The sequence below is a fragment of the Streptomyces sp. NPDC051662 genome, assembly GCF_040681655.1.
Taxonomy (GTDB): Bacteria; Actinomycetota; Actinomycetes; order Streptomycetales; family Streptomycetaceae; genus Streptomyces.
The window spans coordinates 115,343-345,267 of sequence record NZ_JBFAZD010000006.1; the positions used below are offsets into that span (position 1 = coordinate 115,343).

204 protein-coding genes, 4 tRNA genes, 5 pseudogenes and 1 riboswitch (2 of these 214 running past the window's edge) are annotated in these 229,925 nt (G+C 69.9%); of the genes and pseudogenes, 116 read left to right on the forward strand and 97 right to left on the reverse strand.

The window, feature by feature from the left end; all coding sequences use genetic code 11:
- A protein-coding gene (hemW, locus tag AB0M67_RS12435) for a radical SAM family heme chaperone HemW (RefSeq protein WP_365745294.1) crosses the window boundary here: on the forward strand, window positions 1-1,110 show its 3' portion. It extends 123 nt beyond the left edge of the window; the window shows 1,110 of its 1,233 coding nt (coding positions 124-1,233); the start codon falls outside the window, past its left edge; it ends in the stop codon at window positions 1,108-1,110.
- A gap of 528 nt (window positions 1,111-1,638) precedes the next feature.
- On the opposite strand, the gene AB0M67_RS12440 is transcribed toward hemW, so the two are convergent.
- Window positions 1,639-2,475 (reverse strand): DUF3097 domain-containing protein, encoded by an 837-nt coding sequence (locus AB0M67_RS12440; protein WP_365745295.1) that lies wholly within the window; start codon window positions 2,473-2,475, stop codon window positions 1,639-1,641.
- A gap of 34 nt (window positions 2,476-2,509) precedes the next feature.
- Window positions 2,510-3,232, reverse strand: coding sequence for an MBL fold metallo-hydrolase (locus AB0M67_RS12445; protein ID WP_365745296.1), 723 nt, complete (start codon window positions 3,230-3,232; stop codon window positions 2,510-2,512).
- A 172-nt stretch (window positions 3,233-3,404) separates the two neighbouring features.
- On the opposite strand from AB0M67_RS12445, the gene hrcA reads away from it, so the two are divergent.
- The 14 genes from hrcA (at window position 3,405) to era (ending at window position 16,361) form a co-directional block, all read left to right on the forward strand.
- Window positions 3,405-4,421: a heat-inducible transcriptional repressor HrcA gene (gene hrcA, locus AB0M67_RS12450; protein ID WP_249949309.1), complete on the forward strand. Its 1,017-nt coding sequence runs from the start codon at window positions 3,405-3,407 to the stop codon at window positions 4,419-4,421.
- Window positions 4,422-5,558 carry a molecular chaperone DnaJ gene (gene dnaJ / locus AB0M67_RS12455; protein ID WP_365745297.1) on the forward strand — a complete coding sequence of 379 codons (1,137 nt, stop codon included), beginning with the start codon at window positions 4,422-4,424 and terminating at the stop codon, window positions 5,556-5,558.
- A gap of 169 nt (window positions 5,559-5,727) precedes the next feature.
- The gene (locus AB0M67_RS12460) at window positions 5,728-6,807 is read left to right on the forward strand and encodes a nitronate monooxygenase (RefSeq protein ID WP_365745298.1); all 1,080 of its coding nucleotides are present in this window, start codon (window positions 5,728-5,730) and stop codon (window positions 6,805-6,807) included.
- A complete protein-coding gene (locus tag AB0M67_RS12465; protein WP_365745299.1) occupies window positions 6,804-7,541 on the forward strand; it encodes a 16S rRNA (uracil(1498)-N(3))-methyltransferase in 738 nt (245 codons plus the stop codon). Before AB0M67_RS12460 ends, AB0M67_RS12465 begins: the two co-directional genes overlap by 4 nt.
- A 102-nt stretch (window positions 7,542-7,643) precedes the next feature.
- A complete protein-coding gene (locus tag AB0M67_RS12470; protein ID WP_365745300.1) occupies window positions 7,644-8,003 on the forward strand; it encodes a histidine triad nucleotide-binding protein in 360 nt (119 codons plus the stop codon).
- 5 nt (window positions 8,004-8,008) lie between these two features.
- Window positions 8,009-8,917 carry a ribonuclease Z gene (locus tag AB0M67_RS12475; RefSeq protein WP_365745301.1) on the forward strand — a complete coding sequence of 303 codons (909 nt, stop codon included), beginning with the start codon at window positions 8,009-8,011 and terminating at the stop codon, window positions 8,915-8,917.
- A gap of 97 nt (window positions 8,918-9,014) precedes the next feature.
- On the forward strand, window positions 9,015-10,127 hold the full coding sequence (locus AB0M67_RS12480; RefSeq protein ID WP_365745302.1) for a PfkB family carbohydrate kinase: 1,113 nt from the start codon (window positions 9,015-9,017) through the stop codon (window positions 10,125-10,127).
- A gap of 165 nt (window positions 10,128-10,292) precedes the next feature.
- Window positions 10,293-11,312: a PhoH family protein gene (locus AB0M67_RS12485; protein ID WP_365745303.1), complete on the forward strand. Its 1,020-nt coding sequence runs from the start codon at window positions 10,293-10,295 to the stop codon at window positions 11,310-11,312.
- A 14-nt stretch (window positions 11,313-11,326) separates the two neighbouring features.
- Window positions 11,327-11,824 (forward strand): rRNA maturation RNase YbeY, encoded by a 498-nt coding sequence (gene ybeY, locus AB0M67_RS12490; RefSeq protein WP_365745304.1) that lies wholly within the window; start codon window positions 11,327-11,329, stop codon window positions 11,822-11,824.
- A complete protein-coding gene (locus AB0M67_RS12495) occupies window positions 11,821-13,110 on the forward strand; it encodes a hemolysin family protein (RefSeq protein WP_365745305.1) in 1,290 nt (429 codons plus the stop codon). The genes ybeY and AB0M67_RS12495 overlap by 4 nt, the downstream gene beginning before the upstream one ends.
- A 26-nt stretch (window positions 13,111-13,136) precedes the next feature.
- Window positions 13,137-13,466 carry an MmcQ/YjbR family DNA-binding protein gene (locus AB0M67_RS12500; RefSeq protein WP_365745537.1) on the forward strand — a complete coding sequence of 110 codons (330 nt, stop codon included), beginning with the start codon at window positions 13,137-13,139 and terminating at the stop codon, window positions 13,464-13,466.
- Between the two features lie 651 nt (window positions 13,467-14,117).
- On the forward strand, window positions 14,118-14,876 hold the full coding sequence (locus AB0M67_RS12505; RefSeq protein ID WP_365745306.1) for a GntR family transcriptional regulator: 759 nt from the start codon (window positions 14,118-14,120) through the stop codon (window positions 14,874-14,876).
- 50 nt (window positions 14,877-14,926) lie between these two features.
- Entirely contained in the window at window positions 14,927-15,292 is a 366-nt protein-coding gene (locus AB0M67_RS12510) for a cytidine deaminase (RefSeq protein WP_365745307.1), read from the forward strand.
- A 97-nt stretch (window positions 15,293-15,389) separates the two neighbouring features.
- Window positions 15,390-16,361 (forward strand): GTPase Era, encoded by a 972-nt coding sequence (gene era, locus AB0M67_RS12515; RefSeq protein ID WP_249949295.1) that lies wholly within the window; start codon window positions 15,390-15,392, stop codon window positions 16,359-16,361.
- A 24-nt stretch (window positions 16,362-16,385) separates the two neighbouring features.
- Here era and AB0M67_RS12520 read toward each other — a convergent pair whose 3' ends face one another.
- Both AB0M67_RS12520 and AB0M67_RS12525 read right to left on the reverse strand, forming a co-directional pair.
- Window positions 16,386-16,652 (reverse strand): protealysin inhibitor emfourin, encoded by a 267-nt coding sequence (locus tag AB0M67_RS12520; RefSeq protein ID WP_365745308.1) that lies wholly within the window; start codon window positions 16,650-16,652, stop codon window positions 16,386-16,388.
- A gap of 62 nt (window positions 16,653-16,714) precedes the next feature.
- A complete protein-coding gene (locus tag AB0M67_RS12525; protein WP_365745309.1) occupies window positions 16,715-17,764 on the reverse strand; it encodes a M4 family metallopeptidase in 1,050 nt (349 codons plus the stop codon).
- 293 nt (window positions 17,765-18,057) lie between these two features.
- On the opposite strand from AB0M67_RS12525, the gene leuA reads away from it, so the two are divergent.
- From leuA to AB0M67_RS12545, 4 genes are all read left to right on the forward strand, one after another.
- Window positions 18,058-19,818 carry a 2-isopropylmalate synthase gene (gene leuA, locus AB0M67_RS12530; RefSeq protein ID WP_365745310.1) on the forward strand — a complete coding sequence of 587 codons (1,761 nt, stop codon included), beginning with the start codon at window positions 18,058-18,060 and terminating at the stop codon, window positions 19,816-19,818.
- A gap of 251 nt (window positions 19,819-20,069) precedes the next feature.
- Window positions 20,070-20,765: a TerB family tellurite resistance protein gene (locus tag AB0M67_RS12535; RefSeq protein ID WP_365745311.1), complete on the forward strand. Its 696-nt coding sequence runs from the start codon at window positions 20,070-20,072 to the stop codon at window positions 20,763-20,765.
- 105 nt (window positions 20,766-20,870) lie between these two features.
- The gene (gene recO / locus AB0M67_RS12540) at window positions 20,871-21,620 is read left to right on the forward strand and encodes a DNA repair protein RecO (protein ID WP_365745312.1); all 750 of its coding nucleotides are present in this window, start codon (window positions 20,871-20,873) and stop codon (window positions 21,618-21,620) included.
- A gap of 21 nt (window positions 21,621-21,641) precedes the next feature.
- The gene (locus tag AB0M67_RS12545) at window positions 21,642-22,475 is read left to right on the forward strand and encodes an isoprenyl transferase (RefSeq protein WP_365745313.1); all 834 of its coding nucleotides are present in this window, start codon (window positions 21,642-21,644) and stop codon (window positions 22,473-22,475) included.
- A gap of 81 nt (window positions 22,476-22,556) precedes the next feature.
- Here the strand turns inward: AB0M67_RS12545 and AB0M67_RS12550 are convergent, their stop codons facing one another.
- The 4 genes from AB0M67_RS12550 to AB0M67_RS12565 form a co-directional block, all read right to left on the reverse strand.
- Window positions 22,557-22,997, reverse strand: coding sequence for a transcriptional repressor (locus AB0M67_RS12550; protein ID WP_030354181.1), 441 nt, complete (start codon window positions 22,995-22,997; stop codon window positions 22,557-22,559).
- 84 nt (window positions 22,998-23,081) lie between these two features.
- A complete protein-coding gene (locus tag AB0M67_RS12555; RefSeq protein ID WP_365745314.1) occupies window positions 23,082-23,996 on the reverse strand; it encodes a metal ABC transporter permease in 915 nt (304 codons plus the stop codon).
- 2 nt (window positions 23,997-23,998) lie between these two features.
- Window positions 23,999-24,934 (reverse strand): metal ABC transporter ATP-binding protein, encoded by a 936-nt coding sequence (locus tag AB0M67_RS12560; protein ID WP_365745316.1) that lies wholly within the window; start codon window positions 24,932-24,934, stop codon window positions 23,999-24,001.
- Window positions 24,931-25,926, reverse strand: coding sequence for a zinc ABC transporter substrate-binding protein (locus AB0M67_RS12565; RefSeq protein ID WP_365745317.1), 996 nt, complete (start codon window positions 25,924-25,926; stop codon window positions 24,931-24,933). The genes AB0M67_RS12560 and AB0M67_RS12565 overlap by 4 nt, the downstream gene beginning before the upstream one ends.
- Window positions 25,927-26,070: 144 nt before the next feature.
- Between AB0M67_RS12565 and AB0M67_RS12570 the strand changes: the two genes are divergently transcribed.
- The gene (locus tag AB0M67_RS12570) at window positions 26,071-27,453 is read left to right on the forward strand and encodes a glycine--tRNA ligase (RefSeq protein ID WP_365745318.1); all 1,383 of its coding nucleotides are present in this window, start codon (window positions 26,071-26,073) and stop codon (window positions 27,451-27,453) included.
- 134 nt (window positions 27,454-27,587) lie between these two features.
- A complete protein-coding gene (locus tag AB0M67_RS12575; protein WP_129771042.1) occupies window positions 27,588-27,794 on the forward strand; it encodes a hypothetical protein in 207 nt (68 codons plus the stop codon).
- A 19-nt stretch (window positions 27,795-27,813) separates the two neighbouring features.
- On the opposite strand, the gene AB0M67_RS12580 is transcribed toward AB0M67_RS12575, so the two are convergent.
- Window positions 27,814-28,401, reverse strand: coding sequence for a TetR family transcriptional regulator (locus AB0M67_RS12580; protein WP_365745320.1), 588 nt, complete (start codon window positions 28,399-28,401; stop codon window positions 27,814-27,816).
- Window positions 28,402-28,567: 166 nt separating this feature from the next.
- Window positions 28,568-29,584 (reverse strand): aldo/keto reductase, encoded by a 1,017-nt coding sequence (locus AB0M67_RS12585; RefSeq protein WP_365745322.1) that lies wholly within the window; start codon window positions 29,582-29,584, stop codon window positions 28,568-28,570.
- A 249-nt stretch (window positions 29,585-29,833) separates the two neighbouring features.
- On the opposite strand from AB0M67_RS12585, the gene AB0M67_RS12590 reads away from it, so the two are divergent.
- Entirely contained in the window at window positions 29,834-30,064 is a 231-nt protein-coding gene (locus tag AB0M67_RS12590) for a DUF6243 family protein (RefSeq protein ID WP_365745323.1), read from the forward strand.
- Window positions 30,065-30,166: 102 nt separating this feature from the next.
- Here the strand turns inward: AB0M67_RS12590 and AB0M67_RS12595 are convergent, their stop codons facing one another.
- Window positions 30,167-31,606, reverse strand: coding sequence for an MFS transporter (locus AB0M67_RS12595; protein ID WP_365745324.1), 1,440 nt, complete (start codon window positions 31,604-31,606; stop codon window positions 30,167-30,169).
- A gap of 205 nt (window positions 31,607-31,811) precedes the next feature.
- Between AB0M67_RS12595 and AB0M67_RS12600 the strand changes: the two genes are divergently transcribed.
- Together AB0M67_RS12600 and AB0M67_RS12605 are read left to right on the forward strand one after the other, a co-directional pair.
- Window positions 31,812-32,006 carry a DUF1918 domain-containing protein gene (locus AB0M67_RS12600; protein ID WP_351387673.1) on the forward strand — a complete coding sequence of 65 codons (195 nt, stop codon included), beginning with the start codon at window positions 31,812-31,814 and terminating at the stop codon, window positions 32,004-32,006.
- 170 nt (window positions 32,007-32,176) lie between these two features.
- A pseudogene (locus AB0M67_RS12605) lies at window positions 32,177-32,383 on the forward strand (XRE family transcriptional regulator); the annotation flags it as partial.
- A 269-nt stretch (window positions 32,384-32,652) separates the two neighbouring features.
- Here the strand turns inward: AB0M67_RS12605 and AB0M67_RS12610 are convergent.
- The 11 genes from AB0M67_RS12610 to AB0M67_RS12660 all read right to left on the reverse strand — a co-directional run bounded on the left by AB0M67_RS12610 (window position 32,653) and on the right by AB0M67_RS12660 (window position 40,979).
- On the reverse strand, window positions 32,653-32,886 hold the full coding sequence (locus AB0M67_RS12610) for a hypothetical protein (protein WP_365745325.1): 234 nt from the start codon (window positions 32,884-32,886) through the stop codon (window positions 32,653-32,655).
- Window positions 32,883-33,248 carry a hypothetical protein gene (locus tag AB0M67_RS12615; RefSeq protein ID WP_365745326.1) on the reverse strand — a complete coding sequence of 122 codons (366 nt, stop codon included), beginning with the start codon at window positions 33,246-33,248 and terminating at the stop codon, window positions 32,883-32,885. The genes AB0M67_RS12610 and AB0M67_RS12615 overlap by 4 nt, the downstream gene beginning before the upstream one ends.
- 80 nt (window positions 33,249-33,328) lie before the next feature.
- On the reverse strand, window positions 33,329-34,168 hold the full coding sequence (locus tag AB0M67_RS12620; RefSeq protein ID WP_365745327.1) for a helix-turn-helix transcriptional regulator: 840 nt from the start codon (window positions 34,166-34,168) through the stop codon (window positions 33,329-33,331).
- Window positions 34,165-34,683 carry a DUF6879 family protein gene (locus AB0M67_RS12625; RefSeq protein ID WP_365745328.1) on the reverse strand — a complete coding sequence of 173 codons (519 nt, stop codon included), beginning with the start codon at window positions 34,681-34,683 and terminating at the stop codon, window positions 34,165-34,167. The genes AB0M67_RS12620 and AB0M67_RS12625 overlap by 4 nt, the downstream gene beginning before the upstream one ends.
- Window positions 34,667-34,879 (reverse strand): hypothetical protein, encoded by a 213-nt coding sequence (locus AB0M67_RS12630; protein ID WP_365745329.1) that lies wholly within the window; start codon window positions 34,877-34,879, stop codon window positions 34,667-34,669. Before AB0M67_RS12630 ends, AB0M67_RS12625 begins: the two co-directional genes overlap by 17 nt.
- A gap of 362 nt (window positions 34,880-35,241) precedes the next feature.
- Window positions 35,242-35,673 (reverse strand): hypothetical protein, encoded by a 432-nt coding sequence (locus AB0M67_RS12635; protein WP_365745330.1) that lies wholly within the window; start codon window positions 35,671-35,673, stop codon window positions 35,242-35,244.
- A gap of 597 nt (window positions 35,674-36,270) precedes the next feature.
- On the reverse strand, window positions 36,271-36,447 hold the full coding sequence (locus tag AB0M67_RS12640) for a hypothetical protein (protein WP_365745331.1): 177 nt from the start codon (window positions 36,445-36,447) through the stop codon (window positions 36,271-36,273).
- A 15-nt stretch (window positions 36,448-36,462) separates the two neighbouring features.
- Window positions 36,463-37,602, reverse strand: coding sequence for a phage major capsid protein (locus tag AB0M67_RS12645; RefSeq protein ID WP_365745332.1), 1,140 nt, complete (start codon window positions 37,600-37,602; stop codon window positions 36,463-36,465).
- A 138-nt stretch (window positions 37,603-37,740) separates the two neighbouring features.
- Complete coding sequence (locus AB0M67_RS12650; protein ID WP_365745333.1) at window positions 37,741-38,232, reverse strand: hypothetical protein; 492 nt, start codon at window positions 38,230-38,232, stop codon at window positions 37,741-37,743.
- 97 nt (window positions 38,233-38,329) lie between these two features.
- Window positions 38,330-38,740, reverse strand: coding sequence for a hypothetical protein (locus AB0M67_RS12655; RefSeq protein ID WP_365745334.1), 411 nt, complete (start codon window positions 38,738-38,740; stop codon window positions 38,330-38,332).
- A gap of 652 nt (window positions 38,741-39,392) precedes the next feature.
- Window positions 39,393-40,979 carry a recombinase family protein gene (locus AB0M67_RS12660; RefSeq protein WP_365745335.1) on the reverse strand — a complete coding sequence of 529 codons (1,587 nt, stop codon included), beginning with the start codon at window positions 40,977-40,979 and terminating at the stop codon, window positions 39,393-39,395.
- A gap of 81 nt (window positions 40,980-41,060) precedes the next feature.
- Between AB0M67_RS12660 and AB0M67_RS12665 the strand changes: the two genes are divergently transcribed.
- On the forward strand, window positions 41,061-41,762 hold the full coding sequence (locus AB0M67_RS12665; RefSeq protein ID WP_365745336.1) for an XRE family transcriptional regulator: 702 nt from the start codon (window positions 41,061-41,063) through the stop codon (window positions 41,760-41,762).
- On the opposite strand, the gene AB0M67_RS12670 is transcribed toward AB0M67_RS12665, so the two are convergent.
- Both AB0M67_RS12670 and AB0M67_RS12675 read right to left on the reverse strand, forming a co-directional pair.
- On the reverse strand, window positions 41,729-43,168 hold the full coding sequence (locus AB0M67_RS12670; protein WP_365745539.1) for an MFS transporter: 1,440 nt from the start codon (window positions 43,166-43,168) through the stop codon (window positions 41,729-41,731). The two genes, AB0M67_RS12665 and AB0M67_RS12670, sit on opposite strands and share 34 nt — an antisense overlap.
- Before the next feature lie 90 nt (window positions 43,169-43,258).
- Window positions 43,259-44,365, reverse strand: coding sequence for a helix-turn-helix transcriptional regulator (locus AB0M67_RS12675; protein ID WP_365745337.1), 1,107 nt, complete (start codon window positions 44,363-44,365; stop codon window positions 43,259-43,261).
- A 1,465-nt stretch (window positions 44,366-45,830) separates the two neighbouring features.
- Here AB0M67_RS12675 and AB0M67_RS12680 point away from each other — a divergent pair.
- From AB0M67_RS12680 to AB0M67_RS12705, 6 genes are all read left to right on the forward strand, one after another.
- Window positions 45,831-46,193 carry a hypothetical protein gene (locus AB0M67_RS12680; RefSeq protein ID WP_365745338.1) on the forward strand — a complete coding sequence of 121 codons (363 nt, stop codon included), beginning with the start codon at window positions 45,831-45,833 and terminating at the stop codon, window positions 46,191-46,193.
- Window positions 46,194-47,790: 1,597 nt separating this feature from the next.
- The gene (locus AB0M67_RS12685) at window positions 47,791-47,997 is read left to right on the forward strand and encodes a hypothetical protein (RefSeq protein ID WP_365745339.1); all 207 of its coding nucleotides are present in this window, start codon (window positions 47,791-47,793) and stop codon (window positions 47,995-47,997) included.
- Entirely contained in the window at window positions 47,994-48,203 is a 210-nt protein-coding gene (locus AB0M67_RS12690; RefSeq protein WP_365745340.1) for a hypothetical protein, read from the forward strand. Before AB0M67_RS12685 ends, AB0M67_RS12690 begins: the two co-directional genes overlap by 4 nt.
- A complete protein-coding gene (locus tag AB0M67_RS12695; RefSeq protein WP_365745540.1) occupies window positions 48,203-49,537 on the forward strand; it encodes an FtsK/SpoIIIE domain-containing protein in 1,335 nt (444 codons plus the stop codon). Before AB0M67_RS12690 ends, AB0M67_RS12695 begins: the two co-directional genes overlap by 1 nt.
- Window positions 49,538-49,554: 17 nt before the next feature.
- Window positions 49,555-49,746, forward strand: a complete 192-nt coding sequence (locus AB0M67_RS12700; protein ID WP_365745341.1) for a hypothetical protein — start codon at window positions 49,555-49,557, stop codon at window positions 49,744-49,746.
- 307 nt (window positions 49,747-50,053) lie between these two features.
- Window positions 50,054-51,397, forward strand: coding sequence for a replication initiator (locus AB0M67_RS12705; protein WP_365745342.1), 1,344 nt, complete (start codon window positions 50,054-50,056; stop codon window positions 51,395-51,397).
- 490 nt (window positions 51,398-51,887) lie between these two features.
- Here AB0M67_RS12705 and AB0M67_RS12710 read toward each other — a convergent pair whose 3' ends face one another.
- A complete protein-coding gene (locus AB0M67_RS12710) occupies window positions 51,888-53,513 on the reverse strand; it encodes a recombinase family protein (protein ID WP_365745343.1) in 1,626 nt (541 codons plus the stop codon).
- A 163-nt stretch (window positions 53,514-53,676) separates the two neighbouring features.
- Between AB0M67_RS12710 and dusB the strand changes: the two genes are divergently transcribed.
- The gene (dusB, locus tag AB0M67_RS12715; RefSeq protein WP_365745344.1) at window positions 53,677-54,840 is read left to right on the forward strand and encodes a tRNA dihydrouridine synthase DusB; all 1,164 of its coding nucleotides are present in this window, start codon (window positions 53,677-53,679) and stop codon (window positions 54,838-54,840) included.
- Window positions 54,841-54,891: 51 nt separating this feature from the next.
- Here the strand turns inward: dusB and AB0M67_RS12720 are convergent, their stop codons facing one another.
- Window positions 54,892-55,674 carry a GntR family transcriptional regulator gene (locus tag AB0M67_RS12720; protein WP_365745345.1) on the reverse strand — a complete coding sequence of 261 codons (783 nt, stop codon included), beginning with the start codon at window positions 55,672-55,674 and terminating at the stop codon, window positions 54,892-54,894.
- A gap of 269 nt (window positions 55,675-55,943) precedes the next feature.
- Here AB0M67_RS12720 and AB0M67_RS12725 point away from each other — a divergent pair, with 269 nt between their 5' ends.
- From AB0M67_RS12725 to AB0M67_RS12755, 7 genes are all read left to right on the forward strand, one after another.
- Window positions 55,944-57,107 carry an extracellular solute-binding protein gene (locus AB0M67_RS12725; RefSeq protein WP_365745346.1) on the forward strand — a complete coding sequence of 388 codons (1,164 nt, stop codon included), beginning with the start codon at window positions 55,944-55,946 and terminating at the stop codon, window positions 57,105-57,107.
- Window positions 57,107-58,003 (forward strand): ABC transporter permease subunit, encoded by an 897-nt coding sequence (locus AB0M67_RS12730; protein ID WP_365745347.1) that lies wholly within the window; start codon window positions 57,107-57,109, stop codon window positions 58,001-58,003. The genes AB0M67_RS12725 and AB0M67_RS12730 overlap by 1 nt, the downstream gene beginning before the upstream one ends.
- Window positions 57,991-58,947, forward strand: a complete 957-nt coding sequence (locus AB0M67_RS12735) for an ABC transporter permease subunit (RefSeq protein ID WP_365745348.1) — start codon at window positions 57,991-57,993, stop codon at window positions 58,945-58,947. The genes AB0M67_RS12730 and AB0M67_RS12735 overlap by 13 nt, the downstream gene beginning before the upstream one ends.
- A gap of 7 nt (window positions 58,948-58,954) precedes the next feature.
- Complete coding sequence (locus tag AB0M67_RS12740) at window positions 58,955-60,082, forward strand: ABC transporter ATP-binding protein (RefSeq protein ID WP_365745349.1); 1,128 nt, start codon at window positions 58,955-58,957, stop codon at window positions 60,080-60,082.
- A complete protein-coding gene (locus AB0M67_RS12745) occupies window positions 60,079-60,783 on the forward strand; it encodes an HAD family phosphatase (protein ID WP_365745350.1) in 705 nt (234 codons plus the stop codon). The genes AB0M67_RS12740 and AB0M67_RS12745 overlap by 4 nt, the downstream gene beginning before the upstream one ends.
- Window positions 60,784-61,139: 356 nt before the next feature.
- Window positions 61,140-63,893, forward strand: coding sequence for a pyruvate, phosphate dikinase (gene ppdK / locus AB0M67_RS12750; RefSeq protein WP_365745351.1), 2,754 nt, complete (start codon window positions 61,140-61,142; stop codon window positions 63,891-63,893).
- A 532-nt stretch (window positions 63,894-64,425) separates the two neighbouring features.
- Window positions 64,426-65,586 carry a winged helix-turn-helix domain-containing protein gene (locus tag AB0M67_RS12755; RefSeq protein WP_365745352.1) on the forward strand — a complete coding sequence of 387 codons (1,161 nt, stop codon included), beginning with the start codon at window positions 64,426-64,428 and terminating at the stop codon, window positions 65,584-65,586.
- Here the strand turns inward: AB0M67_RS12755 and AB0M67_RS12760 are convergent.
- The 7 genes from AB0M67_RS12760 to nirB form a co-directional block, all read right to left on the reverse strand.
- The gene (locus tag AB0M67_RS12760) at window positions 65,556-66,713 is read right to left on the reverse strand and encodes an alkaline phosphatase PhoX (RefSeq protein WP_365745353.1); all 1,158 of its coding nucleotides are present in this window, start codon (window positions 66,711-66,713) and stop codon (window positions 65,556-65,558) included. The two genes, AB0M67_RS12755 and AB0M67_RS12760, sit on opposite strands and share 31 nt — an antisense overlap.
- A gap of 119 nt (window positions 66,714-66,832) precedes the next feature.
- On the reverse strand, window positions 66,833-67,324 hold the full coding sequence (locus AB0M67_RS12765) for a hypothetical protein (protein WP_365745354.1): 492 nt from the start codon (window positions 67,322-67,324) through the stop codon (window positions 66,833-66,835).
- Window positions 67,308-67,799 (reverse strand): RNA polymerase sigma factor, encoded by a 492-nt coding sequence (locus AB0M67_RS12770; RefSeq protein WP_365745355.1) that lies wholly within the window; start codon window positions 67,797-67,799, stop codon window positions 67,308-67,310. The genes AB0M67_RS12765 and AB0M67_RS12770 overlap by 17 nt, the downstream gene beginning before the upstream one ends.
- Window positions 67,800-67,885: 86 nt before the next feature.
- The gene (locus AB0M67_RS12775; RefSeq protein WP_365745356.1) at window positions 67,886-68,506 is read right to left on the reverse strand and encodes a class F sortase; all 621 of its coding nucleotides are present in this window, start codon (window positions 68,504-68,506) and stop codon (window positions 67,886-67,888) included.
- Entirely contained in the window at window positions 68,503-68,865 is a 363-nt protein-coding gene (locus tag AB0M67_RS12780; RefSeq protein ID WP_365745357.1) for a sortase-dependent protein, read from the reverse strand. The genes AB0M67_RS12775 and AB0M67_RS12780 overlap by 4 nt, the downstream gene beginning before the upstream one ends.
- 167 nt (window positions 68,866-69,032) lie before the next feature.
- Complete coding sequence (gene nirD, locus AB0M67_RS12785) at window positions 69,033-69,395, reverse strand: nitrite reductase small subunit NirD (RefSeq protein WP_365745358.1); 363 nt, start codon at window positions 69,393-69,395, stop codon at window positions 69,033-69,035.
- Window positions 69,392-71,929, reverse strand: a complete 2,538-nt coding sequence (nirB, locus tag AB0M67_RS12790; RefSeq protein ID WP_365745359.1) for a nitrite reductase large subunit NirB — start codon at window positions 71,927-71,929, stop codon at window positions 69,392-69,394. The genes nirD and nirB overlap by 4 nt, the downstream gene beginning before the upstream one ends.
- Before the next feature lie 219 nt (window positions 71,930-72,148).
- On the opposite strand from nirB, the gene AB0M67_RS12795 reads away from it, so the two are divergent.
- Window positions 72,149-72,928 (forward strand): TSUP family transporter, encoded by a 780-nt coding sequence (locus tag AB0M67_RS12795; protein WP_365745360.1) that lies wholly within the window; start codon window positions 72,149-72,151, stop codon window positions 72,926-72,928.
- A 68-nt stretch (window positions 72,929-72,996) separates the two neighbouring features.
- Here the strand turns inward: AB0M67_RS12795 and AB0M67_RS12800 are convergent, their stop codons facing one another.
- From AB0M67_RS12800 to soxR, 4 genes are all read right to left on the reverse strand, one after another.
- Complete coding sequence (locus tag AB0M67_RS12800) at window positions 72,997-73,722, reverse strand: class F sortase (protein ID WP_365745361.1); 726 nt, start codon at window positions 73,720-73,722, stop codon at window positions 72,997-72,999.
- A 171-nt stretch (window positions 73,723-73,893) separates the two neighbouring features.
- On the reverse strand, window positions 73,894-74,562 hold the full coding sequence (locus AB0M67_RS12805; protein ID WP_365745362.1) for a hypothetical protein: 669 nt from the start codon (window positions 74,560-74,562) through the stop codon (window positions 73,894-73,896).
- 250 nt (window positions 74,563-74,812) lie between these two features.
- Window positions 74,813-75,607: an aminotransferase class IV gene (locus tag AB0M67_RS12810; protein WP_365745363.1), complete on the reverse strand. Its 795-nt coding sequence runs from the start codon at window positions 75,605-75,607 to the stop codon at window positions 74,813-74,815.
- 19 nt (window positions 75,608-75,626) lie between these two features.
- Window positions 75,627-76,082 carry a redox-sensitive transcriptional activator SoxR gene (gene soxR, locus AB0M67_RS12815; RefSeq protein WP_365745364.1) on the reverse strand — a complete coding sequence of 152 codons (456 nt, stop codon included), beginning with the start codon at window positions 76,080-76,082 and terminating at the stop codon, window positions 75,627-75,629.
- A 51-nt stretch (window positions 76,083-76,133) separates the two neighbouring features.
- Between soxR and AB0M67_RS12820 the strand changes: the two genes are divergently transcribed.
- The 5 genes from AB0M67_RS12820 to AB0M67_RS12840 are packed head-to-tail and all read left to right on the forward strand — an operon-like array spanning window position 76,134 to window position 81,406.
- A complete protein-coding gene (locus AB0M67_RS12820; protein ID WP_365745365.1) occupies window positions 76,134-76,769 on the forward strand; it encodes an NAD(P)H-dependent oxidoreductase in 636 nt (211 codons plus the stop codon).
- 49 nt (window positions 76,770-76,818) lie between these two features.
- Window positions 76,819-78,657: an ABC transporter ATP-binding protein gene (locus tag AB0M67_RS12825; RefSeq protein WP_365745366.1), complete on the forward strand. Its 1,839-nt coding sequence runs from the start codon at window positions 76,819-76,821 to the stop codon at window positions 78,655-78,657.
- Entirely contained in the window at window positions 78,654-80,570 is a 1,917-nt protein-coding gene (locus AB0M67_RS12830; protein ID WP_365745367.1) for an ABC transporter ATP-binding protein, read from the forward strand. The genes AB0M67_RS12825 and AB0M67_RS12830 overlap by 4 nt, the downstream gene beginning before the upstream one ends.
- Window positions 80,571-80,618: 48 nt before the next feature.
- On the forward strand, window positions 80,619-80,948 hold the full coding sequence (gene cutA, locus AB0M67_RS12835; protein WP_030354148.1) for a divalent-cation tolerance protein CutA: 330 nt from the start codon (window positions 80,619-80,621) through the stop codon (window positions 80,946-80,948).
- Window positions 80,945-81,406, forward strand: a complete 462-nt coding sequence (locus AB0M67_RS12840) for a gamma-glutamylcyclotransferase family protein (protein WP_365745368.1) — start codon at window positions 80,945-80,947, stop codon at window positions 81,404-81,406. The genes cutA and AB0M67_RS12840 overlap by 4 nt, the downstream gene beginning before the upstream one ends.
- Before the next feature lie 131 nt (window positions 81,407-81,537).
- On the opposite strand, the gene AB0M67_RS12845 is transcribed toward AB0M67_RS12840, so the two are convergent.
- From AB0M67_RS12845 to AB0M67_RS12870, 6 genes are all read right to left on the reverse strand, one after another.
- Window positions 81,538-82,161 carry an ElyC/SanA/YdcF family protein gene (locus AB0M67_RS12845; RefSeq protein ID WP_365745541.1) on the reverse strand — a complete coding sequence of 208 codons (624 nt, stop codon included), beginning with the start codon at window positions 82,159-82,161 and terminating at the stop codon, window positions 81,538-81,540.
- Window positions 82,162-82,393: 232 nt separating this feature from the next.
- Window positions 82,394-84,199 carry a hypothetical protein gene (locus AB0M67_RS12850; RefSeq protein WP_365745369.1) on the reverse strand — a complete coding sequence of 602 codons (1,806 nt, stop codon included), beginning with the start codon at window positions 84,197-84,199 and terminating at the stop codon, window positions 82,394-82,396.
- A complete protein-coding gene (locus AB0M67_RS12855) occupies window positions 84,196-88,233 on the reverse strand; it encodes a DUF5682 family protein (protein WP_365745370.1) in 4,038 nt (1,345 codons plus the stop codon). Before AB0M67_RS12855 ends, AB0M67_RS12850 begins: the two co-directional genes overlap by 4 nt.
- Window positions 88,220-89,380, reverse strand: a complete 1,161-nt coding sequence (locus AB0M67_RS12860) for an AAA family ATPase (protein WP_365745371.1) — start codon at window positions 89,378-89,380, stop codon at window positions 88,220-88,222. The genes AB0M67_RS12855 and AB0M67_RS12860 overlap by 14 nt, the downstream gene beginning before the upstream one ends.
- Window positions 89,377-94,332: a hypothetical protein gene (locus tag AB0M67_RS12865; protein WP_365745372.1), complete on the reverse strand. Its 4,956-nt coding sequence runs from the start codon at window positions 94,330-94,332 to the stop codon at window positions 89,377-89,379. Before AB0M67_RS12865 ends, AB0M67_RS12860 begins: the two co-directional genes overlap by 4 nt.
- On the reverse strand, window positions 94,329-95,270 hold the full coding sequence (locus AB0M67_RS12870; protein WP_365745373.1) for a DUF4132 domain-containing protein: 942 nt from the start codon (window positions 95,268-95,270) through the stop codon (window positions 94,329-94,331). The genes AB0M67_RS12865 and AB0M67_RS12870 overlap by 4 nt, the downstream gene beginning before the upstream one ends.
- A gap of 273 nt (window positions 95,271-95,543) precedes the next feature.
- On the opposite strand from AB0M67_RS12870, the pseudogene AB0M67_RS12875 reads away from it, so the two are divergent.
- A pseudogene (locus AB0M67_RS12875) lies at window positions 95,544-96,395 on the forward strand (sirohydrochlorin chelatase); the annotation flags it as partial.
- Between the two features lie 86 nt (window positions 96,396-96,481).
- Here AB0M67_RS12875 and AB0M67_RS12880 read toward each other — a convergent pair.
- Window positions 96,482-97,963 carry a penicillin-binding protein 2 gene (locus AB0M67_RS12880; RefSeq protein WP_365745374.1) on the reverse strand — a complete coding sequence of 494 codons (1,482 nt, stop codon included), beginning with the start codon at window positions 97,961-97,963 and terminating at the stop codon, window positions 96,482-96,484.
- 180 nt (window positions 97,964-98,143) lie between these two features.
- Here AB0M67_RS12880 and AB0M67_RS12885 point away from each other — a divergent pair, with 180 nt between their 5' ends.
- The 4 genes from AB0M67_RS12885 to AB0M67_RS12900 all read left to right on the forward strand — a co-directional run bounded on the left by AB0M67_RS12885 (window position 98,144) and on the right by AB0M67_RS12900 (window position 104,673).
- A complete protein-coding gene (locus tag AB0M67_RS12885; RefSeq protein ID WP_365745376.1) occupies window positions 98,144-99,559 on the forward strand; it encodes a deoxyguanosinetriphosphate triphosphohydrolase in 1,416 nt (471 codons plus the stop codon).
- 318 nt (window positions 99,560-99,877) lie between these two features.
- Window positions 99,878-101,155 carry an FAD-dependent oxidoreductase gene (locus AB0M67_RS12890; protein ID WP_365745377.1) on the forward strand — a complete coding sequence of 426 codons (1,278 nt, stop codon included), beginning with the start codon at window positions 99,878-99,880 and terminating at the stop codon, window positions 101,153-101,155.
- A gap of 80 nt (window positions 101,156-101,235) precedes the next feature.
- A complete protein-coding gene (gene dnaG, locus AB0M67_RS12895) occupies window positions 101,236-103,146 on the forward strand; it encodes a DNA primase (RefSeq protein WP_365745378.1) in 1,911 nt (636 codons plus the stop codon).
- A gap of 102 nt (window positions 103,147-103,248) precedes the next feature.
- The gene (locus AB0M67_RS12900; RefSeq protein WP_365745379.1) at window positions 103,249-104,673 is read left to right on the forward strand and encodes an RNA polymerase sigma factor; all 1,425 of its coding nucleotides are present in this window, start codon (window positions 103,249-103,251) and stop codon (window positions 104,671-104,673) included.
- 152 nt (window positions 104,674-104,825) lie between these two features.
- On the opposite strand, the gene AB0M67_RS12905 is transcribed toward AB0M67_RS12900, so the two are convergent.
- The 4 genes from AB0M67_RS12905 to AB0M67_RS12920 form a co-directional block, all read right to left on the reverse strand.
- Window positions 104,826-106,751 (reverse strand): ABC transporter ATP-binding protein, encoded by a 1,926-nt coding sequence (locus AB0M67_RS12905; protein WP_365745380.1) that lies wholly within the window; start codon window positions 106,749-106,751, stop codon window positions 104,826-104,828.
- Window positions 106,751-108,484 carry an ABC transporter ATP-binding protein gene (locus AB0M67_RS12910; protein WP_365745381.1) on the reverse strand — a complete coding sequence of 578 codons (1,734 nt, stop codon included), beginning with the start codon at window positions 108,482-108,484 and terminating at the stop codon, window positions 106,751-106,753. Before AB0M67_RS12910 ends, AB0M67_RS12905 begins: the two co-directional genes overlap by 1 nt.
- A gap of 188 nt (window positions 108,485-108,672) precedes the next feature.
- A complete protein-coding gene (locus AB0M67_RS12915) occupies window positions 108,673-110,118 on the reverse strand; it encodes an FGGY family carbohydrate kinase (RefSeq protein WP_365745382.1) in 1,446 nt (481 codons plus the stop codon).
- Between the two features lie 69 nt (window positions 110,119-110,187).
- Window positions 110,188-110,487: a YtxH domain-containing protein gene (locus tag AB0M67_RS12920; protein ID WP_365745383.1), complete on the reverse strand. Its 300-nt coding sequence runs from the start codon at window positions 110,485-110,487 to the stop codon at window positions 110,188-110,190.
- 220 nt (window positions 110,488-110,707) lie between these two features.
- Between AB0M67_RS12920 and AB0M67_RS12925 the strand changes: the two genes are divergently transcribed.
- The 3 genes from AB0M67_RS12925 (at window position 110,708) to AB0M67_RS12935 (ending at window position 111,179) form a co-directional block, all read left to right on the forward strand.
- Window positions 110,708-110,780: transfer RNA gene (locus AB0M67_RS12925), tRNA-Asn, on the forward strand.
- A 5-nt stretch (window positions 110,781-110,785) separates the two neighbouring features.
- Window positions 110,786-110,858: transfer RNA gene (locus tag AB0M67_RS12930), tRNA-Asn, on the forward strand.
- Window positions 110,859-111,105: 247 nt separating this feature from the next.
- Window positions 111,106-111,179 (forward strand) — tRNA-Ile (locus AB0M67_RS12935).
- Between the two features lie 74 nt (window positions 111,180-111,253).
- On the opposite strand, the pseudogene AB0M67_RS12940 reads toward AB0M67_RS12935, so the two are convergent.
- Window positions 111,254-112,630: pseudogene (locus tag AB0M67_RS12940) on the reverse strand (site-specific integrase).
- Window positions 112,631-112,737: 107 nt separating this feature from the next.
- Window positions 112,738-113,214 (reverse strand): hypothetical protein, encoded by a 477-nt coding sequence (locus AB0M67_RS12945; protein ID WP_365745384.1) that lies wholly within the window; start codon window positions 113,212-113,214, stop codon window positions 112,738-112,740.
- A 762-nt stretch (window positions 113,215-113,976) separates the two neighbouring features.
- Here AB0M67_RS12945 and AB0M67_RS12950 point away from each other — a divergent pair.
- From AB0M67_RS12950 to AB0M67_RS13025, 16 genes and pseudogenes are all read left to right on the forward strand, one after another.
- Window positions 113,977-114,261 (forward strand): XRE family transcriptional regulator, encoded by a 285-nt coding sequence (locus AB0M67_RS12950; RefSeq protein WP_365745542.1) that lies wholly within the window; start codon window positions 113,977-113,979, stop codon window positions 114,259-114,261.
- Complete coding sequence (locus AB0M67_RS12955; RefSeq protein WP_365745385.1) at window positions 114,261-114,524, forward strand: DNA-binding protein; 264 nt, start codon at window positions 114,261-114,263, stop codon at window positions 114,522-114,524. The genes AB0M67_RS12950 and AB0M67_RS12955 overlap by 1 nt, the downstream gene beginning before the upstream one ends.
- Window positions 114,521-114,790, forward strand: coding sequence for a hypothetical protein (locus tag AB0M67_RS12960; protein WP_365745386.1), 270 nt, complete (start codon window positions 114,521-114,523; stop codon window positions 114,788-114,790). Before AB0M67_RS12955 ends, AB0M67_RS12960 begins: the two co-directional genes overlap by 4 nt.
- Before the next feature lie 41 nt (window positions 114,791-114,831).
- Window positions 114,832-118,575 (forward strand): hypothetical protein, encoded by a 3,744-nt coding sequence (locus AB0M67_RS12965; protein WP_365745387.1) that lies wholly within the window; start codon window positions 114,832-114,834, stop codon window positions 118,573-118,575.
- A complete protein-coding gene (locus AB0M67_RS12970) occupies window positions 118,517-118,789 on the forward strand; it encodes a hypothetical protein (RefSeq protein ID WP_365745388.1) in 273 nt (90 codons plus the stop codon). The genes AB0M67_RS12965 and AB0M67_RS12970 overlap by 59 nt, the downstream gene beginning before the upstream one ends.
- Window positions 118,783-119,085, forward strand: coding sequence for a hypothetical protein (locus AB0M67_RS12975; protein ID WP_365745389.1), 303 nt, complete (start codon window positions 118,783-118,785; stop codon window positions 119,083-119,085). The genes AB0M67_RS12970 and AB0M67_RS12975 overlap by 7 nt, the downstream gene beginning before the upstream one ends.
- The gene (locus AB0M67_RS12980) at window positions 119,082-119,333 is read left to right on the forward strand and encodes a hypothetical protein (protein ID WP_365745390.1); all 252 of its coding nucleotides are present in this window, start codon (window positions 119,082-119,084) and stop codon (window positions 119,331-119,333) included. The genes AB0M67_RS12975 and AB0M67_RS12980 overlap by 4 nt, the downstream gene beginning before the upstream one ends.
- Before the next feature lie 288 nt (window positions 119,334-119,621).
- Window positions 119,622-119,906 (forward strand): hypothetical protein, encoded by a 285-nt coding sequence (locus tag AB0M67_RS12985; protein ID WP_365745391.1) that lies wholly within the window; start codon window positions 119,622-119,624, stop codon window positions 119,904-119,906.
- Between the two features lie 171 nt (window positions 119,907-120,077).
- Window positions 120,078-120,257 (forward strand): hypothetical protein, encoded by a 180-nt coding sequence (locus AB0M67_RS12990; protein ID WP_365745392.1) that lies wholly within the window; start codon window positions 120,078-120,080, stop codon window positions 120,255-120,257.
- An 849-nt stretch (window positions 120,258-121,106) separates the two neighbouring features.
- A complete protein-coding gene (locus AB0M67_RS12995) occupies window positions 121,107-121,310 on the forward strand; it encodes a hypothetical protein (RefSeq protein ID WP_365745393.1) in 204 nt (67 codons plus the stop codon).
- A 294-nt stretch (window positions 121,311-121,604) separates the two neighbouring features.
- On the forward strand, window positions 121,605-122,504 hold the full coding sequence (locus AB0M67_RS13000) for a phage portal protein (RefSeq protein ID WP_365745394.1): 900 nt from the start codon (window positions 121,605-121,607) through the stop codon (window positions 122,502-122,504).
- 16 nt (window positions 122,505-122,520) lie between these two features.
- Window positions 122,521-122,766, forward strand: coding sequence for a hypothetical protein (locus AB0M67_RS13005; RefSeq protein WP_365745395.1), 246 nt, complete (start codon window positions 122,521-122,523; stop codon window positions 122,764-122,766).
- Between the two features lie 118 nt (window positions 122,767-122,884).
- Window positions 122,885-123,187, forward strand: a complete 303-nt coding sequence (locus AB0M67_RS13010) for a hypothetical protein (RefSeq protein WP_365745396.1) — start codon at window positions 122,885-122,887, stop codon at window positions 123,185-123,187.
- A 551-nt stretch (window positions 123,188-123,738) separates the two neighbouring features.
- Complete coding sequence (locus AB0M67_RS13015; protein WP_365745397.1) at window positions 123,739-128,427, forward strand: RHS repeat-associated core domain-containing protein; 4,689 nt, start codon at window positions 123,739-123,741, stop codon at window positions 128,425-128,427.
- Window positions 128,424-128,849 (forward strand): annotated as a pseudogene (locus AB0M67_RS13020) (SMI1/KNR4 family protein); the annotation flags it as partial. The gene AB0M67_RS13015 and the pseudogene AB0M67_RS13020, both read left to right, overlap by 4 nt.
- A 21-nt stretch (window positions 128,850-128,870) precedes the next feature.
- On the forward strand, window positions 128,871-129,101 hold the full coding sequence (locus AB0M67_RS13025) for a histone-like nucleoid-structuring protein Lsr2 (protein WP_365745543.1): 231 nt from the start codon (window positions 128,871-128,873) through the stop codon (window positions 129,099-129,101).
- A gap of 523 nt (window positions 129,102-129,624) precedes the next feature.
- On the opposite strand, the gene AB0M67_RS13030 is transcribed toward AB0M67_RS13025, so the two are convergent.
- Window positions 129,625-129,819 carry a hypothetical protein gene (locus AB0M67_RS13030; protein WP_351387501.1) on the reverse strand — a complete coding sequence of 65 codons (195 nt, stop codon included), beginning with the start codon at window positions 129,817-129,819 and terminating at the stop codon, window positions 129,625-129,627.
- A gap of 187 nt (window positions 129,820-130,006) precedes the next feature.
- On the opposite strand from AB0M67_RS13030, the gene AB0M67_RS13035 reads away from it, so the two are divergent.
- From AB0M67_RS13035 to AB0M67_RS13065, 7 genes and pseudogenes are all read left to right on the forward strand, one after another.
- Window positions 130,007-130,489 carry a type I-E CRISPR-associated protein Cse1/CasA gene (locus AB0M67_RS13035; protein ID WP_365745544.1) on the forward strand — a complete coding sequence of 161 codons (483 nt, stop codon included), beginning with the start codon at window positions 130,007-130,009 and terminating at the stop codon, window positions 130,487-130,489.
- Window positions 130,431-130,790 carry a hypothetical protein gene (locus tag AB0M67_RS13040; RefSeq protein WP_365745399.1) on the forward strand — a complete coding sequence of 120 codons (360 nt, stop codon included), beginning with the start codon at window positions 130,431-130,433 and terminating at the stop codon, window positions 130,788-130,790. Before AB0M67_RS13035 ends, AB0M67_RS13040 begins: the two co-directional genes overlap by 59 nt.
- Window positions 130,787-131,473 carry a type I-E CRISPR-associated protein Cse2/CasB gene (casB, locus tag AB0M67_RS13045; protein WP_365745400.1) on the forward strand — a complete coding sequence of 229 codons (687 nt, stop codon included), beginning with the start codon at window positions 130,787-130,789 and terminating at the stop codon, window positions 131,471-131,473. Before AB0M67_RS13040 ends, casB begins: the two co-directional genes overlap by 4 nt.
- A pseudogene (locus AB0M67_RS13050) lies at window positions 131,470-132,288 on the forward strand (type I-E CRISPR-associated protein Cas7/Cse4/CasC); the annotation flags it as partial. The gene casB and the pseudogene AB0M67_RS13050, both read left to right, overlap by 4 nt.
- 152 nt (window positions 132,289-132,440) lie before the next feature.
- Entirely contained in the window at window positions 132,441-133,226 is a 786-nt protein-coding gene (gene cas6e / locus AB0M67_RS13055) for a type I-E CRISPR-associated protein Cas6/Cse3/CasE (protein ID WP_365745401.1), read from the forward strand.
- A gap of 163 nt (window positions 133,227-133,389) precedes the next feature.
- Entirely contained in the window at window positions 133,390-133,740 is a 351-nt protein-coding gene (cas2e, locus tag AB0M67_RS13060) for a type I-E CRISPR-associated endoribonuclease Cas2e (protein WP_365745402.1), read from the forward strand.
- Between the two features lie 637 nt (window positions 133,741-134,377).
- Window positions 134,378-136,132 (forward strand): hypothetical protein, encoded by a 1,755-nt coding sequence (locus tag AB0M67_RS13065; protein WP_365745403.1) that lies wholly within the window; start codon window positions 134,378-134,380, stop codon window positions 136,130-136,132.
- Between the two features lie 430 nt (window positions 136,133-136,562).
- Here AB0M67_RS13065 and AB0M67_RS13070 read toward each other — a convergent pair whose 3' ends face one another.
- A complete protein-coding gene (locus AB0M67_RS13070; protein WP_365745404.1) occupies window positions 136,563-136,709 on the reverse strand; it encodes a hypothetical protein in 147 nt (48 codons plus the stop codon).
- Between the two features lie 312 nt (window positions 136,710-137,021).
- Between AB0M67_RS13070 and AB0M67_RS13075 the strand changes: the two genes are divergently transcribed.
- Together AB0M67_RS13075 and AB0M67_RS13080 are read left to right on the forward strand one after the other, a co-directional pair.
- Window positions 137,022-137,429 carry a hypothetical protein gene (locus AB0M67_RS13075; RefSeq protein WP_365745405.1) on the forward strand — a complete coding sequence of 136 codons (408 nt, stop codon included), beginning with the start codon at window positions 137,022-137,024 and terminating at the stop codon, window positions 137,427-137,429.
- Between the two features lie 491 nt (window positions 137,430-137,920).
- Entirely contained in the window at window positions 137,921-138,856 is a 936-nt protein-coding gene (locus AB0M67_RS13080) for a nitroreductase/quinone reductase family protein (protein WP_365745406.1), read from the forward strand.
- Between the two features lie 370 nt (window positions 138,857-139,226).
- Here the strand turns inward: AB0M67_RS13080 and AB0M67_RS13085 are convergent, their stop codons facing one another.
- Window positions 139,227-140,414 carry a macro domain-containing protein gene (locus AB0M67_RS13085; protein ID WP_365745407.1) on the reverse strand — a complete coding sequence of 396 codons (1,188 nt, stop codon included), beginning with the start codon at window positions 140,412-140,414 and terminating at the stop codon, window positions 139,227-139,229.
- Between the two features lie 191 nt (window positions 140,415-140,605).
- Between AB0M67_RS13085 and AB0M67_RS13090 the strand changes: the two genes are divergently transcribed.
- On the forward strand, window positions 140,606-141,430 hold the full coding sequence (locus tag AB0M67_RS13090; RefSeq protein WP_365745408.1) for a hypothetical protein: 825 nt from the start codon (window positions 140,606-140,608) through the stop codon (window positions 141,428-141,430).
- Between the two features lie 33 nt (window positions 141,431-141,463).
- On the opposite strand, the gene AB0M67_RS13095 is transcribed toward AB0M67_RS13090, so the two are convergent.
- The 3 genes from AB0M67_RS13095 to AB0M67_RS13105 all read right to left on the reverse strand — a co-directional run bounded on the left by AB0M67_RS13095 (window position 141,464) and on the right by AB0M67_RS13105 (window position 144,897).
- Window positions 141,464-143,086 carry a GAF domain-containing protein gene (locus tag AB0M67_RS13095; protein ID WP_365745409.1) on the reverse strand — a complete coding sequence of 541 codons (1,623 nt, stop codon included), beginning with the start codon at window positions 143,084-143,086 and terminating at the stop codon, window positions 141,464-141,466.
- A gap of 37 nt (window positions 143,087-143,123) precedes the next feature.
- Entirely contained in the window at window positions 143,124-144,170 is a 1,047-nt protein-coding gene (locus AB0M67_RS13100; RefSeq protein ID WP_365745410.1) for a rod shape-determining protein, read from the reverse strand.
- 166 nt (window positions 144,171-144,336) lie between these two features.
- Entirely contained in the window at window positions 144,337-144,897 is a 561-nt protein-coding gene (locus tag AB0M67_RS13105) for a hypothetical protein (RefSeq protein ID WP_365745411.1), read from the reverse strand.
- Window positions 144,898-145,230: 333 nt separating this feature from the next.
- On the opposite strand from AB0M67_RS13105, the gene AB0M67_RS13110 reads away from it, so the two are divergent.
- Window positions 145,231-145,896, forward strand: coding sequence for a hypothetical protein (locus AB0M67_RS13110; RefSeq protein WP_365745412.1), 666 nt, complete (start codon window positions 145,231-145,233; stop codon window positions 145,894-145,896).
- 44 nt (window positions 145,897-145,940) lie between these two features.
- On the opposite strand, the gene AB0M67_RS13115 is transcribed toward AB0M67_RS13110, so the two are convergent.
- Window positions 145,941-146,375, reverse strand: a complete 435-nt coding sequence (locus AB0M67_RS13115) for a MarR family transcriptional regulator (protein ID WP_365745413.1) — start codon at window positions 146,373-146,375, stop codon at window positions 145,941-145,943.
- Between the two features lie 139 nt (window positions 146,376-146,514).
- Between AB0M67_RS13115 and AB0M67_RS13120 the strand changes: the two genes are divergently transcribed.
- The 3 genes from AB0M67_RS13120 to AB0M67_RS13130 all read left to right on the forward strand — a co-directional run bounded on the left by AB0M67_RS13120 (window position 146,515) and on the right by AB0M67_RS13130 (window position 149,239).
- Window positions 146,515-147,543: an NADP-dependent oxidoreductase gene (locus AB0M67_RS13120; RefSeq protein ID WP_365745414.1), complete on the forward strand. Its 1,029-nt coding sequence runs from the start codon at window positions 146,515-146,517 to the stop codon at window positions 147,541-147,543.
- Window positions 147,544-147,608: 65 nt separating this feature from the next.
- Complete coding sequence (locus AB0M67_RS13125; RefSeq protein WP_365745415.1) at window positions 147,609-148,037, forward strand: organic hydroperoxide resistance protein; 429 nt, start codon at window positions 147,609-147,611, stop codon at window positions 148,035-148,037.
- A gap of 266 nt (window positions 148,038-148,303) precedes the next feature.
- Entirely contained in the window at window positions 148,304-149,239 is a 936-nt protein-coding gene (locus AB0M67_RS13130) for an RICIN domain-containing protein (RefSeq protein WP_365745416.1), read from the forward strand.
- A gap of 110 nt (window positions 149,240-149,349) precedes the next feature.
- Here AB0M67_RS13130 and AB0M67_RS13135 read toward each other — a convergent pair whose 3' ends face one another.
- Window positions 149,350-151,911 (reverse strand): M14 family zinc carboxypeptidase, encoded by a 2,562-nt coding sequence (locus AB0M67_RS13135; protein ID WP_365745417.1) that lies wholly within the window; start codon window positions 151,909-151,911, stop codon window positions 149,350-149,352.
- A 166-nt stretch (window positions 151,912-152,077) separates the two neighbouring features.
- Here AB0M67_RS13135 and AB0M67_RS13140 point away from each other — a divergent pair, with 166 nt between their 5' ends.
- Window positions 152,078-152,896 carry an EI24 domain-containing protein gene (locus AB0M67_RS13140; RefSeq protein WP_365745418.1) on the forward strand — a complete coding sequence of 273 codons (819 nt, stop codon included), beginning with the start codon at window positions 152,078-152,080 and terminating at the stop codon, window positions 152,894-152,896.
- A gap of 121 nt (window positions 152,897-153,017) precedes the next feature.
- On the opposite strand, the gene AB0M67_RS13145 is transcribed toward AB0M67_RS13140, so the two are convergent.
- On the reverse strand, window positions 153,018-154,331 hold the full coding sequence (locus tag AB0M67_RS13145; protein WP_365745545.1) for a pyroglutamyl peptidase: 1,314 nt from the start codon (window positions 154,329-154,331) through the stop codon (window positions 153,018-153,020).
- A 151-nt stretch (window positions 154,332-154,482) separates the two neighbouring features.
- On the opposite strand from AB0M67_RS13145, the gene AB0M67_RS13150 reads away from it, so the two are divergent.
- Complete coding sequence (locus AB0M67_RS13150) at window positions 154,483-156,978, forward strand: glycoside hydrolase family 3 C-terminal domain-containing protein (protein WP_365745419.1); 2,496 nt, start codon at window positions 154,483-154,485, stop codon at window positions 156,976-156,978.
- 86 nt (window positions 156,979-157,064) lie between these two features.
- On the opposite strand, the gene AB0M67_RS13155 is transcribed toward AB0M67_RS13150, so the two are convergent.
- Both AB0M67_RS13155 and AB0M67_RS13160 read right to left on the reverse strand, forming a co-directional pair.
- Window positions 157,065-158,036, reverse strand: coding sequence for an aldose epimerase family protein (locus tag AB0M67_RS13155; protein WP_365745546.1), 972 nt, complete (start codon window positions 158,034-158,036; stop codon window positions 157,065-157,067).
- Between the two features lie 39 nt (window positions 158,037-158,075).
- On the reverse strand, window positions 158,076-159,047 hold the full coding sequence (locus AB0M67_RS13160) for an SGNH/GDSL hydrolase family protein (RefSeq protein WP_365745420.1): 972 nt from the start codon (window positions 159,045-159,047) through the stop codon (window positions 158,076-158,078).
- Between the two features lie 298 nt (window positions 159,048-159,345).
- Between AB0M67_RS13160 and AB0M67_RS13165 the strand changes: the two genes are divergently transcribed.
- The 3 genes from AB0M67_RS13165 to AB0M67_RS13175 all read left to right on the forward strand — a co-directional run bounded on the left by AB0M67_RS13165 (window position 159,346) and on the right by AB0M67_RS13175 (window position 161,924).
- Window positions 159,346-159,840, forward strand: coding sequence for a DUF3145 domain-containing protein (locus AB0M67_RS13165; RefSeq protein WP_365745421.1), 495 nt, complete (start codon window positions 159,346-159,348; stop codon window positions 159,838-159,840).
- A gap of 33 nt (window positions 159,841-159,873) precedes the next feature.
- The gene (locus tag AB0M67_RS13170) at window positions 159,874-160,749 is read left to right on the forward strand and encodes an NAD(P)-dependent oxidoreductase (RefSeq protein WP_365745422.1); all 876 of its coding nucleotides are present in this window, start codon (window positions 159,874-159,876) and stop codon (window positions 160,747-160,749) included.
- A 143-nt stretch (window positions 160,750-160,892) separates the two neighbouring features.
- Window positions 160,893-161,924, forward strand: a complete 1,032-nt coding sequence (locus AB0M67_RS13175) for a hypothetical protein (RefSeq protein ID WP_365745423.1) — start codon at window positions 160,893-160,895, stop codon at window positions 161,922-161,924.
- A 91-nt stretch (window positions 161,925-162,015) separates the two neighbouring features.
- Here the strand turns inward: AB0M67_RS13175 and fabF are convergent, their stop codons facing one another.
- The 5 genes from fabF to AB0M67_RS13200 all read right to left on the reverse strand — a co-directional run bounded on the left by fabF (window position 162,016) and on the right by AB0M67_RS13200 (window position 166,921).
- Window positions 162,016-163,278 (reverse strand): beta-ketoacyl-ACP synthase II, encoded by a 1,263-nt coding sequence (gene fabF / locus AB0M67_RS13180; RefSeq protein ID WP_249949217.1) that lies wholly within the window; start codon window positions 163,276-163,278, stop codon window positions 162,016-162,018.
- Between the two features lie 98 nt (window positions 163,279-163,376).
- Window positions 163,377-163,628, reverse strand: a complete 252-nt coding sequence (locus tag AB0M67_RS13185; RefSeq protein WP_365745424.1) for an acyl carrier protein — start codon at window positions 163,626-163,628, stop codon at window positions 163,377-163,379.
- A gap of 66 nt (window positions 163,629-163,694) precedes the next feature.
- Complete coding sequence (locus AB0M67_RS13190; protein WP_365745425.1) at window positions 163,695-164,696, reverse strand: ketoacyl-ACP synthase III; 1,002 nt, start codon at window positions 164,694-164,696, stop codon at window positions 163,695-163,697.
- A 12-nt stretch (window positions 164,697-164,708) separates the two neighbouring features.
- Entirely contained in the window at window positions 164,709-165,650 is a 942-nt protein-coding gene (locus tag AB0M67_RS13195; RefSeq protein WP_365745426.1) for an ACP S-malonyltransferase, read from the reverse strand.
- 89 nt (window positions 165,651-165,739) lie between these two features.
- Window positions 165,740-166,921: a helix-turn-helix domain-containing protein gene (locus AB0M67_RS13200; protein WP_365745427.1), complete on the reverse strand. Its 1,182-nt coding sequence runs from the start codon at window positions 166,919-166,921 to the stop codon at window positions 165,740-165,742.
- Between the two features lie 94 nt (window positions 166,922-167,015).
- Here AB0M67_RS13200 and AB0M67_RS13205 point away from each other — a divergent pair, with 94 nt between their 5' ends.
- On the forward strand, window positions 167,016-167,681 hold the full coding sequence (locus tag AB0M67_RS13205; protein ID WP_365745428.1) for a pirin family protein: 666 nt from the start codon (window positions 167,016-167,018) through the stop codon (window positions 167,679-167,681).
- Window positions 167,682-167,697: 16 nt separating this feature from the next.
- Here AB0M67_RS13205 and AB0M67_RS13210 read toward each other — a convergent pair whose 3' ends face one another.
- Entirely contained in the window at window positions 167,698-168,519 is an 822-nt protein-coding gene (locus AB0M67_RS13210; RefSeq protein ID WP_365745429.1) for a serine hydrolase domain-containing protein, read from the reverse strand.
- 134 nt (window positions 168,520-168,653) lie between these two features.
- Here AB0M67_RS13210 and AB0M67_RS13215 point away from each other — a divergent pair, with 134 nt between their 5' ends.
- Together AB0M67_RS13215 and AB0M67_RS13220 are read left to right on the forward strand one after the other, a co-directional pair.
- Window positions 168,654-169,118: a MerR family transcriptional regulator gene (locus tag AB0M67_RS13215; RefSeq protein ID WP_365745430.1), complete on the forward strand. Its 465-nt coding sequence runs from the start codon at window positions 168,654-168,656 to the stop codon at window positions 169,116-169,118.
- Between the two features lie 6 nt (window positions 169,119-169,124).
- Window positions 169,125-170,141: an aldo/keto reductase gene (locus AB0M67_RS13220; RefSeq protein ID WP_365745431.1), complete on the forward strand. Its 1,017-nt coding sequence runs from the start codon at window positions 169,125-169,127 to the stop codon at window positions 170,139-170,141.
- A 47-nt stretch (window positions 170,142-170,188) separates the two neighbouring features.
- On the opposite strand, the gene AB0M67_RS13225 is transcribed toward AB0M67_RS13220, so the two are convergent.
- From AB0M67_RS13225 to AB0M67_RS13255, 7 genes are all read right to left on the reverse strand, one after another.
- The gene (locus AB0M67_RS13225) at window positions 170,189-171,400 is read right to left on the reverse strand and encodes an acyltransferase (RefSeq protein WP_365745432.1); all 1,212 of its coding nucleotides are present in this window, start codon (window positions 171,398-171,400) and stop codon (window positions 170,189-170,191) included.
- Window positions 171,397-172,515: an alpha/beta hydrolase gene (locus AB0M67_RS13230; RefSeq protein WP_365745433.1), complete on the reverse strand. Its 1,119-nt coding sequence runs from the start codon at window positions 172,513-172,515 to the stop codon at window positions 171,397-171,399. Before AB0M67_RS13230 ends, AB0M67_RS13225 begins: the two co-directional genes overlap by 4 nt.
- A 242-nt stretch (window positions 172,516-172,757) precedes the next feature.
- Window positions 172,758-173,444: a response regulator transcription factor gene (locus tag AB0M67_RS13235; RefSeq protein WP_365745434.1), complete on the reverse strand. Its 687-nt coding sequence runs from the start codon at window positions 173,442-173,444 to the stop codon at window positions 172,758-172,760.
- The gene (locus tag AB0M67_RS13240) at window positions 173,441-174,829 is read right to left on the reverse strand and encodes a sensor histidine kinase (RefSeq protein ID WP_365745435.1); all 1,389 of its coding nucleotides are present in this window, start codon (window positions 174,827-174,829) and stop codon (window positions 173,441-173,443) included. Before AB0M67_RS13240 ends, AB0M67_RS13235 begins: the two co-directional genes overlap by 4 nt.
- A 104-nt stretch (window positions 174,830-174,933) precedes the next feature.
- A complete protein-coding gene (locus tag AB0M67_RS13245) occupies window positions 174,934-175,851 on the reverse strand; it encodes a DUF4429 domain-containing protein (protein ID WP_365745436.1) in 918 nt (305 codons plus the stop codon).
- A 99-nt stretch (window positions 175,852-175,950) separates the two neighbouring features.
- Window positions 175,951-177,156, reverse strand: coding sequence for an alpha/beta hydrolase (locus AB0M67_RS13250; protein ID WP_365745437.1), 1,206 nt, complete (start codon window positions 177,154-177,156; stop codon window positions 175,951-175,953).
- 138 nt (window positions 177,157-177,294) lie between these two features.
- A complete protein-coding gene (locus tag AB0M67_RS13255) occupies window positions 177,295-177,975 on the reverse strand; it encodes a TetR family transcriptional regulator (RefSeq protein WP_365745438.1) in 681 nt (226 codons plus the stop codon).
- Window positions 177,976-178,101: 126 nt separating this feature from the next.
- Between AB0M67_RS13255 and AB0M67_RS13260 the strand changes: the two genes are divergently transcribed.
- Together AB0M67_RS13260 and AB0M67_RS13265 are read left to right on the forward strand one after the other, a co-directional pair.
- Entirely contained in the window at window positions 178,102-179,709 is a 1,608-nt protein-coding gene (locus AB0M67_RS13260) for an MFS transporter (RefSeq protein WP_365745439.1), read from the forward strand.
- A 175-nt stretch (window positions 179,710-179,884) separates the two neighbouring features.
- Window positions 179,885-180,259 carry a peptidase inhibitor family I36 protein gene (locus tag AB0M67_RS13265; protein ID WP_365745440.1) on the forward strand — a complete coding sequence of 125 codons (375 nt, stop codon included), beginning with the start codon at window positions 179,885-179,887 and terminating at the stop codon, window positions 180,257-180,259.
- A 107-nt stretch (window positions 180,260-180,366) separates the two neighbouring features.
- Here the strand turns inward: AB0M67_RS13265 and aceE are convergent, their stop codons facing one another.
- Window positions 180,367-183,099, reverse strand: coding sequence for a pyruvate dehydrogenase (acetyl-transferring), homodimeric type (aceE, locus tag AB0M67_RS13270; RefSeq protein WP_365745441.1), 2,733 nt, complete (start codon window positions 183,097-183,099; stop codon window positions 180,367-180,369).
- 528 nt (window positions 183,100-183,627) lie between these two features.
- Between aceE and AB0M67_RS13275 the strand changes: the two genes are divergently transcribed.
- From AB0M67_RS13275 to AB0M67_RS13300, 6 genes are all read left to right on the forward strand, one after another.
- Complete coding sequence (locus AB0M67_RS13275; protein ID WP_351387290.1) at window positions 183,628-184,065, forward strand: DUF3052 domain-containing protein; 438 nt, start codon at window positions 183,628-183,630, stop codon at window positions 184,063-184,065.
- Between the two features lie 140 nt (window positions 184,066-184,205).
- Entirely contained in the window at window positions 184,206-184,685 is a 480-nt protein-coding gene (locus AB0M67_RS13280; RefSeq protein ID WP_030352589.1) for a peroxiredoxin, read from the forward strand.
- A gap of 221 nt (window positions 184,686-184,906) precedes the next feature.
- Entirely contained in the window at window positions 184,907-185,482 is a 576-nt protein-coding gene (locus tag AB0M67_RS13285; RefSeq protein ID WP_030352590.1) for a TerD family protein, read from the forward strand.
- 281 nt (window positions 185,483-185,763) lie between these two features.
- Window positions 185,764-186,339 carry a TerD family protein gene (locus AB0M67_RS13290; RefSeq protein WP_129768711.1) on the forward strand — a complete coding sequence of 192 codons (576 nt, stop codon included), beginning with the start codon at window positions 185,764-185,766 and terminating at the stop codon, window positions 186,337-186,339.
- Window positions 186,340-186,390: 51 nt separating this feature from the next.
- Window positions 186,391-187,530 carry a DUF475 domain-containing protein gene (locus AB0M67_RS13295; RefSeq protein WP_365745442.1) on the forward strand — a complete coding sequence of 380 codons (1,140 nt, stop codon included), beginning with the start codon at window positions 186,391-186,393 and terminating at the stop codon, window positions 187,528-187,530.
- Window positions 187,531-187,690: 160 nt separating this feature from the next.
- Window positions 187,691-188,431 carry a Tellurium resistance gene (locus AB0M67_RS13300; RefSeq protein ID WP_365745443.1) on the forward strand — a complete coding sequence of 247 codons (741 nt, stop codon included), beginning with the start codon at window positions 187,691-187,693 and terminating at the stop codon, window positions 188,429-188,431.
- 44 nt (window positions 188,432-188,475) lie between these two features.
- Here AB0M67_RS13300 and AB0M67_RS13305 read toward each other — a convergent pair whose 3' ends face one another.
- Window positions 188,476-189,297: a TerD family protein gene (locus tag AB0M67_RS13305; RefSeq protein WP_365745444.1), complete on the reverse strand. Its 822-nt coding sequence runs from the start codon at window positions 189,295-189,297 to the stop codon at window positions 188,476-188,478.
- Between the two features lie 188 nt (window positions 189,298-189,485).
- Here AB0M67_RS13305 and AB0M67_RS13310 point away from each other — a divergent pair, with 188 nt between their 5' ends.
- The 3 genes from AB0M67_RS13310 (at window position 189,486) to AB0M67_RS13320 (ending at window position 194,040) form a co-directional block, all read left to right on the forward strand.
- On the forward strand, window positions 189,486-190,649 hold the full coding sequence (locus AB0M67_RS13310) for an HpcH/HpaI aldolase/citrate lyase family protein (RefSeq protein WP_365745445.1): 1,164 nt from the start codon (window positions 189,486-189,488) through the stop codon (window positions 190,647-190,649).
- 65 nt (window positions 190,650-190,714) lie between these two features.
- The gene (locus tag AB0M67_RS13315) at window positions 190,715-193,192 is read left to right on the forward strand and encodes a phosphoribosyltransferase (RefSeq protein ID WP_365745547.1); all 2,478 of its coding nucleotides are present in this window, start codon (window positions 190,715-190,717) and stop codon (window positions 193,190-193,192) included.
- Window positions 193,189-194,040 (forward strand): HAD family hydrolase, encoded by an 852-nt coding sequence (locus AB0M67_RS13320; RefSeq protein ID WP_365745446.1) that lies wholly within the window; start codon window positions 193,189-193,191, stop codon window positions 194,038-194,040. The genes AB0M67_RS13315 and AB0M67_RS13320 overlap by 4 nt, the downstream gene beginning before the upstream one ends.
- On the opposite strand, the gene AB0M67_RS13325 is transcribed toward AB0M67_RS13320, so the two are convergent.
- The 4 genes from AB0M67_RS13325 to AB0M67_RS13340 all read right to left on the reverse strand — a co-directional run bounded on the left by AB0M67_RS13325 (window position 194,041) and on the right by AB0M67_RS13340 (window position 197,178).
- The gene (locus AB0M67_RS13325) at window positions 194,041-194,259 is read right to left on the reverse strand and encodes a zinc ribbon domain-containing protein (protein WP_365745447.1); all 219 of its coding nucleotides are present in this window, start codon (window positions 194,257-194,259) and stop codon (window positions 194,041-194,043) included.
- A gap of 69 nt (window positions 194,260-194,328) precedes the next feature.
- Complete coding sequence (locus tag AB0M67_RS13330; protein ID WP_365745448.1) at window positions 194,329-194,889, reverse strand: DUF4383 domain-containing protein; 561 nt, start codon at window positions 194,887-194,889, stop codon at window positions 194,329-194,331.
- Window positions 194,890-194,955: 66 nt separating this feature from the next.
- Window positions 194,956-196,332 carry a hypothetical protein gene (locus AB0M67_RS13335; protein ID WP_365745449.1) on the reverse strand — a complete coding sequence of 459 codons (1,377 nt, stop codon included), beginning with the start codon at window positions 196,330-196,332 and terminating at the stop codon, window positions 194,956-194,958.
- 72 nt (window positions 196,333-196,404) lie between these two features.
- Window positions 196,405-197,178, reverse strand: coding sequence for a DUF4097 family beta strand repeat-containing protein (locus tag AB0M67_RS13340; protein ID WP_365745450.1), 774 nt, complete (start codon window positions 197,176-197,178; stop codon window positions 196,405-196,407).
- 247 nt (window positions 197,179-197,425) lie between these two features.
- Between AB0M67_RS13340 and AB0M67_RS13345 the strand changes: the two genes are divergently transcribed.
- From AB0M67_RS13345 to AB0M67_RS13365, 5 genes are all read left to right on the forward strand, one after another.
- Window positions 197,426-197,500: transfer RNA gene (locus tag AB0M67_RS13345), tRNA-Val, on the forward strand.
- An 87-nt stretch (window positions 197,501-197,587) separates the two neighbouring features.
- Window positions 197,588-198,097, forward strand: a complete 510-nt coding sequence (locus tag AB0M67_RS13350; protein ID WP_365745451.1) for an N-acetyltransferase family protein — start codon at window positions 197,588-197,590, stop codon at window positions 198,095-198,097.
- A 34-nt stretch (window positions 198,098-198,131) separates the two neighbouring features.
- Window positions 198,132-198,524 carry a VOC family protein gene (locus tag AB0M67_RS13355; RefSeq protein ID WP_365745452.1) on the forward strand — a complete coding sequence of 131 codons (393 nt, stop codon included), beginning with the start codon at window positions 198,132-198,134 and terminating at the stop codon, window positions 198,522-198,524.
- Between the two features lie 68 nt (window positions 198,525-198,592).
- Window positions 198,593-198,865 (forward strand): DUF4873 domain-containing protein, encoded by a 273-nt coding sequence (locus tag AB0M67_RS13360; protein WP_365745453.1) that lies wholly within the window; start codon window positions 198,593-198,595, stop codon window positions 198,863-198,865.
- 98 nt (window positions 198,866-198,963) lie between these two features.
- Window positions 198,964-199,221 (forward strand): DUF2277 domain-containing protein, encoded by a 258-nt coding sequence (locus AB0M67_RS13365; RefSeq protein ID WP_365745454.1) that lies wholly within the window; start codon window positions 198,964-198,966, stop codon window positions 199,219-199,221.
- On the opposite strand, the gene AB0M67_RS13370 is transcribed toward AB0M67_RS13365, so the two are convergent.
- The 5 genes from AB0M67_RS13370 to AB0M67_RS13390 form a co-directional block, all read right to left on the reverse strand.
- Window positions 199,218-199,862: a VTT domain-containing protein gene (locus tag AB0M67_RS13370; RefSeq protein WP_365745455.1), complete on the reverse strand. Its 645-nt coding sequence runs from the start codon at window positions 199,860-199,862 to the stop codon at window positions 199,218-199,220. The two genes, AB0M67_RS13365 and AB0M67_RS13370, sit on opposite strands and share 4 nt — an antisense overlap.
- A gap of 173 nt (window positions 199,863-200,035) precedes the next feature.
- Window positions 200,036-200,491 (reverse strand): DoxX family protein, encoded by a 456-nt coding sequence (locus AB0M67_RS13375; RefSeq protein ID WP_365745456.1) that lies wholly within the window; start codon window positions 200,489-200,491, stop codon window positions 200,036-200,038.
- A gap of 67 nt (window positions 200,492-200,558) precedes the next feature.
- Window positions 200,559-202,694, reverse strand: a complete 2,136-nt coding sequence (locus AB0M67_RS13380) for an FAD/NAD(P)-binding protein (RefSeq protein ID WP_365745548.1) — start codon at window positions 202,692-202,694, stop codon at window positions 200,559-200,561.
- Between the two features lie 120 nt (window positions 202,695-202,814).
- The gene (locus tag AB0M67_RS13385; protein ID WP_365745457.1) at window positions 202,815-204,566 is read right to left on the reverse strand and encodes an alkaline phosphatase D family protein; all 1,752 of its coding nucleotides are present in this window, start codon (window positions 204,564-204,566) and stop codon (window positions 202,815-202,817) included.
- Between the two features lie 86 nt (window positions 204,567-204,652).
- Entirely contained in the window at window positions 204,653-205,306 is a 654-nt protein-coding gene (locus tag AB0M67_RS13390) for an HNH endonuclease family protein (protein WP_365745458.1), read from the reverse strand.
- 349 nt (window positions 205,307-205,655) lie between these two features.
- Between AB0M67_RS13390 and AB0M67_RS13395 the strand changes: the two genes are divergently transcribed.
- Window positions 205,656-206,393 (forward strand): ABC transporter permease, encoded by a 738-nt coding sequence (locus AB0M67_RS13395; protein ID WP_365745459.1) that lies wholly within the window; start codon window positions 205,656-205,658, stop codon window positions 206,391-206,393.
- 62 nt (window positions 206,394-206,455) lie between these two features.
- On the opposite strand, the gene AB0M67_RS13400 is transcribed toward AB0M67_RS13395, so the two are convergent.
- Complete coding sequence (locus AB0M67_RS13400; RefSeq protein ID WP_365745460.1) at window positions 206,456-207,130, reverse strand: HAD-IA family hydrolase; 675 nt, start codon at window positions 207,128-207,130, stop codon at window positions 206,456-206,458.
- Between the two features lie 160 nt (window positions 207,131-207,290).
- Window positions 207,291-207,566: a peptidoglycan-binding domain-containing protein gene (locus AB0M67_RS13405; protein ID WP_365745461.1), complete on the reverse strand. Its 276-nt coding sequence runs from the start codon at window positions 207,564-207,566 to the stop codon at window positions 207,291-207,293.
- Between AB0M67_RS13405 and AB0M67_RS13410 the strand changes: the two genes are divergently transcribed.
- Window positions 207,487-207,906, forward strand: coding sequence for a hypothetical protein (locus AB0M67_RS13410; protein ID WP_365745562.1), 420 nt, complete (start codon window positions 207,487-207,489; stop codon window positions 207,904-207,906). The genes AB0M67_RS13405 and AB0M67_RS13410 overlap by 80 nt on opposite strands.
- Before the next feature lie 551 nt (window positions 207,907-208,457).
- Window positions 208,458-210,506, forward strand: coding sequence for an MFS transporter (locus AB0M67_RS13415; protein ID WP_365745462.1), 2,049 nt, complete (start codon window positions 208,458-208,460; stop codon window positions 210,504-210,506).
- Between the two features lie 118 nt (window positions 210,507-210,624).
- Here AB0M67_RS13415 and AB0M67_RS13420 read toward each other — a convergent pair whose 3' ends face one another.
- The gene (locus tag AB0M67_RS13420) at window positions 210,625-211,293 is read right to left on the reverse strand and encodes an O-methyltransferase (RefSeq protein WP_365745463.1); all 669 of its coding nucleotides are present in this window, start codon (window positions 211,291-211,293) and stop codon (window positions 210,625-210,627) included.
- 233 nt (window positions 211,294-211,526) lie between these two features.
- On the opposite strand from AB0M67_RS13420, the gene AB0M67_RS13425 reads away from it, so the two are divergent.
- The gene (locus tag AB0M67_RS13425) at window positions 211,527-213,623 is read left to right on the forward strand and encodes a bifunctional glycosyltransferase 87/phosphatase PAP2 family protein (protein WP_365745464.1); all 2,097 of its coding nucleotides are present in this window, start codon (window positions 211,527-211,529) and stop codon (window positions 213,621-213,623) included.
- Between the two features lie 98 nt (window positions 213,624-213,721).
- On the opposite strand, the gene AB0M67_RS13430 is transcribed toward AB0M67_RS13425, so the two are convergent.
- From AB0M67_RS13430 to AB0M67_RS13450, 5 genes are read right to left on the reverse strand one after another with little or no spacing between them, the layout of a single operon-like run.
- Window positions 213,722-214,564 carry an ECF transporter S component gene (locus AB0M67_RS13430; protein ID WP_365745465.1) on the reverse strand — a complete coding sequence of 281 codons (843 nt, stop codon included), beginning with the start codon at window positions 214,562-214,564 and terminating at the stop codon, window positions 213,722-213,724.
- The gene (locus AB0M67_RS13435) at window positions 214,561-216,297 is read right to left on the reverse strand and encodes an ATP-binding cassette domain-containing protein (RefSeq protein WP_365745466.1); all 1,737 of its coding nucleotides are present in this window, start codon (window positions 216,295-216,297) and stop codon (window positions 214,561-214,563) included. The genes AB0M67_RS13430 and AB0M67_RS13435 overlap by 4 nt, the downstream gene beginning before the upstream one ends.
- Window positions 216,294-217,460: an energy-coupling factor transporter transmembrane protein EcfT gene (locus tag AB0M67_RS13440; RefSeq protein ID WP_365745467.1), complete on the reverse strand. Its 1,167-nt coding sequence runs from the start codon at window positions 217,458-217,460 to the stop codon at window positions 216,294-216,296. The genes AB0M67_RS13435 and AB0M67_RS13440 overlap by 4 nt, the downstream gene beginning before the upstream one ends.
- A complete protein-coding gene (locus AB0M67_RS13445) occupies window positions 217,457-218,185 on the reverse strand; it encodes an SCO2322 family protein (protein WP_365745468.1) in 729 nt (242 codons plus the stop codon). Before AB0M67_RS13445 ends, AB0M67_RS13440 begins: the two co-directional genes overlap by 4 nt.
- Window positions 218,182-219,495 carry a prenyltransferase/squalene oxidase repeat-containing protein gene (locus tag AB0M67_RS13450; RefSeq protein ID WP_365745469.1) on the reverse strand — a complete coding sequence of 438 codons (1,314 nt, stop codon included), beginning with the start codon at window positions 219,493-219,495 and terminating at the stop codon, window positions 218,182-218,184. Before AB0M67_RS13450 ends, AB0M67_RS13445 begins: the two co-directional genes overlap by 4 nt.
- Before the next feature lie 302 nt (window positions 219,496-219,797).
- Window positions 219,798-219,864: riboswitch (cobalamin riboswitch) on the reverse strand.
- 396 nt (window positions 219,865-220,260) lie between these two features.
- Here AB0M67_RS13450 and AB0M67_RS13455 point away from each other — a divergent pair.
- On the forward strand, window positions 220,261-222,696 hold the full coding sequence (locus AB0M67_RS13455; protein WP_365745470.1) for an endonuclease/exonuclease/phosphatase family protein: 2,436 nt from the start codon (window positions 220,261-220,263) through the stop codon (window positions 222,694-222,696).
- Between the two features lie 74 nt (window positions 222,697-222,770).
- On the opposite strand, the gene AB0M67_RS13460 is transcribed toward AB0M67_RS13455, so the two are convergent.
- A complete protein-coding gene (locus AB0M67_RS13460; RefSeq protein ID WP_365745471.1) occupies window positions 222,771-224,036 on the reverse strand; it encodes a S8 family serine peptidase in 1,266 nt (421 codons plus the stop codon).
- A 190-nt stretch (window positions 224,037-224,226) separates the two neighbouring features.
- Window positions 224,227-224,850, reverse strand: coding sequence for a TetR family transcriptional regulator (locus AB0M67_RS13465; RefSeq protein ID WP_365745472.1), 624 nt, complete (start codon window positions 224,848-224,850; stop codon window positions 224,227-224,229).
- A gap of 243 nt (window positions 224,851-225,093) precedes the next feature.
- On the opposite strand from AB0M67_RS13465, the gene AB0M67_RS13470 reads away from it, so the two are divergent.
- From AB0M67_RS13470 to AB0M67_RS13480, 3 genes are read left to right on the forward strand one after another with little or no spacing between them, the layout of a single operon-like run.
- Window positions 225,094-226,449: a glycosyltransferase family 4 protein gene (locus AB0M67_RS13470; protein ID WP_365745473.1), complete on the forward strand. Its 1,356-nt coding sequence runs from the start codon at window positions 225,094-225,096 to the stop codon at window positions 226,447-226,449.
- On the forward strand, window positions 226,443-227,186 hold the full coding sequence (locus tag AB0M67_RS13475) for a class I SAM-dependent methyltransferase (RefSeq protein ID WP_365745474.1): 744 nt from the start codon (window positions 226,443-226,445) through the stop codon (window positions 227,184-227,186). The genes AB0M67_RS13470 and AB0M67_RS13475 overlap by 7 nt, the downstream gene beginning before the upstream one ends.
- Window positions 227,187-227,188: 2 nt before the next feature.
- Window positions 227,189-228,286, forward strand: coding sequence for a prenyltransferase (locus tag AB0M67_RS13480; protein ID WP_365745549.1), 1,098 nt, complete (start codon window positions 227,189-227,191; stop codon window positions 228,284-228,286).
- A gap of 25 nt (window positions 228,287-228,311) precedes the next feature.
- On the opposite strand, the gene AB0M67_RS13485 is transcribed toward AB0M67_RS13480, so the two are convergent.
- Entirely contained in the window at window positions 228,312-228,605 is a 294-nt protein-coding gene (locus AB0M67_RS13485; protein ID WP_365745475.1) for a hypothetical protein, read from the reverse strand.
- Between the two features lie 74 nt (window positions 228,606-228,679).
- On the opposite strand from AB0M67_RS13485, the gene AB0M67_RS13490 reads away from it, so the two are divergent.
- Window positions 228,680-229,471 (forward strand): maleylpyruvate isomerase family mycothiol-dependent enzyme, encoded by a 792-nt coding sequence (locus AB0M67_RS13490; RefSeq protein WP_365745476.1) that lies wholly within the window; start codon window positions 228,680-228,682, stop codon window positions 229,469-229,471.
- A gap of 116 nt (window positions 229,472-229,587) precedes the next feature.
- Here the strand turns inward: AB0M67_RS13490 and AB0M67_RS13495 are convergent, their stop codons facing one another.
- Window positions 229,588-229,925, reverse strand: partial view of a DUF5336 domain-containing protein gene (locus AB0M67_RS13495; protein ID WP_365745477.1) — the 3' end only. It continues 454 nt past the right edge of the window; the window shows 338 of its 792 coding nt (coding positions 455-792); its start codon lies beyond the right edge, outside the window; its stop codon occupies window positions 229,588-229,590.

Sequence of the window (229,925 nt, forward strand, 5' to 3'; positions counted from 1 at the left end):
CGCTGCGGCTACTGCGACTTCAACACGTACACGGCGACCGAGCTGCGCGGCTCGGGCGGTGTCCTGGCCTCCCGCGACAACTACGCGGACACCCTCGCCGACGAGGTACGGCTGGCCAGGAAGGTTCTCGGCGACGACCCGAGGCAGGTCCGTACGGTGTTCGTCGGCGGCGGTACGCCGACACTGCTCGCCGCGGCCGATCTGGTACGGATGCTCGGGGTGATCCGTGACGAGTTCGGGCTCGCGGACGATGCCGAGATCACCACGGAGGCGAATCCGGAATCCGTGGATCCGGCGTATCTGGCGGCCCTGCGGGAGGGCGGCTTCAACCGGATCTCCTTCGGTATGCAGAGCGCGAAGCAGCACGTACTGAAGGTCCTGGACCGTACGCACACCCCCGGGCGGCCCGAGGCGTGCGTCGCGGAGGCCCGTGCGGCGGGGTTCGAGCATGTGAACCTCGATCTGATCTACGGCACGCCGGGGGAGACCGACGACGACTGGCGCGAATCGCTCGCGGCGGCGGTGGGGGCGGGGCCCGACCATGTCTCCGCGTACGCGCTGATCGTGGAGGAGGGCACCCAGCTGGCCCGGCGCATCCGGCGCGGCGAGGTCCCGATGACGGACGACGACGAGCACGCGGACCGGTATCTGATCGCGGACGAGGTGCTGGCGGCGGCGGGCTTCTCCTGGTACGAGGTGTCCAACTGGGCGACCTCGGAGGCGGCCCGCTGCCTGCACAACGAGCTGTACTGGCGCGGCGCGGACTGGTGGGGCGCGGGGCCGGGGGCGCACAGCCACATAGGGGGCGTGCGCTGGTGGAACGTGAAGCACCCGGGCGCGTACGCGGCGGCGCTGGCGTCGGGACGGTCGCCGGGCGCGGGCCGGGAGATCCTGACGGCGGAGGACCGCCGGGTGGAGCGCGTCCTGCTGGAGCTGCGGCTCTCGGACGGCTGCGAGCTGTCCTTGCTACGTCCGGCCGGCCTGGCGGCGGCCCGCCGCGCCCTGGCCGACGGGCTGCTGCGGCGGGGGCCGTACGACGAGGGGCGTGCGGTGCTGACGCTGCGGGGGCGGCTGCTGGCGGACGCGGTGGTCAGGGACCTGGTGGACTGATCTGCGGTTCGCCTTCCGGCGGGGGTCGTGGCGCGGGGTGCGGTGCGCCTTCCGGCGGGGGGTCGTGGTGCGGGGCGCCTTCGGCGCGGGTGCGTTGTGGTGCCGGGGGCCGGGGCCTCCGGAGGTACATGTCCGGACGGCATGATTTACGGCGCGACCCTGCCCTGTCGTTGGTTCGGGCGTCCGTGCGCCACAAATCACGCTTTAGTGTCCGGACACGCACCTCCTCCGACCCCGACCCCCTCCCCCCGGGTGGTCGCACTCGGCCTCGTGGTCGGCCGGGCCGCTTGTGCGGGCGGTGAAGGGGGGCGCGCAGGGGTCGTGTCCGGGACGTAGAGCGTGATTTGTGGCGCGCGAACGCCCGAACCATCGATTGGGCGGAGTCGCGCCGTAAATCATGCAGTCCCGGATGCGAGCCCGGAGCGACCACCGGCGACAACCCGCACCGCACCACCGGCCCCAGCCGAAACGCACCTCGAACAACGACCCCCCGCCGGAGGCGCACCGCACCACCGGCCCCGCCGAGACTCACCTCGTCAAACCTCCCGCACCGCCCACCGTGACGAAGTCGATCAGTTCCTCCACCCGTCCCAGCAGCGCCGGCTCCAGGTCCCGGTAGGAACGCACGCGGGACAGGATGTGCTGCCACGCCGCCCCCGTGTTCTCCGGCCAGCCCAGCGCGCGGCACACGCCCGTCTTCCAGTCCTCGCCCCTCGGCACCGCAGGCCACGCCGCGATCCCCACCGACGACGGCTTCACCGCCTGCCAGACGTCGATGTAGGGGTGGCCCACCACCAGGACGTCCGCGCCCGTCACCGCGGACGCGATGCGGGACTCCTTCGAGCCCGGTACCAGATGGTCGACCAGGACGCCCAGCCGCGCGTCCGGGGCCGGGGCGAACTCGCTGACGATGGCGGGGAGATCGTCGATGCCGCCCAGGTACTCCACGACCACGCCCTCGACGCGCAGATCGTCGCCCCACACCTTCTCGACCAGCTCCGCGTCGTGCCGGCCCTCCACGTAGATGCGGCCCGCCCTCGCCACACGGGCCCGGACCCCGGGGACGGCGACCGAGCCGGAGGCGGTACGGGACGGTCGGGAGGGGCCCGCCGTCGCCGGGCGGATCAGGGTCACCGGCCGGCCCTCCAGGAGGAAGCCGGCGGGCAGCAGCGGGAAGACCCGGTGCTTGCCGAAGCGGTCCTCCAGCGTGACCGTCGGACCCTCGGCGGTCTTCTCGCAGCGGATCACCGCGCCGCAGAAGCCCGTTGACACCTCCTCGACCACCAGATCCGGCTCGGCGGGGACCTCGGGCGCGGGCGTGGACTTCTTCCACGGGGGCGTCAGATCAGGGCTGTAACTGCGCATGCGCACGACGATAGGCCGGAGCGCGGCACGGCGGCTACGACGCCCCCGCACGCGCGGCCAGCGCGTCCCGCTGTGCCCGTACGAACGCCGCGTCCACCACCGCCCCGTGACCCGGCACGTACAGCGCGTCCTCGCCGCCCAGCGCCAGCAGCCGGTCCAGGGCGGCCGGCCAGCGCGCCGGGACCGCGTCGGGGCCCGCCTGCGGTTCGCCGGACTCCTCCACCAGATCGCCACAGAAGACCACCGCAGGGGAGCCGGGCACCAGCATCGCGAGATCGTGCGCGGTATGACCGGGCCCGGCGTCCGCGAGCAGGACCCGGAGGCCGCCCAGGTCCAGCGTCACTTCTCCGGACACCGCGTGCCGGGGCGCCACCAGGAGGTCCACCGCCTCGGCGGCTTCCCCGGCGGCGACCCCGTGGCGTACGGCGTCCTCGTACAGGCCCGCCGCGCCCCCGGTGAGCAGTTCCGCCATGCCCGCGGCCCCGTACACCTCCGCCTCCGTGAACGCGGCCGTCCCCAGCACATGGTCGAAGTGCGGGTGGCTCAGCGCGATATGGGTCACATCACGGCCGCCGAGCAGCGTCCGTGTGTGTGCCCGGATCGCGGCGCCCTCGCGGAGCGTGGAACCCGTGTCGTACAGCAGCGCCGCGTCGGCGCCGACGGCCAGTCCGGTCGTCGCGTCCCACCCCGGCAGCCGCAGCCGCCCCACTCCTGGAGCCAGCCGTTCCCATCCGGATTCTTCCCAAGCGACGTTCATACCGGGACGCTACGGGACGCTATCGGCAACGACCAGCGTGATCGCGGGGTAGCGTGGTCGGCTGCTCTTGCTAGCGGTGTACCCCACGGCCGTACACTGGCTGGGGGAGTGCTGGCACTCCTCCAGAGCGAGTGCCAAGGCCGGAACGACGGACGAGAGCTGGAGGTGTGCGATGCTCAGCGAACGCAGGCTGGAGGTGCTGCGCGCCATCGTCCAGGACTATGTCGGGACGGAAGAGCCCGTCGGCTCCAAGGCGCTCACCGAGCGGCACAAGCTCGGTGTCTCCCCGGCGACCGTACGCAACGACATGGCGGTGCTGGAGGACGAGGGCTTCATCGCCCAGCCGCACACCAGCGCGGGCCGTATCCCGACGGACAAGGGATACCGGCTCTTCGTCGACAAGCTGGCGGGGGTCAAACCTCTCTCCTCGCCGGAGCGCCGCGCCATCCAGAACTTTCTGGACGGAGCCGTCGATCTCGACGATGTCGTGGGTCGTACGGTACGGCTGCTGGCGCAGCTCACCCGGCAGGTCGCCGTCGTCCAGTACCCCTCGCTGACCCGCTCGACGGTGCGGCACGTGGAGTTGCTGGCGCTGGCGCCCGCACGGCTGATGCTCGTCCTGATCACGGACACCGGACGGGTCGAGCAGCGCATGATCGACTGTCCCGCGCCGTTCGGCGAGACCTCGCTCGCGGACCTGAGGGCCCGGCTCAACAGCCGGGTGGTCGGGCGCCGCTTCGCGGATGTCCCGCAGCTGGTGCAGGACCTGCCCGATTCCTTCGAGCAGGAGGACCGGGGGACCGTCACGACGGTGCTCGCGACCCTGCTCGAAACCCTGGTCGAGGAGACCGAGGAGCGGCTGATGATCGGCGGTACCGCCAACATCACCCGCTTCGGACACGATTTCCCGTTGACCATCCGGCCGGTGCTTGAGGCGCTTGAGGAGCATGTGGTGCTCCTCAAGCTGCTCGGCGAGGCCAAGGACCCCGGCATGACCGTACGGATCGGGCACGAGAACGCCCATGAGGGGCTCAACTCCACGTCCGTCGTCGCGGTCGGCTACGGTTCGGGCGACGAGGCAGTCGCCAAACTCGGCGTGGTCGGACCGACCCGCATGGACTACCCCGGAACGATGGGAGCGGTACGCGCAGTGGCACGTTACGTCGGACAGATCCTGGCGGAGTCGTAAGTGGCCACGGACTACTACGCCGTACTCGGCGTACGCCGCGACGCATCTCAGGACGAGATCAAGAAGGCATTCCGCAGACTCGCGCGCGAGCTGCATCCGGATGTCAATCCCGATCCCAAGACGCAAGAGCGCTTCAAGGAGATCAACGCCGCCTACGAGGTGCTGTCGGACCCGCAGAAGAAGCAGGTCTACGACCTCGGCGGTGACCCCCTCTCGCAGAGCGGTGGCGGGGGCGCGGGCGGGTTCGGAGCCGGTGGCTTCGGCAACTTCTCCGACATCATGGACGCGTTCTTCGGTACGGCGTCGCAGCGCGGCCCGCGGTCGCGGACGCGGCGCGGCCAGGACGCGATGATCCGGCTGGAGATCGACCTCAACGAGTCGGCCTTCGGTACGACCAAGGACATCCAGGTCGACACGGCCGTGGTCTGTACGACCTGTTCGGGCGAGGGCGCGGCGCCTGGCACCTCGGCGCAGACCTGTGACATGTGCCGTGGCCGCGGCGAGGTCTCGCAGGTCACCCGGTCCTTCCTGGGCCAGGTCATGACCTCGCGGCCGTGCCCGCAGTGCCAGGGCTTCGGTACGGTCGTGCCGACGCCGTGCCCCGAGTGCGCGGGCGACGGCCGGATCCGGTCCCGCCGGACGCTCACCGTCAAGATCCCGGCCGGGGTCGACAACGGCACGCGCATCCAGCTCGCGGGCGAGGGCGAGGTCGGCCCCGGTGGCGGCCCCGCCGGTGATCTGTATGTCGAGATCCACGAGCTGCCGCACGCGGTGTTCCAGCGGCGCGGCGACGATTTGCACTGCACGGTCACGATCCCGATGACCGCCGCGGCGCTCGGCACGAAGTGCCCGCTGGAGACGCTGGACGGCCTGGAGGAGATCGACGTTCGCCCCGGTACGCAGTCGGGGCAGTCGATTCCGCTGCACGGCCGGGGCATCACGCATCTGCGGGGCGGCGGCCGGGGCGATCTGATCGTGCATGTCGAGGTGATGACCCCGTCGAAGCTGGACCCGGAGCAGGAACGGCTGCTGCGGGAGCTGGCGAAGCTGCGCGGCGAGGAACGGCCCACGGGCCAGTTCCAGCCGGGGCAGCAGGGGCTGTTCTCGCGACTGAAGGACGCCTTCAACGGCCGCTAGAGGAATGGGTTTCGACCGGTGGCCCGGGGGAAGTGCTCCCCGGGCCACCGGCGTTGTCCCCGGTCGCGGTGTCCGTGACGCGCCGCGCGTTCCCCCGCGCATTCCTCTGTCACATGCCTGACGCGGCACCGATTCGGAGCTGTCATACAAGGCATGGCACGATGCCTGCATGTCCTCCGCACTGACCGATCTCTGCCGGTATCCGATCGTGCAGGCCCCCATGGCGGGCGGCGCCTCCTGCCCGCAGCTGGCCGCGGCCGTCTCCGAGGCCGGCGGTCTCGGGTTCCTCGCCGCCGGGTACAAAACGGCGGACGGCATGTACGAAGAGGTCAAACAGTTGCGCGGGCTGACCGGCCGGCCCTTCGGTATCAACCTCTTCATGCCGCAGCCGCGCTACGCCGACCACGCGGCGGTGGAGGTCTACCGCAACCAGCTCGCCGGCGAGGCCACCTGGTACGAGACGCCGCTCGGCGATCCCGACGCCGGACGGGACGACGGCTACGAGGCGAAGCTGGCGATACTGCTCGACGACCCGGTGCCCGTCGTGTCGTTCACCTTCGGCTGCCCGACCAGGACGACGCTCGACGCCCTCGCCCAGGCCGGAACGTACACCGTGGTCACGGTGACCACCCCCGAGGAGGCCCAGACCGCGCAGTGGTCCGGCGCCGACGCCGTCTGCGTCCAGGGCATCGAGGCCGGCGGTCACCAGGGCACACACCGCGACGATCCGGCCACCGACGGCGCGGGGATCGGGCTGCTCTCGCTGGTGACCCAGGTCAGGGAGACCGTGGACCTCCCGATCATCGCCGCGGGCGGGCTGATGCGCGGCGGCCAGATCGCGGCGGTGCTCGCGGCGGGCGCGGACGCGGCCCAGCTCGGAACGGCGTTCCTGGTGTGCCCGGAGTCCGGGGCGAACGCGCTGCACAAGCAGGCCATGACCAATCCGCTGTTCGTACGGACCGAGCTGACCCGGGCGTTCTCCGGACGCCCCGCGCGCGGCCTCGTGAACCGCTTCATGCGCGAGCACGGCCGGTACGCCCCGCCCGCCTACCCCGAGATCCACCACCTCACCTCCGGACTGCGCAAGGCCGCCGCCAAGGTCGGCGACGCGCAGGGCATGGCGCTCTGGGCGGGCCAGGGCCACCGCATGGCCCGCGATCTGCCGGCCGGACAACTGGTCGAGGTGCTGAACGGTGAACTCGAAGCGACCCGCGCCTCGTTGATGCCGGGTCTGGGCAACGTCTCGTGACCGCTCCTGTCTTCGTCGCCGAGGGCGGCGGACTGCGGGTCGGTACGGTCACCCTGGACGGCCCCGAGGGGCGGCACGCCGTCTCCGTACGGCGGCTGCGCGTCGGCGAGGAGATCGTCCTGACGGACGGCGCCGGCACCGGCGCGTACGGGACGGTCGCGGCGGTCGAGGGCAAGGACCGGCTGGACGTCGCCGTCACCGAGGTACGGACCGAGCCCGAGCCCACGCCCCGGATCACCGTCGTCCAGGCGCTGCCCAAGGGCGACCGCGGGGAGCTGGCCGTCGAGACCATGACCGAGACCGGTGTCGACGCGATCGTGCCGTGGCAGGCCGCGCGCTGCATCACGCAGTGGAAGGGCGAGCGGGGCGCCAAGGCGCTCGCCAAGTGGCGGGCCACGGCCCGCGAGGCGGGCAAGCAGTCCCGCAGGCTCCGCTTCCCCGACGTCACGGACGCGCTGTCGGCCAAGCAGGTCGCGGCGCTGCTCGCGGACGCGGACTTCGCCGCCGTACTGCACGAGGAGGGAAGCGAGCCGCTGGCCACCGCGCCGCTGCCCACGGAGGGCCGGATCGTGCTGGTCGTGGGGCCCGAAGGGGGCGTGTCCCCGCAGGAGTTGACGGCTTTCGCGGAGGCGGGCGCACGGCCGTACCGGCTCGGCCGCAGCGTACTGCGCACCTCCACCGCGGGGACGGCGGCCACGGCGCTCCTGCTCGGCCGCACCGGCCGCTGGTCCTGACGGGCGCCGGGTCATCGGCCGGGACCGCCGCGCGCCCCGACCCCACCGGATAGCATGCGACGTACTCAACTGATCACCAGTGGTGCCGAGGAGGCCCGGACCATGGCGGGAGAACCGCAGGCGGACTGCCTGTTCTGCAAGATCGTCTCGGGGGATGTGCCGGCCACCGTCGTCCGCGAGACCGAGACCACCCTCGCCTTCCGCGACATCAATCCGCAGGCCCCGACCCATGTCCTGGTCATCCCGCGGGTGCACTACCCGGACGCGGGCACCCTCGCCGCGGCCGAGCCCACGATCGCCGCCGATGTGCTGCGCGAGGCCGCCGCGGTCGCCGTTGACGACAAGACCGACGGCAGCGGCTACCGGATCGTCTTCAACACGGGCGCGGGCGCGGGCCAGACCGTCTTCCACGCGCACGCCCATGTCCTGGGCGGACGCGGCTTCAACTGGCCCCCCGGGTAGGCGTCTTGTCCGTACGGGAACTGGTCGTGCTGGGCACCGCGAGCCAGGTGCCGACCCGCCATCGCAACCACAACGGCTATCTGCTCCGCTGGGACGGCGAGGGCCTGCTCTTCGACCCCGGAGAGGGCACCCAGCGCCAGATGCTGCGCGCCGGGGTCGCCGCGCACGACATCAACCGCATCTGTGTCACGCACTTCCACGGCGATCACTCGCTCGGGCTGGCCGGGGTCATCCAGCGCATCAATCTCGACCAGGTGCCGCACGAGATCACCGCGCACTACCCGGCAAGCGGGCAGCGCTTCTTCGAACGGCTGCGGTACGCCACCGCCTACCGTGAGTCCGTCGAGCTGACCGAGGCGCCGGTCACCGGCGACGGCGTGCTCGCGCGTACCCCCGCGTACACCCTGGAGGCGCGGAAGCTCTCCCACCCCGTCGAGTCGTTCGGCTACCGCCTCACCGAGCCCGACGGGCGCCGGATGGATCCGGCGCGGCTGGCCGCGCACGGCATCGCGGGCCCGGACGTCGGCCGCCTCCAGCGCGAGGGCGTGCTGAACGGTGTCACGCTGGAGGAGGTCAGCGAGACGCGCCGGGGACAGCGGTTCGCCTTCGTCATGGACACCCGGCTCTGCGACGGTGTGCACGCGCTGGCCGAAGGGTGCGATCTGCTGGTCATCGAGTCGACCTTCCTCGACGGGGACGAGCGGCTGGCCACCGACCACGGCCATCTCACCGCCGGCCAGGCGGCGCGGGCCGCGCGGGACGCGGGCGTGGGGCATCTGGTGCTCACACACTTCTCGCAGCGCTACAGCGACCCGGACGAGTTCGAGCGGCAGGCCCGCGCGGCGGGATTCGAGGGCGAACTGACGGTCGCGGCCGACCTCGTACGGGTACCGCTGCCCAAGCGTTCTGGCTGACGGGAGCGTCGGTGCGGGCCCCACGGCAGCTGGACGGCCCGCCCGTGCCCGGAGATCGGGCAGACTGTCCGGATCCGCACGCGACCGGGAGCCCGCCGTGATCACATCCAACGGAGACCCGCAGGAACACTCCGCCCATGTCGACCCGCTGCGCGGACTGCGCGCCCCGGACGATCCCGACTGTGATGTGTATCTGACGGGCACGGTCTTCCTCGACATCATCTTCACCGGGCTGGACAGCGCGCCCGTACGCGGCACGGAGTCCTGGGCGCGGGGCATGGGGTCGAGCCCCGGCGGGATCGCCAATATGGCCACCGCCCTGGCCCGCCTCGGCCTGCACACCTCACTCGCGGCGGCCTTCGGCGACGACCACTACGGCGAGTACTGCTGGGACGCGCTGGAGCAGGGCGAGGGCATCGATCTGTCCCGGTCACGGACGGTCCCCGGCTGGCACTCGCCGGTCACCGTCTCCATGGCGTACGAGGACGAGCGCACGATGGTCTCGCACGGCCACGAGGCCCCGCCGCCCGAAGGGGCCGTGCCCGAGTGCCCACCGCGCGCCCGCGCCGCCGTCGCGGCGCTCACCCCCGGCCGCCGCGACGAGTGGATCGCCCGCGCCGCCCGCCGCGGAGCGCGCATCTTCGCCGATGTCGGCTGGGACGAGACCGGCCGCTGGGATCTGGCGGGACTGGCCGATCTGGAGCACTGCGAGGCGTTCCTGCCCAACGCCGAGGAGGCGATGCGCTACACCCGTACCGACTGCCCGAGGGCCGCCGCGCGCGTGCTCGCCGAGCGGGTGCCGGTGGCCGTCGTCACGCTCGGCGGGGACGGCGCGTACGCGGTGGACGGCGCCACCGGCGAGACCGCCGAGGTCCCGGCGATCGCGGTGGAGGCCCTCGATCCGACGGGTGCGGGCGATGTCTTCGTGGCCGGATTCGTCACCGGCACCCTCGCCGGCTGGCCGCTCGCGGACCGGCTCGCCTTCGCGGGGCTGACCGCGGCGCTCTCGGTCCAGGAGTTCGGCGGCTCGCTCTCCGCGCCCGGCTGGTCGGAGGTCGCGACCTGGTGGCAGTACGTACGGACCTCCCCGGACCAGGACCCGGCGGCGCTGCGGCGCTATGCCTTCCTGGAGGAGCTGCTGCCCGCGCCGAGCAGGCCATGGCCGCTGCGCAGGGCCGTACCGACCATCGGCTTCGGCCGCTCGGCCTGAGACGGCGGGGGCCGGGCGGCCGAACCCCCGCCCCAGGGCTTTGCCGACGGCACATCGAAAAGCCCTAGGGCTGTGTCAGTGCGGGGTCGTACGCTGGTAGCCCAGAGGTTGTCGAGCAGCGAGAACCCTGCAACGGGAGGTATGCGCAGGCCACAGTGCCGGCCCATGACTCAGACACCCACAGTCCAGACCCCCGCATCGGGGCAGGCACGCGCCCAGTGGACCGTTCCCGCCAAGCACCCCATGGTGACGGTCCTGGGCTCCGGAGACACCCTCCTTCGTGCGATCGAGAAGGCGTTCCCGGCCGTAGACATCCATGTCCGGGGAAACGAGATCAGTGCGACCGGCAGCGCGGCGGATGTCGCGATGGTCCAGCGCCTGTTCGACGAAATGATGCTGGTGCTCCGCACCGGTCAGCCGATGACGGAGGACGCAGTGGAACGTTCGATCGCCATGCTCAGGGCGAGCGAGAACGGCGGAGCGGACGGTCCCGAGACGCCCGCCGAGGTGCTCACCCAGAACATCCTGTCCAGCCGCGGCCGGACGATCCGCCCCAAGACCCTCAACCAGAAGCGCTATGTCGACGCGATCGACAAGCACACGATCGTCTTCGGCATCGGCCCCGCCGGCACCGGCAAGACCTATCTCGCCATGGCCAAGGCGGTCCAGGCCCTGCAGTCCAAGCAGGTCACCCGGATCATCCTGACCAGGCCCGCCGTCGAGGCGGGCGAGCGGCTCGGCTTCCTGCCCGGCACGCTCTACGAGAAGATCGACCCGTATCTGAGGCCGCTCTACGACGCGCTGCACGACATGCTCGACCCCGACTCGATCCCGCGTCTGATGGCGGCGGGCACGATCGAGGTGGCGCCGCTGGCGTATATGCGCGGCCGTACGCTCAATGACGCGTTCATCATCCTTGACGAGGCGCAGAACACCAGCACCGAGCAGATGAAGATGTTCCTGACCCGGCTCGGCTTCGATTCGAAGATCGTCATCACCGGTGACATCACCCAGGTCGACCTGCCGGGCGGCACGAAGAGCGGCCTGCGCCAGGTCCAGGACATCCTGGACGGGGTCGACGACATTCACTTCTCCCGGCTCACATCCCAGGATGTCGTACGGCACAAGCTCGTCGGCCGTATCGTCGACGCGTACGAACAGTACGACAGCCACAACGGGAAGTAGAGCCACAGCGCACCATGTCGATCGACGTCAACAACGAGTCAGGCACCGAGGTCGACGAGCAGGCGATCCTCGACGTCGCCCGCTACGCGCTCGCGAGGATGCGCATCCACCCCCTCTCCGAACTGTCGGTGATCGTGGTGGACGAGGCCGCCATGGAACAACTGCACATCCAGTGGATGGATCTGCCGGGTCCGACGGATGTCATGTCCTTCCCGATGGATGAGCTGCGTCCGCCGGTCAAGGACGACGAGGAGCCACCGCAGGGCCTCCTCGGCGACATCGTGCTCTGCCCCGAGGTGGCGAAGAAGCAGGGCGAGGAAGCCCCGACGCAGCACACCATGGACGAGGAGCTCCAACTGCTCACCGTCCACGGTGTGCTGCACCTTCTCGGCTACGACCACGAGGTACCGGACGAGCGGGCCGAGATGTTCGGCCTCCAGGCGGCCATCGTCGACGGCTGGCGGTCCGAACAGGGGCTCACGGGTCCGTCGCCCGCGCCGACCGTCTCATGACCGCGCAACTGATCGTCGGAGCGGTCGCCCTGGTCGTCGTGGCCTGGCTCGCGGCCTCCGCCGAGGCGGGCCTCGCCAGGGTCTCCAGCTTCCGGGCGGCCGAGGCCGTCCGCTCGGGGCGCCGGGGCGCGGCCAAGCTGGCCCAGGTCGCCGCCGACCCGACGCGCTATCTGAATGTGGCCCTGCTGGTACGGGTCGCCTGCGAGATGGCGGCCGGGGTGCTCGTCACCTACGTCTGTCTGAAGGAGTTCGAGGAGACCTGGGCGGCGCTGGTCGTCGCCATCGGCGTGATGGTGCTCGTCTCGTATGTCGCGGTGGGTGTCTCGCCCCGTACGATCGGCCGCCAGCATCCGCTGAACACGGCGACGGCCTCGGCGTATGTCCTGCTGCCGCTCGCCAGGATCATGGGCCCGATCCCCCAGCTGCTGATCCTGCTGGGCAACGCGCTCACCCCCGGCAAGGGCTTCCGCAAGGGACCGTTCGCCAGCGAGGCCGAGCTGCGGGCGATGGTCGACCTGGCCGAGTCGGAGTCCCTCATCGAGGACGACGAGCGCCGCATGGTGCACTCCGTCTTCGAACTGGGCGACACCCTCGTACGCGAGGTCATGGTCCCGCGCACGGACCTGGTCTGCATCGAGCGGTACAAGACGATCCGTCAGGCGCTCACGCTGGCGCTGCGCTCCGGCTTCTCCCGTATCCCGGTGACGGGGGAGAACGAGGACGACATCGTCGGCATCGTCTATCTCAAGGACCTGGTCAGGAAGACCCATATCAACCGGGACTCCGAAGCCGATCTGGTCTCCACGGCGATGCGCCCCGCCGCCTTCGTGCCCGACACGAAGAACGCGGGCGATCTGCTGCGCGAGATGCAGCAGGAGCGCAGCCATGTCGCGGTCGTCATCGACGAGTACGGCGGCACGGCCGGCATCGTCACGATCGAGGACATCCTGGAGGAGATCGTCGGCGAGATCACCGACGAGTACGACCGCGAACTGCCCCCGGTCGAGGAGCTGGGCGACGGCTCGTACCGCGTCACGGCCCGGCTGGACATCGGTGACCTCGGGGAGCTGTTCGGGCTCGACGAGTACGACGACGAGGACGTGGAGACCGTCGGCGGCCTCCTGGCGAAGGCCCTGGGCCGCGTCCCGATCGCCGGCGCCACCGCCAACGTCGACCTGCCGGACGGCCGCACGCTCCGGCTCACGGCCGAATCCCCGGCCGGCCGCCGCAACAAGATCGTCACGGTCCTCGCCGAACCGGTCAGGAAGGAAGCCCCGGCCCCGTGACCCCGACGGAGCTGACGACGTGCTGCCTGGCCCTGAACGGAACGTCCTCGGACGTCCCGTTCCCGCGCAACCCGGGTATCACGGTCTTCCGGGTCGCCACGAAGATCTTCGCGATCTGCTCCCTGGAGGACCGCCCGCTGAAGGTCTCCCTCAAATGCGACCCGGAGGAAGCGATCCGCCTCCGCGAGACCCACCCGGAAATCGTCCCGGGCTGGCACCTCAACAAGCGCCACTGGAACACGGTGACGGTCGGCCCGCTGCCGCCCCGGATGGTGCGGGAGCTGATCGAGGACTCGTACGACCTGGTGGTGGCGGGCCTCCCGAAACAGGAACGCCTGAGGCTGGACAGGCCCTGAGCGACCTGTCCCGGCCCGGGCGGCTCATAGTCCGACGACGGTGAACTCGCGCAGTCGCATGATGAGCTGTCCGGCCCGGACCCAGTGGATGCGCGGATCATCGAAGGCCACGCCCACGACGCCCAGCGGGACAGGGGACGGATGCCCCGGAGCGTAGAGCGCACCCCGGCCGGGCCGAAGGCGCGGACACGTAGCGCCACGCATTGGGTGCGCAGATGCGGGCACGCCCGCACGGACCTCGCGGCGCAGTGCAGACAGAGCGGTGGATGGGTCGTGACGAGGTCACGGGGCCATGAGGCCGGGTCGGTCGGGTCCTCGCCCAGTAGCCACAGCACCCCATCCGCATCGCGGTCGGCGGGCCGGGCACAGATCTGGCAAAGGAGCTGCCCCATGGCACGGCGCTGCCGCAGCGCGTGAACCTTGCCGAACTGGGGTCGTCCCCTGCCGGGAAGCGACCTGACACGTGTCCACAGCACGCCGTCCGAATCGCGGTCGTACGGCCGCTCGTCCGCGTACCCGATGCCCCGGCCCTTCGTGACGACGCGCGGGCAGTCCGGGTGACGTGCCGTCGGCGGTGCGGGCACGCGGCCCGAAGTGCGCTGGTACACGTGTGCCCTAGGGTGTCTAGAGAAGTAGGGAGGACGTTCACGTATGGCCACAAGCGGCGGCGCCCGTCAGCCGAAGTACCAGCGCATCGCCGACACGCTCCGAGAGGCGATTCGAGCGGGCGAGTACGGGCCGGGCGCGCGGCTGCCGGGTGAGAACGACCTCATGGCCGCCCACGGCGTCGCCCGGATGACAGCGCGGCAGGCGCTGGGCGTTCTGCAGAGTGAGGGGATCGCCGAGTCCCGCAAGGGCGCGGGTGTGTTTGTACGGTCGTTCCGGCCGCTGCGGCGGCATGGCGTTCAGCGGCTGGCCGGTGAGCGGTGGGGCGTCGGGCGGTCCGTGTGGTCGGCGGACATCGAGGACCGGACGCTCGTCGTGGACCAGGTCAGTGTGGCCGAGAAGCCCGCCCCGGAGCCCATCGCGCGTGTACTCGCTCTGGAACCGGGTGACGCCGTCTGCGTACGGCACCGGCGCTACGTCCTGGAGGACAAGCCGGTCCTGCTGGCCACCAGCTTCCTGCCCGCCGCCCTCGTCGCGGGTTCGGCCATCACACGGGAGGACACCGGCCCGGGCGGGATCTACGCACGACTCGACGAACTCGGCCTCAAACCCGTGCACTTCAGGGAAGAGATCCGCTCCCGTATGCCGTCCCAGGAGGAGGCGGACCGGCTCGGCCTCTCCGCCGGTACCCCCGTCATCCTTGTCTGTCGCACCGCGTTCGACGCCGAGGGGCGGGCGGTCGAGGTCAACGAGATGGTTCTCGACTCCGCGTCGTACGTGCTGGAGTACGACTTCGACGCGTAGCTGCACGGCCCGTTGGCGGTGGTTCGCAGTGGGCTGCCTATGCTCGGCGTATGACTGAGAGCACCGACCCCGGCACCGGCGTCTCCGCCGAGGACCGCAAGATCATCACGCTCGCCCGCAGCGCCCGCGCCCGTAACGCCGTGCCCGAGGGCGCGGCGGTGCGGGACGAGACCGGGCGTACGTATGTCGCCGGCACCGTGCGGCTGGACTCGCTCAAGCTCAGCGCGCTGCGTACGGCTGTCGCGATGGCGGTGGCCAGCGGCGCGACCTCGCTGGAGGCGGCGGCCGTCGTCACGGCGGGGGAGACCGTGTCGGACGAGGACCGCGCGGCCGTACGCGACCTCGGCGGGCCCGCGACGCCGGTCCTTCTCGCGGGCCCGGACGGCACGCTCCGGGTGACCGTCACGGCGGGCTGAGCGGCGGGCCCTCCGGTGCGCGATCAGCACGCGGAAAGTGGCGGCGCGAAGGCCGTGTGGGGCTGTCTGGTCGGCGCGCGGTAAACGATCGGGGAGAATGGGCGCCATGAGCGCTCGTACCTCTTCGCCCGAGACTTCTCCCGAAGCAGCCGAAGCCCCCCACCGGGCCGGCTTCGCCTGCTTCGTCGGCCGCCCCAACGCGGGCAAGTCCACCCTCACGAACGCTCTGGTCGGCCAGAAGGTGGCCATCACCTCCAACCGGCCGCAGACCACGCGCCACACCGTGCGTGGCATCGTGCACCGGCCCGAGGCGCAGTTGATCCTGGTCGACACCCCGGGCCTGCACAAGCCGCGCACGCTGCTCGGTGAGCGACTCAACGATGTCGTACGGACGACCTGGGCCGAGGTCGATGTGATCGGCTTCTGTCTGCCCGCCGACCAGAAGCTCGGCCCCGGCGACCGGTTCATCGCCAAGGAACTGGCCGCGATCAAGAAGACGCCGAAGGTCGCCGTCGTCACCAAGACGGACCTCGTCGACTCCAAGACGCTGGCCGAGCAGCTCATCGCGATCGACCAGCTCGGCAAGGAACTCGGCCTGGAGTGGGCGGAGATCGTCCCGGTCTCGGCGGTCGGCGACCAGCAGGTCGGCCTGCTCGCCGATCTGCTCGTCCCGCTCCTCCCGGAGAGCCCGCCGCTCTACCCGGAGGGCGACCTCACCGACGAGCCCGAGCAGGTCATGGTCGCCGAGCTGATCCGCGAAGCCGCGCTGGAAGGCGTACGGGACGAGCTGCCGCACTCGATCGCGGTCGTCGTCGAGGAGATGCTGCCGCGCGAGGACCGCCCGGCGGACAAGCCGCTGCTGGACATCCACGCGAACGTCTATATCGAGCGCCCCAGCCAGAAGGGCATCATCATCGGCCCGAAGGGCAAGCGCCTCAAGGAGGTCGGGACGAAGTCCCGGAAGCACATCGAGGCGCTGCTCGGCACTCCCGTCTTCCTCGATCTGCATGTCAAGGTCGCCAAGGACTGGCAGCGCGACCCGAAGCAGCTGCGCAAGCTGGGGTTCTGACCGTGCCGGCCGGCCGGACAGGACCTAGGCGCCTTCCTTGAGCACGCGTGAGATCAGCGCGCGCTGCGCGTCCGTCAGCCCCGGGTCCGCGCAGTGGACCGCGTGGTCGTCGATGGTGATCACGTAGTGGTAGCCGTCCGGTACGCCGGCGGACGGCGTGTCCGCGCCGTCCGCCATCGCCCGGTCGGCCAGTTCCCGCCAGTCACCGGCATCGCGCAGGCTCGCGGTCTCGATCTCGGCTCTGCGCTCGATGCCCGCGAAGCCGCCTGTGCGCCGTACTTGGATACGCATGGGTCCTGTCTAGTACGTGATCGGCGACGGCGGTAGCCGCCGCTCGTGCCACACCTCGCGCTTCACACCGCGGGGACCCCGACCTGGGACCACGCCTTGGTCACCGCCGCCAGCTCCGCGCCGTCGCCGAAGCGGCTCCGTGCCGCCGCGACGGTCAGCCGGGCGAAGTCCGTGAACCGCGCGCCGGCGGCCAGCTCGCCGCCGGTCAGTACGTCGAACCAGATCCGCCCCGCCCGCTCCCACGCCTTTCCGCCGAGCGCCGAGGCCAGCAGATAGAACGCGTGGTTCGGGATCCCGGAGTTGATGTGTACCCCGCCGTTGTCCTGGGTCGTCCGTACGTAGTCGGCCATGGTGGCGGGCTGCGGGTCCTTGCCGAGCACATCGTCGTCGTACGCCGTCCCCGGCGCCTTCATGGAGCGCAGCGCCTCCCCGGTGACACCGGGGGCGAGCAGGCCCGCGCCGATCAGCCAGTCGGCCCGGTCGGCGGTCTGGTCCAGGGTGTACTGCTTGACCAGCGAGCCGAAGACATCCGACACGGACTCGTTGAGGGCACCCGCCTGGCCCTGGTACTCCAGGCCGGCGGTGTACTGGGTGAGGCCGTGCGCCAGCTCGTGGCCGATCACATCGACGGGCAGTGTGAAGTCGAGGAAGACCTCGCCGTCACCGTCGCCGAAGACCATCTGTTCGCCGTCCCAGAACGCGTTCCCGTACCCCTCGTCGTAGTGGACGCTGGCGACCAGCGGCAGCCCGGCGCCGTCGAGCGAGTCACGTCCGTACGCCGAGAGCAGCAGCTCGAACGTGGCGCCGAGACCGCTGTACGCGCGGTTCACCGTGGCGTCGCCGCCGGGTGGGTCGCCCTCGCCGCGCACCTTCTTTCCCGGCAGCGTGGTGCGGTGCTCGCAGTCGTGAAGAGAGCGGTGCGGATTTCCGGTGGCGGCGGCTGTGGGGGCGGCGGCGCGGAGAGCGGTGGCGCGGCGGCGGGTGCGATGGGCGGCGTCCACCTCCAGCGCCCGGCGGGCGGGCCCGGAGAGCCGTGGGTCCTCGGCCTGGGCGAGCTTGTCGAGGACGTGGGGCGGCACGATGGTGCAGAAAACGGGAGCGATGGCGTTCATACCTGCACGGTGGCAGTGCGTCACGGAACTGTCACTCGTTGCGACAGAAATTGCTGAGATGGAGTGATTCCCCGGGATTCGGTCTTTACCTCACCGATCCCGCATTCTGATACGGACCCGCGCGGCCGGCACCGCTCGGCTAGGCTTCCCCACATCATGCGTTTCGGGCTGCTTCTCCTTAGCTGCCGCGGCGAGGGTCTGTAGTCGTAGGCCGACCCCCTCCCCGCGGAGTCTGGCGTTGCGGTGATCACGCCCGTCGGCCACCCCAGTGGACACACGAGGAGCCCTACGCAATGTCTGATTCTTCCGTCGGTCGCGCCACGCCCATCACCAACGCGACCCACACCCAGCGGCCCTCCGGGATGCCGATTCACAAGTACGGCCGCTACGAGGCGGTGGAGATCCCCGACCGCACCTGGCCGGAGAATCGGATCACCGTCGCCCCCCGCTGGCTCTCCACCGATCTGCGCGACGGCAACCAGGCCCTGATCGACCCCATGTCACCGGCCCGCAAGCGCGAGATGTTCGATCTGCTGGTCCGCATGGGCTACAAGGAGATCGAGGTCGGCTTCCCGTCCTCCGGTGAGACCGACTTCGCGTTCGTACGGTCGATCATCGAAGAGGGCGCGATCCCCGAGGACGTGACGATCTCCGTTCTGACCCAGTCCCGCGAGGAACTGATCGAGCGCACCGTCGAGTCGCTGCGCGGCGCCCACCGCGCGACCGTCCATCTCTACAACGCCACCGCTCCCACCTTCCGGAAGGTCGTCTTCCGCGGTACGAAGGAGCAGGTCAAGCAGATCGCCGTGGACGGCACCCGGCTGGTGATGGAGTACGCGGAGAAGATCCTCGGCCCCGAGACCGTCTTCGGCTACCAGTACAGCCCGGAGATCTTCACCGACACCGAGCTGGACTTCGCGCTGGAGGTCTGCGAGGGCGTCATGGACGTCTGGCAGCCCGAGGACGGCCGCGAGATCATTCTCAATCTGCCCGCCACGGTGGAGCGTTCGACCCCGTCCACGCACGCGGACCGCTTCGAGTGGATGTCGCGCCATCTCTCCCGCCGCGAGAACGTGTGCCTGTCCGTGCATCCGCACAACGACCGCGGTACGGCCGTCGCCGCCGCCGAGCTGGCGCTCATGGCCGGGGCGGACCGTATCGAGGGCTGTCTGTTCGGGCAGGGCGAGCGCACCGGCAATGTCGACCTGGTGACGCTGGGCATGAACCTCTTCTCGCAGGGCGTCGACCCGCAGATCGACTTCTCGCAGATCGACGAGATCCGTCGCACCAGCGAGTACTGCAATCAGATGGAGGTCCACCCGCGCCACCCCTACGCGGGCGATCTGGTCTACACCTCCTTCTCCGGGTCCCACCAGGACGCCATCAAGAAGGGATTCGACGCGCGTGAGGCCGACGCCGCCGCGCAGGGCAAGCCGGTCGACGAGATCGAGTGGGCCGTGCCGTATCTGCCGATCGACCCGAAGGACGTGGGCCGTTCGTACGAGGCGGTCATCCGGGTCAACTCGCAGTCCGGCAAGGGCGGGATCGCGTACGTACTGAAGAACGACCACAAGCTGGACCTGCCGCGCCGGATGCAGATCGAGTTCTCCCGGATCATCCAGGCCAAGACCGATGCCGAGGGCGGCGAGGTCACGCCCGGCCAGATCTGGTCGGTCTTCCAGGACGAGTACCTGCCCAACCCGGACAATGCGTGGGGCCGGCTCCAGCTGCGCTCCGGCCAGACCACGACCGACACGGACGGCAAGGACACACTGACCGTCCAGGCCGTCGTGGACGGTACGGAGACCGTGCTGACCGGTACCGGCAACGGTCCAATTTCGGCCTTCTTCGAGGCTCTGGCGTCGGTCGGGGTGGACGCCCGGCTGCTGGACTACCAGGAGCACACCATGAGTGAGGGCGCGAGCGCGCAGGCCGCCTCGTACATCGAGTGCGCGATCGGCGGAAAGGTGCTGTGGGGCATGGGAATCGATGCCAACACCACTCGCGCCTCACTGAAGGCGGTCATTTCCGCGGTGAACCGCGCGGCCCGCTGATCGGGCCGACGCCCCCGGTCCGACCTGAGAGTTCACGGACCTCGACCACCGGACACGGTGGTCGGGGTTCAGCCATGTCGTGGCGATCTCACGCCGCGGTACTGACGGCGCCCATGCAATGTGGCTAACATCACGTCAACGCGGCGGCTCTGTATCCGGATTCCCAGCATCCGGGTTCCCGGCAAGGGCGCAGAGGCGAAGCGGAGCGCAACGCAACGAAGCGTTGCCGGAGCGTTACGGAGGTGCGCGACGTGCTGCCAGCTCAGAGACCCGGTGGGCGAAAAGTGCGTTTCTGCGGCATTCGTACGTCCTGGAACACCATCGGGGACGGGGAGTTCTTCTGCCCCGACTGCGGGGGCGACCGCAACTACCGCCGTCGTACCGGCCGTCGCCGTTTCACGGTGCTCGGGGTTCCCCTGCTTCCGCGCGGCTGTGCCGGGCCCGTCGTCGAATGCGCCGCCTGTCACGCCCACTTCGGGATGGACGTACTCGATCACCCCACCACCGTCCGCTTCTCGGCGATGCTGCGCGACGCCGTGCACACGGTCGCGCTGGCGGTCCTCGCGGCGGGTGGCACCTCCTCGCGTACGGTCAGGGAGACCGCGGTCCTCATCGTCCGGGCGGCCGGGTTCGAGGACTGCACGGAGGACCGGCTGACGGATCTGGTGGACGCGCTCGCCGCGGACACCGGCCGCTTCCTCATGGAGCCGGGGCCGTGCGGCGCGGCGCTCGCCATCGAGCTGCATGAGGCGCTGGAGCCGCTGGCACCGCATCTGGCCCCGGCGGGCCGGGAGTCGATCGTGCTGCAGGGCGCGCGGATCGCGGTGGCGGACGGACAGTACAGCCTGCCGGAGCGCGAGGTGCTGAGCATCGTCGGCGGCGCGCTCCTGCTCTGTTCGGACGATACGGAGCGACTGCTGCTGGCGGCGTCCGGCACACCTTCCTGAGCCGCACCCGGGCGGACCCGGCCGGACCCGGGAGCGAGGGGGCCGGAGGGTTCCCCAGGCGGCGGGAGGCGGAGGGGCGTCCGCGCATGCGGGAGAATGGCCCCCATGAGTCTGTTCCGGGACGACGGCGTTGTGCTGCGCACCCAGAAGCTCGGTGAGGCCGATCGCATCATCACGCTTCTGACCCGCGGCCACGGCCGCGTCCGCGCCGTCGCCCGGGGGGTACGGCGGACCAAGTCGAAGTTCGGGGCGCGGCTGGAGCCGTTCTCCCATGTCGATGTGCAGTTCTTCGCGCGCGGCAGCGACCTCGTCGGACGCGGGCTGCCGTTGTGCACACAGAGCGAGACCATCGCCCCCTACGGTGGCGGCATCGTCACCGACTACGCCCGCTACACCGCGGGCACCGCCATGCTGGAGACCGCCGAGCGGTTCACCGACCACGAGGGCGAGCCGGCCGTCCAGCAGTATCTGCTCCTGGTCGGCGGGCTGCGTACGCTCGCGCGCGGGGAGCACGCGCCCCATCTGATCCTGGACGCCTTCCTGCTGCGCTCCCTCGCCGTCAATGGCTACGCGCCGAGCTTCGACGACTGCGCGAAGTGCGGACTCCATGGGCCGAATCGTTTCTTTTCGGTCGCGGCGGGTGGTGTCATCTGCGTCGACTGCCGGGTGCCCGGCAGCGTCGTACCCTCGGCTGAGGCAGTCGGACTGCTCAGCGCGCTGCTGACCGGCGACTGGGACACGGCGGACGCGTGCGAGGCACGGCACGTCAGGGAGGGCAGCGGACTCGTGTCCGCCTATCTGCACTGGCACCTGGAGCGCGGGCTGCGCTCGCTCAGATACGTAGAGAAGAACTAGGAAACCGGGAGACGAGAGCGCATGGCACGACGCGGAATCATGGGGCGTTCCCGCCGCGAGTACAAGACGCCGGAACCGCATCCCTCCGGCGCGCGCCCGCCGAAGATCCCCGGCGAGCTGGTGCCGCGGCATGTGGCCTGTGTCATGGACGGCAACGGCCGCTGGGCCAAGGAGCGCGGTCTGCCGCGCACCGAGGGCCACAAGGTCGGTGAGGGCGTCGTGCTCGACGTACTCAAGGGCTGTCTGGAGATGGGCGTCAAGAACCTCTCGCTGTACGCCTTCTCCACCGAGAACTGGAAGCGGACCCCCGACGAGGTGCGCTTCCTCATGAACTTCAACCGCGATGTCATCCGCCGCCGCCGCGACGAGATGGACGAGCTGGGGATCCGGATCCGCTGGGTGGGCCGGATGCCCAAGATGTGGAAGTCGGTCGTCCAGGAGCTCCAGGTCGCCCAGGAACAGACGCGGGACAACGACGCCATGACGCTCTACTTCTGCGTCAACTACGGTGGTCGCGCGGAGATCGCGGACGCCGCGCAGGCGCTCGCCGCCGATGTCGCGTCCGGGAAGCTCGACCCGTCCAAGGTCAATGAGAAGACGTTCGCCAAGTATCTTTACTACCCGGACATGCCGGACGTGGATCTCTTCCTGCGCCCCAGCGGTGAGCAGCGCACGTCCAACTATCTGATCTGGCAGAGCAGTTACGCCGAGATGGTCTTCCAGGACGTGCTGTGGCCGGACTTCGACCGCCGCGATCTGTGGCGGGCGTGTCTGGAGTACGCGTCCAGGGACCGGCGCTTCGGCGGGGCGCTGCCCAACGAGGAGCAGGCGGAACAGACGGAGCAGCAGGGCTGATACGCGCCGCGGTCGCCGTACGGGCTGATGCGAGCCCGTACGGCGACCAAGGCGCCTGAAGCAGGACGCGGACTTACTCGTCTAGTTCTTCGCGACCGCCGCCGCGCACTCCGCGCACGTACCGAAGATCTCCACCGTGTGCGCCACCCCGACATAGCCGTGCTGCGCGGCGATCGTCTCGGCCCACTGCTCCACCGCCGGGCCCTCGACCTCGACGGCCTTTCCGCAGACCCGGCAGACGAGATGGTGGTGATGGTCGCCGGTCGAGCAGCGCCGGTAGACCGACTCGCCGTCGTTCGTGCGCAGCACATCGACCTCGCCCGCGTCGGCGAGGGACTGGAGGGTGCGATAGACCGTGGTCAGACCGACCGAGTCACCACGGTGTTTGAGCATGTCATGGAGCTCCTGCGCGCTACGGAACTCATCCACCTCGTCGAGCGCCGCCGCCACCGCGGCGCGCTGGCGGGTCGATCGGCCGCGCACGGGGGCCGCGCTTGATCCACCGCTGGGCGCAGTCGTCACAGGTGCCTCCTTGCCTCTGCCCGTATCCCACGGGCGTTGCCCGCTTCCCACGGGCCATTCTGCCAGTTCGTGACCGGCTCGCGGTCAGACCGTGACATCGCCCGGGGTCGTGCGCGCGGCCGGCACGTCCATGTCCTGCGCCGCCACGTCCGGGGCGCCCGCGGCCTCGGCGGCCCGCAGCGCGCGGGCCCTGCGTCTCGCCAGGGGCGTCGCGAGAGCGGTCAGCACCACGAAGACACCGATCGCGATCAGCACGATCGTCGCGCCGGGCGGCACGTCCTGGTAGTACGAGGTGACCGTGCCGGCCAGCGTCACCGCCGTACCGATCACGACGGACAGGACGAAGGTGACCACGAAGGACCGGGTGATCTGCTGGGCCGCCGCGACGGGCACCACCATCAGCGCGCTGACCAGCAGCAGCCCCACCACCCGCATGGCGACGGTGACCGTCACCGCGGCCGTGACCGCGATCAGCAGGTTCAGCGCCCGCACCGGCAGTCCGGTGACGCGGGCGAACTCCTCGTCCTGGCTGACCGCGAAGAGCTGCCGGCGCAGGCCCACGGTGACCAGCACCACGAAGGCGGCGAGCAGAGAGATCGCGGTCACGTCCGCCGGCGACACCGTCGACAGGGAGCCGAAGAGATACGTGCTGAGGCTGCCGTTGGAGCCGTTGGGCGCGAGGTTGATCAGCAGGACACCGCCCGCCATACCGCCGTAGAAGAGCATCGCGAGCGCGATGTCCCCGCGCGTGCGGCCGTACGCCCTGATCAGCTCCATCGTGACGGCGCCGGCCACCGAGACCAGTGTCGCCGTCCAGATCGCGCTGGTGGAGAGCAGGAAGCCGAGACCGACCCCGGTCATCGCGACATGGCCGATGCCGTCGCCCATCAGGGCCTGACGGCGCTGTACGAGATAGATGCCGACGGCGGGGGCGGTGATGCCGACCAGTACGGCCGCGATCAGCGCGCGCTGCATAAAGGCGGTCTGGAGTATTTCCATGGTCAGGTCAGCAGTCCTGTGCGAAGCGGCTCGCCGGCCTCGTGCGGATGGCAGCCTGGATCGGTCAGCGGATCGGGGCCGTGGCCCGGCACGGGGCCTTCCCCGCTCGAAGAGTGCGGGGAAGCGTGCTCGGTGGTCCTCGGCGGGGGCCCGTCGTGGACCACACAGCCGTCGCGCAGCACCACCGTGCGGTCGATCAGTGGCCGCAGCGCGCCGAGTTCATGCAGGACGAGCAGGACGGTCGTGCCGGCCGCGACCTGTTCGCGCAGGGTGGCCGCGAGAATGTCCTGGCTGGCCAGATCGACGCCCGCCATCGGCTCGTCCATGATCAGCAGTTCGGGTCCGGCGGCGAGCGCCCTGGCTATCAGCACGCGCTGGTGCTGGCCGCCGGAGAGCGCCTCCACGGAGTCCTTGGCGCGGTCGGTGAGCCCGACCAGCCCGATGGCCCGCTCGACGGCGGCCCGGTCCGCCCGGCCGGGCAGGCCGAACCTCGTACGGGACAGCCGGCCGGAGGCGACGACCTCGCGGACGGTCGCGGGCACCCCGCTCGCGGCGGTGGTGCGCTGCGGTACGTAGCCGACGCGCGCCCAGTCGCGGAAGCGGCGCAACGGGGTCGAGAAGAGCGTGATCTCGCCGTCGCTCAGCGGTACCTGCCCGATCACCGAGCGTACGGCGGTGGACTTGCCGGAGCCGTTGGCGCCGAGCAGGGCGACGACCTCACCGCTGTGCACGGTGAGGTCGATGCCGCGCAGCACGGGGCGCGCACCGAGTGTGGCCCGCGCGTCGCGGACAGTGATGACGGGCGCGGCCCCCCGCTCCGGTGCCTGCCGCGCCGCCTCGGCGCTCCGGCCGCTCTCCACCGTGTTCCGGCCGCTCTCCACCGTCGCCATGTCGGGCGCCTCCGATACCGCTGTCGGCCGTTCTGTCGGCTGTGTCATTTCGCGCCGAGTGCCGTCCGCAGCGCGGTGAGGTTGGCGTTCATGACCTCGATGTAGTCATCGCCCTTGGACTTGTCCGTAATTCCCTCCAGCGGGTCCAGGACGTCGGTCTTCAGTCCGGAGTCCGCTGCGACGGTCTTGGCGGTCTTGTCGCTGGCGAGCGTCTCGAAGAATACGGTGCCGACCTTCTCGTGCTCCGCGATGGTCTTCAGTTCCTTCATCCGGGCGGGGCTGGGCTCCGACTCGGGGTCGAGGCCCGCGATGCCCTCCTGCGTCAGACCGTAGCGCTCGGCGAGATAGCCGAAGGCGGAGTGGGTGGTGATGAAAGTCCTGGTGGTGGTGTCGGCGAGGCCCTGCTTGAACGCGGTGTCCAGGCCGCCGAGCTCCTTGACCAGCGCGTCGGTGTTCTTCCGGTACGCGGCGGAGTTGTCCGGGTCGGCCTTCTCCAGGGAGGCGCCGACACCCTTGGCGACCTCGGCGTACTTCACCGGGTCCAGCCAGATGTGCGGGTCCTTGCCGGCCAGGGCGTCCTCTTCGCCCGCGGAGTGGCTCTCCTCGGCCGCGTGATCGTCGGCGTGGCCGTCCTCGTGGGAGTGGCCGACCTCGGTGCCGTGCTTCTCCAGCGTGGTGAGGGAGGCCGCGTCAACGGTGTTCTTCACACCGGACTGCGTGATGGCCTCGTCCACGGCGGGCTGGATGCCCTTGAGATAGAGGATGACATCGGATTCACCGAGCTGGGCGGCCTGCCGGGGGGTGAGCTCCAGGTCGTGCGGCTCCACGCCGGGCTTGGTGAGCGTGCTGACGGAGACGTGGTCGCCGCCTATTCGCTCGGCCAGGAACTGCATGGGATAGAACGACGCGGTCACCGCGAGTGCCCCGCCGTTCTTCGTGTCGGTGGCGGCGTCGGAGGAGGAACAGGCGGACAGCGCGACCAGGCCGAGGGTGACCGCGCCGGCGAGAGTGGCGGTGGGTATCAGACGTCTTGCGTTCATGACTGTCATTTTCAACAAAAGTGGAAACGATTGTCAACAAGGGTCGGAGATCTCTCTTACCCCGCACCGATTTGATCCAAGGGGTGCGGCCGCCGCTAATCTGAAGCATTCGCCGTTCGTCGTCGTCGTAATGAAGAGAGCACCGTGGCCGCCGACAAGATCGACAGCATCGTCAACCTGAGCAAGCGCCGTGGCTTCGTCTACCCGTCCAGTGAGATCTACGGTGGTCAGCGCGCCGCCTGGGACTACGGGCCGCTCGGAGTCGAGCTGAAGGAAAACCTCAAGCGCCAGTGGTGGCGCTACATGGTCACCTCGCGCGAGGACGTTGTCGGTATCGACTCCTCGGTGATCCTCGCCACGGAGGTCTGGGAGGCGTCCGGCCACGTCGCGACCTTCAGTGACCCGCTCACCGAGTGCACCTCCTGTCACAAGCGGTTCCGCGCCGACCATCTGGAGGAGGCGTACGAGGCGAAGCACGGCAAGGCCCCCGAGAACGGCCTCGCCGACATCAACTGCCCCAACTGCGGCAACAAGGGGACGTTCACTGACCCCAAGCAGTTCTCCGGTCTGCTCTCCACCCACCTCGGCCCGACGCAGGACTCCGGCTCCATCGCCTATCTGCGGCCCGAGACCGCGCAGGGCATTTTCACCAACTTCGCCCAGGTGCAGCAGACTTCGCGCAAGAAGCCGCCGTTCGGCATCGCGCAGATGGGCAAGTCCTTCCGGAACGAGATCACTCCGGGCAACTTCATCTTCCGCACGCGCGAGTTCGAGCAGATGGAGATGGAGTTCTTCGTCAAGCCGGGCGAGGACGAGCAGTGGCAGGAATACTGGATGGAGCAGCGCTGGAACTGGTACACCGACCTGGGTCTCCGTGCGGAGAACATGCGGTGGTACGAGCACCCGGCCGAGAAGCTCTCGCACTATTCCAAGCGCACCGCCGACATCGAGTACCGCTTCCAGTTCGGCGGCAGCGAGTGGGGCGAGCTGGAGGGTGTCGCCAACCGCACCGACTACGACCTCTCCGCGCACTCCAAGGCGTCCGGCCACGACCTGTCGTACTTCGACCAGGAGGCCGGTGAGCGCTGGACCCCGTATGTCATCGAGCCCGCCGCCGGTGTCGGCCGCTCGATGCTCGCCTTCCTCCTCGACGCGTACAACGAGGACGAGGCGCCCAACGCCAAGGGCGTGCTGGAGAAGCGCACCGTGATGCGTCTCGACCCGCGCCTCGCGCCGGTCAAGGTGGCCGTGCTGCCGCTCTCCCGTAACCCGCAGCTCTCGCCCAAGGCCAAGGGGCTCGCGACGGATCTGCGGCGCAACTGGAACATCGAGTTCGACGACGCGGGCGCCATCGGCCGCCGCTACCGCCGCCAGGACGAGATCGGCACGCCGTTCTGTGTGACCGTCGACTTCGACACCCTGGACGACAACGCGGTGACCGTGCGCGAGCGCGACACGATGCAGCAGGAGCGCGTCTCGCTCGACCAGATCCAGAGCTACCTCGGCGCCCGGCTCCTCGGCTGCTGACGGCCGCTGACCAGAGCCGCGGACACCCCACACTGAACGGCGGGTCACGTTCGTAACTCGAAGCCCCCGGTTCCTCCGCGGAACCGGGGGCTTCGTTGCAGACTGGGCGCTGACCTACCAGGGAGGCACGGATCATGCCGGCCACGACCACCAGCACGGTCAGGAGATGGGATCAGCATGGGCGCGAGCATGTCGTACGCGTTCAGAAGGCGGGTGTGCAGCGGTCGTTGATCTGCGACACCTGCGGCTGGCGCAAAGGGGCGCAGTTCCTGCCCTGGCTCAAGGCCGAGGAACATCTCACCGAGGCCCACCAGGCGACGGTGGATCCGGCCGCGGACTGACGGGACATGAGCGGGGCCGTCAGTCCGCCTGCAGCCCGCGCAGCAACAGATCGCATACGGCGGTGAACTCGGCGTCGATGGTGGGCTTTCGCCATTCCGGCGCGTACGCCGGGTCATGGAAACGGGCCGTGGCGGCGAAGACCGCCCCCGCCGTGCTCGCCGGGTCCACCGCCATGAACTCGCCCTCGCGCACGCCCTCTTCGACGATCCGGGTGAGCTGATGGGCCAGCTCCGTCAGATGCGCGTCGACCACATCGCTGCTCTCGTCGATGAGCACGGAGAAGGTGGCGAACAGCTCCGGATCGTCCCCGGCCTTGTGCCGCTTGGTGTCGAACAGCGCCAGCAGCCAGCCGCGCAGCTTCTCCGGGCCCGGCTCGGTCTCCCCCTCCATGATCCGGGCCAGCGCGGTCTCCGTACGGCTCAGCCAGCGCGCGGTGACCGCCTCGCGCAGCGCCGCCTTCGTACGGAAGTGCCGGTAGACGCTGCCATGGCTGACGCCGAGCACCCGTGCCACATCGACCACCGTCGCCTTCGCCGGGCCGTAGCGGCGCAGCACCTCCTCGGTGGCTTCGAGGATGCGCTCTGCGGTCAGGGGCTCGGTGGCCATGGGGCGCCCGACCTTTCATGGCTCGTTCGGCGGATGCGACAGATGACACTACCTGTCAGGTCCGACCGACGACGGGGTGGCCTCCGGCGGGCGGTCGGCTCCTCCGCACCGGTCGGCTCCTCCGCACCGGTCGGCTCCTCCGCACTGGTCGGCGCTGGACCGCCCGTCAGCGCTCACTGTCGAGGTGCGCCATCTGACCGGCCGGATAGCGGTCCCCGGCGGCGGCATCGGACGGTACGGCGCGCTCGATCGCGGCCAGATCGTCGGCGTCCAGCGTGATGTCCAGCGCGCCAAGGGCCTCGGTCAGCCGGTCACGGCGGCGGGCGCCGACGAGCGGCACGATGTCCTCTCCCCGCGAGAGCACCCAGGCGATGGCGATCTGGGCGACCGAGACCCCCTTCTGCTCGGCGATCTTCCGCAGCGACTCGACCAGCCCGAGATTGTGCTGAAGGTTGTCACCCTGGAACCGGGGGCTCACGGCGCGGAAGTCGGTGGGGGACAGCTGCCGGTCGCGGGTGAAGTGCCCGCTGATCAGTCCGCGCGAGAGCACTCCGTACGCCGTGACGCCGATGCCCAGCTCACGGACGGCCGGCAGGATCTCGTCCTCGATGCCGCGCGAGATCAGTGAGTACTCGATCTGGAGGTCAACGACCGGGGCGACGGCGGCTGCCCGGCGGATGGTGTCGGCGCCGACCTCGGAGAGCCCGACATGGCGCACATGCCCGGCCCGGATCAGCTCGGCGATGGCGCCGACCGTCTCCTCGATCGGCACGTCCGGGTCGACCCTGGCGATCCGGTAGATGTCGATGTGGTCGGTGCCGAGGCGCTGGAGGGAGTACGCGGCGAAGTTCTTCACGGCGGCCGGACGGCCGTCGTAACCGCTCCATCCGTTGTCCGGATCGCGCAGGGCGCCGAACTTGACGCTGGTGAGGGCCCGCTCGCGGGCGCCGGCCGGTGCGGTGCGCAGGGCTTCGCCGATCAGCAGCTCGTTATGGCCCATGCCGTAGAAGTCGCCCGTGTCGAGCAGGGTGACGCCCGCGTCCAGAGCGGCGTGGATGGTGGCGATGGACTCGGCGCGGTCCACTTCCTGCCCGTATACGCCGGACATGCCCATGCAGCCGAGTCCGAGGGCGGAGACGCGGGGTCCTGAGCGGCCGAGGGGGCGCGTGGCGATGGCGTTCATGAGGGTTCCTCCGTGCGGATCGCTGAGTGACAGAACAACCATGACATGAGCGATGACAGATTTCAATATCTGTCATCGCCCATCCGTTCATGTGTCTGGTGTCCGCCAAAAAGGCGTTACGTCCCGGCCCCGCCCGGTGGTAGCGTCACGGGCATGTTCTTCCAGATCTACGAGTGAGAGCGCGGCGGCGACAGTCCGCCCCCCACCGACGAATCCGCAGATCACTTCTCATCGCTTCGGGAGAACCCCATGGCAAAAAGCCGTAACAACCTTCTCGGCGTCGGCGGACAGCGCAAGAAGCTGGCCCGCACCGACCCGCAGGCCAGCGCCCCCGCGCGCGACGCCAACCGCAAGGCCTCCGCCGACCACAAGCAGGAGCTGCTGCGCAAGATGCGTGAGCGCGCCGCCGGCCAGGACGGCGGCGAGCAGCGGAGCGGCGACGCGGCCGAAGGCGCCGAAGGCACCGCCGCGCAGGACTGACGCACTCAAGCCAGGGACCGTGGGCCCGGATCACCTCGGTGATCCGGGCCCACGGCCATGAAGGTCTCTCCCGCTCGGCCGACCCGCTCGTCCAAACCCCGCTCAGCTGATCTTCCGTGGCAGCCGCAGGCTCAGCAGCGCCGTCAGGACGACCAGCCCCAGCTGTGCCAGCAGAGTGATCACCAGGGCGTCCCGCATCCCCGCCGTGGCGGCCAGGGTCAGGAAGAGCGAGCCCAGTGTCGCCACCCCCAGCGCCAGCGCGGACTGCTGGGCCGTGACCATCACGCCGCTGCCCACCCCGGACCGCTCGGTCGGTATGTCGGAGAGCACGATGCGGATGATGACCGGCAGTTGGAAGCCCTGGCCGAGACCGGCCAGCGCGATGCCCGGCAGGAGGTCAAGCCCGCCGATCGAGGGCCAGCCACCCCATACGGCGAGCGCCAGCAGCGCCACCCCGGCCGTCTGGAACACCGCGCCCGCCGTGACCACCAGGCTGCCGTAGCGCCGGATCAGCCGCGGTCCGGCCAGCGACGCCCCGAAGAACGCCACCGCCATGGGCACCAGCGTCAGCCCGGCGTCCACCGGGCCCATGCGCAGACCCTGCTGAAGGGCGACGGCGATCACGAACATGAAGCCGCCGAACCCGATCCCGAACGGCACGATCAGCGCCAGCCCCCGCCGGAGCGTGACCAGCGCGAGCAGACTCGGCGGTACGAGAGGGGTCCTGCCCCGCCGGTCGGCCCGCCGTTCCACCCGTACGAAGGCGTACGACACGATCGGGAAGGCCGCGAGCGAGATCCAGGTCCAGGCGGGCCACCCGGCGGCCCGGCCCTCCGTGAGGGGCGCCAGGAGCGTCACCAGCGCGGCGGCCAGCAGGACCGTCCCGGGTGTGTCGATGGGCGCCGGCCGCTGGGAGCGGGTCTCCGGGACCGAACGGACCGCGAAGAACAGACCCACCAGCGCCACCGGCACATTCACCAGGAAGATCGCCCGCCAGCCGCTCCCCGCGATATCGGCCGCGACCAGCACCCCGCCCAGGATCTGGCCCGCCACCATCGCGAGCCCGGCCGTCGCGCCGTACAGGCCCAGCGCCTTCGCGCGGCGCGGTCCGTTCGTCGCCGAGTGGATGGTGGCCAGTACCTGCGGCAGCATCAGTGCCGCCGCGGCGCCCTGCGCCACCCGGGCGCCGACCAGCGTCCAGGCGTTCGGTGCGAGGCCGCAGGCGAGCGAGGTGATGCCGAAGGCCGCCATGCCGATGAGGAAGAGCCGTCGTCGGCCGAGCATGTCCCCGAGCCGCCCGCCGAGAACGAGCAGCACCGCGTACGAGAGCCCGTACCCGGCGACCACCAGCTCCAGCAGGGCGGGGCCCGCGGCCAGATCGTGATCGATGGTCGGCAGAGCTACATTGACGATGAAGAAGTCGATGAGCGGAAGCGCCGCGCCGAGGAGCACGGTGAACAGGCCGAGAGTGCCGAGCACGGACCCGTGGTCATGGATGACGGGCGGTCCGCCGGAGGGTGCCTCGGCGGCGGACGGTGCCATCGCGGTGGATGTTTTCCGGAGGGACGCGAATGCTCTGCTCACTCCATCGACCATCGTTCATCGCTCACCCTGGTACCAGAGTGTCTTTATCCTGGTACTCGGAGTACCCGGCAATGGGCTGAGGCGCGACACCCTCCTTCACCGAGGGCGACCGTACCGGCCGCTTCGTACACTCTCGGTTACGTCAAGTGACATTGGAGTGATGATGAAAGCAAGCAAGGGCGACCGTCTCGTGATGCACGGCCGGGTGGTCGGCAAGCACGACCGGATCGTGGAAGTCGTGGAGGTGCTGGGGCCGAACGGCTCGCCTCCGTTCAAGGTGCGCGCCGAGAACGGTCACGAATCGATCGTGTCGCCGGGCCCCGACACCGCGGTGGAGCCGCACTCGAAGCGAGACTGAAGCACGGGCAACACCGCGAGACGCCTGGTGACGGCGGTCGTACGGTCCCCACCGGGCCACGCTGTCACCGGGCTCGGGGCGCGCGGGCCCGTCAGCCCGGTGGCCGGGCGTTCTTATGCTGGTAGTGGCACCACCTGGCAACAGGCTGAGGCATGGCGCACCCTGGGGCTATGAGTACCACCACCGCACAGGCCGGGCAGGAGAGCGATATCCGGCGGCACGAACTGGCGGGGTTCCTGCGCAGTCGCCGTGAGCGGATCATGCCCGAGCAGGTCGGGCTCGACCGGGGCAGCCGACGGCGTACCCCCGGGCTGCGGCGCGAGGAGGTCGCCCAGCTCTCCGCTGTCGGTGTCACCTGGTACACCTGGCTCGAAAGGTACACCCCTTGGGATACGTGCCGGGTGGCGTTCGTCTGAGCAGCAAGGAGCCCCGTCGCACACCACCGGGGTAGTGCACGACGGGGCCGTTGGCTACGCCCTCACCGCGTGAGCGGCATCCCAGTTAAGGGGCGGACCGGGGCGAGTGCCTGAGCACGTCAGCTCAGACGGGACACGTCCTGTCCCTGCACGAAGGCTGATCCGATCGGGAGCGTCGCCGTCCGATCCGCTGGACTGTCTTGCTCACCGTCGTCCAACGGGCCGGAGTCTCAATCAGCGCGGATCACCTCAGCCACGAACTCGATCTTCCGCTCGAACTTGTCGTGATCAGCGTTGCGGCCCGTGTGGGCCATGGCGGCATCGTCGGCAAGGCCCCCGTCGTCGGTCGGCCCGACTTGCCACATGCAGTCAGCGGCAAGACATCGGGCGGTGTGCGTGACCTCAAACTGAGGATGCCGCCGCATGGTGTGCTTCACGTAGCGCAGTACCGCGCGGGTGGTCATCCGAACGCCTCCGCAAGCAGTTCCGGGCCTTCCTCGCCGTCGTCCTGGTCGTCTTCGATGACGCCGACTCCCAGACGGTCCCCCCGGCTCTCAGCGACTCTCAGGGCATCCCCCAGGCATTCGCTCAACTGGCGTGACAGGTACCGCAATTCGCCTTCTCCGGCGCGCGGGTTGGCCAACAGCTCGTGAGCGTGGTGAAGAACTTTTTCCCCGATGCCGAGTTGTGCCGCCTCCATATCGTCAGCAAGGCGGCTGACCACGCCCCCGGCGTCGTCGCTTTGAAGTAGGCACTGCTTGCCGTCCGTTGTCTTCCACGGCAGCACGCGCACCACGTTCCGTGTGTCGCTTTCCCGCTTGCCCACGTCTCCCCCTCCGCCCTCTCCGTGTTGCACTCAAGGTAGAGGAGCGTTTGGCGGAGTCTCAGAATAATTCCCGTTGTCGCCTAAAGATCACGCAAGAGGGACTGCGCCCGTGCGGCTAGATAATCACGGGCGTCGTTCTCGTAGACCGCGAATCCGGCATACATGTCGAAGACTTCTCGATATTGAGTTACGTCGCGGCCATCCTGAAAAACGATCCTGCCCGTAAAGGTCTCGGCAGTCGCTAGACGGTCGTCGTAGATGGTGAAGGTATTCAACGGCCCGCGCGGAATGGTGACTCCGTCCAGAAGTATGCCAATGCTAATGTTGGGCAGTCGGGAAAGTGACGTGAGTCGATCAATTTGAACTGCCATCGCTGAAGGGGGAACGACAGGCCACCTAACCGCCTGCTCAGTGAGCAGAAAGGTGAACCTCTTTGACCTGTCGTACAAGATGGCTTGGCGTTCCAGCTTACGGGAGACGGTCTTAGCCTTGTCCCCCGGAGAATGAGTGAGGCTTGCCCTCACGTACTCAGGTGTGGCCAAAAGGCCGGTCAGCATGGACGGCAGAAAGTAGCGCATTTCTGTTGACTCAGATTCCAGCGCTGCTAGCTCCGCCTGCCGCTTCTCAAGGCCCCTGCGCCAAGATGAGCGCTTGTCCTGCCACTCAGTGTTGGCCATCCGGGCCAGGGCCATGACCTCACTGACAAGCTCCGGAGGAGCCTCCACGGCCCGCAATATGCGTTCGACGTCTATGAGCGAAGCCGTGGTCTTACCCGTCTCAATCTTGCTGATTTTCGACTGACTCATTGCGCAACGCTTAGCGAGCCGGTCCCCAGTGAGACCGGCTCGCTTCCGCAAGTCGCGTAGAGTTTCAGCTAGGTCAGCCTTCGACCGGCCCAACTGTTCTGGCTCAAGCGTCACCCGTGCTCTTTCACGTATTCAGCGAACGGGACTGCTACAGCGAGAGCCGTACGCTTCCAGGCGCGAAACTGTTCCACATCGCCTTCGTGTATTTCGCGGCCGATCTGCGTTCCGTCCGGCCGGAAGTTCAGATGAACAATGGTGGACTCGTCGAACATCCACCAATCTTGCCCGCCAACGGGAAGACCATAGTCATCGTGCGTGACATCCAGAATTCGAATGTCTTCACCCGCCGCGATGTTCCCAGGGATGCCCCACGCAAATTGGTACCGCTGGTAGTCAGTTAGCGGATGCCGCACGACACGCACGCGCCCGATCTTCTTGCCTGCTTCACAGAAACCCTGGACACGCGAGTGCCATTTGGCGTTGTGGTCAGCGGGTTTTTCTTCGCCCCGCAGAAATCGGGCCACGTTCTCAGTCTCGCGCGGCATGGTGTAGGTCGGCTGAGCTTCAAAACGCCATGCATCGTATTGGAAGGCGTCGAAAACCTTCCGCCACTCACCATCCGAGAGCACGCACAGCCTCCCTGAGAATGTGCTCAGGAATCTCTACGAGTCCTTCGCCGTCCGGCACCACGAAACCCCCGTATGCGTCCCCCTGAACCACGAACGTGCCGCGCTCCGTGGCATACACGTTGGGGCAGTCATCGTCATCGCAGTTTGGCCCGTTGACCGTTCCCGTGAGACGGGTAAGGCGTTCCCTGCCTGTCACCGTGGCCCCCTTCTGGCCGGGCACCTCCCGACCCTCAGGGACGACGCTAGGCAGGTCACGGAGACGTGTCTATGACGGAACGCGACTATTCGTGTCTTGGAATAAACGATCTTCAGTCCGCGTGTTGCCACCAACGCCGAAGCCCCCGACAACCACCCAGCACGGGCAGTCATCGAGGCAGGGTCAGAAATGGCACGGGCAGACCATGCAGGCGAAGAGATCCGTGGGCAGTGGCACACGGCCCAGCTCCGCAGCGAAGAGACCCGCGAACGGCACCCACAGGGGATGCGTTGGCGGGTCGATCGCGTCGCCCAACCGACAAGCCAACGCGGCGAGTTCGGGACTCACGGGATGTTGAAGAGTCACGTCGTGTGCTCCTCGTCGTAGTCGTCCAGGGCTTGCCGGGCAAGGCGCTGCATCTGTTCGAGCGGGCTTTCCGTGTCGCTGGACTCCGTACCGGTCTCAAGGTCGCGCATCGCAGAGTGCAGCGCGGAGAAGTACCTCAGCGCGGGATGAGCAACGGGAAGCCCGCTGGCACCGATGACCATGAAGCCGTCAGTGGCCACCTGCCGGATCAAGGACTCCCAGAGTGCCCGTACGTCGTCCAGCCGTTCCGGAGCACTCTCAGGGGCGTTCAGCGCCGTCACGGTGGCAAGCCTGCCGTTGGGTGCTGTCGCCTTGCGGGCACGTGATGCGGCGACTCGACAGGCGGCAGAGCAGTACCGCTGACGTGCGTCGGCGTTTTTACCGAACGGCTTTCCGCAGGGCTTGTGTTGGCAGGTGATGACCTTCAAAGGGATTCCTCCTTTCAGGGAAGACGAACAACGGCGAAGGGCGTGTTCGTTACGGACGCGTTTTCCGAGCTGGACCCGGGATCGCCAGCGGCTTTGACTGGGAACTTTCGACCCGCATACGCCCCGCCGGCGGCTGCCCTTCGGGAAATTTGAGAACGCGTCGCATTCATGCGTCTGCGTCGCTTGGAGTGCATCGCTTGCATTCGATGATCAAGCAATCCGAGCGCTCATCCCGCCGCGCATCTGTGAGCAAGCGCTCCTTGAGTCGGTAGCCGATTCGCTGGCAGGTGCGGCAGCGCACGGGAACGTGTGGCCTGTCGTCTCCGCTGGGCACTGCCCGACCATCGGGGCGAATCCACGCCGGGCGCATCCACGACGGCCAGGCGCTCAACTCCTCAGCCGTGCCCGGAATCTCACGCACCTTAAACGCAATCAGCGTCCGACCGTCGCTGAGTTTTTGGGCAGCCACCCTCTTGCGCGCCCACCCCTTCTCGACAAGGTACCCCCCTATGTCATCGGGGCACTGAATGCACATACCCACCCCCAGGGGTACACGGTCAATGCGCACCCCTGAGAGCAGTTCAACGAACAAGGGAATCAGGCCACTTCGGCAAGCTCAGCGGAGAGAAGCCACTCAGCCTCACTCTGCGGAACGTCGTACGTCTCGCCGTTCTGAAGCACCTGAGAAGGAACGCCGTCGGTGGTCGGGCCGTAGCTCATGTAACCGGTCATGCGAAGGGTCACGGTCGGCTCATCGGTGTTGAAGTAAGACATGGTGGAGAACTCCTCTTAGGCGGTAACGGTGATCTTTACGACAGCGGACGCGTTGGGAACGGCGATAGCGGCACGAGCGATAGCGCGCACGGCGGTTCCGTCCTTCAGGAAGCCGAACTGATCGGAGATCTGAAATCCTGCATCCTTGCGCCATACGGCAAAGATCTGGTCCGCCTCATAGGCGAGAACATCCGTGCCCGGCATGAACGAAGAGATCCACACGGGAACCCCCAGGATCGCACGCTGAATGCCAGCGGTAGGCGAACCAGCCGACTCGCTCAGAAGCGGCTTCAGCGAACCGGAGGTTTCCCGCAGCGCCATAAGGCCCGCCCATGTGGTCGGGTGCATCACCACGGCCGTGGCCTTCGAGTTGACCGCTTCGAGCTTCCCGAATGCGGCAACAAACGCGTCAAGGTCTTTGAAACCACCCTTGGCTTCAAGGGTCTGTATTCCTGGCGTGTTCGCGACACCCACGAACCCCTTGTTGGCTCCCGTTCCGATCAGCGCCTCACGGTCGAACCCGAGCGAGACCGACCGCATAAGCGACTTGGCCACCGGGTCCATGAACGCCGAACCCCCGTCCTCCACAAGCTCGTTCGCCAATATGTCAGCGGCGGCTATTTTCTTCGGCGTCACCTTCAGCGGCTCAGCCCCGAACCCACCGGTCGGCAGGTCGTCAAGCTCCCCCACGAAACCGGCCGTGAAATCGGAGCGGATCACGGGGAACGAGTAGGTCTCGGCATTCGTCGTGACCCGGTTCACGCCAGACGCCATGACTACCGACTGAGGGGCCAGAAGGTCAACGAACTTCCTTGCCGCCTCTTCGGGACTAAACGCCTTACTCGTTCCCGGCGTGGTGATGCCCCGGGAGATCTCTACAGAGCGGGCCAGAAGCTCACCCGGAATGACAGCCATGCGCTCTTCCTTCGGTTCGTGCTTGCGGGTGGTGCCCATGAGCTGGAGTGGGGACGTGGCGCGCATCGCGTTCTCTTCGGCGGCAGCCGCCTCAAGGTGCCGCTTCACCGCTCCGTCAGCCTTGGCGATGCCGTCAAGGAGTTCGCTTTCCGTCCTGCGCTCAGCGGCAGACAGCGAACGCGTCGCCGGGTCAAGGTCCAACTTCTTGAGAAGGTCTGTGTATTCGTCGCGCTTCACCATGTGGGCGCGTGCCTGTTCTGCGTGAGACAACGTGCTTCCTTCCTCCGGGAACAAGAAAGCCGACCATCCCTGAATGGGGTCGCCGGCTGCGGGTTAGCGGGGAATTTTGAACGTCCCCTCACTTGTATTAGTAAAGGTCTACGCGGCATCACAAGAAGCACGGTTCTTCGCCGCCCACTCACGCTTACGCTGACGGTTCCGCTCCGCCTTGCATTCGTCGGAACACATCAGCGGCCAACGGCGCTTCTGTCCCTCCGGGCGCTTCTCCTCATAGGTCGCGCCGCACACCCGGCACTCACCCGTGAACACCTTCACACCGCCCACCACACGGATAGTTCCGCCCTTCGTCACCCAGGACATAGGACGGGCCTCACGGCGGCGGATGATCTGACGAGAGCGAAGCACGTCATTACGCAGCGCGGGCGGGAACTCCCACAAGGGGCGGAACGGGTCAGCTATCAGGCGGTATCCGCCACGGGCGAACCCAGCGCGCACATCCACGGCCCCGCTCTCACCCTGCATGTAGCGGGCGGTATCCCACTCCATCCAAGCCCGCCGAACGTCCGGGGCAACGTGCTCCGTCAGTTCGTCGGGAGTGTCGATAAGCCCGTCAATCTCGTTCTCAGTCACGCCAGTTGGGTTGCAGTACACGGGTCTCCTCCAGTCTTCAGGCATGAAAAATCCCCGGATCGGTGAAGCCGGGGCAGTGACTCGCGTGAGTCGGTGATCAGGCGATCTTGCGCTTGCGGTAGTCGGCGGTCTTGCAGCGATTCGAACAGAAGCGGCGCGGGCGACCACGCCCCGACCACCCGGCAGGCTCACCGCAGTGCGCGCAAACGGCTTCCTCGCGTTCCACGGCGGCAATCAATTCCGCCTCTTCCAAGTCGTCTTGCGCGTCTTGGCAGTCGCGTTCGGCTTCGCTCTCGTAGTCGCAGAACTTCTTGAGCGGGTAGGTTGCCAAGAACGAGTCACCGCACAGCGGGCACGGCTTCAGGGCAAGCCGACGCCGTGGCCTTCTGCTCTCCCGGAATCCGGCTTGTCGGCAAGCGGCGGAACAGTAGCGCTCTTGCCGTCCGGTCAGCGGTTCCCCGCAGTGCTGGCATTCATCGGTATGGTTGTCGCTGTCGTAGTAGCCCACGTGGGCAGACCTCCATGTGATGTAAGCCGGAGACACGAAACAGATGACGTAGTAACGGCTCTAGCTTTTGCTTGTGAGTTCTTAGGGGATAGATGGATTACTGTTATGCGTCATAGAAATAAGTAACAAGCCAACTAAGATCCCCCTCTCTCCCGCTGACGGGCAGTCCGGTAGGCGGCGCGATCTCGGCAGCGCTTCGAGCAATACCGGGCCGGTCGCCCTATGCCGCTGTACTCGACGCTGAGCCCGCATTCCGGGCCCGCGCACAGCTCTCCCGCCCGCAGTGCCTCAGCGCCCCGGAGAGCCCCCGCTATGAGCGCGTGCAGGGCCGCAGTCCGTTCGTCGGTGCCGCGCACTTGATCCCATGCGGCTACCTCCGCTTCTCGGAGCATGGTGAGCAGTGCGGCGAATCTCGGCGTATCCATGAGGTCCCTTCGTTGAAATCCGGCGTAAGTCGAGAAAGGGAACGGCGAATCACGGAGAAACCCCGGAACGATCCGGTGGTGTTCTGCCGTGATTCGCCGTTCTCGAAGAGCGTGTAGCGAGTCGATGGCCTGTCCTTGCCGTCTCTGGAGCGCAAGGGTTTCCCGCCACGACGAAGCCCCGCCCCTCCGCCATGGAGGAACGGGGCCTTACGGGCCGCTGGACGGGCTTACGCGGCCGTCTCGTACTCGACTTCACCCGTGTGCGCCACGGGCTCCCAGTCGATGACCACGCGTCCGCCAGGGTGCCCGGCGGGGTGGACGGTGACCTTGCACCGGTGATTGGCGAGCATCGTTCGCCGCTGGTTCTCAGTGGCTTGGTCCCACGCTTCCCACAGCAGCGTGTTCGTGAGCGTCCATGTCTCGGTGACTTCCGGGGCGTGCTCCGCGCTCAGACGGGCGTGCGTGGCCTTGAGTTCCGACACCAGCGCGCGGAGGTCTGCCGCGTCGTCGGCATCCATCAGAAGAAGGTTCGCGTTCCCGCGCCGGATCTTGGCTTCCAGGTCGGCAAGCTCCCCGCTGTGATCGGTGCCGCCGGAGTAAGTGACTTCGTACAGCGGCGTGTTCCCGTGCTCCTTGCGGAAGTCTGCGAAGACCAGCGGTTCAACACGATCAGCCATGATCGAGCCGTGCCCACCGCTGCACTTGTAGAGCGGCTTCCTACGACTGGACTGCCCGCCGTTCATCTTCGCGCCGCACGCGCAGACCACCATGCCCGCAAGCCACGGGGCATCCATTCGTTCGGCCCGCTCCCCGGCCTCAAGCTCCTTGAGTCGGTCCCGGATGCGCTTGGCCGTCGCGGCGTCGATGACCTCAGGCCCGAACTGCACCGGGGTCACTCCGTCTGCTTCGGTGACAAGCTCCCCGTCGTGCTCGCGCCACCCGCGCAGCATCACGCCGCGAAGGAGCTTGCGCCACTGCGCACGAGCGATGGGCAGTGCCCGCGCGGTACCTGCCAGTGTCGCCCCCTTGCCGCCCTCAAGGAGCTTGGCTATCTGCTCACGCACGAGGGTGAACGCATCCAGGTCTTCGGCCAAGTACGCCTTGCCGTCCCGGCGTTCAACCTTGTACGGGAATGGAGCCTTACCGGAAATCCAGCGGCCCTGAGTGCGGCGCTCTTCGTGGGCGGCTTCGCTGCGGTCCGTGATGATGCCCAGTTCCCATTCCGCCACGGCCGCGATGATCGTTGCGATCAGCCGCCCGGTACCCGACTTGTCGGCGGAGTCCAACAGGCTGTCCGACGTGACCAGTCGGACACTGTTCTCGTCGGCCCAGTCCAAGAGCTTCTGAAACTCCCGGACGGAGCGCGCGAACCGGTCCAGCTTCCACGCGATGACCACGGCGGGACGGTCCGCCATGATCCGGACCATGCCCTTCTTCCGGGCCTCAAGAGCCGACCCGCCCGATACGCCGTCGTCCACGTAGGCGTTCGCCACGGCAGCGGCAATGGTCTCCTCATCGAAGCCCAGCGCCTCAGCCTTGAGACGGCAGGCGCGAAGCTGGACGTCCAGCGACGACGACTCATCAGACGAGCGGGACAGGCGGAGACTGAACGCAAGCTCAGCACGGACAGAGGCAGAGGTCTCACGGGTCACGCCGCTCTTGGAGCGGGAGGGCTTCCTAGTCACAACGGGCGGCACGTCCCCAGCACGAGACGTGAGCGCCCTGGCAGGGGCAAATGTCTTCACACCCTCCTTCAAGGGTGTCGGTTGCCTGGCATCGCTGACCAGCGCAGTTGCGGCGGTGTTCGGCTTCATGCGGACGCTAGAGCGCAAGGGTTTCTCCAGGGACCTGCCCCGGACAGTTCAGGCGGTGTGACGCCGGACATGTCCCAAGGGATGAACAGTTCCCTCGAACAGGCGCGGCCCATACAGGTCTCCGCGCAGGTCCTCGACGCGCTCGCCCGCGCCCTCCTCCTCGACCCCAGTGAGCGCGCGCATCTTTTCGCGCTGGCCGGGGCGCTCGATCCCGCGCCCGGGACGCCGTGCCCCACCATCACGCCCGCGATCCGGCGGATGCTGGAGCGGCTGGAGCCGTTCCCGTCGTGTGTGCAGAACAGCCGGTACGACATCCTCGCGTACAACCGCACGTACGGCGTGATGATGTGCGACCTGGACTCGGTGCCTCCGCAGGATCGCAACTGTCTCTGGCTCGCCTTCACCAACGAGGACTTCCGCGCCTCCCTCGGCAATCGCGAGGAGACGACCCGGATCATGGCGGCCAAGTTCCGCGCCTCCATGGCGGAGCACCTCGCGGAGCCTCCCTGGAAGACACTGCTCGGACGGTTGCGCGCGGCCTCGCCCGAGTTCCGTGAGATCTGGGAGCGGCACGAAGTGGTCACCCCGGTCGGGGACAGGACGAAGAGGTTCAACAACGCCGAGGTGGGACAGCTCAATCTGGAGCACACCAACCTCTGGCTCGGACCGTCCGCGGGGCCCCGGCTGGTCAGCTATGTCCCGGTGGACGAGGAGACCGGACTCCGGCTGGAGAAGCTTCAGGCGTCCGCTCAGATGTCCCCGTTGGAGCCCGTCCACTTCTGAGTGGCCTCGCGCATGGCGCCCTCGCCGCCGACCGCGGCGGGATCCAGGCGCCGCGCCGTACGGTATGCCGTCCCACGCGCCCAGGCGCCGCTGGTCAGCGCCCCCACCAGCAGGACACACAGCCCGCACGCCGTGATGATCCACCAGGCCGGGTGACTCGCCGACACGAACCCTGACGTGTACGAGGCGGAGCCCACGGCTCCCACCGTGCCGGCGGCCAGCACCGCGCCGATCACGGCCACGCCCAGCGTCTGGCCGATCTGCCGGCTGGTGGAGGCCACGGCGGCGGCGACGCCCGCCTGGGAGCGGGGCATACCGGAGACGGCGGTGTTGGTGATCGGCGCGTTGACCATGCCGAAGCCGAGGCCGAAGAGCACATAGCCGGTGAACATCAGCGTGGTCGTCCCCTCCGCTTCGAACACGGCGAACAGCACCCCGCTCGCCGTCATCGCCGCCCCCGCGACCAGCAGCGACAGACGCGGGCCCCGGCTGCCGACGAGCCGGCCCGAGAGCGGGGCGCAGAGGAAGGTCATGGCGGCCATCGGCAGGATGTACAGCCCGGCGTGGAGCGCGGACAGGCCGCGTACGTTCTGCAGATAGAGCGTGTTGAGGAAGAGGAAGCCGCCGAGCGCGGCGAAGGCGCAGATCGCGATGACCGTCGCGCCGCTGAACGGCGCGCTGCGGAAGAAGCGCAGATCGATCAGTGGTTCGGCGCGCCTCGGCTCGTACAGCAGCAGCCCGGCGAGCGAGAGGACGGCGACGGCGGCGAAGGACAGGATCAGCGGTGAGGTCAGGCCCGCCACGGGAGCCTCGATGATCGCGTAGGTGAGCGCGCCGAGTACGCCGATGACCAGCAGCTGTCCCACGGGGTCGGGGCGGCGCGGCTTCGGGGCGCGTGACTCGGGGACATACCGCCAGGTGAGGACGAACGCGGCGATCCCGATGGGGATATTGATCCAGAAGATCGACCGCCAGCCGACCGTGTCCACCAGCACTCCGCCGATCAGCGGGCCCGCCGCCATCGCGATACCCACGACGGCGCCCCAGGCGCCGATGGCGCGGGCGCGCTCACGCGGTTCGGTGAAGGTGTTGGTGATGATCGACATCGCCACCGGGTTGAGCATCGAGCCGCCGACCGCCTGGACCATGCGGAAGGCGACCAGCGCTTCGAGGCTCGGGGCGAGGGAGCAGAGCAGCGAGCCGAGTGTGAACAGTACGAGCCCGGCCTTGAAGACCCGGCGCCGGCCGATCCGGTCGGCGGTGGAGCCCGCGAGCATCAGCAGCGAGGCGAGGACGAGGGTGTAGGCGTCGATCGTCCACTGGAGCCCGGCGACCGTGGCATGCAATTCCTTCTGCATGGTGGGCAGGGCGACGTTGAGGATGGTGTTGTCGAGGCTGACGATCAGCCACTTTGCCTAAGTACAGTCTACCCAGCGGCGTGAGGGTGAACCCTCTCGCTAGACGTTTTCCCTGGTGGGTGGGGCTTCGAGCTGGGGCTAGTCGTGTGGGGTCGCGATCTCACGTGATAGATCAGCAACCCATGCGGGTCCGTCACGTTCGATCACTCGCACAGTCGCAGACAGGCGCGCCCTGCTTCGGGACGATGACACCGATTCCAACAGCGCCGGAAGTCGGTTCAGAGACGTCTCACATTCCCGCCACGCTCCAACTCGGGCATAGGCTGTCAACTCCGCTACGGAGTAATACAGCGCCCCTCGACCCTCCGGTGTGGATTCGCGTGCGCGACTCAAGTCGGGAATTGCTGCGGCGTAATCACCCAATGACATCAGGACTTCGCCACGGTGTCCGATGACTTCGGTTTCGTTCACCCACCATGTCCACGTAGGATCGCGGACGCTTATCGAATCTTGGAGATCGCTAAGCGCTCGGCCAATCTCGGTCAGGCTCCGGCTCCTGTCTCCAGCCTCGGCCAGGGCACGGGCTCGTCGTGTACGAGCGAGAAGTTCGACACGCTGAGGGAGCCGAGAGGCTGTCAGGATCTCATCAGCAATGCGAAGCGCCTCGCCAGATCGCCCACTCTGCACATCGAGCATTGCCAACAAGTCCAATGCAAACCATCGCATCGGCTTGTCCCCTGCTTGCTGCGCCAACAGTTGAGATTCCATGAATGCTCGCCGGGACTCTTCGTATCGGTGAGCATCAAAAAGAAGCCACCCTGCGACTTCAGCCATTTCTGATACCGCACTCACGTGCCCTTTGTCTGCTTGGGGAGTGAGATCCAGCTTTCGTTGTTCGGATCGCCAGACCTGAACTGCTGCTGAAGCTACATGGTCCCCGCCAAAACGCCTGTCGTGGTCCAGCAGATGACCAACCGTGGAACGAACATAGGGCGAACCGTCCGGCGCGGCGGCCGGTGCTGGTACGGCCGTAGGCCCATTCCGCTCCTTTGCCATACGGATCAGCTCTCCGTCCATGTCTAACAGAGCGTCAAGCGCTTGAACTAGCTGAGGTGATGGGACTTGTTGTCCGTTGAGGACGCGGGAGAGGTATGAGGGGTCGTAGCTAAGCTCCCGCGCTGCACCGCGCAGCGTGAGACCCCGTGCAACCAGGGCCTCTCGGACTCGAACACCGAAACCGTCCATGTCTGGTCCCAAGAACTGTTGACTGTTGACTGTCCATCTTAGTCAACGTCGGTCCACTGCCCAGCTGTTCAGCCTGCCAGTTAGCTGGGTGATTCGAGACCCCCGCAGCCGTCCGACCGGCCCGGGGGCGTGGCCAACGCTGACAAGGAGCCCAGCGTCGACATGACGAAAGATATCCGGCAACCCTCGGAGAGCGGTAGCGGGCCCGGCCATGCACCGTGTGTTGTGCCGAGAACACAACACAACACTGAAACACAACGCGACACACTGCATTTGGAAGAGCAGGCTGATGCCGCTTACAAGATGTTCCTTGCCCATGTAGAGAAATGCCCTGCGTGTAGGCATGGGGTGCTTTGCCACCGTGCGGCGGGACTGAAGCGTACGTTGCGTCGTGCTCGGGCGGTCGCAATGGAGGCAGAGGGAATTGCGAGTTGGAGCCCGGACGAGGGAGTTCGGTAGTGACCGGAACTTACGACTCGGCATCTGACGCCTTACCCGCTCCGGGCTGCGAGATTTGTTCTGCCTTGAGGGTGCAACGTGAGGCAGACCGTAAGGGCGACCCCGAAGCCCTGGTGTCCGCAGACGAATGCAACGAAGAAATGCGGAATCACCATGACGGCCGCACGGTCCCGCGCATGGCCGCTTTTGGATCGAACGGGAAAATCGGGGGGGACGTATGAGGTATCGCCATCTTCCGTATTGGGTCGAGCGCGTCACGTGGTGGTCCCTCGTCCTTGTCACATGGGTGGCCCTGGGGCTGCTTCTGGCGCACATCGTGAACTGAACGCCTGAATCCTGCTTCCGCCAGGAATCCTCATTCTTTGCCCGTGCGAGAGGATTCCTGGCGGCGGTGGGACCAGACCTAGCAAGCGCATGACAGGAGAGAGGGGCAGATGGAGTACCGCTGTCTGTACAAAGTTCGACTGAGCCCGAACATTGAGCGGCAGAGTGATCTTTTACGATGCGAGTTATCGGCGCAGCATGGAGGGGATCACGCCGTCTATCTCGGAGATGACGAAGCAAGAAATGCGAAACCGTATGAGTCGGTTTGGGCCTTCTGGGATCTTGCCCGCGAACTGAGGCGTGTTGAGTGGCAAGTTGACTGCGAGTGGGAAGACCCCGGCCGAGATCGCGTTTGCACCCTCTTTCGGGATCATCCAGGTCAGCACAGTTACGTGATCTTCGATCCGCAGCAGATAGCTGTTACTGCGATGGCCGATCAACTCTACCGGGACTACTTCGGCACACCCTGGCCTGTGTGGCCTTCGTAGTCGACTCCCCCCATCCGCCCTGGACGTGTGCCCATCCGTGGCGCATGGACAGGGCGTTTCTGTGAGAGTGCGACGCGAGTTTGCAAATTTGCTTGACGTTCACATCTGCAATGACGATGCTCATGCCTCGTTAGGACGAGATCGGCCGGACAAGTGGGCCGGATGTTCGTCGTCATGCGAGTGGAAGGCTGATCATGCACAAGATCCGTACCAAACTGGGTGTGGCCCTGGCGGCGGCCGTGGCTGTGCTGTTGGGAATTGTGGGGCTGACCGCCTCGGGTGCCGCTGCTGCTCCGGCCCCGGAGAGTGGCAGTGCCGTCAAGATCTCCGCCGGGTCGACCAAGTCTGTTGGGGTGAACGGGCTGCGGCTGCGGTCGAAGCCTGGCTATGGCGGGTGGGTCAAGGGCCTGCTGTATCGGGGGGATCGGGTCTTCATCCGGGAGACGTTCGCTCCGTCATACAACCCGAACTGGGTGGGCGTAGTACTGAAGGAACGAAGCGCGGGCGGGCTTCCCAAGCTGACGCGTGGCTACGTGCACAAGAGCTACCTGAGGTAGTGCCGTGTACCGGGAAGGCGCCCCCGGTGCTAGTGCTACTTCGTCCGTGCGGCCTCCTCCCTTCGGGGTGGGGGTCGCACTGCTGTGTTGTGACGACATGCGCGCAAGCCACGATGCGCGTGCACCGACGCGGAGCGACCACACGGCGCCCTGCCACTTCGCGGCAGCAGCCAGCCCCCCGTCCGCCCTCGGCGGGGGTGCGGTCGCCTCACGGCCTTCATCTGTGACGGCGGGGGTACGGCGAGGCTGTCTGCGCGTCTGGTAGGCGGCTACTCGGCCCGCCCTGTCCCCCTCTCCTCCCGTCGCTGCCTCGTCGGCGGCATTGGGCACATGGAGCAGGCGGCGGACGGCAGGCCACGTAAACCGCCTGGCTGACCCGCGTCTTTGGCCTGTCGGCGGGGTGCGGCCGGCACTTTTCCATGATGGACGTGCCCTGGTTAGAAGGGACCGGACTGAGCATCATGGCTGTGACGGGAGACGAGAGAGGCTGGTGGATCAATGCCAGAAAAGCGAAAGACGGTTGGGCGTTCCCTGCGGAGCAAGGGACGAGGCAAAGTGCGGGTGGAAGAGGACAGTCAGGGGCACCAGTGGGTGACCTGTTCTGGCTGTAGGGCTGAGATGTACGCGCCCGGTCCCGGCTCCGCCTCGCCTCGACAGCGCCAGCACGCGAAGGACTGCGGTCGCTGAGGTTGTGCCCATTGGGGCCCGTCTGGAGGCGCCTAGTCGTCTCTGGACGGCTCGGGGCGCTTCCGGGCTGACGGGCGGTGGGACGTTCGTCCGAGACCGGCCGCCAGGCCGCAGCTCGGACGAGGCGTCCCGTCCGCCCGGCGCGCCGCAGGCGCGCCCTTGAGTAAGTACAGAAAAGTTAGACCGTTTGGACCGGCCTTTGAGGCGGGCGTCCTCTGCGTGGCGCCGCCGCAGGCGAGTTGGGCCCGGTCCGCGCGGCTGGGGCTTGGGCTGGCGGGGAAGCTGACTCCCGACCTATCGCGGTGATCCACTCGCCCTGGTGCCAGGGCCACTGTCCCTTGTCAGGCGCGAGATGTCTCTCTCCTGGGCCTGGTCAGACGGCAACTCCGTGGCCGTGGTGCCGATTTCGAAGCTCGCGGCGACGGTTTTGGCTGAAACCTCTAGACACCCAGCCCCCTCTTGAGTAATGCTTTGCACTCGCAACTAGACAGTCGCGAATGCAAATCCGCGGCTGCGGGCCAAGAGAGTGGGGACCCTGTGCAAAGTATCCCTGTAGACGTAACTCGCCTGGGCACTCTGATGGTTGTGGTTCCTCCAGAGCCGCGCGTCGTGCCCGACACGGGCGAGATCCGTAAGGATCGCGAAGGCAATTCGATCTATGTCACCGGCGTATCCGTCAGGCAGACGGGCACTCGTCGCGCTGACGTGATCGAGGTGGCAACTCCAGGTGAGCCGTCTGGCCTGGCTGAGGGCATGCGTGTGCATGTCGCTGATCTGGTGGCGGTGGCCTGGGAGATCGACGGACGTAAGGGGACGTCCTTTCGGGCGTCGGGCATCGCGCCTGCGGCTCCGGCACAGACGCCGCCCGTTCCCGCGTCCCGAAGCAGAACAGCCGGGGCCGGTGACCCTCGTGCCTGACCCTGACCCTGACTGGGACTGGGATGCGCTCTTCGAAAGCATCACCAGTCTCGCCGTGCTGGTCCTTCTCATGGACAAGCGCCCGATGGGCAAGGAAATGCGGCGGCTGTCTCTGGAACGCATGCGGGCGGACACCAAGGAGGCGGCCGAAATCGCGGCCTTCCTCTACACGCGCGACAAGGAAGGAAGAGAGCCATGAGTTCACACGACGACATGGTGGCGGCACTCATGCGTGATCTACGGGTGCTTGGCGGCTGTGACGCGGTGCTGTCGGCGCTTGCTGGCGGTGCTGATGTTGATGCGATGTTGGCCCTGGTGCAGCGTCACGCTGTGTCGGCGGCCGAACGCGCCGAAAGAATTCTGACAGATCGTCAGTGTGCGCGGGCGGGTGATGGTCTGTGCTGATGTCGTGGGATTGGATCTTGTCTGGCGTCTGCGCGGTCGCTGCCTTCGTGCTGATGACTCAGTGGTGGTGGCAACCTCGACTTCCGGTCTGGGTTCAAAGGATGGCCAAAGGCGGCCCTTGGGCCTGGTACCTGCTCGGCTATCCGCTGACGGCGATTCGGATGCTGGCGACTTGGCGGCGTCTTTGTCAGACAGCCGACTTGTGCGTAGTCCGGCGTCCCCGCTACATGGTGATCGGTAAGGACTCCATGGTGCGGGGCGTGACGATCCGCCCTCTTCCGCCACGGCTGGGTCTCCCGCAGGTGACACCAACTGGCCTGAGCGTGCGGGTGCATCTGCATCCCGGGCAGACCCCGGCGGCGTTCGTCGCCAACAGCGAAGCTTTCGCCCATACGTGGCGTATGTGGTCGGTGCGGGTGATCTCCGTCAAGAAGGGAGAGGTTCTAGTGATCGCCACCGTGCGAAATCCTCTGGAGAACAGCGAGTCGTGGGGGAAGCTCTCCGCTCCCCGTCTGTTGGCGGCCGTGGTCGGCCGTGTGGAAGACGGCTCCCGGTGGGTGGTGGATTTCCGGCGTGCTCCTCACTGGTTGATCGCTGGGGCGACGCAGTCGGGCAAGTCCACACTGCTGTCGGCCCTGGTGACCGAACTGGGCGCTCAACCTGTGGCCTTGGTCGGTATCGACTGCAAGGGCGGTATGGAACTGAGCCTGTTTGAACGTCGGTTGTCCGCTCTGGCTACATCGCGTGCTGAAGCCCTATCCGTGCTGGATGCACTGGTGACCGAGATGGAAGAGCGCATGTCTCTTTGTCGGACGTCCGGTGTGCGCTCGATCTGGGAACTCAGCGATCACATACGGCCGGTGCCCATCGTCGTTGTTGTCGACGAAGTCGCAGAGCTGTACCTGTCGGGTGGCTCATTGAGCGGGCGCAAAGAAGCCCAAGAGTGCACGACGCTGCTTCTGCGGGTGGCACAGCTCGGCGCGGCCCTCGGCGTACACCTGGTAGTCGCTGCTCAAAGATTCGGCAGTGATCTAGGCCCGGGTGCAACAGCTCTTCGTGCTCAACTCGCAGGCAGGGTCTGTCACCGAGTCCATGACGAACGCACTGCGGAAATGACGCTCGGCGACCTGAGCCCGGACGCTGTCATCGTGGCTCAATCGATCACGGAGCGAGAAGCGGGCGTGGCGGTTACGACCGTCGGCGGTCAGTGGATGCGGGCGCGCTCGTCGCTGGTCACTCCGGATGAGGCACGTCATTGGGCTGAGCACAACGCGGGGCGGACCCCTGTACTCGCTAGCCTGCGCGCTGTGACATCAGGGGGTGGCGCAGCGTGACAACACTGGCTTGGGGTATGGCCGAAGCCTCCGCTCTCCCGCTGGCATTGGTCTTTGGGCTGGCCACGGTGCTCCTGATCCGGGCACGAGAGGTCGTGTGGTGGTCGGCGGGGTTGATCTTCCTGTTCGGCTTCTACGTGAGCCAGACAGCGGCCTTTTTCGTCGTCTACAACATGGTCGGCTGGCTGATCGGCCGCCTCCTCGGATAGGGGTGATCATGCCTCACGGCTACATCCGCTGCCCGGTGTGCCGACGCGTTCGGCTCCGCACCATCGGCGGCCACCTGAGGCGCTGTCGCTGCTGCCGAGACCGCCGCCGACGCAATCACTGAACCGGCCGTTACCGCATCTAAGGAGCAATCACCGTGCATTCCCTCCCTGTCTCATTCCTGGCAGTCCCCGTGACTGCCCCCTGTGGAAGGTCACCTCCCGTATGTCCGCCTCTACCGCTGAGGCGCGGCGCTCCGTCCTGGATGTGGCGGAGCGTGCGCGCCTTCTTTCTGCCACTGAACGGGACATGATCCGTCTGGCCAACGAACCAGGATTCGGGCGCTGGCGAGACCAGATCAGAGCGACCGGCGGGTGTGCTCACCCGGTCTACTTCTCTGGTGGGTCAACGACTCTGGATGCGGCCACTGGTGAGGTACTGCGCCACTACTCAACCGCTACTGAGCCTGGCGGACGTCTGGCCGTACGGTGCCGCAACCGGCGCGCTTCACGCTGTGCGCCGTGCTCCTGGCTCCACTCCGGGGACACCTTCCATCTGATGCGCGCGGGCCTGCTGGGCGGCAAAGGCGTCCCCTCGGCGGTGACGGCGCACCCCCGGCTGTTCGTCACCCTTACAGCTCCTTCCTTTGGCCCGGTACACCGCACCACTCCTGACGGCGGGCAGTGCCGCCCTCGCCGTGACGGCGGGCAGTGCGAGCATGACTGCCCTGTCGGCTGTGGCCTGGTCCATGCTCCGGATGATCCAGTAGTCGGCCAACCGCTCTGTCCCCGCTGCTATGACTACGCCTCCCACGTGCTCTGGCACGCCCATGCCGGAGAGCTGTGGAATCGGACTATGCGGTCAGTGCGGCGCCGCTTGGCTGCTGCGGCCGGCACTTCTCAGGCTCGCGTAAGCGATCATCTGAGACTGTCGTTTGCCAAGGTCACGGAGTTTCAGCGGCGCGGCGCCGTGCATTTCCACGCGGTGATCCGCCTTGACGGACCAGACGGCCCCGAGACGCCTCCGCCGGACTGGGCCACTGCCAGGCTCCTTGAAGACGCGGTGCGCTCCGTTGCGGCTTCGGTATCCGTCTCGATGCCCTACGTGTCCGGTCTCGGTGAGTACATCTTCCGGTGGGGAGAGCAGATCGACGTACACCCCATCCGCCGGGCCTTCGTGGACGGCGGTCCCATCAGTGATGAGGCCGTGGCCGCGTACGTGGCCAAGTACGTGTCCAAGGGAGTCGGTGATTCAGGCGGCACCGACTGTCGGATGACGACGTTCGAGGACATTGTCTTGGCTCGCGTCTCTGGACACGTCCGGGCGCTCATGGGCACAGCTTGGCGCCTGGGCGGCCTCATGGGGCTGGAACACCTGCGCCTGAGAACCTGGGCACACACGCTCGGCTACAGGGGTCATGTCCTGACCAAGAGCCACCGCTACTCCACCACTTACGGTGAACTGCGCGCGGCTCGTGTCGTCCACATCCGCCCCGAAGAAGAGTTGGGCCCGGCGACGGCCACGGAAGCGGCATGGCGCTACGTCGGCTCGGGGCACACCGTGGCTGAAGCAGAGATCGCGCGAGGGATCGCGGAGGACATCGCCACCTTGCGGGACATCCGGCACAGGATGTGGGCGGGGTTCGATGGCTGACCCTGTCGGCTGGTTCCACTTCGACCGACCGGCAGAGACCACGGCTGGTCTGCCGTGCTGGCGCGTCACGACCCCTCATCTCCATATTGCACGTGAGGTATCTCGCCTTATGGGCGGCGTTTGGTATGAACTGAAATCCGAAACTGATCGGTGGGAACTACTCACTGAAGCAACCCGCACATCGGTGACCGTGGAATCCGTTAGAGAAACACTGTCATTCACGCTGAATTCCCGTACAGACCTGGGGGTTTTTGCCCTGCGCATCAATGGATGGACTCTACGAGACGTCATGGGGGACATGGTAAATCGGATTTTGAAAATTGAAGGAAAGGTTCATGGCGAGCTGCATTTGGAATACGTTGACTTCGCTATGCGGAACGAAATTTATGTACGATACGCTCGCCCGATATTGAATCTCTCACCTGAGGCATAGGGTAAAGAAATAAAGAGCCCCGGGGTCAACCTCCGGGGCTCCTGTGCGGACTCTCCGCTAGGTCGCTTCCGCTACCTGTCGCTCATCTTCTTTTTCTTCCCCGTGTTCCTTTCCTGGTGTCGCATATGGATTCAGGGATGTGATTGTAATGCGTTGCCGTGAATCGCTCGGCCAAAGCGTGACGCGGACATCAAATTTTGCGAGCAGTTCGCGGCGGGCCGCATCGTCCCGAGCCGCATTCCATTCGTCCGCAACGGTTTTCCCTGTGGGCATCAATTGCATGCTGGGGGCGTGCTCCGGAAGTTTCTTCAGCTCCCGTATCTCATCACTCATTCGCCTATACTCGGCGCGATACCATTCGGTGTCAGCGTTGGAGTCGTAGACACCTGCGTTTCGGTCTTCTTTCAGCCTCCCCTGATTCTTCTCAAGTTCGCGAATCTGTTCGGCATATCCCGTTCCCGGAACAAAAACTTTGCGCATGACCTGAGCGTGGCCATGACGTGAGAGGAAGTATTCCCTGACCATTGAGTCCATTGTCGTTACCTGCATGGTCGGGGATACTGGGCATTCTTCGGCTGTGACGATCCCTTTAGATCGAGCCTTGCACGTGTGTACGGGTTTTTGGGGGTTCCCTCCAAGGTAGAGTCGAGTTCCGCAGTTTCCGCAGAATGCCAGCTCGCTGAGCATGTAGGTGCCTCGTGGTGCCCTCTTACTCCTGGGCTTCGGAGCCAACTTCGCAAGGAGAGCCAAGCGCGTCTCAGGGCTCCAGAGTGGCGGCGCGATTTGAATGGGGCGGCCGTCTTTTCCTATGACGGGCTTTCCGGCGTGCATAAGGTAACCGAGACTTGCTTCACTTGTCAGAATGTGAACGATGGCAACATCGGTCCATGGAGTTCCTTTGGGCTCCCTCCCGTATTGCACTCGGCGGCGGTCCATCGGGCTCAAAACTCCAGCACGAGTCAGCCGGGCCCCTTCGCTGGAAGGAGTGATCAGACCGGTCTCATCACTCAGAATTCGGGTTGCCAAATCTCGGGCATTCTCTACCGCCAAAACACCGGGGTCTTTTTCGAACTCTTCTTCATCCAGTGCAACATAATCAACGCCTCCATGAACGGAGCGTCGGACGTAGATGTATCCATAAGAAAGGGTTCCCCTTTTCCGTCCGTCTTTGCGCCAATTCTGGATGTCGTCACGGTTGCGCGTTCGTATATTTCGGTGCTCCATCTGCGCGCCCAAAGCCTTGAGCGTGAGTTCGTTTTCCTCGTTTGGATCATCCAGATTCCATAGACCGACATGATCGGCGGTGATTAGGACACGTCCGGCCTCGTGATTGCTGTAGGCGGTCTCTAGGATGTCCCGAACATTGCGGCCGATGCGATCTACCGCAGCACCCGCAATCCCGTCATAGGAACCTTGTTCGCCGCGCAGCCATGGCCCGAAGCCGGGGCGGGTCCTGGGGTCAGTGGAGCCTGAGACTTCCCAATCGTCGGCCCACGCGATGATGTGCCCGCCAACGGCCTCGACAGCAGCAATGATTTTGTCTCGCTGCTTGCTCGGGGAATGGGTGGCGTCCGACTTTCGGGAGAGCCGACGCACACCCACTAGACAAAGGCCACATCCGTCGTACGGGGTGGTCTCTGGAGTGTCGTACCTTCCGGCCGCATTCATCTTGGTGTCAATCATCCCGAAGCCACTTCCTTAGGTCGACTGCATTTAAGGAAAGTGGCCGATCAGCAGACTCATGCAGCAGATCGCCAGCACCAGCATCCGCCGTCGATGGCTCAGCTCGGGCATTCATTGATAGTACGACTAACTAATGACTCGTGTCGTGCGCGACAATGGGCGGATGACCGCTCCACTCGCCACGCTCGCCGCACCTCCGGCCGCCCCGCTGGCCATCGGCCCCCATACCGTCAGGCCGCCGGTGGTGCTCGCCCCCATGGCCGGGATCACCAACGCTCCGTTCCGGACGCTCTGCCGCGAATTCAGCGGTGGGGCGGGGCTGTTCGTCAGCGAGATGATCACCACCCGGGCGCTGGTGGAGCGCAATGAGAAGACCATGCAGCTCATTCACTTCGACGCGACCGAGACCCCGCGCTCGATCCAGCTGTACGGAGTGGACCCGGTCACCGTCGGCAAGGCGGTCCGCATGATCGTGGACGAGGATCTGGCCGACCACATCGACCTCAACTTCGGCTGCCCCGTCCCCAAGGTCACCCGCAGGGGCGGCGGCTCGGCTCTCCCGTACAAGCGGCCCCTGCTACGGGCGATCCTGCGCGAGGCCGTGTCCAACGCCGGGGATCTGCCGGTCACGATGAAGATGCGCAAGGGCATCGACGACGACCACCTCACCTATCTCGACGCGGGGCGGATCGCGGTCGAGGCCGGCGTCACCGCGATCGCGCTGCACGGCAGGACCGCCGCCCAGCACTACGGCGGCACCGCGGACTGGGACGCCATCGCGCGGCTCAAGGAGCATGTCCCGGAGATCCCCGTGCTCGGCAACGGCGACATCTGGTCGGCGGACGACGCGCTGCGGATGGTGCGCGAGACCGGCTGTGACGGTGTGGTCGTGGGGCGCGGCTGTCTGGGCCGGCCGTGGCTCTTCGGGGACCTGGTCGCCGCCTTCGAGGGGCGGGGTGGGACGGCGCGGCCCACGCTGCGCGAGGTCGCGGTCGTCATGCGGCGCCACGCCGAGCTGCTGGGGGAGTGGATCGGGGACGAGGCCCGCGGGGTGATCGACTTCCGTAAGCACGTGGCCTGGTACCTGAAGGGCTTCTCGGTCGGCTCTGAGCTGCGCAAGCGGTTGGCGATCACCTCGTCGCTCGCCGAGCTGGACGAGCTGATGGCCGGACTCGATCTGGACCAGCCGTGGCCGGACGGCGCGGACGGACCGCGCGGGCGTACCTCGGGGAACAACCGGGTCGTCCTGCCGGACGGCTGGCTGAAGGACCCGTACGACTGCGCGGGTATCGGCGCGGACGCGGAACTGGACACGTCGGGCGGCTGAGGCGAGCCCACTCGCGGGGTGTGCCCGGCGCTTCCGGGGCGTGCCGGGCCGTCAGTCGCCCGACGGGCTTCTGGCCACCTCGGGACCCGCCTGCCGCTCCAGCGGCGCCGCCGCCGCCGAGTTGCTGACGCTGAACGCCACGCTGCCCGCGCGATAGCGGTCGTCGGTCCACTCGATGGGCCGGCCCGCCGCCGTGTTCGTCAGATGGCGCTGCCGCAGCAGCGGGCTGGCCCGGCGGACCCGGAGCAGCCGGGCGTCCTCGCTGCCCGCCGCGACGGCGTCGATCAGGTGCTCGCCGTAGTGGGCGACGATGCCGGCGTCCTCCGCGATGCTGTTCATGATCGAGACGACATCGTCGGGCAACGCGCGTACGACCGGCGCGACCCAGTCCGTATAGGCCGTGCGCTCGACCATCACCGGCTCCCCGTCCAGCCGCCGCACGCGCACGACGTACAGCACCTCGCTCCCCGGCTCGACGCCCAGCCGGGACGCCTCCTCGGCGGTGGCCGGCCGGGTCGTACGGCTGAGGATCAGGCTGGACACCTCGCTGCCCATGGCCTGTGCCCACTGCGCGAAGCTGTTGAGCTGCTGGAAGCTGTGGCGGCGCTCCTGGCGCAGTACGACCCGGCGCGCGCCCTGCCGGGAGCCGATCAGCCCCTCCGAGGCGAGCAGCCCGACCGCCTGCCGTACCGTGCCGCGCGAGACCGACCAGTGGGCCGCCAGATCGCTCTCCGAGGGCAGCCGGGCGCCGACGGGATGTTCGCCGCTCAGAATCGACTGCCGCAGCGCCTCGGCGATCTCCAGATAGCGCGATCCGCTCGTGCCTGATGCCACGCCTGCCCCCTCGGATCAACCAACTGTGCACAGGTACGTCCAACCGTCGCGCACCTGACCTTCACTCTAACCGTACGTTTCCGTGGGTGTTTCCGTCCCCCTTCACTGGCATCGCCAGCCAGTTGTACGGGTTTGGTCTTCCTCGGTTCCTGTCGCCATGGTCATCGTCCGTTCATGTCCGCGATACCTGAGCCGGGCGAACTGATGCCATCTTGTCTGAACAAGTGACACCCCCCGACACCCTCACTTCTCGCTCCGGGAGACCCCGCGTGACCAGACTCCGTGTCCGCGCCAACGGCCGGCTCGCCGCCGCCGTGGCGCTCAGCACCGCCGCGCTCACCGCGCTCACCGCCTGTGGCGCGGCGCCCGACGACTCCGCGGACTCCGCCGCGGGCGCCAAGGCCGCGACCGCCGCCTCCGTCGCCGACTTCGGCGGGCTGGACGCCCTCGTCAAGGCCGCCGAGAAGGAGGGCACGCTCAATGTGATCGCCCTTCCGCCGGACTGGGCCAACTACGGCGAGGTCATCAAGGCGTTCGAGGCCAAGTACAAGATCAAGGTCAGCAGCGAGAACCCGGACGCCTCCAGCTCCGACGAGATCGCCGCCGTCAAGTCCCGCAAGGGCCAGAAGCGCGCGCCCGACGTCCTGGACCTCGGGATCGCCTTCGCCCGCAGCGGTGCCGCCGAGAACCTCTTCGCGCCGTACAAGGTCGAGGCGTGGGACAAGATCCCGGACACCCAGAAGGAGAAGGACGGCCGCTGGTTCAACGACTACGGCGGCTATGTCTCGATCGGCTGCGACGCGGCCCGGATCAAGGACTGCCCCCAGACCTTCGCCGATCTCCTCAAGCCCGAGTACAAGGGCAAGGTGGCGCTCAACGGCAACCCCACCAAGTCCGGTTCGGCCTTCGGCGGGGTGTACGCGGCGTCGCTCGCCAACAAGGGCTCCTTCGGCGACATCCAGCCCGGTATCGACTTCTTCGGCAAGCTGAAGAAGAACGGCAACTTCATCCCCGTCGAGTCCACCCCGGCCACGGTCGAGAAGGGTGAGACGCCCATCAGCATCGACTGGGACTACCTCAACGCCGGTTACGCCGACCAGTTCCGCGGCAAGGGCGTCGACTGGAAGGTCGCCATCCCGGCCGACGGCGTGTACGCGCAGTACTACTCGCAGGCCATCAACAAGGACGCGCCCCACCCGGCCGCCGCCCGGCTGTGGATGGAGTTCCTGTACGGCACCGAGGGCCAGAACCTGTGGCTGAAGGGGTACGCGCGCCCCGTGCTGCTGCCCTCGATGACCACCGACGGCACCGCCGACAAGACCTTCGTCGCCAAGCTCCCCAAGGTCGACGGCACCCCGAGCTTCCCCGAGTCCGCCGAACTGGACAAGGCCAACGCCACCCTCGCCGAGAACTGGGACAAGGCCGTCTCCTGATGCCCACCCCCTCCTCGTCCGCACCGGGCGCCGCCGACGGAACACGCCGTCGGCGGCGGGCGCCGCGCGCCTGGCTCGGTGCCCTCCCGCTGCTCGTCTTCGCCGCGCTGTGCTTCGGACTGCCGGTCGGCGCGCTGGTGTACGGGGCCGTCACCCGCGACGACCCGGTCACCGGCGCCACCGCCCTGACCGGAGAGCACCTTCAGCGTTCGCTCCAGGGCCCGTATCTGACCTCGCTGGCCGGCAGTGTCGAACTCTCCGCGCTCACCGCCGTGATCGCCACCCTGCTCGGTACCCTGATCGCCCAGGCGGTCGTCACCTCGCGCGGCGGCGCGCTGCGCGACGCCGTTCTCACCGCCTCCGGGGTGCTCGCCAACTTCGGCGGTATCCCGCTGGCGTTCGCGTTCGTCGCCACCCTCGGCATCTCCGGTGTGGTCACCCGGCTCGGCCATCTCGACAGCGCCGGCTGGAACCTGTACTCGTTCACCGGGCTCGTCGTCATCTACCTCTACTTCCTGGTGCCGTTGATGGTGCTGGTCAGCGTCCCGGCGCTGGACGGTCTGCGCCCGCAGTGGCGCGAGGCCGCGCAGAACGCCGGTGCCACCACCGGGCAGTTCTGGCGCCATGTCGGACTGCCGGTCCTCGCGCCCTCGCTGCTCGGCGGGTTCGTACTGCTCTTCGGCAGCGCCTTCGCCGCGCACGCCACCGCCGCCGCGCTCGTGGGCGGTTCGGTCCCGCTGGTGACGCTGAAGATCGCGGACGCGCTCTCCGGCAACGTCCTGGTCGGACAGGAGAACGTGGCGCTCGCGCTGAGCCTCGACATGATCGTGATCGCCGGTCTGGTCATGGCGGTCTATCTGCCCCTCCAGCGACGGAGCACCCGATGGCTGCACTGACACCGACCGCCGCCCCCGCCCCCGGCGGGACCCCGCGCCGGGCACGGGACGGCAAGGCCGTACGGGTACGGGCGCGCCGCCGCCCCCGCGTCTGGCGTGGCGCGGTGCTGGCGCTCGCCGGGCTCTACTTCCTCGTACCGCTGCTGTCCTCGTTCGTCTTCACGGTCCACACACCGGGACAGGGCGTCTCCTTCGCCGCGTACACCGGGATCCTCTCCGCCGAGGGCTTCACCCGGAGCCTGCTGCTCTCCCTCGGGCTGGCCGCCGCCACCATCGCGCTCGCGCTGCTGCTGGCCGTGCCGGCGCTGATCGCGGTACGGCTCGGCGCGCCCCGGCTGCGCCCGCTCGTCGAGATCGTCTGCATGCTGCCGCTGGTGGTGCCGCCGATCGCGCTGGTCACCGGCGTCACGACCGTGCTGCGCTGGGGACCGGACCATCTCTCCCGTACCCCGCTCTATCAGACCTTCCTGGCCGTGCAGAACGAGTCGTTCCCGGTCGTGCTGGTGCTCGCCTACACGGTGCTCGCGCTGCCGTTCGTCTACCGCTCGCTGGACGCCGGGCTGCGTGCCGTGGACGTACCGACCCTGGTGGAGGCCGCGCGCAACTGCGGGGCGAGCAGACCGTATGTGATCCTGCGGGTCATCCTGCCCAACCTCCGCTCCTCGCTGGCCGGTGCCTCCTTCCTCACCCTGGCGCTGGTGCTCGGGGAGTACACGATCGCCTCGCTGCTCGGCTTCCAGCCGTTCGCGGTGTGGGTCGTCTCCGTCTCCGGCGCGCAGGCGCGGATGTCGGTGGCCGTCTCGCTGCTCAGCCTGCTGATCACCTGGGCGCTGCTGCTGCTTCTGTCGCGTGCGGGGACCCGCGCCGCCTCGGCCACGCCGGCGCCGCCCGCCCCCTCGGCCTCTTCCGGCTCTCCCACCTCTCCCGCCTCCGGCAAGGAGTAGACCTCCCATGTCTCTCACCTCGACAGCAACCGAAGACCGTCCGGAGGAAGACCGTCCGGCGGCGGAGACCACGGGCGCGACCGGCGCCCTGGTCGAATTCCGCGGTCTGCGCCGGGCGTTCGGCCCGACCGTCGCCCTCGACGGGCTCGATCTGACGGCGCGGCCCGGTGAACTCCTCGCGCTGCTCGGCCCCTCGGGCTGTGGCAAGACCACGGCCCTGCGGGTCCTGGCCGGCTTCGAGCAGCCGGACTCGGGCGAGGTGCTGGTGGACGGCGAGGACATCACCCGCGTACCGGCCAACCGGCGCGACTCGGGCATGGTCTTCCAGTCGTACAGCCTCTTCCCGCATCTCAACGCCCGGGACAACGTGGCGTTCGGACTGCGGGTGCGCAAGGTGTCCGCCGCCGAGCGGCACGCCCGCGCGGCCGAACTCCTCGAACTGGTCGGCCTTCCCGAGCACGGCGACCGCTTCCCGCACCAGATGTCCGGCGGCCAGCAGCAGCGGGTCGCACTGGCCCGCGCGCTGGCGCTGCGCCCGCGCGTCCTGCTGCTGGACGAGCCTCTGTCGGCACTCGATGCCAAGGTCAGGCTGACGCTGCGCGAGGAGATCCGGCGGCTCCAGCTGTCGCTGGGCATCACCACCATCTTCGTCACCCACGACCAGGAGGAGGCGCTCTCCATGGCCGACCGGGTGGCGGTGCTCAACGCGGGCCGGCTGGAGCAGTGCGCGCCGCCCGCGGAGCTGTACGAGCGGCCCGCCACGGCGTTCGTCGCCGAGTTCGTCGGCACGATGAACCGGCTGACCGGCCGGCTCACGGACGGCCGGCAGGTCGAGGTGGCCGGTGTCACCCTGCCCGTGGACGGCGAACTCCCCGCGGCGGGCCGGGAGGTGGAGGTGCTGATCCGGCCCGAGAACATCACCGCCACCGCCGATCCGGCCGGTACGGCGACGGTCGTCTCCGCGTCCTTCTTCGGCTCGGTCACGCGCGTACTGCTCGATCTGCCGGGCGGCGGTTCCGTGAAGTCCGATGTGCCGTCCCGGGACGCGGGCGAACTGGTCCCGGGGGTACGCGCGAGGGTCGAGCCCGCGCGGCGCCCCGTCCTCGTGGTGCCGGCCCCGGGCAGCGGCGCGTGAGTACGGCGACGACGCCGGCGGCCGTGCTCTTCGACATGGACGGCACCCTCGTGGACACCGAGGTGCTGTGGTGGGAGACGGCCGACGAGATCGCCGGGAGCCTCGGCCACCGGCTCACCGGCGCGGACGCCCCCGAGGTGGTCGGCCGGGCGGTCGCCGACACCGCCGCTCATCTGGTGCGCGTCACGGGCGGCGGATGCGCCGACACGGTCGCGGCGGAGCTGACCGGGTCCTTCTTCCGGCGCGTGGAGGAGGGGGCACCGCTGCGTCCCGGCGCCCGGCGGCTGCTGGCCGAACTGGAGCGGGCCGAGGTGCCCTTCGCGCTGGTGAGCGCGTCGCCGCGGGCCGTCGTGGACTCGGTGGTCGCGGGTTCGCTGGCCGATGTGCCGTTCGCCTTCACGCTCTCCGCCGACGACACCGTACGGACCAAGCCGCACCCCGATCCCTACCGCGCGGCGGCCGAGCGGCTCGGCGTCGGGCCCGCCGCGTGTGTCGCCGTGGAGGACTCGCCGGACGGCAGCGCCTCGGCCCAGGCGGCGGGGTGCGCGGTGCTGGTGGTGCCCTCGCTGCTGCCGGTGGACCCCGCGGTGGGGCGGTACTTCGCCCGGAGTCTGGAGGATGTCGACCTGGCGGTGCTGCGCGGCTGCGGACCCGGGGGTACGGGGAGCCGTCCCGGGACACCGTCCGGGGACATCGGATAGGCCATTCGAGGGCGTGATTCTCGCCACGTTTGATGTGGGCAAGGCTCAGATGAGCGGATCTTGAGCGAGTGCAGAAGGGGAAGGGTGGCACGCAGTGCCACCCTTTCTGTGTTCATCACTTGAACTCAGACGGCGATGTCATCACTCATATGAGCGCATCCGGTCATGTCCGGGTCATGGCCGCTTCGAGGCGTGAAGGAGGCGGCTGAGAGCCATCACGCCAAGGTCACTTTCGATCTGCTGGCGGACGGGTGGTTAAGGCCGTATGACAGGCAAGTGGCCGTACCCAGGCGCCTTCGATCTGGGTATGTTCCTCGCCGTCAGGGCAGCCACCGCGTCCTTGAGGAGTCGGACCCGTGTCGGAAAACAGCGATCCCCATGTAGCCACCCCCACGCTCCAGGGCGAGAAGTTCGTCTATGACTTCACCGAGGGCAACAAGGATCTGAAGCACCTCCTCGGCGGCAAGGGCGCCAATCTCGCCGAGATGACCAACCTCGGGCTGCCTGTCCCGCCGGGGTTCACCATCACCACCGAGGCGTGCAACATCTATCTCGACAGTGGTGCCGAACCGGCCGCACTGCGCGACGAGGTGAGCGCGCATCTCGACTCCCTCGAACAGAAGATGGCGAAGAGGCTCGGCCAGGCGGACGATCCGCTGCTCGTCTCCGTACGCTCCGGCGCCAAGTTCTCCATGCCCGGCATGATGGACACCGTCCTGAACGTCGGGCTCTCCGACGCCTCCGTGGCCGGACTCGCCGCCCAGGCGGGCGACGAGCGCTTCGCCTGGGACTCGTACCGCCGGCTGATCCAGATGTTCGGCAAGACCGTGCTCGGCGTCGACGGGGATCTCTTCGAAGAGGCGCTGGAGGAGGCCAAGCGGGCCAAGAACGCCGCCACGGACGTGGATCTGGAGACCGCCGACCTCAAGAAGCTGGTCGAGGGGTTCAAGAAGATCGTCTCCCGGGAGGCGGGCCGCGACTTCCCGCAGGACCCGCGCGAGCAGATGGATCTGGCGATCCGCGCGGTCTTCGAGTCCTGGAACACCGACCGCGCCAAGCTCTACCGCCGTCAGGAGCGCATCCCCGGCGACCTCGGGACCGCCGTCACGATCTGTTCCATGGTCTTCGGCAACCTCGGCCCGACCGCGACATCGAGAGGTGGGGGCACGGGCGTCGCCTTCACCCGCGACCCCGCCAGCGGCCACCAGGGCGTGTACGGCGACTACCTCCAGAACGCGCAGGGCGAGGACGTCGTCGCGGGTATCCGCAACACCGTGGCGCTCGCCGAGCTGGAGCACATCGACAAGACGTCGTACGACCGGCTCATGGGCATCATGGAGACCCTGGAGACGCACTACCGGGATCTGTGCGACATCGAATTCACCATCGAGCGCGGCCAGTTGTGGATGCTCCAGACACGCGTCGGCAAGCGCACCGCCGGCGCCGCCTTCCGGATCGCCACCCAACTCGTCGACCAGGGGCTGATCGACGAGGCCGAGGCGCTCCAGCGGGTCAACGGCGCCCAGCTGGCCCAGCTGATGTTCCCGCGGTTCGACGAGAACGCGAAGGGGAAGCTGCTCGGGCGCGGGATCGCCGCGTCCCCGGGCGCGGCCGTCGGCAAGGCGGTCTTCGACTCGTACACCGCCATCAAGTGGTCCCGGTCCGGCGAGAAGGTCATCCTCATCCGCCGCGAGACCAACCCCGACGACCTGGACGGGATGATCGCCGCCGAGGGCATCCTGACCTCGCGCGGCGGCAAGACCTCGCACGCCGCCGTCGTCGCCCGGGGCATGGGCAAGACCTGTGTCTGCGGCGCCGAGGAGCTGGAGGTCGACACCAAGTCGCGCCGGCTGACGGTGGACGGGACCGTCATCGAGGAGGGCGACGTCGTCTCCATCGACGGCTCGACCGGCAAGGTCTACCTCGGCGAGATCCCGGTCGTACCGTCACCCGTCGTCGAGTACTTCGAGGGACGGATGCACGCGGGCGCCGACGACGCCGACGAGTTGGTGGAGGCCGTCCACCGGATCATGGCGTACGCCGACCGCCGCCGCAGGCTGCGCGTGCGCGCCAACGCCGACAACGCCGAGGACGCGCTGCGCGCCCGCCGCTTCGGTGCCCAGGGCATCGGGCTGTGCCGTACGGAGCACATGTTCCTGGGCGAGCGGCGCGGGATGGTCGAGAAGCTGATCCTCGCCGACACGGACGACGAGCGGGAAGAGGCGCTGGGGGCGCTGTTGCCGCTCCAGAAGAAGGACTTCATCGAGCTGTTCGAGGCGATGGACGGCCTGCCGGTGACGGTCCGGCTGCTCGACCCGCCGCTGCACGAGTTCCTGCCCGACATCACCGAGCTGTCGGTACGGGTCGCCCTCGCCGAGGCCCGCAAGGACCACAACGAGAACGATCTGCGTCTCCTCCAGGCCGTGCACAAGCTCCATGAGCAGAACCCGATGCTCGGTCTGCGCGGGGTACGGCTCGGCCTGGTCATCCCCGGGCTGTTCGCCATGCAGGTACGCGCCATCGCGGAGGCGGCGGCCGAGCGCAAGAACGCCAAGGGCGACCCCCGCCCGGAGATCATGATCCCGCTCGTCGGCACCGTCCAGGAGCTGGAGATCGTCAGGGACGAGGCCGAGCGGGTCATCGCCGAGGTCGAGCGGGCCACCGGGGTCGAACTCACGCTGGCGCTCGGCACGATGATCGAGCTGCCGCGCGCCGCGCTGACCGCGGGACAGATCGCGGAGGCGGCGGAGTTCTTCTCGTTCGGTACGAACGACCTCACCCAGACCGTCTGGGGCTTCTCCCGCGACGACGTGGAGGCGAGCTTCTTCACCGCGTACTTGGAGAAGGGGATCTTCGGGGTCTCGCCGTTCGAGACGATCGACCGGGACGGCGTCGGCGCGCTCGTGCGGAGCGCCTCCGAGGCGGGCCGGGCCACCCGGCCGGGGCTCAAGCTCGGCGTCTGCGGTGAGCACGGTGGTGACCCGGAGTCGGTGCACTTCTTCCATGAGGTGGGTCTGGACTATGTCTCCTGCTCGCCGTTCCGGATCCCGGTGGCGCGGCTGGAGGCGGGCCGCGCGGCGGCGTCGTCGGCCGGCAGTGATTCCCGCTGAATCCCGATGACGTCCATGAGGGTTCCGATGACTTTTGGTGATTCCCGAGAGAAAGTGGTGGATTTCCTCTGAACACCCGAGCCGCATTGCCGGTTGATCCCTGACCCTCGCCCGACCGGCGGGACGGCTCCGGGGCAGAGAAGGGGTGGGCGCCTTGTGCGGAGGCGCCCGCCCCTTCGTCATGTGCGGGTGGTGGACGCCGTGTTGAATTGCCTCACGGGTAACGGCTGGTAACGGGTAGAGCGCGACCGGTGGATCCCCACCCACCGGTCGCGCCCCTTTTACGCGGGCCGGACATGGAGCCGCAACCTCGACCGACCGCCGCCGAGCGGGCAAAGCCCCCCACGGCCTTCGCCACGCCTATTCGGTCGTCCAGGTTTCATGCCCGACGAGGTACAGCTTTTCGCTTCGCGCGCGCCACCGCGAAGCGTTTCAACTGTGGCCGAAACACCGTGGTAACAGCCCGTGATGACCTGCATACTCAGTGCTGGGGGCTGCTGGGGAGATTGTGGCTGCAACAAGTGGAGATTTGATGCTGCGTATTCATTTCACCGGGAAGGACCTCGGCGGGGTACGGATGGCCGCCGGGCCCGACCCGCTGTGGGAAACGATTCTCAGCTTTCATCGAATAAGAGACCGACGCGGCCCGCTCACCTTCGGGGAATGGCGCAGGGAAACGCGAACCCGGTTGAACGGTGAAACAAGTCTGCTCTCCGCGCTCGTTCCACAGCGCGGTTATTTCCCGGATTTCCTGACGCCGGCTCAGGGACGGCTCGGCTTTGACACGGGCCTGGAGGCGGGCCTTGAGGCGCTGCGCGCCACACCACAGGAGAGAATCCGCGCCGAACTCGCCCTGCTCGTCCTGGGGCGGTCCCGTGCGACCGGACGGGGCCAGGAAAGGGACCGGGGCAGGGGAAGGGACAGGGGCCGGGCCGGGGACGGGGACAGGGGCCGGGCGGGGGCCGGGGACTGTGCCAGGGACCGGGAGCGGGAGCGGGACCACGGGCGTGGCAGAGACCCGGGCGGATGGCTGGCCTCGCTCGCCGACGGCTGCCCCGGCTGCCCCGGCCGGCTCGTCGACGCGCTGCGTACGTACCACCGGGCCGCCGTCGAGCCGTACTGGCCCCATATCCGGGCCAGGGTCGAGGCGGACCGGGCGCTGCGCGGCCGGGCGCTGCTCGACGGCGGCGCGGACGAACTGCTCTCCACGCTGCCGCCGATGCTGCGCTGGCGCTCCCCGGTGCTGGAGGCCGACTACCCGTTCGACCGCGAACTGCTGCTGGACGGGCGGGGACTGCTGCTCCAGCCGTCGTTCTTCTGCCGCTCCACACCGGTCGTCTACCGCGACCCCGCGCTGCCGCCCGTCCTGGTCTATCCCGTCACCCATTCCGAGGCGCCCGCCGTCACGGAGCGTGGCGGACCCACGCTCGGCAGGCTCGTCGGGCATACGCGTTCGGCCGTTCTGCGCGCCATCGAGCACGGCTCGACCACGAGCGAGCTGGCTCGCAGAACCGGCGTGTCCCTCGCCTCTGCCAGCCAGCACGCCTGCGTCCTGCGCGAGGCGGGGCTCGTCGTCACCCTGCGGCACGGCAACGCCGTCCTGCACACCCTCACCCCGCTGGGCGCCGCCCTGTTGCGGGGCGGCGGCCAGGCGGAAGGGCTCTACGCCCGGAACGGGCCGGTGACCTCGTAGGTGATACCGCCCGACGAACTCCCGCTGGTACCGCGCTGGCTGGAGAAGTAGAGCCGCTTGCCGTCGGGGGAGAAGGCCGGTCCGGTGATCTCGGAGCCGGACTGGCCGCTGATCCGCAGGAACGGCGCGACGACATCGTCAGGGGTGATCACACAGATCTCCATGTTCCCGCCGTCCTCCGCGACGAAGAGATCGCCGGAGGAGGAGCCGGTGACATTGTCGACACCGGTCAGCGGCGCCGTACCGGAGACGAGCGAGTCGTCGTAGGCCAGCTCGATGGTCCCCGCGGCCACGTTGTACTGCCAGACCCGGTTGTCGCCCTTGGTGGTGAACCAGCAGGTGTTGTCGGCGTAGTAGCAGCCCTCGCCGCCGTTGAAGCGCTTCGCGCCGGAGACCTGGTTACGGGTGGCCGTCGAGGCGCCGCTCGGGTCGGGGACCGTCGCCCAGCCCACCGGGCCGCTCGTACCCGTACCCGCGGTCAGGACTTCCAGACGGCCCGCCGACAGATCGCCCCATGTGGTGGGCGTGAAGCGGTAGAAGCAGCCGTCGGTGGTGTCCTCGGTGAGATAGATCGTCCTGCGTACGGGGTCCGCGGCGGCGGCCTCGTGCTTGAAGCGGCCGATCGCGTCACGCCGCACCGGCGCCTTCACGCCCCACGGGTCGGTCTCGTAGACATAGCCGCGGTCCACCTCCTCGCAGGAGAGCCAGGTGTTCCACGGAGTCTTGCCGCCCGCGCAGTTCTGCCGGGTGCCGGAGAGGATCCGGTACGCCGCGGTGATCGCGCCCGTCGAGGAGAAGCGGACCGCGCTCGCGCCGCCCGACGGGTCGATCTCCGAGTTGGAGACATAGATCCAGCCGGTGCCGTCGGCGTAACAGGCGCCGCCGTCCGGGGCGTTGTGCCAGCTGTACGACGTGCCGGGGACCTGCTGCCCCGACCGGGCGATGACCCGGCTGGTGAATCCGGCGGGGAGCCGGATGTTGTTGGCGTCCGCCGTGCCGAGTGCTCCGTAGGGGCCCGCGCCCGGCTGGGCGGGTGCGGCGTAGGCGGCGCCGCGCCACAGGGTGCCGCCGAAAGCCGCGGCCGACGTACCGATGACCGCTCCGCGCAGGAAACTGCGACGTTCCACTGGTCGCTCCATGGTGGTGTCGTGACCGCCCCGCGGTGCCGGCCGACGCCACGGGGTCGCGCGTCGCAGGAGCCTAGGGGATGTCCATGGCCGCCGTCTGAACGAGTGGTGAGGAGTCGTCATTCCGGCCGGTCGTCCAGGGGGCCGGGAGAGTGGACAGGGCGGGATGAACCGGTGCGCTCACCCGGCGTGTTCTCGGCCGGGCGGCGGCTTGAGGGGATGGCGTCGGGGGCATCTCGCTCCGACGGCGGCCCGGCGGATTGCGTGGCCGTGGGCTCGGGGCTGGGAGTGACGAGGTCGGGCTTCGTCGGCGGGGCCTGTGAGGGCGGTGGGGTCGAAGGGCCGCGCACGGTCGGTGGGGCGAGGGGGACCGTCGGGGACGCGGGTGACTCCGGTGCGGCCAGGCGCAGAGGAAGGACGATGAGGGCGGCGACCACGCATGCCATGCCGACCCTGGACGCGGTGCGCAGCAGCCGGCGCCGGGCCGCGGCGCGGCGGATCGCCTCGTACCGGCCGGCGGGCGGGCCGAGGCTGTCGGAGGAGGGCCGCAGGATCACCGCGAGAGGGTCATCGGGCTCGAACTCCGGGCCGTCGTCAAAGCGTGTGGTCAAGGCTTCTCCTCAGATGGGCGCGGAGCAGTTCTCGGGCCGCGTGGAGGTCGGCCTTGACGGTTCCTTCCTTGCGCCCGGTCAGTTCGGACACCTCCCGGATCGGCATGTCGGCGTAGTAGTGCAGCAGGACCGCGACACGCAGTCGTTCGGGCAGTGACTGCACGAGAAGCCGTACCGACGGGTCCTCGTGTTCGGCGTGGGGGCGGACGGCGACTTCGGTGGCAGCGCGGTGCATGGCCTTGCGCTCGCGCTCCAGTTTGCGCCAGTGGTCTCGGACGAGGTTGGCCGCGGTGACATAGAGGAAGCCGCGGGGCTCCTCCACGGACGTCCAGCGGGCCCAGAGCCTGGTGAACGCCTCGGAGGCGATCTCGTGGGCCGTCCCGTCGTCGTCGACGAGACGGCGGCACCAGCCCGCGAGGCGCGGGTAGAGGGCGCCGAACAGCTCGGACGCTGCCTTCTCGCGGGACCGTTTCAACGCTCTCCAGGGTTGTGACGCATGTGTGAGGAAGGATCCCGGTCCCTTGGCATACGGTTCCAACGGACCGGGATCCGGGCGGCGGGTCAGGGACTTCCCGAGCTCAGCGCGGCGAAGACGATCACGTTGTCGAGGTACTCGCCACCGGCACGGGCGCCGCCGCAGGTGATGAGCCGCAGCTCAGGACCGCTCACGTCGCCGTATACGTCGTCGGTCGGGAAGTCGGCCTTGGCGACCGTCCGTACGGAGCTGACGGCGAACGGCGCCTCCGTGCCGTTCCTCAGACGCGCCACGATCCGGTCGCCCCGGTGCAGCCGCCCGAGGTGACGGAAGACCCCGTCCCCATAGCGGCCGACCGTGACATGGCCGAGGATCACCGACGGGCCGGCCTGACCCGGCGTGGGTGAGTGCCGGTACCAGCCCGCCCGGTCGTCGGCCGTGATCGGTGGCACCTGCACACTGCCGTCCGGCGCCAGCCCGAGCTCCATGACCGGGGTGTCGACCCCGATGGCCGGGATCCGCAACGCGACCGGGACCGAACGCCCGAGGGCGTGCGCGGCCGTCGCGGGGGACCCGGAGGAACGTGAGGGCGGTGGCGTGCCGCCGCGGCGGGCCGTTGTGTCCCGGCCCGCCCCGGGGCCGCCGCAGCTCACGAGCAGCGAGGCCGTCGCCACGGCGATGAACGCGCGCCTGGAGGGCGAGGTCATGCCCCGGTCGTCCCCCGGCGGCGCAGGACGAAGACGGCCGCGCCGCCCGCGACGAGCACCGCGGCGGCGCCCCCGCCGATCAGCCCGGCGTCGGATCCGGACGGCGTCGAGACGAGCGCCACACCGGTGTCGGGCGCTCCGCTCGGTACGACGGACACCTGGTCCCGGGCCGGGACCTTGGAGGGCCTGGCGTCCTGGGCCGGGGCCTCGGCCTCGGCCGGCCCGGCGTCCTGGGCCGGGGCCTCGGTGGCCGGGCGGGACGCCTGGGGAGTGGGCGTCTCGTCGGCGAACGCGGGCACGGTGCTCGCCAGCACGGCGGTGCACGCAAGTGCCGTGGCGCTCAGGATGATGCGGCGCATAACTCGCTCTCTTTCGTCGGTCCGCCCGGTGGTTCGGCGGACTGGGTAACGGATCGAGCGGAGAGACGAGGCAGCGGCGGAACGGGTTGTAAAGAAATGGCAAAGCCGTCGGAGTGCCCCGGCTCTGTCGGTGATCGACGCTCTGTCGGTGATCGACGGGAGAGGGCTCAGGCGGGCGCGGGGGTCCGTACGCGTGCCTCGTACGCGCGGACGGCGGCCTCGTCGTCGTCCAGGCAGCGGCCCGTGATCAGGTCGAAGCGCTGTTTGAGCAGCGGGGAGGCGACAAAGGGCCGTCCTTCGTGCGTACCGGTCAGCCCGCGTGACAGAACCTGCGCGCCGGAGAACGGATCGCGGTTGCCGATCGCGTACGGGCGGCCCGCGCGGTCCAGGAAGACCGCCGCCTGACGTCCGTCAGGGAGCAGCGCGGCCACTCCGCGCCCAGGGGTGAGCGCGGACACGTCGCAGACCGCGAACCATCCGTCGTCGAGGAGGAGTTCGAGCATCGCGGGTGAGGGGGTCGGCCTGCTCATCCGGCGTTCACCTCTTCCCGGGGCGTCAGGGTGAGGAAGGTCAGGTCCGGCTTGACCTGATCGCGTTCCGGTACGAACTTCACGGACGGGTCAGGGGTGTCCGGCGCGTTGACGAACGAGACGAACCGGCTCAGCCGCTCCGGGTCATTGATCGTCTCCGCCCACTCGTCGCGGTAGCCGGCCACATGCGCCGCCATCAGCCGCTCAAGCTCCGCGCAGAGCCCGAGCGAGTCATGGACCACCACGTCCCGCACATGGCCGAGCCCGCCCTCGATCCGCTCCAGCCAGGCGGCGGTCCGCTCCAGCCGGTCGGCGGTACGGATGTAGAACATCAGGAACCGGTCGATCAGCCGTACCAGCTCCGCGTCCGACAGATCCCGCGCGAGCAGATCCGCGTGGCGCGGATCGGCACCGCCGTTGCCGCCGACGTACAGGTTCCAGCCGTTCGCCGTGGCGATCACCCCGAAGTCCTTGCCGCGCGCCTCCGCGCACTCCCGCGCGCACCCCGACACCGCCGACTTCAGCTTGTGCGGCGCGCGCAGCCCCCGGTAGCGCAGCTCCAGTTCGATGGCCATCCTGACCGAGTCCTGGACTCCGTAGCGGCACCAGGTCCGCCCCACACAGGACTTGACCGTACGCAGCGACTTTCCGTACGCGTGCCCCGACTCGAAGCCCGCGTCCACGAGCCGCGTCCAGATCAGCGGGAGCTGGTCCACCCGGGCGCCGAACAGATCGATCCGCTGGCCGCCCGTGATCTTGGTGTAGAGACCGAAGTCCCGGGCCACCTCGCCGATCACGATCAGTTTCTCCGGGGTGATCTCGCCGCCGGGGATACGCGGCACGATCGAGTACGAGCCATTGCGCTGGATGTTCGCGAGGAAGTGGTCGTTGGTGTCCTGAAGGGCCGCCTGTTCGCCGTCCAGGACATAGCCGCTGACGCCCAGCGCGGGGGCGAGCGAGGCGATGACCGAGGCGACGGCGGGCTTGCAGATCTCACAGCCGTCACCGCCGCGCGCCCGCTCCCGGCCGTGCGAGTCGAGCAGCCCGGCGTAGGAGGTGACGCGCAGGGTGCGGACGATCTCGTACAACTCGGCCCGGGTGTAGGGGAAGCAGCCGCACAGCCCCCGGTCGCCCCCGGCGGTGGGGAGGAGTTGGCCGATCACCTTGACGCAACTGCCGCAGCCCGTACCCGCCTTGGTGTGTGTGCGTACCTCGGGCAGCGTGGCGCAGGCGGCGATCGCACCCTTGGAGACGTTGTGGCAGCTACAGATCACGGCGTCGTCCGGGAGCGCGTCGGGGCCGAGCGCGGCCGGGGCGCCCGCGTCCGCCGGCAGCACCAGCCGCGCGGCGGGGACGGGCGGTACGGAGCCGGTCAGGGGCCGCAGCATGCCGTACGCGTCGGCGTCGCCCACGAGCACACCGCCGAGCAGCGTGCCGTCCGGGTCCACCACCAGCTTCTTGTAGACCCCGGAACGGGAGTCCGCGTAGACGACATCCAGGCAGCCCGGCGTGGCGCCGTGCGCGTCACCGAACGACGCCACGTCCACCCCCAGCAGTTTGAGCTTGGCCGACTGATCGGCGCCCGTGAAGCCCGGCCCCCGCTCCCCGGCGAGGACCGCGGCGACCGTCGTGGCCATCTCGTATCCGGGCGCCACCAGCCCGTACACCCGGCCGTCGGCGGTCCGCGCGCATTCGCCGATCGCGAAGACAGCGGGGTCGGAGGTACGGCACCACTCGTCGACGACGATCCCGCCGCGCTCGCCGACCGCCAGCCCGGCGTCCCGGGCCGGCCGGTCCCGGGGCCTGATCCCCGCGGAGAAGACGACGAGGTCGGTGGCGAGAACCGAACCGTCCGACAGCGTCATCCCGTTGACGGCCCCCTCGGCGTCCGTCGTCACCTCGTCCGTGCCGACGCCCGTGTGGACCGTCAGCCCCATGGACTCGATCGTCCGCAGCAGGGCCGCGCCGCCGCCCTCGTCGATCTGGACGGGCATCAGACGGGGCGCGAACTCCACGATGTGCGTGTCGAGCCCGAGCCCCTTCAGCGCGCCCGCCGCCTCCAGCCCCAGCAGCCCGCCGCCGACGACCGCGCCCGTGCGGGCCGACTTCGCGTACGCCTCGATCGCCAGCAGGTCCTCGACGGTGCGGTAGACGAAGCAGCCGGTCGCGTCCCTGCCGGGCACCGGCGGTACGAACGGGTACGAGCCGGTGGCCAGGACCAGCGTGTCGTAACCGACGGTGTGCCCGGCCCGCGAGATGACCGTGCGGGCCGCGCGGTCGATGACGTCGACGGGGTCGCCGAGTCGCAGCTCGATGCCGTGGCGCGCCAGGAAGTCCGGTTCCACGAGGGTGAGTTCATCGGGGGTACGGCCCGAGAAGTACGAGGTCAGCCGCACCCGGTCATAGGCGGGCCTGGGCTCTTCCGCGAACACCACCACCCGCGCCCGTGCGGTCACCCCGCGCTCGGCGAGTGCCTCCAGGAACCGCTGGCCGACCATGCCGTGGCCGACGACCACGATCGTGGGGGTGGACATGTCGGGAACCTCCGCCGGGGGCCGGCATCGCTGGGTCATGCCCAGGAGCCTGCGCGGCGGCTGTTACCCGGCCGGATCGCCGCGATGTCGCCGACGGAACGCTGCGCTCAGCGCGGCGGAGCGGAGGGTGTGAGGGCGGATGCGAGGGCGGCTCCGGCTATCTCACACTCTCCCGGGATCCATGGACGGGGCACACCCCTCGTCCATAGGGTCGCGATCATGCCCGACATCTCGCTGACCATGCTCGTTGTGCTCTGCCTCGCCGCCGGGGCGGCCGGCTGGATCGATGCCGTAGTGGGCGGCGGCGGGCTGCTGCTCCTGCCCGCGATGCTCCTCGGACTGCCGCACGTACCCGCCGCGCACATCCTCGGCACCAACAAGGCGGTGGCCATCGTCGGCACCTCCGGCGCGGCGGTGACCTATCTGCGCAAGGCGCCGGTCGATGTGAGGACGGCCGTACGGATCGGGCTCGCGGCCCTGGCGGGCTCGATGGGCGGAGCCTTCTTCGCGGCCGGGATCAGCAGCGAGGTGCTCCGGCCCGTGATCATGGTGGTGCTGCTCGGTGTGGCGGCCTTCGTCCTGCTGCGGCCGTCCTTCGGCGGGACGGGGGCGGGCGGCCCGGTCACCCGGGTACGTACGGTCACCGCGATCGTGCTGGTCGGCGGCGGGATCGGGTTCTACGACGGGCTGTTCGGACCCGGTACAGGAACGTTTCTTGTGCTCGCGCTCACCGCCGTACTCCATCTCGATCTGGTGACGGCCTCCGCCACCGCGAAGATCGTGAACGTCTGCACCAACGGTGGCGCGCTCGCGATGTTCGCCTACCAGGGCACCGTGCTGTGGCAACTGGCCGCGCTGATGGCGGTGTTCAATCTGGCGGGCGGGATGTTCGGTGCGCGGATGGCCCTCCGGAAGGGGAGCGAGTTCGTACGCGGAGTGCTGCTGGTCGTGGTGTTCTCACTGGTCGCGAAGCTCGCGTTCGACCAGTGGAACGCGTGAGCGCGCGGATGGGGGCGGGGCACGGGGCAGAGGGGCGCGCGTGGCTGGGACCGGCCGCTCCTCCGGTGCTATCTCGTGCCGGTGAGATGGGAGTACACCACCACATTGCCCTGGTAGCCGCCCTTCTTGGCGAAGCCGCCGCCGCAGGTGATCACCCGTAGCTCCGCCCGGTCCGTGGCCCCGTACACCCTGCGGTCGGGGAACTCGGCGTTGTCGTAGACCTCCAGCGCGTCGACCGTGAAGACGGCGGTACTGCCGTCCGCCCGGGTCACCTCGATGTGATGGCCCTTCTTGAGCGTGCCCAGCTCGTAGAAGACGGCGGGCCCCTGCGCGTTGTCGACATGACCGGCCAGGATCGCGGTCCCCTTGGCCCCCGGGGTGGCGCCGTCCTTGTACCAGCCCGTGATGTTGCGGATACCGGAAGGCGGTACGTCGAGACTGCCGTCGCGCCCCAGCCCCAGCCCGAGGACCTGCGCGTCCACCGTGATCTCGGGGATGCTCAGACGCACCGGGGCCGACGGCCGCATCGGAGCCGCGGTGATCTGGCTGTGGCTGCCGGGGCCCGCGGCGAAGGCCTCCGCGGCGGTCGGCATGGGCGGCGTCACGGGCTCGGAGCCGTTCTGGACGAGCCAGATCCCGACAAGGACGGGAATGGCTATCAGCCAGCCCGAACCTCCGCCCCTGGTCCGGCCGCCGGCTCCGCAGGCGCATCTGCCCCCGCCGCCTCCTCCGCATATGGCGCCGCACCCGGCCCCGTACATGCCTCTGCCTCTGCGCCTGGCCCTGGCGGTCATCAGTCCTGTTCTCCTGTGTTCCCGTCGGTCGTGCGGATGGCTTCTGATCCTGTGCGGGGAGGGGGTCCGGTGCGGTGTGGAGGGGCCCGGAGAGGTTCCCCGCCCCCGTCAGCGATGAGCGTGACGGGGACGGGGACGCGGGGCGGGACCGGGGCGGTGGAGGCCGGCCCGTCAGCTTGCCTGCGCGCCGCTCGCCCGGCGACGCAGGAGCCAGGTCCCGCCGACGGCGGCTGCGGCCAGCATGGCCACGCCCGCCGCGATCTGGGTGGTGTCGGGGCCGACGCTGCCGCCGACCCCCGTTCTCACATGGCCGGTCGGCCCGCCGTGCTCCACGAAGAGCTCGCCGCGGGCCTCTCTGCCGTTGTCACAGCGCACACGGATGCTGTGCGTTCCTGTCCTGGCGTTGCGCGCCACCCGGAACTCTCCGGCCATGGCCTCCTTGGGGGCGGCGCGGCGTTCCAGCCTGAACTGCCCGGCGCCGACGGACTCGGCGAAGCCCCTGCCGCCACCGTCCCGTCCGCAGGCCGTGGTCCTGGCGACGACGGTGGTGCCGGGGCGCACATGCCTGGGGGAGAGCTCCAGCCGGGCCGGCTTCCCGCGGTCCTGCCCACTGTCCCAGTTGCCGGCGGGCCCTTCGTTACCGACAGGCCCTTCGTTGCCGGCGGGTCCTCCGTACCCGGCGGGTCCTCCGTTCCAACCGCCCTCCCGGCCGGTGTCGCGACCGCTGTCCCAGCTCCCGTCACGGTCCCCGGCGACGGCCGCCGTAGTGCCCGCGACGGTCAGGGCTATCGCGGCGGCTGCCAGGGCGGTTCCGGTTTGCAGTCGGACAGTGGTGGGCATGGTGGCATCCTCCGAGGCTGGCAGCGGCGCGGTACTCGTCACCCGCGGTACTCGTCACCTCCGAGATAAGGCGCCACGGAGCGCGCACGCCTGCTGATGGACGATCAGATTCGTCGGCCGGAGGGCGCCTGCCGGGCCCGCGCGCCGGTGTCGTCGCAGGTCACGGTGGAGCGGCGGCGGTCCATCGGCACAGCGGCCCGCGCCGCGCCGAACGGGTGACTCGGAGCGGTGCCGGGGGCCGTCCCGTCACTCAGACGCGGTCCCACTCCACCCCGTCGTACAGCTCGATCACCCTGCGCACCAAGGCCGGGTCCCCGGGGAAGACCGTGTCGTCGATCCGGCTCACCGGGGCGATCCCGTGCGAGTTGGTGACCAGGGCCGCCCGGTACCGGGGCAGGTCCGCCAGGGTGACCTCACGTCGTACCGAAGGGAGACCGGCGGCCGGGAGACGGGGCTCCACCAGCGCCATGGTGATACCCGTCAGAACCGGCGCGTCCGGCCAGACCACCGAATCGCCGTCCCAGAAGGCGATATTGGCGATCGCCGCCTCGGCCACCACCCCGCGCTCGCCCGTCAGCAGCGCGTCGTCGAAGCCCGCCTTCCTGGCCACCCGCCCGTAGTGCGTCTGAGCGAACCCGCCCAGATGCTTGACGTGCGCGACCGGGCGCAGATACGGGACGGACATCAGGCTCCGCGCCCGTTCGTCCGGGACCGCGGGCGGCCGTACCGTCACCATCACACTGGCCTCCTCCGCGCCCTCGGGCCAGTGCACGTAGACCCGCCCCGAGGCGTCCCGTACATCACCGAGCGCGTGCCGCAGCAGGGCGCGCACCCGCTCGCCGTCCAGGCCCGTGCCGAACAGCTCCCGGGTCGACGCGTCCAGCCGGGCGAGATGGAGGTCCAGCCCGCGTACCCGGCCGTCCCTGATCTGCATGGCGGTGAAGTGCCCGTATGTGTCGAGCGCGCGGAGCCGCAGATCGGCCTCCGTGGCGGGCCGGCCGTCGACCTCTGTCAGGAGCTGTGGTGCGCTGGAGGTAGTTGTCATGCACCTCACCGTATGCCTGTCAGTCCTCTATGAGCCGGCGAGGTCCTGGCCCGTGCGAGGCCAGTTCGTCGCCGGGGTTGGAGAGCACGCAGCGGTCCAGCGACAGACAGCCGCAGCCGATGCAGTCCGCGAGATCGTCCCGCAGCCGCCGCAGCGTACGGATGCGCCGGTCGAGGTCGTCGCGCCAGCACTCGGAGATCCGCGCCCAGTCCTCCCGGGTGGGCGTACGGTCCTCCGGCAGCAGCGCGAGGACCTCGCGGATCGTGGCGAGCGGTATACCGAGGCGCTGCGAGGTACGGATGAAGGCGACCCGGCGGAGCGTGTCCCGGCTGTAGCGGCGCTGGTTCCCGGTCGTACGGCGGCTGCTGATCAGCCCCTCGCGCTCGTAGAAGCGCAGCGCGGAGGGGGCGACCCCGCTGCGTTCGGCCAGTTCACCGACGGTGGCTTCCTTGGCGTTCCAGGCGAGTTGCGTCATCCGGCCAGCGTAACTTGACCTGAACCATGGTTGAAGTATGACGCTCTTCCCATGGACCTCACCACGCGGGAATCCGCGATCACAGCCCTGCCCGGACACGCGGGGAACGGGGGCGGGCTGCGGCTCGCCGTCATCCTGGGCAGCAACCGCGAAGGCCGCTTCGGCCCCGTCGTCTCCAACTGGTTCCTCGCCCGCGCCGCCGAGCACCAGGACTTCACCACCACCTTCATCGATCTCGCCGACACGGACCTGTCGGCCCCCCTCTCCTCCCGCCCGGGACCCGCCGTGCGGGCCGAACTCGACAAGGTCACCCCGGCGCTGGCCGACGCCGACGCCTTCGTCGTCCTCACCCCCGAGTACAACCACTCCTTCCCCGCCGCCATCAAGGCGCTGATCGACTGGCACCTCGTCGAATGGCAGGCCAAGCCCGTCGGCTTCGTCTCGTACGGCGGGATGTCGGGCGGGCTGCGCGCCGTCGAGCAACTGCGCCAGGTCTTCGCCGAGATGCACGCCGTCACCGTCCGGGACACGGTCTCCTTCCACAACGCGCACGCGGACTTCGACGCCGAGGGCCGGCACCGGGACCCCGCCGCGTGCGACGCCGCCGCGCGGACGATGCTCGACCGGCTCGCCTGGTGGGGGCTGGCGCTGCGCGAGGCCAAGTCCGTCCGCCCGTACGGCGGTTGACGGCCGTCGCGGCGCGCGACCACCACTTCGAGTACGGGGGACACAAGAGATGTCTGTTCTGCTCCGCCTGCTGGGCCATCGGCTCCGCCCCTATACCGGGACGCTCGCACTGGTCGTCCTGCTCCAGCTGATCCAGACGCTGTCCACGCTCTATCTGCCCACCCTCAACGCCGACATCATCAACAACGGGGTGCTGAGCGGTGACACCGGCCATGTGCTGTCGACCGGTGGGGTGATGCTCGCCGTCACCCTGCTCCAGATCCTCGCCGCCGGCGCGGCCGTGTACTTCGGCGCCCGGGTCGCGATGGGCGCCGGCCGCGATCTGCGGTCCGCCGTCTTCTCCCGCGTGCAGGACTTCTCCGTACGGGAGATGGGCCGCTTCGGCGCCGCCTCGCTGATCACCCGGACGACCAACGACGTCCAGCAGATCCAGACACTCACGGCGACCGGGCTGACCATGCTGGCCGCGGCCCCGCTGACCTGTGTCGGCGGGATCGCGATGGCCCTCCGACAGGATGTGCCGCTCGCGCTGCTGCTGCTGACCTTCGTACCGCTGCTCGCCGGCTGTCTCGGTCTGATCGTCCGGCGGATGCCACCGCTGTTCGAGGGCATGCAGCGGCGTATCGATCAGGTCAACCGGATGACGCGGGAGCAGATCACCGGGGTACGGGTCATCCGGGCCTTCGTGCGCGACACGCACGAGCGGCGGCGGTACGCCCAGGCCAACCGGGAGCTGATGACCGTCGCCCTGCGGACCGGCCGGCTCACCTCGTGGATGCTGCCGACGGTCATGCTGGTCTGGGAGCTCGCGACCGTCACGATCGTCTGGGCCGGCGGGCATCGTCTCGACTCCGGTGCGCTGGGGGCCGGTTCGCTGATCGCCTTCCTCGGCTATCTGATGCAGATCCTGATGGCCGTGATGATGACGATCTTTCTGCTGATGCAGTTGCCGCGCGCGGCGGTGAGCGCCGAGCGGGTCCAGGAGGTCCTGGACGCCGGGCCGTCCGGGGCCGGGCCGTCCGGTACCGAATCGTCCGGTACCGAATCGTCCGGTACCGAACCGTTCGGGGCCGTCCCGTTCGGGGCTGGGCTTCCCGGGGACCGGCTGTTCGGGGGCCAGTTGTCCGGGTCTCTGCTCGTCGAGGCCGGTCGGCTGGAGATCCGGGGCGCCGGATTCCGCTACCCCGGAGCCGAGGAGCCCGTCCTGCGCTCGGTCGATCTGACCGCGCGTCCCGGTCGTACGACCGCCGTCATCGGCTCGACGGGCAGCGGCAAGACCACCCTGCTCAATTTGGTGCCGAGACTGCTCGACACGACCGAGGGCGAGGTACTGGTCGGGGGCACCGACATCCGGGCCATCGACCCGGCCGAGCTCGCCCGTACGGTCGGCTTCGTACCGCAGAAGCCGTACCTCTTCTCCGGAACCATCGCCTCCAACCTCCGCTACGGGAAACCGGACGCGACCGACGACGAGCTGTGGCGGGCGCTGGAGACCGCGCAGGCGGCCGGATTCGTGGCCGCGCTGGCGGAGGGGCTCGACGCGCCGGTCGCCCAGAGCGGCGGCAATCTCTCCGGCGGACAGCGTCAACGCCTGGCCATCGCCCGGGTGGTGGTCGCGCGCCCCGAGATCTATCTCTTCGACGACTCGTTCTCGGCGCTGGACTACGCCACCGACGCGGCGCTCAGGGCGGCGCTGGCCAGGGAGACCGCGGAGGCGACCGTGGTGATCGTCGCCCAGCGTGTCTCCACCATCCGCGGCGCCGACCGGATCGTGGTCCTCGACGAGGGCCGGGTCGTCGGCACCGGCACCCATGAACAGCTCATGCGGAACAACGACACCTACCGGGAGATCGTCCTCTCCCAGCTCAGCGAGGAGGAAGCCGCGTGAGCGCTCCCGAACGCCGGGGGCCCGCGCCGCAGCGTGGCCCCGGCCTGATCGCGGGACCGTCCCTCGAACGTTCCCTGGACTTCGGCCGCTCCACCACACGGCTGCTGCGGATGATGGCGCCCGAGCGGGCTCTGCTGCTGGGCGTGCTCGCCACCGGGACGGCCGCCGTAGCCCTCGCCGTCGTCCTCCCGAAGATCCTCGGCCACGCCACCGATCTGGTGGTCTCCGGAGCCGGCGGTCCGCATGGTGTCGACTACCCGGCGGTGGCACGGGCCCTCGGCGTCGTTCTCTCCCTGACGGTCGCCGCCGCCGCCCTCAGCTGGGCGCAGACACGGCTCACGACGGAGGTCGTCCAGCGGGCCGGCTACCGGTTGCGTGAGGAGGCGCGGACGAAGCTCTCCCGGGTGCCGCTCGCGTACTTCGACCAGCAGCCGCGTGGCGAAGTCCTCTCCCGTACCACCAATGACATCGACAACATCACTCAGACCATGCAGCAGGCGTTCGGCCAGATGGTGCGTGGAGTGCTCACGCTCGTCGGCGCGCTGGCGATGATGTTCTGGATCTCACCGCGGCTGGCGCTGATCGTCCTGGTGACCGTGCCGGTGTCGGTCCTGGCGGCGGTATGGATCGGGAAGCGGGCCCAGCCACAGTTCGTCAAGCAGTGGGCCGTCACCGGCCGGCTCAACGGCCATGTCGAGGAGATGTACACCGGTCACGCCGAGGTGCTGGTCTTCGGCCGGAAGCGGGAGGCCGTCCATACCTTCGAGAAGCACAACGAGGAGTTGTACGAGGCGAGTTTCCGGGCACAGTTCATCTCGGGGGTCATCCAGCCCGCGCTGAGTTTCGTCGGCAATCTGACCTATGTGCTCATCGCGGTGGCCGGCGGGCTGAAGGTCGCCTCGGGGACGCTGTCCATCGGCGATGTCCAGGCCTTCTTCCACTACTCGTACGAATTCAATGGACCGGTCGCCCAGCTCGCTTCCATGGCCAACCTCCTCCAATCGGGCGTCGCCTCCGCCGAGCGGGTCTTCGAACTGCTGGACGCGGAGGACGAGCCGTCCCCCGCAATGGGCACAGACGCGATCACGGGCACAGGCACAGGGACAGGCACAGGTACAGACGCGAGCGCAGGCACAGGCCCGGCGGGCCCGGGCCCGGTTCCGGGCAGAGGGCCCGGGACGGTCTCGTTCGAGAAGGTGTCGTTCCGGTACGAGCCGGCGAAGCCGCTCATCGAGGACCTGTCGCTCGTCGTGGAGCCGGGGCAGACGGTCGCGATCGTCGGGCCGACGGGCGCCGGAAAGACCACGCTGGTCAATCTGCTGATGCGGTTCTACGAGGTGACGGGCGGCCGGATCACGCTCGACGGCGTCGATATCGCGCGGCTCCCCAGGGAGGAGCTGCGGTCGGGGATCGGCATGGTCCTCCAGGACACCTGGCTCTTCGGCGGCACGATCGCGGACAACATCGCGTACGGCGTCCCCGGCGAGGTCTCGCACGAACGCGTCGTCGAGGCGGCGCGCGCCACGCACGCGGACCGGTTCATCCGTACGCTCCCCGACGGCTACGACACGGTCGTGGACGAGGAGGGCGCGGGACTCAGCGGGGGCGAGAAGCAGCTCCTCACCATCGCACGGGCGTTTCTCGCGGAACCGGCCATCCTGGTCCTGGACGAGGCGACCAGCTCGGTGGACACCCGGACCGAAGTCCTCATCCAGCGGGCCATGTCCTCCCTGCGGTCGGGCCGTACGAGCTTTGTGATCGCGCACCGGCTCTCCACGATCCGGGACGCGGACGTGATCCTGGTGATGGAGAACGGCGCGATCGTCGAACAGGGCACGCACGACGAACTGCTGGCGGCGGAGGGCGCGTACGCACGGCTGTACGCCTCGCAGTTCGCGGACCTCGCGGTGTAAGGTCCCCCGGCCCGCCACCGAACATCCGGAACCCGAAGGAGTCCGCCCGTGCCGCTCGCCGAGTGCCTGACCGTGCTGACCACGACCGACAGCGCCGACAAGGCGGAGGACCTGGCCCGGGGTGTGATCGAGGCCCGGCTCGCCGCCTGTGCGCAGATCTCCGCGCCCGTCACCTCCGTGTACCGCTGGCGGAGCGCGATCGAGACCAGCGAGGAGTGGCAGATCCTCTTCAAGACCACCGCTGCCCGTTATGACGCGCTGGAGGCCCATCTGAAGGAGGCCCATGACTACGAGACACCGGAGATCATCGCCACGCCGGTGGTGCGGGGGAGCGCGGAGTATCTGACCTGGATCGCCGAGGAGACCGTCGCACCATGAGGGCCGAGGGCGGGCTTCCGTTCTTCGTCTACGGCACGCTGCGGCCGGGCGAGCGGAATCATGACCTCTGCCTGCGCGGACGCGTGGCCGAGGAGGAACCGGCCAGGCTGACGGGAGCGCTGCTGTACGACGGCCCCGGCTACCCGTACGCGATCGAGGCCCCCGGCACGTCCGCCCCTGACGCGGTTGCCTCCGGCACCGTCGTCGGCGAGCTGGTCACGGCGAAGCCCGGGGAGTACGGCGAACTGCTCACCGAACTGGACGAGTTGGAGGGGTACGAGGCACCCGACGATCCGCGCAATCTGTATGTACGGGTGGTCCGCGATGTCCTGCGGTCCGACGGCACCCCGGTCAGGGCATGGGTGTACTTCGCGGCGCCGCGCGTCGCCCGCGGGCTACGGGCACGTGGGCGGCTGATCGCGGACGGCGACTGGCTCGCCCACCTGCGCGGGCGCTGACCGGACATGGACGGTGGGCATCGTGGCGGGTGTCGGCGGGCGTGAGCAGGCGTCAGCGGGCGTCGGCGGGTGTGAGCGCGTGTCGGCGGGCGTCGGCTGGAGTGGCGGGTGTGAGCAGGCGTCAGCGGGTGTCAGCGGGCGCCTCCGCCGCCCGCCGCCAGCGCCTCGGCCACACCCGTCTCGGCCGGTCCGAGGAACATGGGGTTCGGCCGGAGCACCGCCTCCGCCGCCGCCTTCCCCGAGGCGAACACCTCCCGTATCCCGCCGTAGTACCAGGTCGCGTCATGCGGCTCCGCGACCCCGACGCCGTACGACTCGACGCCCGCCGCCCCACAGAGCGCCACCGCGCGCCGGACATGGAACCCCTGTGTCACCAGCACCGCCCGGTCGACCCCGAATATCTTCTTGGCCCGTACACAGGAGTCCCAGGTGTCGAACCCCGCGTAGTCGCTGACGATCCGGTCGTCCGGGACCCCGCGCTCGACCAGATACGTCCGCATCGCGCTCGGCTCGTCGTACTCCTCCCGGCTGTTGTCCCCGGTCACCAGCACCACCCTCACCTTCCCCGCGCTGTACAGCTCGGCCGCCGCGTCGAGGCGGTGCGCGAGATACGGCGTCGGCCGGCCGGACCACAGCCCGGCGCCGAAGACCACGGCGACGTCCCGGGCCGGAACCTCGGCGACCGTACGGATCCGGCTGTCCGCGACCGCGTGCATCCATGTCGCGGGCGCCAGCGCGAGCGCGCATCCGAGCATGACGGCCTGCACGAGGTGTCTCCGACGCCGTCGAGTGAGCCGGAAACGCGGCGGCCGGGCCTCTCCCGGCTGCCGCAGCCGACGTTTCAGCCGTGGCGCGCGTAGCCGTAGCGCGCGCGGCAGTAGCGCGCGTAGGCGTGACAGCCTCGGCGGTGGCATGGTCCCCCCTGGGTGGTCCTGGATTTCCCGTTCATCCCGCTACTCCACTCTGTATGACGATCGACGGCGCCGATCAGTTCGCGGATATGTCCGGTGGTGTCCAGGCCGCCAGCAGCAGTGACTCGGTCGCCGCCGACGCGTAGACCGCCGCGGCCAGCCAGGCCAGGGCGAAGCCCCCGGGATCGGCGGGCAGCAGCCGGCCCAGGACGTCATGGCGCCGGTCCGCCGCCGCGTCCGTCAGCGCCTCGACCCGCCGCGCGCCGGTGGTGAGGCCCACCGCCCGCAGCCGGCGGGGCAGTTCGTCGTCCGCCGACATGGCCGACACCGCGCGACCGCCCGCGACCGCGCGGTCCACGGTCCTGCGCAGCAGGTCCAGCTCGACGGGGAGCGCGGGTGGCTCCCCTGCCTCCGCGCGCTCCGTGTGTTCCGGCGGTACCGCCGGGATGTGCGAGCGGTTGAGCAGGCGCAGCCCCAGATCCGCGCGGACCGGCTGACCGTCGTGGCCGATCCAGGACGCGGCGAGCACATGCACCCGGTCGGGCCGGTCGGGCACGACCCGGGCGATCAACCGCAGCGCGAGTCCGCGGCGGCTCGCGAGCAGCGCGAGGTTCTCGGCGTAGGGGAGTTCCGTCCGCTCGTCGGGCGCCGCGAGCCGTAGTGTGGGCCCCCCGGCCACGGCGAAGCCCGCGCCCGTGACGACACCGTCGAGAAAGAGCAGATCGCCCCCTGCCGAACGGGCGTCGGCCGGCTCGGACAACCAGCTGAGCGCCGAACCCAGTTGTCCGGCGGGTGGCCGCTCCCAGAGGGCGGCGAGCGGCGCTTCCCGCCAGCCTGCGCCGACGGCCCGTACGGAACGTACCGCCGCGCCGCCGCCGATCCGGCCGTCGGGCGAGACGGTGGGCGCGGTGAGGATCACCCCGCCGCCGTCGCCCAGCTCCCGCAGCCCGAGCGCGCAGCCGCCGGGGACCGGCGTGCCCGACGCCTGGAGGGCGCGCTCCGGTCCGCCGGGAGCGACATCCGAGAGCGTACGGAGCGTGCCGTCGGGCGCGAGCGCGTAGACCGTGGCGCCCGCGTATCCGGACGCGGTCACCACGGGCTCGGTGAACAGCCCGTACAACCGCAGCGGCCCTTCCGGCCGGTAGTCGCGGCGGGCCGGGGAGAGGGCGGCGGCGGGGCGGCGCACCAGATCAAGCAGCTCCGCCAGCTCGCCCGACAGCCCCGCCAGCCGGAACGCCGGGTCGTCGGAACGGGCCTCGCCGAGCAGCCGCGCGATCCGCACCGCCGTGCCCGCGGGCCGGTACAGCCCGGCCAGCCGCGCGGAGTGGGCGGCATGGAGCAATTCGGCGCGGTGGACCGCGCCTGAGCCGGAGACGCCCGAGACCAGGACGGCGGTCACGGCGTCCCGAAGCGCGTCGAGGGCCATGGACTGGACCGGGGTGAGCGCGGGCTCGTCGGCGACCGCGGACGCCGGTGCCCCGGCCCCGGCTTCGCCCTGTCCCCCCTCCGGCTTCCCTTGCCCCTCTTGTCCGTTGGTCCGGTCAGTCCCCTTCTTCTCCTCCTCTTCATCGTCACCCTCCTCACGTACCGCGAGAGGGGCGACGGACAGGACCGCCGCGCGATGCAGACAGGCCGGGGCCAGGAGACAACTGCACACCGCGTCGTCCGGGTCGGTCACGATCCCGGCCGTCACCCTCAGTGTCACGGCCGTGTCCTCGGCGACCCGCACCAGGACGCCGTCGTGCGCCGCCTCCACCGGCCAGCCGGCGGCCTTCGCCACCGCCCCGTCCACGCGTTTGCGCAGCCGCGCGGGCAGCAGATCGAGCGCCCCGGCCGCCACTTCGGCGGTCACCGGCGGCAGTACCGCCGCGGAATCCGTCATCGGTGCGCACCTCCTACGCGTTCGCCGACCCACCGGGCCAGCTCCAGAGGGCTGAGCGCCGCCACCGGCATACCCGCCCCCACCAACTGGCCCGCCACCCCGGCCGAATACCGGGGCCGTCCCTTGTCGTCCAGCGAGGCACAGCCCAGGACCTGACAGCCCGCGTCGACCAGCGCCCGTACCTCCGAGAGCAGCGGGGAGACCGGGCCGCCCTCCTCGAAGTCGCTGATCAGCACAACCAGCGTGCGGGACGGCACCGTTACCAGCTCGCGGGCGTGGCGCAGCCCGCGCGCGATGTTCGTACCGCCACCGACCCGGACCTCAAGGAGCAGGCTCAGCGGGTCGTCGACCTGGTCGGTGAGGTCGAGTACCTCGGTGGAGAACGCGACGAAGTGCGTGCTCACCGCGGGGACACCGGCCAGTACGGAGGCGGTGAGCGCGGCCCAGACCGTCGAGGCCTCCATCGAACCCGAGACATCCACGACCAGCACCAGCCGCCAGTCGGCCGCCTTACGGGCACGGGTACGGAAGACGGGCTGCTCCGGAAGGACCGTCACCGCGCCGGTGTCCGGATCGCGGCGGGCGGTCGCCAGATTCGCGCGCAGCGTACGGGCGAGATCCAGCGGCCCGCCGGGACGGCGGGTCGGGCGCGGATGGGAGAGCCCGGTCAGGGCGGGGCGCAGCCGGTTGGCCAGCGCCTCGGTCAACTCCGCCACCAGCCGGGCCACCAGGGGCCGCAGCCGGGCGAGCTGGTGCTCGGGGAGTCCACCGGCGTACGAGAGGACGGTACGCAGCAGCTCCACCGATGGCCGGGCAGAGGCCGGGTCCAGCTCCAGGGCGGCGTCCAGCCGTCCCGTATCGGCGGCAGCGGCGAGCACCTCTTCCCGTACGCCGGGCCCGAACAGCGCGGACAACTCCTCGGACCAGGAGCGGACATCGGGATACGAAGCCCCGTCCCCGCCCCGGGAGCCGCCCGCGTCACGCTCCTCCCCGCGCGCGCCCTCGCCCCGTCCGTATCCGTACAACTCGTCGAGCGCGCCGGCGATCCGGGCGGCTCCACCGGTGAGCTCCCGCCCCCGCCCGAGCAGCAGTCGCCATCGCTCACCGGGGGTGAGCGCGATGGCCCCGGCCGGGTCGTCGCCCCCATCGAGGGAACCATGGCCCGGCACACCGGAGCCGACGGAGTCACTCGGGTCACCGGAGGTATCGGGGGCACCAGGCGTACCGGCGACATCGAGTTCACCGGGAGGCGCTTGTGCCGCACTCGCCCCGCCCCGCACGCCCGGTTCGGCGTCCGTATACAACCCCCGTGCCGCCAGGGCCTCTCGGCCCGCCAGATCGGCCGCCGCCAGGAGCGCCGAAGCCGCCGGATCCGACAGCGTCCCGGGGAGGGTGCCCGCGGCGAGGCCCGTGCGGTCCTCCACCACGGCGAGCAGCCGGGAGCGGGCCGCAGGGGCGAGCGTGTCGAAACCCGCGCGCAGGGAGGGGAGCCGGTCCAGGAAGCCGCGGTCGGGCAGGGCCTCGATCCGTTCCAGCAGCGGATCGAGCGCGCGGCCTGTCTCCAGCAGCGGGCCCGCCGCGAGCAGCGTCCCGCGCAGGAATCCCGCCAGATCGGCCCGGAGCCCGGGGGTCGTCGCGCTGTCCACGCGGGACGCCAGACGCGTGCCGAACTCCGCCGCCTCCCGGTGTCCAAGCAGCACCCGGGCCGCCCCCGCCGCGCCCCGGATCAGCGGGGTCGCCTCGGCGTCGAGGCGCTTCAGCGAGGCGTCGAGCCGGAAACCGCCGCCCAGGTCCTGTCCGGAGGTTCGTCGCGCGCCCACGGCCGTCGGCACGGCACCCAGCCGCGCCGTCGGCGTCGGAGTCGTGGTCAGCGTCGGAGCCGGAGTCGTCGTAGTCGGAGTCGGAGCCAGGGTCGGAGCCGGAGCCGGAGCCAGGGTCGGAGCCGGAGCCGGAGCCAGGGTCGTAGCCGGATCCGGAGTCGTCGGAGCCGGCCCAGTACCTCCAGTACGGGAGCGATCGGCCGACCCGCCGACGGACGGCGCCGCTCTCGATACCCGCCCGGGCTCCCCGGCCGCCCGGTCGGCCAGTGAGACCAGGGCGCGCGCGTCGGCGGGCTCGGTGGACCCGGCGAGCCCGTCCAGCGCCCGGACCCCGGCCGCGGCCAGCTCCTCGTATGCCGCGTCGAGCGCGTCCCGCTCCCACCCGGAGGGCAGCCCCGGCAGATGCCCCGCCCCGATCCGGTCCAACAGGGCGAGACCGGCGAGCAGTTCCGGCAGGGTGCCGGACGCGGGCAGCAGCCCGGCGGCCTCGGCGAGCCGCTCCGCGGCGAGTGCGGGCAGTCCGCACCGCGCCGCGTCCTCCAGGCCGGACAGCACCTCGGCCGCGGTCGGCCCGCCGCGCTCACGCTCCGTCGCGCGCCGTCGGCGCAGCATCCCGGCCGCCGCCTGTTCGAGCGTCACTCCGTGAACTCCCGCCACGTCCAGCATCGCGGCGGTCGACGGGGACCAGGCCACGGCCCAGCGCGTGGTCAGCGGGGCGGCGTCGCCCACGCCCGCCACCTCGCCCTCCTCCCCGTACGGGACACGGCAGACGGCGAGTCGGCGCAGACACAGCTCACGGCGCCGGTCCAGATCGCCGCGGTGCGCGTCGAGCCGCAGCTCCCGGCGGCCGGGCGCGGCAGGTGTGGGCAGCGACAGGCCGTCGAGCAGCGCCTCCACGGCCGGCCCCAGGCCGGAACGCGGCGTGCCCGGCGCGAGTCGGCCCTGCCGTGTCCCCACCAGCACCCGTTCCATGGCGGAGGCCACCACCCGGCCCCGCCCGAGCAACCGCCCCTGTGTGAGCACGGTCTGTGCCGCCTCGGCCAGCTCACCTCGGCCGGCGGCGGGCAGCCCGCGCAGCGCCGCCAGGTCGCGTGCGACCCGGACCACCTCGCGGGCGTCGGCCGGCCCGCTCGGATGCCCGGAGTCCCGAACGGCCGCGCAGATCCGTACCGCCGTCGCTGTCAGCAGATCGTCCAGCAGCGCGGGATCACCCGCCGCGAGATGCACCCCGCGCTGCCACTCCGGGTCGCGGATCCCGGCCGGATAGCCGGACCGCTCGTCCAGCAGCGCGTACGAGTACGGCACGAGCGAGGTGACGACGGCCTCGGCGGCCCGCACGTTCCCCGGCCCCGCCGACACGTCCCCGGGGCCGGGTCCCGCGGTGCCCGGCAGCAGCGAGGGCGCGTGGAAGGCGCCGATCACGGCCGCAGCCCGGCGGTCCCCGCGCTCGGCCAGCCGGCGCCGCATATTCGCCTCGCGGCGCAGATCGTACGGATCGACCGTGCTCGCGTCCGCCCGTAGGGCCCAGCCGACCAGCAGCGCGGCGCGCCGCAGCGCCTCGGGGCCGGAACCGGGCGCCTCCGCCTCGACCAGCCGGTCCCACAGATCGTCCCCGGGCCGCCCCCCGGCCCGTGCCCGCAGCGCGGCGGCCAACGCCCCACCGGTCCAGGCCGGTCCACCGGACTCACCGGATCCGTTCGGTCCGTTGGACTCACCGGACCCGTCCGGCTCGGCGTCCGCGCCCGGGCCGGACGCGCGGGCGGCCAGCGGCAGATCGAACGGAACGACGTCCACCCCCGCCTCCCGCGCCCAGCGGATCGCCGCCAGCTCCGGCGAGAACTCCGCGAACGGCAGGAACACCAGCCCGCCGCCCGCCGCCCCGTCCCGGCCGCCCGCCAGGGCGACCGGGGGGACCGTCGCCGGATCGGCGAGATACGGCAGCCAGGGCGCGAACTCCTCGGGCAGCTCGACGAACAGCACCTCCGGCGCCGCCCGGTCGAGCATCGCCGGGACGGCCGCGGCCAGCGCGGGGGAGTGGTGGCGTACCCCGATCAGATACGGCTCCCGGCACCCGGCGAGCCCGGCCAGCGCCTCGGAAGGCCCCTCGCCGCCGCGGCCCGCCGACGCGCCACCCGCCCCGGCCCCGTCCGCCGCCGTCCCGACCGCCCCGGCCCCAACCGTCCCCGCCCCGGACTCCGGCTCATCCCAGCTCATCGCGCAGCCCCCACAGCGTCCGCCACAGCGGAGCGCCCGCCTCCGCCCGGCGGCGCACCGGGCCGTCCCAGTACCCCAACAGCCGCGCGTGGTCCGCCGGATCGTCCTTGCGTACCGTCCCGAGCAGATGGCCGGGCAGCGTACGCAGGACATCCCGCCCGTCGCCGAGATACGCCGCGCCGAGCCCCATCGACGTGGCCACCTGCACCGCCTCGGCCGTCGACATGACCGTCGAGGGGCGTTCGATCTCCCAGCCCTCCGCGCTCCGTCCCGTCCGCAGATCCCGGAACGCGGTGACCAGCGCCTCCAGCACCGTGTCATCCACGGCGAACGCCGCCCCGCCGCGCGCCAGCGCCGCCGTCGCCTGACCGCGCACCAGCTCGGTCTCCGCGTCGAGATCGCCGATCGGGCCGACCGTCTCGAAGTTGAACCGGCGTTTCAGGGCGGCGGACATCTCGGAGACGCCCTTGTCACGGAGGTTGGCGGTGGCGATCAGCGTGAAGCCGGGCACGGCGTGCACCGTGCTGTCCCCGCCCTCGCCGCCCGCCAGTTCGGGCACGGACATCCGGCGCTCCGAGAGGATCGAGACCAGCGCGTCCTGCACCTCGGGCAGACAGCGCGTGACCTCCTCGACCCGGGCCACCGCGCCGCGCGTCATGGCCGTGAGGACGGGCGAGGGCACCAGGGCCTCCCGGCTCGGCCCCTTGGCCAGCAGCAGCGCGTAGTTCCAGCCGTAGCGGAGCTGGTCCTCCGTGGTGCCCGCGGTGCCCTGCACCGTGAGCGTGCTGCTGCCGCACACCGCGGCGGACAGCAGCTCGGAGAGCATCGACTTGGCGGTGCCCGGCTCACCGACGAGCAGCAGTCCGCGCTCGCCCGCCAGCGTCACCACACACCGCTCCACCAGCGCCCGGTCGCCCACGAACTTCCGTGACACGACCAGCTGTCCGCCGTCGGCCGACCGCAGCGCCTCGCCGTCGGAACCACAGACGAACAGCACCACCGCACGCGGCGTCAGCCGCCATCGCGGCGGGCGCGGCCCGTCGTCGTACGACGCGAGGAACGCCAGCTCCGCCGCGTACCTGTCCTCCGGCAGCTCCAGCTGCCGCCCCGGCTCGTGCTCCGCCGCCGTCATCTCTGTCACCGTCATCGTCTGCCTCCCCGGCCGCTCCGGCCCTGGAACTCCTCGAACCCCGGCACGTCACCCTCGACGACCCGCCGCCACGCGGCCCTGTACAGCTCCGGCACCGGCCGGTCGGGCACCACATAGGCATACAGGTCCCACGGCAGCAGCGCCGTCTTCCAGCTCTCCGCCGGCAACCGCGGCGTGTGCTGCTCCAGCCAGCCGCCCGGCAGGAACAGCGAGCGGCCCGCCCGCGCGCGCTTGGCCTCCACCACCAGGTCCGTGGCGGCCAGTTCGGCCCTCGCCTTCTTCAGCCGGGCCGGCTTCCACCCCGTCCACTCGGTCTGGTGACGGTCGGTCGGATCGGGCAGCGCGAGCAACATCAGATAGAGCACGGCGGCGTCCTCGGAGAGCCCGAACCGCTCCGCCGCCTCGCCCACCAGCTCCGGCGCGCCGAGCCGCGGGTCCTGCGGCCGCCCCGGCGGGCCGTCCGCCGTGACCAGCTCCATGAACTCCGCGCTGAGCAGCGTCCGCAACGCACTCAACTGCGGTGCCGGGCCCGCCGTCGCCGCCAGCAGCGTCAGATCCGGATGGTCGGGACCGCCCTCGACCCGGCCCCGGCCGTCGGTCCCTTCCAGGGGCAGTACGGCCGAGGGCCGCACCCAGACGCTCTCCCAGCGGTTTCCGTACCGCGAGGGCGTGAGCACCAGCGCCGGTGAGAGCTCGAATATCTCCTTGTCGCCCGCGCCACGCTCCGGCGCCAGGCCACGGGCCTCACGCAGCCGCCCGGACACAGGGTCATAGGCGGAGTCCCGGTCGACCCTCAGATGCAGCAGCAGACCGGGGTCCGCCAGCCGCTCCCGCAGCATGCGCGTGGTGACCGGCAGGATCTCGCGCAGCGGGTCGCCGTACGGCAGCCGGTACGCGAGCCAGCGCAGCGCCTCGACCGTGGCATAGAGCGTGGACCCGGTCAGCAGCAGCGCCGGTTCCGCCGGCTCCAGCTCGCCGTCGACCATCCGCTGTTCGGTGCGGCCGGTCAGCTCCTTCCGCCACTCCGGGTTGAGCGCGTCATGCGCCGAGGTGCCGCCGCCCAGCTCGGCAACCAACTGCCTGACCAGCGAGGGCGGTACGGGCCGTCGCCTGCCGAACGCCGTGATCCACGCCTCCACCAGCGGTTCCAGCGCGAACCCGGTGGTCCACAGCTCCGCCACCCGCTCGGGACCGGCGGGCAGCAGCAGCCCGCTGAAGGCCCGTCGCTCCTGGACGCTCAGCGCGCCGAGCGTGGCGACCCCCACCTCCACCTCGGCGTTCTTCGCGCCCAACGGCTCCAGATACGCGGCGGGCAGTGTGCCGTGGCCCCGATGGCTGCCCGTCTCCGGGGAGCCGAGCTGGAGCAGGGCGGCCGCCGTCGAGATGATCCCGACCCGCTCGGCGAAGTCGATGGCCTGCTCGGGGCGGTACGGCAGCGGGCCCCGCTCCCGTACCAGCTCCATGAGCCGGCGCACCACCGGCGCCCGTACCGGATCGTCCGCCGCGCCCAGCACCTCGGACTCGATGAGCACACATCCGTCCCAGCCGCCGAAGGCCCCGGCCGGGTCGTACTCCACGCAGTGCCAGTAGGCGTCCTTGTCGTCGGACCGGAGTTGCCCGAGGATCACCAGCCGCCGCGCCCCCGCGTGCCGTACGTCACCGGCGAGCTTGCTGCCGTCGCTGCCGGGGATCCGCAGCTCGACGGCGCGCAGCCGCCCGCGCGGGTCGATCAGCGGCGCGTCACCGTCCGTCTCGACGCTCAGCGCCGCGTCGAGGAACTCCAGCAGCGCGGCCCGGTGTTCGTCGGAGGTGACGGGTGAGGCGGCGCGCGACGCGAGCGCCGCCATCCCGGCTCCGGCCAGCGTCACCCACCCCTGATCCGTCCGCCCGATCGGCGTGTGCCCCGGCACCGCGGCGGGTGCCAGCGCCGTCGACAGCAGCCGGAGCTGTTCGAGGACCGCCGCGCTCTTCTCCTCCATGCGCTGGTAGTAGTAATAGCGGTACGTCGACGCGGCGAAGCCCTGCGATGCCTTGCTCAGCACAGCGTCGTGGGCGTACCGGACCTTCTCCTCCGCGTTCTCGGAGACCGGCCCTCGCGCCGCGTGCTCGGCGAGTGTGGCGATACGCCCGCTGTGCCGCGCCGCCCCGTTCACCAGCCCGGCCACGCCCGCCACCAGAGCGGGGTGGGTGATGTCCGGCAGCAGCCGGCGCACCGCCGCCTCCGCTGTCGTCCCCTCGGCCACCGAGGCCAGCAGCGCCCGCGCGTCCGCGTCCGTCACCGCGCGCAGCGCGGCCGAACCCCGCTCGTCACGCGTCCGCAGCGCGTGCCAGTACGACAACGGCGCCACCAGCGGGGTGCCCGCCGCGTACGCGCCACCCGGGCCTCCGTTCTCGAAGAACGCGACCTGGATGCCGTCGGCGTCGTACAGGGAGACCGACGCGCCATAGCCACGGGTCTCGCGCGGATGGAGCGAGGCCCCGCCGGGCAGCCGCAGCGGCGGCACGGGAATGCCGTCGGTGAGATGCTCGACACGAGCGCGATCGCGGGCCGGGACCGGTACGGCGGGGCTGTGGCTGCCGTCCACCGAACAGGCGGTGAGTGTCCCCTCCTTGGGGTCGTACGTCACCCACCAGCCGAGCAGCCCGTCCTTCGTGCCGAACGGCGAGGACTCCAGACCGGGCCGCACGGGCAGCAGCCGGCAGGCCCTCTCCAGCAGGCGCCCGCCACCTCCTGCCAGGGCCGAGTCGAAGAACGCGGGCACCGACACCCGGCCCCTGCGGGCCGATTCGGGGTCGTACTCCCACCACTGGTTCTCGTGCAGCACCCATACGGAGATACCGTCCGAGGCGACCGGGCGGCGCTCCCCCGCGAACGAGGTGTCGCCCGCGTACATCGGCCGCCCGCCATAGCAGCGCCCCCCGTCGGGCAGCTCGAAGGATGGCACCTGGGCGTCCGTCCAGTGGTCGTTCAGCTCGCCCTTGGGCTTGAACACCTCGGCGGGACGGCCCGACCACACGGCCCACCGGTCGTCGCCGTATCCGTTGGCGATCAGCCACTGGCCGCCCGCGTAACGGATCGTCGGCATGTCCCAGGACCGGGTCGAGGTCGTCGGGGGAGTCAGCAGTCGCTGATCGAGCACGGCCGTCGGCCCGACCGCCGCGACCTGCGTGCCGACCCGGACGACCAGGGCGGGCCAGGAGTCCCGCATCTGGTACCACGAGTCGGCGCGGTATCCGTAACGCTGTCCCGACGCCTCCGGGTCGACCTTGCCGAGCCCCGGCAGCGCCTCCTCCAGCGCCGGCCAGCCCAGCTCGTCGAGAATCCCCGCCCGCAAGGTCCTGGCCAGGGCGGGAGCGGGCGAGACCGCCGTGATGCGCCCTACCGCCTCCGGAGCCGTCGCCAGCACGGACGGCGAGGAGAAGCGGCTGAGCCGCCCCAACAGCTTGTCCAGGCCGGGCAGTCCAAAGGGCCGCGACAGATCGTCCGCGCGGTCGGTGAGCCAGCCTACGAGCACGGTGCGCAGCGCGGGATGGTCCGCGATCGCGTCGAGCAGCTTCGTGGCGTCACCGCTGTCGGCCACCTCCTCCACACCCGCGCGCAGCAGCCGCGTGAACCGGGGATCGAGGGTCAGCGCGACCAGATCCCTGCGCCCCGCGCGTTCGTCCCTCAGCCAGTCGTCCAGATCGAGGTGCGACGCGGCTTCCGGGGGGTCGGCCACCGGCACACCCCAGGCCAGACAGGCGTCGAGGAGATCCAGATCCGCCGTCACGCGCCGGCCGTACCCACGGAGCAGCCGTACCGGCGCGCCGTCGGCCACCAGCCGCTCCGCCAGCCTTTCCACCAGGGCCAGTTCGGCTTCGAGGCGAAGGCTGGTCCGCCAGCCGCGCTGCCGGTGCCCGGCCCAGGACGACAGCCACTCGGCGGCCGGAACCGACCCGTCCACCAGCAGCTCGACCGCCCCGCACCGGTCGAGCAGCGCCAGCCAGGACGCGTCGAACTCCTCGGGCCTCTCACCGCCCGTGGCGGGCAGCAGCGTCAGCAGCCGCTCCCGCACGGAGCGGTCCTCGGCCGCGATGGCGGCGAGGGAGGGCAACGCGGCCTTCCAGAAGCTCCCCGCCGCGCGGTTCATCGGGCCGGTGTGGATGATCTCGGCGAGCAGCGACCGCTCCTCCGCGTCCGCGTCCAGCCCCGCGCCCTTCGCGAGGCGGCGCAGATCCTCCAGCATGCCCGCGTACGGGGCGAGCCCGGCCGCGCACCGCTCCAGCGACACCGCCCTGAACTGTCCGTACGCGTCGGTCGCCGACAGCCGGCCCGTCAGTGCCCTGGCGTGCTCACGCAGCGCCTTGCCGGTCAGCGCGCCCGCTCCGGCGAACTCCAGGAAGACCTCGCGCAGCCGCTCCTCGTCGACCGCCAGCGCGTGCCGCTGCTCGGCCGCCCGCGCCTTGCCGAAGAACACCGAGGCCTGCTGCCGGGATTCGACGGCCAGGAAGAGCCGCGCCACCTGTTCGTAGTAGGTGGGCAGGAAGTGCGGGACGGAGCGGTCGAGACGCTCGCCGATCTCGTCGAACCCCTCCTTGGCCAGCCCCGGCTTGGTGCCCACGAGCCGGGTGAGCCGCTCCATCTCCTTGACGACGGCCAGTGCGTGATGGCCGTTGGCCGGGTCGTTCACCAGCGCCCAGGCCGGGAAGCCCAGCGACTGCCGCTTCACCCGCCCGACCTCGGTCACCTCGGCCGCGCCGAACCCCAGATACTCCAGGGCGAGATCCTCGGCGGCCCCGATCGCCCCGGACACCAGCCGTACCACCGCGCGCCCGTCCAGCGCGGGATGGCCGTACGAACGCGCCGTCAGCACATCGCCCCCGGCACCGCCGAGCGGCAGCACCGCGCCCGCCTCCAGCATGGTGTCCCCGTCCACCTGTGACCCGCTCAGCGGTCGCATGTCGCTCACAGCGCCTTCTCCTCGTCGCTCTCGACCACACGGCCCGCGTACACCAGCGCGGCCATCCGCTCGCCCTCCGACCAGGCGACCGGCCCCACTTCGGCGAGCGGCAGCCGCCGCCCCGCCGTGTCACGCCACTCCAGCGAGCCGGTCAGCGTCTCCGCCTCGGGGTAGTCGTCCCCCAGCCAGTACGCCGCCTCCAGCTGCCGGCCGTTCTCCACCAGCGGGCATACCGCCTGACCGCCACGCACCCGATAGCCGAGCGAGACCGCGCGGGCCGTGGCGTGCCGCAGCTGCGCGAACCTCCCGTCGGCATACGCCGACCACTCCTGCGCCGTACCACCGCTCCCGGAGGCGCTCCCGAATGCGCCCCCGGAGGCATCCCCGGTGATCCCTCCGGCGCCCTCCGGTTGTCGCCACACCTCGCGGAACAACTGCTCCGCGCCCTGCTCGACCCCCAGCTCGGCCGCGAACTCCCGCAGTTCCGCCAGCTCTTCGAGCAGCACCGGATGCGGAATCAGCACCGTCTCCACCTCGGCCGCCTCCAGCCACACGGAATCCCCGTCCAGATCGACGATCCCCAGCCCCCGCGCCGGATCGGCGTTCCGCAGGAAACCGGCACGCGCCGTCTCCGCCGAGCCGTCCGCCGCCACCGGGGCCACCACGAGATCGCGCAGCGCCGACTGCCATGCCTCGTCCGGCCACACCCGCGCCAGCAGGGCCACCGGCACCGGCAGCGAGCGCACCAGCCAGGTGTCCACCTGCTCCCGGCACTCTCGCCGGTGCCGCTCCAGCCACTCCGCCAACTGCCGCAGCCGCACGACCTCCGCGTCGTCCTTGAGCTTCGGCGGCACCTGCTTCAGCGTGCGCCCCGCGGCGTTCCGGCACAGCACGCGCGTGCCGTCAAGCGCGATGGCATACCCGCCCGTTGTCTCGATCCAGCCCATGGCAGGACCCCTCCCCGACCTTCTGGTTCCGAACTGCCATCACACTAAGTGAGGGGTCTGACAACGCCCCCGCGCCGTCTGTGAGGTGGTGGAAAACCACCGTCACCACCGCGCAACCACCCGGCAATCAGGACCCGCCACGATCGGTTCATGACGGAGCCGGCACACCACCGCATGTCACCCCCACAACCCCCCACACCGGCCGCGCGGGAGTCGCGGAAGTCAGGGGAGCCACGGGACGAGGAGCCGTTCCCCTTCGACACGGCGGGGCAGCTGTTCACCCGGATCACCGAGCGACTCGGTCATCAGCTCAGCCACGTCACACGGAACGGAACGCCGAGAAACCCGAGCGGCGACACCCCCGCGTCCCCCGGTCCGGCACCCGCCCTCGTCGTCGTCGCCCACGGCAGCCGCGACCCGCGCGCCCTGCGCACCATCACGGCGCTGCTCGACCTGGTCCGCGAACTGCGCCCCGGTCTCGACGTACGGCTCGGCCATATCGAGCTCAACGAACCGCGGCTGCCCGACACCCTCGCCGCCCTCGACGCGGGCCGGGCCGTCCTCGTACCCCTTCTCCTGAGCCGTGGCGTGCACATCAAGCGCGACCTGCCCGCGTTCGCCGCCGCCGCGCCCCGCCTGCGCACCCGGATCGCCGCCCCACTCGGGCCGCATCCGCTGCTGGTCGAGGCGCTGTACGCCCGTCTCGTCGAGGCCGGCCTGCCCATAAAGGGGAGGGACCGCGGCACCGACCCCACCGGGCACGACGCCGGGGTCGTCCTGGCCGCCGCCGGATCGCGCGACCCCGAGTCGGTCGCGGACACCCGCCGTACGGCCGTGATGCTCAGCGAGCGTCTCGGCGGCGTACCGGTCGTCCCCGCCTACGCGTCCGCCGCCTCACCCACCGTCCCCGAGGCCCTGCGCGCCCTTGCCGCCCAGGGCCGCCACCGCACCGCGATCGCCTCGTACTTCACCGCTCCCGGACACTTCGCCACCCGCAGCGCCGCCGCCGGATCCGGGCTCGTCACCGCGCCCCGGCTCGTCCCCGCGCCCCGGCTCGTCACCGCCCCGCTCGGCGCACACCCCGCGATGGCCCGGCTGCTGCTCCATCGCTACGACGAGGCCCTGGCGACACCTCCGACGTCCACCCTGACGTCATCTCCGACGTCACCCCTGACGGCGCCGCGCCCCGAGAGTCCCGGGGAGGGCGGCGTTCACTTGTCGAGTACGGCCTTCATGACGCTCTTCGCGATCGGCGCGCCGAGCTTGCCGCCGGAGATATCCGCCCGGGAGATGTCCATGTCCGTGGGGTCGATGAAGACCGCGACGGCGACGGACGCGTCGCCCTTCTGGCCGTAGGAGACGAACCAGCCGTACGGCACCTCCTGGCTGACATCGATCCCGCGCTGCGCGGTGCCGGTCTTCCCGCCGACCGTGACGCCGTCGATCAGCGCCCTCTTCGCGCTGCCCTCCGCGGCGGTGAACTCCATCATCTCCCGCACCTTTTCCGCGGTGTCCTCGGAGACGGCCTGGCTCTTGATCGCGGGTTCGCGCTTGTCCAGGCTGGAGAGATCGGGGCCGCGCAGCTCCTCGACGATATAGGGCTGCATCAGCTTGCCGCCGTTGGCGAGAGCGGCGGTCACCATGGCCATCTGCATCGGCGTGCTGGTGAGACTGCCCTGGCCCATGCCCGTGAGCGCGGTCCCCGGCCGGTCCAGCTTCTCGGGGTAGAGGCTCTTGGTGGCCAGCATGTCGCCGAAGTCGTCGGAGTAGACATCGGCGTTGAACCCGAACTTCTCCGCCGTCTCGCGCATCTTCTCCGCGCCGACCTTGGCCGCCGCGTCGAGGAAGACGTTGTTGCAGGAGTACTGCATGGCGGTCTTCAGCGAGGCCCTGTCGCACACCTCGTCGCCCGCCTCACTGCTGATCTTGTTGCTGGAGAGCGGCAGGGGATAGGGCGAGACGGCGTCGGACGGAGCGTCGATGTCCGAGATCACCCCGTGCTCCAGAGCCGCGGCGGCCGTGAGGATCTTGAACGTGGAGCCGGGCGGATAGGTCTCCCGCAGCGCCCGGTTGGCCAGCGGCTTGCCCTTGTCGGCGTCGAGCGCCTTGAACGTGTCGCCCTCCTTGAAGGACAGTCCCGCGAAGGCGGAAGGATCGTAGGAGGGCGTGGAGACGAGCGAGAGGACCTTGCCGGTCCGCGGATCGAGGGCGACCACCGCACCCCGGGCGCCGAGATCGGTCAGCCCCTTGTAGGCGGCCTTCTGCGCCTTCGGATCGATGGTGGTGATCACATCACCACCGCGTGGCTTCTCGTCGGTGAGGACATCCAGGGCGCGCCCGAAGGCGAACCGGTCGTCCTGTCCGCTCAGCACCTTGTCGTACGTCTTCTCCAGCAGGGACATGCCCTGGGCCTGCGAGGCGTAGCCGGTGACCGGTGCGTACATCGGCCCCTCGGAGAAGGTACGCCGGTAGGCGAACTCCGCGTCCTTGACCTCCCGCGAGCCGGTGACCGGCCGGCCGCCCACGATGATGTCCCCGCGTGGCTGCGAGAACTGGGCGATCTTGACCCGGCGGTTGTTCTCGTGGTTGGCGAGGCTGTCGCTCTGGACGAACTGAAGCCAGTTGGCCCGCACCAGCAGGCCGAGCACGAGCACCCCGCAGAAGATGGCGATACGCCTCAGCGGCTTGTTCATCGAGCTCTCCTCTCCCACGCACCCGCGCGGTCACCTCCACGCACTCGTACGTGGTCACACATTCGATCTTCCTGGTAAAGATGCGACGTGCCGGCCTGCGGTTCCGGCGAGCCGGTACAACCCGTCCGGTGCCCGCGCCCGGAGTCCGCGCGGGGCACCCGCGCCGGTTACCTTCGGTGCATGGCAGGCACCACCGATACCACCACACCGCACTCTCCGGAACCGGCGCGCCGGTATGACGACGCGGCCACCGAACGCTGGGCGCCCGAACCCGACAAACGTCCGGGCCGCACCGCGTTCCAGCGCGACCGCGCGCGGGTCCTGCACTCCTCCGCGCTGCGCAGGCTCGCGGGCAAGACCCAGGTGGTGACCCCCGGATCCCGCAGCCAGGAGTGGGACGCCAGCCCCCGTACCCGGCTGACCCACTCCCTGGAGTGCGCCCAGGTCGGCCGCGAGCTCGGCGCGGCGCTCGGCTGTGACCCGGATCTCGTCGAGGCCGCGTGTCTCTCCCACGACATGGGCCACCCGCCCTTCGGCCACAACGGCGAGCAGGCGCTCAACGACTTCGCCGCCGACTGCGGCGGCTTCGAGGGCAACGCCCAGTCGCTGAGGCTGCTGACCCGTATCGAGCCGAAACGATTCGTCCGCTCGGAGGCGGTGGCCGCCACGCCCTCCGCCTCCGCCACGCCCTCCGCCACGCCCTCCGCCTCCGCCTCCGTCCCGGCGGCCGATCACGCCGAGGCCGGCGGCCTGGTCAGCGTCGGCCTCAACCTCACCCGGGCCGCACTGGACGCGGCCACCAAATACCCCTGGCCGCGCGGCGCGCATCCCACCGAGCCCGGTTCGGCGAAATTCGGTGTCTACGAGGACGATCTGCCGGTCTTCACCTGGGTGCGCAAGGGCGCGCCGGCGGACCGTATCTGCTTCGAGGCACAGGTCATGGACTGGTCGGACGATGTGGCCTACTGCGTCCATGACTTCGAGGACGGGCTGCACGCGGGCCATGTCGACCCCGCCGCGCTCACCTCCGCGTCCGAGCGGAGCACGATCTGGGCGGTGGCCATCGGCCGCTACGTACCCGCGGACACGGACCCGCGGGAGCTGGACGCCGCGCTCGACCGGCTGATGGCACAGGAGTGGTGGCCGCACGCGTACGACGGATCCGCCGTCGCGCAGTCCCGGCTCAAGGACGCCACCAGCCAGCTCATCGGCCGCTTCTGCGAAGCCGCCGAGGGCGCCACCCGCCGGGCGTACGGTACGGGCCCGCTCACCCGGTACGCCGCCGAGCTGGTCGTCCCGCGCGAGGCCCGGCACGAGTGCGCGGTCCTCAAGGCCGTCGCCGACCGCTATGTCATGCAGCGCGCCGAACAGGAGGTCCTCCGCGCCGACCAGCGGATCGTGCTGGCCGAACTGGCGGGCGCGCTCACGGCCCGCGCCCCCGAGGGGCTCGATCCACAGTTCCGCGCGCTGTTCGACACCGCACGCGACGACCGGGCGCGCAAACGCGTGATCGTCGACCAGATCGCGTCACTCACCGACGCGGCGGCCCGCTCCCTGCACACGGAACTCACCGGCCGCGGCTCATCGCCGCTCTGACACCGCTCTGACACCGCCCCGAGAACGCTCATCGCCGCCCCGGCCGCCCACCACCGCCGCTCTCACACCGTTGAGCGACCACCGCGCACACGTGCGGCCCACGCGGACCCGCGGATGGTCCAATGAGTGGTGCTCCGATGAAGGTGGTGCGATGAAGGGGTGACATGCGCCCCTCATGCCTCACGGCTCCTGATCATCGGTTGCAGGAGAGTAGCCGGATCACAGCAGTGAGACATGCCCGTGGAGCGCTCCCTCTTTCGCCATCACGCTCCGTGCGGGACGCTCGCAGATGGCGGCAGCGCGAAGAGGAGGCATCAAGTGGTCGACGCACATCGGACATTTGTCATCGTCGGCGGTGGACTCGCCGGGGCCAAGGCGGCGGAAACCCTGCGTGCGGAAGGGTTTACCGGCCGGGTGATCCTCATCGGTGACGAGCGCGACCATCCCTATGAACGCCCGCCGCTGTCGAAGGGGTATCTGACCGGTTCCGAGGAGCGGGACAGCGTCTTCGTGCACGAGCCAGCCTGGTACGCCCAGGCCCAGGTGGAGCTGCATCTCGGCCAGACCGTGACCTCCATCGACCGGGACACCCGGTGCGTACATCTCGGCGACGGCGCCTCCGTACGGTACGACAAGCTGCTGCTGGCCACCGGCGCGGAACCGCGCCGCCTCGACATCCCCGGCACGGACCTGGCCGGTGTCCACCACCTTCGCCGTCTCGCGCACTCCGACCGGCTGCGCCACGTACTCGCCTCCCTCGGCCGCGACAACGGTCATCTGGTGATCGCGGGCGCGGGCTGGATCGGCCTGGAGGTAGCGGCGGCGGCCCGCGGCTACGGCGCCGAGGTCACCGTCATCGAGACCGAGGAGACCCCGCTCCTGCGGGTCATCGGCCCCGAGCTGGGCCAGCTCTTCGCCGATCTGCACCGGGAGCACGGCGTACGGTTCCACTTCGGTGTCCGGCTCACCGAGATCACCGGACAGGACGGCATGGTCCTCTCGGCCCGTACGGACGACGGCGAGGACTACCCCGCCCACGATGTCCTCGCCGCGATCGGCGCCGCCCCACGCACCGCCCTCGCCGAGGCCGCCGGTCTCGCTCTCGCCGACCGCGCGGAGGGCGGCGGGATCGCCGTGGACGCGGCGCTGCGCACCTCCGACCCCGATATCTACGCGGCCGGGGACGTGGCCGCCTTCCCGGTCACCGGCTGGGGCGCCACACTCGCCACCGACCGGGTGCGCGTCGAACACTGGGCCAACGCCCTCAACGGCGGCCCGGCCGCCGCCCGCGCCATGCTCGGCAAGGACGTCGTCTACGACCGGATCCCCTACTTCTTCTCCGATCAGTACGACCTCGGCCTGGAGTACTCCGGCTGGGCCCCGCCCGGCTCGTACGACCAGGTGGTCGTGCGGGGCGACGCCGGAAAGCGGGAGTTCTGCGCGTTCTGGCTGAAGGACCGCAGGGTGCTCGCCGGGATGAACGTCAACGTGTGGGACGTCACCGAGGACATCCAGCGCCTCATCCGTTCCGGTGCCCGGCAGGATCTGGACGCCCTCGCCGACCCGGCTGTCCCGCTCGGCTCGCTGCCCTCCTGACCTGGCACGGACGGCCCCGGCGGCCCCGGCCGTGCACCGGACGGTCCGTGGATGTCGGTACGTCCCCGTAGAATTCACGCGTGGCCGGCAGGATCAACGATGACGACGTGAAGGCGGTTCGGGACGCGGTCCCGATCGACGCCGTCGTGTCCGACTACCTCCAGCTGCGCAGCGCGGGCGGTGGCAACCTCAAGGGGCTCTGCCCGTTCCACGACGAGAAGTCCCCCTCCTTCCAGGTCAGTCCGAGCAAGGGTCTCTTCCACTGCTTCGGCTGCCAGGAGGGCGGGGACACCATCGCCTTCGTGATGAAGATCGACCATCTCTCCTTCTCCGAGACGGTCGAGCGGCTCGCCGCCAAGGGGGGCATCACCCTCCGGTACGAAGAAGGCGGATACAACCCGGCGAGCCAGCGCGGCGAGCGCACCCGCCTGGTCGAGGCACACAAGATCGCCGCCGAGTTCTATGTCGAGCAGCTCGCCGGCCCCGAGGCCGAGATCGGCCGGAAGTTTCTCGCCGAGCGCGGTTTCGACCAGGCCGCGGCCGAGCATTTCGGCGTCGGTTACAGCCCCGTCGGCTGGGACCATCTCACCCGCTTTCTGCGCGGCAAGGGCTTCACCGACAAGGAGCTGCTGCTCTCCGGCCTCTCCCAGGACGGCCGCCGCGGTCCCATCGACCGCTTCCGCGGCCGGCTGATGTGGCCCATCCGCGATATCTCAGGCGAAGTGGTCGGCTTCGGCGCGCGCAAGCTGCGCGAGGACGACAACGGCCCGAAGTACCTCAACACCCCCGAGACATCGATCTACAAGAAGTCCCAGGTGCTGTACGGCGTCGACCTGGCGAAGAAGGACATCGCCAAGGCCAGCCGCGCCGTGGTGGTCGAGGGATACACCGATGTGATGGCCTGTCACCTGGCCGGGGTCACCACCGCCATCGCCACCTGCGGCACGGCCTTCGGCGGCGACCACATCAAGATCCTCCGAAGGCTGCTGATGGACAACGGCAGCGCCCGGGTGATCTTCACCTTCGACGGGGACGCGGCGGGTCAGAAGGCCGCGCTGCGCGCCTTCGAGGACGATCAGAAGTTCGCCGCCGAGACCTATATCGCCATCGCCCCCGACGGGATGGACCCGTGCGAGCTACGGCTCGCCAAGGGCGACGAGGCCGTCCAGGACCTGGTCCAGCCGCGTACGCCGCTCTTCGAGTTCGCGATCCGCCAGATCGTCGGGCGGTACGACCTGGAGACCCCGGCGGGCCGGGCGGCGGCGCTCGACGAGGCGGCCCCGATCGTCGCCCGGATCAAGAACGGCTCCTCGCAGCACGAGGTCGCGGTCCAGCTCGCCGGCATCCTCGGCATCCTCGACACCCAGTTCGTGGTCAAGCGGGTGGCACAGATGGCGCGCTGGGCGCGCGACCGCGGCGGCCGGGGACCGGCGCCCGCCCCCGAGCGCCGCTCGCAGCAGTCGCAGTCGTACGCCGCCCGCCCCCCACAGGGCCCCGCGGGCCCCGCGCTCAACCTCCGCAGTCCCGCCCACCGCACCGAGCGCGAGCTGCTGAAGCTCGCCCTCCAGCGGCCCGAACTGGTCTCCCCCGCCTTCGACGCCTACGGCGAGGACGAGTTCACGGCCCCGCCGTACGCCGCCGTACGCCGCGCCATAGAGGACGCGGGCGGCGCCGAACAGGGCCTGGAGTCCGCCCCCGAGTATCTGGCGAGGGTCCGTGACGCCGCGCCGAACGACGTGGTGCGCGCCATGGTCACCGAGCTGGCGGTGGAGGTCTTCCACGGCAAGACGATCGACGAGGTCTACGCGGGCCAGCAGCTCGTCCAGGTCAGACTGCGCGCCGTCGACCGCCGCGTCCGTGACGTGACCGGCACGCTCACCCGGCTGGGCACGCGCTCCGATCCGGACCATTACGCCGCCGTTCAGAAGGAACTGTGGGTGCTTCAGCAGTACGGCCAGTCCCTGCGCAACGACGGCGCCGCCGCCCTGTAGACCGCCTCCGGGCCTCCGTGCGGTAACGGCACGGTTACGTACAGGGCGCAAAAAGTCACCGCACGCCCCTCGTGGCAGCGATATGTCGTACCCCACACTGGGATGCGGTGCCTGAGTTCACCGGAGCGCGGCCGGCCTACCGACGGTGGGCGCCTCACCCCCGCGGATCCGCTCATCGTGTACGGGACGGAAGGCGGCCCGGCCGTCCTCGTCCCGCTGCCGTACGCCCCCCGCCCCGAACCGGCAGCGATCACCTGGAGGTCGCCCCCCGTGCAGACCCAGACCCAGACCCTCACCGAGACGTTAGCCGCGCCCCCCTCAGCGCCCCCCTCAGCGCCCCCCTCAGCGCCACCCCCCGCGCCTGCGCCCCCGTCCGCGCCCGCGCCCGCCTCGTCCGACGCGCCCCCCGCCGCGTCCCCCACCGGCCACGCGCCCGCCGCCCCCGTGCCCGCCGTCCCCGCGCAGAGCCGCGTCGCGCACCACCCCGAGACGGTCGTGCGGGAGGCGGAGGCAGCATCTCCCGAGTCCGTCGAGGAGCCGCTCACCGAGCATCCTGTGGAGGTGCCCCTCGTGCCCGAGCCCACGGGCCGGCCGGGCAGCCGTGCCGACACCGGCGGACCCTCCTCCGATCTCTTCCGCCAGTATCTGCGGGAGATCGGGCGGATACCGCTGCTCACCGCCTTCGACGAAGTGGACCTCGCCCGCCGGGTCGAGGCCGGCCTCTTCGCCGAGGAGAAGCTGAGCACCACCCCCGATCTGGACTCCCAACTGGCCCTCGACCTCGACCGGCTGGTCGTGCTGGGCCGGATGGCCAAACGCCGTCTCATCGAGGCGAATCTGCGGCTGGTCGTCTCGGTGGCCAAACGCTACGTCGGCCGCGGACTGACCATGCTCGATCTCGTCCAGGAGGGAAATCTCGGCCTGATCAGGGCAGTCGAGAAGTTCGACTACGCCCGCGGCTACAAGTTCTCGACCTACGCGACCTGGTGGATCCGCCAGGCGATGTCCCGGGCGCTCGCCGACCAGGCCCGCACCATCCGCGTCCCGGTCCATGTGGTCGAGCTGATCAACCGCGTCGTACGCGTCCAGCGCAGACTGCTCCAGGAACGCGGTTACGAGCCGACCCCCGAAGAGGTGGGCGCCCAGCTGGAGCTGGCCCCCGACCGGGTCAGGGAGGTGCTCAGGCTCTCCCTGGAGCCGGTCTCCCTGCATGCCCCCGTGGGCGAGGAGGAGGATGTCGCGCTCGGCGATCTGATCGAGGACGGCGACGCCGCGTCCCCCGTCGAGTCGGCGGCCTTCCTGCTGTTGCGCCAGCATCTGGACGCGGTGCTCTCCACCCTCGGCGAGCGCGAACGCAAGGTCATCCAGCTGCGGTACGGACTGGCCGACGGCCGGCCCCGCACCCTGGAGGAGATCGGCCGGATCTTCGGCGTGACCCGCGAGCGCATACGCCAGATCGAGTCCAAGACGCTCGGCAGACTCCGTGATCACGCCTACGCCGACCAGCTCCGCGGCTACCTGGACTGAGAAAGCGGCCTCCAGGTCCCAGCCCCAAGCCCCGGCCCCGGCCCCAAGCCCCGATCCCTGATCCCCGGTCCCGAAACGGACGCCGCGCCCGTACCCACCCGAAGGCGGAAACGGACGCGGCGTCCACGACCAGCGCTCACCAGCCGCGCCGGTCAGTCCACTTCGGCGACCGCCTGCGCGAACTGGGCCGCGTACAGCCGCGCGTACGCGCCCTCCGCCGCCAGCAGCTCGTCGTGCGTGCCCTGTTCGACGATCGCGCCGTTCTCCATCACCAGGATCACGTCCGCGTCCCGGATCGTGGAGAGCCGGTGCGCGATCACAAAGCTCGTACGGCCGTGGGCCAGCCGCGCCATCGCCTTCTGGATCAGCACCTCGGTCCGGGTGTCCACCGAACTGGTCGCCTCGTCCAGCACGAGGATCACCGGATCGGACAGGAACGCCCGCGCGATGGTGATCAGCTGCTTCTCACCCGCGCTGACCCCCGACCCCTCGTCGTCGATCACGGTGTCATAGCCGTCGGGGAGCGTACGGACGAACCGGTCGGCGTGAGCCGCCCGCGCCGCCTCCTCGATCTCCTCACGACTGACCTCGCGCGACGCGCCGTACGCGATGTTCTCCGCGATCGTGCCGCCGAACAGCCAGGTGTCCTGAAGGACCATGCCTATCCCGGACCGCAGCTCCGCACGGGACATCCGGGACACGTCCGTGCCGTCCAGCGTGATCCGGCCGCTCGTCACCTCGTAGAACCGCATCAGCAGATTGACCAGCGTGGTCTTGCCGGCGCCCGTCGGCCCGACGATCGCGACGGTCTGTCCCGGGTCCACCGAGAGCGACAGATCGTCGATCAGGGGCTTGTCGGGCTCGTACCGGAACGACACATGATCCAGCGTGACCTTGCCCCGCGCTTCGCGCAGCCGCTCCACCGCGGGGGCGTCGGCCTCCTGCTCCTCCGCGTCCAGCAGCTCGAAGATCCGCTCGGCGGAGGCGACACCCGACTGCACCAGATTGGCCATCGACGCGACCTGCGTCAGCGGCATGGAGAACTGCCGCGAGTACTGGATGAACGCCTGCACATCACCGATCGACAGCGAGCCCGAGGCGACCCGCAGTCCGCCGACGACCGCGACCAGCACATAGCTCAGATTGGAGACGAAGAGCATCAGCGGCTGCATGATCCCGCTGTTGAACTGCGCCTTGAAACCCGCCTCGTAGAGCTGTTCGTTCTGCTCGCGGAAGGCCTCGGCCGACTCGTTCTGCCGCCCGAAGACCTTCACCAGGGCGTGCCCGGTGTACATCTCCTCGATATGCGCGTTCAGCGTGCCGGTGACCTTCCACTGCTGGACGAACTGCGGCTGCGACCGCTTGCCGATCCTCGCCGCCACCACCACCGACAGCGGAACCGTCACCAGCGCGACCAGCGCCAGCAGAGGCGAGATCCAGAACATCATCACCAGCACACCGATGATCGTCAGCAGCGAGTTGATCAGCTGCCCCATCGTCTGCTGCATGGTCTGGGAGATGTTGTCGATGTCGTTCGTCGCCCGGCTCAGCACCTCACCGCGCGGCTGCTGGTCGAAGTACGACAGCGGCAGCCGCGACAGCTTCGCCTGGATCTCCTCCCGCATCCGGTACACCGTGTGGTTGATGACCCGGATGGAGAGCCGGGTCGACACCAGCATCAGCAGCCCGGCGGCGACATAGATCACCAGCACGATCAGCAGGACCTCACCCACGGCGCCGAAGTCGATGCCCTGGCCCGGGGTGAAGTCCACTCCGGAGAGCAGGTCGGCCATTCCGTTGTCGCCCCTGGCCCGCAGCTCCTCGATGGTCTGTGCCTTGGTGACACCGCCGGGGGTCCCCCGGCCGATGACCCCCGCGAAGATGAGGTCCGTCGCCTTTCCGAGGATCTTCGGTCCCACGACCGACAGCGCGACACTCACCACACCGGCCACGAGCATCCACCAGAGGGTGGTCCGCTCCACGAGCAGCAGCCTCACCAGCCGCTTGCCCGACCCCTTGAAATCCATGGACCGCTGTGTCGGGCCCGCCGCCATCATGCGTCCGCCTGGACCGCTCATCAGGCAGCCTCCGCCTCGGTCAGCTGGGAGAGCACGATCTCCCGGTATGTCCCGTTTCCCGCCATCAGCTCGTGATGGCGGCCCGACCCCACGATCCGGCCCTCGTCGAGCACGACTATGCGGTCGGCGTCCCTGATGGTGGAGACCCGCTGGGCGACGATCACGACGGTCGCCTCCGCGGTCTCCCGCGCCAGCGCGCCGCGCAGCGCCGCGTCCGTGGCGTAGTCCAGCGCCGAGAACGAGTCGTCGAACAGATAGATCTCCGGCCGCTGCACCAGCGTCCGCGCGATCGCGAGCCGCTGCCGCTGCCCGCCGGAGACATTCGTACCGCCCTGCGCGATCGGCGCGTTCAACCCGCCCTCCAGGGCCGCGACGAACTCCTTCGCCTGGGCGACCTCCAGCGCGTGCCACAGCTCCACGTCGGTCGCGTCCGGATTGCCGTAGCGCAGATTCGTCGCCACCGTCCCGGAGAACAGATACGGCTTCTGCGGTACGAGACTCACGGTCTTCGCCAGCAGTACGGGATCCAGCTCGCGCACATCCTGGCCGTCGACGAGTACCTCCCCGCTGGTCGCGTCGAACAGCCGGGGAATGAGCCCGAGCAGCGTCGACTTGCCGCTGCCCGTCGACCCGATCACCGCGGTCGTCTCACCGGGCCGCGCCACCAGCGACACCTCGCGCAATACGGGCTCCTCGGCGCCGGGGAAGCGGAACTCCGCGTCCCGCACCTCCAGATGTCCGTGCCGGCGCAGCTCCCGCACCGGGTTCTCCGGCGGTACGACGCTCGAACTGGTGCCGAGCACCTCCTCGATGCGCTCGGCGCACACCTCGGCGCGCGGCACCATCATGAACATGAAGGTGGCCATCATCACCGCCATCACGATCTGCATCAGATAGGCGAGGAACGCGGTCAGCGCGCCGATCTCCATCCCGCCGCTCTCGATCCGGTGCGCGCCGAACCAGACGACAGCGATCGACGACAGGTTCACGACCGTCATCACGGTCGGGAACATCAGCGCCATCAGCCGGCCGGTCGACAGCGAGACATCGGTCAGCTCGGTGTTGGCGCCCCGGAAGCGCTCCTTCTCGTAGTCGTCCCGTACGAAGGCCCTGATCACGCGGTTGCCGGTGATCTGCTCGCGCAGCACCCGGTTCACCGTGTCCAGCCGGGTCTGCATGGTCCGGAACAGCGGCCGCATCTTCCTGATGATGAGGCTCACGGATATCCCGAGCAGCGGTACGACGGCCAGCAGCACCGACGACAGCGGGATGTCCTGGCCGAGCGCCATGATGATGCCGCCGACGCACATGATGGGCGCGGACACCATCAGCGTGAACGACATCAGGACCAGCATCTGGACCTGCTGGACGTCATTGGTGGTGCGGGTGATCAGCGAGGGGGCACCGAAGTGACCCACCTCACGGGCGGAGAAGCTCTGCACCCGCTCGAAGACGGCGGCCCGCACATCCCGGCCGAGGGCGGAGGCGGTCCGCGCGCCGTAGTACACGGCGCCGATGTTGCAGATCACCTGGACGACACTGACGGCGATCATGATGCCGCCGAACCGCAGGATGTAGCCCGAGTCCCCCTTCACGACACCGTTGTCGATGATGTCGGCGTTGAGAGTGGGCAGGTAGAGGGTGGCGCACGTCTGCAACAGCTGGAGCGCCACCAGCAGGGCTATCGGTCTCTTGTACGGGGCGAGATGGGCTCGCAGAAGTCGTAGCAGCACGCGTAGTCTTTCGGGGTCGGCTCGGCATGAAGGGTCGCGAGAACGGGGATCAGCCCCCATCTTGCGTTATCGCCCCCGCCTCGCCCCACGGGTTTATGTCCAAGGACGAGTCAAGAACGCGCACGTGCCCCGGCCACCCCGAAAGCCCTCCCGAGCGCGCTCCACTCCGCTCCGCCGGACCGCCCCGCTCAGCCCCCGTGCCCGAACGCCCCGGGGTGGATCTGCTCCCGCGTCGCCGTGTACTGCTGCCGTACCGCCGTACCCACCGCCGCGTCCTCACCCGGCTCGAACACCTGGGCCGCCGCGCCCTGCCAGGCCGGCGGGTTGTGCGGGGAGAGCGACCCCCGCGAGACCCCGAGCGCCCAGGCCGCCTGCCGCGCCGCGCCGATCGCCGTGTAGTCGGCGGGCTGCGGTACGACCACCTGCGCCCCGAAGATCGCCGGAGCCAGGGCCTGTACGGCGGGCAGCTCGGCGGCGGCGCCCAGCAGGAACACCCGCCGCACCTCCACCCCCCGCCCGCGCAGCACGTCCATCGCGTCGGCGAGCGAGCAGAGCATCCCCTCGAACGCGGCCCGCGCCAGATGCTCCGGCTTCATCGACTCGCGCCGCAGCCCGGTCAGCGTGCCCGCCGTGTGCGGCAGCTGCGGGGTCCGCTCGCCCTCCAGATACGGCAGGAACACCAGCCCCGAGGAGCCCGGCGTGGACTTGAGCGCCAGCTCGGACAGCTCGGCCAGCTCCGCCGTACCCAGCAGCTCCGCCGTACCGCGCAGCGCCCTGACGGCGTTCAGCGTGTGCACGACGGGCAGATGCATCCCGGTGGCGTCCGCGAAGGAAGTGATCATTCCGGACGGGTCGGCCGCCGCCTCGTGATGGACGGCCATCACCGACCCGGAAGCCCCCAGCGACACCACGGCGTCCCCGACCGCGACCCCGAGCCCGAACGCGGCGGCCATCGTCTCGCCGGTCCCCGCCGAGATCAGCAGCCCCTCGGGGGTCGTCCCGGCGGTGTCCGCGGGGCCGAGCACCTCGGGCAGCGCGGCCTGGTGCCCGAGCGCCAGCTCCACCAGATCCGGCCGGTACGCCCCCGTACGCGCGGACCAGTAGCCGGTCCCGGAGGCCCCGCCCCGGTCGGTCGTCCTGCGCGCCGGACGCCCCAGCAGCTGCCAGACCAGCCAGTCGTGCGGCTGGAGCACCAGCGCGGTGTGCCGCGCCGCCTCGGGCTCGGTCCGCGCCAGCCAGCGCAGCTTGGCCACGAGCTGACTCGACTGCGGTACGGACCCGACGGCCTCGGCCCAGGCGTGCCGCCCGCCCAGCGCGTCGATCAGATCCGCGGCGGCGACCTGCGCGCGCTTGTCGTTGCCGACCAGCGCGGGCCGTACGGGGTTCCCCTGCCGGTCCAGCGCCACCAGGCCGTGCTGCTGCGCCGCCACCCCGATGGCCTGCACGCCCTCCAGCAGCCCGCCCGAGGCGGCCTCGCCGAGGGAGAGCAGCCAGGCCTGCGGATCGACCTCGGTGGCTTTGGGCTCGACCGGATGGGCCGCGTACCCCTGCCGCAGCACGGCACCTGTGTCCGCGTCGCAGACGACGACGCGTGTGAACCCGGACGAACTGTCCAACCCGGCGACTATTCCCATGACACCCGATTCTGCCGCACGCGCCGCACCAGTAGCGCTGCCGGGACGCCCCGGATGTCCTGATCCGGGTCAGGTATTGCTCGTACCCCAGTCGTCCTGGCCGTTCTGACTCCGCTCGCGCAGGGAGCGCACACGCTGGGCGACGGAGTCGGGGAGCTTGTCGCCGACGATGCCGTTCACCGAGTGGTACGCCTTGCCCGCGATCTCGCGGCCGGTCTGCGCGGCGGACTCGGCCGCGTTGCGCACCGCCGGGTTCTGCGACATCTGGCGGGCCGATTTCTTGAGCTCCTCGTAACGCTCACGGCCGGCGCGGGTCCCCAGGACATATCCGCAAGCCAGTCCCGCGATGAATGTGAGGCGGTACCGCATGGCTGCCACCCTTCCCTCTCGGCGTCGGAGTCCCCAGCGTCAGCGTCGGACCGTCGGTCTGTGCTCTGCGCCTACCCCGCCGGGGCCCGGGATCACCCGGCGTGCCCCGGGTCGATACCGATTGGCAAAGCACCCCCCTGCTTGCGCTAATGTATGTGTCGCAGCGAACGCGCGCCGCCCGGGAGGACCGGGGTAGGTACGTTCGGTGCAGACGCAGCAATCCCCTGTAGCTCAATTGGCAGAGCAGCCGGCTGTTAACCGGCAGGTTACTGGTTCGAGTCCAGTCGGGGGAGCGCGATCCCCTGTAGCTCAATTGGCAGAGCATTCGGCTGTTAACCGGAGGGTTGCTGGTTCGAGTCCAGCCGGGGGAGCGGTAGTACGAGGAGGGCCCTTCGGGGTCCTTTTTCGTGTGCCCGTTCTCACTCTCCGGTACTCCGCCGACCGGGCTTCCCGCCCCTTTTGGGTACCTCTTACGGATCTACTCCGTGGTTCGTGGAACCGGACGGCGCATGGCGAAGTCCTCATGGTCAGAGGATGCCGACCATCCGAGGCAGGAGATCGTATGAGCGGCTATGCTGCGGCAGACGGGCGCGCACAAATGTGCGCGACACGCCGTTAGGGGCGGTAGCTCAGCCGGTTAGAGCAGCGGACTCATAATCCGTCGGCCGTGGGTTCGAGTCCCACCCGCCCCACGGGAACGCCCGTTTGATGAATCGTTCCCACCTGGCATCCGAGCGCCCCACGTGGCCTAGACCACATGGGGCGCTCAGTGGTTTACAGGGTCTTGCGTGAGCGGTGCGTGAGCGGGCGTGCCGGACGGCCGTGCACGGCGGGCGCGGGGAACCACGGCTTCGGCATTCCTCGCTACCTCCTTGTCGACCTGGGGCAGAAGACTGGTGTACGTGTCAGACGCTAGCTGAATAGTTCCGTGTCGCAGCGTTTCCTTGATCGCGTGGAGGTCACCTCCACCCGCATGGATCAAGGTTGCAGCCACATGGCGCAGATCCCGGAGGCTGATCGGCGGAAGGTCCGCCTCGCGGACGAGCCGCCGGAAGACGTCTGACACCTTCTCAGGGTGCAGCCAGGACCCGTCCTCCTGTACGAACACCTTGCCCGTCGGGTTCCACGGCAGCCTCTTCCCGAGCCGCTCCTGACGCTCGTCCAGCTGCCGTACACGTGTTCCAGGAGGACCTGTGTGGTCCCCGGTCCGAGCGCTATGAGGGCCTCACTGTCCTCCGTCTTCGGCTTGCTTTCGACCGGCGCCCACCCGTCCTGAACGATCGTCTTGGATACCCGGAGTGTCTCGGCCCCGAGGTTGACGTCCGCCCACGTCTGCCCGACCGCCTCGCCGCGGCGAAGCCCCCGGAAGGCGATCAGATGGAACAGCGCGTACAGGCGGTCGCCTTCGGCGTGGTCCAGGAACGAACCGGCCTGTTCCGGCGTCCACACCATGACCGCTGACGGGGCCTCACCGGTCTCGCGCCAGTGTTCGACGTGCTCGGCCGACCACAGGACGGCCTTCGGGCGCTTGCCCGACTCCAGCTCGACATGCGATGCCGGATTGAACGTCAGCAACTGCCGGGAGATAGCCGCGTTGAGAGCCGCACGCAGGGTCGCGCGGATCCGCTGCTGGGTCGCCGGCCCCGTAATGCGACGGTACGGAGGCAGCTCCGATGCCCGGCTTCAGATGGACGTCGATATGAGGGCCGTATCCGCGCAGAGTGGTCTTGCGCTTCTTCTTCGCCGCGTGCCATTCGTCCAGCCAGGCCCCGACCGTCAGCTCACTGACGAGCGCCTGCCCGGCACGGAACCGACGACGTGTCTGTTCGAGGCCGGGCAGCGGCGCTTTCTTGTCCTTGCTGATGGTCTCCAGCAGATCGCCGATGCGGACCTGGCCGTCCGCGTCGTTTCCGTCTGGCAGGGCGAGCAGCGCCCGAACTTCGTCCAGGCACTCCTGGGCCTTCTTCGCCGACTCGTACCCGGACCGGCTGAAGCTGCGCCGCCCGCCGTCCGCTCGCGCGGGCAGCTCCTGGCGCACGGCGTACACCCCGTGTCTGCGGCTGGACAGTTGCGGGCAGTCTTTGCCCAGCGATCTGCCGTCCTCGCTGCGGCAGTAGCAACGGCGGTATGTCGAACCTTTCACGATGCCTCCTGGAACTGAACTGACCCGCCGGACACGGGCGCCGCTCACCAGTCTGTTCGGTGGACGGCCGGGCCTGGCCGGAATGCAGAACCCCGGCCGCAGCATGGTCAGTTGTCCATTGGATTTGCGCCGCGCCAGCGCTGCACCCAGAGGCCGTCACCGGTGATCCGTGTGAGGTATTCGTTCATCTCGTCGCATAGTCGGGGAGTGGCGAGGCCCGAGCGGATCACCCACGCGAACCGTCCCTGCACTTCCAGGGGCATGCAGGTAAGGCCGTGTGGCATCTCCCGCGCAGGAACGATCCTCCATGCGACATGGACCAGGCCGAGCCCCTCCGGCGCCTTGTAGACGCGGTCCGAGCCCTCCGGGTCCCAGGTCTGCACCCATCGGCCCTCGGCGCCAAGAATCTGCGCGTGGTAGTCGTTCAGGTCCCGGCAGAGGTGTGGATGGGCGTGGCCGTACCGGATGGCTACGGGAATGGCCCCGTCATCCTCGTTGAGCAGACATGCCCGACCGGTAGGGATGCCCGACTTCTCGCCCCCCAGAGAGAAGTCCACCCGTGTCACCTCATTGACTTTGATCATGTCGTGCGCCCCCCTCGGACTGACCGTACGTCAGTTCGAATCCAGGGCCGGAAGTGAAGACTCCGGCAAGGATCCCGTCATGCACAGTCGACTTGGTCCGCACCAGGGGTTACATGAATGTCGCTTAGGGTCACCCTCTGGGGGTGGCTCCATTCCCCACGTTTTCATGAGCTGCCGGACTCGGTGCTGGTCCTCGGGGCGCATTGCCTCGTAGTCGCGCACCATTGCCCGCACGGCCTCAGGCCAAATGGTGTCGATGCCGAAGAACTGGGCGCCGGCTGCATCCTGGACCCTCCAGAGGGGCACATTCAGCCCCTCCGCCAGGGCGCGCAACTCGGGTAGCTGTGGCGGGATTGTCGGGAGGCGCTTCTCCAAGCGATTGATCGCGCCGAACTTCCAGAGCGGTCCGCTCTCGATGTTTTCCGGGTCGCTGCACTGATCTGCCAGATCTCGGAGGCTCAATCCCAACCCTGCGCGTCGGTCGCGCACGAGGTCGGACAGATCGGTCCGTGCCGCTCGCTCCGCCACGAGGTTCATCCTGTCACTCCGCTGCCGTCAGGTGTCTATTCGGCCGGTGTACGCGAGGCGCCCTAATCCAAGTTCTGGCCAGCTCTAAGTCAACCCTTAGTCCGTCTGTATCGACAGATTGTCTATGCGGATGAACGGGGAGCGCCACTGGGGTCTTGCTATGTGGCTGGAGACGCGCCCTTGCGCGGCTGAATACCTGTCAGCTTGTTCATCGAAATGAACAAGGCGCGCGAGGTGAAGGCGTTGAGCGAACCCATGTACCGCCTGGCCGACCGAGAGGTCCTGCGCATCCTCATGAAGCGCACGGGCGACGGCCGGCCCGTCGGTATCCGCGGCCTGGCCGAGGCCGCCGGAGTACACCACAGCACCATCGGCCACCTCCTGACCGGCGTGCAGGACACCGCGCCGGAAAGCGTGGCTCTGGCCGTAGCGGACCGTATCGGCGTGGATCTCCCGGTCCTCTGGACCCGGGACGGTCGCACCCTCCGCAGTCTCCAGCGGCTGGCGGTGTCCGCGTGATGGCCGCACTCAGCATCGCCGAGATCCTCGACCAGCCCGCGCTGGTCCCGCTCTGGCCCACCGTCGGCAAAGCCCTGGGACAGGCGCAGTCGACTACGTACCAGCTCGCCGCACAGGACGAGCTGCCCTTCGAACTGGTGCGCCTGGGGCGACGCCGCTACGTGCGGCACGTCGACCTCTTGGCCTTCCTCCACCTGCTCGGCAGCAGCGATGCCGAGCAGGTGGCCCCCGCGACGGCGTCGAGCGAGCAGGCGCGCCCGTGACGCAGACGCACCGCACCGCGGCGCCCGGGGGCACCACCCCGGGCCGCCCGGCCCGCGCGGACGGCCGCCGTGTCATCGCGGCCCTGACCGTCGACTTCGGACTCGATCCGGACGGCAAGCGCATCCGGCCGCCCCGCGCCAAGTACGAATGCGCGCTCTGCCAGCAGCGCGAAGGTCCGGTACACGGCGTCCAGGCCGTCACGGAGTTCGCCGCCACCATCCGCACCGAACACCCCGCCCGATGCACCGCCAGGAGCATCGCGTGACCGACGCACAGACCCCAGACCTCCGGGCTTCCGCTCGCGAGATGCACGACGCTGGCCTGTGCGTCCTGCCCATCAAGGCCGATGGCAGCAAGGCCGCCGACGTACGGAGCTGGAAGCCGTACAAGGTGACCCGCTCCACCGAGGCCGAGCACGACCAGTGGTTCGGCGACGGCCGCCGCCAGGGCATCGCCACCGTTTACGGCGGCGTGTCCGGCAACGTCGAAATGATCGAGTTTGAGGGCCACGCGATCGCGGACGGCGTCCTCGAAGAAGTCACCGAGATCATGAAGGCGTCCGGGCTCGGCGCCGTGTGGGAGAGCATCCTCACCGGCTGGGCGACCGAGTCCCCGTCCGGCGGCCGGCACTACCGGGCGCGGATCGACGGAGCCCAGGTCCCTGGTAACACCAAGTTGGCCTCCTGCCTCGCTCGCGAGGACGAGTACACGCCGCAGGAACGGCAGCGCGTCGCCGAGAAGCCGACCACTCGCATCATCCGCGTGCAGATCGGGACACGCGGCGAAGGCGGGTACGGGCTGGTCGAGCCTTCCTACGGCGTCGCCCACCCGACGGGGAGGCCGTACGTACGTCTAGCCGGTGGGCCCGGCTCCATCCCCACGGTTGACGCCGATGTGATGGCAGCGATTCGGGCGGTCTGCCGGATGCTCGACACCCTGCCCAAGCAGGAGACCGTCAAGACAGCCCCGCGCGACATCCGGCCGGCGCCCGAGGGCTCGGTCCGTCCTGGCGAGGACTACGAGGCCAAAACCGACTGGGCCGACATCCTTCAGTCTCACGGCTGGACGCTCGTGGCGCAGCACGGGCAGACCCGGTACTGGCGGCGCCCTGGCAAGGACAAGGGGCTATCGGCGACGACCGGCCGCGACCCCGGCCGCGACCGGCTGTACGTCTTCTCCAGCTCCACCGAGTTCATCCCCGAAGTCCCTTACACGAAGTTCGGCGCCTGCGCGCTCCTCCACCACGGCGGCGACCACAAGGGAGCCGCGTCCGCGCTGCGTGGCCAGGGGTTCGGGACCGAGCCTCCGCGTCGTCGGCTCGCCCCGGTGGGGGGCCACTTCAGCGACGGATCATCCGCGCTCGACCCTGCCCACGTTCCCGAGCCCGACGATGCGCCGGACGGCGCCCTGGGGCTCCGGGTCGTCGCGGCACGGCCCGAGTTGGACATAACCAACGAGGCCGACGCCATCGACGGTGTCCTGATGCTCATGGCGGACGACCGCCTGCCGGACCTCTATAAGCGCTCCGGCGGCCCGTGCTGGGTCCATGAGGACGACAACGGCAACCCCCTCGTGCAGCAGCTCGGTACCGACAATCTTCGCGCGTACCTCGCCGATCACCTCACCAGCTACACGGTCCGAAAGGATGCGGACGGAGTATCCGAAGAGGTCCGGGAACTGTTCTTGCCGAAGACCTGCGGCACAGTCCTCGGCCGGAAGGACTGGCCACTGCCGCCACTTCGGGGCATCGTCACATCACCGGTCATCCGAGCGGACGGAACCCTCCTTCAGGCGCCCGGATACGACACGGCCACGGGCCTGTATCTCCAGCCGCGCGTACCTCTGCGACGCCTCCAACCGCAGGTCTCCGCAGACTCGTTGGCACGCGCCCGGGAAATCGTGCTCGATGAGATGCTGGCCGACTTCCCATGGGCCCAGCCCTCGGACCGGGCCCACTTCCTCGGCGCGCTGCTGACCCCGATCCTGCGCCCGTACTTCTACGGCCCCACCCCGATGTTCATCATCTCGGCGACGGCCCCCGGAAGCGGCAAGAGCCTGCTGAAGGACATCCTCAAGTACGGCTATGGCATCAGCGAGACCGCATGGCCTGAGAACGACACCGAACTCCGGAAGTCGATCACCACGCAGCTCTACACCACTGGGCAGCCGGTCGTAGTCCTCGACAATCTGCCCAACGGTCACATCGTCAAGTCACCCGTGCTCTCCAGCCTTCTGACCGCCGAGCACTGGGGAGACCGCGTCCTTGGTTCGACCGCGTCGGTCACCATGCTCAATGACAAGCTGTGGATCCTCACCGGCAACGGCCTCCGTACAGGCGGGGACAACGCGAGACGCACCATGTGGGTACGCCTCGACCCCAACGTCCCCGACCCCGACCAGCGCGACGGATTCCGCGTAGGCGACCTCCGCCCGTGGCTGCGCTCCAACGCCAGCACGGTCGTGGCCGCGCTCGTCACGATGGTGCGGGCCTGGCTCGCCGCTGGCGCCCAGACCGTCCGCACCCGGAAGGGCGACTACTCCGAGTGGGCCACCATGTTGGCCGGCCTCCTCGCCTTCCTCGGCGTCCCCGGATGGATGGCCGACCGTGACGACGCGATCCAGCAGGATGACGAACTGCTGGAGTGGATCAGCTTCCTGACCGCCTGGCGTACCAACCTCGGCGATCAGGCTGTCACGACCGGCGCCGTCCTCGGCTCTGTCGCAGACTCCGTCCCGCGCAACCCGAAGACCGGTGAGCTGCCGACGGCGAACGTGCTGGGCGGGTGGCTCAAAGCCCGGGACGGTCGTTTCTTCGGCGACCTCAAGCCAGTACGGGTGTGGGACTCCCACCGCTGCCAGAACACATGGCGCGTCGACGTCCACCAGCGCGCCCCAGCAGGGCACCCAGTGAGCGGGTCCACGCGCGATGCAGGGACCGCAGGGACCCGGCAGGGAGCACAGCAGGGACCCGCACCGGTCCCTGCGCGGTCGCTGACCTGCGCTCCTGCCGGGAGGCAGGGACTTGCAGGGAGATTCCCCTCCGTCCCACATAGCGCGCGCATCGCACACACATCACACAACACACATGTCTGTATGCGTAACGGAAAGCTCCAGCTCCCTCACCGCGCAGGCATACAGATCTCTCCCTGCAAGTCCCTGCCTCCCGGCAAAACACCAGGCCAGAGCAATTCACCAACGCTCCGCAGGTCCCTGCATTCCTCCCTGCGGCTCCCTGCGTCCGGGCAAAGCCTCAGCACACACGACGCCTGGCCCCGGCCGCGTTCGTCGCCAAGCCCGCGCACTGGCGGGGGCCGCGCCCACCAGCAAGCAGCACGGCTACTGCCGCACCAACAAGATCCCCGTACCGCGCGGCGCAACGGCCGGAGACGTCTCCGACCTTCAAGCAGCGCACCGAGTGAGCGCCATCCTGCGCCGCTTCAACTTCGCGGCTCTCGCCGCCTGAACGGAAGGAGTGGTCACATGATCAAGGACCGAGACCAAGAGGAATCCATGGCCGACCAGCGATTCACTGCCAGCAGTATCGCGGATGACGAGCTTGACCGGCTGTACGAGGAGCGGGCGGAACTGCTGGCCGAACTCAGCGGCCGAGACGCGGAAGCCCGCGAACGCTGGATTCAGCGGCAGCGTTGTGGACTGTGCCAAGCGGTACGACGACACCGGCAGCTACCTGTGCCCCGGCTGCACGAAGTCGACCCGCGTGCGATTGGAGTGCCTGCCGGACCTGTACGAGGGCCTGGCCCTGTTCCTCGCTCCGCCGGGCGGCAGCAGCCAGGTCCGAGGCTCGCGCCCCGTGTTCGCCCCGCTGCCCGTGTCGGAAGACGTCCTCGATCTGCGCGGGCCCGGCGGTCTGGTAGGCGTGGCGGAGCGGTGGGTGGCCATCATCCGCGAGCAGCGCGGCATGCGTCTGCCGAACCCCGCGGGCAGTGTGGGGGGCCGCCTGAAGACGGCGGTCGTCGAGGTGCTCGGACACATGCCGTGGGTGGCCGTGTCCTGGCCGGACGCCGGGGTGTTCGCTGCGGACATCCGTGAGGTCACCCGGTCGGACGACCTCCGCGACGAGGGCACCTACCACCGGCTTCTGGCGTCCCGGGCCGCCATGCTGCGCGGCTACCTCGGCTCCATGGTCGAAGGTCGGCACGAGCCGACCTTCCACGCCGACGGCATCCGCAACATGATCGCCGACCTCCCGGTCACTTACACCCCATACGCGCGCCCCGAGGATGGGGAGGGGACGACGTGCTGACACTGTCCGTCACCCGCTCCCGGGTGGCCGCCGTCCTGGACCAGGCCGCCGATCTCTTCGCCGCCGAAGGCTGGGATTCCCACCTCAACGCCGTCATCTCCGCCATAGACCGCGCGGCCGGCTACACCACGCCCGGCATCGACCCGGCCGCCGAGGAAGCCACCCTGCGCGCCTGGGACGCGGTGGTCGTCCACCTCGGCGAGCAGCTCATCGTCCCGTGGGAGGGCGAGCCGGGGCGCACGCAGGCTGACGTGCTCGCCGCGCTCCGTGGCGCCGCGAGGGAGGTGGACTGGTGAGCACTCCGCCGCTGCCCGGCAAGGGCCTCTCCGTCAAGGTCGACCAAGAGCTGTATGACGACCTGGCCGTGATCATGAGCGCGGGTAAGACCGGGGACACGGCCGGTATGACCGCGTCGACCGCGGTGAAGCACGCGGTATCACTCATCGCCGGTACGTACCGCAACGCCTGGGCCGCGGGCGTCTACCGCCGGGTGTCGAACCGCAGATCATCGCCTGCCAGATCGCCCCGTATGACCTCGGTATGACACCCGACGGTGACGCTCATATGCCGTCCGCCGCCGGTCATACCCCGCCCCCGCCGTAGGGGTATCCCGCGCCTCCACGCGCACCGGGTGGGGCCCGCCCGCGCACGCCGGGCATATATACCGTCCGGCGCCTGCGGCACCCCAGCCGTCATACCCCCGCCAAGCGGCGCCATTGGCGTCACTGGAGGCGGCCTTTCCGGTGATTGCCTAACGCCTCGCGAGGCGGATAACTGCCGCGCGGGTATGGCGCCTCAGCGAAGGATCCACCCCGAACCCGCAAGGAGCGCCATGTACGCAGCAGTCCGCCGGTATGAAGGGGTAACCGATCCTGCCGAGGTGGGCCGCCTCGTGAACGAGGGATTCATTCCCCTCGTTCGCCAGATCCCTGGCTTCGTGGCCTTCTACTGGATCAATCCCGGGAACGGAGTGGTCTTGTCGACCAGCGTCTTCCGGGACCAAGCCGGTGCCGATGAGTCGATCACGAGGGCGTCGGACTTTGTGCGGGAAAACCTCGCGTCACTACTTCCCAACGCTCCCCAGGTCATGGCCGGAGAGGTTGAGGCACATGCCTAGTGCCGCGACCGGCAACGTTCGCGCGTCAAGGAGCGGCGTCCGGTGCGTGCGGTCGCGAGGCGGCCAAAGGCCCTCGTAGCGGAGCTACTCGGGACTTCGGCCAACGGGACGAGCGCCCCGGCCCCGCCGCGAACACATCGCGGCGGGGCCGATTTGCGGGATCATGGGGCCGTGACCGCCCCACTCCTCGTGGACCCCTACGCCGCATCAGCCGCTACCGGCATCAAGCCCGGCACCGTCCGCCAACAGCTCCGCCGCGGCAAGCTCATCCACCACGGATACGACCGCGCAGGCCGTGTGCTGGTCGACCTCAACGAACTCCAGCCCGCGACGACCGCCAAGGCCGCTTGACCAGCCCGATCGCTCGGTGTAGCACTCAAAGGGCGTTCGGCATGCCCGGACGCCGCCATACTGCCCGCGAAGGCCCCGACCCCCACCCCCGGTCGGGGCCTTCGTCATGCACCGTGAACCGTCACCGAATAGGTACCGGTACCGGCACCGGCGGCGGATAGACAGGCGCCGGCTCAGTGTTGGGGAACAGCGGACCAGGCGTGGGAGACGGATCAGTCGGGGCCAGCAAGACACAGACGACCCACAGAGCTATCGCCGCCACCGACGCCCAGAAGCGCCACGATCTACCGAAGCGTTCATCGAGCCGTTCAAGCATGAGCCCCCCATCTCGTCCCTCCATGGTCGAGGCGAGGGCCCCGCACGGCCAAGAGGACGTAGGGCATCGTCCGGGTCACGGATGCATCACCCCCAGACGCGCGCACCGCCCTCGCGCAACGATGACCCCTTCTCATCCGCACAGTCCTGGGGGGACCATGCGCACAACCACCGCCGTAGCAGCCGCCCTGTTGCTCGCCACGCTCACCGCCTGCGGCAGCACCGACGACATGCAGGCCACGCCAGAGAAGGCACCGTCACCAGTACCCGCCACCAGCAGCGCCTTCCTTCGCCCCGACGCCGCGCAGGAGAAGACGCTCCTCGCCGCCCTTCGCGCCATCGACCCCGGCTTGGTCTGGAAGGACAGCAGCGCAATCAGTCGCTCAGTTGGGGTCTGCGACGACATCCAGACCGGCAAGGACCACGCCGCCGTCGTCAAGAACGCCGCCTACAGGTACGACGGCGGCCACGCCAGCGTCGATGACGCCAAGGGCCCGCCGTACAGAGCGACTACGACCCCGTGGCGAAGGTCTGGTGAAGCGCGCCAGGGACCGGGTGTACAAGGCCGCGGGCTGGGCCGCGTCCGCTGCCGGTACCGCGGTGAGGCTGTCGGTGCAGATCGTGCCCGGCACGGCCGGCGCGGGGCTCGTCTCCTACGGCTTGTGGCTGGCGTGGGAGCTGCTCGGTTTCATCTGCGCGGGCGCCTTCCTGCTCCTGCTGGACTGGAGGGTGCCGTGAGTCTGTGGTGGCGTAAAGACCGGCCTGCGACGGGGGGCGCGGGCCGGGATGCGGGCCTGCCCGGTGTGCCGCTGGACCAGGTCATGGCGCGGCTGAAGACCGGCTCCTACACCGAGGTCGACCTCTCGTCGGCCGAGTCGTCGTTGCAGGCGGTCGCGGTGTTCGCGGCACCGGACCTGATCGCGTCGGTCGGCAGTGAGCTGCCGATTGACGTGTTCCGGGGGAAGGGCGCGGACCGCAAGCAGCTTGGGGATGCCGTGGTGGCTGGAGGATCCGGACGGTTCGGGTCAGGGGGTGGAGGACTGGTCTTACCGGGCGCTGATGTCCTGGCTGCTGCGCGGCAACTTGTACGGCGAGTCGTTGCAGCGCTCGGCGACCGGTTTCCTCCAGCAGATGGATCTGTTCCATCCGGACCGGGTGACGGGGGCGTTGGAGGACGGTGCGGTCACGTGGTTCATGCAGGGCCGTGAGATCCCCGCCGACCGGATGGTGCACCGCCGGGTCAACCCGGTGTCGGGTGTGGTGCAGGGGCTGTCGCCGGTCCAGATGCATGCTGCGGCGATCGGTCTTCAACTGACGGCGGGGCGGTTCGGGTTGCGGTGGTTCCAGGACGGCGCGCTGCCCGGCGCGCTGCTGACCAACGGTGAGGTCGACCTCGACCAGGACCAGGCCGACAAGGTGAAGGCGAAGTTCATGGCGGGCCTGCGCGGCCGGCGGGAACCCGCGGTCCTGGGCAAGGGCTGGCAGTACAACGCGATCCAGGTCAACGCCGAGGAGTCGCAGTTCCTCCAGACGCGGGGGTACTCGACCGCGGAGTGCGCGCGGATCTTCGGGCCGGGGATCGCGGAGATCCTCGGCTACGAGACCGGCGGATCGATGACCTACGCCAACGTCCAGGACCGTGATCTGACGTTGCTGAAGTACGCGGTGGGCAAGTGGCTACGGCGTCTGGAGCGGTTGCTGTCGCAGTTCCTGCTCCGCCCGCAGTATGTGCGCCTGAACCGTGACGCGCTGCTGGAGACGAACACCGTGCAGCGCTACCTGGCCCATGCCTCCGCGCTTGGCAACCACTGGGAAACGATCAACGAGGTTCGGGCGACCGAGGACCAGCCGCCTGTCCCGTGGGGCGATGCCCCGTTCACTCCCGGGCCGGCCGCGCTGCCCGCCGCCGGTCCGGGCCCCGACAACCCGTAGCAGCAGGAGGAGTGACATGGCCGCGATCCGCGGACTGAAGGTGATCCGTGGCGCCGCCCTGGCGCCCGCCCTGGTCCGAGCCGACGGCGACGCCGTATCCCGTGCCGCCGCGGCGGACGAGGGCGGCATGCCCGTGATGACTGTGGAGTTCTCCAGGTTCGACAGGCAGTACACGGGTTTGGACGACAAGGCCCTGGATCTGCTGGAGAAGGTGGACGTCGCTTCTCTGGGTGAGGCGAACCTCGACTTCGCGTCTGTGTAGTTCATGTTCCTGCCCGATGAGCTGGAGCGGGCCGAGGCCGCGTTCGATGCGGCGCGTTCGGCGGCGACGGCAGATGAGCGGTGGGTGGCTGGGCTGAAGCAGTATGAGCCCGTACTCGATGCGCTGGAGTCGTCCCCGGGCCGCGTACAAGATCGGCAACAGCGCGACGGCGCTCGGCGTGATCCTGGCGGTGTTCGAGCGGCATCCGTGCGAGCTGGCCGAGGGCTGGTTCGACGCGGCGTCCGGTGAACCGATCCCCTCGGGGACGGCGCCGCTGGAGACGGTGTTCGGTGCCTGGGAGATTCCAGTGGAAACGGCGGCGGCAGTACGGGCGGTGGTGGACCGGCTGGTGCAGGACGGCAGGGTGCCGGAAGACGAGCCCTGGCGCGCCCTGGATCTTCTTGCTGGCGCGACGCCCTAAAGGGGCTCGTCGGCCAAGAGGCGAGTCGGGTTCGCCGTGCGTCCTCTACCGGAAGGATGAGATTTTCAAACCGCACAACGTCGGCAACGGTGCGAGCGACGGCTCGGAGATCACTATCTACGGGGCGTGGGGCAGCTGCCTGGGGACGGGTACGACTCACAGGTCGTACCCAGAGCGGGTATCACCTGGTACAGCGCCAACCGTCGGATGCCCCTGGCTGGTGGCGTACTGAGTGGCTGGGAAATCGCGCGACCAGGACGGCTCGGATCACGCCAACACCCAATGCCCCGAAGTCCGCTACTTCACAGGTGTGAACGTGGCAGGCGCCACCCACGGTGCGTTCGTACCCGTCAACTCGGCGGGCCCCGGGGCCGCCGTGCTGGGTGTGGGCGCCACCAGTGTGAGCGGTGCGGGGCTCCCGCGTGGGAGGGAGGGTCCTGGCTGCCGGGCAGGTGGCCCGGGAACCACTGGGATCGCATGGTTGTCTCGTGTCATGCTGGTCGATCTTGTTGACTCGGCTCGATTGTGCGTTATACGGGGGCTGTTGCGTCATGGGTTACACCATTCCTGAGGGTGTCGACGCCATGCTTGATGTCGTCGGTGTGGGTTGGCCGAACGTTGATGAGGACGCCTATCGGGACATGGCGGACGCGCTGCGGGAGTTCGCGGACGATGCGGATGATGACGGGCACGCCGCCCATCAGCACATTCAACGGCTGCTTTCGAGCGGGCAGAGTGAGTCGCTGACTGCTCTGGACCACCACTGGGCGAAGGTTCAGGGCAAGCACAAGGACTTGGCGGCGGCGGCCCGGATCGTCGGGGGTGCGCTGGACCGGGTGGCGGACATCATCGTGGCGCGGAAGATCGCCGCGGTGGGTGAGCTCGCGGATCTGTGTGCGACGGTGGGAATTACGCTGGCGTTCGCCCCGGTGACGGTCGGTCTTTCGACGCTGCTGGCCGGGGCCAAGATCGCCGCCACCAGGATCGCGTTCAAGCGGATTCTGAAGGAGATGGCGGAGGAGGCCGTGGCGGAGATCGTCGCGACGCTCACGCAGCCGGCGGTCGCCGCGCTGGAGAACATCGTGGCGGACCTGGCGATCCAGACCGCACTGAATGCCACGGGTGTGCAGGACGGCTACAACGCCGACCAGACCGCGCAGGCAGGCAAGGGCGGCCTGCAACTTGCTTCCGCCGGAGGGGCGGGCGGCCGAGGGCGCGGCGGCGGTCCGGAGATCGACCACGATGCGCACGGCCGGACGGGAACGAAGCTCGCTGGGGTGCAGATCTCCATGCGGGACAAGGCGGGGAGCAAGCTCGGCAAGGCCAAGGGGCACCACGGGCGGGCCAAGGGCAAGGATTCTTTGACGGCCGTCCTCGATTCCACCATCGAGAAGATGACGGAGAAGCTCGGTAAGGGGCTCAATGACCTGGGCGAGCACGTCGGCTCGACCTTGCCCAAGGCCATCACGAAGAGTTCGGTCACACACAAGGAGATGGACCAGGACATCCGCGACAGGATCAAGAAGATCACGTCCGATGACGGCAAGGACGGCAGCGAGGGCGGCGGGCGTGGTGGCGGCGCGGACGGCGGGCAGCGGAGCCGTCCCGCATCAATGCGGGAAGCGCCGGACAGTTCCCGCGCGTTGGCGGTCTCTCTTCGTAAACGCCGCTGCGAGACCGACCCCGTTGACGTCGCGAGCGGGGACATGGTGCTCCCTCAGACGGATCTGGACCTGCCCGGGGTCCTGCCGCTGGTCCTGCGGCGCACACACATATCCGGCTACCGCTACGGCCACTGCTTCGGGGCCAGTTGGGCGTCCACGCTCGATGAGCGGCTGGAGCTGCTCGGCAGCGGCGCGGCGTGGGCACGGGCGGACGGCTCGGTGCTCCTTTACCCCACCCTGCCCGGTGATGAGAGTGAGGAGGTCTGGCCGCTCGATGGAGACCGTCTGCCGCTCACCTACGTGGAGACCAGTGCGCTGGGGGACATCACGTACGCCGTGAGGGACCCGCGTACGGCCCTGACCCGGCGTTTCACGGGCAACCCCTACAAGTCGGGCGGCCTGTACTGGCTGCGCGAGACAGAAGACCGCAACGGCAACGTCATACGGATCGGGCGTACTGGGGACGGTCTGCCGACCACGGTGGTCCATGGGGGCGGCTACCGCGTTCTGGTCTCGTGCGACCCGGAACGGGGCCGCGTCACCGCACTGGCGCTGCAGACCCCGGACGGTCCCGTCCAGGTGCGGTCCTTCGGCTACGACGGCGACGGCAATCTGGCAGCCGTCACCAACTTCTCCGGCTTACCACTGCTGTTCACCTACGACGCGGAAGGCCGGATCACCTCCTGGACCGACCGCAACGACTCCACCTACCAGTACGTGTACGACAGCTCCGGCCGCGTCATCCGTACGGTCGGCCCCGACGGATTCCTCTCCTCCGCGTTCACCTACGAGGTCCACAGCGAGACCGGCCACGGCGTCACCCGCTACACCGATTCCACCGGCGCCACCACGGTCTTCCATATCAACGAGGCTTTTCAGGTGGTCGCCGAAACCGACCCCCTGGGACATACGGCCTATTTCGAGTTCGACGCCCAGGACCAGTTGCTGGCGCAGACCGATGCCCTGGGGCACTCGACCCGCTTCGAACGCGACGCCCATGGGAGCCTCGTCGGCCTTGTCGCCCCTGACGGTGTGCGCACCACCGCCGTGTACAACGAGATGCGGCAACCCGTCGAGGTCACAGAGCGCGGCGGTATCCGGCGTTCCTACGCGTATGACCAGCAGGGCAACCGCACCGCCGTTATCGAGCCCACCGGCGCCCGCACGGAGTACGAGTTCAACGACCGCGGTCATGTGACCGGCGTCCGCAACGCGGTTGGCGACGTCACGCGAATAACCTCCGACGCGGCCGGTCTGCCGCTGCGGATCACCGCGCCCGACGGTGCGAGTACCGTCTGCGCCCGGGATGCCTTCGGCCGCGTCACTACCGTCACCGACGCCCTGGGTGGCATGCTCCGCCAGGGCTGGACGGTCGAGGGAAAGCCCGCGTGGCGTGAGCTGCCCGACGGCACTCGGGAGGAATGGATCTGGGACGCCGAGGGCAATCTCGTGGGCCACACCGACCGTATGGGCCGCACCACTTCCTCCACGGCCACTCACTTCGACCTGCCCGCCACTACCCGCACCGCGGAGGGAGGCGGCTACCGCTTCACCCACGACACGGAACTGCGGCTGACCAAAGTCACCAACGCCCGGGGCCTTCAGTGGCATTACACCTATGACGCGGCCGGCCGGCTCGTGTCCGAGACCGACTTCGACGGCCGCACCCTGTTCTACGAGCACGACGCCGTCGGACGTCTGATACGCCGCACCAACGCCGCCGGCCAGAGTTTGACGTTCGAACGCGACGTCCTCGGCTGCGTCACCCAGCTGCACCACGACGATGGCTCCGTAGGCGTTTTCACCCGCGGAGAGACCGGCCACGTCTCACGAATAACGAACGCCCACGCCCGCATCGACCTCCAGCGGGATGCGGCGGGACGGGTCATCTCCGAGACCGTCAACGGGCGCACCCTGGCCTTCGCCTATGACGCGCTCGGCCGGCGCATCCACCGGCGCACCCCGTCCGGCGCCGGCAGCGACCTCGCCTACACCTGGGAAGGACTGGCCACCTACACGGCCGGAGACCACACCTTCCGCTTCGACCGCGACGTGCTCGGACGCGAAACCGCACGCACCCTTGAGGACACGCTCACGCTTCGCCAGGACTGGGACGAAGTGGGCCGCCTCGCCCGTCAGTCTCTCAGCACGCCGCACACCGACGTCCTGGAACGGACCTTCGGCTACCAGGCCGACGGCTCCCCCCTCAGTGTCGACGACAGCCACACCGGCCGCCGCACCTACACCCTCGACGCGGCGAGCAGGATCACCGCGGTCCAGGCTCGCGGGTGGAATGAGCAGTATGCCTACAACACCGACGGAGACCAGACCCACACCACCCTTCCCGCCCAGGCACCCGGCCAGGACAGCACCGGCGCACGCGGCTACGACGGCACCCGCATCACGCATGCCGGCCGAAGCCGGTACCACTTCGACGCCCAGGGCCGTATCACCCTGCGGCAGACCACCACCCTCAGCGGGAAGACCCTCACGTGGCGCTTCACCTGGGACGCCGAAGACCGCCTCACCCACGTCCAGGCCCCCGACGGAGCACGGTGGCGCTACCTCTACGACGCGCTCGGCCGCCGCATGGCCAAACAGCGCCTGGATGTCGAAAGCCGCGTCGTCGAAGCCACCTCCTACTGCTGGGACGGGGCGCAGCTGGCCGAGCAGTACACCGAGGGCACGACGCTGGTGTGGGACTACGCTGGGCTGTGCCCGCTGGCGCAGCGCGAGTTCAAGACCGACAGCGCCCAGCAGGAGATCGACCGGCGGTTCTTCGCGATCGTCACCGACCTGTCCGGCAGTCCCAGTGAACTTGTCGCAGGCGACGGGTCGCTCGCGTGGCGGGCCCGCAGCACCGCATGGGGCGCCACCCAGTGGAACCGTGACAGCACCGCCTACACCCCGCTGCGCTACCCGGGCCAGTACTTCGACCCGGAAACCGGACTCCACTACAACGTCAACCGCTACTACGACCCCGACCTGGGCCGGTACATCACCCCCGACCCGCTCGGCCTCGCCCCCGCCGTCAATCACTACGCCTATGTTCCCAACCCCTTCACCCTGGCCGACCCGCTGGGCCTGGCAGGCTGCGAGGCCGACCCCACCTGGGGAGGGCGGGTCACCTTCACCCAGGACGAACACGGCCGCCCGTACGAGATGAACGCGACCATCACGAGAGACATGCTCGACGAAGGCACGGACGCGCGTAACTCGCTGAAACCCCCCGGGTTCATACACGGCATCGACTACAACCAGGCCCGGGGACACATGCTGGCGAATATGCTCGGCGGTTCCGGAGATACCCTGGATAATCTGTTCACCATCACGCAAAATCCCACAAACAGCCCGCATATGAGGGACCTGGAGCAGTCGATCTACAACGCAGTCGCGGTGGACGGAGAGACCGTCACCTATAACGTCTACCTCGAATACACGGACGACAAGAAAGATTCCGTCCCGAAGTGGATTCAGATGGAGGCGCACGGAAGCGGCGGCTTCCATCTTGACGCGCAGTTCGAAAACCCCGACCACGCCGCACAGCAACAGCGACGCCTCCGAGGAGCCCCGTGACCGCCATCGCCGTACTCACCCAGCTCTGCCCACCTCCTCAGAGCCCACCTCCCGCCATCGACTGGAACGGGGTCGAGGCCGGCCTCGGCATGCGACTTCCCGAGGACTACAAGCAGCTCGCGGCCACCTACGGTCCCGGGGCCTTCTCCGGCTACATCCACATCTACCAGCCCCATGGCGCCACCGAATGGGTCGACCTCACCGGCCCCATGCCCGCCAGGATCCGCGTGCAGCTCCAAACGGACTACGACCGCGGCACACACCCCGTCCCGTACGACCCGCAGCACCTGTTCGCCATCGGCGGCACCGACAACGGCGAATACCTCTTCTGGATCACCGACCCGCAAGGTGCCCCTGACGCCTGGCGTATCGCCGTGAACGAAGCGCGTGGGCCACGCTGGTTCACCTTCGACGGCACGCTCACCGAGTTCCTCACCTCAGTCTTGAGCGGAGAGACGGCTGTCCCCCAGTTCCCCAAAGACCTCCTTGAACAGGCGACAAGTTTCACCCCCTCGCAACCCACCCTCTGGACACCCGCACAGGCCCCGACCAGACCACCCGTCGACAGCAACACCATCCGGGAATGGGCACGCGCCAACGGGTACGAAGTGGCAGACCGCGGCCGTATCACCGCCGAGATCCGCGAAGCATGGGAGCAGGCCACCAGCAGCTGAGCATGCTCCCCCGCTGTCTCCGATTCCGGGTTCTGACGGAGTGAGGGCCCCGAGGGCTGGATCCGCTTCCCCCGGAAGAGCCGAGAAGAAAACGCTGTTGTCGGCAGAGATGCTCAAAAGCTGTCAAATCATTCTTGGAGTCCGTCTTGCCTTGGCCTCGGTAGCCGTCGATGCATGGTGAACGGCGTGCGTTGGCAGAGAGGCGTGCGCTCCTCCCCGCGGGTGCGGGGGAGACTCAACTGTTCCTGCTGCCGTCCATGGCCCGGTGGCGAGCACCTGGGGGGTGGTGTATCAGCCGCCGGTCGACGGGCGTAGTCAAAGCGGTCCCAGCTCGTCTGCCGCATTCTTGGCGAACGGTGGTGGCTGGTGAAGTTCGAGACCGCAGGGTGGGCGGTCCTGGGTCTCCTGGGTGTCAACGCCATACAGGCGGAGTTGCGCGCCGTCGGCTCGGTTGCGTCCCACCCGTCAGCTGCCTCTCTCCGTGCCCTGCCCTGTTACGGCTGGCCTGCGTCGAGCTCGGCCCCTACCCGCAGGACAGTGCGAAGCCGAGGGCAGTCAGTACGGCCACCGTCCCGCTGGTGGCCACGGTCAGAGGCACCGCCAGTGAGGGGTGCAGATAGGTCACGTACGTAAGCCCGGTGAAGATCAGGCCGAGTACTGCAGCCAGGAGTAGCCACAGAAGCGTCTGATTCTGGTCCGGGGAGCCGGGTGAATTCATCGTTGTGGCCACCGCTTTGGGAGCTTGGGACCCTGTCCCTGACATCGGGACCGGCGGTCTGAGGTGACACGACGATCAGTCATCGGCGGTCGTCTCTAACGAGACGGAGCCCGTGATCTGAACTTTTTACTGGGCCGGCACTCTCGGCGGAGTCCTCGCCGAGGGCGAGACGCTGCGCCAGACCCTGCTGCTCAACCTGGTCGCCGCCGACACCAGCGGTGTGCGGTTCTGCGACGACGACCGTCCGGCCTGGCGGCATGAGCCGTGCGGCCCCGGCCCGGCAGGCCGACAGCGGCCGTCGGGCGTGCGTGACCTGTACACCTGGCAGAGCCGCCGGCTGCGCCTGCACTTCGACGCGGACGATGTGCACGGTGTCGTTCTCGGCTACGGCGATCCGCTGACTCCGCACAACATGCACACCGATGAGCCGATGACCGCGTGGCGTAGGAGCCCCGCTCAGGAGAAGAAACGCGGCGAGCCGCTCGTCTACCTGCCGCGCGAGCATGGGAAGGGCCGAGGCCGGAGGGGGCGCCGAAGCCGCCAAGGCACTGCGGCCGGGCATCCTGCGATCCGGCGCGTTCGGCCTGGCGCGGACTTGAAGCCCTCGTCGTATGGATCTCGCCCGCGCGTCAGGCAGCGAGACCGAAGGGCGTCGCTCGGCCGCCCGTGACCTGGGCTTCGCCACCCTGGACGGTCCCTACCGCACCTGGCTGCGGGACCTGACCGCGGCCGAGGACCCCGGAGCGCACCGCACCCGCTGGCAGCAGGATGCGTACCGGCATGTGCGGCGGCTCGGCGACCGGCTCATGAGCGAGGCGGGCGATGCCGCGTGGGAGGGCCGGGTGGTGGCGACGAAGAAGGGCTCCGAGTGGCTCAACTCGGCCCTCGCCGACAAATGGTTCCGCTTCCGCCTTGGCAAGGCCCTCAGTGATCCGTTCCCCTCCGACTCCTCCCCGAAGGTGCCCGCATGACCACCGTCACCGTGCCCACCAGCACCCAGCGCGTCGGACAGCTCACCGGCGAGATCATCCACCCGCTGCAACGGGACTACCTGGGCGACCAGTCCTACGCAGTGGCGGCGCTGGCCCGGCTGCGCCGCGGAGCGGGCAAGGAGTTCTCCCAGGTGCCGGACCTGTGGGGGCTGGTTGACACCGGAGCTCTCCACGACCAGCCGAAGGACGGCGGGCGGCCGCTGAACGAGGACGAACTGACCCGCGCCGAGGACGCCGTGCACGTGGTGCTGACGCTGTGGGCGCTGCACCAGCAGTCACGCGGCACGGCCATGCACCGGCCCGATCGCCGGTCCGCACCTGGGGGACTTGGCGCCGCCGTGCGCCGGCTGATGCCGCCCGGCGAGATTACGGAGCCCGTTCGCAAGCGATTGGTGCGCGCTGGCACCGCACCCGACCTGCCTGCTCTGGCCCAGCGTCTGCGGGACATCGTCGTGCTGCTGCGGGGCGCCGACATCCCCCTCGACTATGCGCTCTTGGCCGAGCAGCTCTACCGCTGGCAGGAGCCCGCCGGCCGCGACGCCGTACGCCGTGCCTGGGGACGGTCGTTCCACTCCTACCGCGCGCCCCAGGACAACGACGCCGACGCTCCGGCCTCATCCGACGACGACACCACCGACCTCACGGACAAGGACGCCTCGTGAACCGCATCTTCCTCGACGTGCACGCGCTTCAGACCGTGCCGCCCAGCAATCTCAACCGGGACGACACGGGAGTCCCGAAGTCCGCCGTGTACGGAGGTGTGCCCCGAGCCCGCGTGTCCAGCCAGGCATGGAAGCGAGCCACCCGCACCTACTTCAGCGACGAGAACCTCCTCGACCCGAGCGAGCTGGGCGTACGGACAAAGAAGGTCGCCGAAGTCCTCGCCGCCCGCATCACCGCCACGGATCCCGCACTGAACGGGGCCGACGCCCTCCGGCTCGCGGCCGAAGTGATCCGCGGAGCCACCGGCTCCAAGATCGAGGTGCCCAGGCGGAAGGCCGACGCCGCCAAGGACGGCGCGGACGAGCCGGCACCGGAGTCCAAGTACCTGATGTTCCTCAGCGCCCGGCAGCTCGACGGTCTCGCCGCGCTGGCCGTCGAGGGCGCCGACGACATCAAGGCCTACCTCAAGGACAAGGACAACAAGGCGCGCGCCCGGGAGGTCGCCGACTCCGCCGACTTCAACGTCGACGCCGCTGTCCAGGTCGCCCACGCCATCAGCGTGCACCGTGTCGACAACGAGTCCGACTACTACACCGCCGTGGACGACGAGAACACCGACGCGGAGTCGGGAGCCAAACCTGGGAGAGGGACTGCGCGAGGAAGAACCGCGCACCGCGCCGGTGCGGCGCGCGGTCGAAGCATTCGTACGGAGCTTCTCGAATCCCTGCCGACCGGCAAGATCAACACGTTCGGGCATCACACCCTCCCCGACGCCGTGGTGGTGAAACTGCGCACCACGCGGCCCCTCAGCTTCGCCGCCGAGTAGCGGCGGCACGCGCTGCGCTCCGTGGTCAGCACCAGCGTGGACGTATCGAACCCGCGCGCCGTGGCGGGCCGTGTGCCGGCCACAGCCCGCCCGGTACGACGGCACGAACCGTTCGACGCCCTGGAGGAAGAAAACCCCTGATGTATCTGACCCGCTTCCGCGTGAACACCGCGCGCCCCGGCGCCCGTCGCCTGCTCTCCTCACCGCAGTCGCTGCACGCGGCTGTCATGGCGTCGTTTCCCGCCCTGCTCCCGACCAGCACGAGCGCCGGCGGCCCCCGGGTGCTGTGGCGTCTCGACCACAACGCCCGAGCCGAGGTCTTCCTCTACATGGTGAGCCCCGGCACACCGGACCTGACGCACCTCGTCGAGCAGGCCGGCTGGCCTGCCGCAGCCGCCAGTGCGGACACTCCTGGCTGGCAGAGCCGCCCGTACGCTCCCTTCCTCGACCGCCTTACCACGGGCGGCATCTGGGAGTTCCGGCTCACCGCCAACCCCGTCCACCACATCCGGCGCAAGGACGGCGAACCGACGAAACGCACGGCACACCTCACGCCCGTCCACCAGAAGGGCTGGCTCCTCGATCCCGTCCGTCAGCAACGCGCCGGATTCCGCGTCGTCGAGAAGCCGCAGGACAAGCGGCTGCTGCCCGGCGGCACCACCGACAAGAAGTACGAACACCGCGGAGACCGGTACGAACTGACAGTCCGCGACGAGCGCGCCCTGTCCTTCGCCAAATCCCGCGAAGACAGGTCACCAGCCCACCGGGTGAAAGTCGTGACGGTCACCTTCGACGGACGCCTCGAAGTCACCGACGCCGACGCACTGCGCCGCACGCTCACCCAGGGGCTCGGCCGCGCCAAGGCGTACGGCTGCGGACTGATGACCCTCGCCCCCATCCCGGCGCCCCCGAAACCGGACTGCTGAACCGCTGCGTCAACGACATCAAGCACCTCTTGCTGCCGAGCGTCGCTGGCGAGGGGGCCACTCATGCCGCAGGCGAAGAAGACCGTGTCACGCTCCAGAGCGACGGCGGCCACGAAGTAGCCGCAGGACGCAACTACGGAGACGCCGACGAGGCGGTCATCTGGTGACCGTGATCGTCCTCACCAACTGCCCCGCCGGCCTACGAGGATTCCTCACCCGCTGGCTTCTGGAAATCTCCGCCGGTGTTTTCATCGGCAACCCCTCAGCAAGAATCCGCGACATCCTCTGGGAGGAGGTCGAGCAGTACGCAGGCCAAGGCCGCGCCCTACTTGCCCACACCACCAACAACGAACAGGGCTTCACCTTCCGCACCCACGATCACGCCTGGCATCCTGCCGACCACGAAGGCGTCACTCCGATCCGACGCCCGAACATCAGCACTCGTCCAGCAACGCCTGGCTCGCAATCGGGATGGAGTAAAGCAGCCAAACGTCGTCGATTCGGAATAGGTTGATCCGTCCCGATGTCCCTTCTAAGGGAAATGCCGAATTCGACGAAAGTGCTTCAGAATCGGTATCTCTCGCGCTAAAACCCCAGGTCGCGGAGTCTGCTCTCCGCGCCCGCGGGGATGGCTGTCGGCGTCTGTCGAACCGTCTTCAGCCGTCGTCGACATCTTCGGGCGGCAGCAGCGCATGGGCACGACGACCAGTGGCCGCTGCTGGCAACCCTGATGTGTTCCCGGAGATGAGGCGTCGCCGAGCCCGTTCATGACGTAGCCGCGCATTCGGCCGGTGCCAGCGGAGAGACGAACATCTTCTCCACGCCGTACATGTCACCTGACATGCCGTGCGATTGTCGTGATTCCGCTCGTGCATCATGGACGTGCGCAGTGCGGGGGAGGAAGAAGGACTTCCGGTGAGAGACCGGACCGCTGTTGAGCCCTGGGAGCGGCAGAGCCGTGAGTCCCCCCAGGCGTTCGAGGCGTTCGCTGCGTACCGCGATCTCGGCCCAGCGCGCAGTGTCACGAAGGTGGCACGTGAGTTGGATGAATCCCGGGCGCTGGAACGCCGGTTGTCGGAGGGCGCGCGGTGAGCCGGGGGCGCCCCAGCTAGGCTGGGTTGGTGGCGCGGGGCCTATCGCCTGGGAGACGCATGGGCCTGCGACGATTCGTGATCGATGCCTGGTCGTGGTTGAACTACAAGCCGGTGATGGCCGATGCCAGTCGTCCGGGCAGCCGCGCCTTCCCGGAGCTGGCCAAGACGTGGATGCCGCCGCATGAGCTGCGGCGGCCGGCCGCGTACAAGGTGCTGGCGTCGTACGACAACAACCAGGCCGGACAGCTCGCGGCGGCCGGGGATGACGCGGGTGCGCTGGAGCGTCGAGAGCTGGGCGACGCGGCGAACCTGGTGGACACCGCGCTCGGCTATCTGCTGGGCTCGGAGCAGAAGGTCGCGGTCGAGGGCGCGGAGCACGCCGACGAGGAGACGCCGACGCCCGGTGCGGCGGAGGCCGTCGCCGTGCAGGAACGGCTACGGAAGTGGGCGGACAAGGAACTGCTGACGTTCCGGGTCCAGCAGGCGGAGCGGGCGGCGGTGTTGCTCGGGGACAGCGTGATGGTCCTGGCGTGGAATCCGGAGAAGCAGCGGCCCACGCTCCGGGTCTACGATCCAGGTTTCATCTTTCCGCAGCGGGACGACGCCGAGGACGAGGACTTCCCGGGCAAGGTGCACTTGGCGTGGGAGCTGCCGGCGGACGACGATGCCGGGTTGAAGGCTCGGGTGCGCCGGGTCACGTACGAACTGGGGCCAATCTCCGTGAGTGGCGAGGACGATGCGGATGGCGACGGCTCGACGAGGGCGCGGACGTATCCGTGGGAGCCGGGCCGGGCGTCCAACACGACGTGCTACCTCACGGACGGCGAGTGGCTGCTGGAAGACCTGAAGAACGGCGAGACGCTGGACCGGCTGCCGATGAACAAGGCGAGTTTCCGGGTACGGCGGGACGGTACGGAGCTGAACCGGCTGGACCTGATGATCGACTTCCTGCCGGTGGTGCACATCGCGAACACGATCCCGGACGGCGGTGAGTACTGGGGCCGGTCGGTGCTCGCGCGGGTTTTGCAGGCGCTCGACGAACTCGCGGCCACGGACTCCGACAGTTCGGCGGCGTCCGCGACGACGGGCACGCCGATCATCGGGCTCGCGGGGGCGCGGCTGCCGGTGGACCGCGCGACGGGCACGCCGCAGGAGCTCCAGGTGAAGGCCGGGGCGGTGTGGCAACTCGGTGAGGCAGGGCGGATGGACGCGTTGGACACGTCGCCGCAGTTGGCCGAACTGCGCGCCCGGGTCGGTCACCTGCTGGAGCGGATCGCGGCGAACAGCCGAGTGACGGCGGCTGGACTGGGGATGCTGGACGCCACAGAGGTGCCGTCCGGGTACGCGCTGAAGCTGGCGCTGGGGCCGCTGGGTGCGTTGATCGGCATGATGCGGCTCGCCAGGGAGCATAAGTACCGGCTGCTGTTCAAGATGGTGCAGCGGCTGTACCAGGCCGGCCGGGCGGAGGGCTGGACGGCTGGGGAGACGCTGCCCGCGCGGCTGTCGTGGGCGCCGCACACACCGACCGACCGGGGCGCGGTGCTGGAAGAGGTCGTCAAGGCGTACGGGGCAGGGGTGCTGTCCCTGGAGACTGCGGTGGCGATGCTGCTGGAGGCCGGATACCCGGTCAAGGACGCTTCGCAGGAGGTGGCGCGAATCCGGGCGAAGGCCGAGCAGGAGGCCGCCGCGCGGATGGCGGAAGCCGCTGCCCGGCGTGGGCGTGAGGATGACGACGAGGAGCAGCAAGACGACGGGCCGGGCGTGGCTGGTGCGAAGGAGCAGGAGCGAGAGCCGGTGGCGGCAGGCCGGTGACGCGGCTCCCAGGGTGCCGTGAGCGGGGGCAGTGCCAGATGGTGCGCATCAACTCGATCTGGAGCCTGCTGACGTGCTCGCGGTACTCGGCGTGGTGGGGGGCTAGCCAGCTGCGGACCGGGACGTCGGTCTCCGATCCTTTAATGAAGGCTGGTGGCGTTAAAGGATCGCGGGCCCAATGACACACAAAACACACCCTGATCCGCGCGGATCATTTAAGCTCGGGGTGCAAGCTATAAGAGTCATCCGCCCGCCAACGGCTGACTCACTGGAGCCTCGCCCGCCACGAGCTCCGGTTCTCGTCGCCCAGCACATCAGGAAGCCTCAACGCGCTTAGCGGAGCCCTGCTCCGCAGCGCGGAGCAGGGCTCGCTGGGACGTGGCCCTTCAACGGCCGGCGACCACGACGTTACGACCGTCGTGGTCGCCGGCTAGGCCAACGCGTCGAACACCCAGATCGCTGCTTCCTCGACGATGTCCACCGCCTTGGTGGCGAAAGCCGATACGAACGCAGCAAGAACGATCAGGGCCAGATCGCGCCGACCGAGTCTGCGGGCCAGTTCCCGTAAGTGCCTCAACGCTTGCCACCTCCTCATCGCCCCGGACCCGTTGTCCGGGGACAGGGTGGTGGAAGTGGCGCCTTTCTGGCACGAGCAAGATTACGCGCGATACACACGCGACGTGGCCGGTTCGTGGAAATCGTGCCCCGGCGACAGAGCGAAGGGTCGGACGGTCTGACTAGGCTGATCGGAAGCGCGGGGGCGCGCACTGGAGGAATGAATGGTCCCGCCCCTGCCGCCTCGCCATCCTGTCGGTTCCCGCAGCGACGGGCGGCCGATCTTCCCGATTCTCGGCGCCAGGATCAGCAGGTCACAGTCACCCAGGACCGGTTGGGGAAGATGCTCACCCGGGAGAAGGCGCAGGGCGAACGAGCTGCGATGAAGCGGCTGTTGTCGACGCTCGGGTTCGACAACCCGAAGGCTTTGGCGGAGTTCGTCTCCACGCAGAGAGAGGCCGAGCGGGCCGCGCTGTCTGAGGTGGAGCGCCGCGAACAGGTAGCCCAGGAGCGGGAGTTGCAGGCAGCGCGACGGGAGGAGCCGGCTGCCGAACGTGAGCGGGCTGCGCTCCGGCGGGCCGCGCTCGTGGCGCTCGGCCGGGCTGGAGATGGCCAAGCTTCGGGGCCTGATCCCGCAGTTCAGCGATACAGCAGCCCAGTAATCCGGGTCCAGACCTTGGGGGACCACGCCCCCTCAACGTCGTGGACGGCATCGCCTCCGTGGGCGGTGTGCGGAGTATGACCGCAGCGTCCATGGAGACACCCACATGTCCATCCAGCCCGTTTCGAGTCCTCACGCGGTGGACGCGCGCGAACGAGCGGCGCACCACACCAATGGCCGACACATCGTCAGAATCCCGGGCGTGTCGCGCCCTCCACGGCAGGCGCGTTGACAGACCCGGGCCCCGGTGACTGTAATGGTCCGCGTGCCGCGTGGTACTGGCCGAAGAGAAGTGGGCGGGCCGGTCGCCATGGAGGCACCTTCACCGAGGGACGACGCCATGAGTTCATACTCAGCACTCCGCGCCTGACGCGTTCGACGCGGCGCCTCCGCGCATCGTCCCTTGTCCTTCGCGGTGCCGGGCACCGTCGTACACATCGCTGTTCTTCTCCGGACGAGGGTCCGCGCGCGGCCACCGCGCGTCGTGCGCCGTAGCGCGCGTACATCACGGTCATCCACCATCACCGCGTTCACCGCGGGACCTCACACTTCTCTGGAGAGACGACACCCGTATGCCCGCATCCTTCAACCAGACGATCATCGACGAGTTCCGGGCCAACGGAGGGAAGGTCGGCGGCCCCTTCGAGGGCGGCGATCTCCTTCTGCTCACCACCACCGGCGCCAAGTCGGGGGCGGAGCACACCGTTCCGCTCGGCTGGGTCCGCGACGGTGAGCTGCTGCTGATCGTCGGATCCGCGGGAGGCGCGCCGCGTCATCCCGCCTGGTACCACAATCTGCTGGCCCATCCCCAGGTACGGGTGGAGATCGGCACCGAGACGCTCGAACTGATCGCCGTCCCCGCCGAGGGGGAGCGGCGCGACCGGCTGTTCGAGCGGGTTGTGAGCGTGGCGCCCGGATACGCCGACTATCAGGCCGCCACCAGCAGGATCCTGCCCGTCGTGGTGCTTGAGCCCTCGGGGGCCGAGGAGGCGGAGGAGCCCGGTGAGATCGGCAATCTCGCCGACAAGCTGGTGCAGGTCCATGGCTGGCTGCGCGCGCAGCTGCGCCATATACGGGCCGAGACCGACGCCCACTTCGCCGCGCGAGCGGCCCACGAGGGCTCCGGTGAACCACCGGCCCCGGGCATCGGTCTCCAGCTCAGACAGCACTGTCTGGCCTTCTGCCAGTTTCTGACGTTCCACCACACCGGCGAGGACGCGTACTTCTTCCCGGCGCTGGCGGACCGTCAGCCGCGGCTGCGCGACGCCCTCGAACGGCTCGGCGAGGAGCACCGTACGCTCGCGCGCGTCACGGACGCCCTGCTCGCTCTGCTCGCCGACCTCACCACCGCCGACCCCGAACGCTTCCGCGCGGAGCTGGCCCGGTTGTCGGAGGAGCTGGTGGCGCATCTCGACTACGAGGAGGAGGCGCTTCTCCCCGCCCTGAGCGAGATCCCGTGGCCGCCCGGGCCGCCGGTGTCCGAACCGGCCGGGGGCGGAGCGAGCTGACGGACAGTCGGGAGCTCAGTTCAGGGTGTGAGTTCCCGACTGCCCAAGGGCCTCGTCGGCGTGGCCCTGACGAGCCGCCACTTTCTGGGGAGGCGAACGGCGGCGCGTGGGCCGCGAGCCCTGGGGCGGGAGCGGGCCGCTCAGAGGGCCCGCGGTGTTCCCCCGGCGGGCCGGCGGCGGACTCCCATCGCACCCCCGTGCCATCCGTCCGCCGCACGCCGACGCGTCTCTGAGCGGCCTTGCTTCCCAGTTCATCAGACCGGCTGGGCACCAGCAGGGCGTGAACGGGGCGGATTACGGGGGCCGGTAGTGGCATGTCTCCCCGTCACTTACGCCACCGCTCACGCCCCCGCCGCTCACGTCCCGCCCTTCACTCCGTCGGATCTTCCGTACCCTCGCCCGTGTACTCCGCCAGCATCCTGACCACCAGCCCGGCGGGGGCCAGTCCTCGGGCGATCAGATGGATGTCCCACTCCGCGCCGCGCGCGAGCTCCGCGTCGACCGCCGCCCACACCGCGCGCACGCTCTGCTCGTACGGCAGCCCGCCCCGGCCGGAGCCGAGCAGCGGGAAGCACACGGACCGCAGCGGGGGATCGAACCGCTCGTGTTCCTCCGCGAGCACCGCCAGGGCGCGGGCCACCGCGCGGGTGATATCGGCGGGCAGTACGTCGTAGTCGTTGGTCCCGGCCCGGGGTACGGCGACGGCCGCGTGGTAGACGCGGCGTACGCCCTGGTCGGCGAGGGCGCCCGAGCCGGTGACGGCCACCGTGCCGGGCAGTACCGGGCGGCCGGAGGTGCCCCGGGCGGTGGCCCAGTCGCGCAGTTCCTCGTGGATCGGGTCGCCGAGCAGCTCGCCCGTCAGCCCGCGCAGCGCGCCGGCCCGGCGCAGGGAGGCGGCCACGGAGGACTTGTACGCCTCGGGCAGTGCCAGATACGTGTTGACGGGGGACACCACCACATCCACGTCACGCAGCAGATCCACCGGGTGGACATGGAGGGTGACCGGTACGGTCCTGCCCTGTGCCCGGACGGAGAGGAGCCGGTGGGTACGGGCACTCACGGCGGGATCGGCGAGATCGGCGGGATCTGCCGGATCGGCGTGATCGTCGTGGGCCGCGTCGCCGGCCGCCGGAACCCGCTCGGCGACGGCCGCCCGCGCCAGACTGCCCACCTGCTCGGCGACCTGGTCGAGCACCACCGCCTCCTGCTCCTTGCGGAAGCGCTCGACGCTGACCCCGTACAGCTCGGCCGCGCGCCGTCTGCGGTCGGCGCCCGGCCAGTCACGGGTGCCCGGTGTCAGACCCAGGGTGTATTCGGCGGCCTCCTGGAGGGTGCCGCCGCCGAGCCGTGACACCGCCAGCCGCAGCAGCCACTCGACCGACTGCGACTGTGACCGGGCGGGGACCTCGGCCCGCCGGTCGTCGGCGGGGGCGAGCGCGAAGGCGATCCGGGCCAGCGACGGCACCTCCAGCCTGCGCAGCCGCACGATCCCGCCGCGCCGAACTGTCTTTATCTCCTCAAGGATTGAGGCATGGTCCGGGACAGGAGTGAGCGGCATGGCCGCAACGATGGCACCGGGCGGCCCGCGCCCACAAGCGGCGCACCGGCGCAGCGTCCGCGGGCCGCCGGGGAAGGCGCGGACGGGACGCTCGTATGATGCCCCCTCACGGGCACCGCACAGGTGTACGGACTGCCCCGGACCGCCACCGACCGGCATCCGCCCCCCGATCCGACCAGCCAGGGAGCACCGTGCCCGCCACCACGCCCCGCGTCCTCTATGTCACCGACCTCGCCTATGAGGCCAAGGGACGCAGATACTGCGATGAGGACATCCAGCTGTCGTCCCGGCTGCGGCGGGACTTCGCCGTGGCGCTGAGCCATCCTCTCGACGCCGGGCGCCTGATGGGGTCCTTCGACGCGGTCCTGGTCCGCAACAGCGGGCCCGTACTGCACTACCAGGAGGAGTACGACGCCTTCCGCGATCTGGCGCGGGCGACCGGGATCCCGGTCTACAACCCGCTGACCGGACGGGCCGACATGGCCGGCAAGCGGTATCTGGTGGAGCTGACCACGGCCGGGTACCCGGTCATTCCGACCGTGGACCGCCCCGAGGACCTCGCCCGGCTGCCGCGGGCCGAGACGTATGTCGTCAAGCCGAAGGCGGGCGCGGACTCGATCGGCATGGAGTTCATCGGCGCGGACCGGCTCGCGGACGTCTCCTTCGGCGGGGTCCTGGTGCAGCCGCGGATACCGTTCCGCTACGAGGTCTCGTTCTACTTCATCGACCGCGACTTCCAGTACGCCCTGTACGCGCCCGACCCCGAGCGGCGCTGGGAACTCACGCCGTACGAGGCCGGGCCCGCGGATCTGGCGTTCGCGCGGCGCTTCATCGAGTGGAACGCGCTGGACCACGGGATCCAGCGGGTGGACGCCTGCCGCGCACCCGACGGGGAACTGCTGCTCGTCGAGTTGGAGGACCTCAATCCGTATCTGTCCCTGGAGTCGGTGCGGGACGCGACCCGCGAGGCGTTCGCGACACGGCTGACGGCCTCGCTGCGGGACCTGCTGCGCTGAGACGCCGCGGCCGGGCGCATGGCCGGAGGAATGTCAGCGGGGTGCCTCCCAGGTCAGCGTCGTCGTCCGGCCGCCGTCCTCGCGCAGACCGTTGTCCGTGACGACCAGCCGTACCCCGGTGCGTCCGTCGGTCAGCAGCGCCATCGCGTCGACCTCCACCGCGATCGCCGTCACCCCGTCGCGCCGGTGCGCGGCGGCGAGCGCGCCACGCAGTTCGGCCAGCAGACTCCGGCCCGCCGGCTCGCCCACGAGCGTGTCCACCGGTCCCGTGAAACGCACGGACGGCCGGAATCCCAGCACGGCCGCCGCGCCGTCCGACTCGCGCAGCACCATCCCGCGCACGCTCGTCGGACTCTCGGCCGGCGGCTGCTGGAGCGCGAAGATCGTGGTCCTGACCTCCTGGATCGTGGAGTCGAGTTCGTCCACGGCCCGGCCGAGCAGCTCGTCCAGATCCGTCGAGGTCGCGCGCCGACGGGTCGACTCCAGCATCATCTCCGTGGCGAAGAGCCGCTGCACGACCAGATCGTGCAGATCGCGGGCGATCCGGTCACGGTCCTCGAAGACGGCCAGCTGCTCCCGGTCGTGCTGCGCGTCCGCGAGCACCAGCGCGAGCGCGGCCTGCGAGGCGAACTGGGTGGCCAGCAGCCGGTCCACCGCGCGGTACGGGCGGCCACCGCGCCGGCGCGGCAGCGCGAGGGTGCCGATCAGCTTGCCGCCGGCCTGGAGCGGCAGCATCATGCTCGGCCCGAAGCGCATCCGTACATGCGTGGTCATCCGGGGATCGGTCGACGAGTCCTCGATGAACACCGGCTCACCGCCGAAGAGTTGGACGAGTACGGGGGAGCCGGGCTCGATGGTGGTGCCGACGATGCCGGCCGGATCGCCGATCGTGGACGTGGCGACGATCTCCATCCCGCCCTCCTCGGTCGGCTGGAGCACGACGCCCGCGTACGCGTCGGCGAGCACCCGGGCCGACTCGGCCACCGTGATCAGCGCGTCGGAGGCGTTCTCGCCGGTCAGCAGCGCGGTGGTGACGGCAGCCGCCCCCTCGATCCAGCGCTCGCGCTGCCGGGCCGTCCCGTACAGCCGGGCGTTGCCGATCGCGAGCGCCGCCTGGGAGGCGAAGACGCGCAGCAGGCTCTCGTCCTGCTCGGTGAAGGAGCCGGTCCGCTTCTCCGTCAGATAGAGATTGCCGAGGACCGCGGTCTCCAGCTGGAGCGGTACGCCGAGGAAGGAGCGCATCCGGGGGTGGCCGGGCGGCACCCCGGCGGACCGGGGGTCGGCCGTCAGATCGTCCAGCCGCAGCGGCCTCGGGTCCTCGATGAGGAGCCCGAGCAGGCCGGTGTGTCCATCGGGGAGCCGTCCGATCCGCTGCCGGTCGGCATCGCTCATCCCCGCCGTGAACAGCTCGGTGAGTCCGCCGCGCTCGGGGTCGAGGACACCGAGCGCGCCGTACCGCGCGCCGGTCAGCTCGGCGGCGGTGTCGACGATGTGCTGGAGCGTGGCGCGCAGTTCGAGGTCGGTGCCGATACCGAGCACCGCTTCGAGCAGCGAGGGCGGCCGGGGCGTCGTCGCGTCGTCGTCGCCACGGCTCGTACCACCCTCGCCACGGCGCGCGCGGTCACCGTGGCGCTCGCCGTCGCCCGCTTCGCTCATCGCCCCGTCGAACCGTCGTACCGGTCCCGTCGCGCTCTCAGTGGGTGTCGGCGGCCAGCGGGTTCAGGACCATCGGTTCGATCTTGCCCTCCAGCATCGCCCCGAGCCCGAGCACCGCGCAGATGTCGGGGCGCTCCGCGATGGCGACCGGCATGCCCGTCGCGTCCCGCAGCATCTGGTCCAGGCCCGGGAGCAGCGCGCTGCCGCCGACCATCATGATCCCCCGGTCGCCGAGGTCGGCCACCAGATCGGGCGGGCAGTCGCGCAGCACCTTGCCGATGCCGTCGAGGACGGCGGTCAGCGGGGTGTAGATGGCCTCGCGTACGGCGGCGGTGTCCACCATCACCGAACGGGCGACCCCGGTGGCCACGTCCCGGCCGTGGATCTCGGTCTTGCTGGGCCCGCCTTCGGTGAGCCCGTTGTTGCTGAGCGCCAGTTGCAACGGGCGTACGGACTGGCTGGGCAGCATCAGTTCATGCTGGTGGCGCAGGTGCTGGATCACCGCGTGGTCGATGGCGTTGCCGCCGACCGGGATCCGTACGGCCGTGACGATCGAGCCGAGCGACAACACCGCGACCTGCGTGGTCGCCGCGCCGCACACCATGATCATGGTGGCGGTGGGCTGCTCCACGGGCAGTCCGCAGCCGACGGCGGCGGCGATCAGCGTGTCCACCAGCTCGACCCGGCGCGCGCCGAGCCCGACCAGGGTCTCGACGGCGGCGCGCTGGGCGAGCGGATCGCTGTCGTGCGGGGTGGAGGCGGCGGCGCGCAGCCAGGGCTTGCGGCGCAGCTGACGGCGGAGCTTGTCGCCCAGCAGATGCCGCAGCATGCGCTGCGCCATCTCGATGTCGACGACGGTGCCGCCGGTGACGGGACGGACGACGCGGATGTAGTCGGGGGTACGGCCGGTCATCTGCTCGGCGAGGGCGCCGACGGCGATGAGCGCGCCGGTACGGGTGTTGACGGCGGCCGCGCTCGGCTCATCGACGACGAGCCCGGCCCCCTTCACAAAGACCCGGGTCCGGGCGGCCCCCAGGTCGACGGCGATATGGCAACGTCGCAACTGCTCAAGACTGACGGTCACGGCAGGTTCTCCCGAGAGCGCTGAGGTGGTTCACCGGCGGCCGCCGGCCCTGTTCGCATAGTGCGGCGCCGGGGCACGCGCCGCGCGCTGGGGTACGCCAGACGGGCGTTCGGATTTGACGGCCTGCCAGGAGGAATGACGGGGAACCGGCGGATCGTACGGACGGTCAATCGGACCAGCGTTGCAGCAGTCCCCAGGTGAATTCCGCGACGCGGGCACGGCCGTCGGGTGGGGTGAAGGCCAGCCGCATCCTGGTCGGGGCGGTGCCCTCCATCGGCCGGGCGGGCGGGAAGGCCCGCGCGACCTCGTCCACCGTGCAGCACCACGGTCGCAGATCGTCGGCCGTACGCAGCTCGGGGCCGGCCGACCCCGGAGCGCGGACCAGCCATTCGTTCCATACGGCCCCGCCGGGCGCCACCATCACCTCGAAGCGCAGCTCGGGCCAGAGCGGGACGGGCCACAGCAGGGCGTCGCACTCCAGATCGCCGATCACGCGCCGGGAGGTACGCTCCGGCTCGCCGAGTACGGAGCGGTAGCGGGACAGCGAGCCGCGCGCCCGGGGCGAGCGCACCATCGCCTGCCAGCGGCGGTTGGCCTCCCGCATGCCGGCCAGGGACACGCCGAGCTCGCGGCGGGCCTCATCGACCAGCTCCGGTTGATGATCGGCCATCCTGCGCAGCAGGACGAGCTGGAAGTCGAGCGGCCCGAACGGCCCGGTGGAGGTCATCACGCCATCCTCCCGCGTCTCCGTGGGCCGGCCCCCAACCGGGCAGACACGCGCAGACATGGGCAGACATGCCATGCACGCGCCACTTCACACACGATCCTCACAACCTCGCCATGCCAGCCCTACCACCGGCCGCATAATCTGCGGGGCGCCATGGACTACTGCCCACAGTGTCGTCGGCACCTCAACGGCGCACTGATCTGCGCAGGATGCGGGACCCCCGCCGAGGAGCTGCGGCAGCATCAGCCTGTCCACCCCGGGTCGCACCACAGCCGCCACCCGGGCGGGGACGACAGGGACAACGAAAGTCACGGAGAGTACGACGCCGGGGCCGTGAGTGACTACGGGCTCGTCGGCCACGACCGCCCCGACGACACCGTGCCGCGCCGTGACTCCTCGCGCCGCAAGGGCTCGTACCGTCGAGCCGGGCGGAGCAAGGGCGCGGCCGGCAAGGCTTCGCGCCGTACCGGACCACGCCGGGCACGCAGCAGGCGGGGCCGCAGGTTTCTGATCGTCGCGCTCGGTGTGATCCTCGCGGCCGGTGCGCTGTCGCTGGCCGAGCTGGCCAGGGAATCGTCCCGCGACAACCAGGCCACCTCCGTCAAGGAGGAGACGCCCGTCGAGTTCGAGGGCGGCCCGCAGGACACGGAGGGCCCCGCCGAGCCCGGCGACCCCGGCGGATCCGCGACGCCGGTGCCGGCGTCCGGGATCAGTGCCGGCGGGGATGCGACTCCGGACGGCGGCGGTCCGAGCGCGTCGGGGCGTACCGACGCACCGCCGTCGGCCTCCATCACGCCGGAGACCGGGGAGACGGTCACGGACGGGCCGGAGTCGCCGGAAACCGACGACCCGGAGTCCGGCACGTCCGGGCCCGCCGAGCCGACGGACGAGCCCACGTCGGACGGCCCGACCTCGGCGAACCCGCCGCCACCGCCGCCGCCCGCGCCCTCTCCCACGCCGTCCGAGACCTGCACCTGGTGGCTCTTCATCTGCGTGTGACGCGTCCGACGGCTCTTCGGTGGCGCGTGTCCCAAGCACGCGCTCTAGAGTGCGCTTTCGCCCAGCATTCTCTTGAGCAGATCGCGTAGCGTCCCGCGCTCCTCGTCGGAGAGCGCGGCGAGCGGTTCGCGCGCGAAGTCCAGTGAGTCGCGCAGCCGCGTCGCGGTCTCTCTTCCCTCCTCCGTGGGCGCGGCGAGTTTCACCCGGCGGTCGGCCGGGTCGGGCCGGCGCTCCACCAGGCCGCGCGCTTCGAGCCGGTCCACGATGCCGGTGACATTGGACGGCTCGCACTTCAGCTTCCGCGCGATCCCGCGCATGGGCAGGGGTTCCAGGGACAGCAGCCCCAGGACGCGCGCCTGCGCGCCGGTGAGGGAGTGCCGGGCCGCGGCCTGCTCGTATTCCGCGTAGTAGCGCGCCACGACCGTGCCGATGAGTTCGACGACCTCAAGGGTGAGCGGGTCTCTTCGCGGAGTGGCCATGGGCATCAGGGTACTCCGTTGCTTGACAACATGAAATATTCAGGGGCATTGTTATTTCAGGTGGTGAAGCTTTTTCTCGGTTCCCTGACCTGGTACCCATGGCTCACCGTCACAGAACTGTCTGAGGAGGCTCCGCACCATGACCGCACTTCCCGAGTCCGGCCGCGCCTGGTTTCTCGTCGCACGCCCCCACGGCTGGCCCGAGCCCGGCGATGTCGCTCTGCGCGACGTGCCCGTGACCGAGCCGGGTGAGGGCCGGATCCTGGTCCGCAACCTCCACTTCTCGGTCGACCCGTATATGCGGGGCCGGATGAACGACGTGAAGTCGTACGTACCCCCGTACCAGCTGGACAAGCCGATGGACGGCGCCGCCGTCGGCGAGGTCATCGCCTCGCGCGCCGAGGGGTTCGCGGTCGGTGACCATGTCGTGCACGGGCTCGGCTGGCGTGAGTACGCCGAATTCCCGGCCGAGTACGGCACCAAGGTCGATGCCTCGCTCGCCCCGCTCTCCGCGTACCTCGGTGTGCTGGGCGCGACCGGACTCACCGCCTACGCGGGCCTGTTCGAGTCCGCCTCCTTCAAGGAGGGCGACGCCGTCTTCGTCTCCGGCGCCGCCGGCGCCGTCGGCAGCCAGGTCGGCCAGCTGGCCAGGATCAAGGGCGCCTCGCGGGTGATCGGTTCGGCGGGCTCCGACGAGAAGGTCAGGCTCCTCACCGAGGAGTACGGCTTCGACGTGGCCTTCAACTACAAGAAGGGCCCTGTCAGGGACCAGCTCAAGGCGGCGGCGCCCGACGGCATCGACGTCTACTTCGACAACGTCGGCGGCGACCACCTCGAAGCGGCGCTCTCCACGCTCAACCTCCATGGCCGCGTCACGCTGTGCGGTGCGATCGCGCAGTACAACGCCACCGACCCGACGCCGGGCCCGCGCAATCTGGCCCTGGCCATCGGGAAGCGGCTGCGTCTTCAGGGCATGCTCGTCTCCGACCACTACGGTCTGCGCCCGCGGTTCGTCGAGGATGTCGCGGGCTGGCTCGCCTCGGGCGAGCTGAAGTACCACGAGACCTCGGTCGAGGGCATCGAGAACGGTTTCGACGCCTTCCTCGGCGTACTCCGCGGTGAGAACACCGGAAAGATGATCGTCACGCTCAACAGCGAGACGCACTAGGCTCGTCCCAGGCCGCCGCGGTCCGTGGGCGCGAGTCGCGGCGTACAACAGGAGGAACTCACCGTATGACCATCCAGAAGCTCGATGTCCTCTACACCGCCGTCGCCACCGCGGAGAACGGCCGTGACGGCCGTGTCTCCAGTGATGACGGTCAGCTCGATGTCGTCGTCAACCCGCCCAAGTCACTGGGTGGCAGCGGCGCCGGCACCAACCCGGAGCAGCTCTTCGCCGCCGGGTACAGCGCCTGCTTCCAGGGCGCGCTCGGTGTGGTCGCCCGTCAGGAGAAGGCCGATATCTCCGGCTCGACGGTGACGGCCAAGGTCGGATTCGGCAAGCTTGAGGCCGGCGGTTTCGGTCTTGAGGTCGAGTTGGTGGCCTCCATCCCGAATGTGGACGAGGCGACCGCCAAGGATCTGCTGGAGAAGGCGCACCAGGTGTGCCCGTACTCCAACGCCACGCGCGGCAATATCAAGGTGGAGCTCTCCGTCGCCTGACGGACCGCCTGACGCGTTGTCCGTCGGCTGAGGGCCGTACCCGTGACCGGGGTGCGGCCCTCAGTCATGTCCGGCCGAGTCGGGTCCGCTTGCGTATCGGCGTATCGGCGCCTCGGTGTCTCGTTGCCTCGTGGCCGTTTCCGACCGTTGACGCGGAAGCGCTTCGACTCTAGCTTCCCGTTCGAGGTCGTGACCGAAGTTCGGCATGGCGAACGTCCCCAACTCCCGTGCGCCCCACCCCCCTCGACGCCGTAAGGAGAATCCGCGTGAGCCGCACCTCTCGCAGAACCACGCTCCTCCTGGCCCTGTCGCTCGCTGTCCTCGCCGCCTTCACCGCGTTCGTGCCCCCGCCCGCCGGGGCCGCCACGTCCCGGAACGGCGCCGGTCCCTGGATCCAGTACTACGACGGCGACTACTACCTGGTCACGACGGTCCGGTCGGCGGAGCTGACCATGCGCAAGTCGCCCACGCCGACCGGGCTTTCGACCGCGCCGAGCGTGCGGGTCTGGACGGACTCCACCGCCTCGCGCTGCTGCAACATGGGGGCGCCCCGGCTCCATTTCCGCGACGGCCACTGGTATCTGTCCTATGTGGCCGGCCAGGCCGTCGAGGACTACCACAGGACCCAGCGCTCGCACGTACTGAAGAGCGTCGGCACCGACCCCATGGGCCCGTACACCTACCGGGACCAACTCGACGACGACCGGCTGCCGCGCGCCGCCCCGCCTCTGCCGGGCGCCGCGCTCGCCGGGGCCTCCCGTGCGCGCGCGGCCACCCCGACCGCGTACACACTCGTGAACCGGAGCAGTGGCAAGTGCCTCGAAGTGGAGGGTGGTTCGAGCGCCGACGGCGCGAATGTCCTCCAGTGGGCCTGCCACGGCGGTGCCCGTCAGCGCTGGCGTGTCGAGGACCTCGGCGATGACACCAGCCGGCTGGTCAACGCCGCCAGTGGGAAGGTCCTGGACACGGCGGCCTGTTCCGTCGCGGACGGGGCCGATCTGCGCCAGTGGTCCTGGCTCGACACCATCTGCCAGGCCTTCCGTCTCGTCGTCACCGACCAGGGCGGCTGGGTGCGGCTCGTCGGCGCCCGCAGCGGCAAGGTCGCGGACGTCGCCGGCTGCTCGACGGCGGACGGTGCCGATGTACGGCAGTGGCCCTGGCTGGGCAGTACCTGCCAGCAGTGGCGGCTGCGCCCGGTCTGACAGTGCCGAGGGGGCCGCCCCCGCGTCTCGCGGGAACGGCCCCCGGGGCGGTGCCGGGCGGTCCCGGCGGCCCCTGGCGTCACATCAGCATCGGGTGAACGTCACGAGACTCAGCCGGCCGCCCCCAGCAGGGCTCTGCCGACCTGCGAGAACAGCCCCTTCGGGTGATCGCGGAACAGCGCCTCCGTACCGAACAGCACCACGGACCCGCCCTTCGCGGACGTACCGCTGACGACCGAGGCCCGGCCCGCCGCGTCCGAGGGGCCGCCCGTACCGTCGTCCTTCGCACGCCAGTGGCCGGACACCAGCGGGCTGCCGGTGCCGTACGACTGCTCGACCCGCACCCCGCGACCGAGGTCGGTGAACCACAGCGGCGAGTAGACGAAGGTGTGCGCCGGGGCGCCGCCCGTGATCGGGCCGCCCGCGTTGGTCACCCGCACCACACCGTTCGCGTCGCCGTTGCCCGCGACCGGCTTGACGGCGAGCAGACCCGCGGCGGCGTTGAAGGCCGCCCCCGTCGAACCGAGCGTGACCACACCCCCGCCACCGGCGAGGAAGCCGTCCAGGGCCGAGCGCGCGGCCGGATTGAGCGCGCCGTACTGGAGGCCGGAGGAGACGTACAGGACATCCGCCTTCGACCAGTCGAAGCCCGCGTTCAGCGTCGCGGTCGACACCGGCAGCACCTCGAAGCCCATCTCCCGCAGGGCGAACTGCTCGCCGGACGTCACCGCCGCCGCGACACGCGTCCGGGCCACCGTTCCGGAGCCCTTCTCCTTGGTGGCGGTGAAGGCGACGCCGTAACGGTCCGCGAGGACGCCCGCCTGACGACGCGCCGAGGCCGGCACGATCGCCGAACCGTCCGCCGCCCGCCGTACCTTCACGCCCTGTGCGAGCAGAGAGTTGAGGGCGGCCAGCTCCTTGGGGTCGTCCAGGCGCAGCCGCAGATCGCCCTGACCCGTCACCGCCCCGGTCGGGGACGCGGCCTGGACCGGACGCGTCGGGATGTGCAGCCCGCCGCCGGCCTTCTGGACCTTGTCGACGCTCGCGCCCCACAGCAGCCCGAGGCTCCACCCCGAGATGTCGTACATCGTGGAGACGTCCGCGCTGATGTCCCGGCCCTCGTCGAGGATCACATTGGCGATCCCGCGCTTGGCCTGGTGCATGTCGACGACATACGAGCCCGCCGGATACGAACGTCCCGCCAGCCGGAAGCCGGTACGGGCGCGCTCCACCCGTACGTCATTGGCGACCAGATGGTCCACCAGCCGGGCCGCCGCGGTCGCCGAGCGCTGTCCGGCACCGGCCGGGATCACATACGCCCGGGGGAAGGAGGTGGTGTACACATCCTCCGGTCCGATGCCCGGCACGCCCGGCACGGTCTCCTCGGACACCGGCCGCTGCGCCTCGCCCGCCGCTCCCCGCCGGAACGTCTCGATCTGGTCGGCGATCACCGACGTACGGTGGTCGAGCGTGTAGTCGAGGGTCGCGCGCATCACCGCGCCCGCGATGTCGGTGTTGATCGCGGAACGCCGGCGCAACTCCTCCACCGGCAGGCTGTTGTAGTCGTTGTTGTTGACGCGCATCGGGAACTCGACGGTGTGCGAGGCCACCGCGCCCTGGAACGCCATGTACTGCGGGGTGAAGATCGGCGGCCAGTCGTCCCAGCCCTCCTGCTGGTCGCGGAAGGGGATGACGGGCGGTTCGACCCCGTCCTCGCCGGGGGTGTAGCCGAGATCGTTCACCGCCTTCTCCATGCCGAGGGCGTTGGCGTAGCTGTTCTTGAGGAACAGGTCGTACTCGTAGTTCTCGCCGTGCGGCGGCGTCGTCGGCTCGATCAGCGTGCCGTTGACATAGCCGTGCAGATCGAGCATGACGGCGGGCTGCTTGTCGACGGCGATCCGGCGGATGGCCCCCGACTCGGGCTGCGAGGCGGTGATGAAGTCCCGGTTGAGATCGAAGCCGTTGCCGTTGGCGCGGGTCCCGGCGATCCGGCCGTCGGGGTTGGCGGTCACATTGAGATAGATCCGGTTCTTGGCGAGCAGGCCGGCCGTTCTGCCGTCCTTCGCCTTCGCCAGTTCCTCGATGAGCTTCAGGGCGGCGTCGGTGCCCTCCCACTCGTTGCCATGGATGTTGTTGTTGATGAAGACCGGGGTCTTGTACGACGACGTGATACGGCGGTCCTTGGCCGCCGCCGCCGGGGCGTCCTCGATCAGCTCGCGCATCCGCTCCTGCTCGCGGGACTCGCGGGAGCTCTCGGGCGCGGTGACGGTGACGAGATACAGCTCATGGCCGGCCGCGGACCGGCCCGCCACCTCGACGCTCACGCGGTCGCTCAGCTTCTGGAGCGCGTTGAGCCGGGGAGCGAGCGAGTGGTACGGGGCCAGGCCCAGCTTGATCGACTTGTCGGCCGGGTTCTCCGGCGGCGCGTCGAGGACCGTACGCCGGGGGTAGCCGCCGTCCTTGCGCAGTGCGGGAGGCGCGGACGTACCGAGGGTGCCGGTGGTCTTCTGGAGCGCGGCGGCGGTGGTGTCGGGGCCGCCGCTCTCCCTGACGGGGTGCGGGCGCCGGGTGTCCGGGCCCGGGGCGGCGGTCGCGGGGAGCGGGGCGACCAGCAGGGCGCCGGCGAGAGCGCTGACAGCGGTGGTGAGCAGGACGGGTCTGGGTATCCCCATACGTCTGTTCCTCCGGGTCTTCGGAAGTGACGGCAAAGTCAGAGGCGATCCAAGCGGAGCCGATCAGAAATGATCGGTGGCGATCGACGTTGATCGGTACGCAGGGTCTACCGGTTACTCACGCGAACATCAAGGGGGGTTCATGCGCAGCCGGTAGGCTGCCCCCATGCATGATCTCGGCGCCGGCTTCGGCTACTTGATGAAAGGCCAGCGCTGGGTCGCGGGCCACGGCCGCTGGTTCGGCTTCGGACTGCTGCCCGGTTTGGTCACTCTGGTCCTGTATGTGGGCGCACTGGTCGGCCTCGGCTACGGCGCCGACAATCTGACGGCCTGGGCCACCCCCTTCGCGGACGACTGGTCCTCGCCCTGGCTCGGTCTCTTCCGGGGCTCGCTGACCGTGCTGGTCTTCGCGCTCGGGCTGTTCCTCGCGGTGATCACGTTCACCGCCGTGACGCTGCTGGTCGGCCAGCCCTTCTACGAATCGCTCTCGGAGGAGGTCGACCGGGCGGAGGGCGGCGAGGTCCCGGAGTCGGGGCTGTCGCTCTGGCGCGAGCTGTGGATCTCCGCCCGCGACAGTCTGCGGATCCTGGTGAGGGTGGCGCTGTACGGCGTACTGCTCTTCGCGCTCGGATTCATTCCCGTCGTCGGGCAGACGGTCATTCCCGTGCTCGGCTTCTGTGTTTCCGGCTTCTTCCTGGCGGAGGAGCTGACGGCGGTGGCGCTCCAGCGTCGCGGCGTCGAGCTGAAGGAGCGCCTGCGGCTGCTCCGGGGCCGCCGGATGCTCACCCTCGGCTTCGGCGTCCCGCTCACGCTCGCCTTCCTCGTCCCGTTCGTGGCGGTCTTCCTGATGCCGGGCGCGGTGGCGGGGGCGACCCTGATGGTGCGCGAGCTGACGGCCCCGCCGGAGGACGCCTCCGACGACGACGCCACGACCGGCGGACAGGGCACGCGGAGGCCGGGCGTACCGCTCGCCATGGACAAGTAGCCTCGCCGTGGACACGTAGCGGCGACTGGATCCCTTCCGACCGCGCCGTCCGATCCGGAGTCGTATGCCCCACCGGACCGGACGGCGCCGTGCGTTCCGCGTCTGACGCGATACAGGCCGATCAGGAGGCTTCGGCGGCCACCGTGACGATCGTCCGCAGCTGCGCGATGATGTCCAGCCGGTTCCGTACGAACTCCGCGTCCGTCACGGACCCCGTCGCCGGGTCGGTGTTCCCCGCCCCGAACTGGAGCACCGGCGTGTGCACATGGCCGCCCGGAATGTCCTGCCCCAGCCGGTCGCGGAGCAGTGTCGCGCGGTAGGCGATCTCATTGGACAGATAGTCCCCGCCGCCCCCGGCGCGGGCCGCCGAACCGGGCGTCGGTCCGTCCGGCCGTACCACCGGCGCGGTCCCGCCCACCGGGATCTCGGTCACCGAGGTGTTGTCGTAGACCGGGAAGCGGCCGGTGTCCGCCGCCACGATCGAGCGGTACGGCAGGCTGGTCGTCGTCCACTGCGGCTGCGAGGCCGGATCGGTCACCGGTACGAGCCCGGTCTCCGAGATGTTCTCGTTGTCCCCGAACCCGCCGCGCCAGGCGCCGTTGAAGCGCTCGACATCGATCCGGCCGACCCGGCCCTGGCTGACCGTGGTGAAGAGATCGGCCTGGGACAGCGGCCCGCGCAGGGCCTGTTCGACGGTGCCGTCGGCGAAGTCCTCCCAGCGGACGGGGAAGACGGCGGTCTCGATACGCGCGGGCCCGTCGGCGGTCCTGATCACCGTGCCGTCCAGCGCCAGCGCCGTCGCCCCGGACGGATTGCTGATCCGGATGTCGCGGTCCAGGGTGAACGGGTCGAAGCCCGTCAGCACGATCCGCTTGACGCCCTTGGTCCCCTTCGCCCCCTTGATGCCGCCGTGTGCCGGGAAGTCCATGGAGTCCTGGCCGCGCGAGGAGCGCTCCAGCTTCCCCAGCAGCGCTGCCCGCCCGCTCTCGGAGAGACCGAACTCCGGCTGCCACTGCCGCAGTTCACGGGTGAGCGAGAGCCGTGCCCAGTACAGCGGCCGGTCGTCGTCCCGGCTCAGATCGCCGCGTGCGGGACCGCGCCCCTGCGCCCGGTCCACCGCCCGCTCCCACAGCCGCGCGCCGTTCCGTACGACGGCCCGCTCGGCCTCGGCGTACGAGTCCGCGCCGCGCAGCGACCGCGCGAAGTCCGGCGCCGCGGTGTCGAAGCCGCCGCGCCGCAGGATCTCCTGGGGTACGGCCCGGTCCAGTCGCTGTTCCTCGACGGTGAACGCGGTCGCGGTGGTGGCGGATCGGACGGCGGCGGGCTGAGCGGCGGCTGCGAGCGAGGGCGGTCCGGCGAGGGTGAGCGCGCTGGTGGTGAGAAGTACGAGCCCGAACAGCTCGGGGCGTACACGAAGGTGGCCCAGGGGCCTCATGAGTCTCACGGGAGTCCTTCCGTCGGGTGGCGGAAGTATCACCTCCGGGCGGGGCTGATGACCATGGGCCCGCGACACGCCCTACACCCGGCGACGATCGCTGTGCGACCATCCGGCGGAGACGGAGAGTCTTCGACGAGGAGGTACGGCTGTGGCAGACGCATCCGACACCCGGGCCGGTCAGATACGCGAGGCGGCCGTCGAGGCGGCGCTCGGCAAGCTGGAACTCACCGCCAAGGCGGGGCTGCTGGCCGGTCAGGACATGTGGTCCCTGCCCGCGCTCCCGGAGATCGGGCTGGCCTCCCTGGTGATGTCCGACGGTCCGATCGGGGTCCGCGGGGTGCGCTGGACGGCGAACGACCCGTCCATCGCCCTGCCGTCGCCGACCGCGCTCGCCGCCTCCTGGGATCCGGAACTGACCCGCCGGGCCGGCCGGCTGCTCGCCCAGGAGGCCCGCCGCAAGGGCGTGCACGTACTGCTCGCGCCGACCGTGAATCTGCACCGCTCACCGCTCGGGGGCCGCCACTTCGAGGCGTACAGCGAGGACCCGTACCTCACCGGCGAGATCGGCACCGCGTATGTGCGGGGCGTCCAGGACGGCGGGGTCGGTACGACGGTCAAGCACTTCGTCGCCAACGACGCCGAGACCGACCGCTTCACCGTCGACAACATCGTCGCCCCGCGCCCGCTGCGCGAGCTGTATCTCGCCCCGTTCGAGGCCATCGTCGCCAACGCCCACCCCTGGGGCATCATGGCCGCGTACAACCAGGTCAACGGCTCGACGATGACCGAGCACCGCTATCTCCAGAACGAGGTCCTGCGCGGCGAGTGGGGCTTCGACGGCGCGGTCGTCTCCGACTGGCTGGCGGCCCGCTCCACCGTCGGCGCCCTGCTCGGCGGGCTCGATGTCGCGATGCCCGGTCCGCGCACGGTCTACGGCGAGGCACTCGTCGCCGCCGTCCGCGCCGGTGAGGTGCCGGAGTCCGCCGTCGACGACGCCGTACGCAGGGTGCTGCTGCTCGCCGCCCGGGTCGGCATCCTCGACGGCGCCCCCGCGGCCGTCACCGACCCGCCCGCGCCGATCGACGGCGACGCCCTGGCCCGCGAGATCGCGCGCCGCTCCTTCGTCCTCGTACGCAACGAACCACGGACACACGGCGAGGACGGCGGCGGCCGGCCGGCTCCGGCCCTTCCGATCGATCCGGCGAGGACCGGCACGGTCGCGCTCAGCGGCGCCCCGGCCCGCGACGCCCGGGTGCTCGGCGGCGGCTCCGCGGTGGTCTTCCCCGACCATGTGGTCTCCCCGCTCGACGGACTCACGGCCGCCCTTCCCGATGGCTCCCTCAGCTACTCCCTCGGCGCCGACCCCAACGAGGAACTCGCCGACGCGGGCACCGGATTCGAGCTGACCGCCCTCTGCCGCGCGGCGGACGGACGGATTCTCGGGACCTCCACCGTCCCGGGCGGCCGGGTGCAGTGGGCCGGCGGCGATCTGCCCGACGGTGTCACCCACGAGGAGCTGCACACCGTCGAACTGACCGGCACCTTCACCCCGCGCGAGAGCGGCGAGCACACCTTCGGCACCCGCGGTCTCGGCGGCTTCGTCCTCACCGTGGGCGGCGAGGTCCTGTTCGACGGTACGGAGCGACTGGGCGCCGCCTCCGATCCGTTCGAGGCGTTCTTCGGCCGGCCGGTGGAGCGTGCCCGCGCGGAACTGACCGAGGGCGCGCGCGTCACGGTCTCGCTGCTGCACACCGTCCACAAGATCCCGGACGCCCCGATCAAGGCCGTCGCGTTCTCGCTGCTCCACCTCGGCCCGCGGCACGACCCCGACGAACTGATCGCCCAGGCCGTCGAGGCGGCCCGTACCGCGGGCACCGCCGTCGTGGTGGTCGCCACCACCGAACGCGTCGAGTCCGAGGGCTTCGACCGCGAGAACCTCAAGCTCCCCGGCCGCCAGGACGATCTCGTACGCGCGGTCGCCGCCGTCAACCCGAACACCGTCGTGGTCGTCAACACCGGCTCCCCGGTGGAGATGCCATGGCGCGAGGAGGTGGCGGCGGTACTGCTCAGCTGGTTCCCCGGCCAGGAGGGCGGCGCCGCGCTCGCCGACGTACTGCTCGGCTCGGCGGAGCCGGCCGGCCGGCTGCCCACCACCTGGCCGGTCGCGCTGGCGGACGTACCGGTCTCGGTGACCGCCCCGGCCGACGGCGAACTCCACTACAGCGAAGGCGTGTTCATCGGCTATCGGGCCTGGGAACGCGCGGGCGTGGCCCCCGCGTACCCGTTCGGCCACGGCCTCGGCTACACCGACTGGGAGTACGAGACGATCACGGCCACCACCGACGACGCGCGGGTACGGCTGCGCAACACCGGTGTCCGCGCGGGCCGCGAGGTCGTCCAGATCTATCTGGCCCCGATGGACGACACCGTGGAGCGCCCGGCCCACTGGCTGGCCGGCTTCGCGTCGGTCGAGGCAGGACCGGGCGAGACGGTCGAGGCGCGGATCCCGCTGCGGCGCAGGGCGTTCGAGATCTGGGACGAGGACTCCGGCTCCTGGTCGTTCGTCCCTGGTATGTACGAGGTCCAGGCGGGCAGGTCCGTCGCCGACCGCAGGCTGAACTCCGTGGTGGACGCTCGGGTGTAGCGAGCGGGACGTACGGGACGACGACGGCCCCGGGGCGGACCTGACACCGCCCCGGGGCCGTACCCGTACCCGTATCCGCGCCTCTTCTACCGGACGCCGAAGCCGAACGTCGTGGTCGAGACGAACACCTCACCCGGCCGCAGCACCGTGCTCGGGAACGCGGGCCGGTTCGGGGAGTCCGGGAAGTGCTGTGTCTCCAGGGCGATCCCGTCCCCCGGACCGTACGGCTCCCCGTCGAAGTGGTCGCCGGTGTAGAGCTGCATCCCGGGCTCCGTGGTGGTCACGGTCAGCACCCGGCCCGACACCGGATCGAACAACTCGGCCGCGGGACCGGTCCCGTCCAGCACGAAGTTGTGGTCGTAGCCGGAGCCCACCGGGCGCGGCTCGCGGAAGTCGAAGCGGGTGCCGTCGACCGGTGCCAGCTCCCCGGTCGGTACGGCGGTGCCGTCCACCGGCGTGATGTGTTCCGCCGCGATGCGCAGATGATGGCCGGTCGCGGTGCCACTGCCCGCGCCGCCCAGATTCCAGTAGGTGTGATTCGTCGGATTCACATGCGTCGGGGCGTCCGTCACCGCGCGGTAGTCGATCCGCAGCGCACCGTCCGCGTCCAGCGTGTACGTCGCCGAGATGTCCAGCCGTCCGGGGAAGCCCTCCTCTCCGTCGGGACTGATCCGCGACAGCCGTACCCCGTGGTCCCCGGCCGGCTCCGCGTCCCACACACGCCGGTCGAAGCCCCGCTCACCGCCGTGCAGACTGTTCGGCCCGTCGTTGGCGGCGAGCCGGTGTGTCCGGCCGTCGAGGGTGAAGGCCGCGCCCCTGATGCGGTTCGCGTACCGGCCCACCAGCGCCCCGAAGTAGGGCCCGCCCACGCCCAGATAGCCCGAGAGATCCGGGAAGCCGAGCGCCACATTGGCGACGGTGCCGTTCCGGTCGGGTATTTCGACCGACTGCACGATGCCGCCGTACGTCAGCAGACGTAGCCGGATACCGGCCCGTTCGAGGGTCCAGCGGTCGACGGGCGTACCCTCACCGGTCGCACCGACGCGCTCCGTATTCATGACAGTCACGAGGGAAAACCCTACGCGGGGGAGCAGCGGTTACGTGGGCGGCTTCACAGCCGTGACATTGCGGTACGCGATCTCCGCCAGCATGCTCTGCCCGTCCTTGCTGGGATGGAACCAGTCCCAGTGGCTCAACTGATCACCGGTGAACCGGAAGTCGAAGACCGCACCGCCGTCGTACCGGCAGCGCGGATCCTTCGCGCACACGTCCTTCAGCACGTCGTTGTACGCCACGACCCGCTCGTACACCATGTTCCGCCGGTCCTGCGCCTTCTTGCTCATGTCCTGCGAGTCCCCGAGCATCGTGGCGCAGATGCCCAGCTTCCAGATCTGCCGGCCCAGCGGATTGCCCCGGCCCGTCGACCAGAGCCGCTTCAGATCCGGCACGCTCGACACATACACCTGCGCCTTGGGCGCCCCGGCGCGCAACTGACGCATCGACGCCTCGAACGACTTACGGAAATCGGTGACCGGTGTCATCTGCCTCGCCGTGTCCTGGCAGGCGTCATTGGCGCCCACCATGATCGTGACCAGCTCGGGCTTGTTCTGCGCGGCCTGCGCCAGCTGGCCCGGCAGGTCGGACATCTTGGCGCCGGTCGCGGCGTGGTTCCAACTGCGCTCCTTCGCCGCCGGAGCGCCGAGCAGCCGCAGGGCGAGGCTGCGTACCTTGCTGTCCGTACCCGTCGACCAGGACACCTCCGGGCAGTCCGCGAGCACCACACACGCGTCGAAGCCACGGGTGATGGAGTCACCGACCGCCGCCACCGAGGCCGGGGCGCGGTTCCACAGGGGCGGGCGCGCGGAGGGGGCGGTGCGCTCGGCCTCCGTGCCGGACGGGGATCCGCCGAGGGCGGTGCAGCCGGCCAGCAGGCCGGTCACGGCCAGCGCCGTGGCGGTCGCGGCGGCCGTCCCGGCGCGGGACCGGCGCCCTCCGCGCCCCTCGCGGGCCGGGTGGCGATCCCCGTTCCGACCGCCGCTCCCGCTCCGGCTCCGAAGGCTCTTCGGCATCAGGGTCCTTCCCCTTGGCGTCCTCTTGGCATCCTTTTGAGAAGTCTGGCGTCTTCAGGCATCCCGGGGCATCCTGCCGAGTGAAAGCTTCGCGCATATCGGCCCCCGGACCGACCGTACGTCACCGCGGGCACCCCGCCGCACGGTAGTTTTTCCACGTCGAACCAGAGGTGTCCGTTCTCTTGGCTCCGGTAAATTACATCACGTCACATGCTGTCCCTTTTGCGGAGTTTCACTCCCGATGCTGTTTACTGAGGCCGCTGGGAAAGGCGAACCTCGTCCCACACTGGAGGTCCCGGTGACGACACGTGGAGTTCTGTACATTCACTCCGCACCACGCGCGATGTGCCCGCACATCGAATGGGCGGTGGCCGGAGTGCTCGGTCTGCGGGTCCAGCTCGACTGGATCCGGCAGCCGGCGTCGCCGGGCACCTGGAGAGCCGAGGTCTCCTGGAAGGGCCGGGCGGGTACCGCCTCCACCATCGCCTCCGCGCTGCGTGGCTGGCAGATGCTCCGCTTCGAGGTCACGGCGGAACCCTGCGCCACCGCCGAGGGCGAGCGCTACAGCGCCACGCCCGATCTGGGCATCTTCCACGCCGTCACCGGTATGCACGGCGACATCCTGATCCCCGAGGACCGGCTGCGCGCCGCGCTCGCGCGCTCCCAGCAGGGTGAGACGCAGCTGGAGGCGGAGGTCGCCAAGCTGCTCGGCAAGCCGTGGGACGACGAGCTGGAGCCGTTCCGCTACGCGGGCGAGGGCGCCCCGGTCCGCTGGTTGCACCAGGTCGTGTAAGTGGGCGGGGCCGTCCCGTCCTACCGTGGTCCCATGGCTGATCATCTCGCAGTAGCTGTCCTCGGCACCGGCATCATGGGCGCCGCGATGGCCCGTAATCTCTGCCGCACCGGACATGACGTCCGCGTCTGGAACCGCACCCCCGCCAAGGCCGAGGCGCTGGTCGCCGATGGCGCGCGGGCCTTCGCCACCCCCGCGGAGGCCGTCGCCGACGCGGATGTCGTCCTCACGATGGTGTACGACGGCCCCGCCGTGCTGGAGGCCGTGACGGCCGCAGGACCGGGTCTGCGGCCCGGCGCCATCTGGCTCCAGTCGACGACCGTGGGCGTCGAGGCCGTCCCCGCACTCGCCGATCTGGCCCGTCATCATGGGCTCGTCTTCGTCGACGCGCCCGTACTCGGCACGAAGGCGCCCGCCGAGAGCGGCGAGCTCCTGGTCCTGGCCGCGGGCCCCGAGGAGGCGCGCGCCCCGCTCGCGTCCGTACTCGACGCCGTCGGCAGCCGTACCGTCTGGCTGGGCGAGGACGGCTCCACCGGCGCGGCCAGCCGGCTGAAGCTCGTCTGCAACAGCTGGGTGCTCGCTCTCACCAACGGCACGGGCGAGGCGCTGGCCCTGGCCAAGGGGCTGGGCGTGGACCCGCGGTACTTCCTGGAGGCCATCTCCGGCGGCGCGCTGGACTGCGGCTATCTCCACGCCAAGGCCGCCGTCATCACGGAGGGCGACTACACCCCGAGTTTCTCGGTCGTCACGGCGGGCAAGGACGCCCGGCTGATCGTGGAGGCCGGGGCGTCGGTGGGCGTACGACTGGACGGGGCGGCGGCGTCCGCCGAGCGGTTCCGCCGGGCGGCGGCCCAGGGGCACGGCGACGAGGACATGGCGGCGATGTACTTCGCCAGCTTCGACGACTGAGGCGCCGCCCGGTCACCCCTCCTGCCCAACTCCCTTCCCTCGATGGGGTGATCGTCCGGCCGGTCCGGGCGTGTCGTCGTGCCCGGCTGCGACCCTTCGTCTAGGCCCTGTCCGGGGCGACTCCGTGTCAGGGAAGGGGCGGCGTGACCACACCCGGAACGGTCTGGGGTGCCTGCCAGTCGCTGGGCGGCACCCTCGTCAACGATCCGGCCGTGGTCACCCGCGCTGACGGCCGGCTGACCGTCCTCGCCGAGGGCCGGAATCACGCGCTCGTGTTCATCGGGCAGAACAGAGATCTGAGCTGGTCCCCGTGGACGGAGCTGCCCGGGTCCTGGACCCGGCTCAGCGGGGTGCCCGCCGCGATCCTCGGCCGTGACCGGCTGATCCAGGTCTTCTGGCGCACGACGGGCGATGAGCTGTTCGCCGCCCGGATGAGCCGGACAGCGGGCGGGTTCGACAGCGATCCGGTCCAGGTGGCCGCGGGAGCCGTGGGCGATCCCGCCGCGGTCCTCAACGCCGACGGGCGGATCTCGGTGTTCCACCGGAGCCGGGACCACACGGTCCGGTCGGTCAGCCACACCTCGGTGGCGTACGCCGTCTGGGCCCCCGCCGCCACGATCGGCGGAGCCGCCAAGGGTGTTCCTTGCCCGGTTCTGGCGGCCGACGGCCGGGTGGCGGTTTTCGTCCGTGGCACGGACGACGAGCTGTGGATCGCGGAGCAGCGGATCCCCGACACCCCCGGCGACTGGACCCCCTTCGAGCGGCTCGCCCGGACCCCCGCCGTGCACGACCCGAAGGCCGCGCTCGACGCGGACGGCCGTATCCGGGTCTTCTGGCAGGGCCGGGACGGAGTGGGCTGCTTCCTGGGCCGGCAGGGGGACTACGCCGCGTGGAACCCGGAGGGCTCGCTCAAGGGCGGCCCGGTGGGCGCGCCGTATCCGTTCCGCTCGCCGCTCGACGGACGTCTTCGGATCTTCGCGGTGGGTCCCGACGGCGGGCTGTGGGTCGCCGAGCAGAAGACCGTCAACAGCGACCAGTTCACCGACTTCGCCGCCCTGAGCGGCGCGTTCGCGGGTGCCCCGGTCCCGGCGCGCCACGCCGACGGCCGGATATCCGTCTTCGCCCGCGGCACCGACGGCGCGCTCCAGTACGTGACAGAGAACTGGGCGCCTTAGGGCCTGTCCGGCGGCGCGCGGAAACCGGAGACGCCCGGCCGGGAATCCCGGGCCGGGCGTCTTCGTGAGGTTCGCGGGGAACGGCGCGCGGTCAGACCGTACGCAGCGCCAGAACCACGTTGTGGCCGCCGAAACCGAACGAGTTGTTGATCGCCGCGATCGTGCCGCTGGGCAGATCACGGGGGCCGTCGACGACGATGTCCGCGACGACCTCCTCGTCCAGATCATCGACATTGATCGTCGGCGGGGCCTTGCGGTGGTAGAGCGCGAGGACCGTCGCCACGGTCTCGATACCGCCCGCGCCGCCCAGCAGATGGCCCGTCATCGACTTCGTCGCGGAGACCGCGACATGGTCCAGATCGTCGCCGAGCACCCGGCGCAGCGCCTTGATCTCGGCGACATCGCCCTGCGGGGTCGACGTGGCGTGCGCGTTGAGGTGCATGACCTCGGCCGGCTTGAGGTCCGTCTGGTCGAGCAGGTTCTCCATGGCCTTGGCGATACCGCGGCCGGTGGGCTCGGGCTGGGCGATGTGGTGGGCGTCCGAGGACAGACCCTGGCCCAGCAGCTCGCAGTAGACCCGCGCGCCGCGCTTGGCCGCGTGCTCGGCCGACTCCAGGACGATGACGCCCGCGCCCTCACCGAGGACGAAGCCGTCGCGGCCCTTGTCGTACGGGCGTGAGGCCTTGGTGGGCTCGTCGTTGTTCTTGGACATCGCCATCATGTTGGCGAACGCCGCGATGGGCAGGGGGTGTACGGCCGCTTCCGTACCACCGGCGACGACCACGTCGGCGCGGCCGGTACGGATCATCTCCACCGCGTAGCCGACGGCCTCGGCGCCCGACGCGCAGGCGGAGACCGGGGTGTGCACACCCGCGCGGGCGCCCACCTCCAGGCTGACGTTGGCGGAGGGGCTGTTGGGCATCAGCATCGGCACGGTGTGCGGGGAGACACGGCGTTCGCCCCGCTCCTTGAGCACGTCGTACTGGTCGAGCAGGGTGGTCACGCCGCCGATGCCGGAGGCGATCACGGTGCCGAGCCGGTCGGGGTCGACCGAGGGGTCCTCCCCGGCCCTGGCGGTGTAACCCGCGTCCGCCCAGGCCTCCCTGGCCGCGATCAGCGCGAACTGCGCCGAGCGGTCCAGTTTGCGGGCGAGCGGACGGGGCAGGACATCGCCCGGGTCGACCGCGGCGACCGCGGCGATACGGACCGGCAGTTGGGCGAAGATCTCGCCTTCGAGCGGGCGTACCCCGGAGCGGCCCGCGAGCAGACCTTCCCAGGTCGTCGCGGTGTCGCCACCCAGTGGTGTGGTTGCGCCGATACCGGTGACGACCACGGTGCGATTGGTCGAGTTCACTGGAATTCTTTCTCCACGTGTAGAGGGTGCTGAATTTTTACGGCGCCACCACCGGGTGGCGGATGCCGCGCGATGGGTCAGCGCGAGTGGTCAGGCGGTCAGACGGCCTGGTGCTTCGCGATGTACTCGGCGGCGTCGCCCACCGTCTTGAGGTTCTTGACGTCGTCGTCCGGGATCTTCACGTCGAAGCGCTCTTCGGCGGCGACGACGACCTCGACCATGGACAGCGAGTCGACATCCAGATCGTCGGTGAAGGACTTGTCCAGCTGGACGTCCTCGACCGGGATACCGGCGATCTCATTAACGATCTCGGCGAGACCGTCGACGATCTCTTCCTGGGTGGCGGCCATGTTGGCGCTCCTTCGATGTTGAGCAGAGGGATATATAGGAACACGCTCCGGAAAGATCCGGTGTGCCTAGGGGAGGGTAACGACCGTCGCGGCGTAGACAAGACCCGCCCCGAAGCCGATGACGAGCGCGGTGTCGCCACTCTTCGCCTGTCCGGTCGCCAGAAGCCGCTCCATCGCGAGCGGGATCGAGGCGGCCGAGGTGTTGCCGGTGGTCTCCACGTCACGGGCGACCATGACGCTCTCCGGCAACTTCAGAGTCTTCACCATCGAGTCGATGATCCGCATATTGGCCTGGTGCGGAATGAAGACGTCCAGGTCCGCGGAGCTGATTCCGGCGGCGTCCAGCGCCTGCTGGGCGACCTTCGCCATCTCGAAGACGGCCCAGCGGAAGACCGCCTGGCCCTCCTGTGTGATGGCCGGAAACTTCTCCGCCGTTCCGTCGCGATAGACATCCCACGGCACGGTCTGCTTGATGGTGTCGGACTTGTCGCCCTCGGAGCCCCAGACGGTGGGGCCGATCATCGGCTCCTTGGCGGGTCCGACCACCACGGCGCCCGCGCCGTCGCCGAACAGGAAGGCCGTCGCGCGGTCCTCCAGATCGGTCAGGTCCGAGAGCCGCTCCACACCGATGACAAGGACATGCTCCGCGGAGCCCTCGACGACCATGCCCTTGGCGAGGGTCAGTCCGTAGCCGAAGCCGGCGCAGCCCGCGGAGATGTCGAACGCGGCGGGCTTGCCCGCGCCGATCCTGTCCGCGATCTCGGTCGCGACGGCCGGGGTCTGCTTGAAGTGCGAGACGGTGGCGACGATCACACCGTCGATCTGCTCCGGCGTGATCCCGGCGTCCGCGATGGCCTTGCCGGACGCCTCGATGGACATCGCGGCGACCGTCTCCTCCGGAGAGGCCCAGTGGCGGGTCGCGATGCCGGAGCGGGAGCGGATCCACTCGTCGGACGAGTCGATCGTTTCGAGGATCACCTCGTTGGGCACGACCCGGGTCGGGCGGTAGCCGCCCACGCCCATGATGCGCGCGTGCGGGGCGCCCTTGCTGGGCTTGATCTTCGACATGCTCTCTGACTCCTATTCAGCAGTGGAGGAGTGCTCGGCGATCAGCGCCCGGGCCGCGTCGAGGTCATCTGGTTTCTTCAGCGCCAGGGTCTTCACACCGGGCAGGGCACGCTTGGCGATCCCCGTCAGCGTGCCGCCCGGGCACAGCTCGATCAGCGCGGTCACGTCCCGCTCCTTGAAGGTCTCCATGCACAGGTCCCAGCGGACCGGGTTGGCGACCTGGCCGACCAGGCGGGTCACGATTCCGGAGCCGGTCGCGACGGGCTGACCGTCGCGGTTCGAGACGTACGGTACGACCGGGTCGGCGACGGAGAGGGAACGCGCGGCCGTGTCGAGCTTCTCGACCGCGGGTGCCATGTGGTGCGTGTGGAACGCGCCGGCGACCTTGAGCGCCACCACGCGCCGTACGCCCTCGGGCTTGTCGGCCTCCAGCGCGGCCAGTTGCTCACGTGTGCCGGCCGCGACGATCTGGCCCGCGCCGTTCACATTGGCGGGGGTCAGCCCGAGCTTCTCCAGATGCGCGAGGGTGGTGTCCGGTTCGCCGCCGAGCAGCGCCGACATCCCGGTCTCCGAGATCGCGGCGGCCTCGGCCATCGCCTGGCCCCGGGCCCGTACGAGCGTCAGGGCGACCTCGTCGGAGAACACACCGGCCAGCGCCGCCGCCGCCAGTTCACCGACGCTGTGGCCGGCCGTGACACCGACTTCGCGCGCGACGTCCTCAGCGGTGGGGAAGAGTTGACGGGCGGAGAGCAGGGCGGCGGCCACCAGCAGCGGCTGGGCCACGGCGGTGTCCCTGATCTCGTCCGCGTCGGCGTCCGTGCCGTAGTGGACCAGGTCCAGGTCGATGGCGGCCGACCAGTCCCGCAGCCGGTCTTCGGCGCCGGGCAGTTCGAGCCAGGGAGTCAGGAAGCCGGGCGTCTGAGCGCCTTGGCCGGGAGCGACGAGTACGAGCACCCTCACACTCTCTCTTGCGAAGGGTCTTCACCGCCCGTGGGGAGGGGAACGAAGAACCGCTGGGGTAATTGTTGGAGTACGACAAAAGTCTAGGTCCCCGGATCCCCGTCGGCCAAGCGCCCGAGGATCAGGGCAATCCGCAGCGTGAACGCGGACCTCACGTCGGAGGGTGACCATCCGGTGACGTCAGTCACACGTCGCAGCCGGTAGCGCACGGTGTTGGGGTGCACGAACAGCATCCTCGCCGCGCCTTCGAGACTGCTCGCCTGTTCCAGATAGACACTCAGAGTCTCCAGCAGCGCGGACCCCGCTTCCTCAAGCGGTCTGTAGATCTCCTCCACCAGTTGCTCACGCGCGGCGGGGTCGGACGCGATCGCGCGCTCCGGCAGCAGATCGTCCGCGAGCACCGGGCGCGGTGCGTCCTGCCAGGCGAAACACGCCTTGAGGCCGGCCGCCGCGGCCTGCGCGGACTTCGTGGCGGCCAGCAGATCGGGCACCACAGGACCCGCCACGACAGGGCCCGCCGCGTAGGGGCCGATGAGCGCCTTGGCGACCTGGAGCGGGTTGTCGCTGCCACCCGCGATCACCACGAGCCGGTCGCCGAGCACCCCGGTGAGGACCTGGAGCTTCGCGTGCCTGGCCGCCCGGCGGATCGCCTCCACGGTCAGTTCGCTGTCCCCGTCCGGGGCGGTGCCGAGCAGGACACAGACATGCTCGGGGGAGTTCCAGCCGAGGGCCGCCGCCCGGGAGACGGCGCCCTCGTCGGCCTCGCCGGAGAGCACGGCGTTCACGACGAGCGACTCAAGCCGCGCGTCCCACGCGCCACGTGCCTCGGCGGCCTGCGCGTACACCTGCGCCGTGGCGAAGGCGATCTCCCGCGCGTATACGAGGAGCGCCTCACGCAGCGCGGACTCGTCGCCCGGGGCCGCGACCTCCTCGATCGCGGTCTCCATGACCTCGATCGTGGTCCGGACCATCTCGACGGTCTGGCGCAGGGTGATCGCCCGCGTCAGCTCGCGCGGGGCCGTGCCGAAGACATCGGTGGAGATGGCCTGCGGGGTCTCGGGGTGACGGAACCACTCGGTGAACGCGGCGATACCGGCCTGGGCGACCAGCCCGATCCAGGAACGGTTCTCCGGCGGCATCGCGCGGTACCACGGCAGCGTCTCGTCCATGCGGGCGATGGCGTTCGCGGCGAGCCGTCCTGAGGACTGCTCCAGCCGCCGCAGCGTCGCGGGGTGCGGATGGGGTTCGTTCGAGGGTTCGGCCACGGGGTCAAGAGTGCCTTATCGGGGCTACCGCCTGCGGGGGCGGGGTCGGCGGGCCCTCTCGTGCCGTCCCCGCCGCAGCGCCTACCGTGAGGCTGTGATTCTCGTACGGTACGCAGCACAGCGCTATGTCGGCGGCGACCTCTCGGCGGGCATCGAGTCCCTGCACGCCTTCTCCTTCGGGCGCTTCTACGACCCGGACAATCTGCGCTTCGGCGCGGTCCTCGCGTGCAACGAGGAGCGGCTCGCGCCCGGCGCCGGGTTCGACGAACACCCGCACAGTCATACGGAGATCGTCACCTGGGTCGTCGAGGGGGAACTGACGCACCGCGACTCGGCCGGCCACGCCACCGTCGTGGGCCCGGGCGACGTCCAGCGGCTCAGCTCGGCCGGCGGGGTGCGGCATGTGGAGCGCAATGACGGCGACCGGCCGCTGGTCTTCGTACAGATGTGGCTCGCGCCGCTGGAGCCGGGCGGCGACCCCGCGTACGACGTGGTGCGGGGCATCGCCGACTCCACGCCGTACGCACTGCCGGGGGCGGGGGCCATGCTGCACGTACGGCGACTGCGGGACGGCGAGCGCTCCGCCGTGCCCGACGCGCCGTACGTGTACGTCCATGTGGTGCGCGGCGGGGTACGGATCGACGGGGCGGCGGGGCCCGCGCTGGGGCCCGGCGACTCGGCGCGGATCACCGACGCCGAAGGGCTCGAACTGACGGCGGGCCCGGCGGCGGAGGTACTGCTCTGGGAGATGTCGGGCTGAGCGCCCGGCCGGCGGCTCAGGCCGACAGCTCCGCGAGGACCGCGTCGGTGAACGGCGGCCAGGCCGCGACCGCCCACGGTCCGAAGTCGCGGTCGGCCAGCGCCACACAGGCGGCCCCCGCGTCCGGGTCGACCCACAGGAACGTTCCGGACTGCCCGAAGTGCCCGAAGGTGCGCGGCGAGGACGAGGCGCCCGTCCAGTGCGGGGACTTGGTGTCCCGGATCTCCAGGCCGAGACCCCAGTCGTTGTTCTTCTGGAAGCCGTAGCCCGGCAGCACCCCGGACAGCCCGGGATGGACGACCGTCATCGCCTCCAGGACCGTGCGCGCGTCCAGCAGCCGGGGCGCCTGGAGTTCGGCGGCGAACCGTGCCAGGTCGTCGACGGTCGAGATCGCGTCCCTGGCCGGCGACCCGCCCTCGGGCAGCGAGGTCGCGGCCATGCCGAGCGGCTCGAACACGGCCTCGCGGAGATAGTCGTGGAAGGCGATCCCGGTGGCCTTGGCGATATGGTCGCCGAGCACCTCGAAGCCCGCGTTGGAGTACAGCCGGCGGGTGCCGGGCGCGTTGGCCACGCGGTGCTCGTCGAAGGCCAGACCGCTGGTGTGCGCGAGCAGATGACGGACGGTGGCCCCCTCGGGCCCGGCCGGCTCGTCCAGCTCGACCGCCCCCTCCTCGTACGCCACCAGCGCCGCGTACGCGGCCAGCGGCTTGGTCACGGAGGCCAGCGGAAAGCGCCGCGCCGTGGGACCGTACGACCCGACGACGGTGCCGTCCGCACGGACGACGGCGGCCGCCGCGTTCGGCACCGGCCAGTTCTCGATCATCCCCAGGCTCTGCATGGCTACGAGGTTAGCGAGAGCGTCAGTCGCGTCGAAAGGGCGGGGGGTACGGGCGGGACGCGGTCGCGGTGGCTCGAAACTCGCTGACATTTCCGCTTGCCTGGAGTGCACTCCAAGGATCTAGCGTTGAGGACATGACGCTGACGGAGAGCACCCCCGTACGGACGGCCCGCGTGGACGACTGCTCGGCGGAGCCGCGCCCCTATCCGCGGCCCGACTGCTCGGCGCGCTACACGATCAGCGAGGTCGCCGCCTTCACCGGACTCTCGGCGCACACCCTGCGCTGGTACGAGCGGATCGGTCTCATGCCGCATGTGGACCGGTCGCACACCGGCCAGCGCCGCTTCAGCAACCAGGACCTGGACTGGCTCGCCTTCGTGGGGAAGCTGCGGCTCACCGGCATGCCCGTGGCGGACATGGTCCGGTACGCGGAGCTGATCAGGATGGGTGAGGACACGTTCGAGGAACGGCAGCAGCTGCTGGAGCGGACACGCGGTGATGTCCATCGGCGGATCGCCGAGCTACAGGACACTGTCGCCGTACTCGACTACAAGATCAGCTTCTACGCGGGCGCCCGCAAGGCGTCGGAGAGGGTCTGAACCCCGATGAGCGACAGCAGGATCGAGAAGGTGCGGCTCGGCGCCGACGGGCCGGAGGTCGGTGTCCAGGGGCTCGGCTGCATGGGAATGAGCCAGTCCTACGGGCCGACGGACGTCGACGAGGCACGGGCCACCCTGGAACGCGCCCTGGAACTGGGCGTGACGCTGTACGACACGGCGGATGTCTACGGAGCGGGGGAGAACGAGAGGTTCATCGCCCCGTTCGTCCGGGCACACCGCGACGAGATCGTCCTCGCCACCAAGTTCGCCCTGGGCGTCGACCCGGCCGACCCGACCAAGCGGACGATCCGCAATGACGCCCCCTATATCCGTCAGTGCGTCGAGGGGAGTCTGAAGCGTCTCGGCGTCGACCACATCGACCTCTACTACATGCACCGGCGCGATGTGAACGTCCCCATCGAGGAGACGGTCGGCACGATGGCCGAGCTGGTGCGCGAGGGCAAGGTCGGCCACCTCGGGCTGAGCGAGGTCACCGGCCGTGAGCTGCGGGCCGCGGGGGCCGTGCACCCGATCGCCGCCCTCCAGTCGGAGTGGTCGCTGTTCAGCCGTGACGTCGAGACGAGCGCCGCACCGGCCGCCGCCGAACTGGGCGTCGCGGTCGTGCCGTACTCCCCGCTCGGCCGGGGCTTTCTGACCGGTGCGTTCGTCCACGCCGACCAGGAGCTGGGCGCCGACGACTTCCGTCGCCAGCAGCCCCGTTTCACCGGTGACAACGCCGCCGCGAACGCCGCGCTGCTCGATCCGGTACGCAAGATCGCCGAGGGCAGGAACGCCACCCTGGGGCAGGTCGCGCTGGCCTGGGTGCAGCAGCGGGCGGCGGTGCACAGGCTGGCCGTCGTACCGATCCCGGGGACCCGCACGCGCGGCCGGATCGAGGAGAACACCGCCGCGACACGGCTCATCCTCACCGAGAGCGAGCTGCGGCTGCTGGAGCCGATCGCGGGCCAGGTGGCCGGCGGCCGGTACACCGATATGTCGTTCACCTCGGCCGGCCGCGAGTAGCACGAGTAGCAGCTGAGCGGTTCGGCGTCCCCGCCCGGGAGCGGCGCTCACGCCAGCCCCAGGGCGAAGACCGCGAAGCCCGCCGCCAGCAGCCCCGCTGCCGCGCGGCGGGCCTTCGACGCGCGCGTCCCGGTCTCCCACGGGGCGTCGAAGCGGCGCGCGTACCACCCGATGAGGACGAGCAGCGTCGCGAAGAGCGGCATCCAGGTCAGCCGCGTCACGATCCAGCCGAGGGAGTCGGGCGAGGTCGTCAGGCCGGCCACCGGCCCGAGGAAGGACGCGGGCACGGCGGCGGTGAGCATCGCCGTCTGGTGCCAGCACAGGATCGTCATCGCGCACAGATTGATGACGACGACCGGCGCCCAGAGCGCGGGCCTGCTCAGCAGCCGCCCGATCCGGTCGCGCAGCAGGATCGCCGCACCGCTCTGCGCGGCGGCGAGTGCGAGCACCAGCAGGGACGGCGGATGCGAGTTGGTACGGGCTTCGCCGGGCACGCCGACCATCGACGCCGGGTAGTGGAAGACGACCAGCAGCGCGGCGAAGAGCAGGGTGCCGCCGATGAGCAGGACACGCGCCCCGCGTCGGCCGATCCGGCCCTCGCCCCAGGAGACTCCGAGCTGATAGGCGAAGAGCCAGCCGGGCAGGATGTTCACCATGCTCAGCCAGGAGGGCATGGTGTCCGCATAGGGGCCGTAGCGCAGGAAGTCCACGACGGCGACCGACACCAGCAGGGGAGCGGCGGCCCAGCCGCCCAGTTTGTGTGCGGCGCGCACACAGTACGGGGTCAGTGCGGTGACCACCGTATAGACCCCTACGAACCACAGAGGCTGGATCACCAGCGTCGATCCGGTGCGCAACGTGGTTTCCGGCACGCCGAGCATGTACAGCAGGGGCATCGCCGCCGCCCACACGGCCGTCACTCCGAGGACGGGCCTGCCGAGCCGCGCCACGCGCTGCCGGAGCCAGGCGGCGGTGGTGGACTTCCGCCTGCGGTACGAGAGTACGGAGGCGTATCCGCCGACCAGGAAGAAGATGCCCAGCATCTGGAGCACCCAGCTCACCGGCGCGAAGCCGCCGAAGGTGGCGAGCGGGCTGGCGTTGTGCAGCGCGCCGTCCGGGTCCAGGGTGAAACCGCCGAGCAGCCAGTGCCCGGTGGGTACGGCGAGCAGCGCGAGGGCGCGCAGCCCGTCGATCGCGCGGTCGCGGTGGGCGGGGGTCCCTGCCTCGATCTTCTCGATCGTGGTCGCGAGCATCGTCATCGTCCCTCTCCCCGAGTGATGTCCTCCGGTGTGATGTCCTGCGGTGCGGTGACCCCCCGCGTGATGTCCCGCTGCGTGATCCGGCCCTGGGCGATGGCGGCGAAGGCGCGCAGCGAGTCCGTGCCGGGGACGAAGTAGCCGGTGTGGCCCTCGGCCAGGTCGGCGGGCACCCGGCGGGCGCCGAAGGACGGGGCGGCCGGGTCCTGGCCATGGCCCAGGCCCGCGATCTCGACATGGGGGACCTTGGAGATCCAGTCGGAGGGATCCTTGGCGGCCCAGACCCGCGCGTCGGTATGGAGGTCTGCCCTGTGTCCGGCCCGCATTCCAGGGGCGCCGAGCACCACGATGTCGGTGGCGGGTGTCCCGGAGGCGGCGAGTCCGCACACCACGGCGCCGTAGCTGTGGCAGAACAGCACCGGCTTGCCGACCCCGGTCGCGGTGAGCCCCTGGGTGAACCGGGCAAGACGGCCGGCCCCCGCCTCGGCGAGATCACCGGTGGCCACGTCGAGACCGATCCCGACGGGGGTGGTGTAACCGGCCCACGCGATCACGGCGGTACGGCCGTCCGTCGCGGCCCGCAGCGCCGCGGCCATGCCGGCGGGCGTTCCGTACGGATCCTTCCTACGGTCGAAGGTCGCCGCGTCGATGTCCGCACCCGGTACGACGACGGACACATGGCGTGCGGTCGCCAGATCCCCGTACACCTCGGCGACCTGGCCCCGGCCGCGCGGGTCGAAGGCGAGGATCTGCCGGCCGGGCTCCGCGAGGCGCGCGTACCGGGGGTCGTGCTCGGCCTGTACCGCGCGGGAGTTGGCCTCGTACCGCAGGGCGACCGGCGCACCGTCGAGATTGCCGACGACGAGCGGATGGCGGCGGACCAGCCGCTGACTCTGACCGGGTGTCAGTGTGGCGAAGAAGCGGGCCACTTGGCCGGGCGTGGCGCTCGCCGGGTCGGGCAGTGCCCGGCCGAGCGAGTCGTCGGCGCGCCAGGCGGCGCTTCCCACGGGCGGTCCCGTGACCGCCCGTTGACTGGTGCCGGAGGCCCAGCCCGCTGTTCCCCCGACCATGGTCGTCGCCAGTGCGGCGGCGACCAAGGCCCTCCTGAAGCGGCGCATTCCCGTCTCCTTCTTCCCGCTCGTCCCTGTGGTGGCGAGGAGGAAGGTAGGAAGAGGGTGTCCGGACGGACGTCACACCGGGGAGCCAACTGCCGTGTCATACCGGGGTAGTGGGGGTACCGGTCCGTGCGGGTGCGCGGCTGTGCCGTACGAGGGGCCCGGGGCGGGTGTCCGGGGCGGGTGTCCGGAGGGGGCGTCCGGAGGTGGCAGGCGGGTCAGGCGGGTCAGGCGGTCAGGCGGGTTCAGGCGGGGGCGTCGCCCGGGGTGATCAGACCCGACTCGTACGCGAAGATCACCGCTTGCGCGCGGTCGCGCAGCGCGAGCTTGGACAGGACACGGCCGATATGGGTCTTCACCGTCTGCTCGGCGACCACGAGATGGTCGGCGATCTCCTGGTTGGACAGTCCCCGGGCGATCAGTTCGAGCACCTCGGTCTCCCGGGGCGTGAGGCCGCGCAGCCGCAGCGAGGGGTCCTTGCGGCCTCGGGCGGGGCGCTGCTGGGCGAAGTCCGCGATCAGCCGCCGGGTCACGGACGGCGCGAGGAGCGCCTCACCGGACGCGACGATCCGTACCGCCGCGATGAGATCGGCCGGGGGCGCGTCCTTGAGCAGGAAGCCCGACGCCCCGGCGCGCAGCGCCTCGTAGACATAGTCGTCGACGTCGAAGGTGGTCAGCATCAGCACCTTCGGCAGATGCACCACCCCCACCGGCGGGTTCAACAGCTCGCGGGCGGCGGCGAGTCCGTCCATCTCCGGCATCCGGACATCCATCAGGACCACATCCGGGTGGGCGGAGCGGCTCACCTCGATGCCCTGGCGGCCGTCGGGCGCCTCACCCACCACATCGATATCTGCTTGCGCCGACAGCAGAGCGGCGAACCCCGCGCGCACCATGGCCTGGTCGTCGACGATGATCACGCGGATGGTCAAGGAGCGTCCTTCGGGGCCGGGCCGGTGAAGTCGGTGAAGCCGGTGTCGGTCAGCGGGAGCCGCGCGGCGACCCGGAAGCCACCGTCCGGCAGCGGTCCGGTGTCGAGCGTGCCGCCGGTCAACCGTACGCGCTCACGCATACCGATCAGGCCGTGGCCCGTTCCGCTCGTCTCCAGCGGTGAAGTGTGCTCGGCGCCCGGGCCGTTGACGATCAGGACGGTCAGCCAGTCGCCGTCGGAGACCACCGAGACCCGGGTCGGCGCGCCGGACGCGTGCCGCACCACATTGGCCAGCGCCTCCTGCACGATCCGGTACGCGGACAGATCCACGGCCGGCGGGACGGGCCCCAGCTCGGCGGGGAGCGACACCTCGGCCGGTACCCCCGCCCGTACCGTCGCCTCCACCAGCTGCTGCACCCGGTCGAGGCCCGGCTGCGGGGTGCGCTCGCTCTCCGTGCCGTCGCTGCGGAGCACCGTGAGCAGCCGCCGCATCTCCGTCAGGGACTCCCGCGCGCTCGCCGCGATGGTGGAGAACTCCTCGCGCGCGGAGTCCGGCAGGCCGTCGATCCGGTACGGCGCCGAGTCCGCCTGGACCGTGATCACCGACATATGGTGGGCCACCACATCGTGCAGCTCGCGCGCGATACGGGCGCGCTCCTCCAGCAGGGTGCGCCGGGAGCGCTCGGCCTCGCTGATGGTCTCCTGCTCCACCAGTCTGCGCTGCGCGTCGCCCCGTTCGCGCAGCGCCGCCGTCACGACGAGGACGACGCCGCTCAGGACGAACAGCAGCAGATGGCTGCCGTCGCTGCGATCCTGCGAGATCAGCTCGAAGAAGAACCCGGCCGCACCGGTCGCCAGCCAGACCGCGAGCAGGGTACGGCGCGATTCGCGCAGCCCCAGACAGATCATCAGCACCAGATAGCCGACGATCACCATGGGGGTCCACGGCCAGGCCCGGCCCACGACACCGTCCGCGCTCTGGAGCAGGATCGCGCCCAGGACATCGGCGGTGAAGATGATCCACCAGGCCTGGAGCGGCCGGCTCACCGCGAGCAGCAGGGGAGCGGCCTGCGCGGTGGCCAGCGCCCCCGCCCAGCCGCCGCCCAGCCGGTAGTCCTGTACGAGGACCGTGGTGGTGGTCGGCAGCAGGCTCACGGCGAAGCCGAAGAGCACCACATACGGCGCGAACCGCTGCCATTGCTTGGGCGCCCGCGCGAACAGCGGCTCGGTGGACAGCGCCGGCGTACGCAGCGCGCCGAAGAGCGCGCGCGCCGTGTCACGCCACAGGGCGGTGCGCGGTGGCGAGGGCGGCGACGACGGCCGGGGCGGCGACGGGGGCCGGGGCGGTGCGGACGGCCGCGGAGGCGGCGACGGTGGGGTACTCATGACCTGCTCAGCCTAGGCAGCACCGCGCGATCCGGCGTCATACCGAGGAATCGGTCCTGACGTCGTACCACGGTATGACGTCAGGGCCCGGGAACCGGGGTAGGTCAGAGCTCCGCCAGCAGCTCCGCCTTCTTCGCGCTGAACTCGTCGTCCGTCACCAGACCCGCGCTGTGCAGCTCGCCGAGGTGCCGGATCCGCTCCGCCACCTCGGCCGGATCGCGGTGGGCGGGGACCACGGCGTGGACCGGGACGGCGGCGCGGCCCGTCGCGGCGCCCTGGACCGCCTCCAGCACCGCCGCCGCGAACGGCAGCGACTCATGCACCGGTCCGTAGCCCAGCCCGAAGACGACGGCCGCCGGATCGTGGTCCGCCGGAGCGGGCTGCTCCCGCGCCGGGCCGGGACCCTCGCGCCGGAGCAGCCGCAGATAGCCGTTGAAGAGTTCGGGGGAGCGCCACTCGACGCCCTGGAGCTCGCCGACCGGGAGGCTCTGGTCGCCCGCCTTCCATTTGGCGGAGGAGGCACCCGTCCAGAACCAGCGGAAGGACACCCGGTCACCGTCGAAGGACGCCTTGGCGTCGTACGCCTTGAACTGGAGCGGCGGCTCCGGTGCGGTCACCAGATAGCGCTCGGCGGGCTCCTGCTCGTCCCGTATGCCCCCGGCCCCGGTCCCCCTGACCCGGGCGAGCGCGGCGCGCAACTCGTCGGCGTAGTACTCCGCGAGGGTCTCGCGCTCGGCAGGCAGCACCAGCCGGTACGGATCGCCGCTCGCCCTGAGCTGCCCGGCCGCCGCTTCCGTGAGAGGGTCGGCGCCGGCTCTCGGCACGGCGTGCAGCACCACCGTCCCGCGTCTGCCGGGAGTGAGCGTCACCGATGACAACGCCTCGTGCGGGATACGGCGTTCGCCCAGCGCCTGAAAGAGCTTCGGCGTCCGGATCCCCCGTTCGAAGCGGATGAGCACGGAGTCGCCTTCGAACTCCCAGGTGGCATGAATCCCCTGAAGCACATCACCCATGTGCTTCATCGTAGGCGGCGGGCGCCCGTGCGTCGCCTGTCGCAGCGCGGGAATTCTACGCGCGTCAGCTTTGGCCGCCCGCCTCCGCGACACCGCCGGCCCCGGTTCTCAGTCGGCGTCGGGGATGCCGCCGCGACAGGTGTCGCCGCCGTCCGCGCAGCTCACCTCGGGGTAGGAACCCACCCCGATGTCCGCGAAGTTGTCGAGGCTCTCCGTACCCGGCTGGAAGTAGCCGGCGTGACCGATCGCCCCGCGTGCCGAGATCACCCGCGCCCCGAAGCCCCTGGCCACCGGATCGGCGCCGTGGCCGAGGCCGCCGACCGCCATGTAGGGGACGTCCTGGATCCAGTCGTCACGGTCCCGCATGGCCCACACATTCGCGTCCGTGCGCAGTTGCCCGGCGTTCTCGACCCGCATGCCCGGGCTGCCCGCGACCGCCACGTCCGTGACCCTGCGCGGCAGCGCGTGCGCGGCGACGCCGCATACGACGGAGCCGTAGCTGTGGCAGAACAGCGAGACCCGTGACGTCCCCGGCAGCGCGGTGGTCAGCGCGGCGAGCCGTACGGCACCGTCCTCCGCGAGCTTGCCGATCGCCGCGTCCACACCGAGACCGGAGGGCGCGGTGTAGTCGGCCCAGGCGATGACGGCGGTACGGGTGTCGGCGTCGGCGGCCCGCTCGGCGGAGTACAGCGACTCGGCCATGCCCGCCGGCGCGCTGTACCAGCGGCTGGTCCGCTCGAATGTCAGCACGTTGGTGTCGACCCCGGGGACGACGACGGAGACGCGCTCGGCGCGGTCGAGGTCGCCGAGGACCTCGGCCAGGCGCCCCTTGCCCGACGGGTCGAACGCGAGGATCTGCCGGTCGCCGTTGAGCATCGACTCGTACCGGTCCATCCGGCGGCCCGCTTGGTGACGGCCGTCGTCCGACAGTCTGGTGTCGCGCATACGGCGCTCCTCCACCGCCCGCGCCTGCGCCAGGGCCAGCCGGTTGGCGCGATAGCGGAGGGTGACCGGGGCGCCGTTGAGATTGCCCACGACCAGTGGGTACGTGGCGGCCAGCCGTTCCTGCTGTCCCCGGGTGAGGGAGGCGAAGAAGGCGGCGAGACGCTTCGGCGACGCGTCGGGGCTCGGCAGGTGACGGACGCCTATCCGGCCCCTCTCCCACGCGCTGAGGGCGAGCTTCAGGGGTTCGCCGGGACCGCGCCGGTTCGCCACGGCCGTCCAGCCGGTGGATGTCAGCATCACGAACACCACGGCGAGAGCGAGGAGGGCGCGCCATGCGTTGAGGGTGGGTGAGGAGTCGAAGGAAGTCACTACCGCTCAGCCTAGGACGAGCGCGGGGACCCTCGTGACGAGGGTGAGTCAGATCACGCGCCAAAGAGGATTGGACCGAGGTTAACCGCACTGAACGCGCGGGCGGTGTCTACGCTCCGGCGCGTCGCGGAGCTGTCATCAGGCGGGTCCGTGTTCCGCGTCGGGCGCCGGCGTCCGCCAGTTTCCCGCGAGCGCGGGGCCCAGTTGGTCGAGATAGACCCTGGTGACCTCCTGGAGCGCCTCCACGCTCGCGTTCCGGCCGCGCCCCCAGATCTGGCCGGTCACCCGCATGACGCCGGTGAACGAGGCGACGGCGACCCGCGGCCGTGGATCGGTGTTCACGTCCAGGCCCTCGCGGTCCGCGATGAGTTGGGCGATCCCCTCCTCCAGCTCCGCGGTGCGCCGCAGATGGACGGCGATCAGGGCCGGAGTCGACTCGATCAGCAGATACGTCCGCATATAGAGCTCGACCGGGACCACGGCGTCATGCGCCAGCGCTTCGCTGACGGAGTCCCAGGCCGACTCGATGGCGTTGCGCATCGCCTCGAACGGGGTTTCCCCCGGAGGCCGGGCCCGCAGCGAGTCGACGAACTTGCTCTCGACCATGTCCACGACGGCGAAGGCGGCCTCCTCCTTGCTGGCGAAATAGCGGAAGAAGGTGCGCTGGGACACCTCTACGGCGTCCGTGATCTCATCGACGGTGGTCTGTTCGTACCCCTGGGTGGTGAACAGTTCGAGGGCCACACGCAGCAGTGCGTCTCGGGTTCGGCGCTTCTTGCGGGCGCGCAACCCGGTGGTCGTGTTCTGCCCGGGGGTCAACGCAATGTCCTCATTCCACCGCTTTTAACTACTTTATGTAATTCAGTCTAGCTGTGAGCCACGTGACAGTTACTTCCTTAAGAAATGGTTTGTCAACTGTCAGTGACTGACACTAACGTTCGCGGTATGACTAGTCAGACCACTGTCGACAAGGTGCCACGATCGCCGGAATCCCCGGAGCCGACGCCTTCCCAGGGGCTGCGCGGCCACCCCTGGCTCACGCTGTTCTCCGTGGCGATCGGCGTCATGATGGTGGCCCTCGACGGCACCATTGTCGCGATCGCGAACCCTGCCATTCAAAAGGACCTCGGCGCCACTTTCGCCGATGTGCAGTGGATCACCAACGGCTACTTCCTCGCGCTCGCCGTGGCGCTGATCACCGCGGGCAAGCTCGGTGACCGGTTCGGCCACCGGCAGACCTTCCTCATAGGCGTCATCGGCTTCGCCGCCGCCTCGGGGGCCATCGGGCTGTCCGACAGCATCTCCCTCGTGATCGTCTTCCGGGTGCTCCAAGGGCTCTTCGGCGCCCTGCTGATGCCGGCCGCGCTCGGTCTGCTGCGCGCCACCTTCCCCGCCGAGAAGCTCAATATGGCCATCGGTATCTGGGGCATGGTCATCGGTGCCTCCACCGCGGGCGGCCCGATCCTGGGCGGCGTGCTGGTCGAGCACGTCAGCTGGCAGTCGGTCTTCTTCATCAATGTGCCGGTCGGTGTGATCGCGCTGATCCTCGGCGGGCTGATCCTGCGGGACCACCGGGCGGCGAACGTCCCGAGGTCCTTCGACATCCTCGGCATCGTGCTGCTCTCCGGCGCCATGTTCTGTCTGGTCTGGGCGATCATCAAGGCGCCGGCCTGGGGCTGGGGCGACGGCAAGACCTGGCTCTTCATCGGCGCGGCCGTGCTCTCCTTCGTGCTCTTCGCCGTCTGGGAGACGAAGGTCAAGGAGCCGCTCGTACCGCTGGCGCTCTTCCGCTCCGTACCGCTCGCCGCCGGTGTGGTGCTGATGGCGCTGATGGCCATCGCCTTCCTGGGCGGCCTCTTCTTCGTCACCTTCTATCTCCAGAACGTGCACGGCATGAGCCCGATCGACAGCGGTCTCCATCTGCTGCCGCTCACCGGCATGATGATCGTCGGCTCGCCCCTCGCCGGCGTCCTGATCACCAAGGTGGGGCCGCGGATCCCGCTGGCCGGCGGTATGGCGCTGACCGCCGCCGCCATGTTCGGCATGTCCACCCTGGAGACCGGTACCGACAGCTTCACCATGTCGATCTGGTTCGCGATGCTCGGCCTCGGCCTGGCTCCGGTCATGGTCGGCGCGACCGAGGTCATCGTGGGCAACGCCCCGATGGAGCTGTCCGGTGTGGCCGGCGGGATCCAGCAGTCCGCCATGCAGATCGGCGGCAGCCTCGGTACGGCCGTACTCGGCGCCGTCATGGCCTCCAGGGTCTCCAACGACCTGCCGGGCAACTGGACCGCGGCCGGTCTGCCGCCGCTCAGCCCCGAGCAGGCCGACCAGGCCGCCGAGGCGGTCCAGGTCGGGGTGGCTCCGGTGCCGCCGGACACCCCCGCCGCGATCGCCGGGAAGATCACGGACATCGCCCACGAAACCTTCATGTCGGGCATGGGCCTGGCCTGTCTCGTCGCGGCCGGTGTCGCGGTCGTGGCGGTCTTCGTCGCCCTGCTGACGAAGCGCGGCAGCAACGCGGACGCCGCGGGCGGAGGGGTGCACATCTGACGTCAGCTCCTGGCTGACCTGACGTCAACTCAGCGCCCGCGACAGCCCCGCCGGAAGGTTCCGGCGGGGCTGTCGCCTATCCGGGTGGAGGCCGCCGTGTCCTCTTCCCGAGGCCAAGTGACGCGGGTCAGAGTGCGGTTGACCGATTTCGCACCACACACGGGGACCGATTCATATGCGCAAGACCACAGTCACAGCCATGTCCGTCGGGGCGCTGGCCGTCGCGGCCCTGCTGCCGGCGACCATCGCGGAAGCGGCGCCGCCGCGCCTCGGGGAGTGCGCCACCGGCGAGTTGTGCCTCTGGCAGAAGGAGGACTTCCGGGGCGCGCGGCAGACGCACGAGCTGTCGGCCACCGATATCGACAGCTGTGTGCCGCTTCCTGCGGGCACCAGCGCGCAGTCGCTGGCCAACCGCACGGGGCGGAATGTGACCACCTATCAGTCCGCCGAGTGCGCGGAGACGGGGGAGTTCGAGACGTATCCGGGCAAGGGCAGTTGGGTGCCCCAGTCGCCGTACCGGGTACGGGCGTTCAAGATCTGGGAACGCTGACCGGACCGCGAGAGGCCGAGCTGCGAGAAGCCGGACCGCGAGAAGCAGGAGGGCGGCGGAACCCGTGGGTCCCGCCGCCCTCCTCCCGTCTCACGCGCGGTGAGCCGTCAGGCGTCGCCGCCGGCCGCGCCCGGGTCGGCCGCCGAAGCGTCCAGCAGCTGGTAGCGGTCCACCGCCTGCTTCAGCACCGAACGGTCGACCTTGCCCTCCTTGGCCAGCTCGGTGAGCACGCTGAGCACGATCGACTGCGCGTCGATGTGGAAGAAGCGACGGGCCGCGCCGCGCGTGTCGGCGAAGCCGAAGCCGTCCGCGCCCAGCGACTGGTAGGTGCCGGGCACCCAGCGCGAGATCTGGTCCGGTACCGAGCGCATCCAGTCGGAGACCGCCACGAACGGTCCCTCGGCGCCTGACAGCTTCCGGGTCACATACGGAACGCGCTGGTCCTCCTCCGGGTGCAGCAGATTGTGCCGCTCCACCTCGACGGCCTCACGGCGCAGCTCGTTCCAGGACGTCGCCGACCAGACATCGGCCCGTACGTTCCACTCCTCGGCGAGGATCCGCTGTGCCTCCAGCGCCCAGGGCACGGCCACGCCGGACGCCATGATCTGCGCCGGGATCGAGCCGTGCTCGCCGCGCCGGTAGCGGTGGATCCCCTTGAGGATGCCCTCCACGTCCACATCGGCGGGCTCGGCGGGGTGCTGGATCGGCTCGTTGTAGACGGTGAGGTAGTAGAAGATGTCCTCGCTGTCGGGGCCGTACATCCGGCGCAGACCGTCCTGGACGATATGCGCGATCTCGAAGCCGTAGGCCGGGTCGTACGCGACGCAGCCCGGGTTGGTCGAGGCCAGCAGATGCGAATGGCCGTCCGCGTGCTGAAGCCCCTCACCGGTCAGAGTCGTACGTCCGGCGGTCGCACCCAGTACGAACCCACGCGCGAGCTGGTCGGCCATCTGCCAGAACTGATCGCCGGTGCGCTGGAAACCGAACATCGAGTAGAAGACATAGACCGGGATCAGCGGCTCGCCATGGGTGGCGTACGCCGAGCCGGCCGCGATGAGCGAGGCCGTACAGCCAGCCTCGGAGATGCCGTCGTGCAGCATCTGGCCGGTCGGTGACTCCTTGTACGCGAGCAGCAGCTCACGGTCCACCGACTCGTACTGCTGGCCCAGCGGGTTGTAGATCTTGGCGCTCGGGAAGAACGAGTCCATACCGAACGTGCGGTACTCGTCCGGGGCGATCAGCACGAAGCGCCTGCCGATCTCCTTGTCCCGCATCAGGTCCTTGAGCAGCCGGACGAACGCCATCGTGGTGGCGATCGACTGCGTGCCCGAGCCCTTCTTCACCGACGCGTAGGTCTTGTCCCCGGGCAGATTCAGCGGCTTCGCCCGTACGACCCGGGTCGGTACGTACCCGCCCAGCGACTTACGGCGGTCGTGCATGTACTGGATCTCTTCCGAGTGCCGGCCGGGGTGGTAGTACGGCGGCGCGCCGTCCTCCAGCTCCCTGTCCGTGATCGGCAGATGCAGCCGGTCGCGGAAGCCCTTCAGATCCGAGACCGTCAGCTTCTTCATCTGGTGGGTCGCGTTGCGGCCCTCGAAGTTCGGCCCCAGCGTCCAGCCCTTGACGGTCTGGGCCAGGATCACGGTCGGCTGGCCCTTGTGGGCCTTGGCCGCCGCGTACGCCGCGTAGACCTTCCTGTGGTCGTGACCGCCGCGCCCCAGATGCAGGATCTGGTCGTCGGTCATGTTCTCGACCATGGCGCGCAGCCGCTGGTCGTCGCCGAAGAAGTGTTCACGGATATACGCGCCGGTCTCGGTGGCGTACGTCTGGAATTGCCCGTCCGGCGTGGTGTTCAGCCGGTTGACCAGCACGCCGTCCCTGTCCTGGGCGAGCAGCGGGTCCCAGGAGCGGTCCCAGACCAGCTTGATGACATTCCAGCCGGCCCCGCGGAACTGTGACTCCAGCTCCTGGATGATCTTGCCATTGCCGCGCACCGGGCCGTCGAGACGCTGGAGATTGCAGTTCACGACGAAGGTCAGATTGTCCAGGCCCTCACGGGCGGCGATGGACAGCTGGCCCAACGACTCGGGCTCGTCCATCTCCCCGTCGCCGAGGTACGCCCAGACATGCGAGGCGGAGGTGTCGGCGATGCCGCGCGCCTCCATATAGCGGTTCATCCGGGCCTGGTAGATCGCGCCGAGCGGGCCGAGGCCCATCGAGACGGTCGGGAACTCCCAGAAGTCCGGCATCAGCCGTGGGTGCGGATAGCTGGACAGTCCGTAAGGGGCCTTCGACTTCTCCTGGCGGAACGCGTCGAGCTGCGTCTCGTCGAGCCGGTCCAGCAGGAAGGCGCGGGCGTAGATACCGGGGGAGGCATGGCCCTGGAAGAAGATCTGGTCGCCGCCGTCGCCACCGTCCTTGCCCCGGAAGAAGTGGTTGAAGCCCACGTCGTAGAGGGAGGCGGAGGAGGCGAAGGTGGCGATATGGCCGCCGACACCGATCCCCGGACGTTGCGCGCGCGACACCATCACCGCCGCGTTCCAGCGGGTCGCGTTGAGGATCTTGCGCTCGATCTCCTCGTTGCCGGGGAAGAACGGCTCGTCCTTGGTGGCGATGGTGTTGACATAGTCCGAGCTGCGCATCTCCGGCACAGCCACACGCTTCTCGCGTGCGCGCTCGATCAGTCGGAGCATCAGATAACGGGCGCGCTCACGGCCTCGCTCGTCGACAGCGGCGTCGAGCGAGTCGAGCCACTCCTGTGTCTCTTCGGGGTCGAAGTCCGGGACCTGGCTGGGAAGGCCGCCAATGATGATCGGGTTGCGATCGGATCCGGAAGCCACGCTTTTCCTTCGCTGTTTGGGTCGTATCGTGCCCTGCACGCGATCGTTGCGGTGCACGCCGTCGGGTTACTGCTGCTACGCGGGCCCGGGATCCGGGGTGTCTCACCGGAGCCCCCCGGGGCACGGGCACGTACGCCGCCTCCATCGTGTACCGCGGCGGCTGAAACGTCATCTCTACCGAGGGGTAACCCATACTCCGCGGAAAATACCGCGTTCGAGTCCGGCTCCCGCACCGGTCAAATCGCAACCTTACGCCCACTCCGTCCATGCGTTTCGTTCGGTCGTTCGGACCTGATTGACGTACCGAAGCGGCATAACATGGCAGAGGATGAGAAAACGTACGGCCTGTGTCACAGGGTGCGAGGTCGAAGTGACAGGAGATGCGACGAAGGAGCCCGGAACGTCACCGTTTCGGCGGTCTCGGCGGCCGGGTACTTGCGCGATCCGCCCCGCCCGTGTGGACAATGGCCAATGCCCCGCGTACGCGCGGCCGAAGCATTTATCCGAAACATGATCAGGAGGCAATCCGTGAGCGCGACCGCGGACCACGCGGAGGAACGAACCAACCTCGCCGCACGGCTTGGGTTCGAACCCGGACAGGTGGTCCAGGAGCTCGGCTACGACGACGACGTCGACCAGGAGCTCCGCGAGTCCATCGAGGCCGTCATCGGCCAGGACCTTGTCGACGAGGACTACGACGACGTGGCCGACGCCGTCGTCCTGTGGTTCCGTGACGAGGACGGCGACCTTACGGACGCGCTGGTGGACGCCATCGGTTTGATCGAAGACGGCGGAGTGGTCTGGCTGCTGACGCCCAAGACCGGCCGTGACGGCTACGTCGAACCGAGCGACATCAGCGAGGCGGCCCAGACCTCGGGCCTGTCCCAGACCAAGAGCGTGAGCGCCGGCAAGGACTGGACCGGCGGCCGTCTCGTCACCCCCAAGGCGGCGAGGGCCAAGCGCTGACCCGAGCGCCGAGCGCGCGAGACGCAGCAGCCGACAGCAAGCGGCCTTGAGGGCCCCCGCCGACTCCGATCGGCGGGGGCCCTGTGCGTAGGGTGGTCGGGAGACAGTCAGAGCCACAGCCCTTGAAAGGACGTGCATCCATGGCGATCGAGGTCGGCGCCCCCGCCCCGGACTTCGAACTGAAGGACAACCACGGGCGGACCGTGCGACTGTCCGACTTCCGCCGGTCCGAGGACGGTGCGGACGGCGGGAAGAACGTGGTGCTGCTCTTCTACCCCTTCGCCTTCACCGGTGTCTGCACCGGTGAACTGTGCGCCCTGCGCGACGAGCTTCCCTCGTTCGTCAACGAGGACACCCAGCTGCTCGCCGTCTCGAACGACTCCATCCACACCCTGCGCGTCTTCGGCGAGCAGGAGGGCCTGGAGTACCCGCTGCTGTCGGACTTCTGGCCGCACGGCGCGGTCTCGCGCGCGTACGGCGTCTTCGACGAGGAGAAGGGGTGCGCGGTGCGCGGGACCTTCATCATCGACAAGGACGGCATCGTGCGCTGGACGGTCGTCAATGGCCTGCCGGACGCCAGGGACCTCGACGAGTACGTCAAGGCGCTCGCCGCGCTCTGACGGGTCGCGCCGGCTCCGACCGGTCGATCGCGCCGGCCCCGACCGGCCGGGCTCCGGTCGGTCCTTGAAATCCGGACCGGTCCCCCGAAATCGCACAGCAACGGGGAACCGGTCACTAGGATCCAGTCGTTGATCCGATGCCAACGCCTCAGGGGACGCGCGACCCGCGGCAGCAGCCGCCGAGCCGGGCCGCCGGCCCCGAGAAACCAAAGGGAGGACTCGTGGGAGTCAGCCTCAGCAAGGGCGGAAACGTCTCGCTGACCAAGGCCGCGCCCAACCTGACCGCGGTCACCGTGGGTCTGGGCTGGGACGTCCGTACGACCACCGGCAGTGACTTCGACCTCGACGCCAGCGCCCTGCTGACGAACGCCGAGGGCAAGGTCGCCGTCGACGGGAACTTCATCTTCTTCAACAACCTCAAGAGCCCCGACGGGTCCGTCGAGCACACCGGGGACAACCTCACCGGTGAGGGCGAGGGCGACGACGAGGCGATCAAGGTCAATCTGGCCGCGGTCCCCGCCGATGTGGAGAAGATCGTATTCCCCGTCTCGATCTACGAGGCGGAGAGCCGCCAGCAGTCCTTCGGTCAGGTGCGCAACGCGTTCATCCGCGTGGTCAACCAGGCCGACAACAATGAACTCGCCCGGTACGACCTGAGCGAGGACGCCTCGACGGAGACCGCCATGGTCTTCGGCGAGCTGTACCGCAATGGCGCGGAGTGGAAGTTCCGCGCCATCGGTCAGGGGTACGCCTCGGGTCTGCGCGGTATCGCGCAGGACTTCGGCGTCAACGTCTGAACTGCCGGGCCCTGTCCCCACCGGACGGAGCCTGGGTATCTTCGAGCACGGCGCCGCACGCCCCAGTGCGGCGCCGTACGCGTCTCGCACCCGTACGTACCGGATATGGATCGGACACGCACAGGGATCGGATACGCGTACGGATCGGTGCGCGGACCGGTACGGGGCCGGTGCGCATCGGTACGGGAACGAGCCGCATGAACAGGGTTTGAACGGGCAGAACGTCAGGCGCGTCCTGCCCGCAGGACGTCAGCACATCATCTCGGGGAGGACTCACCATCATGGGCGTCACACTCGCCAAGGGAGGCAATGTCTCCCTCTCCAAGGCCGCACCCAACCTCACCCAGGTGTTGGTAGGGCTCGGCTGGGACGCGCGCTCCACCACCGGGGCCGACTTCGACCTCGACGCCAGCGCGCTTCTCTGCCAGTCGGGCCGAGTGCTCGGCGATGAATGGTTCATCTTCTACAACAATCTGACCAGTCCGGACGGATCCGTCGAACACACCGGTGACAATCTGACGGGTGAGGGCGACGGCGACGACGAATCCCTGCTGGTCGACCTCTCCAAGGTGCCTGCCCACTGCGACAAGATCGTCTTTCCTGTCTCGATCCACGACGCCGACAATCGCGGTCAGACGTTCGGGCAGGTCAGCAACGCCTTCATCCGGGTGGCCAACCAGGCCGACGGTCAGGAGCTCGCCCGCTACGACCTCAGCGAGGACGCCTCCACCGAAACCGCGATGATCTTCGGCGAGCTCTACCGCTATGGCGCCGAGTGGAAGTTCAGGGCGGTGGGGCAGGGGTACGCGTCGGGGCTGCGAGGCATCGCTCTAGACTTCGGGGTCAACGTTTCGTAAAGCAGTGCGCTGCGCGGGGGAAAACCCGTTAATCACCAGATGGGGTAGCCAGTGATCCTGAAAACCTTCGGCTGGTCGTTCGCCATCACGGCGCTCGGCCTAGCCTTCGCGGCCTGGCAGTGGGGGTGGGAGGCGTTCGGGATCGTACTGATCCTGTCCATCCTTGAGATCTCGCTGTCGTTCGACAACGCGGTTGTCAACGCCGGGGTCCTGAAGAAGATGAACGCCTTCTGGCAGAAGATCTTCCTCACCATCGGCATCCTCATCGCGGTGTTCGGTATGCGACTGGTCTTCCCCGTCGTGATCGTCGCCATCAGCGCCAAGGTCGGGCCCATCGAGGCCGTCCAGATCGCACTGGACAACCCCGAGCGGTACGAGGCCCTGGTCACCGACGCCCACCCGGGCATCGCCGCCTTCGGCGGTATGTTCCTGCTGATGATCTTCCTCGACTTCATCTTCGAGGAGCGGGACATCAAGTGGCTGGGCTGGCTGGAGCGTCCGCTGGCCAAGCTCGGCAAGGTCGACATGCTGTCGGTCTGCGTCGCGCTGATCGTGCTGCTGGTCACCGCGCTGACCTTCGCCACCAACGCGCACACCAGCACCGGCTACCAGGACAAGTCGGCCACCGTACTGCTCGCCGGGGTCGCCGGTCTGGTCACGTACCTCGTCGTCGGTGGTCTCTCGGGCTACTTCGAGAACCGGCTTGAGGAGCAGGAGGAGCAGGAGCACGAAGCGGAGGAGAAGGCCAAGGCCGAGGGCAAGCAGGTCTCCGCGATCGGTCTCGCCGGCAAGGCCGCGTTCTTCCTCTTCCTCTACCTGGAGGTCCTGGACGCGTCCTTCTCCTTCGACGGTGTCATCGGCGCCTTCGCCATCACGAACCAGATCTTCTGGATGGCGCTGGGGCTCGGTATCGGCGCGATGTACGTGCGTTCGCTCACGGTCTACCTGGTCCGCGAGGGCACGCTGGACGACTACGTCTATCTGGAGCACGGCGCGCACTACGCGATCGGCGCGCTCGCCGCGATCCTGCTGATCACCATCGAGCACTCGATCAGCGAGATCATCACCGGTCTGATCGGCGTGATTCTCATCGCCGCCTCCTTCTGGTCCTCGGTACGCCGCAACAGGGCGCTGGAGGCCGAAGGCGGCGACAAGGACCCCGACGACGACAAGGCAGCGGTCCAGGTCTGAGCCGGTGCTTCGGTGAGCCTTTGGTGAGCCGGTCCTCCGGAGGGTGACGCGGAGGGTATTCAGGGAACGCTCTGAACGGGGCGGCCGAGAGGCGCAAGCCTGCCGGCCGCCCCGTTCTTCCATGTGCGGTTGGCGAGTTGACGACAGGGGTGGGGTGGGCATGGCCTTCTGGGACAACCTGTGGCAGGGACAAAGGGCAACGCAATTCGATTCGGGCAACGCCGCGTCCAACTCCATCGAGCTGACGAAGCGGAGGCCCACGGTCTCGCTCACCAAACAGGGCGCGGCCACCGGCAATCTGCGGGTGAACCTCTCCTGGCAGATGCGCACTTCCGATATCGAGGGACGCTCCAGGCAGAGCGGGCGGCTGCTGTCGAACCCTCTCAAGCTCTTCAAGCCCGAGGTGGTGCAGGCCCATACGCAGGGCATGGTCAATGTGGACCTCGACCTCGGCTGTATGTACGAGCTGACCGACGGCAGCAAGGGTGTGGTCCAGCCGCTGGGCAACTTCCTGGGGGATCTGAACGAGCCTCCGTACGTCAAACTCAGCGGCGACGACCGGTTCGGCGCGGCCTCGGGCGAGACCGTCTACGTCAATCTCGACCACCGGGAGTCGATCAAGCGACTGCTGTTCTTCGTCTATATCTACGACCAGACGCCCGCCTTCGACCGTACGCGCGCGCATGTGACGCTGTACCCCAGCAATGGCCCGCGCATCGAGATCGAACTCGACGAGCACGCGCCGCAGGCCCGCTCCTGCGCGGTGTTCTCGGTGGAGAACGTCAAGGGCGACCTGGTCGTGCGCCGAGAGGTGAAGTTCGTCTACGGCTTCCAGGCGGAGCTGGACCGGCTGTACGGCTGGGGGCTCCAGTGGGGGCGTGGCTACAAGACGAAGACCTGAGACGGCCCCGGAACCCGTACCCGCCCGTGGGGCCGTACCGGCTTCTACGGGCGGATGAACTGCGGCCCCATGGGGGGCAGCCGGAAGTTCGGATCGGGGGCGGGCGCGGCGGCCGCGGCCGGCTGCGGATAGCCGTACGCGGGCCGCGGGGACGACACCGGCTGGGGATAGCCGTACTGCGGCTGGGCCGACGGCAGAGGAGGCCCTGGGTATCCGTACGCGGGCTGGGTGGGAGGCAGGGGCGGGGGAGGCGGCAGCGGCCTCTCCGCGGCCACGGTGGCGCCTTCCGAGGCATCGGGCGTCCGGTCGTCGACGGCCTCTTCCGACTCGTCCACCAGAATGCCGAAGGCGGTGGCCAGACCGTCCAGACCGGTCGGATATCCCTGACCCACCGCGCGGAATTTCCAGCCGCCCCCGCGCCGGTACAGCTCGCCGCAGATGATCGCGGTCTCCTCGCCGGTCTCCGGCCGGACATCGAAGGCGGCCAGCGGCTCGCCATCGGCCGCTGCCGCGTCGTAGAGCAGGATCCGCAGATCTGTCACATGCTGGAAGCTCGCACCGTCAGAGGAGGCCGCGAGCACCACCTGGTCGACCGAGGGGTCGAGCGCCGTGAGATTGGCCTCGACGGTGTCGGTCAGCTCGTCCCCGACCTGTTTCTTGGGCAGCCGCCGCACCAGCCCCGAGGGGTGGCGCGGCTGGTTGTAGAAGACGAAGTCCTCGTCGGAGCGGACTCGGCCGTCGTGCCCGAGCAGCAGGGCGGAGGCGTCCACATCCGGGACCCCGGTGCCCGGGGACCAGCGCAGCACGGCTCGTACGGCCATGGCATCGAGGGGGACGTTCGAGCCCTTGAGCATCGCGTGCGTCATAGCTGCCATCCTGCCTTCCCGCCGCCCGCGGGGACAACGCGGGCCCAGATCCGCTCCGTCCGGGCCATGGACGAGAAGCGGACGAGTAACCAGGATTTCATGTATCGGGGGAACTCTTGACACCCGCCCATACGTACTATTACCGGCCACCTGACCGACGGGCCATTCTGGCAGTACGGGGGATTCACATGCGTCATTTCGGGCATATCCCGACCGCTGCTCGACAGGCTCTGTTCCATCAGGAGCCGTGCGAGTTCACCGCTGACTCGCCCGCCCGGCTGCTCTCGGCCGCCCTCGGGGCCACGCTCTACAGCCCGGCCACCCGGCCCCGGCTCGCCGACGACGTGCTGAAGCAGGCCGGGCGCGGCGTTGTCTCCATGGTGCTCTGCCTGGAGGATTCCATCCATGACGCCGAGGTCGAGGACGCCGAGACCAATCTGGTCCGGCAGTTCGCCGACCTCGCCGAGCGGCACGTCGCCACACCGCTGCTCTTCATCCGCGTCCGTGAGCCAGAGCAGATACCCGACCTGGTCAGGCGCCTGGGCGAGTCGATCCGGCTGCTGTCCGGATTCGTACTCCCCAAGTTCACCGAGGAGCGCGGGACGGCCTTCCTGGAAGCGCTCGCGGAAGCGGAGAGCGGCTGCGGACGGACGCTCTACGCGATGCCGGTGCTCGAATCGCCCGAACTGCTGCACCTGGAGACCAGGACCCGGACACTCACCGGGATCGCGACCGCCGTCGACAAGTACCGCGACCGCGTACTCGCGCTGCGACTGGGCGTGACCGACTTCTGCTCGGCGTACGGCCTGCGCCGGTCGCCCGATATGACGGCGTACGACGTACGCATCGTGGCCGGGGTCATCGCGGACGTGGTGAACGTACTCGGACGTGCCGATGGCTCGGGCTTCACGATCACCGGCCCGGTCTGGGAGTACTTCCGGCTCCAGGAGCGCATGTTCAAGCCCCAGCTGCGGCGCAGCCCGTTCCTTGAGGGCCGGGCCGAGGAACTGCGTACCGCCCTGATCGAGCACGACCTCGACGGGCTGCTGCGCGAGATCGAGCTGGACCGGGCCAATGGGCTGCTCGGCAAGACCTGTATCCACCCCTCCCATGTCCCGCCGGTCCACGCACTGTCCGTGGTCAGCCATGAGGAGTTCAGTGACGCCCAGGACATCCTGCGGCCGGAGCGCGACGGGGGCGGGGTGCTGCGTTCCGCGTATACGAACAAGATGAATGAGGTGAAGCCTCACCGCGCCTGGGCCGAGCGCACCCTTCTGCGGGCCGAGGTCTTCGGCGTCGCCCGGGAGGACATCGGCTTCGTGGAGCTGCTCACTGCCGGTCTCGCATCGTGAGCACCCGGGAACAGACCACTCGGACCGGGCAGGCCGGACCGTCGTCGAAGGAAGAGATCGTCACTATGGTGTGGTCGGGCACATGGGTCGCCGAGCGGCTCGGCGTCGAACTCGCCGGCGGCGAGGGTCTGCGGGATCTGCTGGGCCTGGCGCTGCGCCGCAACCCCAAGCGGGCCCACCTCCTTGTCTCGAATGTGCTGGGCAAACACGTCCCGCAGCACCCCCGGGTCGTATACGGCACGGGTGTACGGCTGGGCGAGCGGGTACGCGAACTGCTCGGCGCGGACGTGGGCCGCGCCGTGGTGGTCGGCTATGCGGAGACCGCGACCGGCCTCGGCCACTCGGTCGCCGACGGGGTGCGCCACGCCTCGTATCTCCACTCCACCCGGCGCCCGGTCCCGGGTGTCGCCAGGGCGGGCGGCTTCGAGGAGTCGCACTCGCACGCCACCTCCCATCTGCTGCTCCCCGAGGACCCGGAGCTGCTCGCCTCCGGCGGCCCGCTGGTCCTCGTCGACGATGAGTTCTCCACCGGCAACACCATCCTCAACACCATCCGTATGCTCCATGAGCGCTACCCCCGTGCCTGGTACGTCATCGTCGCCCTGGTCGATATGCGCTCGGCGGCCGATCAGGGCCGGCTCGCGGAGTTCGCCCGGGAGATAGGGGCCCGCGTCGACCTGGTCACCCTGGCCTCCGGCACGGTCCGGCTCCCGGACGGTGTCCTGGAGAAGGGCCGGGCGCTGGTGGCGGAGCACGAGGCCGAGGCCCCCGCGCCGCGCCCCGTGGACCGCACCCCCGCCTCCGGATCACCGGTGGCCCACGCGACCGGTGTGACGCGCCTGGCCCTGGAGTGGCCGGCCGGAGTCCCCGACGGGGGCCGCCATGGCTTCACCCCCGCCCACCGGGCCGCCCTGGAGGCCGCACTGCCCGCCATGGCGGGCGAGGCGGCCGCCACGCTGGGCGACGCCCGGCGGGTCCTCGTTCTCGGCTTCGAGGAGCTGATGTACGCCCCCCTGCGGCTCGGCGAGGCGCTGGAAAGCTCCTACGACGCCGAGGTGAGGTACTCCACCACCACGCGGTCACCGGTGCTGGCCGTGAACGACCCCGGATACGCGATCCGCAGCCGCCTCGTCTTCCCGGCCCATGACACCGGTGCCTTTCCCGACGGGGACGGCGCCGGAGACCGCTATGTCTACAACGTCGCGGACGCCGGCTTCGACGCCGTCGTGGCGGTCGTCGACTCCCTGGCTGACTCTCCCGAGCTGCACGCGCCCGGCGGTCTGCTGGCCCAGCTCGCCGCGCACATACCCCGGGTGGTCCTCGCTGTGATCCCCTCGTATCTCCCTTCCTCCGCGCGCCCCCCGCGCGCCTCGCACGACCCCGAACGGCAGGAACCCTCCATGCTGCCCGAGCCTCTCCGTGGCCCCGCCTTCTCCTCCTACGCGCCCGACGACGTGGGCTGGCTCCTCCAGGACCTGTCCGACGTGGAGCTGGAGGCCCCGACGGAGGAGCGCGAGGAGGCGATACAGAGCGGTGGCGCGCACTACGCCGAATCCCTTCCCGTCGAATACCAGCCGAGCGCCCAGTACCAGGAGCTCTTCAAAGCCGCCCTGGAGACCTCGGCGGCCCGGATCGCACGGGCGGTCGGCACCGTCACCGAAACGGTGCTCGCCGAGCGGTCCCCCCGCCCCGTCCTGGTCTCGCTGGCCCGCGCCGGCACACCGGTCGGCGTACTGATGCGCCGCTGGGCCCAGCACCGGCACGGCCTGGACCTGCCGCACTACGCGGTCTCGATCGTGCGCGGCCGGGGGATCGACGCCAACGCCCTGCGCTGGCTCGCCGCCCACCATGACCCCGCCGATGTCGTCTTCGTCGACGGCTGGACCGGCAAGGGCGCGATCACTCGTGAACTCGCCCAGGCCCTCGACGCGTTCGGTGGTTTCAACCCCGAGATCGCGGTCCTCGCCGATCCGGGTGGCTGTGTGCGCACCTATGGCACCCGAGAGGACTTCCTCATTCCCTCCGCCTGTCTCAACTCGACTGTCTCCGGCCTGATCTCCCGTACCGTCCTCCGATCCGACCTGGTCGGCCCCAACGATTTCCATGGCGCGAAGCACTATCGCGAGCTCGCCGACGCCGATGTCTCCGGCCACTTCCTGGACACTGTCGCCGCACGCTTCGACGAGGTCACCCACGCCGTGGACGCCGAAGTCAAGACACTGCTCTCGGCGGACCGCGCGCCCACCTGGGAGGGCTGGGCCGCCGTCGAGCGAATCAGTGAGGAGTACGGCATCCACGATGTGAACCTGGTCAAGCCCGGAGTCGGCGAGACCACCCGCGTCCTGCTGCGCCGCGTGCCCTGGAAGATCCTCGCCCAGCGTGACGCGGGCGCCGATCTCGATCATGTCCGACTGCTGGCCGAGCAACGCGGTGTGCCCGTCGAGGAGGTCGACGGCCTTCCCTACACCTGCGTCGGACTGATCCACCCGCGATACACCCGCGGCGCCACCGGTGCGGACGGCAAGGCGGTCGTCGCCCCGTGAACCTCTCCCACACCCCGGACACCCCCTCGAAGGCGCCGGTCCTGGTCGCCAGCGATCTGGACCGAACCCTGATCTATTCGGCCGCCGCGCTCCAGCTCCCGATGCCGGACGCCGAAGCCCCCCGGCTGCTCTGCGTCGAGGTGTACGAGAGCAGACCACTGTCGTATCTGACCGAGACCGCCGCCGGACTGCTCGGCGATCTCGCCCGCGCCACCGTCTTCGTACCGACCACGACCCGCACCCGCGAGCAGTACGGCCGCATCCATCTGCCGGGCCCCGCACCGCGGTTCGCGATCTGCGCCAACGGCGGCCATCTCCTGGTGGACGGGGTCTCCGACCCGGTCTGGCGGGCGCAGGTGGCCGACCGGCTGGCCGATGAGTGCGCTCCCCTCGCCGAGGTCCGCGCATATCTGCTCGCCGCCGCCGACCCTGCCTGGCTTCTCAAGGAGCGGATCGCCGAAGACCTCTTCGCCTATCTCGTGGTCGACCGCGGACTGCTGCCCGAGGGCTGGGTCAAGGAACTCGCCGCCTGGGCGGACGGCCGGGGCTGGACCGTCTCCCTCCAGGGCCGCAAGATCTATGCCGTACCGCGACCGCTCACCAAGAGCGCCGCGATGCGCGAGGTGGCCCGCAGAACCGGCGCCGAACTCACCCTCGCCGCGGGGGACTCGCTGCTCGACGCCGACCTGCTGCTGGCCGCGGACCGCGCCTGGCGTCCCGGCCATGGTGAACTCGCGGACAGCGGCTGGAACGCCCCGCATGTCGACGTACTCCCGCAGACGGGTGTCGCGGCGGGAGAGGAGATCCTCCGGCGCCTCACCCTCGCCGCTGCCCCGGACCCGGCCTGATCAGCCGCAGCAGCCTCCACCGCAGCAGCCCCCGCCGCCACCGGCCGCCGGGGCAGGGGCGCCGCCCTTCGCGGTTCCGCCGACCGCGACGGTGGAGAGCAGTTTCACGGTGTCGTCGTGCCCCTCGGGGCACGCGGCGGGGGCCGCCGACTCCGACATCGGCCGACTGAGCTCGAAGGTGTCACCACAGGGGCGGCAGCGGTACTCGTAACGAGGCATGTGCTCAGATTAGGTGGTGTTCCGGGGGCTGTCGTTTGGATCAGGCCGACAAGATCCGAACGACAGGCTTCAGCCCACGCCCACCTGGCCCGGACGGCCCCTGGCCCTGAGGCGCTGTTCGCGCTCCGCCTGTTCCGGATGGCGGGCCCGCCAGTACGGATTGTCGTGCGGCAACCCCCCGCTGACTCTCCCGTACATGCCGAAGAACATGAGCAGCAGACCGACCACAAAGCTGAAGAGCACATTCTGGAGATGGAAGGCGAGGAAGTTGTAACTGGTCTCCAGCAGAGCGAGATTGACGAATCCGCTGATGATGAAGAGGACACCGAGGACCATATTCAGCGTCGACGCGGTATTTCCGCCGATCACCATGCCGATCAGGAGGATCAGCCCGACACAGATGGACAGCACGCTCAGCGTGCCATTGGTGTTCAGGCCCGCGACCGTGGCGCCGCCGGTATCGAAGAAACCTATCTTGTCGATCAGCCCGAGGATGCCGAAGACGATCAGGATGAGCCCCATCAGCCCGGCCCCGACCCGATAGACCTGGTTGAGCCGGTGATCGACGGGGAGCCGTTCGTCGAGCATGACATGCCGCCGGGCCGGCGGATGGAGCACTCGCGTGGCCATGGGCGGCCTCCTTTGGCGGTGGCGGTGCTTCACTCCAGCATCCGCCCACCGCGACCGGCGGACAACTCAGCCGCCGTGCCCGGCGCCCCGCTCCTCGCGGATCTCCGAGACCACCTGGGCCACGGTGTGCCGTACCGCCTCGGTCTCGGTCAGGAAGTGCCAGTAGTCGGGATGGCGGCCCTCCAGCGCGGCCACCGCCCGGTCCAGCCTGGCCACGGACTGGTCCAGTGGACGCGCGTGACGGGGCTCGGGGGTATTCCGTCCGGTCATGGCCAGCCGCTGGGCATCCCGGATCGCGAACCGGGTGCGATCGATCTCCTGCTGCGGGTCCTTCGACACGGCGTTCAGCCGCCGCAGCCGGTCACCGGCGGCGGAGACCGCCTCGTCCGTACCGTTCAGCAGCGCTCGCGCGGTGCTGAGCAGCGAGGTCGCGTCGGCCCATCGCTGCTCCTCGCGTGCCTTGCCGGCTTCCTTGAGCTTCTCCTCGGCCTGGTGAACGCTGGTCGCCGCGTGATCGGGGACCTGCTGAAGGTCCTGCCAGCACGCCGCGGTGAAGCGTCGGCGCAGCTCGCTGAGCACCGGCTCCACGGTCCCTGCCCGGGTCGTCAGGGCCTGTGCGCGGGTACGGAGAGACACCAGCCGGCGATCGATCTCCTGGGCCCGTTCGGGCAGCCGTGCCGCCTCGGCCCGTACGGTCTCGGCATCCCGCAGGACCCGGTCGGCGCGCTGAAGCGTCTCCGTCACACCGTGCTGTCCCGCGCCCTGGTTGAGCTTCGTCAGATCGGGTGCGAGCGCGGCGAGCCGGGCGGCGAGATCGTCCGCCCGCAGCCCGGAGGCGCGTACCGCGTCGAGGGCGTTGCTCGCGGCGAGCAGCGTCTGGCGCGCCCGCTCCACGGCGGGGGCGAGCCGCGCCAACTGTGTCTCGGCCTTGTCGAGCAGTGGCCCGAGCCCCTGCTCGAACCGGTCGAGGTCGCCCTTGACCCGGATCAGCTCGTCCTTGGCCTTCGTCAGCTCGTTGCGTGCCTTGGACGCGGCGGACGGTTCCAGATCGTCGCGGTCGAGATCGTGCGCGTCGACGGCCTCGATATAGGTGTGGCTCACCTCGTCGATCCGCTGCCCCAGCGCCGCGAAACCCTCCACGGCCCTGCGGGCTCCCGGCGAGCTGTCCACCGCCGTGATCGTCTCTATCGAGATCCGCAGATCGCGCTGGGCCGTGTCCAGTTCGTAGAAGGCAGCCGCCGCGGCGTCCTTCGCCGCCTGCGCGTCCGCGCGCTGGCTCTCGCCCCGCCCGCCGAACCACCGCCGCGTACCGCCGCCGGCGAAGGTGAGCGGCAGCGCCGCCACCACCAGGGGCACCGGCAACAGCATCAGCGTGAGGACATCACGGACGGCACTCGCTTTCGCTTTCGCTCTTGCGTGCGGCTGCGCGTGTGTCGCCGTCACATCCCTCTCCCGTGCCGAGTTCACCCTGCCTGGTTCATTGTCCCACCAGGTAGAGACGAACACACGGGTCGGTTAGTTCGCGCTTTGGATGGTGATCTTCCCGTTGCTGGTGCGGGCCTTCAGAACATGGGCGCTGCTCTTGTCGGTCGGTACGCCGACATCGACCGAGCCGTTGTCGGTCGCTGTGGTCACCGCGTAGGAGGTGTCCGAGCTGGGCAGATCGATGTCGATCCGGCCGTTGTCCGTGGTGGTGTCCACGCGGTTCGGCACGGCGGTGAGCCCGAGACGGATGGCTCCGTTGCTCGACTTCGCGGCCACGGTCCTGGCGGAGACGTCCTCCGCCGTGATCCTTCCGTTGTCGCTCTCCAGATCAATCGGTCCGCTGGAGTCCCGTACCGTCAACGCGCCGTTGTCCGATGTCAGTTTCAGCGCGGTGCTGAACCCGGTGGCGGTGATCCGCCCGTTGTCGCCCGTGAGCGTCACCGCCACCCCGCGCGGCACCTTCACCTTGTGCAGCGACTCGCAGTTGCTCGCGACCGCCCGGCACTTCACCTTGAGCGTGAGCGTGTTGTCCGTCATCTTCCAGCTGGCGTCGGGTCCGCTTCCCATGAATACCCAGCCGTCGACCTGCCGGGTCACCTCGACGTCCTTCACATCGGCGGGGACGAGTTCGACCGCCGCGTTCGTGGTGTCGACCGTCAGCGTCTCCCCTGTGAAGGGGAACGATTTGGTCACGGCGGGGGCGTTGGAGGCGTCCGCGCTGCCGCACCCGCTGACGGCGAGTGCGATGAGCACGGCTCCGCCGGCGGCGAGAAGCGTACGAGAGCGGTGCTGGCGTGTGGCCACGGTGATCGTCCCCCAGAGAAGTGCTGTCGTGCTGCCGGAGCGTTCGGGCCGAAATCTCTCGGCGGGTCCTGGCAGTGCTGTGTCCTGCTGTCCCACCACCGTACGAACGAAAACCGCCGAAGCCGATCCGGCGGCCCTCCGTCTCCGCGGTGGGGATACCCCCCGTACACCGGGCGCTGCGGTACCGCGCCCTGCATACGGTTTGCGGCCGTGCCCGGTGGGCCATGTACGCTGTTGCCTCATCCACGGGTGCGTAGCTCAGGGGTAGAGCGCTGCTCTTACAAAGCAGATGTCGGCGGTTCGAAACCGTCCGCGCCCACCAGTAACACATCACCGGCCACGATCGGTCCGGACGAACGCGGACGAAGGGCCCGATCGCCATGTGCCAGTCGCCGAAGCGGTCCCTCGCGTGACGACGAGAGCCGGGGTTCTCGTACGGCCGCTGACCGCCGCGCATGCCGCGCAGGTGCTGGCGATCTACCAGGCGGGCATCGACGAGGGCAACGCGACGTTCGAAACGGCCGCCCCTTCCTGGGCGGCGTTCGACGCGGGGAAGCTGGCGGAGCACCGCTTTGTCGCGCTGGCGCCGGACGGCGAACGGGTGCTGGGCTGGGTCGCCGTTGCCATGGTGTCCGGGCGGTCCGCCTACGCCGGGGTGGTCGAGCATTCCATCTATGTCCGTCCCGAGGCGCGTGGCCAGGGGATCGCGCGCTCGCTGCTCGACGCGCTGATCGCCTCGACCGAGGCGGCCGGGATCTGGACCATCCAGGCCGGTATCTTCCCCGAGAACGCCGGGAGTCTGGTGCTGCATCAGCGCGCCGGGTTCCGGATCATTGGCACCCGCGAGCGCGTCGGCCGTCTTCATGGGGTCTGGCGGGACGTACAGCTCATCGAGCGCAGGAGCCCTGTCGTCAGCTGAGCGGGGCCGCCGGGTTCGTGGCTACGGTGGGCGCATGGCAGGTATGCGCGTCGAGCGTCTCGACCATCTCGTTCTCACCGTCGCCGATATCGACGCGACCGTCGAGTTCTACACCCGGGTCCTCGGGATGGAGCCGGTGACGTTCGGCGGCGGGCGGCGCGGGCTGGCCTTCGGGCAGAGCAAGATCAATCTGCATCGAGCGGGCCATGAGTTCGAGCCCAAGGCCGAGCGGCCGACCCCCGGCAGCGCGGATCTGTGTTTCGTCGTCGCGGACCCACTCGAACGGGTGATCGCCGAGCTGGCGGCCCGGGGGGTGCCGGTCGAGGAGGGTCCGGTGGAGCGCACCGGTGCGCTGGGGCCGTTCGCCAGCGTGTATGTGCGCGACCCCGACGGCAATCTCGTCGAGCTCAGCAAATACCCCGACTGACGGACTCCCGGACGCTGCCGCGCGCCGACGTGGTGAGAGACCGGCGTCCATGAGCGCACACTGGGGTCATGAGTAACTACCAGGGGCCCGCGACTCTTGTCGCCGGTGACTCCGAGATCGCGGTCGAGGCCACCCTGAGCGCGAGCCTGTCGGGCGAGGTGCGCCAGTGGGGCGGCAGCGTCCAGACCGGGGACGCGGGGGAGGCCCTGCGTGCGGCGCTGGCCGACGGAGACGTACGCATCCGGTTCCCCGACGGCCAGGAAGGCGCCGTCGTGGCCACGCACACGGCCATCGGGAATGGACGGCTACGGGTGTCGGGGAGCGGCACGATTCCGTTCTAGGAGGCGGATCCACTGCCGCGACGGAGCGAATGTCGCAGGTCAGGCCCGCTTGGTTCGGGGGCCTGACGGGCGCGTACCGCATCGGTCACACTGGAAACATGTGCCGCAGCATCAAGACTCTCCGCCCGCCCGTACTCCCCGAAGAGGCCACCGAGGAGGACATCCGCGCCGCCGCCCTCCAGTACGTACGCAAGGTCTCCGGCTTCCGTGCGCCCGCCGCGCACAATCGGGAGGTCTTCGAGCAGGCCGTCGCAGAGATCGCGGAGTCGACCGCGAAGCTCCTCCGGGACATCGAGGTCCGGGGCGGAGCGGCCCGTACCGCGTCTCAGGCCGCCCGCCTGGCCGACACGGCCTAACCGGCCGCCGGTGCCGGGCGCGGGCGGCGTAGGACGTACGCGGCGAGCGCGCCCGCCGCGAACAGTGCCAGGACGGACACGCCCGCGCCGGTCCAGGTCGTACCGAGCCACTGGCCGCCGAAGTAGCCGAGGCCCGCGCTGTAGCCCGTCCACGCGACGGCCGCCAGCGCCGACCAGGGCAGGAACTCCGTCACCTTGCGGTGGGCCGCGCCCGCGCCCAGGGAGACCACCGAGCGTCCTGCCGGTGCGAACCGGGCGATGACGACCAGGATCCCGCCACCCCGGCCGAGCGCCACGCCGAGACGTTCCTGCGCGGTGGTCAGCCGGCGTGAGCGGGCTATGGCCCGGCCGAGCCGGTCACCGCCGCGCCGGGCGAGCCGGAAGGCGACCAGATCGCCGAGTACGGACGCGCTGAACGCGCAGAGCATCAGAAGAAGCAGCGAGGGCACCTCCTCCGGCACCCGCACCACCCTGTCGGTCGCGCCCGCGACCGTGGTCGTACCGGCCGCCGCCGCGGTGGCGGCCGTGATCACCAGAACGCCGCTGGGCAGCACCGGAAGGAATACGTCGAACAGTATGGAGAGGGCCACGACGGCGTAGATCCATGGGCTGCCCGTCAGGGACTCCAGACTCTCCAGCACCTACATCACTTCCCGCCCGGTCCCGTTGACAGCGCCTCGATGTCGCGGGGGAGCGGCGGTGGCGGCTGCGGCCAGCCAGCGTACGCGTGTGCGGGAACGGAAGATCGGCCGGGGCCCGACATATCGGTGCCCGGACCGCGGAGGGTCCGGGCACCGGGGTTCTCCGGCGGGGATCAGGCGGCCACGGCCGTGCGCTGACTCCGCCTCTCCTCCCCGGAATCGCCGCCGGAGCCGCGCGAGCCGCGCGCCCCGAACAGCTGGTCCAGGGCGAAAGCCCCTGGTCCGGTGAAGACGATCAGCAGGAACGCCCAGCAGAACATGGCCGCGGGTTCGCCGTTGTTCTCTATGGGGAAGAGGCCATCGCCCTGGTGCACGTTGAAGTACGCGTACGCCATGGAGCCGGAGGCCACCAGCGCGGCCACCCGGGTGCCGAGGCCGAGCAGTACGAGGGCCCCGGCCACGAGCTGGATGACGGCGGCGTACCAGCCCGGCCAGACGCCGGTGGAGACGGTGTCCTTGGCGAAGTACCCGAACAGCGAAGCGGCGCCGTGACAGGCGAAGAGGAGCCCGACGACCACCCGAAAGAGGCCGAGTGCGTAGGGCTGGGCGCGATTGAGGCGTGTGTACATGGGGGGTTGTACTCCTTCGATCATTGGTCTGGACCGATGAGAAGTTCCTGCCTCAGGTTAAGGACGCCTAATCAATGCTTGCAAGTTCAACATTCGGCGGAGGGTCAATTCGCGTCGTGTATCCGGGGTGCGGTATGTCCGTTGTCCGCAGGATGGCACGTGCCACCGCGTCGGAGTCCGAGAGCATCACCGAGTCGACCCCGGGGCGCGCTCCCGCCGCCGTCACCCAGTGGACTCCTTCCGTGGGCACCCCGAGCGCGAACCTCCGCGGGTGGGCTTCCCCCCGACGGTCTACCAGGCGATATGGACGGCGCGTTACATCCAGTCCACCGGTTTCGTAACCACCGACCTGGTGCGGCCGGCACTGACCGGTCTTCAGGAGCCGCGAGAGCAGCGGATCGCAACTGCGCCTGAGATCCGGTTCCGGAAGCCGGGCTTCCACGAGCGTCGTCGCGTGGATCAGCGACCCCGGAACGTCGGGGGACTCGGCGGTGAACCCGCCGTCCGCCGTCCGTACGGTCGTCCGCGGGCCGATCACATCCAGCACTCCCGCCTCGATCAGGGCCGCCATCTCCTCGATTCGGCGGCGCGGCGGCCCGATGGAGAGAAAAGCGTTCAAAGGCGTGTACCAGCGGTCGAGATGGTCGCGCCGGGAGGTGCCGGGGAGGCCGGCGTGGTCGACGATCTGCCGTACTTCATTGCGGAGATCACGCAGCACGTCCAGGGCCGCCTTGACCGGGCCCGTGACATTGCCGAGCGCGGCCTGGGCCGCGTCCTCGCGAAGATGGGCGAGGAGCCAGGCGCGGTGATCGGCCGGATCGCGGAAGGACACCCCGTCGTACGGGCGCGAGATCCGGTCCCAGGACCAGCGGTCGGCGGGCGCGATCCCCGCCTCGTCGAGGACGGCGGCCTCCTGCGGGCTGCCGTGGGGCGCGGCGAGGAATCGTTCGAGCACGCGTTCCCACGAGTCCGCCGTCCAGTCTGCCGACGACGGCGACGGCGATGCTGATGGCGACGGCGACCGCTGTGCCGTCGGGCGGGAGCCGGAGCCGTCCTCGCGGGAGGCCACGCGGAGAGTCGCCTCGTAGAAGACCGCCTCCACCTCCTTGGCGACCAGCGGCCATATCTCCTTGAGGAAGTCCGGCGGGTCGCCCTCGTCCGCGCGTTTGCGGAACACCGCGATCACATCCGGGGTCAGCAGCAGCGGGCGGTGCCGGCCGGAGGGCCCCTTCGCGTTGTCCCCGCGTGCCTGGTACGGGATGCCGCGCCGCGACCCCGCGTAGAGCTGCGGTTCGCGCCCTGACGGGTGGTATACGAGAACGCCGTCCGTATCGCGGGTGAACAGACCGCCCCTGCCCGCCGTCAGCAGCGCCATGTGGTCGAAGAAGTTCAGCCCGAGTCCGCGCAGCAGAACGGGTTCGCCGGGGGCGATCGCCGAGAGATCGACATCGGCGGGGTTCGCGGGCAGCAGATAGCGGAGCCGGTGACGGACCGCGTACTCCGCGAGGGCCGCCTGGGTCTGGCCGGAAACCACCGGTAGATGGCCCTGCGCGAGCACGACGGCGCTGAGGCCGGAAATCGTCGTGCCATCGTCGAGAAAGAGCGTCTGCGTGGGGCGGTGCGCGGTGGAGCTACCGGGTGTTTGGGGTGAACCGGTTGAGGTGGGTGGGGCTGACGCGTCTGGAGCGGTCCTGTCGGTGTCGTCATCGAGCCGGATCGCACGGGCCCGGTGAACGACAACCGTCACGCTCTCCGGCGCGTTCTCTACCGTTCTGTGGAAGGCCCATTCCAGATACCGGCCATACGCGGCACGGCTCGGATAGTCGTCGGGTCCGAGCCGCTCGTCCGACCGGGTCGTGGCCCACTCGTACAGGCTCGGCCCCGGGCGTATCGGCCCCTCGCACTCGACGCTGTCGTCGGTGAAGACGGTCACCTGAGAGGCGACGGTGTTCATCAGCAACTCGGCGGGCTGGTCGGTGCGCCAGACGAGACCCGCGCCCGGGGGCGCGGGGTCGATGAGATGCACGGTGAGGGGGACGTCCGGGGCGAGTTCGGGTACGGACGCGCAGAGTCTTTCGAGGACCGAGGTGCCACGGGGGCCGGCGCCGACGACTGCGAGAGAGCGGGGCAGGGGCTGCCGTACATCGCACAAAGCTGTGACTCCCGGGGCGGGTGAGGTGCTGGAAGCGATTAGTCCGCTCATCATGCCGCTCGTGCATGGCGAGTTCGAACCCTTGGGTGAAGGATCACGCCGTGTGGGAATGATCACGGCAACGTTGTCAGGCGCATGGAACCGACGTCGGAAGGGCCGTCAGGAGCGCCGTCAGGGCGTCAGAGACCTTTCCTGAATGGTCACCAGCTGCGAGCCGGGCGTCCGGCCGGCCTCCGGGGCGCGCCCGTGCTCGCGGGCCTGTTCCAGCCGTAGATCGGCGGAACGGCCGTGCAGCGTCAGGGTCATCAGCTGGTTACCGAACCAGGGGCCGCCCGTTTTGCGCCAGTTGACGGACGAACGGACAACCCGTCCATGCCGGACCAGCGCATGTCCCAGCCGCCGGGCCGGCCCGCTCCAGCCGAAGCGGAAGCCCAGCTTCAGGTAGCCGGGGATGGAGTTGTGCACGGGCGAGCAGGTCAGCTGCGCGACCCGCGCGTCCGGGCCGCCGCCCGCCGTCCAGGAGGGCTCGGCCACATACGCGTGGTGCACATCACCGGACAGGACGCACACCGTCGCCGGGGCGTCGGGGCCGCTGCCCGCCTCCGCGATCAGCGCCGTCAGCTCCTCGAAGGAGTCGGGGAAGGCGGCCCAGTGCTCCAGATCGGCCGCCCTGCGCAGCCGTTCGCCGAACCGCGCCCAGCGGGGGCCGCGTTCGCCGCCGCAGAGGGCGGAGTCCCAGGACTCCACGTCATGGATGAAGGGCGGCAGCAGCCAGGGCAGTGAGGTGCCGATCAGAAGATGGTCGTACGGTCCACGCGTGCCCGCGCCGTCGGCGTGTCCACTGTCGGCGCCGTCCGCGCCGCTGTTCTCCGCGCCGCTGTTCTCCGGGCTCCGGCCGTCCAGTACCTGTTCGCGTACCCAGCGCGCCTCGGCCTCGTCCAGCATCGCGCGGTCCCGCTCCGCCAGCACCCGGGCGGCGCGGGAGTCGACCATCAGGAGCCGCGTACGCCCGAAGTCGCGCCGGTAACTCCAGCGCGCGCACGCCGGATCACGGTCGGCCTCGGCGGCGAAGCGCCGCAGCAGCTCCGTGCCGTCGGGTTCGGCGCGTACCGCCGCGTAGAGCTTGTCCGCCGCCAGCTCGGCGGGGGAGAGGTTGCCCAGGTGCTGGTAGACCCAGTACGACATCAGGCCGCCGAGCACTCGCTCCTGCCACCAGGGCTTCTCCCGCATGTCGGCCAGCCAGGCGGCGCTGGTGTTCCAGTCGTCGATCAGATCGTGGTCGTCGAAGATCATGCAACTGGGGACGGTGGAGAGCAGCCACCGTACGGCGGGGTCGCTCCAGGACTCGTCGTAGAGGTGGGTGTACTCCTCGTAGTCCGCGACCTCCGGGCCCGGCGGCTCGCTCAGATCGCGGCGCTTGGCCAGCCGCCGCCGGGTCGCCTTCGACGTCTCGTCCGCGTACACCTGATCGCCCAGGAGCAGCAGGACGTCCGGGCGCGCGGCGGCGGGATCGCCCGCGATACGTGTGGCCAGGGCGTCGAGGGCGTCCGGACCGATCGGGTCGGGCTCGTCGTGCGGCGGTGACGCCCAGCGGCAGGAGCCGAAGGACACCCGCAGTTCGGCGGCGGGCACGACCGGCGTACGGATCGTGCTCGGCGGGAACCGGGAGTCCTCGGGCGGCCAGACACGGTGGTCGTCGAGCAGCACCTCGTACGGGGTGTCGGTGCCGGGGGTGAGTCCGGTCACCGGGATCAGCGCGTAGTGGTGACCGGCGATGTGGAACGTACGCGAGGTGCCGTACGCGCCGTCACCGCAGCGGACCTCCGCCGTGGCGGGCCGGTCGGCCTCGACCCAGACGGTCGCGGTGCCGCGGCCGTCCCCGTCGACGTACCGCAGCAGTGGTCCCAGGCGCAGCCGGGTCATAGAAAGCCTCCTCCGTCGCCCCCGTACGGTACGGAACGACCGTACGGAGTCGACGGGAGGGACCGTGGGACCGGGGAAGTGGTTGCTCAGCAGCCGTTCAGGGTGCTCTGGAGCGCGCTCTTCTCGGCGGAGTCGACCTTCAGGTTGTAGTAGTACTTCACCTGCACCCAGGCGCGGACGTAGGTGCACTTGTAAGCGGTGCGCGACGGCATCCACTTCGCCGGGTCCTGGTCGCCCTTGGACTGGTTCACGTTGTCCGTGACGGCGATGAGCTGCGGGCGGGTCAGGTCGTTGGCGAAGGCCTGGCGCTGCGCCGTGCTCCAGCTGTTCGCGCCCGACTTCCACGCCTCGGAGAGCGGCACCATGTGGTCGATGTCCACATCGGACGCGGCGCTCCAGGTGGCACCGTCGTACTCGGAGTACCAGGTGCCGCTGACGGCGGCACAGCTGGAGTCCTGCTGGACGTTGGAACCGTCGCGCTTGAGCACGACCTCACGGGTGTTGCAGGCGCCGGACTGGGTGATCCAGTGCGGGAACAGGTCACGGCTGTAACCGCTGGAGGAACCTTCCGCCTGAACGGTCAGCTGGCTGAGGTAGCTGCGTGCCGTGGCGGCGCTGACGGGGGTGGGCATGGCGGCCTGCGCCGTGGGCGCGGTCAGCAGGGTGGTGGCGGTCGCGATGGCGGCCGTGGCGGCGAGGACGCCGGCACGGGACATTCGACGCGCGTAGACACCGGACATGTGAACTCCCTTGGAGTGGGGGGACCTGACGGGGCCGTGCGGGGTGGTGCGTGTGGAGCCGTGGGGGGCTGGGCCGTGCGGCACCTGGGGTCGTCTGGACGGGACCGTGCGGGGCCGTGGGCCCGGCCGCCATCGTGGTTGCGGTGGGTTTCCGGGAGGTGGGCTTCAGGTAACAGGGTGACGACATGAGCACGTCACATCAAGGGGGTAAGCGGAATCGGCTCTTCCTGAGGGGTGGGCAATTGTGTTCTATCCGGGCGATGTTGGTGAGATCGGCGTGGAGCGTTACGCGGGAGCGCGCCCCGGTGCGCGGGGCGTGCGGAGCGTACGAGCGGCATAGGGTGGACCCGTGCTGCTGCGGGTCGATATCACGTTCGGGGTCGTACTCGGCGCGCTGCTGATCGTGGCCGTGGCGGTGGCCGCGCTCGCCCAGCTGGGCAGGGCCCGCGAGATCGCCGTCGCGGGGGTCAGGGCCGCGGTCCAACTCGGCGTGGTCTCGCTGGTGATCGGGTGGGTGGTCGGCGCCGTACCGCCGCTGCTCGGCTTCGTCGCCCTCATGTACGCCGTCGCCGTACGGACCGCCGGCCGCCGGATCACCGGCAACAGGACCTGGTGGTGGGCGGCCGTACCGATCGGAGCGGGGGTGGCGCCCGTGATGACCGCGCTGCTGCTCACGGGGGTCGTGCCGGCCAAGGGCATCGCGGTCATCCCCATCACCGGCATCCTCATCGGCGGCGCGCTCACCGCGACGGTGCTGGGCGGCCGGCGGGCGCTCGACGAACTGCACGCGCGACGCGGAGAGGTCGAGGCGGGGCTCGCCCTCGGGCTGCTGGACCGTGACGCGCGAATGGAGGTGGCGCGGCCGGCCGCGGCGGACGCGCTGCTGCCGGGGCTGGATCAGACGCGGACGGTGGGGCTCGTGACGCTGCCGGGCGCGTTCGTGGGCATGCTGCTGGGCGGCGCGTCACCGGTACTGGCGGGTGCGGTCCAGCTGTTCGTTCTGGTGGCGCTGATGGCGGTACAGGCGGTGGCGGTGAGCGTGGTGCTCGAACTGGTGGCGCGGGGGCGGCTGCACCGGGGGGAGTGAGTGCCGGGTGCCGCGCCCCGCGGTCGGTCCGACGCCGCCGGACGGCCGGCGGGGCCGGGGGATCAGCCGAAGCGCAGCGCGATCTCGCCCGTCGGCAGCGCTTCCACCCGCAGTTGGGTGAGGTCGTCGACATGCGCGTCCGGGGACATCGCCTTCGCTCGCGGGCCCACGCCCACCACGCGCATGCCCGCCGCCCGTGCCGCCTCGATGCCGGCCTCGGAGTCCTCGAAGACCACGCAGTCCTCCGGCGCGAAGCCCAGGGTCGCCGCGCCCAGGAGGAAGCCCTCCGGGTGGGGCTTGCTGGCGGTGACGTTCTCGGCCGTGACGCGGATGCTGGGCATGGGGAGGGCCGCCGCCGTCATCCGGGCGTCGGACAGCGCGACATCCGCCGAGGTGACCAGGGCGTGCGGGAGTTCGGCGATGGCGGACATGAAGGCCGGGGCGCCGGGGATCGGGACGACGCCCTCCGTGTCCGCGGTCTCCTGCGCGAGCATGACGCGGTTGTCGGCGTAGTTCTGCTCCATGGGGCGGTCCGGGAGCAGGACGGCCATCGTGGCGTACCCCTGGCGGCCGTGGACCACCTTGAGGACTTCCTCGGGGTCCAGGCCGTGTTCGCTCGCCCAGAGGCGCCAGCAGCGCTCCACGGAGGCGTCGGAGTTGACGAGGGTGCCGTCCATGTCGAGCAGGAGGGCACGGGCGGTCAGGACGGACGTCGTGGTGGAAGCGGTGGCCGTCATCGGCGGACTCCAGAGCGCGGAAGCGAGAACGAACGAGACAAGCGAGGGAGCGGGGCGAGCAGGGCGAGCGGAACACGTGGGGCGAGCGAACCAAGTGGCTCCGCCCGTCGGTCAGGGTGAACGGGCGGAACCACTTTGTTTCGTCATTATACAAAGCGGGTCAGTGGCGGCGACCGGCACCCCGGGTGTCGGCCTCCAGGGCCCGCCGGGTACGCGGTCCGTAGACGCCCCGAGGATCATCGTCAATCTGTTTGTACGACTGATATAGCCCGACGGCACCCGCAACGCGGTCGTCGTACCGGCCGTCGGGGCTGCCGTGGAAGAGCCGGATCTCCGCCAGTCGCCACTGAAGCTCCATGACCTCGGGTCCGGAGTCGCCCGGCCCGAGCGAGTCGTCCGCCGGCGCGCTGTCGCGCTCCCGCGTCGGCTCGCTCATGGTCTGCGGGGCGGAGGGCGCCGGTGTCTTCGCCTCGACCGACCGTGACGCACTCGGGGTCGGGGTGGGGGTCGGAGTCGGGCCGGGAGGCGGTGGGGGCGCGGCGGCCGACGGTGTCGCCGACGAGATCGGGGTGGGGGTGACCGCCGTCGCAGAGGTGTCCCGCGGATCCATCGACGGCAGCCAGGTGTGCGCCGGGTCGGGCCGTGCCCGTACCTCACCGGCGTCCTGCGAGAGGACCTTCCCGGCGAACGCCACCGTGCCGATCACCGCCACCGCCGCGGCGCCGATCGCCATCGCCCGGTACGGCTTGCGCCGGACGGGCGGCGGCGCCGGATGATCGCCGTCACCGGCCGGGGGCGGCGATCCGGCGTGAGCGCCCGTCGGTGCGGGCGCCGCGAGCGGCGGCAGCGGGCCCGCAGTACGGAACGACCGCGGCGCCTCGGCCCCCGTGCCGAGCGTCACGTACGGCCGTATCCGCAGGGGATCGAAGTCCTCGGCCGCCGCGATCTCGGCCGCCCGCCCTGTCGCGTTCCGCGCCGCCCCCTCCGCCGGCGTCCTCTCGGATCGCCCGCCGAGTTCCCCGCAGTCGCAGCCGGGTCTGTCTTCCGCGGTGCGCGGCGTACCGCAGTCGGGACAGAGCTGTCCGGTCAACGTGGGTCCCCTCCCCTTGAACTGCCGCCGATTATGCAGCCCGTATCCGAACGGAGTGCGACGTCCGGGCGTCCCGGCGGGTCCTCGGTGCGCGAGGGGCGCGGGAGGGGCGCGTGAGAGGTGTGCGAGGAGGCGGGTGCCTCGTACACCACAACGTGACAGAACGGTGCGAAGCGGACAGGATGGAGATCCGGCGAACCCGAGGAGATGACCCATGTTCCAGAAGGAGATACCCCCATGGCTCAGGACGTGACCGCCCCTGCCCCGAGCCGGGCCCCGGGCGAGGACCAGAACCCGCGCGGGGTTCTCGTGGCCATCGGCGCCCTGTTGCTCGGACTGCTGCTGGCCTCGCTCGACCAGACCATCGTCTCCACCGCGCTGCCGACCATCGTCAGTGACCTCGGGGGTCTGGAGCATCTGTCCTGGGTCGTCACCGCCTATCTGCTGGCCTCGACCGCCGCCACCCCCCTCTGGGGCAAACTCGGTGACCAGTACGGACGCAAGAAGCTCTTCCAGATCGCGATCGTCATCTTCCTCATCGGGTCCGCGCTCTGCGGCATCGCCCAGAACATGCCTCAGCTCATCGGCTTCCGCGCGCTCCAGGGACTGGGCGGCGGCGGGCTGATCGTGCTGTCGATGGCGATCGTCGGCGATCTCGTCCCCCCGCGCGAACGCGGCAAGTACCAGGGCCTGTTCGGGGCCGTCTTCGGTGCGAGCAGCGTCCTCGGCCCGCTGCTCGGCGGCTTCTTCACGGAGTCCCTCAGCTGGCGCTGGGTCTTCTACATCAATCTGCCCGTCGGTGTTGTCGCGCTGCTCGTGATCGCCGCCGTCCTGCATATCCCGGTACACGGGACCAAGCACACCATCGACTATCTCGGCACCTTCCTGATCGCGTCCGTCGCCATCTGCCTCGTGCTCGTCGCCTCGCTCGGCGGTACGACCTGGGCCTGGGACTCGCCCGAGATCATCGGACTCGCGGCCCTCGGGCTGCTGCTCCTCGCCCTCTTCGTACGGGTCGAGCGGCGCGCGGCCGAACCCGTACTGCCGCTACGGCTCTTCCGGCTCAGGACCTTCACGCTGGTCGCGCTCATCAGCTTCATCGTCGGCTTCGCGATGTTCGGCGCGATGACCTATCTGCCGACGTTCCTCCAGGTGGTGCAGGGCGTGAGCCCCACCCTGTCCGGGGTGCATCTGCTGCCCATGGTGCTCGGGCTGCTGATCACCTCCACCCTCTCCGGGCAGATCGTCAGCCGTACCGGCCGCTGGAAGGTCTTCCCCGTCCTCGGCACCGGCGTCACCGCCCTCGGACTGCTGCTGCTCCACCAGCTCACCCAGTTCACCGGTACCTGGGTGATGAGCGCCTATCTCTTCGTCTTCGGCGCCGGGCTCGGACTGGTCATGCAGATCCTGGTGCTGGCCGTCCAGAACTCCGTCAGCTATCAGGACCTGGGCGTCGCCACCTCGGGCGCCACCTTCTTCCGCTCCATCGGCGCCTCCTTCGGCGTCGCCGTCTTCGGCACGATCTTCAGCAATCTGCTCCATGGCAAGATCAGCGCCGTGCTGGCCGGCAAGACGCTGCCGCCGGGCGTGGCGCCCGCCGACATCTCGGCCGACCCCCATGCCATCACCCGGCTGCCGCCCGCGCTGCGGCCCCCCGTTCTGAACGCGTTCTCGACCTCCATCACCGATGTCTTCCTGTACGCCGCGCCGGTGGTGCTCCTCGCCTTCCTCGTCTCGTGGTTCCTCAAGGAGGACAGGCTGCGCGGCTCGGTGACCGCCCCGGAGATCACCGAGACCCTGGCGTCCAACCCGGTCGAGCGCTCCTCGCGCGACGAGTGCGCCCGCGCGCTGTCGCTCCTCGGCACTCGCGAGGGCCGTCGGCAGGTCTACGAGACGATGAACGCCAAGGCGGGGTACGACCTGCTGCCTGCGGCCAGTTGGCTGCTGCTGCGCATCAGACGCCATGGCTCGGTCGAACCCGCCCTGCTCGCGGACGTCACGCCCGTACCGCTCAGGACCATCACCGACGCGTCCCGGCAGCTGGAGGTGCGCGGGCTGGCGCGTCGCGAGGGGCTGGGGCTGACGCTCAGTGACCGGGGTGCGGAGATGGCCGAGGCGCTGGCGAAGGCGCGCGAGGATTCCCTGGCGGAGTTGCTGGGGGACTGGTGGGGGCCCGATCGGCCGACGGATCTGGTGCGGCTGGTGCGCGAGCTGACCAGCGAGCTGTGCGGCTCCGACAGCGATCGGCCGCGCGTACCGGGGCCGCCCAGGGACCACGCCGCCTGACCGCAGGTGAGGGACGGCCCGCGGCCTCCGGTCCTTCCCGGGGGCACGCGGGCTCAGCGGCACCCGGGCTCGGCGGTCCGGCGGCTCGGCGGTCCGGCGGCTCGGGGGTCCGGCCCGGTCAGGCGAGTACGTGGGCGAGCGCGAAGCCGTCGTACCCCTTGGAACCCACCGTCTGCACCGCGGTCGCCGACAGCCGCGGGTGCTCCGCCATCAGCTCGATCGCGCGCCGCGTGCCCTGTACGGAGGCGTCGGTGCTGTCCGCGTCGGCGACCGCCCCGTTCCGTACGACGTTGTCGACGATGATGACGCTGCCCGGACGCGTGAGCTTCAGCGCCCACTCCACATAGTGCGGATTGTTCCGCTTGTCCGCGTCGATGAAGACGAGATCGAAGGGGCCCGCGTCCTCGGCCAGGAGAACGGGCAGCGTCTCCAGCGCGGGCCCCGTCCTGACCTCGGTGATCTTGTCGAGCCCCGCGTGGACCAGATTGGCGCGGGCCACCTCGGCGTGGCGGGGGTCGTACTCCAGCGAGATCAGCTTCCCGTCCTCCGGCAGCGCACGGGCCAGCCAGATGGTGCTGTAGCCGCCGAGCGTGCCGATTTCGAGGACCGTGCGCGCGCCCTGGATACGGGCCAGCAACTGGAGCAACTTGCCCTGGTTGGGGGCGACGCCGATGGCGGGCAGGCCGGCCGCGTCGCTCGCGGCGAGGGCGGCCGAGAGCGCTTCGTCTCCGGGGGCGAGCTGATCGGTGAAGTAGCGGTCGACGGCGTTCCACTGCTCCTGGGACATGAGGGCCTTTCGTCGGTGCGGGACGTGATGGCGTTACCGGACGCGGATTCATTGTGCGCCGTCGGCCTGTCTCGTTGTCCTCTCGTTGTCCGCGCAAGTCCGGAAATCATGGGCGTCAGGACAAAACATGGATGACAGTCAGGCGAAGAGGGGGTTGCCTGAGTCTTCCCGACAGGGCAGTGCGAGGCTCTATGCCCCAAGGACGGCGTTATCGGACGGAGGGTCGGCGCGGCGTGGTGAATGCGGAGCACAGCGTGCACGGCGGTGCGGCGGCGGGTACGGCGGGGACCGGTTTCGGCCGGGTCCGCGCGGTTCTCTGGCTGGTCGCCGCCGTGCTGGCGGTGAGACAGGCGGCGGCGGTGCTCCGGCATCCGCCCGGTGAACGGCTGACCGATCTGGAGACCTGGATCGGTGAGAACGGCGTGCTGCATGTGACGGGCTCGCTGTACGACACCGGGAGGTTCACCGGGACACCGTTCGCCGGCCTCGTACTCAAACCGCTGGCACGCTCGGCGGAACAGACGCTCGGGATCGCGTGGACCTTCGGGACGCTCCTGCTGGTCGTCGCCCTCGGACTCGTCGCCGCCCGTGCTCTTCCCGGCCGGGTGTCGCGCCGTACCGGACTGCTGGCCGCGCCGGTCGCGATCAGTCTGCTGATGCTGTCGCTGCCCGTGCGCAACAGCTTCTCGCTCGGCCAGACCAGCATCATTCCCGTCCTGTTGGTGCTGCTCGGCTGCTTCGTCGCCCGCGGCGAACGCGGCTCCGGTGCGCTGATAGGTATCGGCGCGGCGCTCCAGCCCGCCGTGCTGCTCTTCGTACCGCTGCTCTGGCTGACGGGCCGCAAGCGGGCCGCCGTGACGACGACCGGGGTCTTCGCCGCGAGTACGGCGGTGGCGTGGCTCGCGATGCCCGGCGACTCCTGGGCGTACTGGGTGCACCATGTGGCGGGCGCTGGCCTCGGTGAGCGCCCCGACAGTCTCGCCAACCAGTCCCTGCACGGCGCGCTGCTCAGGCTCGGCCTGACGGGGCCCCTGGAAGTGGTGCTGTTCATCGCGCTGGCCGCGGTCGTCGTCCTCCTGGGGCTGCGGCGCGCGGTCCGTTACGCGCGTGACGGGCAACTGCTGCTCGCCGTCGCGCTGACCGGCTGTGTCGCGATCGCCGTCTCGCCGACCGCCTGGCAGCACCAGCTGCTGTGGGTGCTGCTGGCACTGGTCGGCCGGGTCGGCGTACAGGCCCGGGACCGGCTGGTGTGGCCGGCGGTCGTGGTGCTGGTGATGACACTGCCGGGGACGATGCTCCTGCCGAACGTGGGGGTGCTCGTGCCCCTGCGGGAGAACGCCCCACTCGTCGCGGCGCTGGCGGCGGCCTGCGCGGTGCCGTTCCTGTCGCGCACCGCGCGGTACTTCGAGGAGCCCGTCCCGACCGAGTACGCGCGCCCCGTGCCCGCGCGCTGGGGCCGGATACCGCTGGTGCCGTTCTGGAGGCGGCTGTTCAGCCGGCCGAACCTACTGCTCGAAGTGCTCGCGATCCGGGTCGGTTTCTCCGTCTACACCCAGATCCGGCTCGCCGCGACGGGCGGTCGCGAGGCCGCCGAGGAGCACGGCCGGCAGATCCACTCGATCGAGCGGGCGCTCGGGATCGACATCGAGCTCTGGTTCAACCACGCGGTCGTGAACGCGAAGTGGGCCGAGAGCTTCTTCAACTTCTACTACTCGTCGTTCCACTTCCTGGTGCCGCTGGCGATCCTCGGTGTGCTCTACGCGCGCCGCCCGGCGGACTACCGCTGGGCGCGCTCCTCGCTCGCCTTCGCCACGGTGCTCGCGCTGGTCGGCTTCTGGCTCTACCCGCTGGCGCCGCCGCGGCTGATGCCGGGCCTCGGCTTCATCGACACCGCGCACGGCCCGCAGGATCTCACCAACCCGGACTACGGGGCGCTGACCGCCCTCACCAACCAGTACGCGGCGATGCCGTCGCTGCACTTCGGCTGGTCGCTGTGGTGCGGTGTGGTGATCGTCGTCCTGGCACCCAAGGCGTGGATGAAGCTGCTCGGGGTGCTCCACCCGCTCTTCACGGTGTGCGCGATCGTCGCCACCGCCAACCACTGGGTGCTCGACGCGGTGGGCGGCGCGGCGGTGGTGGGGGCCGGCTTCGGGCTGACCTATCTGCTGGCGGGACCGCGGCGGCTGGAGCCACGGGCGGCGGCGCTCGGGAAGGCCGATCCGTTCCCGGAGGGGAAGGGGCTCGCCGGTACGGGCGGTACGGGCGGTACGGGCGGTACGGGCGGTACGGGCGGTACGGGCGACAGCGCGGAGCGTACGCCGACGGGCTGAGCGCCGGGCCGGGCCCCGCACGCCGGGCAGGACTCCGCACACCGGGCTGGACCCCGCACACCGGGCCGGGCCCCGGCCCACACCCGCGGGGCCCCGGCCTACACCCGGGCCTTCGCCCCGGCCTCCGGCTCCTCGAACCGCGCCTCCGCCTCGAACGCCGCCCGGCGCGTCGCCCTCCGCAGCGCCTTGAGCACGGTCGCGCCGATCGTCAGGGTCAGGGCGACCGTCAGCGCCGCCCGGCCCAGGTCCCAGCCGAACGACGTCGCCGCGCAGTACGCCAGGAAGCGCACCAGATTGTCGTGGACCGGATCGCCCGGATGGAAGGAGATCCCGGAGGAGAGCCCGCCGATATAGGTCCACCCCTGGAGGTTCATGACCGTGCCGTACGCGAACGCCGCGCACGCCCCGTACACCGCCAGCATCAGCAGCTCGCCGCGGCCCCGCAGCCGGCCGGGGCCGGGCAGCAGCCCCGCGCCCATCGTGAACCAGCCCATCGCCAGCATCTGGAACGGCATCCACGGCCCGACCCCGCCCGTCAGCAGCGCGGACGCGAACATCGTGACCGAGCCGAGTACGAAACCGAACCCCGGCCCCAGGACCCGGCCGCTCACCACCATCAGGAAGAACATCGGCTCAAGTCCCGCCGTACCGGCCCCCAGTGGCCGCAGCGCCGCCCCGACGGCGGCCAGCACCCCCAGCATCGCCACCGCCTTCGCGTCCAGCCCGGAATCGGCGATCGTCGCGACGACGACGCCCACGAGGAGCGGGAGCAGCGCGGCGAAGAGCCAGGGCGCGTCCTGGGAATGCGCGAGTCCGGACGCGGAGTCGGCGAGCAGCGGCCAGCCGAAGGCGACCACCCCGATCGCACCGATGAGGGCGAGGGCGCAGACCGCGCGAGGACCGAGCCGCACGGCGCGCGCCCGGGGGACCGGTGCCGTCATTCCGTCCCCTCCGGTTCGTGTGCCGGCGCCGGCGCGGTCGCCAGCGCCGTACGGATCTGACTCACCGTCAGCCACTCCTGGGGGGCCATGACCTTTGTCACCTGCGGCGCGAAGGCCGGCGAGGAGACCACCACCCGGGGCGTCGGGCCGTCCGCCACGATCTCGCCGTCGGCCAGGATCACCACCCGGTGCGCCAGCTCCGCGGCCAGCTCCACATCGTGGGTCGCCAGGACGATCGCGTGCCCCTCGGCCGCCAGCGCGCGCAGCACCCCGACGAGACGGGCCTTCGCCGCGTAGTCCAGGCCGCGTGTCGGCTCGTCGAGAAGGAGCAGCGGCGGCCGTCCGGTCAGGATGACGGCGAGGGCCAGCGCCAGCCGCTGCCCCTCGGACAGATCGCGCGGATGCGTGGCGTCCGCCACCTCCGGCAGCAGTTCATGGACCAGCGCACGGCAACTCCCGTCCACCGCGCCCGCGTCGCTGTCCGCCGCCGCGCACTCGGCGGCGACCGTGTCGGCGTACAGCAGATCGCGCGGCTCCTGCGGTACGAGACCGACGTGCCGGATCAGCTCCCCCGGCGGCGTACGGTGCGGGGCACGGTCGCCGACGAGGACGGAGCCGGCGGCCGGCGCGACCATCCCGACCAGGGTGGAGAGAAGTGTGGACTTGCCCGCGCCGTTACGGCCCATCAGCGCGATGGTCTCGCCCGGCGTGACGGTCAGCGACACGGCGCGCAGCGCCTCGGTCCGGCCGCGCCGTACCCCGAGGCCGGTGACCACGGCGAGCGGCCCTGTGCGGTCGGGGGCGGCGTCCCGCGCCGTCGTCGCGCGGCGGCGCAGGAGTCTGCCGAGCGGGGTACGGGCGGCCGTCGCCGCCGGGGCCGCGACCGTTCCCGTGCCTTCCACCGGCTCCGGCCGCAGGTCCGCCAGCCGTTCGCGCAGCCCCGCCGCCCGCCGCCGCGCGTCCCGTACGGACAGGGGCAGCGGCTCCCAGCCGGTCAGCCGGCCCAGCGCCACCACCGGTGGATACACCGGCGACACGGCCATGATCCGCTCCGGGTCCCCGACCACCGGGGGCAGTCCTGGGCCGGGCAGCAGGATGACCTGGTCCGCGTACTGCACCACCCGTTCGAGCCGGTGCTCGGCGAGCAGGACCGTCGTACCGAGGTCATGCACCAGCCGTTGCAGCACGGCGAGGACCTCCTCGGCCGCCGCCGGGTCGAGCGCCGAGGTCGGTTCGTCGAGCACCAGCACCCTGGGGTGCGGAGTCAGTACGGAACCGATCGCGACCCGCTGCCGCTGCCCGCCCGAGAGCGTGGCGATCGGCCGGTCGCGCAGCTCGGCCAGGCCCAGCAGATCGAGCGTCTCCTCGACGCGGCGCCGCATCACATCGGGCGCCAGGCCCAGCGACTCCATGCCGTACGCCAGCTCGTCCTCGACGGTGTCGGTGACGAAGTGCGCCAGTGGGTCCTGGCCCACCGTGCCGACGAGATCGGCGAGTTCGCGCGGCTTGTGGGTACGGGTGTCCCGGCCGCCGACGGTCACCCGGCCGCGCAGCAGACCGCCGGTGAAGTGCGGTACGAGACCGGACACCGTCCCCAGCAATGTCGACTTGCCGACCCCGGAAGGGCCGACGAGCAGGACGAGTTCGCCCTCGGGCACGGTGAGATCGACCCCGTCGATCGCGGGCGCCGAGGCATCGCCGTACGTCACCGACACCTGCTCGAACCGGATCACGACGCCGTCTCTCTCTGTGTCTGTTCTCTCCGCGCGGGAAGGGCCGCTGGGGAGGGGGCGGGTACGGGCGCGACGAACGCGGGCAGCAGCCCGAGCAGCGCCCCCGCCGCGGGCCAGAGCGGCAGTACCGGAGCCACCAGCGGTACGACACCGGGGTGCAGCGCCGCGGGATCGACGGCGCCCGCCCGGATCATCAGCGCCGCGACGGCCGTGCCCGACCCCGCCACCAGCCAGGCGCGAAGGCCCCAGCGGTCGGGGCGGTAGCGGGTACGGACCGAGCGCCGGCCGCCGAGCCGCAGCCCGGCCAGCGCGGCGATCACCCCGGCGCCCAGCAGCGGCAGCCCATAGCCCGCGCCCTCGGCGGCGAGCAGGGCGTACGAACCGGCGCAGACGCCCAGCAGCCCGCCGAGCGTGAGCGCGGTGGTGGTGTGCCGTACGGCGCGCGGGACCTCGGCCGTACGTCCATAGCCACGGGCGTCCATCGAGGCCGCGACCGCCACCGAGCGCTCCAACGCGCCCTCCAGGACCGGCAGTCCGATCTGGAGCACCGCCCGGACCCCACCGGTGGGCCGGCCGCGCAGCCGCCGGGCGGTACGCAGCCGTCCGACATCGGCGACCATGTTCGGCGCGAAGGTCATGGCGACGACGACGGCGACCCCGGCCTCGTACAGCGCGCCCGGCAGCGACTTGAGCAGTCTGGCCGGGCTGGCGAGCGCGTTCGCCGCGCCCACACAGATCAGCAGCGTGGCCAGCTTCGCTCCGTCGTACAGCGCGAAGACCAGCTGTTCGGCCGTCACCCGGCCACCGACCCGTACCCCCGCGGCCCAGTCGGGCAGCGGTACTTCGGGCAGGGTGAGGAGGACGCGCTCGCCGGGGACCGGTGAGCCGAGGAAGACCGAGAACAGCAGCCTGATGACGATCACCGCCAGCCCCAGCTTGATGAACGCGCCGTAGGAACGGGCCCAGGGCGCGTCGGTACGGCGGGCCGCCACCACATAGCCCGCGACCCCGACCAGCAGCCCGAGCAGCAGCGGGTTGGTCGTACGGGACGCCGCCACGGCCAGCCCGAGCGCCCACAGCCACCACGCCCCGGCGTGCAGGGCGTTGGAGCGGTTCGCCTCGGGTGCGCGGAGGGTGGCGGCGCGGTCGACGGTGCGGCTCATCCGCGCCGGCGGCGGGCCTGCCAGAGACCGGCCCCCGCGAGGACGACCACGGCGGCGGCCCCGGCGAGGAGACCGGCCGACGGACCGCCGTCGCCTCCCCCGTCGCCCGCGCCCTCGCGCGTGCCGCCCGCCGCCGGTGTGGAGGCCCGCGCGGGCGTTCCGGAAGGCTCCGGCTCCGCCCCGCCGCCCGACACCCGCTCGCCGCACCCCGACGCCGGATAGCCGGAGATGGCGCAGAGCAGGGCCTCGCTGTTGTAGCGCAGCGGCTTCGCCACCGCCGCGAGCGCCTCCGCGCTGGTCGCGTCCTCGGCCACCCGGGCGCACTCCGCCCGGAGCGCGGGCGGCTTCTCCCCGCCCGGGGCGTCGGCGTCCGTACCGGAGTCGATGACGACGGCGATCCGCTTGAGGCCGTCCCGTGCGGGGGTGGCGCCGCACACCGCCGTGAAGTCCGGTGTCCCGCGCGGCCGGTCCGCGTCCCCGCTGTCCGCGCTCACCGCGAAACGGAAGCCGTTGACCGTACCGTCGGCGGGCCGTGCCGTGGCCGGGCCCTGGGTGGCGTACGTCCACTTCGTGCCGTCGCTCTCCCAGAACGACCAGTAGCGGTAACCGGCCGCCTGGGACGTCGGCGCCCCCGCGACGAGGGCGCCGACCGCGAGAACGAGGCAGGCGAAGGCGCGTAGAAGAGGAACGTGTAGAAGAGGAAGACGGGAACGAGTACGGATCACGGCCGGGCTGTCTTTCCGCGGATGCTGATCCGGAAGACGATGTAGCCGACCACGACCAGCCCCATCACGAAGAGCCACAGCACGGCGCGCCCGCCGTCGTCGACGCCCGTGCTCGCCGCGGCGGCCGGCGAGGCCGGTACGGCGACGGCCTTCGGCGCGGGCCCGGTCGCGTTCAGCCGCTCCACGAGGTCGATACCGCCGAAGTTGCGCGGATCCGTGTCCGTGGCATGGGCGGCCAGGATCAGCTGCGCGTAGGCGGCCGGGCCGTTCTCCTGCGCCCACGCCCCGCTGTTCTGCTTCAGCCACTCCAGCGCCCGGTTGGCCTGGTCCCCGTAGCCGGTGGCCGTCAGGGCGAGTACCGCTTCCGCCGTGTTCCCGATGTCGGGCAGCGGCGCGCTGTCGTCGGCGCCGGGCATCGGCGGCAGGTCGAGATGGCCGGTGGCCGCGAGCGCGGAGGCCAGATAGGCGGCGCCGTTGCGGGCCGCGCGCTCCGGCGCGAGATCCGCCGCCGGGACACACTCCGGCGCGGGGCCCGCCTTCACGGGACCGCTGACCAGCCGCTTGCCGACCCCGGCGAGGACGGCCGCCGCGGTGGCGTCGTCGTTGGCGGACAGCTTCCCGGACGGGTCGGGCTGGTACGCGAAGGCACCCGCGTCCGCGCCCGATTCGGTGGCGCACGGGATCGAGAGGCCCACCAGCGCGTCGTAGGCGTTCTTCCCCCCGGGAGACAGCACCGAGGTGGGGCGCACCCCGGCGGCGGTCAGCGCGCCGATCACCAGTGAGGTGGAGTTGGCGTCGCTCGGGGTGCCGGGGGTGTAGCTCCAGCCGCCGTCCTTGTTCTGCACGGACCGCAGCCAGGCGATCCCTTTGTCTATGGTCGGCCGCTGCTTGCCGAGCGTGGAGAGCGCCTGGACGGCCGCCGCCGTGGCGTTGGAGTCGACCGCGGTCTTCGTGTCGCACGGTGTGGCGGGGTCCGGACGGTACGCGGGGAACGCGCCGTTGGCGCACTGCTGCCCCTTCAGCCAGGCCACCGCCTGGTTCGCGGGCCGGACGCCCGCCGCGAACTGGCCCAGCATCGCCAGCGACTGCCGCCAGACCCCGTCGTACGTCGGGTCCTTCTCGCCGTACAGACCCGGCGGGATCTTGACCGGCGCGGGCTGGGCCGGGGAAGGCGCGGGGGCGGGGTCGACGGACGGGGACGAGCCGGGGGCGGCCGGCACATCGCCCCCCGCGACGGCGGCCGGAGCGAGCGCCACACAGAGCACGGCGGATGCGGCGAGCGCCGCTGCGCAGCGGCGGACGGTGGTCATGGCGGGCGGGGCCTCTCCTGCGGGGGCCGGGCGCGGGCACACCGGGCCGTGTCCGAGAAGTCCCGCCTCCCCGTGACGTCTGGCACACGCACTCGCCGCGGTGTCGGAGCGCCCCGGTACGGTCCCGTACGAGGGTGAACCTCCGCCGTGCGATCGCACGCGCCGGACGTCGCGGGGCCCGTCCTGCCGGACGGCGCTACTTCTCGGAAACGGCCTGGCGGCCCCTCCCGGCAACGTATTCCTCGACGATGCCGGCCACCGGCGGCTTCCGATGGCACGAGCCGGTCACGACCGCGTACGGAGCATTCCGGCTCGCCGCCCGAAGGCGGCTCACGGCTGCGGGTCAGCGCCGGTTTCGCACCGGCTTCCCTCCATACGGGCGTGATGACGACTGGTGCTGTGACCGGAAAGGTTCACCGGCTCGCGTAAACCTTTCCGGTCACAGCACTGGCCCACTCTACCGGCCGTCACGCGGTCCGCTCCGGGCGGAGGCCCCGGGGAGCCGCGCTCGCGGACGGCCCGCCACGCCGTCCCGCGCACGGCCGCGCGTCGGGCCGGATGCCCCGTACGCAGCTCCGTTCTCTGACAACCAGGTTAAATCCGGCGAACAGTCGGGAAACACTTGCCACTTACCGTGCACGGGCTCTTGTTGGCGTTCTATCTACGCGCGTATCTTGAGCCGACTTCCAGGGTTCTCACACTTCGTGCGCTTCTTGTACGACTCGCACGTCTCCCACACGTCACATTCGCAAGGAAGAGTCCACCGTGTCCCCATCCATACCCCCGGCCCTGCGTGGCCGGCGTGCCAAGGCGATCGCCGTGGCGCTCCCCGTCGGTCTGGCCGGATCGCTCATCGTGCTTCCGTTCACCGCTCAGGCGACGCCGTCCCCGGACGCCGTCATCTCCGAGGTGTTCGGCGGCGGCGGGAACTCCGGTGCCACCCTCACCAATGACTTCATCGAGCTGGGCAACGCGGGCGACGGTCCCTTCGACCTCACCGGCTGGTCCGTCCAGTATCTGAGCGGCTCGCCCACCTCCAGCTCCAAGTGGCAGGTCACCGAGATCAACGGCGCCATCCCCGCGGGTGGCAGCTACCTCGTCGAGGAGGCCAAGGGGGCCGGTGGCGACACCCCGCTGCCCACCGCCGACGCGACCGGCACCATCGCCATGTCGGCGAGCAGCGGCACCGTCGCGCTCGTCCGCTCCACCACCCCGCTGACCTGTCTGACGGCGGCCGACTGCGCGGCCGACACGAACGTCAAGGACCTGGTCGGCTTCGGCACCGCCACCGTCCGGGAGAACACCCCCGCCACCGGCGCCGACAACACCCACTCGGTGGCCCGTAACGCGGTGCTCGCCGACACGGACAACAACTCCGCCGACTTCACCGGCGCGACGCCGTCCCCGCGCAACAGCGCGGGCGCGGGCGACGGTGGCGGCGAGCCGTCGCCCACCCCCTCGCCCACCAACACCACCCCCGGCGAGCTGCGGATCCGCGACATCCAGGGCACCACCCGGATCTCCCCGCAGGCCGGAAAGTCCGTCACCAACGTGCCGGGCGTGGTCACCGCGATCCGCGCGACCGGCTCCTCGCGCGGCTTCTGGATCCAGGACACCGCGCCGGACAAGAACCCGGCCACCAGCGAGGGCGTGTTCGTCTTCACCGGCTCGGCCACCCCGCAGGTGAAGGTCGGCGACTCGGTCCTGGTCAGCGCCAAGGTCGTCGAGTACTACCCGGGCGGCCAGAGCTCGGGCGCGCAGTCCCTCACCGAGCTGAGCGGCCCGACGACCGTCGTCCTCTCCTCCGGCAACCCGCTGCCCGCGGCCGAGGTGATCGACGCCAGGACGCTGCCCGAGACGTACGCGCCGAAGGCGAACGGGCTCAGCATCGAGCCGCTCGAACTGAAGCCCGACACGTACGCCCTGGACTGGTTCGAGTCCCGTGAGGGCATGCTCATCCAGATCGGCGACAGCCGGGTGGTGGGCGCCTCCAACACGTACGGCGACACATGGGTCACCACCAAGCCCAAGCAGAACCCGACCCCGCGCGGCGGCACGGTCTACCCCTCGTACGACGAGGCGAACTCGGGCCGTCTGCTGGTCACTTCGCTGACCGGCGAGAAGCCCGGGGCCAACGTGGGCGACACCCTGACCGGTACGACCAGCGGCCCGCTGGACTACTCCACCTACGGCGGATACGGCCTCCAGGCGAGCACCCTGGGCAAGGTCAAGTCCGGCGGTCTCAAGCCGGAGGTGGCGAAGAAGGGCAAGAGCGACGAGCTCTCCGTCGCCACGTACAACGTCGAGAACCTCGACCCGACCGACCCGCAGGCCAAGTTCGACCGGCTCGCCGAGGGCATCGTCAAGAACCTCGCCACGCCGGACATCGTGAGCCTGGAGGAGATCCAGGACAACAACGGCGCCAAGGACGACGGCACGGTCGCCGCGGACAAGACCCTCGCGCAGTTCGTCGCCGCCATTCAGGCGGCGGGCGGCCCGGCGTACGACTGGCGCGCCGTGGACCCGGCGGACAAGACCGACGGCGGTGAGCCGGGCGGCAACATCCGCAACGTCTTCCTCTTCAACCCGAAGCGGGTCTCCTTCGTGGACCGGCCCGGTGGCGACGCCACCACCGCCACCAAGGTCGTCACCACCGGCAAGAACGGCAAGGACATCACGCTGTCCGTGTCCCCGGGCCGGATCAACCCGACCTCGGACGCCTGGAAGAGCAGCCGCAAGCCGCTCGTCGGCGAGTTCACCTTCCGCGGTGAGCAGGTCTTCGTGATCGGCAACCACTTCAACTCCAAGGGCGGCGACCAGCCGGTCCACGGTGTCTTCCAGCCGCCGACGCTCGGCTCCGAGGCCCAGCGCCTGACCCAGGCCAAGGAGGTCAACGACTTCGTCTCCGGCCTGCTGGCCAAGGACAAGAAGGCCAAGGTCGTCGTCCTCGGTGACCTGAACGACTACCAGTTCTCCAAGCCCCTCACCACCCTCACCCGGGGCGGGGTCCTCGTCGATCTGATGAACAAGCTGCCGAAGAACGAGCGTTACAGCTACGTCTACGACGGCAACTCGCAGACCCTGGACCACATCCTGGTCAGCCCCGGCATCAAGAAGCCCGGGTACGACGTGGTGCACATCAACGCGGAGTTCGCCGACCAGGCGAGCGACCACGACCCGCAGGTCGTCCGTATCAAGTGAGCCGCCTCCCCGGCTGAACCGAACCGTGGCGTGTACGCGACTCGCGTACACGCCACGGTCGTCTCAACCCGTCATCACAGACCGTCGGTGTAGAGGAGACGGTTGGGGGAGCCGGCGCTGATGGGGAACGCGACGTCCTTCGTGGACCGCTCGGTGAGCCAGTCGGCCACCTCGTTCGGGGTGGCGGACGGGTTCTCCTCCTTGTAGAGGGCCGCGACCCCGGCGACATGGGGGCTGGCCATGGAGGTGCCGTTCAGCGCGACGGAGCCGCCGCCGAGCCTGGCGGAGACGATGGCGACGCCCGGGGCGTAGGTCTCCAGACAGGTGCCGTGGTTGCTGAACCGGGCCTCCTGGTCCTCGCTGTTGGTCGCGCCGACGGTGTACACGCCCGAGGCGCGGGCAGGGGAGGCACCGCAGGCGTCCACCGCGTCATTGCCGGCCGCGACGACCGGCAGCACTCCCCGGGCCGCGAGGGCGTTGACCGCCGTGTCGACCGCGCTGGACGCCGGACCGCCGAGTGAGGCGTTGAGCACCGCGGGCTGTGCGGCGTTCTTGGCCACCCAGTCGAATCCGGCGATGACCCCGGCCCAGGTGCCGTCGCCCTTGCAGCCGAGCGTACGGACAGCGACGAGGGAGACGGCACGGGCGACGCCATAGGTGGCGCCGCCGGTGGTGCCCGCCACATGGGTGCCGTGGCCGTTGCAGTCCTGGCCCATGCGTCCGTCACCGACGGAGTCGAAGCCGACGGTGGCCCGGCCGCCGAACTCGCTGTGGGCGGTCTCGATTCCGGTGTCGACGATGTACGCCGTGACGCCCTCGCCGGTGCCGTTCACCGTGAACTGGCCGTCGAGCGGCAGCCGGCGCTGGTCGATCCGGTCCAGTCCCCAGCTCTGCGCGGGTACCCGCTCACGCGTCGCACCGGCCTGTCCCGGATCCTTCCGTTCCGTATCCGTGTGTCCCGAACCCGGCTGCTCGGCCCGCCACTGTCCTGGCCGGGTCGACGTCGGGCTGACGGTGACCCTGCTGTTCTCCTCGATGGCCTGGACGGCCGGGAGCGCGCGCACCTTGGACAGCTGGGTCGCGGAGAAGGCGGCGGTGAACCCGTGCAGCACCTTGTCGTAGGTGAACAGCGGGGTGAGACCGAACTGCCGCAGGACGGTGGTCGCCGAGAACGCGGGCTTGAGGGTGACGATGTACTGGCCGGGCACCGCGTTGGGGGAACGCTCGACCGGAACGAGGTTCTCCCGGGGCCCGGCCATGGCGTCGGTGCCGCTGGTGCCGCTGATCAGGGGGGCGAGCAGCAGAACGGCGGCGGATGCCCAGCGCGCGCTGAGACGCATACATGCTCCTTGGATGACGGGGATCGATCGCGGTCGGAGTGGACCCGCGAGGTACGAACACCCGTCCTTCGTCCACAACACACGCGTCGCTTGAGCGAAGACCACCGGATGGAGCAAGAACATCCGGCCGGTACCGCCTGCCCGTCAGTCCTCGCGGCCGTGCACCGTCAGTCCCCCGGGCCCCGGACGGTCAGTCCCCCGGGCCCCGGACCGTCAGGTCGATCAGCCGGCAGACCGTCTCGATGTCCGACTTCACCTCCGCGATCGTGGCCCGGCCCGAGAGCCAGGTGATCAGGGCCGCGTGCCAGGTGTGCTCCACGACGCGTACGGCGGAGAGTTGCTCGGGTGTCGGGCCCTGCGGGCCGATGGACGGGCCGATGGCGTCGAGGATGATCGCCGTCGTCCGCCCGATGACCCCGTCCACCTCGTCGCGCACCCCGCGGTCCGCGAAGGTCAGCGCCCGTACCATCGCGTCGGCCAGATACGGATCCCGCTGGAGCGCCCGGAACGCGCGCAGCAGCGTCTCGGCCACCCGCTCGGCCGGACTGTCGCTCGCGGGCGGCCGTTTGCGCAGCGTGGTGTGCAGATGCTCCAGCTGATCCCGCATCGTCGCGACCAGCAGATGGACCTTCGAGGGGAAGTAACGGTAGAGCGTCCCGAGGGCGACCCCGGCCTCCTCGGCGACCTCACGCATCTGTACGGCGTCGAAACCGCCCCGGCAGGCCAGCAGGGTGGTGGCGTCCAGGATCCGGCGGCGCCGGGCCTCCTGGCGGCGCGTCAGCGGGGGTGACGCCGGTTTGACTTCCGCTGCCATCTGTCGCACTCCATTGAACGCATCTGAACGTCTCCGAATGTCCCTGAGCGCTTCGCCGCCGTCGGACCGCACAGCATGGCAGACACCGCCGTGGCACGAATCACCTGTTCCGGCGGGTGCCGCGAGGCTACTTGCCGGTAGATTCGAAGGCGTGGACGAACAACTCTGAAACTTGTTCTAGATTGTGGACAGCGGTTACGCTCCGGCGAAAACACGGAGAGCGCAGTGAGAAGGGGGCCGAAAGTGACCGCTGAGGCCATAGCGGCGGACACCGGAACGGGGCCCCTGCGTATCGCCCTTCTCAGCTACAAGGGAAACCCGTTCTGTGGCGGCCAGGGTGTCTATGTCCGGCAGCTGTCCCGTGAACTCGCCCGGCTCGGGCACAGCGTCGAGGTCATCGGCGCCCAGCCCTACCCCGTACTCGACGAGGGCGTACCACTCACCGAGCTGCCCAGTCTCGATCTCTACCGGCAGCCCGATCCCTTCCGTACACCGAGGCGCGACGAGTTCCGCGACTGGATCGACGGCCTCGAAGTCGCCACGATGTGGACCGGTGGCTTCCCGGAGCCGCTGACGTTCTCGCTCCGGGCCCGGCGTCATCTGGCCGCCCGCGCCGGTCAGTTCGATGTCGTCCACGACAATCAGACGCTCGGGTACGGACTCCTCGGCGACCTCGGCGCCCCCCTGGTCACCACCATCCACCACCCCATCACCGTCGACCGGCGGCTGGAGCTGGACGCGGCCGAGAACTGGCGGCGACGGGCCTCCGTACGCCGCTGGTACGGGTTCACCCGGATGCAGAAGCGCGTCGCGCGGCGGCTGCCCTCGGTCCTCACCGTCTCCGGCTCCTCCAAGCAGGAGATCACCGACCATCTCGGGGTACGGGCCGACCGTATCGAGGTCGTGCACATCGGCGCGGACACGGAGCTGTTCTCGCCGGACCCGGCCGTGCCCGAGATCCCGGGGCGGATCGTCACCACCTCCAGCGCGGACGTTCCCCTCAAGGGCCTCGTCCATCTCGTCGAGGCCCTCGCCAAGCTCCGCACCGAACACCCCGACGCCCACCTGGTCGTGGTCGGCAGACGGGCCGAGGACGGCCCGGTCGCGCAGGCCATCGAACGGTACGGACTCGAAGGCGCCGTCCAGTTCGTCAAGGGTGTCTCCGACGCCGAGCTGGTCGATCTGGTGCGCGGCGCGCGGATCGCGTGCGTGCCCTCCCTGTACGAGGGGTTCTCGCTGCCGGCCGCCGAGGCGATGGCCACCGGAACCCCGCTCGTCGCCACCACCGGCGGTGCGATCCCCGAGGTCGCGGGCGTGGACGGGGAAACCTGTCTGGCCGTACCGCCCGGCGACGCGGGCGCGCTGGCCCTCGCCCTCGGCCGGCTGCTCGACGATCCGGAACTGCGCGCCAGGCTGGGCGCGGCCGGGCGTCAACGGGTGCTGGAGCGCTTCACCTGGGCCAGGGCCGCACAGGGCACGGCCGAGCTCTACCGCACGGCGATCGCCCGCTCCCCGGGCGCCCGGAAAGCCGGCCCTTCGGCCGCCCGCCCCTCGAACGCCCGCCCCTCCGACCGCGAAAGCAGGACGACCCTGTGCTGACCGTGGACTTCACCCGCTTCCCGCTCGCCGCGGGTGACCGTGTGCTCGATCTGGGGTGCGGCGCGGGCCGGCACGCCTTCGAGTGCTACCGGCGCGGCGCTCAGGTCGTGGCCCTCGACCGGAACGGCGAGGAGATCCGCGAGGTCGCCAAGTGGTTCGCCGCGATGAAGGAGGCGGGGGAGGCCCCCGAGGGCGCCACCGCCACCGCGATGGAGGGCGACGCGCTCAATCTGCCGTTCCCCGACGCGTCGTTCGACGTCGTCATCATCTCCGAGGTCATGGAGCACATCCCGGACGACAAGGGCGTCCTGGCGGAGATGGTGCGGGTACTGCGTCCCGGCGGACGGATCGCCGTGACCGTGCCACGGTACGGCCCGGAGAAGGTGTGCTGGGCGCTCTCGGACGCCTACCACGAGGTCGAGGGCGGCCATATCCGTATCTATAAAGCCGATGAACTGCTCGGCAGGATGCGAGAGGCCGGGCTCAAGCCGTACGGCACGCACCACGCGCACGCGCTGCACGCGCCGTACTGGTGGCTCAAGTGCGCGTTCGGCGTCGACAACGACAAGGCGCTGCCCGTCCGCGCGTACCACAAGCTGCTGGTCTGGGACATCATGAAGAAGCCCCTCGCGACCCGGCTCACCGAACAGCTGCTCAACCCCGTCGTGGGGAAGAGTTTCGTGGCCTACGCGACGAAGCCGCAGCTGCCGGCCGTGTCCGCGGCAGTCGCCACGTGACCTTGGCCGGCCGTGGTCCCGACGCCACGGAACATCTCGTCCTGCCCGGAGTCCTCACCGCCGAGCAGGCCGCCGAGACGGTCGCGGGCATCCTGGCGGCACAGCGTCCGGACGGTGCGATTCCGTGGTTCCGCGGGCACCATCTCGACCCCTGGGACCACACCGAGGCGGCCATGGCGCTGGACGCGGCGGACGAACCCGAGGCGGCGGCGCGGGCGTACGAGTGGCTGGCCAGGAACCAGAACGAGGACGGGTCCTGGTACGCCGCGTACACCGACAGCACGGCGTGCGCCGACACCGCGGCCATGTGCCCAGGCGACCGGGGCCGCGAGACCAACTTCTGCGCCTATGTGGCCGTCGGTATCTGGCACCACTACCTGGCCACCGGCGACGACGCGTTCCTCGACCGGATGTGGCCCGTCGTCCACGCGGCGATCGAGTTCGTCCTCGCACTCCAGCAGCCGGGCGGCCAGATCGGCTGGAAGCGCGAGGCGGACGGCACGGCCGTCAACGACGCCCTGCTGACCGGGTGTTCGTCCGTGCACCAGGCGCTGCGGTGCGCGCTCGCGATCGCGGAGGAGCGCGAAGAGCCCCAGCCCGACTGGGAGTTGGCGACCGGCGCGCTGCGGCACGCGATACGCGACCACCCCGAGCGGTTCCTCGACAAGAGCGACTACTCGATGGACTGGTACTACCCCGTGCTCGGCGGCGCGGTGACGGGAGCGCGGGCCACGGCGCGGATAGCGGCGCACTGGGACCGCTTCGTCGTACCGGACCTGGGGGTGCGCTGTGTGCTGCCCAACCCCTGGGTGACCGGCGGCGAGAGCTGTGAACTCGCCCTGGCGCTCTGGGTGATGGGGGAGTCCGACCGGGCGCTGGAGGTCCTCCAGTCCATCCAGCATCTGCGCGCCGACGGCGGGATGTACTGGACGGGGTACGTGTTCGAGGGCCATCGGGCCTACTGGCCCGAGGAACTCACCACCTGGACGGCGGGGTCGCTGCTGCTGGCGGTGGCCGCCCTGGGCGGGGACGAGGCGACCACCGCCGTGTTCGGCGGCGAACGGCTGCCGCTCGGCCTGGAGCCGGACTGCTGCCCATGATGGCCGATCGCCGGCGGGCGAGCGATCAGAGCCGGCGCAGCCGGCCCGCGATGCCGTGGCCGGCGAGCAGATAGACGACCGCGGCGAGACCGTAACCGCAGACGACACGCGCCCAGGCTTCGTCGAAGGTGAACAGGTCATAGGACCAGCCGGCGAGCCAGCGGGCCGCGCCCTGGATGAAGTCCACCAGGTCGTTGGCGCGGTTGGCGTCCAGCAGGTACATCAGAATCCAGAGGCCCAGAATGAAGGCCATGATGTCCGCGACGACGATGATGACCGTCGCCACGGAGCCGCTTCCACTGCGATGTCGTGTGGCCATGCCAACCGTGTTACCGGTCCCGCGCGGGGGAAACCCGTTGGCCGCCCATGACCCCGGTGCTTAGGGTGCGCCGTATGACGACGCTTCTCGGATACGACCGGTACGGCCACGAGATCACCGCACAGACCGACCTGCTGAGGGCGGCGATCGCCGGCGCCGACCTCTCCGCGCAGGTGCCGAGCTGCCCGGAGTGGACGCTCGGACAGCTGGCGCGCCATGTGGGCGGAGCGCACCGCTGGGTCGAGGCGATCGTAAGGACCCGCGCGGAGCAGGACATTCCGGAGGACCAGGTCCCGGATATCGAGGGTCCAGCCGGTGACGACCCGGCGGCGCTGGACGCCTGGCTCGCGGACGGGGCGGCGAAGCTGGTCGGCGCCCTGCGGGAGGCCGGGCCCGGTACCGGCGTATGGAGCTGGGGGTGGGAGCGGAACACCGATTTCTGGGCGCGCAGGCTGACCCACGAGACGGTGATCCACCGGGTGGACGCGGCGCTGGCCGCCGGGGTCCCGTTCGAGGTCGCGCCGGATGTCGCGGCGGACACGATCGACGAACTGCTCCAGTTGGTGGGGTTCGCCGCGGCCTCCGGGGATCCCGAGGCCGCCGAGCTGCGCGGCCCCGGAAACACCCTGCACTTCCACGCGACGGACGTCCCCGGCGGAGTGGACGCCGAGTGGCTGGTCGAGTTCGGAGAAGAGGGCTTCGGCTGGCGGCACGCCCACGGGAAGGCGACGGTCGCGGTGCGCGGACCGCTGACCGATGTGCTGCGGGTCGTCTACCGGCGGCTGCCCGTGGACAGCGAGCGCGTCGAGGTGCTGGGCGACACGGAGCTGCTGGACTTCTGGCTGGAGCGCACCTCGTTCACCTGACCGACGACCGACGACCGACGACCGCTGACCGGGCCCGGCCGACCGGCGGCCCGGGAAACGGCGACGGCCCCCCGCCTTCCGGTGGGGGGCCGTCGCCGTACCGCTGGGGCGCGTGATCAGCCGCGCTGTATGCCTGAGGTGTCCTGGAGGACTCCGCGACGGCCGTCCTGGGTCTGGGCCACCAGACCGGGACCGCGCTGCTCGACCGCGAGGTACCAGGTGCCGGGGGCCAGCTCGGCGATGGGGGACGGCGAGCCGTCCTCCCCGAACAGCGGCCGGGCGACCGGTACGGCGAACCAGAACGGCGAGAAGTCACCGGCGGGAGCGGCGCCGCCCTGCGACGGACCGTTCTGCTGGGCCGCGGCGGGCTGGCCCGCCGGGGCGCCGTACGGCTGCGGCTGGCCCTGCGTACCGTACGGCTGCTGGCCGGCCGGGTAGCCGTACCCCTGGCCGG

Coding starts and splice junctions, on each gene's coding strand:
- AB0M67_RS12440 (WP_365745295.1), bottom strand. CDS start 2,475: ATGCGCAGTTACAGCCCTGATCTGACGCCCCCGTGGAAGAAGTCCACG.
- AB0M67_RS12445 (WP_365745296.1), bottom strand. CDS start 3,232: ATGAACGTCGCTTGGGAAGAATCCGGATGGGAACGGCTGGCTCCAGGA.
- hrcA (WP_249949309.1), top strand. CDS start 3,405: ATGCTCAGCGAACGCAGGCTGGAGGTGCTGCGCGCCATCGTCCAGGAC.
- AB0M67_RS12460 (WP_365745298.1), top strand. CDS start 5,728: ATGTCCTCCGCACTGACCGATCTCTGCCGGTATCCGATCGTGCAGGCC.
- AB0M67_RS12470 (WP_365745300.1), top strand. CDS start 7,644: ATGGCGGGAGAACCGCAGGCGGACTGCCTGTTCTGCAAGATCGTCTCG.
- AB0M67_RS12485 (WP_365745303.1), top strand. CDS start 10,293: ATGACTCAGACACCCACAGTCCAGACCCCCGCATCGGGGCAGGCACGC.
- ybeY (WP_365745304.1), top strand. CDS start 11,327: ATGTCGATCGACGTCAACAACGAGTCAGGCACCGAGGTCGACGAGCAG.
- AB0M67_RS12495 (WP_365745305.1), top strand. CDS start 11,821: ATGACCGCGCAACTGATCGTCGGAGCGGTCGCCCTGGTCGTCGTGGCC.
- AB0M67_RS12505 (WP_365745306.1), top strand. CDS start 14,118: ATGGCCACAAGCGGCGGCGCCCGTCAGCCGAAGTACCAGCGCATCGCC.
- AB0M67_RS12510 (WP_365745307.1), top strand. CDS start 14,927: ATGACTGAGAGCACCGACCCCGGCACCGGCGTCTCCGCCGAGGACCGC.
- era (WP_249949295.1), top strand. CDS start 15,390: ATGGGCGCCATGAGCGCTCGTACCTCTTCGCCCGAGACTTCTCCCGAA.
- AB0M67_RS12520 (WP_365745308.1), bottom strand. CDS start 16,652: ATGCGTATCCAAGTACGGCGCACAGGCGGCTTCGCGGGCATCGAGCGC.
- AB0M67_RS12525 (WP_365745309.1), bottom strand. CDS start 17,764: ATGAACGCCATCGCTCCCGTTTTCTGCACCATCGTGCCGCCCCACGTC.
- leuA (WP_365745310.1), top strand. CDS start 18,058: ATGTCTGATTCTTCCGTCGGTCGCGCCACGCCCATCACCAACGCGACC.
- recO (WP_365745312.1), top strand. CDS start 20,871: ATGAGTCTGTTCCGGGACGACGGCGTTGTGCTGCGCACCCAGAAGCTC.
- AB0M67_RS12545 (WP_365745313.1), top strand. CDS start 21,642: ATGGCACGACGCGGAATCATGGGGCGTTCCCGCCGCGAGTACAAGACG.
- AB0M67_RS12555 (WP_365745314.1), bottom strand. CDS start 23,996: ATGGAAATACTCCAGACCGCCTTTATGCAGCGCGCGCTGATCGCGGCC.
- AB0M67_RS12560 (WP_365745316.1), bottom strand. CDS start 24,934: ATGACACAGCCGACAGAACGGCCGACAGCGGTATCGGAGGCGCCCGAC.
- AB0M67_RS12565 (WP_365745317.1), bottom strand. CDS start 25,926: ATGAACGCAAGACGTCTGATACCCACCGCCACTCTCGCCGGCGCGGTC.
- AB0M67_RS12575 (WP_129771042.1), top strand. CDS start 27,588: ATGCCGGCCACGACCACCAGCACGGTCAGGAGATGGGATCAGCATGGG.
- AB0M67_RS12580 (WP_365745320.1), bottom strand. CDS start 28,401: ATGGCCACCGAGCCCCTGACCGCAGAGCGCATCCTCGAAGCCACCGAG.
- AB0M67_RS12585 (WP_365745322.1), bottom strand. CDS start 29,584: ATGAACGCCATCGCCACGCGCCCCCTCGGCCGCTCAGGACCCCGCGTC.
- AB0M67_RS12590 (WP_365745323.1), top strand. CDS start 29,834: ATGGCAAAAAGCCGTAACAACCTTCTCGGCGTCGGCGGACAGCGCAAG.
- AB0M67_RS12595 (WP_365745324.1), bottom strand. CDS start 31,606: ATGGCACCGTCCGCCGCCGAGGCACCCTCCGGCGGACCGCCCGTCATC.
- AB0M67_RS12600 (WP_351387673.1), top strand. CDS start 31,812: ATGAAAGCAAGCAAGGGCGACCGTCTCGTGATGCACGGCCGGGTGGTC.
- AB0M67_RS12610 (WP_365745325.1), bottom strand. CDS start 32,886: ATGACCACCCGCGCGGTACTGCGCTACGTGAAGCACACCATGCGGCGG.
- AB0M67_RS12640 (WP_365745331.1), bottom strand. CDS start 36,447: ATGTCTTACTTCAACACCGATGAGCCGACCGTGACCCTTCGCATGACC.
- AB0M67_RS12645 (WP_365745332.1), bottom strand. CDS start 37,602: ATGGTGAAGCGCGACGAATACACAGACCTTCTCAAGAAGTTGGACCTT.
- AB0M67_RS12660 (WP_365745335.1), bottom strand. CDS start 40,979: ATGAAGCCGAACACCGCCGCAACTGCGCTGGTCAGCGATGCCAGGCAA.
- AB0M67_RS12665 (WP_365745336.1), top strand. CDS start 41,061: ATGAACAGTTCCCTCGAACAGGCGCGGCCCATACAGGTCTCCGCGCAG.
- AB0M67_RS12675 (WP_365745337.1), bottom strand. CDS start 44,365: ATGGACGGTTTCGGTGTTCGAGTCCGAGAGGCCCTGGTTGCACGGGGT.
- AB0M67_RS12680 (WP_365745338.1), top strand. CDS start 45,831: ATGCACAAGATCCGTACCAAACTGGGTGTGGCCCTGGCGGCGGCCGTG.
- AB0M67_RS12690 (WP_365745340.1), top strand. CDS start 47,994: ATGAGTTCACACGACGACATGGTGGCGGCACTCATGCGTGATCTACGG.
- AB0M67_RS12695 (WP_365745540.1), top strand. CDS start 48,203: ATGTCGTGGGATTGGATCTTGTCTGGCGTCTGCGCGGTCGCTGCCTTC.
- AB0M67_RS12700 (WP_365745341.1), top strand. CDS start 49,555: ATGGCCGAAGCCTCCGCTCTCCCGCTGGCATTGGTCTTTGGGCTGGCC.
- AB0M67_RS12705 (WP_365745342.1), top strand. CDS start 50,054: ATGATCCGTCTGGCCAACGAACCAGGATTCGGGCGCTGGCGAGACCAG.
- AB0M67_RS12710 (WP_365745343.1), bottom strand. CDS start 53,513: ATGATTGACACCAAGATGAATGCGGCCGGAAGGTACGACACTCCAGAG.
- dusB (WP_365745344.1), top strand. CDS start 53,677: ATGACCGCTCCACTCGCCACGCTCGCCGCACCTCCGGCCGCCCCGCTG.
- AB0M67_RS12730 (WP_365745347.1), top strand. CDS start 57,107: ATGCCCACCCCCTCCTCGTCCGCACCGGGCGCCGCCGACGGAACACGC.
- AB0M67_RS12735 (WP_365745348.1), top strand. CDS start 57,991: ATGGCTGCACTGACACCGACCGCCGCCCCCGCCCCCGGCGGGACCCCG.
- AB0M67_RS12740 (WP_365745349.1), top strand. CDS start 58,955: ATGTCTCTCACCTCGACAGCAACCGAAGACCGTCCGGAGGAAGACCGT.
- AB0M67_RS12755 (WP_365745352.1), top strand. CDS start 64,426: ATGCTGCGTATTCATTTCACCGGGAAGGACCTCGGCGGGGTACGGATG.
- AB0M67_RS12775 (WP_365745356.1), bottom strand. CDS start 68,506: ATGACCTCGCCCTCCAGGCGCGCGTTCATCGCCGTGGCGACGGCCTCG.
- AB0M67_RS12780 (WP_365745357.1), bottom strand. CDS start 68,865: ATGCGCCGCATCATCCTGAGCGCCACGGCACTTGCGTGCACCGCCGTG.
- nirD (WP_365745358.1), bottom strand. CDS start 69,395: ATGAGCAGGCCGACCCCCTCACCCGCGATGCTCGAACTCCTCCTCGAC.
- nirB (WP_365745359.1), bottom strand. CDS start 71,929: ATGTCCACCCCCACGATCGTGGTCGTCGGCCACGGCATGGTCGGCCAG.
- AB0M67_RS12795 (WP_365745360.1), top strand. CDS start 72,149: ATGCCCGACATCTCGCTGACCATGCTCGTTGTGCTCTGCCTCGCCGCC.
- AB0M67_RS12800 (WP_365745361.1), bottom strand. CDS start 73,722: ATGACCGCCAGGGCCAGGCGCAGAGGCAGAGGCATGTACGGGGCCGGG.
- AB0M67_RS12805 (WP_365745362.1), bottom strand. CDS start 74,562: ATGCCCACCACTGTCCGACTGCAAACCGGAACCGCCCTGGCAGCCGCC.
- AB0M67_RS12810 (WP_365745363.1), bottom strand. CDS start 75,607: ATGACAACTACCTCCAGCGCACCACAGCTCCTGACAGAGGTCGACGGC.
- soxR (WP_365745364.1), bottom strand. CDS start 76,082: ATGACGCAACTCGCCTGGAACGCCAAGGAAGCCACCGTCGGTGAACTG.
- AB0M67_RS12820 (WP_365745365.1), top strand. CDS start 76,134: ATGGACCTCACCACGCGGGAATCCGCGATCACAGCCCTGCCCGGACAC.
- AB0M67_RS12825 (WP_365745366.1), top strand. CDS start 76,819: ATGTCTGTTCTGCTCCGCCTGCTGGGCCATCGGCTCCGCCCCTATACC.
- AB0M67_RS12840 (WP_365745368.1), top strand. CDS start 80,945: ATGAGGGCCGAGGGCGGGCTTCCGTTCTTCGTCTACGGCACGCTGCGG.
- AB0M67_RS12845 (WP_365745541.1), bottom strand. CDS start 82,161: ATGCTCGGATGCGCGCTCGCGCTGGCGCCCGCGACATGGATGCACGCG.
- AB0M67_RS12850 (WP_365745369.1), bottom strand. CDS start 84,199: ATGACGGATTCCGCGGCGGTACTGCCGCCGGTGACCGCCGAAGTGGCG.
- AB0M67_RS12855 (WP_365745370.1), bottom strand. CDS start 88,233: ATGAGCTGGGATGAGCCGGAGTCCGGGGCGGGGACGGTTGGGGCCGGG.
- AB0M67_RS12860 (WP_365745371.1), bottom strand. CDS start 89,380: ATGACGGTGACAGAGATGACGGCGGCGGAGCACGAGCCGGGGCGGCAG.
- AB0M67_RS12870 (WP_365745373.1), bottom strand. CDS start 95,270: ATGGGCTGGATCGAGACAACGGGCGGGTATGCCATCGCGCTTGACGGC.
- AB0M67_RS12880 (WP_365745374.1), bottom strand. CDS start 97,963: ATGAACAAGCCGCTGAGGCGTATCGCCATCTTCTGCGGGGTGCTCGTG.
- AB0M67_RS12885 (WP_365745376.1), top strand. CDS start 98,144: ATGGCAGGCACCACCGATACCACCACACCGCACTCTCCGGAACCGGCG.
- AB0M67_RS12900 (WP_365745379.1), top strand. CDS start 103,249: ATGCGGTGCCTGAGTTCACCGGAGCGCGGCCGGCCTACCGACGGTGGG.
- AB0M67_RS12905 (WP_365745380.1), bottom strand. CDS start 106,751: ATGAGCGGTCCAGGCGGACGCATGATGGCGGCGGGCCCGACACAGCGG.
- AB0M67_RS12915 (WP_365745382.1), bottom strand. CDS start 110,118: ATGGGAATAGTCGCCGGGTTGGACAGTTCGTCCGGGTTCACACGCGTC.
- AB0M67_RS12920 (WP_365745383.1), bottom strand. CDS start 110,487: ATGCGGTACCGCCTCACATTCATCGCGGGACTGGCTTGCGGATATGTC.
- AB0M67_RS12945 (WP_365745384.1), bottom strand. CDS start 113,214: ATGATCAAAGTCAATGAGGTGACACGGGTGGACTTCTCTCTGGGGGGC.
- AB0M67_RS12955 (WP_365745385.1), top strand. CDS start 114,261: ATGGCCGCACTCAGCATCGCCGAGATCCTCGACCAGCCCGCGCTGGTC.
- AB0M67_RS12965 (WP_365745387.1), top strand. CDS start 114,832: ATGCACGACGCTGGCCTGTGCGTCCTGCCCATCAAGGCCGATGGCAGC.
- AB0M67_RS12970 (WP_365745388.1), top strand. CDS start 118,517: ATGCCGTGGGTGGCCGTGTCCTGGCCGGACGCCGGGGTGTTCGCTGCG.
- AB0M67_RS12985 (WP_365745391.1), top strand. CDS start 119,622: ATGTACGCAGCAGTCCGCCGGTATGAAGGGGTAACCGATCCTGCCGAG.
- AB0M67_RS13005 (WP_365745395.1), top strand. CDS start 122,521: ATGGCCGCGATCCGCGGACTGAAGGTGATCCGTGGCGCCGCCCTGGCG.
- AB0M67_RS13010 (WP_365745396.1), top strand. CDS start 122,885: ATGCGCTGGAGTCGTCCCCGGGCCGCGTACAAGATCGGCAACAGCGCG.
- AB0M67_RS13015 (WP_365745397.1), top strand. CDS start 123,739: ATGGGTTACACCATTCCTGAGGGTGTCGACGCCATGCTTGATGTCGTC.
- AB0M67_RS13030 (WP_351387501.1), bottom strand. CDS start 129,819: ATGAATTCACCCGGCTCCCCGGACCAGAATCAGACGCTTCTGTGGCTA.
- AB0M67_RS13040 (WP_365745399.1), top strand. CDS start 130,431: ATGGATCTCGCCCGCGCGTCAGGCAGCGAGACCGAAGGGCGTCGCTCG.
- casB (WP_365745400.1), top strand. CDS start 130,787: ATGACCACCGTCACCGTGCCCACCAGCACCCAGCGCGTCGGACAGCTC.
- cas6e (WP_365745401.1), top strand. CDS start 132,441: ATGTATCTGACCCGCTTCCGCGTGAACACCGCGCGCCCCGGCGCCCGT.
- AB0M67_RS13065 (WP_365745403.1), top strand. CDS start 134,378: ATGGGCCTGCGACGATTCGTGATCGATGCCTGGTCGTGGTTGAACTAC.
- AB0M67_RS13080 (WP_365745406.1), top strand. CDS start 137,921: ATGCCCGCATCCTTCAACCAGACGATCATCGACGAGTTCCGGGCCAAC.
- AB0M67_RS13085 (WP_365745407.1), bottom strand. CDS start 140,414: ATGCCGCTCACTCCTGTCCCGGACCATGCCTCAATCCTTGAGGAGATA.
- AB0M67_RS13095 (WP_365745409.1), bottom strand. CDS start 143,086: ATGAGCGAAGCGGGCGACGGCGAGCGCCACGGTGACCGCGCGCGCCGT.
- AB0M67_RS13105 (WP_365745411.1), bottom strand. CDS start 144,897: ATGACCTCCACCGGGCCGTTCGGGCCGCTCGACTTCCAGCTCGTCCTG.
- AB0M67_RS13115 (WP_365745413.1), bottom strand. CDS start 146,375: ATGGCCACTCCGCGAAGAGACCCGCTCACCCTTGAGGTCGTCGAACTC.
- AB0M67_RS13120 (WP_365745414.1), top strand. CDS start 146,515: ATGACCGCACTTCCCGAGTCCGGCCGCGCCTGGTTTCTCGTCGCACGC.
- AB0M67_RS13125 (WP_365745415.1), top strand. CDS start 147,609: ATGACCATCCAGAAGCTCGATGTCCTCTACACCGCCGTCGCCACCGCG.
- AB0M67_RS13135 (WP_365745417.1), bottom strand. CDS start 151,911: ATGGGGATACCCAGACCCGTCCTGCTCACCACCGCTGTCAGCGCTCTC.
- AB0M67_RS13140 (WP_365745418.1), top strand. CDS start 152,078: ATGCATGATCTCGGCGCCGGCTTCGGCTACTTGATGAAAGGCCAGCGC.
- AB0M67_RS13145 (WP_365745545.1), bottom strand. CDS start 154,331: ATGAGGCCCCTGGGCCACCTTCGTGTACGCCCCGAGCTGTTCGGGCTC.
- AB0M67_RS13155 (WP_365745546.1), bottom strand. CDS start 158,036: ATGAATACGGAGCGCGTCGGTGCGACCGGTGAGGGTACGCCCGTCGAC.
- AB0M67_RS13160 (WP_365745420.1), bottom strand. CDS start 159,047: ATGCCGAAGAGCCTTCGGAGCCGGAGCGGGAGCGGCGGTCGGAACGGG.
- AB0M67_RS13170 (WP_365745422.1), top strand. CDS start 159,874: ATGGCTGATCATCTCGCAGTAGCTGTCCTCGGCACCGGCATCATGGGC.
- AB0M67_RS13185 (WP_365745424.1), bottom strand. CDS start 163,628: ATGGCCGCCACCCAGGAAGAGATCGTCGACGGTCTCGCCGAGATCGTT.
- AB0M67_RS13190 (WP_365745425.1), bottom strand. CDS start 164,696: ATGTCGAAGATCAAGCCCAGCAAGGGCGCCCCGCACGCGCGCATCATG.
- AB0M67_RS13210 (WP_365745429.1), bottom strand. CDS start 168,519: ATGCAGAGCCTGGGGATGATCGAGAACTGGCCGGTGCCGAACGCGGCG.
- AB0M67_RS13215 (WP_365745430.1), top strand. CDS start 168,654: ATGACGCTGACGGAGAGCACCCCCGTACGGACGGCCCGCGTGGACGAC.
- AB0M67_RS13220 (WP_365745431.1), top strand. CDS start 169,125: ATGAGCGACAGCAGGATCGAGAAGGTGCGGCTCGGCGCCGACGGGCCG.
- AB0M67_RS13225 (WP_365745432.1), bottom strand. CDS start 171,400: ATGACGATGCTCGCGACCACGATCGAGAAGATCGAGGCAGGGACCCCC.
- AB0M67_RS13230 (WP_365745433.1), bottom strand. CDS start 172,515: ATGCGCCGCTTCAGGAGGGCCTTGGTCGCCGCCGCACTGGCGACGACC.
- AB0M67_RS13240 (WP_365745435.1), bottom strand. CDS start 174,829: ATGAGTACCCCACCGTCGCCGCCTCCGCGGCCGTCCGCACCGCCCCGG.
- AB0M67_RS13245 (WP_365745436.1), bottom strand. CDS start 175,851: ATGAAGCACATGGGTGATGTGCTTCAGGGGATTCATGCCACCTGGGAG.
- AB0M67_RS13260 (WP_365745439.1), top strand. CDS start 178,102: ATGACTAGTCAGACCACTGTCGACAAGGTGCCACGATCGCCGGAATCC.
- AB0M67_RS13265 (WP_365745440.1), top strand. CDS start 179,885: ATGCGCAAGACCACAGTCACAGCCATGTCCGTCGGGGCGCTGGCCGTC.
- AB0M67_RS13280 (WP_030352589.1), top strand. CDS start 184,206: ATGGCGATCGAGGTCGGCGCCCCCGCCCCGGACTTCGAACTGAAGGAC.
- AB0M67_RS13290 (WP_129768711.1), top strand. CDS start 185,764: ATGGGCGTCACACTCGCCAAGGGAGGCAATGTCTCCCTCTCCAAGGCC.
- AB0M67_RS13300 (WP_365745443.1), top strand. CDS start 187,691: ATGGCCTTCTGGGACAACCTGTGGCAGGGACAAAGGGCAACGCAATTC.
- AB0M67_RS13305 (WP_365745444.1), bottom strand. CDS start 189,297: ATGACGCACGCGATGCTCAAGGGCTCGAACGTCCCCCTCGATGCCATG.
- AB0M67_RS13310 (WP_365745445.1), top strand. CDS start 189,486: ATGCGTCATTTCGGGCATATCCCGACCGCTGCTCGACAGGCTCTGTTC.
- AB0M67_RS13315 (WP_365745547.1), top strand. CDS start 190,715: ATGGTGTGGTCGGGCACATGGGTCGCCGAGCGGCTCGGCGTCGAACTC.
- AB0M67_RS13325 (WP_365745447.1), bottom strand. CDS start 194,259: ATGCCTCGTTACGAGTACCGCTGCCGCCCCTGTGGTGACACCTTCGAG.
- AB0M67_RS13330 (WP_365745448.1), bottom strand. CDS start 194,889: ATGGCCACGCGAGTGCTCCATCCGCCGGCCCGGCGGCATGTCATGCTC.
- AB0M67_RS13355 (WP_365745452.1), top strand. CDS start 198,132: ATGGCAGGTATGCGCGTCGAGCGTCTCGACCATCTCGTTCTCACCGTC.
- AB0M67_RS13360 (WP_365745453.1), top strand. CDS start 198,593: ATGAGTAACTACCAGGGGCCCGCGACTCTTGTCGCCGGTGACTCCGAG.
- AB0M67_RS13365 (WP_365745454.1), top strand. CDS start 198,964: ATGTGCCGCAGCATCAAGACTCTCCGCCCGCCCGTACTCCCCGAAGAG.
- AB0M67_RS13375 (WP_365745456.1), bottom strand. CDS start 200,491: ATGTACACACGCCTCAATCGCGCCCAGCCCTACGCACTCGGCCTCTTT.
- AB0M67_RS13380 (WP_365745548.1), bottom strand. CDS start 202,694: ATGAGCGGACTAATCGCTTCCAGCACCTCACCCGCCCCGGGAGTCACA.
- AB0M67_RS13385 (WP_365745457.1), bottom strand. CDS start 204,566: ATGACCCGGCTGCGCCTGGGACCACTGCTGCGGTACGTCGACGGGGAC.
- AB0M67_RS13390 (WP_365745458.1), bottom strand. CDS start 205,306: ATGTCCGGTGTCTACGCGCGTCGAATGTCCCGTGCCGGCGTCCTCGCC.
- AB0M67_RS13400 (WP_365745460.1), bottom strand. CDS start 207,130: ATGACGGCCACCGCTTCCACCACGACGTCCGTCCTGACCGCCCGTGCC.
- AB0M67_RS13410 (WP_365745562.1), top strand. CDS start 207,487: ATGACCTCGGGTCCGGAGTCGCCCGGCCCGAGCGAGTCGTCCGCCGGC.
- AB0M67_RS13405 (WP_365745461.1), bottom strand. CDS start 207,566: ATGAGCGAGCCGACGCGGGAGCGCGACAGCGCGCCGGCGGACGACTCG.
- AB0M67_RS13415 (WP_365745462.1), top strand. CDS start 208,458: ATGGCTCAGGACGTGACCGCCCCTGCCCCGAGCCGGGCCCCGGGCGAG.
- AB0M67_RS13420 (WP_365745463.1), bottom strand. CDS start 211,293: ATGTCCCAGGAGCAGTGGAACGCCGTCGACCGCTACTTCACCGATCAG.
- AB0M67_RS13430 (WP_365745465.1), bottom strand. CDS start 214,564: ATGACGGCACCGGTCCCCCGGGCGCGCGCCGTGCGGCTCGGTCCTCGC.
- AB0M67_RS13440 (WP_365745467.1), bottom strand. CDS start 217,460: ATGAGCCGCACCGTCGACCGCGCCGCCACCCTCCGCGCACCCGAGGCG.
- AB0M67_RS13450 (WP_365745469.1), bottom strand. CDS start 219,495: ATGACCACCGTCCGCCGCTGCGCAGCGGCGCTCGCCGCATCCGCCGTG.
- AB0M67_RS13460 (WP_365745471.1), bottom strand. CDS start 224,036: ATGCGTCTCAGCGCGCGCTGGGCATCCGCCGCCGTTCTGCTGCTCGCC.
- AB0M67_RS13465 (WP_365745472.1), bottom strand. CDS start 224,850: ATGGCAGCGGAAGTCAAACCGGCGTCACCCCCGCTGACGCGCCGCCAG.
- AB0M67_RS13485 (WP_365745475.1), bottom strand. CDS start 228,605: ATGGCCACACGACATCGCAGTGGAAGCGGCTCCGTGGCGACGGTCATC.
- AB0M67_RS13490 (WP_365745476.1), top strand. CDS start 228,680: ATGACGACGCTTCTCGGATACGACCGGTACGGCCACGAGATCACCGCA.